The organism is Burkholderia sp. AU31652 (genome assembly GCF_002223155.1).
GTDB lineage: Bacteria > Pseudomonadota > Gammaproteobacteria > Burkholderiales > Burkholderiaceae > Burkholderia.
The window spans coordinates 1,818,695-2,049,380 of sequence record NZ_NKFG01000005.1; the positions used below are offsets into that span (position 1 = coordinate 1,818,695).

Here is a 230,686-nt window from a genome sequence, read left to right on the forward strand (position 1 = left end):
ATTGCCGCACGTGTGCACAGGAACACGCCGTTCACGTTCACGTCCTGCACGCGCTGCCATTGCGCGAGCGTGAGCTCGTGCGTCGGCACGTTGTGGCCTTCGATGCCCGCGTTGTTCACGAGCACGTCGAGGCGCCCGAAGCGCGCGACGATCTCGCCGAACACGCGCGCCACGTCGGCTTCGTGCGTGACGTCGAGCGACCAGAACGCGGCCTGGCCGCCCTGCGCTCGGATTTCCTCGACCAGCGCTTCCGCCGGTTGCGACAGCACGTCGAGAATCGCGACGCTCGCGCCGGCGGCCGCCAGCGTGCGCGCGGTCTCCGCGCCGATGCCGCGCGCACCGCCGGTGATCGCGGCCACCTTGCCGCGCAGGTCGAACAGGTCTTCGATGAGCTTCATGTCGTCTCCAGGTTCCAGGTATTTGTTCAGACAGGCAGGCCGCCCGCATCGAGGCCGGCCTTCAAGGGCATCCGGCGTTATCGCGTATTCCGCGTCGCAAGAAAATCGAGGCATTCCCGATTGAAATAGTCGGCGTGTTCCACCATCACCCAGTGGCCGCACCGGTTCATCAGCACGAAGCGCGCATCGCGGCAGCGTTCGAGGAACTTCAGCGCGCCGCCGACCGGATTGAAGCGATCGTCCGTGCCCCAGAACCCGAGCACCGGCGTACGCAGGTCGCCGAGCGCGTCGGTCAGGTTCGGCACGCTCATCGTCGACAGCACTTCGGTCGGCTGTTCGACGCACACCTTCATCCGCTCGGCGACGAGCGCGTCGGTGACGATCGCCGGGTCGTGCACGAGCAGCGTCAGCAGCTCGCGCATCGTGTCGTCATTCATCTGGCGGTTGGTGAACAGCTTCACCATCCGCTGGATGCCCTCCATCCGGAAATAGGTGTCGCGATCCTCGACGCCGCCCGGCGCCATCATGATCAGCCCGTCGACGTCGTCCGGGTAGTCGAGCGCGTACTTCAGCGCGATCGCGCCGCCGAGCGAGTTGCCGAGCAGCACGGCCGGCCCGATGCCGAGCGCGGTCAGCTGCGCATGCAGCGCGCCGACGAAGAATTCGAGCGTATAGGCGACGTCGGACGGCTTCGACGACTGCCCGTAGCCGGGCAGGTCGACGACGATCGCGCGATAGCCGGCCGCCGCGAACGCGGGCACGTTGTGCTTGAAGTTGCTGAAACCGCTGGCGCCCGGGCCGCTGCCGTGGATGAACACCACGGGCCGGCCTTCGCCCGCCTCGTAGTGGTGCAGGCGCAGGCCGCCCGGCACGTCGGTGAAGCTGCCGGCCGGCGGCGTCGTGAGGATCGTCATCGCGGGTTGTCTCCTTCGTCGTTCGATGGCTGTCTGCCACGATGATTGCGCCGCCGGCGCCGGCCGGCATCATCCTTTCAGACTACGAAGCCGCGCGCGCTTCTTCCTATCATCGGCCCACCGAAACGGAGGCAACGATGAACGGATTCGACTACAGCGGCAAGACGGTGCTCGTGACGGGCGGCACCAAGGGCATCGGGCGGCGCATCGCCGAATGGTTTCTCGCGGCAGGCGCGCGCGTGTTCGTCTGCGGACGCAGCGCGCCCGACACGCCGCCCGCGGACGGCAGCCGCACGGCGACGTTCGTCGCGGCCGACCTGCGCGACATCGAACAGGTCGACGCGATGCTCGCGACGATTCGCGCGGCGGCCGGCCGCCTCGACGTGCTCGTCAACAACGCAGGCGGCTCGCCGTTCGCGCTCGCGGCCGATGCATCACCGCGCTTCACCGAATCGATCGTGCGGCTGAACCTGATCGCGCCGCTGCAGCTCGCGCAGCGCGTGAACGCGATCATGCAGCCGCAGCCCGAAGGCGGCGTGATGCTGTTCATCGCGAGCGTCAGCGCGTCGCGTCCGTCGCCCGGCACGGCCGCATACGGCGCCGCGAAAGCCGGCCTCGTCAACGCGGTCACGTCGCTCGCGGTCGAGTGGGCGCCGCGCGTGCGCGTGTGCGCGATCAGCCCGAGCCTCGTGCAGACGGAATCGGCCACCGAAGGCCACTACGGCGACGACGATGCGCTCGACGCGATCCGCGCGACGATTCCCGCCGGCCGGCTCGCGACCCCCGACGACGTCGCCGCCGCGTGCCTGTTCCTCGCGTCGTCCGACGCGTCGTACACGTCGGGTGCAAACCTGCGGCTCGACGGCGGCGGCGAGCGGCCCGCGTTCCTGTCGGCCGCGCAGGTGGCCGCACGTTGATGCACGCACGGCAAATCGGTGCCGCACGAATCGTTGCCAGTCCTAGGGCCTGTTCACGCTAATAACGGGCTTGCGAACGTGCCTTTCCGCCCGCAGTGCAAGGAGAGAGGAGGCGCAATAGCCGTAGCTATTGCAACGACGAACGACGCCGCAATGCGGGCGGAAAGGCACGTTCCCCTGTTTGGAAAAATTCTCTCGTGGGGCTGGCCCCCAGAAGGGCCGATCGCCGCGTCATGCTCCTTGCGAATACGTTGAGTATTCGCTTCGTCGCATTCCTTGCGCTCGGCCCTTCTGGGGGCCAGCGCAAGCCCGTTATTAGCGTGAACAGGCCCTAGGGAAGTCATCTAGTTCATTTTGACGATTCCCTGCTACCGCGATCTCCCTACTCTGCCTCTCACGACAACACACACAGTCGACCGTCGTCGATACCCCAAGAGGAGACACCATGCATCAACGGATTTCGCGCCGTACCGACAAGCGGGCAACCGCCACGCTGTCGACGCTGGCCGCCGCGCTGCTCGCGTGTGCCGCTCCCGGCGCACATGCAGGCAGCACGATCGAGCTGGGCGCCGACACGACGCTGGACTACACGTTCACGCTCAGTTACGGCCTCGGCATGCGCACCCGCGCACCGAGCGGCAATCTCCTCACGCCGGCGAACATCAACGGCGACGACGGCGACCGCAACTTCGCGAAGAACAAGCTGATCGAGAACCAGGTCAGCCTGCTCGGCGAAGTGAACCTGAAGCACGACGACTGGGGCGTGTTCGTGCGCGCCGACACGTTCTACGACCAGGCGTATCGCCGCCCGAACTACAACGACGCGCCGGGCACCGTGAACCAGTCGGGCCAGTACAACAACTTCACGAGCGACGCGCGCTACTGGTCGGGCGGCCACACGACGCTGCTGGCCGCATACGCGTACAACACGTTCAAGATCGGCTCGACGAGCCTGAACGTGAAGGTCGGCGACCAGGTCGTCGCATGGGGCGAAAGCCTGTTCTTCCCGAACATCGCCGGCGCACAGGGGCCGTCCGACGCGACCAAGTCGTACATGGCCGGCGCCGAAGTGAAGGACATCCTGCTGCCGGTGCCGCAGATCTCGACGCAGTGGCAGATCACGCCGAACTTCAGCCTGCTCGGCTACTACCAGTTCTCGTATCAGCAGAACCGGCTGACCGCGCCCGGCACGTACTGGAGCTATTCGGACGTCACGGGCCCCGGCGCGCAGTTCATCATCGGCCCGGGCGGGATGATCATTCCGCGCGGCCCCGACGACAAGCCGAGCGCGCGCAACCAGTGGGGGATCGGCGCGCGCTTCCGCGTGCTCGGCGACACCGAGCTCGGCCTGTACCACCTGCACTACAACGACATGAACCCGAGCGTCGTCACGACCTACTTCCCGACGCTCCAGTACCAGCAGAAGTATTTCAGCAACATCAAGCTGACCGGCGCGAGCTTCTCGACGCAGGTCGGCCCGGTGAACGTCGCGGGCGAAGTGTCGTACCGCCAGGGCGCGGCCGTCCTCGTCAACACGCCGGCGGGCCCGCAGTCGACCCGCGCGAACGTGCTGCAGACGAACCTGTCCGGCATCTACTCGATCGGGCCGAGCTTCCTCGCGAATTCGCAGTCGCTGATCGGCGAACTCACGTACGTGCATGCCGGCAGCATCTCCGAGCTCGACGGCTCGACCACGCTCGCGAATTCGCGCAACGCGCTCGCGATGGAGATCGCGTGGACGCTCAGCTACAAGAACGTGTTCAACGGCTGGGATCTCGACGTGCCGCTGACCTACACGCACGACCTGACGGGCACGTCGCCGCTCGCCGGCGCGCTCGGCTCGCTGACCGGCCAGGGCGACCATCGCGTGACGGCCGGCGTGACCTTCACGCGCCTGAGCAACCTGCAGCTGTCGCTCGTCTACGCGAAGTTCCTCGGCTCGCCGAACCCGGTCACGCGCCCGCTCGCGGATCGCGACTACGTGCTGGCCACGGCGACCTACCACTTCTGAGCGGCCCGGCCGCTCGTCATTCAGCACTATGAGGATCGATATGAAACGCATTCATCTCCCCCTCCTGCGCGCGTCGGTGATGGCCACGTGCGCGGTCGTCGCGACGGCGTCGTACCCGAAGGTCACGCCGGACGACCTGAAGGCGCTCGACGGCCCGCTGACGCCGATGGGCGCGGTGCGCGCCGCGAGCAAGGACAGCGGCGTGCCCGAGTGGTCGGGCAAGTGGCTCGGCACGCCGCCGGACGTGCAGTACAAGCGCGGCAACCGCTACCCCGATCCGTTCGCGGGCGAGAAGCCGGTCGCGACGATCACCGCGGAGAACATGGCGCAGTACGCCGAGCACCTGACCGACGGCCAGAAGGCGATGTTCAAGCGCTACCCGGCCACGTTCAAGATCATCGTCTATCCGAGCCATCGCGACTTCCGCTACGCGGATGCCGTGTACAAGGACATCCGCACGTACGCGCCGGATTCGACGATGACATCCGACGCGAACGGCCTCACGAACGCGCCGCCGACGGTGCCCTACCCGATCCCGAAAACGGCCGCCGAGCTGCTGTGGAACCAGCGCTTCTCGTCGGCGATCGGCGCCGAGCAGGCGACCTACGACCAGGCGGTCGTGTACTCGGACGGCAACATCGCATGGGGCAAGGTGCGCTACGACATCTACTCGCCGCGCAACGCCGGCAAGTACGACGTGAAGAGCGACCTGAACAACCGCACGTACTACCGCAACGCGACGGAGCTGCCGCTGTCCGACCGCGGGTCGCTGATCGTCGGCTTCACGAACTGGGACAAGGCCGGCGCGGACAACTCGTCGCGCACCTGGATGTACAACCCCGGCACGCGGCGCGTGCGCCAGGCACCCGAGTACGGCTACGACCAGCCGCAGGGCCCGGGCGGCTTCCGCACCGTCGACGACGACCGCCTGTACAACGGCCCCGGCGACCGCTACGACTGGAAGATCGTCGGCAAGCGCGAGATCTACGTGCCGTACGACAACTACAAGGCGATGGACAGCTCGGTGAAGTACGCGGACCTGCTGACCAAGGGCCACGAGAACCCGTCGTATATTCGCTACGAGCTGCATCGCGTGTGGGTGCTGCAGGCGACGCTGAAGAGCAACTACCGCCACCAGTATGCGAAGCGCGTGCTGTACATCGACGAGGATTCGTGGATGACGCTGCTCGCTGACAACTACGACGCGCGCGGCCAGCTGTGGCGCACCAACGTCGCGACGACGCTGTACGCGTATGACGCGAAGGTGTTCTACCCGGGCGTCGTGTTCTTTCATGACCTGATCTCCGGCGCGTACATGGCCGACCGCCTGACGAACGAAGGCCCGATGCCGAAGCTCGACAACAGCCCGCAGTTCAACGAGGCGTACTTCTCGCCGGACGCGATCCGCAGTTCGGGTAACTAAGCAACCCGCCGACGCGGCACGCCCGCGCCCCACGCGCCGGAGCCTCACTCCGGCGCCCGGCGCCGCCCGCGACGGCGGCCTGTTCCATTCGATTCATTCGAGATTCGAGGGCCCTTTCATGTCTTCCCGCCTGCATACGACGCTCGGCGACGAGCTGTACGCCGCGTGGCACGCGCGTGCGCCGGTCGCGCCGCTGTCGAGCCGCCCGCGCCGCCTGTCGCTCGACGACGCGTACCGCATCCAGCAGCGCTTCATCGAATGCCGCATCGAACACGGCGAGGCCGTGGTCGGCAAGAAGATCGGCGTGACGAGCCAGGCCGTGCAGGACATGCTGAACGTGCGCCAGCCCGATTTCGGCATCCTGCTGTCGGGCATGCACTACGCGGCCGGCGAAGCGATCGCCGCCGATTCGCTGATCGCGCCGCGCGCCGAGGGCGAGATCGCGTTCATCCTCGCGCGCGACCTGCGCGGCCCCGGCATCGACCGCACCGACGTGATCGCCGCGACCGCCGCCGTCGCGCCCTGCTTCGAGATCGTCGATTCGCGCATCCGCGACTGGGCGATCCGCATCGAGGACACCGTCGCCGACAACGCGTCGTGCGGCGTGTACGTGCTCGGCGATGCACGCGTCGATCCGCGCACGCTCGATCTCGCCGCGTGCGAGATGACGATCGAGAAGAACGGCGAGCAAGTCGCGCAGGGCCGCGGCGACGCGGCGCTCGGCCACCCCGCCGACGCGGTCGCGTGGCTCGCGAACACGCTAGCCGCGTACGACGTGCCGCTGCTCGCCGGCGAGATCGTACTGTCGGGCTCGCTCGCGAAACTGATTCCGGTCACGGCCGGCGACGCGCTGTCGATGCACATCTCCGGCATCGGCAGCTGCGACGTCCGCTTTATCTAAAGGAAAAATCCTGATGAAGAAAATCAAATGCGCACTGATCGGGCCGGGCAACATCGGCACCGACCTGCTCTACAAGCTGCGCCGCTCGCCGGTGCTCGAACCCGTGTGGATGGTCGGCGTCGATCCGGCGTCCGACGGCCTCGCGCGGGCGCGCGAGTTCGGCCTGAAGACCACCGACAAGGGCGTCGACGGGCTGCTGCCGCACGTGGCAGCCGACGACATCCGCATCGCGTTCGACGCGACGTCGGCGTACGTGCACCGCGACAACTCCGACAAGCTCACCGCGCTCGGCGTGAAGATGATCGACCTGACGCCCGCCGCGATCGGGCCATATTGCGTGCCGCCGGTGAACCTCGACGCGCATCTCGACAGCGCGCAGGCGAACGTGAACATGGTCACGTGCGGCGGCCAGGCGACGATCCCGATGGTGTACGCGGTATCGCGCGTGCAACCGGTCGCGTACGGCGAGATCGTCGCGACCGTGTCGTCGCGCTCGGTCGGCCCCGGCACGCGCAAGAACATCGACGAATTCACGCGCACGACGTCCGGTGCGATCGAACAGGTCGGCGGCGCACGCAAGGGCAAGGCGATCATCGTGATCAACCCGGCCGAGCCGCCGCTGATCATGCGCGACACGATCCACTGCCTGACCGACGGCCCGCCCGACGTCGATGCGATCACCGCGTCCGTGCATGCGATGGTCAAGGAAGTGCAGCGCTACGTGCCCGGCTATACGCTGAAGAACGGCCCCGTGTTCGACGGCAATCGCGTGTCCGTCTTCATGGAAGTCGAAGGGCTCGGCGATTACCTGCCGAAATACGCGGGCAACCTCGACATCATGACCGCCGCCGCGGCCGCCACGGCCGAGCGTTTCGCCGAACAGATGCTGGCCGCGACGGCCGCCACCGCTTGAGTTGAGGAGCCACGCGATGTCACTTGCAGGCAAGAAGATCACCGTCCACGACATGTCGCTGCGCGACGGGATGCACCCGAAGCGCCACCAGATCACGCTCGACCAGATGCGCAACATCGCGCGCGGGCTCGACGCGGCCGGCGTGCCGCTGATCGAGGTCACGCACGGCGACGGGCTCGGCGGCGCGTCGGTCAACTACGGGTTCCCCGCGCACACCGACGAGGCATACCTCAGCGCCGTGATTCCGGAGCTGAAGCAGGCGAAGGTGTCGGCGCTGCTGCTGCCAGGTATCGGCACCGTCGAGCATCTGCGCATGGCGCACGCACTCGGCGTCGGCACGATCCGCGTCGCGACGCACTGCACCGAGGCGGACGTGTCGGAGCAGCACATCGGCCTCGCGCGCACGCTCGGGCTCGATACGGTCGGCTTTCTGATGATGGCGCACATGTCGTCGCCGGCGCAGCTCGTCGTGCAGGCGAAGCTGATGGAGTCGTATGGCGCGAACTGCATCTACATCACCGATTCGGCCGGCCACATGCTGCCGGATGACGTGACCGCGCGGATCAGCCAGGTGCGCGACGCGCTGAAGCCGGAGACGGAACTCGGCTTCCACGGCCACCACAACCTCGCGATGGGCGTCGCGAACTCGGTCGCGGCGGTTGCCGCCGGCGCGAACCGGATCGATGCGGCCGCGGCCGGCCTCGGCGCCGGTGCGGGCAACACGCCGATGGAAGTGTTCGTCGCGGTGTGCGACCGGATGGGGATCGAAACGGGTGTCGACGTGTTCGCAATCTCGGACGTCGCCGAGGATCTCGTCGTGCCGATCATGGACGCGCCGATCCGCCTCGACCGCGATGCGCTGACGCTCGGCTATGCGGGCGTCTACTCGTCGTTCCTGCTGTTCGCGAAGCGCGCGGAAGCGAAGTACGGGATTCCGGCGCGCGACATCCTCGTCGAGCTGGGGCGGCAGCGGCTCGTCGGCGGGCAGGAGGACATGATCGAGGATGCGGCGCTGACGATGGTGCGAGCACGGGCAGTGGCGGCCTGAACGAACGCGGCCGGCCATCGTCCGGAAGCGGCGGGAAACGGGGCGCAAGCCCCGTTTTCATTTCGGATGCGCGGATCGAGTCACCTCGATCATGCATCGCCCGCCGACTTCAGCGATGCTTCCCGCCGTGCCGCTTGCGCCGATGCGCTTCACGCGCCTGCAACAGCGACGGCATCAGTTCCTCGATGTATTGCCGCGCCTGCCCGCGCGTCACGATCTCGCTGAAGCGCTGATGGGCCTTGTCATGGCCGACCAGCGCCGCATGCGCTTTCTTCAGGATGTGCAGATAGGCGATCAGGCTCGTGCCGTCGCGCACGGGCAGCGCATCGCGCGGGTCGAAGGCCGGTGTCGTACTCATGATCCGATCCTTTGCGGGCAGTCGCTGCGGCACGTCGTGGAGACGAGCGCCAGCAGGTCGTTCGCGAGACGGTCGCGATCCGTCAGCGGCGCGAGGCCGAACAGCCGCTCGAGCGTTGCGGCAACCGATGCATGATCGTACGGCGTATGGTCGACCTGCCCGGCCGCGACCCACGGCGAAATCACGATCGCCGGCACCCGCACGCCATACACGTCGAATCCGAAGCCGCTCGCATTCAGCGTTGCCGCCGCGCCGTCGTTCGGCGGCGGCGCGGCGCCCGGCCTGACCGAATCGTAGAAGCCGCCGTGCTCGTCGTAACAGATCACGAGCAGGCTGCTGTTCCATACCGGCGATTGGCGGATCGCGTTGTACACGCGCGCGGCGAGCTGGTCGCCGCCGGCGAGGCCGTCCATCGGGTGTTGCGAGCTGCCGTTCTGGTAAGTGCCGTGCACGATGTCGCCGTAACCGGGCTCGATGAACGTGTAGCGCGCCGTATAGCCGGCCGCGAGATCGGCCTCGAAATGGGCGAGGTCGTCGATGTCGAAGAAGCTGATGCCCTTCAGCGACGCGACCTGCGGCACGTGGCCGAGCGGGTCGCCGGTCTGGTCCTGGTAGATGCGCCAGTTGTCGTCGCCGAGCGCGGCGAAGATCGACCCCTTCGGATACGGAAAGCCGTTGAACGCGTCCCATCCGGCCATTTCTTCCTTGGTCGGCGAATGGTCGAGCCCGGCCGACGACGCACCGTGCAGGAAAAAGCGGTTCGGCCAGGTCGGCCCCGGCATCGACGCATGCCACGCGTCGCACAGAACGAACGCGTTCGCGAGCGCGTGCAGCGACGGCGCCTGCGTCGCGATATCGACGCCCTGCATGATCTTGCCCGCGTCGGCCGGCTGCGGCGGTGTGCCTTCGGAACGCGAGGTCGCGTAATTCGACACGAACCCGGTGTTGACGACCGGCGGATACGGCTGCCCTTTCACGAACGGCACGCTCGCGCCGCACAGCTGCTCGAGCACGTCCGTGAATTCGTGGCACGGATCGGTCGGCATCCGGTCGGGCGCGCCGCCGCCGAACGGATAGACCGCATCGCCGTACGCATTGCTGTTACCCGGCGACGCGGCGACGATGTCGGGATAGCCCGACAGCGCGAACAGGTGATCGAAGGAACGGTTCTCGAGCATCAGCACGAACACGTGCTGGATGCGGTCCTGAACCGACGGGGATGCGGGGGCTGCGTCTGCACTCATGGCGCCTCCTGGCGTCGCGCGACGAAAGTCCGGCTGGCACGATCGTCGGCCCGCTGAAAGCTGCTGAAGGGATTGAAAGCTACGGCGCGGGCCGAGATTGCCGACGAGTGTACGACCGCGCCGGCCCGCGCGTAAAGCTGCATGCGAACCGTGTGGCGGTGTGCGCGTTCGACCGCTTGCCGGCCCGTTGCACGAGGCCCTCCCAGACTGGGGCGTCGACCGTTTCAACTTCATCGTCGACCGTGCAAGCAGGTCGCATCACGCGCCGATCGCCGAGACGACCGTCGATGACGATGCGTTTCGCCGGCTCGTGCGATTCGTGACGGGGGGACTGTCGGCTCGCTGGGCCGACGTGAAGCTGCCGCAGAACCGCGCGCGTGGCGCCGGCTTGCCGGCTCGCGTGTCTCGACATGCTGACCGGCACGGATTTCGTCGACGACATCCGCGGGCTCGACACGCGCTTCCCGGTGATCGTCGGCGACAAGGATCCGCGGGCTCGACGCCGCGGCGATGCAGGCGACCTTCCTCGCATGGCATCCGAACGCGCGGCTCGTGACGATACCGAATTGCGGACATCACCCGATGCAGGAAGGTCCGCCGTATGTCGCGATGATCGTCGAGGATTTCCTGCGGGACGCGGCCGCCTGAGCGTTGCGCACGCGCGGCGGCCGGTGAAGGCGGTATTGGCCGCCGCGGCATGACGATGCCGCCGGCGACCGGTGAACGGCACGCGATGTGTCGCCCACCCGGTTCGTCCGGCCTCGTCGGCCGGACGGGATTCGATTGGCGAGGCGGTGCTGCGTGCCCGCGCCGATCGTTACCGCTTAACGGCGCGGCTGGCCGGTTCGCGGCGGACGCGGCGAATTCGCGTCCTTGTGACGGAAGTTGATGCGCCCCTTGGTGAGGTCGTACATCGACAGTTCCAGGGTCACGCGGTCACCCGCGAGAATGCGGATGTGGTTCTTGCGCATGCGGCCCGACGCGTACGCGCCGACCACGACGCCGTTTTCCAGCGTGACACGGTATTTGCTGTCCGGCAGCACTTCGTCGACGATCCCGTCGAGTTCCAGCAGTTCTTCTTTTGCCAAACCAATTCCTCCAGACAAGGTGATTGACCGCGGCCGCGGCGATCTGCCCGGCGCCGTTTCCCGCAACGGGACGGCGACCGGCAGGCTGCCGGGTGTCGGTTCGTTCAGACGGACCCAGGGTCTGTCTTGTGATCGGAGCCCGGCGCGATGCGGCGTTCAGGCGGTCGGTGGCGGCGGCGCATGGAGCGCCGCGCAAGTCGGGACCGCGCCTGCTACGGCATGGCGGCGGTCTGCTCAGGTTGATGCGTTGAAGCGGTGATGCGCTCGCGAAGCGACAGGCGCTCCACGAAGGCGTTGCGTCGCACGCGGGTCACGCATGCGATGAGGGAAGCGTCACGACCGATGCATCGCGAATGTCGCGATGCATCGGTCGTGCGCATCGGAACGCGCCGGCTGCCGCCAAAGCGGCGCCCTGCGCGCCAATCCATCCGGCAGCGGCCACCGTGTGGCGGCCCGTTGCCGATGCGGCTTACTGCGGCGTGATGTTCGACGCTTGCAGACCCTTCGGGCCGCGCTTCACTTCGAAGCTGACCTTCTGGCCTTCGGCCAGGGTCTTGAAGCCCGTGCCGCGAATTTCCGAGAAATGGGCGAACAGATCGTCGCCGCCGTTGTCCGGGGAGATGAAACCAAAGCCCTTGGTTTCGTTGAACCACTTGACGGTACCGGTATCCACAAATACTTCCTTAATACAAATGACGAATAATTGAACATGCGCCCGCGACGGGCACATAAAGAATCAAAAGAGGGATAGACCAACGACTGCCGCACGGAGTGCGGCCAATGATGAGCAATCGAACTTCTTGAACACTTCGGCCATGGACACTACGCGATGGCAGTCGCTTCGTCAAGTCTTTTTGATGCGGCGCACAAGCCTGCCCGCCGCGTGCGCCTTGCGCAGCGGGTGTTGCCGGCCGACGGCACGTATTTCGATGCGCCCCCTTTTTCGGCCGGCCCGCCGGGTTTTTACTGCGGCTCGAACACGTGATGCAGCGCCGGCGGCGCGGCGCCTTCGCGAATCCGCATTTCGAATGCCTTGCGCGCGACGCTCGTCGGCCGCACGTCCGCCACGTCCAGATAGAACTGCGAATACCAGTCGCGCATCTGGTACAGCGGCCCGTCGCCTTCGCACAGCAGGGGGTTGTCGATCCGCGTCTTGCTGTGCCAGATGTCGACGTCCTCGTAGAACGCGCGCTGCGCCTCCTTCACGTACGCGTTCGCGATCTCCATGTTCTGCGCGTCGGTCAGCCCGGCCACCTTCTTCACGATCACGCCGTAACGCAGCTCGAAACTGTTCATGTCGATCGGCACGTGGCAGTTCAGCAGCACCGAGTGGATCGGCTGCCCGCCGCTCTGCCCCGTCATCTGCGTGATGTGCACGGCCGGCCCGAAATACGTCGACAGCGCGGTCAGCGCATCACCGCCGAGCTTCTCGCTGCGGCCGACCATCAGCTGCGTCGCCTTGTGATCCTCGAACAGGTTCGCGAAATAGTCGATCGGCGCGCGATGCACGGTCGCGAAGTGCGCGACGTCCGAGATGTTGTCGACCAGCTCGCGGCAGTTGGCCTGGATCACCATCTTGTCGACGACCCAGTCCGACCATTCGTCGGAGAAGCACACGTCGAGCCGCGGAATCGCGACTTCCGGCGGCGGCGCGTTGCCTTCCGGGTCGTTCCACACGAACAGCAGGTTGTTTTCCTCGCAGGTCGGCCAGGCGCCGATGCGCGCCTTCGGCGGGATCCGCTTGCAGTACGGGATCGATGCGCACTGCCCTTCGCCGCTCCACGCCCAGCCGTGGAACGGGCACACGAGGTGGTCGCCCTGCACCGTGCCGAGGCTCAGGTCGGCGCCCATGTGCGGGCAGTAGGCGTCGACGACGTTGACCTTGCCGGTCGAATCGGCGAACGCGGCGAGCTTGCGGCCGAACGCGTTCAGCGTGTGCGGCTTGCCGTCCTTGAAATCGCGGGCGAGCCCGAGGCAGTGCCAGCCGCGCGCATAGCGCTGTGCGAGCGGCTGGGCTTCGATCTTGTAGGGGCGTGCGGACATGTGGGTTGACTCCTCTTGTGGAGAGCGCGCGGCGGCCGGCCGCGCGCGGGGGAAATGAGGGCGCCGGTCAGCGCATCGGATTGCCGGATTCGAGCGCGGGCGACGGCTTCAGCGGCGCCGGGGCCGCCGGTGACGGCTGCTGCCGGTGCGCCACGCGGCGCTCGGCCCGCTCGACGCCGAGCCATGCGGCGAGCGCGGGCAGCAGGAACACAGCGCCGAACAGGTTCACGAGGAACATGAACGCGAGCAGCACGCCCATGTCGACCTGGAACTTCAGCGCGGAGAACGCCCACGTGCCGACGCCGATGAACATCGTGACGGCCGTGAACAGCGCCGCCGTGCCGCGCTGGCGCATCGCGTCGGCGAACGCGTCCGGCAGCGTCGCGCCGTGGCGGAGGTCGTGCTGCAGGCGCTCGTACAGGTAGATCCCGTAGTCGACCCCCACGCCCACGCCGAGCGTGATCACCGGCAGCGTCGCGACCTTCAGACCGATGCCGAGCCGCGCCATCACCGCATTGCACAGGATCGACACGAGCGTGAGCGGCACGATGATGCACAGCACCGCGCGCCACGAGCGGAACGTGACCGCGCAGAGCAGCGCGATCGCGCCGAAGATCGACAGCAGCATCGCGATCTCCGCGTCGCCGACGGCCTCGTTGGTCGCGGCCATCACGCCGACGTTGCCGCCCGCGAGCCGGAACGCGACGTTCGGCGTCGGGTTCTCGGCCGCGAAGCGCTTGATCTCGTCGACGATGTGCGCGATGGTCGTGCCTTCGTGGTTCTTCGTGTAGATCAGCACCTGGATCGCCTTGCAGTTCGCGGTGTTCATCCCGTTGTCGGGGTCGAACGCGTTGGAGCCCTGCGTGAGCCCGTCGCTGGAACGCGGCAGCGCGGCCCAGCGCGGGTTGCCCTCGTTGAACGCGGCGATGAACACCTTGCCCTGCGACGACACGCTCGTCACCGACTGCACGCCGGCCACGCCGCGCATGGTCATCTCGAACTTCTCGATCGCGCTCATCACCGGGTAATGCAGGCACGCGTCGTCGAAGCCGGTTGTCTCGACGATCACCGACAGCACGTCCACGCCGATGTTGTACTGGTGCGTGATCGCCGCGTTGTCGAGGTTGTAGCGCGAGTTCGCGCGCAGCTCCGGCGCGCCGGTGCCGATGTCGCCGATCTCCAGCTTGCGCGATTCGAGCGTGCCGTAGGCGAGCAGCGCGAGCGCCACCGCGAACACGCCGAGCGCCAGCACCGGCCGGGCGAACACCGCGAAGCGCGACCACATCCGGCTGCCGCCGGCCGCCGCCGTGCGCTGCGCACGCGCCAGCGTGCCGCGCTCGAGGCGCGTGTACGACAGCAGGATCGGCAGGAACACCTTGTTCGTCACGATCATCAGCAGCACGCCGAGGCACGCGGTGATGCCGAGCTCGCGCACGATGTCGATCCGGATCCGCATGATCACCATGAAGCCGAGCGCGTTGGTCAGCAGCGCGACGGTGCCCGGCACGAACAGCTTGCGGAACGCGTCGCGCGCGGCATCGACCGACGACGCGCCGCGCACCAGCGCCTGCTTCCACGCATTGGTCATCTGCACCGCGTGCGACACGCCGATCGAGAAGATCAGGAACGGCACGAGGATCGACATCGGATCGATGCCGAGGCCGAGCAGCGGCAACGCGCCGAGCAGCCATACGACCGGCAGCAGCGCGACGACGAGCGCCAGCACGGTGGTCTTCAATGAACGCGTATAGGCAAACAGCAGCGCGGCCGTCACGAGGAATGCGAGCGCGAAGAACGCCATCACGCCCGCGATGCCGCTCTCGACGTCGCCCACCAGCTTCGCGAAGCCGATGATGTTCACGTCGATCCCCTGCTTCGCGTACTTCGCGCGGATCTCCTCCAGTTGGCGCGCGACTGCGCTGTAGTCGAGCCGCTTGCCGGTGGCCGGATCGGTCTCGCGCAGCTCCGCGCGGATCAGCGCCGACTTCAGGTCGTTGCCGACGAGGCGGCCGATCTGCCCGGAACTGGCGACGTTGCGGCGCACCTTCGCGAGATCGTCCGGATTCGCGCTCGAGAACTGGCCCGGCACGACCACGTCGCCGCGAAAGCCAGCCTCGGTCACCTCGGTGTAGTGGACGTTCGGCGTGAACAGCGAGAACACGCGCGAGCGGTTCACGCCCGGGATGAAGAAGACATCGTCGGTCGCGTGGCGCAGCGCGTCCATGAACGACTGGTTGTAGATGTCGCCGTCGCCCTTCCAGCGCAGGCTCACGAGGATCGTGTTCGCGCCGGGGAACGCGCCCGCATAGCGCTCGAACACCTGCATGTACGGATGCTGCATCGGGATCATCTTGTTGAAGCCCGGATCGAGCTTCAGCCGCGTCGCGGACAGCCCGAGCGCGAGCGTCACCGCGACGCACAGCAGCATCAGCAGCTTGCGCCGGCGGATGATCGTGTCGGCGCAGCGCTCGACGAACGCGGCGAGGCGCGACGCGGGGACGGCTTCAGGGGGACGTGACAGGTCGTTCATGGAATTCTCTTGTCGATGCGAAACGAACGGGAGCAGGCAGCGGGACCGCCGCGCGTCAGGACGGCGTTGACGCAGCCGCGCCGGCGAGCGGCGCGACGCCGGCCTCGCCGCCGAGCAGCAGCGCGCCGTGGCCCATGTCGAGCACGGCCGCGAGGCTCTGCACGCCGCCGAGCTTGCGCACGTCGAAGGTCAGGCCGCCGTCGCGCGACGCGACGATCGCGCCGCCCTGGCCCACCAGCACCAGTTCGCCGTCGGCGAGCTGGGTCGCGCCGAAGTACGACACCGGCACGTGGCTGTCGACGTGCGTCCAGGTCGCGCCGCGATCGGTGCTGCGCACCACGTTGCCGCGCATCCCGTATGCGACCCAGTCGCCGTTCGCGAGCATCAGCGCGCCGAACAGCGAGCCGGCGTACGGCGACGGCAGCTTGTCCCACGTCGCGCCGTTGTCGGTCGAGCGCAGCAGCGTGCCGCTCTCGCCCGCGACCAGCAGGTTGCCGTGGCCGTCGCCGACGATCGCGTTCAGGTGACGGTCGCCGGCCGGGGTTTTCACGGTCTGCCAGGTGAGGCCCGCGTCGTCCGAGCGCAGCAGCTGGCCGAAGCTGCCGGCCGCGAACAGCGGGCCGCCGGCCGTGCCCCACACGGACAGCAGCGGATCGGCATGCGCGTGGTCCATGTGCACGTCGCGCCAGTGCAGGCCGGCGTCGTCGCTGCGCACGATCCGGCCGTCGTGGCCGACCGCGATGCCGAGCGTCGGCGTGATGAAGCGCACCTGCGTGAGCGTCGATGCGTGGTCGGGTGCGGTCGAGGCCGGCCGCCAGTGGGCGCCCGCGTCGTCGCTCAGCAGGATCACGCCGCGTTCGCCGACCGCGACGATGCGCGCGCCGGCCCGGGCGAGCCCGTTGATCTGCAGCCGGTCCGCGTGGATCGCGGTGACCGGGAACGCCGGCAGCGGGCGCGGCGAAAACGCGAACAGCGCGGCGCCGAGCACCAGCGCCGACATCGCGAGTCCGGGCAAAGTTCGTTTCATCGCTTGTCTCCTGTGTCTGCGTTCGACGACGGTTCGCGCCATCGCGCCCACCGCCGTCGCCTGCATGTCTCCGGGCCGTCGGTCGTTGCCGCGGCCTCGAATGGTCCTGAATGGAGAGCCGCCTGTGCAGCGCGGCTCGTCCGCGTACCGCTATGCGCCGACTTCGAACAGCGCGGCGGCGCCCATCCCGCCGCCGATGCACATCGTCACGACCGCGTGCCGCACGCCGCGCCGCGCGCCTTCGAGCAGCGCGTGCATCGTCATCCGCGTACCCGACATCCCGAACGGATGGCCGAGCGCGATCGCGCCGCCATCGACGTTCAGCCGGTCGTCGGGAATGCCGAGCGTGTCGCGGCAATACAGCGCCTGGCACGCGAATGCCTCGTTCAGCTCCCACAGCCCGATGTCGCCGACGGTCATCCCGAAGCGCGCCAGCAGCTTCGGAATCGCGAACACCGGGCCGATGCCCATCTCGTCGGGCTCGCAGCCGGCCACCGCGAGGCCGCGGAATGCGCCGAGCGGCGTCAACCCACGGCGCACCGCCTCACTGCGCGACATCACGACGACGGCCGCCGCGCCATCCGACAGTTGCGACGCATTGCCGGCCGTCACGAATTCGCCCTGCTCGACGACCTTGCCGCCGCTCCATGACGGCTTCAGCCCCGCGAGCCGCTCGGCCGTCGTGTCGGCACGCACGCCTTCGTCGCGCGCGGCGTTTACGTCCTCGAAGCCGGCCGGGTTGCCTTCCTTGTCGAACAGCGCGCGCCGCACGTCGAGCGGCGCGATTTCCGCGTCGAAGCGGCCGGCCGCCTGGGCGTCGGCCGTGCGCTGGTGACTCTGCAGCGCGAACTCATCCTGTGCGGCGCGCGAGATCCCGTAGCGGCGCGACACGATCTCGGCCGTTTCCATCATCGCCATGTAGGCCGCCGGCTGGTGGTCGAGCACGGCCTGCGAGCGCGCGCGATACGCGTTCTTGTGCTTGTTCTGCGTGAGCGAGATCGACTCGACGCCGCCTGCGACGACGATCCGTGCGTCGCCCGCGCCGATGCTGCGCGCGGCGCTCGCGATCGACATCAGGCCCGACGAGCACATCCGGTCGATCGCCATGCCGGGCACCGACGCCGGCAGCCCGGCCGCCGCGGCCGACAGGCGGCCGATGTTGTAGCCCTGCGTGCCCTGCTGCGCGGCGCAGCCGATCAGCACGTCGTCGACGTCGGCCGGCGCGACGCCCGCGCGTTCGAGCGCGGTGCGCACGACGTGGCCGCCCAGCGCGGGCGCCTCGGTGTCGTTGAACATGCCGCGAAACGCCTTGCCGATCGGCGTGCGTGCAACGGAAACGATGACTGCGTCTTCCATGTGTCTGCTCTCTGGAACTAGAAGTAGTAGCGGCTGATCGTGTCGGCCACGCAGCCGGGCTTCGCTTCGCCTTCGATCTCGACGGTCACGCGAATCCAGGCCTGCACGCCGCCTTCGAGCGGCTCGACGCGCAGCAGCTCGCCGACGCCGCGCACGCGCGCGCCGACCTTCACCGGTGCGGGGAAACGGATCCTGTCGCAGCCGTAGTTGACGCCGAGCCGCGCGCCGTCGATCCGCACGATCTGCGGCAGGAAGCAATTGACGAGCGACAACGTCAGGTACCCATGCGCGATGCATGCGCCGAACGGGCCGTCCTTCGCGCGCACCGGGTCGACGTGCACCCACTGGTGGTCGCCCGTCGCGTCGGCGAAACCGTCGATGCGGAGCTGGTCGATCGCGAGCCATGCGCTTGCGCCGAGCGTGTCGCCGACGGCCTCTGCCAGTTCGCCGGGATGCGCGAACACGCGGGGCGTCGCGCGCACGGGGTCGAGGGTCGTGCTCATCATGCGTGCTGGCTGCTGACCGACAGCACTTCACCGGTCATGTACGACGCGTAATCGCTTGCAAGGAACACCATCACGTTCGCGACCTCCCAGACTTCGGCGGCGCGCCCGAAGGCTTCGCGCGACGCCAGTTGATTCAGCAGGTCGGCCGGAGCCGACTTCTTCAGAAAATCGTGCATCGCGATGCTCGGCGCGACCGCGTTGATGCGCACGCCGTACGGCGACGCCTCGAGCGCCGCGCAGCGCGTGAGCGCCATCACGCCCGCCTTCGCCGCCGCGTAGTGCGCCTGTTCCGCCTGCGCGCGCCAGCCGAGCACCGATGCGTTGTTGACGATCGCGCCGCGGCCTCGGGCCTGCATGTGCGGCAACATCGCGCGCGTCATCCGGAACGTCCCGGTCAGGCTAATGTCGATCACGCGCGACCATTCGGCATCGTCCATATCGACGATGCGGGTCGAACCGCCGAGCCCGGCGTTGTTGATCAGCACGTCGACGCCGTCGAGCTTGTCCTGCGCTTGCGAGACCAGTGCCTGCACGTCGGCCTCCACCGAGACATTGCACAGGCGGCCGTAGACCTGTTGCAGCCCCGTTTCCGCGCGCAACGTCTCGACCGCCTGTTCGAGGCGCTTTTCGTGGATGTCGGAGATGAACAGCGCACGGCAGCCTTCTTCCGCACAGCGGCGTGCGGCCGCGAAGCCGATGCCGGCGCCGGCGGCCGCCGTGATCAGCACCGATTTTCCGGCGAGCAGCTGATGGCCCGGCACATAAGCCGGCGCTTTCTGGATCTGGGGTTCGGTCATGCTGTTCCTCTGGCTTCCCTGGGCATGCCGAGCCCGCGCTCGGCCATGATGTTGAGCTGGATTTCGTTGGTGCCCGCGTAGATCGTGTCCGCACGGGAGAACAGGAACACGCGCTGCAGATGGGTGAGTTTTTCGTCGGCCGGGTCGATCACGTTCGCGCGCGAGCCCAGTGCGTCCATCGCGAGCTGGCCGAGGTCGCGGTGCCAGTTCGACCAGAAATACTTGTAGATCAGCGCCTCGCGGCGCAGCGGCGTACCGGCGCCGGCATCGATGTCGTCCGCACCGGACAGCATCCGCAGCGCGTTGTAGCGCATCACGCGCAGCCCGGCCCACGCGCGACCGATCCGCTGGCGCAGCACCGGGTCGCGGTCCGCGCCCGATTCGCGCGCGGCGTCGATCACCCATTCGAGCTCGCGGACGAACTGCATCTGCTGGCCGAGCGTCGACATCCCGCGCTCGAATCCGAGCAGCGTCATCGCGATCCGCCAGCCGTCGCCGGGTGCGCCGACGAGGTCGCGGGCTTGAGCGCGCGCGCCGTCGAAGAACACTTCGTTGAATTCCGCGCCGCCGTTGAGCTGCTTGATCGGCCGGATCTCGATGCCCGGCTGGTCGAGCGGCATCAGCAGGAACGACAGCCCCTTGTTGCCCTTCGACGCGGGATCGGTGCGCGCGAGCACGAAGATCCAGTCGGAATCGTGCGCGAGCGACGTCCAGACCTTCTGTCCGTACACGCGCCACGTACCGTCCGCGTCCTGTTCGGCACGCGTGCGCACATTGGCGAGGTCGGAACCCGCGCCGGGCTCCGAATACCCTTGGCACCAGAACTGCGTGCCGGCCAGGATGCCGGGCAGGAAGCGCGCGCGCTGGTCGTCGGTGCCGCACGCGACGAGCGTCGGCCCAAGCAGCCCTTCGCCGATGTGCCCCATCCGCCCGGGGCCGCCCGCGCGTGCGTATTCCTCATGGAAAATCACCTGCTCGGCAACCGAGAAGCCGCGCCCGCCGGCGTCCGTCGGCCAGCCGAGGCCGGTCCAGCCGCCCTTCGCCAGTTCCTGTTCCCACGCCTTGCGCAGTTCGGGCCACGCTTCCTCGTCGCCGGGGCCGCCGCGGTATTTCAGGCATGCGAAGTCGCCGGTCAGGTGCGACTGCACCCAGTCGGCCACTTCGTGCCGCAATTGCTGTTCGCGCGTTTCGCTGTTCATTGCAGGGCTCCTGCGCGTGCGGCCGATGGGCGTGATGCCATCGCGGTGGCGGGGGCGAACGCTTGGTCGCGATGCGATGCGCCGCCGTCGATCGCATGGGTCGCGATCCATTCGAGCAGTTGCGGCGTGCTGCCGAACTGCGCACCCGATGCCTGTGCGCGCTTGAAATAGAGATGCGGGTCGTATTCCCACGTGAAGCCGACGCCGCCGTGCAGCTGAATCGCTTCCTGCGCGCAGAACGCATACGCGTCGTTCGCGGCGGATTTCGCGGCGGCGATATCGGCGCGCAATGCGTCGCTCGGCTGCGTGCGGCCGGTTTCGGCATCCCACGCGTGTGCAGCACCGAGCACGGCCGAGCGCGCCGATTCGATCAGCACCATCATCTGTGCGCAGCGGTGCTTGACGGCCTGGAACGATGCGATAGCACGGCCGAACTGCACGCGCTGGCTCGTGTAGTCGAGCGTCAGGTCGAGGCATTGCTGGGCACCGCCGAGCTGTTCGGCGGCGAGCGCGAGTGCCGCGAACCAGGTGGTGCGTTCCAGCACCTGCGCTGCCGCCGTGCCGCATGCGAGCAGCGCGTCGCGGCTCATGCGGGCTTCGTCGAATACCATGCGCGCGATCGGCCGTGTTGCGTCGAGCGTGTCGAGCGACGTGACTTTGAGCCCGGATGCCGCTGCGACGTCGATTGCGAACAGGCCGATCGATTGCCCTTCGTTCGCGATCCGCGCGGGCACCAGCAGCAGGTCGGCACGCGCGCCGTCGATCACCTGTTCGAGCGTGCCGGACAGCGCGTAGCCGCCCGCCGCTTCTTCCGCGACGACCGGCAACGACCGCAAAACGGCCGGGAGGTCGAACGGCAGCGCGAGCGTCGCGCTGCACGCGCCTTCTGCGATCCTGGCAAGCCAGTCGCTCGCCAGCGGCGTCTCGGCACAGCCCGCGAGCGCGGTCGCCGCGAGGCAAGCCGTCGAAAAATACGGCACGCACGCCACGCGCCGGCCGAGCTGTTCCATCAGTACGGTCTGTTCGACCGCACCAAGCCCCAGCCCGCCGGCCGCCTCGGGCAATGCGAGCGCATTCCAGCCGAGTTCGCCGGACAGCGCGGCCCACAACGCATCGTCGCGGCCGGCCGACTGCTCGAGCGCGCGGCGCACGTCGGCGGACGCGCTGCGTTCGGCGAGCACGTCGGCCGCCGCGTCGCGGATCATCGCCTGTTCGTCGGTGAGCGCCAGATCCATCGCTCAACTCCCGTACACGCGCTGCGCGGGACGCGCAGCGGCGAGCAGCTGTGCCACCGCCGGGCCGACCTCGGCCGCTTCCCAGCGCGCGCCGCGATCGACGCTCGGGCCGGTGCGCCAGCCTTCCGCGACCGCGATCATCCCGCCCGCGACCTCGAACACCTGGCCCGTCACGTCGGCCGACAGCGCGCTGCCGAGCCACACGACCAGCGGCGCGACGTTGGCCGGATCGAAATAGTCGAAGCCGCCGTCCTCGGGCTTCTTCATCATGTCGGCGAACACGCCTTCGGTCATCGACGTGCGCGCGGCCGGCGCCAGCGCGTTCACGCGCACGCCGTAGCGCTGCAGCTCGGCCGCCTGCATCAGCGTGAGCGCGGCGATCCCGGCCTTCGCCGCGCCGTAGTTCGACTGGCCGATCGAGCCTTGCAGCCCGGCGCCCGAACTCGTGTTGACGATCCGCGCGTCGACCGGATTGCCGGCCTTCGCCGCATCGCGCCACACACGCGCCAGCACGCTCGACAGGCAGAAGTGGCCGCGCAGGTGCACGCGCATCACGTCGTCCCAGTCGGTTTCGGTCATGCTCGTGAACATCTTGTCGCGGCAGATGCCCGCGTTGTTGACGAGCACGTGCACGTCGCCGAATGCTTCGCGCGCTGCATCGACGATCCGCTGAGCGGTGTCGACCTGCGTGATGTCGTCCGCATTCGCGAGCGCGCGGCCGCCGCCGGTTTTACCTCGACTGGCGATCTCGTCGACGACCGCTTGCGCGGCATCGTGCCGGATGTCGTTGACGACGACCGCCGCGCCTTCGGCCGCGAACGCCAGCGCGTATTCGCGCCCGAGCCCGCCGCCCGCGCCGGTGATGATGACGGTGCGTCCGTTACAGATTCCCATGCTTGTGCCTCGTGGATCGTGAAGGTGGCGCGCTCACAGGCGCTCGATGATCGTGACGTTCGCTAGGCCGCCGCCTTCACACATCGTCTGCAGCCCGTAGCGGCCGCCCGTGCGTTCCAGTTCGTGCAGCAGCGTCGTCATCAGCCGTGCGCCGGTCGCGCCGAGCGGATGGCCGAGCGCGATCCCGCCGCCGTTCGGGTTGGTCTTTTCGTGCGGGAAACGCGTATCGGCGAGCCAGGCCTGCGCGACCGACGCGAATGCCTCGTTCATCTCGACGACGTCGATCCGAGACCAGTCGAGGCCACTCTTCTTCAGCGCCGCCTTCGTCGCGGGAATCGGCGCGGTGAGCATCCACAGCGGATCGTCGCCAAGCACGCTCAGGTGATGGATGCGTGCACGCGGCGTGAGGCCGTAGCGCTTCAACGCCTCCTCCGACACGATCAGGAGCGCGGCGGCCGCGTCGCACGTCTGGCTCGCGACGGCCGCCGTCAGCGAACCGCCCGGCGTCAGCGGTTCGAGCGTCGCCATCTTTTCCAGCGACGTATCGGGGCGTGGCGTCTCGTCGTGCATCACGCCTTCGAGCGGCACGATTTCCCGCTTGAAATGCCCGGCCTCGATCGCCGCAACCGCACGGCGGTGGCTCTCCAGCGCATAGCGCTCCATCGCGTCGCGCGACAGGTTCCAGTGATCGGCGATCCGCTGCGCGGCGACGAACTGCGACACCGGCGCATCGCCGAAGCGCGCGCGCCAGCCGGTGCTGCCCGAGAACGGGTCGTTGAAGCCGAGCGGCGCGGCGCAGGTCATCGCGGACGAGATCGGGATCTGCGTCATCGTCTGCACGCCGCCGGCCGCCACCACATCCTGCACGCCGCTCATCACCGCCTGCGCGGCGAAGTGCACGGCCTGCTGCGACGAGCCGCACTGGCGATCGACCGTCACGCCCGGCACCTGCAGCGGCAGCCCGGCCGCGAGCCAGCAGGTGCGCGCGATGTTGCCCGCGAGCGGGCCGATCGTGTCGACGCAGCCGAACACCACGTCGTCGTATTCATCGGCGGGAATCGCGTTGCGCTCGACCAGCGTCTTCAGCACGAAGCCGCCGAGGTCCGCCGCGTGCACGTGCGCGAGCCCGCCCTTGCGGCGGCCGGTCGGCGTGCGCAGCGCGTCGACGATATAGGCTTGTCTCATCAGTTCAATTCCTCGAGGTCGAAGGTCTGCGCGGGGCCGATCGGCAACGCGTCGCCGAGGATCGCGTCGGCCACGCGGGCCTTGTGGAACGCGCTGTCGCCCCAGCTGCCGGACAGCGCCCAGATGCGTTTCATGAAGATCTGCAGGTCGAGCTCCCACGTGTAGCCGATCGCGCCGTGCACCTGCATCGAGTGGCGTGCGGCGAGCTGCGCGGCCGACGTCGCCGCGAGCTTCGCGTGCGACACGAATACCGCGCGCTGCGGGTGATCGTCGGCGATCGCCTGCGCGGCGCGTGCGACCACCGGCCGCGCGAACTCGTAGCGGATCGCGACATCGGCGAGCAGGTGCTTGAGCGCCTGGTACGAACCGATCGCCTTGCCGAACTGCTTGCGCTGCGCGCTGTAGTCGATCGCGACGTCGAGCACGCGCTGTGTGAGGCCGAGCAGCTGTGCGGCGACCGCAAACGCGCCGTGGTCGAGCGCACGATTCAGCAGCGGCGCGGCCGCGTCGGCGCTCGCGATGCGGGTGACCGCCGACGGTTCCCAGTCGAGCGTGAACAGCCGCCGCGACGGGTCGACGCTGTCAACCGCACGCCATGCGCATTGCGCCGGATCGACGCGGTGCAGCTCGCCGCGGTGCTCGCACAGCAGCGTCTGCGCGACATGCACGTCGGCCGCATACGGATTCACCGGATGCACGAGCGCGACGCGCGCGCGCCCTTCGGCGATGTCGCGCAGCAATGCGTCGCGCCAGTCGCTCGCCGGCAGCCGCGCGAGTACGCCGGCCGATACGAGCGCCGTATCGAGCAGCGGCTCGGGGCTGCCGAAATAGCCGTAGGCCTGCGCGAGCAGCGCCCATTCCGCTTCGGTCAGGCCGAGGCCGCCGTGCGCCTCGGGCACCGACACGGCGGTCAGGCCCTGCGACGCGAACAGCGCCCACAGGTCGTCCGAGCGCCCGGTCGGCGTGGCCCACAGCTCGCGGATCAGCTCGGGCGTCATCTCGGTCATCAGCAGGCGCTTCACGCTGTCCGCGAGCGCTTCCTGGTCTTCATCGAATACGAAATCCATACGATGTCCGTTCTGTAAGAGTGGCGCCGGCGCCGTTACGCACGCGGCATGCCGAGCATCCGTTCGGCGACGATGTTGCGCTGGATCTCGTTGGTGCCCGCGTAGATCGTGCCGGCCTGTGCGAACAGGAAGCCGTCGAGCCAGTGGCCGAGCGTCGCGTGCTGCGCGGCCGTCTGTGGGACGATCTCGCCGTGCGCGCCGAGGATGTCGAGCGCGGTCTGGTGCATGCGCAAATCGAGTTCCGACCAGAACACCTTGTTGGTGCTCGATTCCGCGCCGATATGGCCGCCCTTCAGCAGCCGGCTCGCGGTCGCGTAGGTCGACAGCGCATAGGCCTGCGCATCCATCCACGCCTGCACCACGCGCTCGCGCAGCGTCGGATCGCGGTCGGCGCTGTCGCGGTGCGCGAGATACAGGTCGCGCAGCGCCTGTGCAGTGCGCTGGAAGCGTGCCGGCGAACGCAGCATCAGCCCGCGCTCGAACCCGGCCGTCGCCATCGCGACCTGCCAGCCCGCGCCTTCCGCTGCCAGCCGGTTCTCTACCGGCACACGCACATCGTCGAAGAAGATTTCCGCGAAGCCGGTCTGCCCGTTCAGCTGGCGGATCGGCCGCACCGTGATGCCCGGCGCGGACAGCGGCACCATCAGGAACGTGAGCCCGTGGTGACGCGACGATTCGGGATCGCTGCGGAACAGGCCGAACAACCAGTCGGCCCACACCGCGCGCGTCGACCAGATCTTCTGGCCGTTCAGCACGTATTCGTCGCCGATGCGGGCGGCCGTCGTGCGGATCGCGGCCATGTCCGAGCCCGCGTTCGGCTCCGACCAGCCCTGCGCCCACACGTGCTCGCCGGCCGCCATTGCGGGCAGGAAGCGCGCCTTCTGCTCGGCCGTACCGAAATCCATCAGCGTCGGGCCGAGCAGGAAGATGCCGTTCTGGTTCACGCGCATCGGCGCGTCGGCACGCCAGTACTCTTCCTCGAAGATCAGCCACTCGATCAGGTCGCAGCCGCGGCCGCCGAGTTCGCGCGGCCACGTGACCATGCTCCAGCGGCCGGAGTGCAACGTGCGCTCCCATTCGCGGTGCGCGGCGAAGCCTTCCTCGGTGTCGAAGCTCGGCAAGCGCTCGCGCGGCACGTGCGCCGCGAGCCATGCGCGGATCTCCGCGCGGAACGCCTGTTGCTGCGGCGTATAGGTCAGGTTCATGCGCGTGCCTCCTCGGCGGTTGCCTGCGCATCGAAACGCGCATCGCGCTTCTCGACGAACGCGGCGCGCGCTTCCGTCGAGTCGTTGGTCATGTACGCCTGCAGCGTGAAGCCCTGCTCCCAGCGGTACTTGTCCTCGAGATCGCCGTCCTCGACGCCGTTCAGCGCCTCCTTCGCGAGCCGCACCATCGCCGGGCTCTTCGTCGCGATCTTGCGGGCGATCGCGAGCGCCGCGTCGCGCAGCGCGTCGCGCGTCACGACCTGCTCGACCGCGCCGAGCCGGTAAGCTTCCGCCGCGTCGATCATGTCGCCGGTGAAGTACATCGCGCGCACCTTCTGCACGCCGAACAGCCGCTGCAGGTGCGCGCCGCCGCCCATCGCGCCGCGGTCGATCTCGGGCACGCCGAAGCGCGCGCAGTCGGCCGCGACGACGATGTCCGCCGCCCCGCAGATGCCGATCCCGCCGCCGAGCACGAAGCCGTGCACGGCCGCGATCACCGGCTTCGGGTTGCGGTGCACCGCGCGGAACGTCTCGTAGTTGCCCGCGTTGACCGCCACGATCCGCTCCGGATGCGCGGCCAGTTCCTTGATGTCGACGCCCGCGCAGAAGCCGCGCCCTTCGCCGCGTACGATGATCACGCGCACGTCGTCGTCCTCGCCGAGCGCGTCGAGCGCGCGCGAGAGCGCAAGCCAGCCCTGTGCGTCGAGCGCGTTTACGGGCGGATGGGCGATCACCAGTTCGGCGATGCCATCGGCACGATCGATCCGGAACGGCGTCGCGCCGGCCGGTTGGTTGGATGCTGTCATCTCCAAAGCCTCCCTGTTATGTTTTCACGCAGCTTGTGCGGCCGGCGCGCCGCGCAGCGCGGCCAGTGCGTCGAGCCGCTCGCCGGCGTCCGCGACGATCCGTGCGATCAATGCGTCGCACGATTCGATCGCGCCGATCATCGCGGCCGCCTGGCCGCTCGGCAGCACGCCTTCATCCGGGCGGCCTTCGACGATCGCGCGCTGGATCAGGAACGGCGCGTTCGCGGCCATCAGCGTCTGGCTGGCGGTGTAGTCATGCGAGCGCAGCGCCTTGAGCGCGAGGCCGAGCATGTCGCCCGTGCTCAGCCCGTTCTGGCGCCGCCAGGCTTCCGCCGTCTTCAACGCGAACCACGTGCGGCGCAGCGGGCCGAAGCGTTCGAGCTTCATCAGGTACGGGTTGTCGATCATCCGTTGCGGCAGCCCGTCGAGCGCGTCCGACACGCGGATGCGTGCCGGGTCGCCGACCGCGACGTAGCGCTCGAGCGTCTCGCGCGGCACCGGCGATTCGGCGCTCATCAGGAAGCGCGTGCCCATCGCGATGCCGGCCGCGCCGTACGCGAGCGCGGCCGCCAGCCCGCGCCCGTCGAAGAACCCGCCGGCCGCGACCACCGGCACGCGCACCGCGTCGAGCACCTTCGGCAGCAGCAGCGTGGTCGGCACCGAGCCGGTGTGGCCGCCGCCTTCCGCGCCCTGCACCGTCACGATGTCCGCGCCGAGTTCAACCGCTTTCGCCGCATGCTTCGGTGCGCCGACGGTCGGCATGCAGACGATGCCGGCATCCTTGAAGCGGCGGATCGTCTTCGCATCGGGCCCGCGGCCGTAGCTCACCGCGCGCAGCCGGTGCTTGATCGCCAGTTCGACGACCTGCTGCGCGTTCTTCTGGAACATGTGGAAGTTGATGCCGAACGGCTGGTCCGTCAGCGACTTCACTTTCAGGATCTCGGCCTCGACCTGGTCGGGTTCGAGCGTCGCGCCGGCCAGGAAGCCGAAGCCGCCCGCGTTGCCGGTGGCCGCGACGAGCCGTGCATCGGCCACCCAGCCCATCGCGGTCTGCACGATCGGATAGCGGCAGCCGAGCAGGTCGCATAAAGGCGTATGCAGCGTCGTGCTCATGCGGCGGCTCCGTTGACGGCGACCGGTGCCTGCGCCTGCGTGTCGCCGCGATCCGCGCCGTTCGGCTGGCGCTGCGAGCTGGCCATGCTGCGCGCGTCGTAGCCGCCGAGGCGATCGCCGCTCACCAGCTCGTTGTGCGCATGCGCAAAGTGATGCCACGCGAACGCCGCGTCCATCGCCGCGCGCTTGCCCTGCAGTTCCTCGACGTGGTTCAGCGCCTGCTTGGTCAGCGTGAGCCCGAGGCGCGGCATCGTCGCGATCTTCGCGGCGATCGCATAGGTAGCATCGCGCAGCCGCTCGCGCGGCACCACGCGGTTGACCATCCCCATCTGGTACGCGCGTTCGGCCGGCATCCGCTCGCCGAGGAACAGGAACTCCTTCGCGATGCGCGGGTTCAGCTCGTACGCATGCGCGAAATACTCGACGCCCGGAATCCCCATCCGCACGACCGGATCGGCGAAGAACGCATCCTCGGACGCGACGATCAGGTCGCACACCCACGCGAGCATCAGGCCGCCGGCGATGCACGCGCCCTGCACCATCGCGATCGTCGGCTTCGGCAGGTCGCGCCAGCGTCGGCACATCCCGAGGTACACCTCCTGTTCGCGCGCATAGAGGAATTCGCCGCCCTCCTTGTCGACGTGGTCGTACCACAGCGACGCGCGGTCGAACGATTCGTGGATGTCGCGGCCCGGCGTGCCGATGTCGTGGCCCGCCGAGAAATGCTTACCGGCGCCCGCGAGCACGATCGCCTTCACCGCGTCGTCGTGCGCCGCGCGCCGGAACGCCGCGTCGAGCGCATACGTCATCTTCGAGTTCTGCGCGTTGTGATACTCGGGGCGGTTCATCGTGATCGTCGCGATGCCATCCTCGACCGCGTAGTCGACGACACCGTCGCCGAAGGTCACCTGGGTCGCTTCCATGTCGTGCCTCATCCCCGGCGCGGCGCCGGATTGTTGCGCACGATCGCCGCGCGCAGGTTGTGCGGATCGAGCGCACGCACGATGCGCAGGTCTTCCGCAGTCGGCGGGGCCGTCGTGCCGAGGTCGGGTGCGGTGATCAGCGGGAAGCCGGTCGCGTCCTGCACCTCGTCGAAGCTCACGCCCGGATGCAGCGAACGCACGCGGATCGCATGGTCCGGCCCGCCGAAATCCATCACGCACAGGTCGGTGACGATGCTGCGCAGGTCGACGAAGGTCTTCATCCCGGGCAGCCGGCGCGCCGGGTTGTAGCCGACCGTGCACACCATGTCGACTTCGCTCTCGACGAACGTGCGCTTGCCGTGGCCGCTGACGAAGAACGAATTCGCGTGGTTCGTCGTATTGCCGGGGAAGCCGCGTGCGCCGAGCAACTGGGTTTTCGGGCGCGCGTAGTCGTCGCCGAGCCACGAGATGTTGGCCTGGCCGAACCGGTCGATCTGCGTCGGCATCACGAGCGCATGGCGGCGGCCGTGCCACAGGCAGTCGAACACGCGCTCGTAGGTCATCCAGCCGCTCGCCTTCACCCGATAGCCGTCGGGGCGGGGCCCCAGCGGCACCGGCTCCTCGACGAGATACGCTTCGCCGTCGGTCAGCATCAGCCCGTTGTTGTACGCGAGCCGCGCGAGGCCGGCCGCGAGCCGCGGGCCCGTGCCGATGCCGGTCGCCAGCACTTCGCCGTCGTCGCGCCAGAGTCGCGCGGACGCGACGATCATCAGTTCCGCGAGGGAATGGTCGAGAGATTCGCTCACAGGCGCTCCTTTACAGAATCGGCAACGGCAGCGTCGTCACGTGCGACAGGCCGCCGACGCCTTCGAGGTACCGGCGTTCGTCCTGGCCGACCACGTCGCGCAGGTACGCCGTCGTTTTCGCGTCGTCTTCCGCGCTCGCGCAGTACGCGCGCAGGTGCGGCAGGTCCCAGCCGTAGGCCGGCCCGCACGACGTCGGGTGGGCGCCGCCCGGCGCATGCACGACGCCGGTGACGAGCGAGCGCTCGAACGGGTTGCGTCTGGCCGCGTCGAGGTCTTCGCTCGCGAGCGATGCGTCGAGCGTTTCCGCCGACACGTAGCAGCGCTGTGCGGCCCGCGCCATCCACGCATCGAAGAACGGATCCGGGCCGTCGATGCGCGTATTGCCCATCCGGTCGGCCGCGTTCACGTGCAGCAGCGCGACGTCGAGGTCGATCGCGGGCATCGCGAGCAGCGTCTCGCCGTCGTCGTACGGCGATTGCACGGTGCGCAGTTGCGGCGCGTGATCGAGCAGCGCGGTGCCGAGCCCGGCACGCGTCGGCAGGAACGGCAGGCGCGCGGCGGCCGCGCGCAGGCCGAGCTGCAGCATCCCTTCGTCGAGTTCGAGCACGTCGACGCGGCCCTGCTCGCGGGCCCGGCGGAAATGCGGTTCGAGCGGAATCACGTCGAGCGACACGAAGCCGAACACCACCTTGCGCACCTTGTCCGCCGCGCACAGCAGGCCGACATCGGCGCCGCCGTACGCGACGATCGTCAGGTCCTTCAGGTTCGAGCGCGCGATCTCGCGCACCAGCGCCATCGGCTTGCGCCGCGGCCCCCATCCGCCGATGCCGATCGTCATGCCGTCGGCGAGTTGCGCGACCACGTCGCGCGCGGACATCGTCTTGTCGAGAGGTTTCATCGTCATCGTGCTGGCTTACCGGTATCCGATGCTGAAATCGTGGCCCCACTGGCTCACCTTCGTGGCCTCGAACACCGCGTGCTTCGACCAGTCGACCGTGAGGCCGCCGAAGCCGTATTCGAGATCGAAGCCGCCGGGGGTCTTCATGTAGAAAGAGATCATCTGGTCGTTGCAGTGACGGCCGAGCGTCGCGGACAGCTTCACGTCGTGCGCGGCCACGCGGTCGAGCGCGCGGCCGACTTCGTCCATCGAGCCGACTTCCGCCATCACGTGCACGCAGCCCGACGGCACGGCCATCTCGAACAGCGCGAGGCTGTGATGGCGCGCGTTGCGGCAGTGCATGAAGTGGATGCGCTTCTCGGGTTCGGCCGGATCCGGGGTGAACTTCACGCGAAAGATGTCGGACAGCTCGAAGCCGAGCACGCCGCGCACGAACGCGTCGGTCGCGTCGAACTGCGGCGCGGGCAGCACCGCGTGGCCGAGCCCCATGTCGCCGGTGACGAAGTGCGAGACGCCCAGCGGCGACACGAAGCGGCGGAAGTCGCAGCGCGCGCCCCAGTACAGCTCGTGGCGGTTGCCGGACGGGTCGATGCACCACGCCATCGCCTGCACGCGGCGCAGCGCGGCTTCGTCGCGGGTCGCGCGCACCGGCTCGACGCCCGCCCGCTGCAGTGCCGCCAGCGCGGCGTCGAACGCGGCGCCGTCGGGCAGTTCCCAGCCCGACGCGAAATAGCGGTCGGTCGAGCCGGGAACGATCACGTAGCGGAAATCGCGCTCGTCCATCTTCAGGTACAGCGCGCCGTCGGGCGCGTCGAGCGCCTGCATGCCCAGCACGTCTTCCGCGTAGCGGCGCCACGCATCGACGCGCGTCGCCTCGACGACGACATAGCCAAGCGCACGGACATCGATCATGTCGGCCTCCTCCTGGTTCAGAATCCGTTGTTCGTGAAAGGATTCTGGCCGGTCGGGGGTGGTGTTACATCGTCTGTTGGGACGAGAGGCGGCGGGGAATCGGCGCGGCGCAGGTGCGCGCGGAAGCCCGGCGGGACGGGCTGTGCATGCGGGAGGAGACGGGGAGCGGGTGCGGATTGCCGCGGCGCGGCAACACGGGTCAGTCGAACGGGTTCAGCAGCCGGACGCCGGTGCGGGCGAAATCCGCGACGTTGCGCGTGACCACGGTGAGATCGTTGATCAGCGCGGTGGCCGCGATCAGCTTGTCGAGTTCTTGCGTCGGATCGGGCACGCGCAAATGCCCCCACATCTGGCTGATCTCGATGTCGACCGGCAGGATGTTCGGCGCATAGCCGGACAGGATGGTCGCCATCCAGGCCTCGAGCGCCGACGCCTGAGGATGATCGCCGCGATGACGGATCAGATCGACGCCGCGGCGAAGTTCAGCAACCGTCACGACGGACAGGTAAAGCGGGCTCGCGTCCGCCGCGGCCTGCGTGAAGAACGCCCGCACGCCACGGTTGGTTCGCTTGCCCTTCCTGATTTCGCTGATGATGTTCGTATCAATCAAATACACGCCTGGCCTCGCCGGAATCCTGAACACGTTGAAAATCCGCGTCGTCGCCAACATCGGGCATGCTCATCAGCACTTGCGCAAATGTCTTACGCTTCGGCCGGCCGAGCGCATCGGCCAGGATGGCCCGATGTTCGGCCTCGGCACTCCTGCCATTTGCCGCAGCCCGCTCGCGCAGGCTCTGAACGATACTGTCATCCACGTTACGCACCAGTAGATTTGCCATGAATTCCTCCATCCGGATTTGCTATCAATGATAGCGCCAACAGGATGAAGTGCAAGCATTGCTATCATCTTGATGACGGACGGACGACGATGTCGGCGCTGGCCCTCGGCTCCGGACGAAACGGATCCGCCCGCCGGCCGCCGCTGGCCCGACGCCTCGAACTGCTGTCGCCCAAGGTAAACCGGGACGGAGCGAGGTGAAAGACAGCCGAATGGGCAGTTTCCGACGCGCAGCCTGCCGCCACTCGCCGGCTCTGCGGCCATCGGCATCGTTTGATACCATCGAAACCATGAGACTGGCGATAGAACGCCGAGCAAAGCGCGCAGAAGACCTTGCATCGACGCGGATCATCCGTGCCTGAAATCCCGATCAAGACACGAGACGCCTTTCAGTGGACTTTGTTACGCCTTCTTTCGACACCCTCCTTTCCCCGACTCCCGACAAACTCTACTTCCCGGCCTGCCTTGCGGCCGTGGCGATCATCGCGTGGTTCGTCGCGCGACACACGCCGTTCTACCGGTTCGCCGTCGACCAGTCGCTGTCGATGCGCTATCGCAATCTGGACGGATTCCGCGGCATCCTCGCCACCTCCGTCGTCTTTCATCACTTCGCGTGCAACCAGGGCTTGCTCACGACCGGAAGCTGGGGCACGAGCCCCGGCTTCCTGCGCAATCTCGGGACGATTCCCGTCGCGATGTTCTTCATGGTCACCGGGTTCCTGTTCTGGGAACGCGCGTGCAAGGGCACGCTCGACGTGCGGACCTTCTTCGTCGGGCGCGTGCGGCGCGTCGCCCCGCTCTATCTCGCTTGCGCGATCGTCATCGTCGTCTGCACGCTGGTCTGGTTTCCTCGCAACGTCGTGGACGCGCCGACGCAGTTGCTGGCCGACGTGCTCAAGACCGTGTCGCTCGGCTGGTTCGGCGCGTTCCCGATCAACGGCGCCCGACACACCAGCTATCTGAGCGGCGTCTGGTGGACGCTCGGATATGAATGGCGGTTCTATGCCGTCGTTCCGTTTCTCGCGTGGTTCGTCGCGACGCATGCGTGGCGCAAGCTGTTCGCGCTCGCGATCGTCACGATCTGCGCGACGCTGTTCGGGCAGCCTGGCAGCCTGGCCCTGCTGTTTGCGCTCGGTGCCGTGGCATTCGAGATGTCGCGGCACCCCGCCATCCGCGCGCGGCTCGACACGAAATCGGCCGCCACCGTCGCGTTGCTGATCCTTGCCGTCGCCCCGAGCCCGGGTGAACGCTATTCGATCGAGGGCGTGTTGCCGCTGCTGCCCGTGTTCGTCTGCGTCGCGTGCGGGAACACGTTCTACGGCGTGCTCAAGACCCGGCCGCTCGCGTTGCTCGGCACGGTCAGCTTCAGCATCTACATGATCCACATGGTGATCGTGTACGTGCTGATCCACGCGATCAACCGGTTCGTTTTCCAGATCGGTTCCGCGGACGACCTGCAACGCTGGATGCTCTCGCTTGGATGCGCGCTGGTCGCAGTACTTTGTGCGTTGCTGACCTATCGCTACATCGAGCATCCATTCATCGCGAAACGCAGCAGCGCGCGTCCGGCACACCGACCGGTACCGCCCGAACGCGAGCGTCAAACGGCCACGCCGTGACCTGCCCACCGCTCAGAACCGATACGAAATCCCGATCTGCAACACCGGGTACCACCGATAGCGCGACATCACCTGCCGCAGCGAATCCAGCCCGCTCGCGGTCAGGATCTGGCTCTTCGCCGGCCCGGCCGCGGCCGCCAGTTCCGGCGACAGCGTGTACGAACATTTCGGTATCCCGTAGGCCACGCCAAGATCCGCGACGAAGCCCAGCCCCTTCGATGCCGGCCGGTGCCCGTAGCCGATCCCGAAGTACGGCATCACGGTCGGATAGCGCGCTTCCGCCACCGCGTTCATCCCCGGCATCGCCGGATAGCGCTTGCCGCCGAACACATAGGAGCCATTGGTCGGCACCGATACGCCACGGAGTTCGTCGTCGTTGAAGCGCAGGCCGAGCGTCGCCCGGAAGCCGCTGCCGCGCCATGGAAAGATGTCCGCGTACAGGCCGCCCTGGCGCAGCTTCAGGTCGTCCTGATAGCGATTGCCGGCTACCGTGAAGTCATGCGAAAGATCGATCGCATTGAAGTCCGCGTGCGCGCCCAGCATCGAATTGAAGCTCACGGCCGCGCCGATGCCGACGCCCTGCGTGCCGCCCTGCAGGTAGATCTCCTGCGCGAGTACATGCATGCTCGCGGCGCACGTCACCGCGACCGCTACCCATTGGTTCACCGTCGTTTTCACGGGCGCCTCCCCCGACATGTGCCGGGCGCGCCTCGCCAATGCATGCGACCTGCGCCGCCACGCGTGACGCGAACCCCGGCACGACACCTTGCAAGCACGCTTGCTGTTCGACGGATCGGGAGCGCGTTGCCCCTTGCGCATGGCCGATACGACATGCGCGGCATGTACGTCGCTCCAGGCGGCGCCCACGCCCCGATCCGATTCCCCGTTTGTTTCGATGTCGCTGCATGCCGCCGATGCGTTCATCGTGGGTTGCGTGTTTCGTTTGCACCGGCGGCACCGGGTCAATCGCAAAGCGCGTGCCATGCGGCGCAAATCGAAGCGGGACATGCGTCATCGCCGAACGCGGGCAGTCGCGCGGCGTGTAATCGGAGGAAATGTTTCAGGAACGCATCGTTATTCGGCAGACGAAGCCGGGACATGCGATCCGATGTGTCCGCATCGATGCCGCAATGCGTATTGAACGAGGCGGGACGGCCTTCAGCGCATGCGAGTCGTCGTTGCCGTCAAGCGCATGCGGCGCAATGCGTGGACGAAACGTTGCAAGGATGTGACCGCGCGCGGCTCGAGCGCGTGGCCGACGTGCGATCGCACGTGGCAATTCAGGGTGAATACGGGTGCCGGCGCGTGTTTTTCATTTGAATGCAGCCACGATGCTCCAATTTATTGACTTTCCAGATCACCAACCAAACGAAGCAGCTTGGTACAATCCATCGACCAAGACCAAGCCGATTTATAAATCAATCCGGCCACCGGAAAATTGCAGACGAGGCATTCCACGTCGAATATCCGCGGCAACCATCGGCGATTCATAAGACCAATCGATTAGCGGGGGAAATGTGAAACACATCGCAATTCTTTTGTTGGTAGCAGCCACTGTTGCTGGTTGCAATTCGAAACAATCCGACAACAGCACTCAGTCGTCAGCAACGAGCCCCAGCACATCAAGCGATACTTCCACGCCGCAGCAACCGCCTCCAGTGGTGGCCCCTGCGCCGCCTCCCCCTTCACACAACTACGCAATGAGCCAAGATGGCACGTATGGTTACGAGCCTGCGCTTAGTGAAGACGACGTGAGAGCAGGAAAAGCCACGAAGGCGCTTGTCATGATGCGCTACGTTGGACTTAGGGATGGCAACTATATTCTGCTCCTGGTCGATGAAGACAACCCGAACATTTCGAATCGCATTACCTGTTCGGCCCCGTGCAATTTCGCCAAGTCGCAAACCATGGCTGGTGATTCGATTCTTAAAACTGAAACAGTACGGGTTGTACCTAATTCACTGATCGGCGCGATGGTCGAAGACGCGATGTCGGGGCAACTGACACCTTATGGTCAACGCACGGCAACGTTGCCCCAACCTCAACAATCATCTACTACGGCAATCTCGACACAATCGAACTTGCCTGCTGCTCAGCCGGTGGCAAATCAACCAGCAAGCGATGCCGCAGCTTCACCGCTGCAACAAACAAGCTTCGACTGTGCCAAAGCCAAGTCCATTCCAGAATTTCTGATCTGTCACGATGCCGATCTTGCAGCTTCAGATCGGGATCTTGCCGCGACATATCAACAAGCGAAAGATGCCGTCATCGACAAGACCGCCTTTGTTGAGCGGACACGAAAGCAGTGGAATTTTCGCGAGAAGAATTGTCGAGACAAGGACTGTCTGACATCGTGGTACGCGTATCAGAAGCGCGTTCTGACGAAGATCGCCCAAACCGGCGATGTCAACGTTCAAGACAACTGACGCGACTCGGCGACGATGAAGCCTGCTCGTCCGAGCAGGCTTTTTGTACCCGTTACAACCCATACCCCCCAGACACATTCAACTGCTGCCCGGTGATGTAATTGGCCCGGTCCGACGCCAGGAACACCGCCGCCCGTCCGACATCGTGCGCCTTCCCCCAGCGCTTGAGCGCGAGCATCTTCTGCGTCTCGTCGATCCACGCCTGATCGAACTGCCCCTGTTCGAGCAGCACCGGAAACATCCCGGCCTCGATCACGCCGACCAGGATCGAATTCGCGCGAATGTCGTAACGCCCTTCCTCGCGCGCCAGCCCTTTCACCAGCGCCTCGTTCGCCGCCTTCGGCGCGACCGACAGCCCGTCGCGATCCGGCCAGCGCAGGTGCCCGGCCGAACCTAGCGTCACGAACGATCCGCCGCCCGACGCACGGAAGTGCGGCAACGCAGCCTTCGCCGCCACGAAGAAGCCGACCGTCTCGACGTCGATCGCGCGGCGCCAGTCGTCGTGCGTCATGTCGCCGATGTGACGCTGGTTCACGAACGGCCCGGCCGCCCAGACGACCGTGTGCACGCGGCCATGCGCGTCGATCGCGGCCGCGAGCGCCGCATCGACCTGGGCGGAATCGGTCACGTCCACGCAGTGCGTGGTGGCCGCGACGCCTTCGCCGCGAATCTCGTGCGCGACGCGCCCGGCCACGTCGGCCTTGCTCCGATAGCCCACCGCGACCGGCACGCCAGCACGCGCAAACTCGAGCGCGACACCCTGCCCGATCCCGCCGCTGCCGCCGAACACCAGCACCGCGCCCTGCGGAAACCCGTTGTCGTTCATGCGTTCATCCCGTTCGTGTGTCGCGGCGGCGCTCAGGCCGCCGCGTCGATCCCCGCCCGCAGGCGGTACTTCAGCACCTTGCCGGCCGCGCTCGTCGGCAGTTGCTCGACGAACGTGAAATGCCGCGGCACCTTGTAGTTCGCCATGTTGCGGCGTGCCCAGTCGTTCAGTTCGTCGGCGTCGGCATGCGCGCCCGGCCGCAGCACGACATACGCATGCCCGACTTCGCCGAGCCGCGTATCGGGCACGCCGACCAGCGCGACCTGCGCAATCGCCGGATGCGCGGCGAGCAGCCGCTCGATCTCGGCCGGATAGCAGTTGAAGCCACCGACGATGAACATGTCCTTGATGCGATCGGTGATCTTCAGGTTACCGTTCGCATCGACGCAGCCGAGATCGCCCGTATGCAGCCAGCCATCCGTATCGATCGTCTCGCGCGTCGCGTCCGGCTGGTTGAAGTAGCCGCGCATCACGTTGTAGCCGCGCACCCAGATCTCGCCGGTTTCGTCCGGCCCGAGCGGCTCACCGCCTTCGCCCGCGATACGCAATTCGACATCCGGCATCGGGCGCCCCGACGTATAGGCAACGGTTTGCGCATCGTCGCCCTGACGGCACAGCGTCGCGAAGCCGCACGATTCGGTCAGTCCGTAGCCGGTCAGCACCGTCTCGAAGCCGAGCTCCGCGCGCATCCGCTCGATCAGGCTCGGCGCGATCGCCGCCGCGCCCGTCACCGCGATCCGCAGCGACGACAGGTCGCGCGTCGCGCGATCGGGTGCGTCGAGCAGCGCGTAGTACAGCGTCGGCGGCCCGGGCAGCACCGACACGCGATCGTCGGCGACACGCCGCAGCACGTCGGCCGGCTGGAACACGAGATGCGGCAGCACGGTCGCGCCGCTCGACAGCGCGGCGAGCCAGCCGGCCTTGTAGCCGAACGTGTGGAAGAACGGATTGACGATCAGGTAGCGGTCGTCGGCGCGCACGCCGGCGATCGCCGCCCATGCCTGCGCGGCGCGCAGGTTCTGGCCGTGCGCGGTCATCACGCCCTTCGGGCGGCCCGTCGTGCCGGACGTGAACATCAGGTCCATCACGGTGTCGGGCGTGACCTGCGCCTCGCGTTCGCGCACCGCGGCCAGCGGCACCTCGGCGCCGCGTGCGAGGAACGCGTCCCAGGTCTCGTCGCGCGCGCCTGAAGGCGGCTCGCCGTCGAACACGACGACGCGCTCGAGCGTCGCGGGCCGGTGCGGCGCGAGCATCGCCGGATACGATTCGCCGAGGAAGGTGCCGCAGCAGAACAGCAGCCGTGCGCCGCCGTCGTGCAGGATGCCGCCCACCTCCATCCCCTTCATCCGCGTATTGACCGGCACGAGGATCGCGCCGACGGTGTGGATCGCCAGCGCCGCGACGATCCATTCCGGCAGGTTCGGCGCCCACACCGCGACGCGGTCGCCTGTCTCGATACCGCTCGCGAGCAGCGCGCGGGCCGCGGCGACGCGCGCAGCATCGAGTTCCGCGTAGGTCAGCCGGCCATGCTCCGACTCGATCGCCGGATGCGCGCCGTGGCGCGCGGCTGCCCGCGCGATCAGCGCGGGCGTGGTCAGGATTTCGTTGTCCATCGTCATAGATCAGGGTGGCCGCGCGCGCCGCCGGCGCGCGACGGCTCAGTCGGGAAACACCACGCGCAGCGCATCGCTCGCGGGCCGTGCGCAACAGGCGAGCGTCCAGCCGGCCGCGATCTCGTCGTCGTCGAGCACATGGTTGCTGTCGAGCGCGACTTCGCCGCGCTCGATCCGGCACATGCACGCGCCGCATTGCCCCATCCGGCAGGAATTCGGCGCCGGCACACCCGCGCGCAGCATCGCGTCGAGCAGCGTTTCGCCGGGGGCGCTGTCGAACGCGAATGCGTCGCCGTCGAGCACCGTCTCGATCGCCGCGCCGTCGCCGGATGCTGCGGCCGACGCCGCCGCTACGACGCTTGACGCCGTCGTATCGGCCGACGTCGACGCCTGCGCCGGTGCATCGGGCAGCGAGGCAAAACGCTCGACATGGACCCGCGAACGCGGCAACCCGAGGCCGAGCATCGCGGCCAGCGCGTTCTCCATGAACAGTGCGGGCCCGCAGATGAACGTCTCCTGCTGGCTGAACGGCCGCGCGAGTTCCTCGAGATGGCGTTGCTGCGGAATGCCCTGCACGCTGTCGAGCCAGTGGATCACGCGCAAGCGGCCCGGATGGCGCTGCGCGAGCTGCTGCAATTCGGCGCGGAAAATCACCGAGCGTTCGTCGCGGTTCGCGTAGATCAGCGTCAGCATCCCGCGTCCGTGCACGAGCGCCGATTTCAGGATCGACAGCACCGGCGTGATGCCGCTGCCGCCCGCGAACAGCAGCAGGTCGCCATCGAGCGCGCGCGGCGTGAACACGCCAGCCGGCGGCAGCACATCGAGCGTGTCGCCCGGCTTCACGCGGTCGCACAGCCAGTTCGACGCGCGGCCGTCGCGCACGCGCTTGACGGTGATCTTCGGCGCGGCGTCGATGCCGGGCGCGCTCGACAGCGAATAACAGCGCGCGACGGTCGCGTCCGCGCACGGCACGTTCAGCGTCAGGAACTGGCCGGGCCGGTACGCGAAGGCGTCGCGCAACGCGGCCGGCACGTCGAACACGAACGAGCACGCGTCGTCGCTTTCGGCAATCACGTCGGCCACGGTCAGCCGATGGAAGCGCGAATCGCTCATGGCCGGCTCCTCACGTCACGCGGCCGCACGGGCCACCGGCGCGCCGGGCGTCGTGTAGGCGCCGTCGAGATAGACGAGCGGATCGACGTCGCCGCTCATCAGCACCTCGCGGATACGCCCGATGAACACGGTGTGCGTGCCGTATTCGAAGCGGCCGTCCTGCTCGCACACGAGGCTCGCCTGCGCGTCGCGCAAATACGGCACGCCGAGCGCCGACGTGTGCCAGTCGCCGGTCGTGAAGCGCGCCTCGCCCTTCAGGCGGCCGCTGCAGTCGATCGCGATGCCTTCGTGCGCCGCCGACAACACGTTCACGCAGAACCCGGCGCCCGCGTCGAGCGGCGGATACAGCGACGCGCTGCGGTTGATGCAGATCAGCAGCGAAGGCGGATCGGTCGACAGCGAATCGACCGCCGTCGCGGACATCGAGTAGCGCCGGCCGTCGTGCGCGCTGCTGATGACCGTGACGGAGCGCGCGAGGCGGCGCATCGCGAGCAGCATGTCGGTGCGCAGCGGATGGGTGGTGAGATCGCTCATCATTGGACTCCGTCAAGTTCAGTCGTGGATGGCCGGGCGGGCTGCCCGCCGGCGTCGGCCGCGCGAGCAGCCAGGTGGTCGGCGGCGAGATACCCGAAGGTCATCGCCGGACCGAGCGTCGAGCCCGCGCCGGGGTAGCTCGCGCCCATCATCGAGGCGCTGGTGTTGCCGATCGCGTAGAGGCCGTCGATCGGCTCGCCGTCGGCGCGCAGCACGCGGGCGTGCACGTCGGTGACGAGCCCGCCCTTCGTGCCGATGTCGCCCGCGTCGATCCGCACCGCGTAGAACGGCGCCTGGTCGACCGGCCCGAGGCACGGGTTCGGCTTGTTCCGCGGATCGCCGTAGTACGTGTCGAACAGGTTGTCGCCCTTGCCGAACGCTTCGTCGATCCCGGTTGCCGCATAACGCGCCATGTCGCGCAGCGTGTCGTGCAGGCCAGCCGCGTCGACGCCGATGCACGCAGCGAGCGCGTCGATCGTGTCGGCCTTCACGATCACGTCGCGGAACGCGGCCGGAATCCGTGAATCGGGCATCATCGACGCCGGCATGATCGGACCGCACGGATACTTGCGGCGAAACCGCGCGTCGAACACCATCCAGGCCGGCACGTTCGCGCCGGTGCGCGCATGGTCGCGATACATCGCCGGCACGAATTCGGAATACGGCGCGGCTTCGTTGACGAAGCGCTTGCCGAGGCGGTTCACGATCACGCAGCCCGGCAGGTTGCGCTCGACGAACAGCGCGCGCTGCTTCTCCTCGCCCGCGACACCGACCGTCGGCGCGCCCCACACGTGCGCCATCAGCGCCAGCGCGCCCCCAAGCCGATGGCCTTCGGCGATCGCGTCGCCGGTGTTGGCCGGCGGCGTCGCGCTCCACTGCGCCTGCGTCGGCTGCGGCAGGTAGCGTTCACGCATCGGCTGGTTGCGCTCGAACCCGCCCGCGCCGAGGATCACGCCACGCCGCGCGACGATCGTCACCGGCTGCCCGAAGCGCTGCGCGCGCACGCCGGTCACGCGGCCGTCGACGTCGAGCAGGTCGCGCATCGGCGTATCGAGCCACACGGGTACGTTGCGATCGAGCAGCGCACGGCGCAGCCCGCCGATCAGCGCGTTGCCGAGCGTCAGGCGCCGGTCGCGCCGCGTGCGGCGACGCATCCCGATATCGAGCCAGTAACGGCCGAACTGCGCGATCGCGAGCTTCATGAAGCCGGGCCCGCGCGAGAACAGCGTGTGCGCCTCCTTCGACGTCACGGCGACGCGCCCGCCGATCAGCGTGCCGGGCGACGCCGGCCGCAGCCGGTCGAGTTCGTCGCCGAGCAGCCCGCCGTCGAACGGCATCGGATCGAGCGCGCGGTAGCCCGGCATCGCGCCCGGCACCTTCTGGAAATAGTCCGCGTATTTCGGCAGCGACTGGTAACGCACCGGCGTTTTCGTTTCCAGGTAGCGCAGCATCTCCGGCGCGCGGTCGAGATAGGTGTCGATCTTCTCGGGCGTCGATTCGCCGGCCACGCAGGCTTCGATATAGCCGCGCGCGGCCTCGCGCGAATCGGTCGCGCCCAGCTCGGCGATATGGTGGTTGCACGGCACCCAGATGCCGCCGCCCGACACGGCCGACGTGCCGCCGTACAGCGCCGTCTTCTCGATCACGACGACGGACAGGCCGCGGTCGGCCGCGCGGCACGCGGCGAGCAGCGCGCCCGCGCCCGAACCGACGACCACCACGTCGAACACGTATTGCGGTGCTTGCGGGTCGTTCATCGCGGCCTCGTCAGATGAAGAAGTCGGTGTTCTCGCGGCCGAGCATCACGGCGCCGAGGTTCTGGCCGAAACGGTCGACGTTGTTCGCGTAGTGCGCGCGGGCCGCATGCAGGTCGAGGAAGCGGCGCACCAGCGGATTGCGGTGATAGATGCCGTTGCCGCCCGCGTAGCGCAGCAGCGCGTTCGCCGCCTGCGCGCAACGCTCGGCGACCTGCGCGGACTGGTAGCGGAAATGCACGCGGCGCTCGATCGACACGGCCGGGCCGCCGGTGACCGACGCCATCAGTTCCGCGAAATTGCGCTTGAGCAGCACCTGCATCTCGTCGATCGCGACGGCCGCGTTCGCGCACGCGTTCTGCGCGCCCGGATCGTCGGTCGTCTTCGCGCCGCTGTTGGCCGACACGCGCGTGGCCGCATAGCCGGTGAAATCGTCGAGCGCACCCTGCAGCGCGCCGATGCACGACGTGCACACCGCTCGCACGAAGATCTGCGCGAACGGCAGCTTGAACAGCGGCGCGTCGTTGACGGCGAGGCCCGGGCTCGTGCCCATCATCCCGTCGATCGCCTTGTGCGTGCGGTACGCGGGCACGAACACGTCGTCGACGACGATGTCGTGGCTGCCCGTCGCGCGCAGGCCGAGCACGTCCCAGTCCTGCTGGATCCGGTAGTCGGCTTTCGGCAGCAGGAAGGTGCGGTATTCGGGCGGCTGGCCGGCAACGGCCGGCGGCACCAGCGCGCCGAGGAACACCCACTCGCACAGTTCGCTGCCGCTCGAGAACTTCCAGTGGCCCGACAGGCGGAAGCCGCCGTCGACCGGCGTCACGCGGCCCACCGGCATGTAGGTCGACGCGATCAGCGTCGTCGGGTCGTTGCCCCACACGTCCTGCTGCGCGCGTTCGTCGAACAGCGCGAGCTGCCAGTTGTGCACGCCGACGACGCCGTACACCCACGCGGTCGACATGCAGCCGCGCGCGAGCGCCATCTGGATGTCGAAGAACGCCTGCGGATCGAGCTCGTAGCCGCCGTAGCGCTTCGGCTGCAGCACCTTGAAGAAGCCGGCGGCCTGCATGTCGGCGATCGTCTCGGCCGGGATGCGGCCCTGCGCGTCCGCCTGCGCGGCGCGGCCGGCCAGCGTCGGCGCCAGTGCCTCGGCCCGGGCGATCAGCGTGGCGGCCAGTGCGTTCGAATCGTTGTCGCGATGCACGAATGTCTCCTGTGAAGCGGGTGATGCGCTGCGGCGCGGGCCCCGCTCTCGTTCAAAGTTGTCCGGCGCGGCATGGCCGCGGGCGATGCTCGCCACCACCGATGGTCGGCTTCGCGCGAGCGCGCCGCATCGTCCGACCGGACGACGGGCGCGGCCCGGTACATCACGCGCAGGCGCGCTCCTTCTCGCGGTTGAAGAACGGGATCACGTGCTCGCCGATGTTGCGGATCGTCTCCATCTGCGCGTCGTGCGGCACCGTGCCCATCTGGCACAGGAACAGCACTTCGTCGACGCCGGCTTCCTGCAGGCGGCCGACATAGCCGATGCAGTCGTCCACCGTGCCGTACGCGTGGTTCGGGTTCATCATCGCGAGCGCCGGGTCGGCGAAGTTCACGACGACTTCCTCCGACGCGAAGCGCGAGCGGATCACCATCTCGCCGGTATCGGCCTGCACGAGGTCGTCGCCCCACTTCGCCGGGTCCGGACGCTCGCCGCCCGTGTACCAGTACGCGAGCGATTCCATGAAGTAGCGCTGGCCGCGGATGCCGATCTTGCGGGCGGCCTGGCCGTCGGCCATCACGACCGTCGGGCACAGCGCCGCGAGGTGCTGGGTCGGGCGGAAGCCGACCTGGTCTTCCGGCTTGCGATTCGCCCACGCTTCGCGATACACGGCGTTCTTCTTCGCGACTTCGTCGGGGCCACCGAAGCCGAGCACCAGCGCGCCCATCCCGCGCTGCCCGGCGCGCAGCAGCGCGTCGGTGTTGGTACACGCGAGGTACATCGGCGGATGCGGATCCTGGAACGGCTTCGGGTGGATCGGACGCTTCGGAATCTTGATGTACTTGCCGTCGTGCTCGATCTCGTCCTGCACGAACATCTTCGGCACGAGGTACATCGATTCGTCGATCATCGGCTGCAGTTCGTTGAGGTCGTAGCCGAACGCGCCGGCTTCCTGCTGGCTGCCGCCCTTGCCGACGCCGAAATGCACGCGGCCGCCGGACAGGATGTCGAGCAGCGCGACGCGCTCCGCGACCTTGATCGGGTGGTTCATCGCCGGCGGCAGGCACACGACGCCGTGGCCGAGGCCGATGCGCGTCGTGCGGCCGGCCAGGTACGCAAGGAAGGTTTCCGGTGCGCTCATGTGCGCATAGTTGGTCAGCGACGTGTGCTCGACGCACCAGATCGTGTCGAAGCCGACCTGCTCGGCGAGCAGCGCCTGTTCGACCGTCTCCTTGAATACCCGGTGGTCGCCCTCGCGCGATGCGTCGGTGGTCTGGGCTTCGTAGATGAGGGAAAACTTCATTGCGTGCGTCTCCATGGTTGTTGGACGAGTCGGGTCGTGCAGCCCGCCCGCACGATACGGACGAAGCGCGACGGTCCACGAATGGGAGTGTCGGCGCACGCACGGGTGCGGGCATCGTCTGTTCGGAGTACCGGCGCGCCTGCGGGGACAGAGGGGTTTCACCGTCATCCGATCGGACTGCGTGAGCGCGCGACCGGCGCGCTAGCATCGAACGGCGGGCGCGTGGCGCGCGCCGACCAACGACAAGGGAGAGAGGGAATGAAGGTATCGATGCTGCTGTATCCGGTCGACGACATCGACACGGCGCTGCCGCTGTTCGTCGACGGACTGGGCCTGAACGTGAAGTTTCGCGACGGCGACCGTTATTGCGCGCTCGACGGCGGCCCGCTGACGATCGCGCTGGTCGCGGGCGACGAGCAGATCGTCGAGCGCGCGGCGCTCACGCTGCGCGTGGACGAGGACGACGACCTGTATGCGGCGATGGCGCGAGTGGTGAAGGCCGGCGCGTCGGTGCGCGTGCCCGTGCAGGCCGGGCCGCACGAATACCGCGCGGTGCTGGAGGACAAGAACGGTGCATTGCTCGTGATTTCGCAGAAACGGGCCGCATGACCGCACGCCGCGCGGGCGCCGGATACGGGCGCCTCGTGCGCGGCGCGCCCGCTAGGCGTGCGCGCCCGGCGTGCTCAGGTCGCTCGCTTCGAGCAATTCGAGCAGTGTGCGCGCCGGCTGGCTGAGCCGCTTCGCGGCCAGCGCGATGAATTCGATGTCGGGCAGCACGGGCAGCGCATCGCCGTTGACCAGCGGCGCGAGCCCGCGTGTCGACAGATAGTGCGACGTCGCGGTCAGGCCGAGCCCCGCGCGCGCGGCCGCGATGCAGCCCGGCTGGCTGCTGCTCGAACACACGACTTCCCAGCCGATCCCCTTCTCCGCGAGCGCGTTCAGGACGATCGCGCGCGTCACGCTCGGCTCGGCGACCAGCACGAGCGGCAGCGGCCGCTCCGGATCGACGACGGTGCCGGGCCGCGCGACCCATTCGAGCCGCGTGCGCAAGAGCGGCGTGCCGCGCCGCTCGCCGAGCCGCCGCTTGCCGATCATCAGGTCGAGCGCGCCCGCGTCCAGCCCTTCATACAGCCGACTCGTCATGCCGGTGGTGATTTCCAGCGCGACGTCCGGATGCGCGGCGCGAAACCCGGCGAGCACGTCCGGCAACGCGACGAGCGCGAGATCGTCCGGCGCGCCAAGGCGCACCCGCCCTTTGAGCCTCGGCTTGCGAAACTGCGATTCCGCGCGGTTCAGCGCCTGCAGGATCACGTTCGCATGCACGAGCAGCGCCTCGCCGTCGGCCGTCATCGCGATCGAATGGGTATCGCGCACGAACAGCCGCCGGCCGACGCTCTCCTCGAGACGACGGATGTGTTCGCTGACGCTCGACTGGTTGAGCCCGAGCTGCCGGCCCGCTTCGGTGAAGCTGCGGCAGTTCGTGACGGTCGCGAACGTGTTGAGCCAGACGGGATTGAGCATGGCGCATTGTCATCGGCATTGCCGATGACAGTCAACGTCTTCAGGCAGCTTCCCGATGACCATCGGAATCGGTACCATCGTGCGCTTGGAGACCTGCAGGCGCCGCGCAACCGCGTGAAGGCGCCCTCCGCGCCGGCCTTTGCACCACCGATTTCGCCATGTCCCGGGAACCCACACATTCCGCGCTGCTCTGGATCGTCGCCGCTGCATTCTTCATGCAGTCGCTCGACACGACGATCGTCAACACAGCCCTGCCTTCGATCGCGCAAAGCCTGCATGCGTCGCCGCTCGCGATGCAGCCGGTCGTGGTCGTCTATACGCTGACGATGGCGATGCTCACGCCGGCGTCCGGCTGGCTCGCCGACCGGTTCGGCACGCGCCGCGTGTTCTCGCTCGCGATTCTCGTGTTCGTGCTCGCCTCGATCGGCTGCGCGGCGTCGCATACGCTCGGCCAGCTCGTCGCCGCGCGCGCGCTGCAGGGCATCGGCGGCTCGATGCTGCTGCCGATCGGCCGGCTCGCCGTGCTGCGCCGCGTGCCGGGCGAACAGTACGTCGCGGCGATCGCGTTCGTGTCGATCGCCGGCCAGCTCGGCCCGATCGTCGGGCCGACGCTCGGCGGCTGGCTCACGCAGGCGATTTCCTGGCACTGGGTGTTCATCGTCAACGTGCCGGTCGGCGTGGTCGGCTTCGTCGCCGTGCAGCGCTACCTGCCGCACGACCAGGCGCACCAGCCGCCGCCGTTCGACTTCGTCGGCTGTGCGCTGCTGTCGGTCGCGATGATCGCGCTGTCGCTCGCGATCGACCCGCCGATGCCCGCGCATCGCGCCGCATGGGCGGCCGGGCTCGCCGTGGTCGGGCTGGCGAGCACGCTTGCGTACCTGCCGCACGCGCGGCGCCGCGCGCAGCCGCTGTTCCGGCTCGGGCTGTTTCGTGAGCCGAACTTCGGCTCGGGGCTGCTCGGCAACCTGCTGTGCCGGATCGGCACGAGCTCCGTGCCGTTCATGCTGCCGCTGCTGATGCAGGTGCAGCTCGGCTATACGCCGCTGCAGTCGGGGCTGATGATGCTGCCGGCCGCGATCGCCGGCGTCATTGCTAAACGCTGGATCGCGCCGCTCGTGAAGCGGTTCGGCTACGCGGCGTTTCTGGTCGTGAATACGGGGATCGTCGGGTGCGCGATCGCGGGGTTCGCGCTGGTGTCGATGCGGCCCGCGCCACTGCTGGAAGGCGCGCTGCTGATCGTGTTCGGCACGGCGAACTCGATGCAGTTCGCCGCGATGAACGGCGTGACGTTGAAGGGGCTGTCGCATGCCGACGCCGGCAGCGGCAACAGCCTGTTCACGATGATGCAGATGCTGGCGATGGGGCTCGGCGTGTCGATCGGCGGCGGCCTCGTCAACCTGTTTGCCGACTATTGGGGCTCGATGGCGCACGGGTTCATGCTGTCGTTCACGTGCATGGGCGTGGTGACGCTGCTGTCGTCCGTCGTGTTCCGGCGGATCGATACGGCCGCGCCGCCGGCCAGCGCGGCCGCACGCCCATCCGCGTGAGCGCGGCCGTCAGTTCACCTGGCGGCGCTCGACGACGCGCTTGAGCACCCAGCGGATCGACGAACCGTCGGCCGGCGGCTGCGCAACGTGGTACTCGTCGATTTCGAGCGTGTACAGGTAGCCGGGCTGGTACGCGAAGCCTTCGATACCGGCGTACCACAGGCTCCACGGTTCGTTCGGGCCGTTGCGCACCTGCAGGCATTCCATCGGCGCGACACCCGTGCAGCGCGCGGATTGCGGCGCGACGTACACGGTCTTGGTCACCGGCTTGCTGTCGGCCGGGCGCACCGCGTTCGGCTGCGTGGCGACCGCATCGGTCTGGCATCCGGCGAGGAGCGTGCTGCCGGCAATGACGGCCGCGCCGAGCAGCGTTCTGGATGGGCGAATCATCGGATGTTCCTCTGGAAGCGTTGGAGGGCCGATTAGAGGCCCCCACGGCAGGAAAGTTCACAAATACCTTACAGAATTCACGCCACCTCTTTCATGCCCGGCGGATCGCACGACATCGCGGTAGCGGAGACGTGACTATGCTCGCCCGCCGCGCGTTTCGTCACCGGTCAGGCGATCACCGCCGACGGCGAATTCACCGTGTGCTGATCGTGTACCATCGACGCTTCCCGATATGCCTGATCGCGCTGCATTCGTCCGCCTTTTCACATGCGTGCGATCCGCACACCGCACCCCGCCTCGCATGACCTCACCCGTTCCGTCCGACACCGCGCTGCGCCCGCTGCCGATCGATGCACTCACCGTGCCGGCCGCGCTCGACGGACGCACCGGCACCAACCGCTCGAGCAGCGCGCATCCGCAGATTGCCGCGACCAACGATCTGGATGCGGTGCGCGCGTGGCTCGCCCGCTTCGTCGATACACCGACCACGTTCCAGAACTACCGCAAGGAAGCCGAACGCCTGCTGCTGTGGGCCGTGATCGCGTGCGGCAAGCCGCTGTCGTCGCTCACGCACGAGGATCTGGTCGTCTACCGCCAGTTCCTGCTCGCACCCGCGCCGGCCGAGCTGTGGTGTGCGAACGGCGGGCGCAAGCATCCGCGCGACGATCCGCGCTGGCGGCCGTTCTACGGGCCGCTGTCGGCGGCCAGCCAGCGGCAGGCACTGGTGATCCTGAACGTGATGTTCTCGTGGCTCGTGCAGGCCGGCTATCTCGCCGGCAATCCGCTCGCGTTGTCGCGCCAGCGGCAGCGCCGGCCCGCGCCGCGCGTCACACGCCACCTCGGGCAGCCGCTGTGGCAGTCGGTCAAGGACACGATCGCCGCGATGCCGCGCGACGACGCGCGGGCGAGCTTCCATGCGGATCGGGCGCGCTGGCTGTTCACGCTGCTGTATCTCGGCGGGCTGCGCATCACCGAAGCGGCCGACACGACGATGGGCCAGTTCTTCTGCCGGCGCGATGCGGACGGGCGCGACCGCTGGTGGCTCGACGTGACGGGCAAAGGCGGCCGGCAGCGGCTCGTGCCGGCCACCGACGAGATGATGGCCGAGCTGTCGCGCTACCGGCGCGCGCACGGCCTGCCCGCGTTGCCGTCCGACGGCGAGGCCACGCCGCTCGTGCTGCCGGTCGGCCAAGCGCGCAAGCCGCTCACACGCGCGGCGCTGCACCGGATCGTGAAGCAGGTGTTCCGGCACGCGGCCGACCGGCTGCGTGCGAACGGCGAAGCCGGCGCGCAGCAGGCGCGCGTGCTCGAACAGGCGTCCGCGCACTGGCTGCGCCACAGCGCGGGTTCGCACATGGCCGACGGCCGCGTCGACCTGCGGCTCGTGCGCGACAACCTCGGCCACGTATCGCTGACGACCACGAGCCAGTACCTGCACGCGGACGACGACTGGCGGCATCGCGAGACGGAGGAGAAGCACCGGATCGGGTGGTAGGCGCGCATCGGCCGGCTCGGCGCGTCACACACGATCAGTACACGCCCACCCAGTGCCCGGGCACCCACGCCCAGTGATTGCCGGCCCACCGGTAATGCCCCTTCGCCCAGCGATAGCCCGGTGCAGGCATCGGAGGCGCCACCTCGACAACGGGCGCCGGTTGCGGCGGCCGCACGGGTTCGACCACGCACGCGGACATCAGCGCGGCACTGGCCGTCACCAGCACGGCGAGCGAAACGGATCGGATCTTGATCATCCTGGATTCTCCCTTTTGTGTAGTGAATGGATTCATCGCGGAAGCGGCAACGTCGCGCGTCACGCGGTTCCGCGAATCAGCCCGCTCATCGGCCGCGTCGCACCGCTTTCCGCGAACAGCGCGGACGCGGTACGGCGCGGATCGAGCCGCAGGCTGTCGGCGGCGGCGCCCGAGATCAGCGCGTCGAGCGACGCGGTCGGTTTCAGGTCGCGCCCTTCGTACAGGTCGCCCGGTCGCAACCCCGGCCAGTCGGCGATCACGCGGCCGCCCGCGACCGCGCCGCCCGCCAGCATCGCAACCGACGCCTGCCCGTGATCGGTGCCGCCCGTGCCGTTCGCGGCCGCCGTGCGGCCGAACTCGGTAGCGACCAGCACCGTGGTCTGCTGCCACGCGGGCCCGAGGCCGTCGCGCAACGCGGCGAGCATCGTGTCGAGCGCTTTCAGCTGATTCGCGAGCCGTGCGTTCTGCGCGCTGTGCGTGTCCCAGCCGCCCGTCTCGATCATCGCGATGCGCGGGCCGTCGTCGCGCGCGAGGAACGTCGCGGCGAGCTTGCCGACGCCCGCCGGATCCTGTCGCGCATGCGCATCGCCGGCGAGGCCGCGCGCGTCCATCGCCGACTGCCACAACGGGCCGAGCTGCGCATCGGCCTCGTAGAGCGCCGACACGCGCGCGAGCAGGTCGTCCGGCGCGGCCGGCAAACCGGACGGCGCGTACGACGCGGCCTGCACGGTGCCGCGCAACGCGAGCGGCACGGTCGGCGCGAACGCGATCGCACTTTCGCGCGTGGCCGGCAGCAGCGCGGCGAGCCGGTTCAGCCAGCCGTCCTTCACCTGGTACGGCGCGCGGCCGCCCGTCTCGAGCACGTTCTGCCCGTCGAAATGCGAGCGGTCGCGATACGGCGAGGCAATTGCATGGACGAACAGCGCCTGCCCGTCGCGGTACAACTGCGCGGTCTGCACGAGCGACGGATGCAGCGCGAACGTGCCGTCGAGCCGCGTCGCGGCCGACGTGTCGATCGCCAGCGGGCCGCGCAGCGACGCATACGCGGGCTCGGCATACGGAACGACGATGTTCAGGCCGTCGGCCGCGCCGCGCTGGATCACGAACACGAAGCGCCGATCGGTCTCGACGTTCGCGAACACGATCCGTGGCGCGACGAGGATCGCGCCTGCGCCGGCGGCGGCCACGCTCAGGAATTGTCGGCGGGACAGTGCCATGGTCATCTCCGTTGGAAATCGGGTGAGACGAGCAACAGCGCGAGCGACGTGGTCGCGCTTTCGGCGCGCGACAGCGCGGTCGCCGTCGGCGCGCTCAACGAACCGGCGAGCAGCGTGTTGCCGAGCGTGCGCGGGTCGAGCCGGTCGCCCGTGCGCGCGGCCAGCCGCTGCGCGAGCTCGACGCGGCGCACGAGTGCGTCGGGCGCGGCCCAGCTCGCGGCCACGTCGTCGTAACCGGCCGGCGAGCCGGGCCGCCACACCGGCTGGCCGAGCTGCGCGAGCAGCGGCGCGGCCTTCAGGTCGCCCGTTTCGCGCCAGCCGAGCCCGCGCAGCGCCGACACGGCCCACTCCCACGGCGTCTTGAACTTGCGGTTGACCGGCGACCATGCATCCGTCGAATCGACGAGCGCGCGATAGACGGTCGGCAAATCGCCGCCGCTCGCGTCGAACGCGCGGGCCAGCCGGTCGGTCAGCGCGGGCGGCGGATTGTCGGCGACGAAATGACGGGCCAGCTGGAACGCGATGTGCCGGCCGGTCGCCTCCGCATGCGCGAGGTCGTGCAGGATCGCGCGCGCCTGCGCTTCACCGGGCTGGTCGTAGCTGCGGCCCATCACGGTACGCACGCCGGGCTCGTGCAGTTTCGGGCGAAACACGAACGCGCCGGGCGCCGCATCGCCGGGCTGCGGGCCGCGTCCGCCGGCGATGCTCCAGCCGGTCAGCGCACGCGCGAATTCCGTCACGTCGGCCTGCGTGTATCCCGTGCGTACGCCGAGCGTGTGCAGTTCCATGATTTCGCGCGCGAGATTCTCGTTGAGCCCGCGCCTGGCCGACGGATTACGTGCTTCGGCACGCAGCGCGGCCGGGCTGTCGGGGCCGACCGAGCGCGCCTGATCGAGGAAAAGCTGCATCGCCGGATGCTGTTCGACGGCGACCAGCATGTCCTCGAAACGGCCGAGCACGTGCGGGCGGATCGCGTCGCGTTCGAACGCACCCGCGTAGGCCGCCACCGGTCCCTTGTCGACCGATACCGCGAAATGGTTCGCCCAGAAATGCACGAGACGCTCGACGAACGGTGCGGGCGTATTCAGCGCACTGTTCATCCGCGCGACGACCGCGCTGCGATACGTGTCGTTGCCGTCGCGCCGGATCGACTGCTCGGTCGCGCGCTTCGTCGCCGGATCGTTGGCCGTCATCGCATTGCGTGCGTTCGCGAAGCGTGTCGCGAGCGTGACCGCGTCGGGCTCGCCGGCCCATGCGGCCGGCCGCGCGTCGTAACAGTCGAACTGCGCGACGAGCGCTGCCTTCGGGTTCGCCGGCGGCGCTTCGTCGGCCCGCGCGCCGAGACCGAAACGGTTCAGCGCGATGGCGGCCGGTGTGATGTCGTTCGGGTGGTCCATGAATGGGTTCTCGCGATGCGTACCCGTGTTTAACGTTGGCCGGCGGGAAATCCGTCGCCGGGGAGACGAATATTTCCGGTGCGTCGCGCGGCCTTGGATGCGTGCGTGTTGCCGCTCGAATGCCGGTCGCGGATTCGGCTGATCAAAGTCGCGAATCGGTGGGTCGCTCAGCGGCCGTATCGGGGTCCCGCGTCCCTGCGAAGGACGGGCCTGTTTCGACATTCGGTTAGCCGGCTTTCACTTGCCTGACCGGCCTCGATCTCAGCGGAAGGCTCGCCGACCGCCCCACCCGGACGCTTGCCGTTCCCGGAAAGCCACCTAGACTCAATGAAAGGTATCGCCCCCCGCGTCACGGCGTTTTGCCGTCCCGACCCAGCGACCACTACGATGCCCACTCTTCCCGTCAGCTTGCGTGCGCGGTTTCGTTGCGTCGGTTCGATGCGTCCGCACTCGCACTGGATCCGTGCGTGGCTGCTTGCCATCGCGCTGACGCTGCCCGGCTATCCGGCCCATGCGCAGAATGCGCCCAAGGTCGTCGACATCCCGACGCGCCCCGGCGTGACTCAACGGATTCTCTTCATCGCACCCGACGCACCCAAGGCCGCGGCCATTCTCTATGCCGGCGGACATGGCGGGCTGCAACTGGAACCGTCCGGACAGTTCGGATGGGGCGCAGGCAACTTTCTCGTCCGCACCCGGCAGCTGTTCGTGAATGACGGCATCGCCGTCGCGGTCATCGATGCACCGAGCGACCGGCAATCCGCGCCCTACCTCAATGGCTTTCGACTGTCGAAGGAACACGCCGACGACGCACGCGCCGTGATTGCGTGGTTGAAGGAGCAACTCCATGTACCGGTCTGGCTGGTCGGGACGAGCCGCGGCACCCAGTCCGCCGCCGCCATTGCGGTTGCGCTGGCCGGCGGCGGCGGGCCCGACGGTCTCGTGCTGACGTCCACCATCCTCCGCGAAGAGCGAGGCGGGACCGCGGTTACGGACATGAACCTTGCCAGTCTCACGATTCCGGTGCTCATCGTTCATCACCAGAATGACGGCTGCAAACATTGTCCGGTGTCCGAAACGGATACGCTGCTGAAGAAGCTGGAGCAGTCTCCGAAAGCCGAACTGATGATCGTGTCGGGCGGCACGTCCCGGGGCGACCCGTGCGAAGCCTTTGCTTATCACGGCTTCAATGGCCTTGAGAGCGGTGTGGTCGACGCGATCTCCGCGTGGATGCTGGCGCGCTGAACGGGCGCGCCGCGTAGCGAAGTCGAAGCTGCTCCTTGCGATCCTTTGTCGAAGCTCAGCCTGCAAGCATTGCCGACCCACCTTCGGCGTACGCGTTGCGCATCACCGAAAAGGCACGCCGCCGCACGTTGCCCGTGCGGCGTTGGCTTACTTGCTCGCTGCGTCGTCCTGCTTCTTCTGCCACTTCGCCGGCAGCCGCCAGTTCCCGCTGCGCCGCAACCCGTTGACGAACTTCGCGCGCTCGTCCGGCGTCAGCGTCGCCGCGAAATCGACGACGCGGCGCTCGACCTGCGCACGCAGCGCCGTATCGGCCGCACGCGTGCGGTCGAGCGCCGCGTCGATCGCCGTGCGATCGAGTTGCGGCGCGGCGAGCAGGTCCAGTACGGTGATCCGGTCGTCGCGCCCTTCCCGCGCGAAATCGCGGCCGTCCTTGCGCGCCGCCTTCAGCGCCGCCACGAATTCCTGCTGGCGCGCGTCCGGCAATTCGTCCGCGGCGAAACGCAATGCGGTGTGCGACGCCGGTGCGCCCGCGGCCCGCAGGTCGCGATGCGTCGAAAACCACTGATACGCACCGCCGCCGATCGCGCCGAGCATGAATACGTTCAGCACGACCGACCCGACGAGGACGAATTTCCAGCCACGCTCACTCATTCATCACTCCAGTCCACGCTCGGCCCACCGAACGTCGTTGTCAGATAGCCCGGCTCATGCGCAGGCGGCACGCTGCCGAGCATCAGCATCGACACGGCCACCGCACCCGCGAGCGCACCGGCCAGGCCCACGCCCGCGAATGCCGCGCCCGACCACCACACGGCGCCCCGCCGCCGCCGCGCGCGCCGCGCCGCGGGTGCCGTCGCGACGATACGCTCGACGAGCGCCGGCGCGGGCGGTGCGACCGTATCGTTGGCGAGCCACGCATCGAGTTCGGCGGCATCGTCCAGCGCGGCCAATGCGTCGCCCGGATGCGCGCGCGCCCATGCCTCGGCGGCCGCGCGCTCGCCATCCGGCCAGCGCCGCGCGTCCGAGCCGTACGCAGCGACGATGGTACGAAATCGTTCGGGTGTCATCGGATGTCCTCGCTCGGTGAGTCGCCCGCCAGTTGCGCGCGCAAGTTTCGCCGCGCACGTGCAAGCAGGCTTTCCAGCGCGTCGACGGTAATGCCCATCAGGTTGGCCGCCTCCACGTTCGACATTTCCTGATAGTACTGGAGCACGAGCGCTTCGCGCTGCCGCGCCGGCAACGCCGCGAGCGCCTGCCGCACGCGTGCGTCGCGCGAGCGGGCCTCCGCGCGCGTGGCCGGCTCCGGTTGCGGATCGGGCACGTCGGGCAACACGTCGACCGGTTCCTCGCGGCGGCCGCGCAAGCGGTCGTAGCACAGATTCAGCACGACGCGATGCAGCCACGTGTCGAACCGTGCCTCGCCTTCGCGCCAGCCCGGCGCCTGTTTCCAGATCCGCAAGAACGTCTCCTGTGCGACGTCCTCGGCTTCCGTGCGGTCGCCGAGCATGCGCGTCGCGAGTGCGAGCAGCCGCGGCAGCTTGCGCGCGACGAGCATGCGCACGGCCGACGCGTCGCGCGCGCCGACCCGTGCGACCAGGGCCGCGTCCGGATCGCCGTCGCTCAACGCGGGGCGCTCCAGCGCATCGCGCGTCTGTGCCGCGGCGCGATCGTTGATGCGCCCGCCGGCAGACTCAAGCTCATCGTCGTGCTCTCCTTGCATGCGCCGCGCCATTACCCGGCCCCGCCCCAGTGGCGGCTCGGGATCGCCGCGCGCATCGCGCACGGCCTCGGCAAGGTCCGTTTCATCGGCATCCGTTTCAGGCTGCATGGCGATCGGGTCGATCGGGTGCCGGCCGCCCGTTTGCGCGAGCGGCGGCCGGCGTGCTCAATATACGACGACCGGCGCGGGCCGGTAATAGACCGGACGCGCCGGCACCACGACACAGCCGGCCAGCACGACAACTGCGGCCGCGAGTATCACCACGGTTCGAAAAGGCATGGCTGCGCCTCATGACGTTGCGGGAAAGCGCCGCCGCGCCGGCATCGCGTGCCGTGCGGCGGCATGCGCATCAGGCCCAGTGACCGGGCACCCAGCGCCAGGCCGGGCCGCGCGCGGCCCAGTGGCCCGGCACCCAGTGATAGCCGACGCGCACCACTTGCCAGTGGCCCGGAATCCACACGTAGCGGCCCTGCCGCCAGTGCCAGTGGCCCTGGTCCCACACGTAGCCCGCGCGCGGCGCCGGCATCACTTCGACGCGAGGCGCCGGCGGCGCGTAAGGCGCGACGATGACCGCCTGCGCGAAGGCGGCCGACGCCGCCAGCGCGGCCACGCATGCCGCTGCGAACCGCAATGGAATGGAAAGCTTCATGCAAGACTCCGAAGTAGCGGGTATCGACCGGAAGCGGCCGTTCATGCGTTAAACGGCGCGGGCGAACGGAATCCGTCGCGGAGTCTGCAAATAAATTTCGGTCGGACCGGATGCGCGCCGGCACGGGCCGGATGCCGTGATGTGCACACGCGGACAGGCGCCGACACGCGCGCGGGGTTGCCCTGCTGTCACAACCCGGCAAAACTGCCCTTCGACAATGTCTCGCACCGGGATCCCGCTCGTTTCCGGCTCACGCACTGGCCGCGCTCGCGCATGGCCAGGCGGTTCCACATCTCGCGTCTCCACCCACGAAAACACCGACCATGTCGAACCAGGACAACTCCCCGATCCAGCCGAACGAGCCGGCCGCGTCCGTGTCGCGTCGCGGCTTCCTGAAACTTGCCGGCGTATCCGGCCTCGCCACCGCCGCCGGTGGCCTCGCGGCAGCCCGGGCCGCCGCGTCGAACCCGGACGGCACGCCCGAACAGGTGCACCTGACGTGGGGCAACGACCCGACGTCGGAAGTCGTGATCTCGTGGGCCTCGCTCGCGTCGGCCGTCAATCCGCGCGCGCGCATCGTCGCCGACGGCGAGCCGGCGCGCACCGTGCACGGCGTCCAGCGCCTGTACACCGACGGCCTGAACGGCGAGACGGTATTCGCGTACCACGCGCGCGTGCACGGGCTGAAGCCGAATACGCGCTACCGCTACGAGATCACGGCCGACAACGACAGCAACGCCGCGCAGCCGTTCTCCGCGAATTTCTCGACCGCGCCGCGCGGCCGCGCGCCGTTCCGCTTCACGAGCTACGGCGATCTCGCGACGCCGAACGGCGCGTGGGTGCTGTCGTCGCCGCAGAGCCGCTTCGCGGTGCAGGCTGTCGAGCAATTCCAGCCGCTGTTCCACCTGCTGAACGGCGACCTCTGCTACGCGAACCTGAACCCCGCGCACCAGCCCGAGGTGTGGCGCGATTTCGGCAACAACAACCAGACGTCGGCCGCCAATCGTCCGTGGATGCCGTGCCCGGGCAATCACGAGATCGAGTTCAACAACGGCCCGCAGGGGCTCGACTCGTATCTCGCGCGCTATACGCTGCCGGAGAACGGCACGCGCTTCCAGGGCCGCTGGTACAGCTTCCGCGTGAGCTCGGTGCTGTTCGTCTCGCTCGACGCGGACGATGTCGTGTACCAGGACGCCGCCGCGTTCGTCGGCGGCCCCGCACCGCTCGTGCCGGCCGCGAGCACGGGCCGCCCGCCGATCGAGCCCGGCACGTCGTTCTACGTGCGCGGCTACAGCAACGGCGAGCAGACGCGCTGGCTCGAACACACGCTGCGCCATGCCGCGCATGACGACGACATCGACTGGATCGTCGTGCAGATGCACCAGGACGCGCTCAGTTCGTCGAAGACGGGCAATGGTTCCGACAAAGGCATTCGCGAAGCATGGCTGCCGCTGTTCGATCGCTACGGCGTCGACCTCGTGCTGTGCGGCCACGATCACGACTACGAGCGCAGCTACCCGGTGCGCGGCTGCAATCACCGCGCGGGTGTCGATGCGACGACCGGCGAAGTCGTCGAGACGCTGCAGCCGCGTCCGGTCGGCTCGAACGACCCGGACCGCACGACGTTCGACACGAGCCACGGCACGATCCACCTGATCCTCGGCGGCGGCGGCACCAGCGCGCCGCTCGACGTGTATGGCGAGAACCCGGCGACCGGCTTCGCGCGGGCGAAGGTGTTCACGAAGCCGAACCGACCGGTGCCGGGCACAGCGCCGAATACGTTCGTGCGCGCGCCGGCCGATGCGCTCGAGGATGCGATCTGGTCCGCGCGCCGCGATACGGGCACCGGCTACGGGATCGCGGTGTTCGACCACGACCCGGGCAAGCCGGGCGGGCACACGACGATCACGATGCGCTACTACCACGCGCCGGGCGCCGACCAGCACCCGACCGCCGACTACGAACTGTTCGAGACGATCGAACTGAGCAAGAAGCGGAACGAACGCTGATCGGGCGGGCGCCCGTTGCGACGGGCGCCCGATGGAGTGCCGTTGCGGGACGTCGCGCGATGCCACGCGTTAGACTGCCCGCCTCGCCCACCGGCCCATGCAGATGAGTTTCGAATACCGCATCCACACGATCCCGTCGGCCGACGCATTCGATGCCATCGCGAATGCGTTGCGGCAAGCGCATGACGACGTCGACATCGATCCCGACCGACGACAGCTCGAAGTCCGTGGCGACACTGGCGACTGGCCACTGATCGGCCTGTCGACCGACGAAGACGGCTTCTTCCTGGTCACGACGCTCGGGCCGACGCGCGACGCGATGCTCGACACGATCGGCCGCGCGTTGTCGGCAATCGGCGCAGCGTGGCACATCGACGACGCATGACCGTCGCCCCCCTTTCACCGGCTTGCCTGAATCGGCCCCGCACGCAGAGCCGGCACCGCATCAACGCCCGCCATTCGGCCCTCCCGGCTTCGTCCCTTTAAGCTACGCATGTCCGGGCGCGCCTCGCCGCGCCCGCACCGGCCTCGTCCGCCCGGCGAGGCAAGGTGTAAACCCTTATTTTTGCTTGGTCTATTCTCAACCTAAACTGTGTCTACAGTTTGTAGACAATAAAATCATGTCCAGACAGAAGCTTCAGACCGCCTCACCGGATGCCGAATCCGGCGGATCGGCGGATCGCAAGAACGTAATGGCGGAGACACTGCGGCGACGCATCGTGAGCATGGAGCTCGCGCCGGGCGCCGTCGTCGACGAGCTCGCGCTCAGCGAGGAATTCGGGCTCTCGCGCCCGCCGGTGCGCGAACTGATGCGCCAGATGGCGGCGGAAGGCTATCTCGAGCTCGAGCCGAACCGCCCGGCCCGCGTGTCGCCGATGGGTTATCAGTCGCTGCGCAGCTTTTTCCTGGCTGCGCCGCTGATCTACGTCGCGACGACCCAGCTGGCCGCAAGCCACGCGACGGCGGAAGAAGTGGAGCGGCTGAAGGCGATCCAGGCGCAGTTTCGCGCCGCGATCGAGGAGAACGACCTGCAGGCGCGCGTGCTGCAGAACGACGCGTTCCACTTCGAAATCGGCCGGATCGCGCGCAACGCCTACCTGATGCCGAGCCTGCGCCGCGTGCTGATCGATCACGCCCGCCTCGGCAAGATCTTCTATCGCTCGCCCGCGACGAGCGACATGCAGCAGGACCTGGAAACGGCAGTCAAGCAGCACGACGAGATCATCGAAGCAATTGCGCAGCGCGACGCGCAGCGCGCCGGCGAGCTGGTCCGCAGCCACATGGAGCTGTCGCGCCGCCGCATGGCCGAGTACGTGATCCCGGAGGGCCTCGACGTACCCATCCAGTTTTAACGGCCGCACCAGACGGCGCACGCTTTCACGTGCGCCGCCTCAACACGCCATCGATCAGGACTCTTTACCGATATTGGATTTAGGAATGCATAAGGTCACATCGCTTCCCGCCGACGACAAGATGTGCGGCTGGTACCACACCAGCCGGCAGCGGCAGCCCAGGCCGTCGCACCGCGGGGAATCCAGCGCGCGCTGGGCCGTCGTCGGTGCGGGTTTCACCGGCCTGGCCGCCGCGCGGCAGCTCGCGCTGAATTTTCCGGATGACGAGATCGTCCTGGTCGATGCACAGGAAGTCGGCTTCGGCACCTCGGGGCGCAACGCCGGTTTCGCGATCGACCTGCCGCACGATATCGGTGCCGACGACTACATCGGCGACATCCCCACCGCCCGGACGACGCTGAAGCTGAACGTGCTCGGCCAGACGATCCTGCGCCGGCTCGTCGCCGAGCACGGTATCGATTGCGCGATGAGCGCGTCCGGGAAATACCAGGCGGCCGTGGAAGCGCGCGGCATCGCCGTGCTCGACGCATACCGCCGAGGTCTCGACAAGCTCGGCCAGCCGTACGAGATGATCGAGGGCAAGGATCTGCCCGCGCATATCGGCACGTCGTTCTACCGGAAGGCGCTGTTCACGCCGGGCACCGTGCTGATCCAGCCGTCGGCGCTCGTGAAGGGGCTGGCCGACTGCCTGCCGCCGAACGTGACGCTGTACGAGCACACGCCGATCACCGACGTCGAGTACGGCGACAGGATCGTGCTCGCGCACCGCCACGGCCGGGTCACGGTCGACAAGCTGGTGCTCGCGAACAACGCGTTCGGCATGCGCTTCGGCTTCCTGCAGCACACGATGCTGCCGGTCTTCCTGTATGCGAGCCTGACGCGGCCGCTGACCGGCGCCGAACAGGCGCAACTGGGCGGCAAGCCGTTCTGGGGCGTGATTCCGGCCGACCCGTTCGGCAGCACGCTGCGCCGCACGCACGACAACCGCATCCTGGTGCGCAACAGCTTCAGCTTCAACCCCGACGGCCGCCCGCGCGAAAAGTACCTGCCGCGTTTCGCCGACCGGCACCGGCTGTCGTTCGAGCGACGCTTCCCGATGCTGCCGGACGTCGAGTTCGAGTACACGTGGAGCGGTTCGCTGGCGCTGTCGCAGAACCACAAGGGATTCTTCGGGCAGCTTGCGCCGAACGTCTACGGCGCGCTGTGCTGCAACGGCCTCGGCATCACGCGCGGCACCGTGACGGGCACGCTGCTCGCCGACTGGCTGGCCGGCAAGCGCAGCGACCTGGTCGACTTTCTGCTGGAAACATCGGGACCGAACCGCACCCCGCCGGAGCCGTTCCTGTCGATCGGCGTCAACTCGACGCTCTGGTGGGGACAACGCAAGGCGGGACTCGAAAGCTGACCGGGACGCGACGAGCGTAACCGCGCCAGGAAGCACCCTGACAACGACATCGATTCATGCATCACGCTTAGTAGACCATATCAATTGATCGCGCGACGGTGTTCCGTGCGCAATTTCATGGAAGGAGACAGGCAATGTCAACGCATCACGTTTCCATCGAGGATGTTCCGCTCAATGGATTTCACCAGTTGCTCACGGTCCGCTCGGGCGGCGGCTGGCTAATGGACGGCTACGTGCTGAGCATCATCGGCGTCGCGATGGTGCAGTTTTCCGACGCACTCGGCCTGACCGGCTTCTGGCAAGGCATGGTCGCCGCGTCCGCGCTGATCGGCATTTTCTTCGGCGGCTTCATCGGCGGCTGGCTGAGCGACCGTCTCGGGCGGCAGAAGCCCTACCTCTTCGGCCCGGTGATCTTCTTCGTCTGCTCGCTCGCGCAGCTATGGGTCCAGTCCGGCGAAGCGCTGTTCGTGCTGCGCTTCCTGATCGGCATCGGCGTGGGCATCGAATATCCCGTCGCCGGCTCGCTGCTCGTCGAGTTCATGCCGCGCAAGTATCGCGGACCGCGTCTCGCGATGCTGACCATCATCTGGTTCTTCGGTGCGGCGCTCGCGTACATCGTCGGCAACATCATCCTCGGCAGCGGCGGCCCCGATGCGTGGCGCTGGGTGCTGGCCAGCCCGGCCGTGATCGGTCTCGCGCTGTTCGTCGTGCGCATCGGCACGCCCGAATCGCCGCGCTGGCTGCTCAGCAAAGGCCGCGTTGCGGAAGCCGACGACGTGATCCGAAAAGTCTACGGCCCGTCGTTCTCCGTGAAGAACCTGCCGGAAGAACCAACCGAAAAGAAGATCTCGCTGTGGGCGCTGCTGCACTCGGGCTACGGCAAGCGGATGCTGTTCGTGTCGGTGTTCTGGAGCTGCTCGGTGATTCCGGTGTTCGCCGTCTACTCGTTCGCGCCGCGCGTGCTCGAAGCGCTGCACCTGACCGGCAAGTGGGAATCGCTCGGCTCCGTGGCCATCACGTTGCTGTTCGTGGTCGGCTGCATCATCGCGACGTGGATCATCAACGAACTCGGCCGCCGCGCGATGGTGATCCACAGCTTCCTCTGGTCGGGCCTCGCACTGCTGGCGCTCGGCGCCTGCTCCGGCGGCTCGGCGGTGCTGATCCTCGTGCTGTTCGGTGCGTATGCGGTGCTGATCGGCGGCGCGCAGGTGCTGCAGCTCGTGTACCCGAATGAAATCTTCCCGACCGACATCCGCGCATTCGCGGTCGGCATGGGCGCATCGCTGTCACGCATCGGCGCGGCGGTCGGCACCTGGCTCGTACCGATCGCGCTGCAGACCGTCGGCATCGGCAACACCATGTACGCAGCGGCCGCCGTCTCCTTCGTCGGGCTGATCGCATCGCTCGCGCTGGCGCCCGAAACGCGCTCGCTCAGCCTGCAAGAGGCCGCGTCGCTGAACCACTGATACCCGTCACCGGTGCGCCGCCCTCACGACGACGCACCTTTCCTCAACCTGCCCCAATCCCTTTCCGCGGAAGAACACCATGAATTTCGAAGGCATCTACACCCCGGCCATCACGCCCCTGAACGCCGCCGGCCAGATCGACAAGACCGCATTCGCCGACGTGATCGAATCGCTGATCGCGGCCGGCGTGCACGGCATCATCGTCGGCGGCTCGACTGGCGAATACTATGCGCACACCGCGCAGGAGCGCTTCGACCTCGGCGCCTGGGCGCGCGAAGTGATCGGCTCGCGCGTGCCGCTCGTGATCGGCACCGGCGCGGTACGCACCGAGGATTCCGTCGACTACGCGAAGGCGGCCAAGGCCGTGCGCGCCGACGCGATCCTGGTCGGCTCGCCGCCCTACGCGCTGCCCACGCAGCAGGAGAACGCGGCGCATGCGCTGGAGATCGATCGCGCGGCGGGCCTGCCGATCATGCTGTACAACTACCCGGGCCGGATGAGCGTGTCGATGGACCGCGAATTCTTCCGTACCGTCTGCGACGCGTCGAAGAACATCGTCGCGATCAAGGAAAGCTCGGGCCAGACGGGCCAGTTGCACATGCTGGTCCGCGAGTTCCCGAACATCAGCGTGTCGTGCGGCTGGGACGACCAGGCGCTCGAGTTCTTCGCATGGGGCGCGCGCAGCTGGGTGTGCGCGGGCTCGAACTTCCTGCCGGCCGAGCATATCGCGCTGTACCAGGCATGCGCGATCGAGAAGGACTTCGACAAGGGCCGCCGGATCATGTCCGCGATGATGCCGCTGATGGATTTCCTCGAAGGCGGCAAGTTCGTGCAGTCGATCAAGTACGGTTGCGAACTCGCGGGGCTGCGCGCGGGCGGCGTGCGCGCACCGCTGCGCGGGCTCGACGAACCGGAAAAGCAGGCGCTGGCCGCGATCGTGGCCGGCATCAAGCGCGAAGTCGCCGCCGTCACCGGAGGCCAAGCCTGATGACCGACCTGCTCAGCGCGTCCGAATACGCGGCGCTGGCCGCGGCGTTGCGCTTCCCGACCGGGCCGTTCATCGACGGCGCATTCCGCACGGCCAGTTCCGGCGACACGTTCGCGACCGTGAATCCGGCCACCGACGCCGTCCTCGCGCAGATCGGCGCATGCAATGCGGCCGACGTCGACCTCGCGGTCGCCCATGCGAGGCAGGCGTTCGAGGACGGCCGCTGGCGCAAGCTGGCGCCGTCGCATCGCAAGGCCGTCCTGCTGAAGTTTGCCGACCTGCTCGAACAGCACGCGCACGAACTCGCGACGATGGAAAGCCTCGACAGCGGCAAGCCGATCCGCGAATGCCAGACCATCGACGTGCCGGAGACGATTCATACGATCCGCTGGCACGCCGAGCTGATCGACAAGATCTACGACAACACGGCGCCCGTCGGCGGCAACGCGCTGGCACTGGTCGTGCGCGAGCCGATCGGCGTCGTCGGCCTCGTGCTGCCGTGGAATTTCCCGCTGCTGATGCTCGCGTGGAAGATTGGCCCGTCGCTCGCGGCCGGCTGCTCGATCGTCGTGAAGCCGGCGAAGGAAACCTCGCTCACGGCACTGCGCGTCGCGGAACTTGCTCATGAAGCCGGCGTGCCGGCCGGCGTCTTCAACGTGCTGCCCGGCGGCGGCCCGGAAGTCGGCGAGCCGCTGGGCCGTCACGCGGACGTCGACATGGTGAGCTTCACCGGGTCGACCGATACCGGGCGGAAGTTCCTCAAGTACGCGGCCGAATCCAACCTGAAGCGCATCGTGCTAGAGTGCGGCGGCAAGAATCCGGCGGTCGTGCTGCCCGACGCCCCCGATCTCGACGCGGTCGCGCAGCACATCGTCAACGGCGCGTTCTGGAACATGGGCGAGAACTGTTCGGCGTCGTCGCGACTGATCGTCCATGCCGACATCAAGGACGACCTGCTGCGGCGCATCGGCGCGCAGATGCGCGAATGGAAGATGGGCAACCCGCTCGATCCGGCACACCGGCTCGGCGCGATGGTCAGCAAGGCCCACTTCGAGAAAGTGCGTTCGTACCTCGAGCAGGTCGATGTGGAGCATTTGCGCATCGCGTTCGGCGGTCACACCGACGGCGGCATTTTCGTCGAGCCGACCGTAGTGGACGGCGTGAGCCCGCACAGCCGGCTGTTCCGCGAGGAGATCTTCGGCCCGGTCCTGTCGGTGACGACGTTCACCGATATCGGCGAAGCGATCGCGCTGGCCAACGACTCGGTGTACGGACTCGCCGCATCGGTCTATACCGGCAGCCTGAACCAGGCGATCCGGCTGTCGCGCGAGATCCGCGCGGGCGTCGTGACCGTCAACTGCTTCGGCGAAGGCGACGTGACGACACCGTTCGGCGGTTACAAGGCGTCCGGGTTCGGCGGCCGTGACAAGTCGGTCTGGGCGCACGACCAGTACACCGAGATCAAGACCATCTGGATCGACGTACCCGCGGATCTCGCGTAAGCGCGCCGCTTTGCATGGCCGGTTGCAGCCGCCGCCGCGTGTGGCGAGTGCAACCGGATTGTCCGTTTGCGGCGGCGGCACGCGCGGGCGGACCCGAATCATCTGAACTCGAATTTAAATGTTGAAACAGGCAGGAAGCATGAAGCGCAAGAACAAGGCCACGCTCGCCGGGCTCGGTGCGGTGTTGTTGTGGGCCTCCGTGGTCGCCCTCGTTCGCAGCGTGAGTGAAAGCCTCGGCGCGACCGGCGGCGCCGCGATGATCTATACGGTCGCATCCGCGCTTCTGCTGTTGACGATCGGCTTCCCCGATCTCAGCAAATTCCCGAAAAAATATCTGCTCTGGGGCGGGCTGCTGTTCGTCGCGTACGAGCTGTGCCTGTCGCTGTCGATCGGCTATGCCAGCAACGGCCAGCAGGCGATCGAAGTCGCGATGGTCAACTATCTGTGGCCGAGCTTCACGCTGGTCGCGGCGATCGTGTTCAACAAGCAGCGCGCCAACCTGCTGGTCGTGCCCGGCGTCCTGCTGTCGATGCTCGGGATCTGCCGGGTGCTCGGCGGCGACCGGGGGCTCGACCCGGCCGGCATGCTGCACAACGTCGCGGACAATCCGCTGAGCTACGGCCTCGCGTTCTTCGGCGCGCTGATCTGGGCCGGCTATTGCACGGTGACGGCACGCCTCGCCGACGGCAAGAACGGCGTCACGCCGTTCTTCATGCTGGTGGCGCTGGCGCTCTGGATCAAGTTCGCGATCGAAGGCGGCGGCGGCATGACGTTCAGCCTGCATGCGGTCATCTACATCGTGCTGGCAGCCTCCGCGCTGGGGTTCGGCTATGCGGCCTGGAACACCGGCATCATGTACGGCAACGTGACCGCCATCGTCGGCGCGTCGTACTTCACGCCGGTGCTCGCCGCGCTGCTCGCCGCGACGCTGCTGCATGCGCCGCTGTCGATCGAATTCTGGCAAGGTGCATTGATGGTGTGCGGCGGGTCGATCCTGTGCTGGCTCGCGACGCGCAGCCGGCGCCATGAAAAAGCCGCACCTGTCCCGGTCGGCAACGAAGCGCAGGGCAACTGCCAGGGCTGACGATGCCGGGCGCTTGCGTTGCGATGCCGCTTGAGAGCCCCCCGGCGATCCTGCATACCGCCAATCATTCGCGCTAGCGCGACTCCAGTGCGATACGCACGGCCAGCCCGGCCAGCACCGTACCCATCAACCAGCGCTGGGCCGACGCCCAGACCGGCCGCCCCGCCAGAAAGCCCGCGATGCCGCCTGCCATGCAGGCAATCAGCGCATTCACGCTGACGCTCACCGCGATCTGCACGCAGCCGAGCGCCAGCGATTGCACGAGCACGCTGCCGTGCCCCGGCGAAATGAACTGCGGCAGGAGCGACAGATACATCACCGCGATCTTCGGATTCGCGAGGTTCGTGACGAAGCCCATCGTGAACAGCCTGGCACGGCTGTCGTGCGGCAGTTGCCTGACCTGGAACGCCGAGCGACCGCCCGGCCTCAACGCCTGCCAGGCGAGGTACGCCAGATAAAGCGCACCGGCGAAACGCAGCGCGTCGTACGCATACGGCACGGCCATCACGAGCGCGGTGATGCCGAACGCCGCGCACACCATGTAGAACACGAACCCCAGCGCGACGCCGCCGAGCGACACCAGCCCGGCACGGCGCCCCTGGCAGATCGAACGCGACACCAGGTAGATCATGTTCGGCCCGGGTGTCAACACCATGCCGAGCGACACGAGTCCGAAAGCAAGCAAGGTGGGCAAGGCCGGCACGGCAATCTCCTTCGGGACGAAGCGGTCAGGGGCGAGTTCGAACAATGTATTGCATCTCGACTGCCCTCGGCTTGAATAAACTTCAAGTCGCCCATGAGCGCTGTTCATCGCTGAAGCCGCTCGTCACCGGGCCTTTCTCGCACGCGTGTTGACCGCCTTCGCCGCCTTCGCGCGTTGCGCGTCGACGAGCCGCACGAATTCCTCTGCGACCGCGTTGCCGGCCGTATTCCACGACAACCGCACCGAGCGATGCAGCCTGGGCGACAACTCCAGCACGCGGCCGCCGAATTGCGTGTACGTAAGCGTGATGCGCGGCACGATCGACACGCCCATGCCGGCCTCGGCCATCGACAGAATGGTCCGCATCTCGACCACGTTGAACGCGGCCCGCAGCGGCACCCCGCTGCGCGCGAAGTAATCCGCGATCACCGGCCCGCACCCTGCCTTCGAGAAGATGAACGGCGCCGCGGACAACTGCTTCGCCGACACGCTCTTGCGGCCGGCGAACATGCCGTCGGCCGCCACTGCGACAAAATCCTCGTCGAGCAGCGGCAGAGTGTGTGCGAACGTCTTCGTGCCGGCCACCACGCCGACATCGGCCGTACCGTCGTCGATCCACCCTTCCACTTCGCTGTCCGTGCCTTCGAGCAGCACCGCCGACACGCCCTGGTGCATTTCCTTCAACGCCTCGAGCGCAGGGACGACGAACGCCAGCGACACGCTCGGCAGCGACGCGACCACCAGCTTCCCTTCGAGCTTGCCGCGTGACAGGCTGAACTGCTGGCGCAACAGCTGCGCTTCCCGCACCACATTCTGCACGTACGGCCACAGGCGTTCGCCCGCCGCCGTCAGGACGACCGGCTGCCGGTCGCGCCACAGCAGCTTGACCTCCGTGAGGTCTTCCAGCTCGGTCAATGCATGACTGATCGCGGATTGACTGCGGCTCAACCGATCAGCCGCAGCCGTGAGCGAGCCGAGTTCGACCACGGCCGCCAGGGCTTGCAACTGGGCCAGCGTCATCGACGCCTCCTCGTTCAAAGATATGAATCGGGCACATGAAATTACCAACCATCATGAATTATATTGAACCGCGGAAATGATCACGTCGACGCGCCCCGTGACGCGCCACAGTCCGTGCCGAATGTCCTTCGCGACGCTCAGGTAAGATGCACCCTCGAACCGCCCATCGATTGCCCGCGGCCCCGGCCGCACAACGGCGCGACGCCACGCGATCGACTTCCGGTTCAAGCCAATCCAGAACACACGCGTGCCAGACACACGCGACCGCCACGTGCGCCATCGACAGCGCTCGCTGCCGGATATGCCGCGACATGCCATTCCATGATGCATTTCAATCTGACTGAAGGGGTGCTGGTCTCCAGCCTGCAGGGGCTCAGCGCGTTCGAGCTGGCCGGCATCGCCATTGCGCTGCTGCTGGGCGGCATGGCCAAGGGGATCACGGGGATCGGCGTGCCGCTGATCGCGATGCCGATACTCAGCCAGTTCCTGCCGATCCGGCATGCGGTGCTGCTGTTGTCGATGCCGATCATCCTCGGCAACATCCCGCAGGCGCTGGAAGGCGGCCATCTGCTGGCAACGGCACGCAAGATCGCCGCGCCGATCGCGGGCACCGTGATCGGCAATATCGTCGGCGTGGCGATTCTGCTGTCGCTCAATCCGGGGCATGCGCAAGCGGCGTCCGGCGCACTGCTGATCGTGGCCGCGGCGCTGATGCTCGCCGCGCCGAAACTCAACCTGCCGGAAGCATGGCAGAAGCCCGTCGGCTTCGCACTCGGCTTCGGTGCGGCGCTGATGGAAAGCATCGCGTCGGTTCCCGGCCCGCTGCTCGCCACCTACCTGATTTCGTCCGGTGCAACCGGACGCGTCTTCACGAAGCAGATCGCGATCATCCTCGTGGTGTCGATCGTCACGCTGATCACGACGTTCAGCGGCGCCGCGCACGCGAGCGGCGCCGACCTCGCGATCTCGGCCGCAGCCAGCCTGCCGGCGATTGCCGGCATGTGGCTCGTTCGCCCGCTGCGGGACAAGATGTCGCCGAAGATCTTCCGGATGGTCGTGCTGCTGTTCGTGCTCGTCGCGGCATCGCAGATGATCTGGAAATCGGGTGTATTCCGGCACGGTGGATCGCACGTTACCCAGATGAACCACGCGCGCACGGGCAAGAACCAGGAGATGGCGCAAAGCCATCGATCGCGCATGCGTTCTGAAAGCTGCGAAGCGTAGTATTCGCGGACCCGGCGTATCGCCCCGCCCGACGGGTCGAACGATACGTCACCGATGTTGCTGCTCGCTCACTGATGCCCGCATCGGCGCGGCCACGCTTTCAGAGGCATGACATGGAAACCTACGTATTGCTCGGCTGCGGACTCGGCCTTGGCCTGTTGATCGCCGTCTGGGGCATCTGGCAACTCAAGTAACGCGTGCCCGCCCCGTCCACGCGCAAGCTATCCGTATGGAGACGAACGGGAAACTGTAGTTTGCATCCGCATTCGTCACCCGACTACTTCGCACTCCGATTCAGCTATCCGACAGCGTCGGCTACCCGCGTTTGCTTCCGTTCGAAAGCAAACGTGAACGCGCGGCATCGAAGCGCGTGCACTCGGCCTTGAGCCAGTCCGAAAACGCCTCGGTACGCGGATCGTCGGGATGGCGTGACAACAGCATGTAGCGCGCCGGCGCACGCACGTGCCTGCCGAAGACATCCACGAGCCGCCCGCTCGCGATCTCGTCATGCACGAGCGCGGCGCGCCCCATCGCGACACCCTGATGGTTCAGCGCGGCCGTGATCGCCAGGCTGGAGAAGTTGAACTGCGGGCCGTCAAGATCGGCCGCCCACGCCGGACGGACTGCCTCCAGCCACGTGCGCCACTCCACGAACTCGGGCGCGCCGCCCCACGGCGCGGCGTCGTGCAGCAGGACGACGCCGTCCAGCGACTCTCCACGGGCAAAGGCCGGATGCTGCGCCAGATACGCCGGTGTGGCGACCGGAAACAGGATTTCGTCGAGGATGGCCTCGGCATGCAGCCGATCGTATTGCACCGGGTCATAGCGCACCGCCACATCGATGTCGTCGGTCTCCATGGCCTGGCGATCCAGCACCTGAAACTCGGCCTTCACGCGAACCGGCACGTTCGGCTGCTGCCGGTGAAATTCGGACAGGCGCGGCATCAGCCACTGCAGCGCAAGCGACGGCAGGCAGCTGACCTGCAGCGGGGCATCCGACGTGCCAAGCGCCTGAAGCGTGCGGTTGATGTCGACGAACGCGCTCGACATCGTCCCGAGCAGGATTGCGCCCTTCTCGGTCAGCTTCAGTCCGCGCGCCTGGCGCACGAACAGCGGATAGCCGAGCCGGTCCTCCAGGTTCCGGATCTGCTGGCTCACGGCGCTTTGCGTCAGGTTGAACGCCTGTGCCGTCTTCGTGAAGCTCAGCAACCGGCCGGCGGTTTCAAAGCAGAGCAACGCACCCAGGGTCGAACCGTCGAGTCGCATAGGTATCAGTCAGGCTAATGGATCCATTAGAAATCGGCGCTTTCGCGCAGGCGTCCCGGATCGTAGCATTCCGGCCATCCCTCACGTTTATCCAGCGCAAGACCGATCCATGACCCTCACGCTCCTGCCCGACGATCTATTAGCTCAACTGCAATCCCGCCATCCGCTACTGTGGCTGAATCCCCATGCCGGCAGTCCGTTGCCGCACGACGCGCCGGGGCTCGGCGCCATTGCAATGGCCGAAGCGCGGCTGGCGCGCTGCGAACCGCTGGTGGCCGAGCTGTTTCCCGAACTCGCGGCAAGCGCGGGAAAAATCGAATCGCCGCTGATGCCGGCAGACGACCTGCCGCGCAGGCTGTCGCTCCCGGCAGGCGCACACGGCGCCTGGTTCATCAAGCGCGACGACGCGTTGCCGATCGCCGGTTCGATCAAGGCGCGCGGCGGCTTTCATGAAGTGCTCGCGCTCGCGGAGTCGATCGCGATCGAACACGGGTTGCTCGACCCCGCGGGCGACCGGCGGATCCTCGCATCGGCCGCCGCACGCGAACGGTTCGCCGCGCACACCGTCATCGTCGGCAGCACCGGCAATCTCGGCCTGAGCATCGGCGTGATGGCCGCCGCGCTGGGGTTCGAATCGGTCGTGCACATGTCGACCGACGCGAAACCGTGGAAGAAGGCGCGCCTGAGAAAGCGCGGCGTTCGCGTGATCGAACATGACGGCGACTATGCGCAAGCCGTCGCGGCCGGACGCGCGCAGGCACACGATCAGCCACGCAGCCACTTCGTCGACGACGAAGGCTCGCTGATGCTGTTCCTCGGCTACGCGGCCAGTGCCCGGCATCTCGCCGCGCAGCTCGCCGACGCGGGCCGCCGCGTGGACGCGACGCATCCGCTCTTCGTTCATATCCCGTGCGGGGTCGGCGGCGCACCGGGCGGCATCGCGTATGGCCTCAAGGCGCTGTTCGGCGAGCACGTGCATTGCTTCTTTGCCGAACCCGTCGCGTCGCCATGCATGCTGGTCCAGCTGGCCGCCGGCCCCGGGAAGCCCGTGTCCGTCTACGACGTGGGGCTCGACAACCGAACCGAGGCCGACGGCCTGGCCGTCGCGCAGGCATCGCACCTCGTCAGCCCGCTGATGGCGTCGCTGCTGTCCGGCGTGTTCACCGTCAGCGACGCGCAGCTCTACGCGCAGTTGCTCGCGGTTCAGCGCGCGACGGGCGTGGAACTCGAACCGTCGGCCGCCGCGGCCGTCAGTGGCCCCGGCTGGCTGACGGCGTCCCCGGCCGGCCGCGACTACGTGCATCGCCGCGCGATCGACCTGCGCCGGTCGACGCACGTCATCTGGGCGACGGGCGGCTCGCTCGTGCCGCCGGAAGAGCACCGACGCTTCCAGTCGCATGCGAAAGCGCTCGCCGGTGTCGCAACCAACACGTGACGCTTCGGGGCAAGCGTTCAGCCCCGCTCCCGAAGACGCGTTAGACTGTCCCGATGGAACAATGCCGTTATTGCCAGAGAATCCGCGATGAATGGGATTGCCACGGTGACGAATGCCGCCGGGCAATCGCCAAGGCGCTGCGCCGGCAGCGCGCGGGCCTGCCCATGGTGCCCGATCGCATCCGCAACGAACTGCCGTCCGGCGCGCCGACCCAGCAGGTGATCGCCGTGCTGTCGCGCCAGCGCCTGCGCGCGCGCCGCGGCAACGAGGAACGCCGGGAGCGCAAGGAAATCGACGACGACGTCTGATCCGCCAGCGTCACAGTGCGTCCCCCTCTCCGCCCGCGCCTTCGCCGCCGCGCGCCCGTCCGTGCGTGCGCGCGCATCCGCCGCCCGTTCCCTTGCAAATTCGGCAACGTCGATTAGGGACGGAAGGCATTTATCTCGAAATTATTGCCCCGGCTGCAACGATCTTTCGCCGAAACTCACGTTTACCCTAGGTCGACCGACGCCTACGATGTAATCAACCGCTTACGACATGGTGTCGAACGCGGAAAGCCAAAAACATCGGAGGTCATCATGAAATCGCTCGTTTCCGCAGTCGTTGCCGCTGCCGCCCTGTCCGCCTCGTTCGGCGCCTTCGCCCAAAGCACCGTGACCCGCGCTCAAGTGCGCAATGAACTGGTCCAACTCGAAAGCGCCGGCTACAAGCCGAGCCAGTCGAGCCCGTACTACCCGGCCGACATCCAGGCCGCGCAAGCCCGCGTGCAAGGTGCCGACAACAGCGGCTACGGTGCGCAACCGGCCGCGACCGTCCAGGGTGGCGCACCGGCCGTCAAGGCGCAAAACCCGCGCGACTCGGTCTACTTCGGCCACTAAGCAAGCCTGCCGCCGCGCGCCTTCGCGCGCAGTCCGCAAACGCCACGAGCCCGTCTTGCGACGGGCTCGTGGCGTTTGCAACGCGTGGATCAGCGACCGGCCGCAACCGGTCACCGGCCGCCGCCCGACGCGACCCGGCCGGCCGCTTCGTCCGTCCCGCTGCCGGCGCCGCTCCCGTTGCCGACCAGTTCCTGATAGCGCACGAACGCGCGCTGCGCGGACGCCTTCGCCGCGTACATCGCCGCATCGGCCTTGACGAGCAGTTCCTCGGCCGACGCACCGTCGGCCGGAAACTCGCTGACGCCGATACTCGCGCCCACGGCCACCCGCCGGTCGCCGAACTCCAGTTCCTCGTCCATCACGCGCTGGATGCGCGACGCGACGTCGCCGATCACCGCCGGTGAGCGCACGTCCGTGATCAGCACGATGAATTCGTCGCCGCCGAGCCGCGCGACCATGTCGCCGCCACGCAGCACGAGGCTCAGCCGCTTGGCGACCGCGACGAGCGTGCGGTCGCCGGCCGAGTGGCCGTGCTGGTCGTTGATCTGCTTGAAGCGGTCGAGGTCGACGAACATCACGGCCAGCCCTTCGTGCAGCGCGGCCGCACGCCGGATCGCGGCATCGAGATGCTCCATGAACAGCAGGCGATTCGGCAGTTCGGTCAGCGCATCGTGTCCGGCGAGGTGCGTGAGCTCCAGCTGCTTCGCGCGCAACATCGCGACCTGCGTGCGGATCTCGACGCGCATGCTGTCGAAACAGCGCGCGAGCACGCCGATCTCGTCGGCACGCCCGACCGGCAACTGCTCGGTGGCCGGATCGTCGAACACGTGCGTCGCGGCGCGCGCGAGCGTCTGCAGCGGCCGCGTGATCGCACGTGCGAACAGGATCGCGAGGATCACCGCCATCAAGCTCGACACCAGCACCATCCGGACGATCCGCTCGCCAAGCATGCCCGCTGGCGACAACACATCCGCCAGCGGGCGCCCCATCCCGAGCACGACGAAGCGGTTGCCCTCGTCGTGCCCGAACGGCGTGCGCACGAACGCGAACATCTGGCCCGGCGCCGCGGCGGGGTCGGCCAGGCCATTGAGGGTAACGTTTGCGCGCGCACTGTCGAACAGCGCACGCGTGACGGCGAAGCGGTCCTGCATCAGCACGCGCCGGCCGCGATCGAAGCCGAACGTCTGCGTCGGATCGGGATGCACGAGGAAATCGCCCCACTCGTTCGCGAGGTACACCGTGTAGTCTTCCGGCAGATCGCGCTCGAGCCGGTCGAACACGCGCGACAGCTCGACGTCGACGACGAGCGCCCCCACCGTCTGGCCCGACGCGTCGACGACCGGCGTGCCCACGCGCAGGATCGGCAGCCCTTCGGCCGCGTGCGCCCCCGTCTCGTGGTTGATCACGATCGGCGACAGGTAGATATGACCGGGCGCCGTGGCCAGCGTATCGAATACGTAGGAAAACTGTCCTTTCTCCTGCAACGCACTGTCCGGCAGGACGACGATGCCATGCGCATCGCGATCGACACGGATGCGTTCGAGGCCGAAATCCCCGCGCGCGATCAGGCGGACCTGCAGGTACTCCGGGTGATTTCTCATGAAGCTGTAGAACACCTGCTCGAGCCGCGCGCGTGGCGCGCCATCCCGGTTGTCGCCGCTCGAGACCCGTGCACACGACGGCAACTGTGCGAGCACGAGCGCATCGTCCGAGACGTCGGACAGCGCCGTGGTGAAGCGCTGCCCGAGCAGTTGCGTCGACATCAGCAGGCTGTGCTGCGCTTCCTGCACGAGCATCGTGCGGTTCGCGCGATACGCGTAATAGCCGGTCGTGCCGGACGCGATCACGCCGATGCAGGCGAACAGCACCGACAGTTTCGACGTGAGCCCGAGCCGGATCATTTTCCGAAACGCTCCGGCCGGTCGCCCGACACGATGCGGCTCCACAGCGATTCGCGCCGCGCGATGTCCTCGACGGGCTGGAGCCAGACGAGATGCTGGTGCCCGGTGTCGAGTCCCGGCGGCGACGCGAGCGTGTTCGCGAGGCCCTGGCGTTCGGTCAGCAGCGCGCCGATCGCCGGTTCGAGCATGTAATTGATCCACGCGAACGCGAGCTCCGGATGTTGCGCGCCGCGCGTGACAGCCCAGCAGTCGAGCCACGCGAGCGCGCCTTCATCCGGGATCACGTAGCCGACGTCCGCGCCGGCCCGTCGCAGCAGTTCGACCTGTTGCGTGCCGTAGTTGCCGAACATCAGCGCCGCACGATGCTGGACGAACAACGCGGTCGCCTCTTCAGGAAGCGTGTAGTACGTCAGCAGGTTGCGGCGCAGGTCGATCAGCTTGTGCGCGACGGCGAGCGTCTGCGCGGGCGACAGGCGAAACGGATCGGGAAAGCCGAGTGCCAGCGCCGTGAACGAAAAATTGTGCTGCGCGCTGTTGAAGTCGAGCACCTTGCCGCGATAGCGCGGATTCCACATCTCCCGCATCGAGCGCGGCGCGGCCGGCACCTGCTTGCGGTCGTAGATCAGCCCCATCGACGAATACGTGAACGGAATCGCATACGGGGCGCCCGCTTCAACGAGCCCGTCGATCGCCGCGAGTTGCTGGAAGTTCGGCAACTGCCGCCGCCGGTTCGGGATGCGCGGCAGGTCGATCGGCGCGAGCAGGCGTTCGTGCGCATAGCGCTGGATCTCGGCCGTATTCGCGGCCAGCACGTCGTACGGCGGTGGCGCCGCGCTGTGCATGCGCGTCCACAGTGCTTCGTCGGAGTCGACGAACGTGACTTCGACGCGGACGTGAAATTGCGCCTCGAACGCACTGACGACATCGTCGTCCGCATAGCCGGGCCATGCGAGCACACGCAGCACGTTGTCGTTGACGGTTTCGGGAGAGGCGGCGAACGCGGGGGGAAGCACGGAGGCCAGTAAGCCCGCCGTCAAAATGACAAGCAGCCGGCGCACGGCGAACCGTACGCATGTACGTCCGCCGATTCCCCTGATCAATTGGACCCCGTGTGAATCGCCCGGCTGCATTCGACTGTCCTTTTTTGAGTCGATGCGATATCCCGCAACAAGACCATAAAACCTACGGTCATGCAATCGGAAGAAGCCGTACAACGGGGCCGCGCGCGCCAAGCCTCACCGCCGTATGACGGTAACGTTACGCCGGCCTGTTCCTCTGACGGAACGCGCGTCAGCGCCACGCCTGCGTGAATTCCGCGATCACGCGCGACAGGTGTGCACGCATCGCGTCGCGTGCCGCCGTTGCGTCGCGCGCCATGATCGCCGCGAAGATCCGCTGGTGATCTTCCTGCGACGCCTCGCGCAGCGCGGTCGAGTGAAAATGCTCCTCGATCTTGTCCCACAGCGGATCGCTGCGCGCGCAGTCCCACATCGCGGTGACCATGTGCAGCAGCACCGTGTTGCCGGTCGATTCCGCGATACGCAGGTGGAACTGGCGATCGGCCGCGTCGTACGCGACCTTGTCGTCCATCTGCTCGCGCATCGTCGTCAGCGAGAAGAACAGCCGGTCGAGATCCGCGTCCTTGCGTTCGGTCGCCGCGAGCGCCGCGACTTCCGCCTCGATCAGCCCGCGGGCGCGCAGCGTCTCGATCGGCCCCGGGCCGCGCGGCACCTCGAACGTCACCGGCCGCGCGGCGTCGGCCGCCGATACGTAGATGCCCGAACCGATCCGCACCTCGACGATCCCCTGCACCTCGAGCGCGATGATCGCCTCGCGCACCTGCGTGCGGCTCACGCCGAACTGGTCGGCCAGGCTGCGCTCGGACGGCAGCCGCGCGCCGGCCTCGAACGCACCGGCGGCCACCATCGCGTGAATCTGCCGCGCAAGGCCGATATAGGAGCGGTCCGCGGCATCGGTATCGCGGCTGGCGGGCAGGCTGGAAAGATCGGTCATCGAAAGGCTCGCAACAGGCTGGCCGGCGCCGTCGCGGCGCCGGATCGCCAAAATGGTACACCAATTTCGGGCCGCCTCCGATTCGGCGAGGTGGCCGGCGCGACGCATGCCTTTCCTGTGATGCGCTGACACCCGATTCCACCTCGACAACTGGTAAACCACTATCCCGCACAACTGGCATACCAATCATAATCCGCACACCGGAGACGGGGCCGGCACGCTGCCGCCCGTTCGTCCGATGCCACAACCGCCAGCCAGGAGCCGCGCCAGTGAAGATGTCTTTCCGTTGGTATGGCGAGTCCGATCCGGTCTCGCTGCAATACATCCGCCAGATCCCGGGCGTCACGCATATCGTGTCCGCGATCTACGACGAACCGGTGGGCGCAGTCTGGCCCGCGCACAAGATCGACGCGCTGAAGGCGACGATCGAGCGCGCCGGCCTGCAGTTCGAAGTCGTCGAGTCGGTGCCGGTTCATGAGGACGTCAAGCTCGGCAAGCCGGGCCGCGACCGCCTGATCGACCACTACCGTCAGACGATTCGCCATCTCGGCGCGGCCGGCGTGCGCGTGATCTGCTACAACTTCATGCCCGTGTTCGACTGGACGCGCACCGAGCTGTCGAAGACGCTCGACGACGGCTCGACCTGCCTCGCGTTCAGCACCGATGCGGTCGACCGGATCGATCCGGACGACGGCATCGCACTGCCGGGCTGGGATTCGAGCTACCGGCCCGAACAGTTGAAGGCGCTGCTCGCAGAGTATCGCGACGTCGACGAAGCCGCGCTGTGGGCGAACCTCGAATACTTCCTGAAGGCGATCATCCCCGTCGCCGAGGAAGCCGGCGTGAAGATGGCGATTCACCCCGACGATCCGCCGCGCCCGATCTTCGGGCTACCGCGCATCGTGAAGAACCGCGATGATCTCGCGCGGATCGTGCGCATCGTCGACACGCCCGCGAACGGGCTGACGCTGTGCTCGGGCTCGCTCGGTGCGGGCCCGCAGAACGATGTCGAGGCGCTCGTGCGCGAATTCGGCGCGATGGGCCGCATCCACTTCGCGCACATCCGCAACGTGAAGGTCGACGCGAACGGCGATTTCGAGGAAACCGCCCACCTGTCGAGCTGCGGCTCGCTCGACATCGCCGCGATCGTGAAGGCATACCACGACACCGGCTTCACCGGCTACGTGCGCCCCGATCACGGCCGCATGATCTGGGGCGAGACGGGCAAGCCCGGCTACGGCCTCTACGACCGCGCGCTCGGCGCGGTCTACCTGAACGGCCTGTGGGAAGCGCTCGCGAAGTTCGACCGCACGCCGTCGCACGCCACGCGATAACCCGCCCATCGAGGCCGCCGGCGCTGCGGATCGCCGGCGGCCCGTCACGACATTCCGCGCGGAGACACCGCATGCCACGCATCCGATGGGCCATGATCCTCATGTGCTTCCTCGCCAACGTCATCAACTTCATCGACCGCGCGAACCTCGCGATCGCGGCGCCCAGCATCCGCGCCGACCTCGGCCTCGACGCGGTCGGCATGGGGCTCGTGCTGAGCGCATTCTTCTGGACCTACGCGTTCCTGCAACTGCCGGCCGGCTGGTTCATCGACAAGGTCGGCGTGCGCGTGAGCCTCGCGCTCGCGGTCGGCTGGTGGTCGGTGTTCACCGTCGCGACGGGCGCCGCGCGCGGCCTCACGCAGCTCGTCGGCGTGCGGCTGATGCTCGGCGTCGGCGAAGCGGCCGCGATCCCGTCGTTCGCGAAGGTCGCGTTCAACTGGTTCCCGCGCAGCGAACGCGGGCTCGCGAGCAGCATCTTCGACAGCGGCTCGCGCGTCGGCTCCGCGCTGTCGCTGCCGCTCGTCGCGTGGCTGATCTCGATCGTCGGCTGGCGCGGGTCGTTCGTGATCACGGGCGGCATCGGCATCGTGTGGGCACTGGCGTGGTGGTTCGTCTATCGCGATCCGGAACGCTACCGTGCGATCGCGCCCGACGCCGTCGATGCGCTGCTCGCGCAGCGCGGCGCACCGACCGTTGCGGCCGCAACCGACGGCCCGAAGGTGTCGTGGCTCGACCTGTTCCGCTACCGCACCGTGTGGGGCATGATGATCGGGCTGTTCTGCCTGAACTTCGCGATCTACTTCTTCATCACGTGGTTCCCGAGCTACCTGCTGCAGTCGCGCGGCTTCTCGCTCGCGTCGCTCGGCACGTGGGGCATGCTGCCCGCGCTGCTCGCGATTCCCGGCGGCTGGCTCGGCGGCTATGTGTCGGACAGCCTGTTTCGCCGCGGCTGGAGCGCGACCGCCGCGCGCAAGACCTGCCTCGTGCTCGGCATGCTGCTGTCTTCGTCGATCGCGCTGTCGGCCTTCGTCGAGAACGTGTGGGCCTGCCTCGGGTTGTTCGCACTGGCGTATGCGAGCCTGTCGTTTGCAGGCGCCAACGTGTGGACGCTCGTCGGCGAAGTCGCGCCGACGCCCGCGCATGTCGCATCGCTCGGCGGCATCCAGAACTTCGCCGGCAATCTCGCGGGGATCTTCATCACGACGTTCACGGGCGTGATGCTGTCGATCACGAAGGGCTCGTTCGTCGTGCCGCTCGCGGTGGCCGGTGCGTTGTGCGTGGTCGGCGCGCTGTCGTACCTGTTCATCGTCGGCAAGGTCGAGCCGTTGCCGCCGTTGCGCGGCGCCCCGAACCGGCAGAACGTCGAGCCGAACGCGGCCTGACGCAGCCGGAAAGCGCGGCCGCCGCGCCTGCGCTTTCCTTTTCGGGCCGCGCATCGGACAATGAGCCGCGCCCGCCGGCGCGGCGCCACCCCGGCCCGCGCGTGGCGACGACGCGCGCCACCCTCGCCGATGAAACGCTACGAAACCCTCGCCCACACGATCGCCGACGACATCCGCACCGGCAACCTCGCCGTCGGCACGCGCCTGCCGTCGCTGCGGCAGATCATCGCGCAGCACGGCGTGAGCCAGTCGACGGTGTTTCGCGCGTACTACCTGCTCGAACAGTGGGGGCTGATCCGCGCGCGCGAACGCTCGGGCTACTACGTCGCGCCGGGCGCCACGCCGGCGGCAAACCCGGCCGCCAAACGCCAGGCAAGCCGCGCCGGCGTCACCCGCAAGGTCGACATCAGCAGCCTCGTGTTCTCCGTCCTCGACGCGGCGACGCAACCCGGCATCGTGCCGCTCGGCTCCGCGTTCCCGTCGCCGCAACTGTTTCCGCTGCCGCGTCTCGCGAAATCGCTCGCGCAGGCCACGCGGCTCGTCAGCCCGTGGAGCACGGTCGTCGACCTGCCGCCCGGCAACGAGGCGCTGCGCCAGCAGATCGCGCGGCGCTATCTCGCGACCGGCATCTCGCAGCCGATCGACGAGATCGTCGTCACGAACGGCGCGCTCGAAGCGCTGAACCTGTGCCTGATGGCCGTCACGCGGCCCGGCGACGTCGTGGCCGTCGAAGCGCCCGGTTTCTATGCGGCGCTGCAGGCGCTCGAGCGGCTCGACCTGCGTGCGGTCGAGATTCCCGTCGATCCGCGCATGGGCCTCGATCTCGACGCGCTCGCGAACGCGCTCGACCGGCACGACATCCGCGCGTGCTGGTTCATGACCAACTTCCAGAATCCGACCGGCGTCACGCTGTCCGCCGAGAAGAAGCGCGCGCTCGTCGCGTTGCTCGCCGCGCGCGACGTGCCGCTGATCGAGGACGACGTGTACGGCGAGCTGCACTTCGGCCCCGACTATCCGCTGCCCGCGCGCGCGTTCGACCGGCACGGCCTCGTGATGCATTGCAGTTCGTTCTCGAAGACGCTCGCGCCCGGCTACCGGATCGGCTGGGCCGCCGCCGGCCGGTTCGCGGAGAAGGTGCAGCGGCTCAAGCTGATGACGACGCTGTCGGCCAGCATCCCCGCGCAGGTCGGCATCGCGAACTATCTCGAGCACGGCGGCTACGACCGGCACCTGCGCAAGCTGCGCGGCGCGCTGCACACGCAGCTCGACCGGATGGACGACGCGCTGCGGCGCTGTCTGCCGGCCGGCGTCGAGTGGGTGCGGCCTGAAGGCGGCTATTTTCTGTGGCTCGCGTTTCCCGACGCGATCGACGCGATGGAGCTGCATCGCCAGGCCATCGCACGCGGAATCAGCTTCGCGCCGGGGCCGTTGTTTTCGGCCGCGCACGGCTTCGAGCGTTGCGTGCGCGTGAACTTCGGCCATCCGTGGAGCCGCGACATCGAGCGTGCGATCCGCGTACTCGGCGAGCTCGTCGCGCAGCCTTCCGTGCGCAAGGGCGGTTGAATCTCATCCCGTGCGCACCGCCTGCGTCACGGTGATGCGCGCAATCCGCACGCAGGTTACAGTGCTGATCCCGCCGCCCTTCATGATTGCCCATGAGTCAACTGCCCTACCTCGATCACGACGCGCTGTTGAAACTGACGGCTGAAGCCGCGCACGTCACGCAATCGTGCATCTGCACGAAAACGCCGCTTGCCGGCTGGACGACCCTGCCGCTGTCGCTGCAGGACGCGCAACTGACCGAAGTCGCCACGCTCGCGCCGCCCGGCGAGACGGAGCCGACCTACGCCGAATATCACCCGGGCGGCACGCACTACGCGTCGGACGACGCGCCGATCGCGCTGCGCCATTTCCCGTACAACCGCTGCACCGTCAACCGCTGCCGCTCGTGCGGCCGCCTGTTCCTGCGCTATCAGGAAGGCGGCGGCTACTTCATCGACCAGCGCATCCGCACGCTCGATCCGGCGCTCGTCGTCGACGCCGCCGTTTAAACGCCCGCCACGGGCATGCCCGCACGCATGCCCGGCCCGCGCCGGCGCCACGCCGGCCATCTGCTGCGCCCTTTTCGTCCCCATCTGCTGCTTGTCGCGCCGCACCGCGTTCCCTACGCTGTCTCCGGTTGCCTGACACCCGTCGCAACGTCTGTCCCGAGCCGCGCGCGCCGCGCCACGGCTCCTCTCGCGTATCACGTCATGTATCGATATACCGTTTTCGACCGGGCGCTCGTGCACAGCCGCGCCGCCCAGTTTCGCGACCAGCTCGAACGCTGGCAGCACGGCACGCTGAGCGAAGACGCATTCCGGCCGCTGCGCCTGCAGAACGGCTGGTACGTGCAGCGCCACGCACCGATGCTGCGCGTGGCCGTCCCGTACGGCGAACTGTCGAGCGCACAGCTGCGCGTGCTCGCGCGGATCGCGCGCGACTACGACGTGCCGGACGACGCCACCTACCGCGCCGCATCCGACGCGCAGGCCTTGCTCGGCACGCTGCGCCTGCCGACCCGCAGCGCGCACTTCACGACGCGCACCAACGTGCAGTTCAACTGGATTCCGCTCGACAAGGCCGCCGACGTGATGGACCTGCTCGCGACCGTCGACATGCACGGCATCCAGACGAGCGGCAACTGCATCCGCAATATCTCGTGCGACGAGCGCGCGGGTGTCGCGCCGGACGAGATCGCCGATCCGCGCCCGTTCGCCGAAGTGATGCGCCAGTGGACCACGCTGCACCCCGAATTCGCGTTCCTGCCGCGCAAGTTCAAGATCGCGATCACCGGCGCGACCGAAGACCGCGCCGCCACCGACTGGCACGACGTCGGGCTGAAGCTCGTGCGCAACGACGCGGGCGAACTCGGCTTTCGCGTGAGCGTCGGCGGCGGGATGGGCCGCACGCCGATGATCGCGACGCTGCTGCGCGCGTTCCTGCCATGGCAGCACGTGATGAACTACATCGAGGCGATCGTCCGCGTGTACAACCGCTACGGCCGGCGCGACAACAAGTACAAGGCGCGCATCAAGATCCTCGTGAAGACCGAGGGACAGCGCTACATCGACGACGTCGAGGAAGAGTTCCGCCAGATCGCCGATCACGACGGCGGGCTGCATACGATTCCACAGGTCGAGTTCGACCGCGTCGCCGCATCGTTCGTCCCGCCGCGGCTCAAGCCGCGCACGGTCAGCCTGCGCGACGCGAACCTGCGCCTGTCCGCCCAGGCGGCACGCCATCCGGCCTTCGCGCGCTGGCTAGCACGCAATGTGGCCGACCACCGCGATCCGGCGCTGCGCATCGTCACGCTGTCGTTCAAGCGCCGCCTGCAGGCACCGGGCGACGCGTCGCCGGACCAGCTCGACGCGCTCGCCGATCTCGCCGACCAGTTCTCGGCCGGCGAGGCGCGCGTCACGCACACGCAGAACGTCGTGCTGCCATGGGTGCATGTCGACGACCTGTTCCTGCTGTGGGAAAACGCGCGCGCGATCGGGCTCGCCAGCGCGAACGTCGGACTCCTGACGGACATGATCGCGTGCCCGGGCGGCGACTTCTGCGCGCTCGCGAATGCTCGCTCGATCCCGATCGCCGATGCGATCGCCGAACGCTTCCAGGATCTCGACATGCTGCACGACGTCGGCGACATCGACCTGCACATCAGCGGCTGCATCAACTCGTGCGGCCATCATCACAGCGGCCACCTCGGCATCCTCGGCGTCGACAAGGACGGCGCCGAGTGGTACCAGGTCACGCTCGGCGGCTCGGACGGCTCGGCCGCGAGTGGCCCCGCGCGGCCGGGCAAGGTGATCGGCCCGTCGTTTTCGGCGGACGAGATCGTCGATGTCGTCGATGCGATCGTCAACGCCTATCTCGACGCGCGCATCGACGACGACGGCCGCAGCGAGCGATTCATCGACACCGTCCGCCGCATCGGCACGGAACCCTTCAAGGCCGCCGCGAACGACGCGCGCCATCAGGTGGAGCAGGCATGACGCACGGAGAGAAGTCGACCACACGCATCCGGCTGCTGACACCGGCCGAACACGCCGGCGACACGCAGCAGCACGGCACGGCGACGCTGACGATCGGCAACGACGAGGAACTGCCGCCGCTCGCCGAACACATCGCGCGGGCCGCGCGCATCGACCTCGCGTTTCCGTCGTTCACCGATGGGCGTGCGTACAGCCAGGCGTACCTGCTGCGCAAGCGCTACGGCTTCACGGGCGATCTGCGCGCGACCGGCGAGGTGCTGGTCGACCAGTTGCTGTTGATGGAACGCACGGGGTTTTCGAGCGCGGTGCTCGGCGACGGCACGGACCTCGCGGCCGCGCGGCGTCAGCTCGACCGGTTCACCGGCTTCTATCAGCACGATGCGCGAACGGCAACGCCCGCCGCAAAATGAAACGGGCGGCCCGCAGGCCGCCCGTACGATGAACCGGAAGCTACCGGTCGGCGCCCGCCGCAAAGCGGGCGCCGGCGTTCAGCGTGCCGCGACCGGCTTGCCGAACGCGCCGAGGATCTTCTTCTCGAGCGCGATGTAGTCGCGGCCGAAGTGGTGATCGCCTTGCGTCTTGATCACGTCGGCGCCCGTGTTCGCGAGTGCCGGACACATCGTGTCCTTCTCTTCCGCGCCATAGAAGCACTGCACGAGCTGCGGCGGCACCTTCGCGATTTCCGGCGCAACCTTCAGCGCCTTGTCGCTTGCGGGCATGCCGAGCCAGCCCGTCACGCGGATCTGGAAATCGGCGGCCGGCGCGAAGCCGAGCAGCGACATCACGGCGACCTTGTCGCGCAGGTCGGCCGGCAGCCGGTTGTACGCGAACGGCATCACGTCGGCGCCGAACGAGTAGCCGACCAGCGCCACGCGGTTCGCATGCCAGCGCGCCATGTAGGTGCGCATCACGCGTGCGAGATCGCGGCTCACCTGTGCCGGCGGCTTCTCGCTCCAGAAATAGCGCAGGCTGTCGATGCCGACCACCGACACGCCGTCGCGCTGCAGCGCCTCGGCGATCGTCTTGTCGAGATCGCGCCAGCCGCCGTCACCCGAGATCACGATCGCGAGCTGGCCGTTGCCACCCTTGGCCGGCAGCTCGACGAGCGGCAGGTCCGACACGTCGAGTTCGTCGCCGCGGGTAGTGTCCAGCAGATGCGACGTGACGAGCGACACGAGCTTCGCGGAATCGCCCGTGGCCGCCGTGTCGACGAAGCCCGGCATCGCGCGGCGCACGATCGTCGGATCGGGCGGGCACGGCTTGAAGCGCGGATCGAGCTTGGCGGCCGGATCGACCGATACGACACCGGCGATCGTGTTCTCCGGCGCCATCGACAGGATCTGCTTCGCGATCGTGCCGCCCTGGCCGACGCCCGCGACGATCGGCGTGAAGTAGCGCGACGACTGTGCAAGGCGCTCGAGCTGGTGACTGACCGCTTCGGCGTCGCCGTCGAGGTGATGGCAGGTCTCCTGCTTCGCGGCGAGATTCATCGCATACCGCTCGGAATCGACGCCGACCGTCATCGCCCCGGCCTTCGCGAGCGCCTCGGCGGCCTGCTGGTCGGCCGCATTCCAGCCGGCCTCGCGCGAGAACAGCACGACGAAGCCGCGCAACGGCCCGCTGGGTTTGGTCACGGTCACGGGCCCGTAGCGGCCGCCCGATACGGTTTCGGCCTTCATTGCGGCTGGCTGGGTGGCGCACGCGGCGCCGGCCAGCATCATTCCCGCGCAGGCGGCTGCCGCCCGCGCGATTCCCTTCTTCAACATCATGAACGCCGACCTCCAGCCAGCAATGACAGATCCGCCAGCGTGACGAACACGCCGACCGTGCCCGAGGCCGCGAGGTAACGCGGCTCCCAGTGCGGTTCGAACTTGCTCTTGAATGCGCGCAAGCCGCGGAAGTTGTAGAAGCGGCCGCCGAAGCGCCAGACCATCAGGCCGATCCGGTGCAACGGCGACGGCATCTTCGCCGCCCCCATCCCCGAGAACGGCGCGATGCCCAGGCTCAGCTTGCGGAAACCCGCTTCCTTCAGATGCAGCGCGAGCTGCGTAAACAGGTACTCCATCGCGTACGGCGACGCGTCCGGCAGATGGCGCATCACGCCGACCGTCGCCTCGGTGTTGAGGTCGGTCGTCATGAACGTGACGAACGCGATCGGCTTGTCGGCCTGCCGCACGAGCATCACCGACTGCGTCGCCAGATAGCCGTCGTGGAACGCGGCGACCGAGAAGCTCTTCTCGCGCGCGTCGCGGCTGTCGAGCCAGCCGTCCGAGATGTCGCGCAGCGCCGGCAGCGCGGCCGGCACGTCGCTCGGCGCGATCACCTCGACCGTCAGCGCGTCCTTGTCGCCGCGGCGCAGCGCGTAGCGCAGGTGCGAGCGGTTCGAACCCTTCAGGTCGAACCGGTCGAGCGCGATATGCGCTTCCTCGCCGAGCTTCATCAGCGTGAGCCCCGCGTCGAGATACAGCGGCAGCGCGTTCGCGCGCACCTGGTAGAACGCCGCACGGCCGCTATGCGCGTGGGCGAGCGCGATGAACTTGCTGATCAGCGCCGGCCATTCCTCGCGCGGCCCGACCGGATCGTGCAGCGCGGCCCACGTGCGGCCGTTCTTCGCATACATCAGGAAAGCCCGGCGGGACTCCGAGAACAGGAACGACTTGTCGCCCATCAGCGCGAGGCCCGCATCGCTGCATTCCTGCGCGCGGATGATTCGTTCGGCATCCGACAGGTCCTGCTCCGCGGGCTTCACGAAACGGCCCGGCGCCGGGCGCAGCAGTTGCCACAGCGCGAACAGCGCGACGAACACGCCGGACGCAAGCGTCGCGCGCAGCGCCCGCGGCGCACGCGCGTCGAACGAGAAATGCGACCACAGCTCGCGCGTGTACGGCACGTCGCGGAACGCGAAGAACAGCACCCACACGGCCAGCATCAGCACCATTGCCACCGACACGAACCAGCTCACCGTGAAGCGCTCCGCCAGCAGCGACGAATGGCGGTTGAAGCGGCGACGGCTGACGAGCAGCAGCACCAGCAGCGTGCCGAGCACGCCGGCCTCGACGAACGCGAGGCCTTTCGCCAGCGACAGCGCGAGGCTGGCGAGCGTCAGCGCGAAGGTCATCCACCAGGCACCGTCGAGGCGGCGCAGCAGCCCGCGCGCGACGAACAGCAGCGCGACACCGAGCACGCTGCAGATCACCTGCGAGCCTTCGAGCACCCACAGCGGCACGAGGTGGCGCAGGATCGCGATCCGGTGCCAGAACGCGGGCGTCGCGCTCGAGATCACCAGCATCCCGCCGACCGCGAACGTCACGAGGCTCAGGAACACCGGTGCGAGCTGCGACACGCGCACGGCCTGCCGCGTCACGAGCCGGCGCCGCAGCGCGCGGCCCTCGAAACCGGCCAGCAGGCCGGCCGACAGCACGAGCGGCACGCCGAAATAGATCGCGCGATACGCGATCAGCGCGGCGACCATCGCGTGCGGCGGCACTTCGCGGCCCAGCGTGAAGACCATCGCGGCTTCGAACACGCCGATCCCGCCCGGCGTATGGCCGATCATCCCGAGCAACAACGCGGCGGCGTAAACGGTAATGAAGGTCGGGAAGCCGACCGGCGCGGCCGGCAGCAGCACCCACAGCGTCAGGCCCGCCGCGACGACGTCGAGTACCGCATAGACGACCTGCGCGACGAGATCGCGCCGTGCCGGCACGTCGAACGACAGCCACTTGAAGCGCGTGACGACCGGGCGCGCGGTGTGGCCGCACATCACGACCATCGCGGCCAGCACCACCAGCAGCGCCGCCCCGGTCCAGGTCAGCACGCCGGGCGCGACGTGCAGCATCGCGGCGAGCGCTTCCGGCATGCACACCATGCCGACTGCCGTCATCAACACCATCGCGAGCGCCAGCGTGCCGCTCGTGAACACCGTCATCCGGCCGATCTGCGCGGGCGTGACGCCCGACACGCCGTACACGCGTGCGCGCACCGCGCCGCCCGTCAGCGCGCCGAAGCCGGTCGCGTTACCGAGCGCGGACCCGGCGATCGCGCCGATCCACAGCGCGACGCGCGGCACCTTCGCGGCGACGTAGCGCAGGCCGACCGCGTCGCGGGCGACAAGCGCGAGATAGCTGAGGGCCGTCGCGGCCAGTGACGCGCCCCATTCGCCGACGGACATGTGACGCAGCTGGCGGATCACCGACCGGTAGTCGACGGATTCCGACAGGTGCTGGAAAACCACGATCAGCAGCAGGCCGATGCCGAGCGCGAGCAGCGGCGACAGCACGCGCTCGTTGCGGATCAGCGCCCGGGCACGGGCGATCACCGCCGCGGCACGACCAGGCGAACCAGAGTGGCGGGAAGACATAAGTTGTTCAGTGGTGGTGCATAGCGTGTCGCGGCGCGGGTTGGCCGGGCGGCGACGTATCTGTGGTTGTTCTGCGTGGGCGGCCGGCCGAAGACGGGCTCGGAGGCGCCTGGGTCAGAACTTACGAGTATACGGAATTTATATTACAGAATCTTTCACGTCGGCTTTGTGCGGATTTGTGGTAACTCGACCATCAAAAACGCATAAAGAAACAAGGCGTCCTGCGACGCAAGGTGCGCATCATACCGGGAACCGGGATGGTTTTTTCATCTGATGAATGACTTGTGATGCATTTGGGAAAAAATCGCCGGGAGTGCCCGCGCGGACAGGGACAAATACGCAACGCCGCGCGGCTTTCCGGGACGGGAGGCGCCGTCTCGGGCAAGCACCCGCTTGCCGTCACTTCGCCCGCTCATGCTCCCCCAACCCGATCGCCTTGTAGTCGTAAGTCGGATAGAACTCCGTCCGGTACGCGCCCCACGCCGTATCCTCGAGCACGCGATTGACCTCCCGCAGCCGCGACGCCGGCAACCGCAGCACGACGATCTGCCCGATCCCCATCGTCACGGTCCAGCTCACCACTTCGACACCCGGCGGCGGAAATGCCTTGTAAAACCCCTGCTTCGCGAGCTGCGCATTGAGTTCGGCAAGCGGGCGCGACTGGTCGTGTTTCAGGAATACCGTGAGCAGCACCGCGTTGTCGGGGGTCGCGGCGGCCGACCCGACGGGCGACGACGCGCCCTGCGCGGCGGCGGGCAGGTTCCCTGCCGCTGCCGCCATCAGGATGCCGATGGTCGCGGCCCGGGCCGCCGCGCTGACAAATCTCGTCTTCATGTTTGCTCCGGTCGATCGTGAAGGAAGGTGCGCGCCGGCCGCGAAACGAACCGGCCATTGCCGGCGCCGACGCCTGTGCTACGCTGCGACGATCGATTCCCGCCTGCGGCCGCGACGCCGCCAGCCGAGCGCAAGCGGCATGCCCGCCGCCGCGAAGGAACCCATCGGAATGAAAATGACTTCGCTGAAGAATATGCCGATTTTCGGCGGAGATACGCCGGAAACGGTCCGGGTGGCCGTCACGCTGCTGGCAGGCGCATGGTGCATCTTCGCGTACCGGATCGCCATTTTCGAGTCGGCCATCGTTCCGGCCCTGCTCGACCGCGTCTCGGGCGACGCGTTACGCGTCAGGATCGTCCAGATACTCGCGGCGGCCTTCATCGCGATCGCCCTCGCCCTCGCGCTGCTCGTCGTGCAGATCGCGCGCCGGAAGAACTGGGCGCGCATCACGATGATCGGGCTGGTCATCGCCACGCTCGCCTTGATGGCCTTTACGGTCGCCCATCGGCCGGTCGATTTCCTGAGCGCCGTCTACTGCCTGTTCACGCTGGCGACCTTGCTGTTGCTGTCGCGCTCGAGCCGGCAGTGGTTCAACCGGCCGCAACCGGACGATCAGGCGTAACCCGCCGGGCCCGCGTCGCCGGCGTTCAGTACACGTCCCGCATATAGCGCCGCGCCTTCGAGAGCCGCGCGACATAATCGTTCGCGGCTTCATCCGACATCCCGCCGTGCTCGGCGACCACCGCCTTCAGCGCCGTGTCGACATCCTTCGCCATCCGCGCGGCATCGCCGCACACGTAGAAGTGCGCGCCTTCCTCCAGCCACGCGAACAGCTCGGCACCCTGCTCGCGCATCCGGTCCTGCACGTAGATCTTGTCGGCCTGGTCGCGCGAGAACGCGAGGTCGAGCCGCGTCAGGAAGCCGCTGTCGTGCATCGCGCCCAGCTCGTCGCCGTAGTAGAAGTCGGTCTGCGCGTGCTGCTCGCCGAAGAACAGCCAGTTGCGCCCGCGCGCGCCGCGCGCCTGCCGCTCGTGCAGAAAGCCGCGGAACGGCGCGACGCCGGTGCCCGGGCCGACCATCACGATCGGCACGTCGCCGTTCACCGGCGGCCGGAAATGCGCGGACTTCTGCACGAACACCGGCACGCGGCCGTCGTCCGCGCGATCGGCGAGGAACGTCGACGCCACGCCTTTGCGCGCGCGCCGGCCGTTGTGATAGCGCACAGCCGATACGGTCAGGTGGATCTCGCCCTGGTGCGCGCTCGGGCTCGACGCGATCGAATAGAGGCGCGGCTGCATGCGCTTGAGCATCCCGACCAGCTCCGTGCCCGACAGCTCGACCGGAAACTCGTGCAGCACGTCCGCGAGTTGCTGCCCCCACAGCCATTGCTTCAGGTCGCCCTTGCGGTCGTCGCCGAGCAGCGACTTCAGCGCGCCGTTCGTGCTGCGCGACGCGATGAATGCAAGCGTGTCCGGATGCGGGCGCGTGATGTCGAAGTGACGCGCGAGTGCATCACCGAGGCGCACGTCGCCGACGCCCGCCACCGACACGGGCGCATCGGCCTTCAGCGCGGTGACCGACAGCAGCTCGTCGACCAGCTCCGGGCAGTTGGTCGGCCACACGCCGAGCGCGTCGCCGGTTTCGTATTCGAGGTTCGCGCCTTCGGTCGACAGCGACACGTAGCGCGTGTCCTTCGCCGCGCCCGGGCGGTTCAGCCGCAGGTTCGCGACGAGCTTCGACGGCGCCGGATGCGCCTTGGTCGGCAGCAGCCCCGACGGGCTCATCGCGCCGGTCGGCACCGCGTGCAGCGCGGCATCGGCCTCCTTGATCCGCGCGACGACGCGTTCGAGCCACTGGTCGGCGTCGCGCTGGAATTCGACGTCGCAATCGACGCGTGCACAGAGGCGCGCCGCGCCGAGTTCCGCGAGCCGCGCGTCGAGCCGGCGGCCGTGGCCGCAAAACTGGTCATAGTTGCGATCGCCGAACGCGAGCACCGCGAAGTGCACGCCATCGAGGCGCGCGGCGCTGCCGGCCCGCAGCGCGTCCCAGAATTCACTGCCGTTGTCGGGCGCATCGCCGTCGCCGAACGTGCTGGTCATCAGCAGCACGTATTGCGCGCCGGCGAGCGACGCCGCCGGATAGTCCGACATGCACGCGGTGCGGATCTCGAAGCCCGCGTTCATCAGTTGCGTCGCGTAATCCTCGGTCAACGATTCGATGTTGCCGGTCTGTGACGCCCACAGCAGCACGACCTTCGGCCGTGTACGCACGATCCGCACGCCGCCCGACGCAGTGGCATCGGCCGGCAACGCAGGCGCCGCGGCACCCGGCACGCTCGCCGGCAGCGTGCGGCTGAACAGCCCGGCCAGCATGCCGTCGAGCCAGAACCGCACCGGCGGCGTGAGCGGCGCGCCGGCCGGCAGCACGGGCACGCCGCCCTCGCGCCGGCCCGCGCTCGCCTTCAGCCCGCTGACGAGGCCGGCCACGTACAGCCGTTCGGTGTCCGTCAACGGCGGCGGCGCGAGGTCGGCCACGCCGAGCGCGGCCGCGAAAGTGTCGATGTCTGCCATGTCGGATTCCTGTGAAGCAAGCGCCAGCGCGGGCGCGGGCAGCGTGTCGTCGGCGCGGGCATCGGGTTGCACGGTCGCTTCATCGGCGGACGCGAACGCATCCGTCTCGACGCGCCGCAGCGCGACCGCGCAGTATTTCAGTTCGGGTTGCTGCGAGTCGGGATCGATCGCGTCGTTCGTCACCGCGTTGATGCACAGGTCGTCGCCGTACACGTCGTTCCAGTGCATCGGCGCGAAGCAGTTGCCGCGCCGCACGCGCTCGGTCACGACGGCCGGTAGCACCGCGCGGCCGCGCGCCGAACGGATCTCGACGCTGTCCTTCGCGGCAATGCCGAGCGCGCTCGCGTCGTCCGGATGCAGCTCGACGAACGGGCGCGGGTTGAGCTTGTTCAGCATCGCGACCTTGCCCGTCTTCGTCATCGTGTGCCACTGATGCTGCAGCCGCCCGGTGTTCAGCACGATCGGGAACGTGTCGTCCGGCAGCTCTGCCGGATCGACATGCGGCCGCGCGAAGAAGCGCGCCTTGCCCGACGGCGTCGGGAATGCGAGGCGCGGCGCGTCGGTCGCGTCACCGTTGCCCGCCGCGCGCAGCGTCTGGCTCACGCCGTCGTTCAGGTAGCGGATCGGGTGCCGCTCGCGCGCGGTGCCTGGCGCGACCGGCCACTGCACGGGCCCGTCGCGCAGCGCCGCATGGCTCGCGCCGCGCAGGTCGTAGCCCGTCGCCGGATTCGAGAAGCGCACGATCTCGTCGAACACGTCGGCCGCCGACGCATAGTCGAACGCATCGCCGAAGCCCATCGCACGAGCGACTTCCGCGACGATGCGCCAGTCGGGCAGCGCGTCACCGGGCGGCGCGACCGCCGCGCGCATCAGCGTCATGTTGCGCTCGGAGTTGACCATCACGCCGTCACCCTCGGCCCACAGCGCGCCGGGCAGCAGGATGTCCGCATAGCGGTTGGTCTCGGTGTCCAGGAATGCATCCTGCGCGATCACGAGCTCGGCGGCCTGCAACCCGGCGATCACGTTCTGCCGGTTCGGCACCGTCGCGACCGGGTTCGTGCAGATGATCCAGCATGCCTTGATGTCGCCGGCCGCCATCCGCGCGAACAGTTCGACCGTGCCTTGCCCCGCCTCCTTGCGCAGCGTGCCGGCCGGCACGCGCCACAGGTTCTCGACGAAACGGCGATCGTCGTCGGACGCCACCGAGCGCTGGCCCGGCAACCCCGGCCCCATGTAGCCCATCTCGCGCCCGCCCATCGCGTTCGGCTGGCCGGTCAGCGAGAACGGCCCGCTGCCGGGGCGGCAAATCTTGCCCGTCGCGAGATGCAGGTTGCAGATCGCGTTGGTGTTCCACACACCGTGCGTGCTCTGGTTGAGCCCCATCGTCCAGCAGCTCATCCATTCCTGCGCGTCGCCGATCCATTGCGCGGCGGTGCGCAGGTCGGCTTCCGCGAGCCCCGTGATCGCCGCGACGCGCTCGGGCGTGTAGTCGGCGAGGAATGCAGGCATCGCGTCCCAGCCTTCGGTGTACGCGTCGATGAACGCGGCATCGGTGCGGCCGTTCGCGTGCAGCAGGTGCAGCAGCCCGTTGGTCAGCGCGAGATCGGTGCCCGGCCGGATCTGCAGGAACAGGTCGGCCTTGTCGGCCGTGCCGGTGCGGCGCGGATCGACGACGATCAGCTTCGCGCCGGCCTTCACGCGATCCATCATCCGCAGGAACAGGATCGGATGACAGTCGGCCATGTTCGCGCCGATCACGAAGAACAGGTTCGCGCGATCGAAGTCCTGGTACGACCCGGGCGGGCCGTCCGCGCCGAGCGACTGCTTGTAGCCGGTGCCCGCGCTCGCCATGCAGAGGCGCGAGTTCGACTCGATGTTGTGGGTACCGACGAAGCCCTTCGCGAGCTTGTTGACGAGGTATTGCGCCTCGATCGACATCTGCCCCGATACGTAGAACGACAGCGCGTCGGGCCCGTGCGTATCGAGCACCGCGCGCAGGCGGCGCGCGGTGTCGGCGATCGCGTCGCGGGCCGGCAGCGGCACCAGGTCGTCCTCGCGCGCGCGGCGCACGAACGCGCGGTCGAGCCGCCCCGAGCGGCGCAGCGCGACGTGCGCCGACGAGCCCTTCGTGCACAGCCGCCCGAAGTTGGTCGGATGGTCGGCGTCGCCGGACACCTTGACGACTTCGCCTTCCTCGACGTGCAGCACCATCCCGCAACCGACGCCGCAGTACGGGCACACGCTCTTGACGGGGGTGGCGGTCATGCGCGCTCCGGGGCGGTCAGGCTGCGATCCACACGAAACCGTCCTCGACCCGCGACGGATACGCGCTCACCGACTGCTCGGGCGCCTCGAGACATTCGCCGGTGCGCAGGTCGAAATGCTGCTTGTACAGCGGCGACGCGACGACGACGCGCTCGCCGAGGCTGCCGATCAGCCCGCGCGACATCACGGCCGCCTGCGATACGGGATCGACGTTGTCGATCGCGAACACGCCGCCTGCTTCGGCATGCGCGACGTGAAAAACCGCGACCTGCTCGCCGTTGACGAGCGCACATACGCCGGTGTTGGGCACGATGTCGTCGAGCGCGCACACGCGGGTCCAGGACAGCGGAAGACGATCGTTCATGATGGGCTCCTTGGAAAAGACGCGGGTGTCGGTCAGGGTCAAACGGTGGCGGGTTCGGTGGCGGCTTGCGTCACGCCTTCGGCCACGACGGGAATCGACACGCGCTTGCCGCCCGCGCGTTCGCCGGGCGTCGCGGGCCGGATCTGGCCGCGCGTCTCGACGAACTCGATGGTCGTGTCCGGCGCGTCGCTGTTCACGAAGTGGCGGAAGCGCTTGCGCGTTTCCGGATCGGTCACGGCCTTCTTCCATTCGCACTCGTAGGTGTCCACCACATGCTGCATGTCGGCTTCGAGTTCGGCGCCGAGCCCGAGCCGGTCGTGCACGACGACGTCGATCAGGTAGTCGAGGCCGCCTTCGAGGTTGTCGCGCCACACGCTCGTGCGTTGCAGCCGGTCAGCGGTGCGCACGTAGAACATCAGGAGACGGTCGATGTAGCGGATCAGCGTGGTGCGGTCGAGATCGGACGCGAGCAGTTCCGCGTGGCGCGGCTTCATCCCGCCGTTGCCGCACACGTACAGGTTCCAGCCATTCTCGGTCGCGATGATGCCGACGTCCTTGCCCTGTGCTTCCGCGCACTCGCGCGTGCAGCCGGACACGCCGAACTTGATCTTGTGCGGTGCGCGCAACCCCTTGTAGCGGTTCTCCAGGTCGATCGCGAGGCCGACCGAATCGTCGACGCCGTAGCGGCACCACGTCGAGCCGACGCACGATTTCACGGTGCGCAGCGCCTTGCCGTACGCGTGGCCCGATTCGAAGCCGGCGGCGATCAGTTCTTCCCAGATCGAAGGCAGCTGCTCGACGCGCGCGCCGAACAGGTCGACGCGCTGGCCGCCGGTGATCTTCGTGTACAGGCCATACTTTTTCGCGACCTGGCCCACCGCGATCAGCCCTTCCGGCGTGACTTCGCCGCCCGGCATGCGCGGCACGACCGAGTATGTGCCGTCGCGCTGGATGTTCGCGAGGTAGTAGTCGTTCGAATCCTGCAGCCCCGCGTGCTCCTTCTTCAGCACGAATTCGTTGAAGCACGACGCGAGGATGCCCGCCACCGCCGGCTTGCACACGTCGCAGCCGAGGCCGTGGCCGTGCTTCGCGAGCAGTTCGTCGAAGGTCGTGATGCGCTCGACGCGGATCAGATGAAACAGCTCCTGGCGCGAATGCGGGAAGTGCTCGCACAAATGGTTGTTGACCGCGAGGCCCTGCTTCTTCATCTCGGCCTTCATGATCTGCGTGACGAGCGGCACGCAGCCGCCGCACGACGTGCCGGCGCCGGTGCACGTCTTCAGCGCGCCGAGGCTCGTCGCGCCGTCGGCGACCGCCGTGCAGATCTGCGACTTCGACACGTTGTTGCACGAGCAGATCTGCGCGGCCGCGGGCAGCGCCTCGACGCCGATCGCCGGCTTCGCGACGCCGTCCGACGACGGCAGGATCAGGAATTCCGGCGATTCCGGCAGCTCGATGCGGTTCAGCATCATCTGCAGCAGCGTGCCGTACTCGGCTGCATCGCCGACCATCACCGCGCCGTGCAGGAACTTGCCGCAGTCGGACACCACGAGCTTCTTGTAGACCTGGCGGCGCTCGTCCGCGTACTGGTAGGTGCGGCTGCCGGCCGTCGTGCCGTGCGCGTCGCCGATGCTCGCGACGTCCACGCCCATCAGCTTCAGCTTCGTGCTCATGTCGGCGCCGGCGAAGGCGGCCCCGGCCGCACTGTTCGCATCGCCGCAAAGCTGCTTCGCGACCACGCGCGCCATGTCGTAGCCGGGGGCGACGAGGCCGTACACCATCCCGTTCCAGGCCGCGCATTCGCCGATCGCGTAGATGTCGGCATCGCTCGTGCGGCATGCGTCGTCGATCGCGACGCCGCCGCGCGGGCCGATGTCCAGACCGCATGCGCGGGCCAGTTCGTCGCGTGCGCGGATGCCGGCCGAGAACACGATCATGTCGGCGTCGAGGTGCGAGCCGTCGGCGAACGCCATCCGGTGCGTGCCTGCCTCGCCATCGACGATTTCCAGCGTGTTCTTGCCCGTATGCACGGTCACGCCGAGCGCCTCGATCTTCGCGCGCAGCATCCGGCCGCCACCGTCGTCGACCTGCACGGCCATCAGCCGCGGCGCGAATTCGACGACGTGCGTGTCGAGCCCCATGTCGCGCAGCGCCTTCGCGCATTCGAGGCCGAGCAGGCCGCCGCCGACCACGACGCCCCTTTTCGCATGCGTGCCGCACGCCTGCATCGCTTCGAGATCCTCGATCGTCCGGTACACGAAGCAGCCGTCACGATCGCGCCCCGGCATCGGCGGCACGAACGGGCGCGAACCCGTCGCGAGCACCAGCTTGTCGTACGCGAGCGTTTCGCCGGATGCGAGCGTGACCGTATGCGCGGCGCGGTCGATCGACGCGACTTGCGCATTCAGGCGCAGGTCGAATTGCGGATGACGTTCGAAGAAGCCGGGTTCGACGAGCGACAGGTCGTCCGCCGACTTGCCCGCGAAGAATTCCGACAGGTGCACGCGGTCGTACGCCGGACGCGGTTCCTCGCCGAGCACCGTGACCTGCAGCGCGCCCGCGGCGCCCGCTTCCGCCGCGACGCATTCGAGGAGCTTGTGGCCGACCATGCCGTGGCCGATGACGATGAGTTTCATGGTGACGTTTCCTTCGGTCGATCAGTTCGCGACGCCGCTGGCAGCCAGCGCGCGGTCGCGCAGCTCGGCTTCGCGCGCCTTGTGCTCTTCACTGAAGCGCACGGCCATCGCGCACAGCGCGGTCGCGGTGACGGCCAGGCCGAGCAGGCTCAGCGTGTGCTGCACGTCGCCGACACCCTTCAGCAGGAAGCTGGCGGCCACCGCGCCGACGTTGCCGCCCGCGCCGACGATCCCCGCCACGCCGCCAAGTGCCTTGCGGTCGATGAACGGCACCAGCGCGTAGGTCGCGCCGCAGGCCATGTGCGTGAAGAGGCCGAACGCGAGCATCGCGACGAGCGCGATGCCGACGCTTTGCGCATGCGAGAACCAGATCAACCCGAGCCCTTCGCCGACGATCAGCGCGCACAGCAGCGTCGCGCGCACGTCGAGGCTGCGGCGCGCGGCGATCCTGTCGGACAGCCAGCCGCCGAGCGCACGCGCGAACAGCGCGAGCAGCCCGAACAGGCCGACCGCGAACCCGGCGTCCTTCAGCGACAGGCTGAAGTGATCGACGTAGTACAGCGCGGCGATGTTGTGGATGAACACCTCGACGCCGAAGCACGCGCCGTACGTGACGAACAGCATCCACACGCGATAGTTGCCGCAGGCCGCGAAGAAGCTCGCCCAGCCACCCTTCTTGCCGCTGTCGACCGTCACGCCCGCCTTGCGCAGCGCGATGATGTCGCCTTGCGGGCAATCCTGCGTGAAGCGCCAGTACGCCCAGGCCATCACGAGCATCGCGACGCCCGGTACGACCAGCGCGATGCGCCACGACGAATCCTCGCCGAAGCCGAGCATCAGGCCGGCGGCGACGAGCAGCGGCATCAGCGCCTGCGTCGCGCCTGCGCCGGCGTTACCCCAGCCGGCCGTCGTCGCGTTCGCGGTGCCGACCACGTTCGGCGCGAACATCACCGACGTGTGGTACTGCGTGATCACGAAGCCCGCGCCGATCGCGCCGATGCCGAGCCGGCAGATCAGGAACGACAGGTAATCGTGCGTGAACGACACCGCGAACACGGGGATCGCGCCGAGCAGCAGCAGGCCCACGTACACGCGGCGCGGGCCGAAGCGGTCGCACAGCGGGCCGACCAGCAGCCGTACGGCGATCGTCGCGGCCACCGCCGCGATGTTGATGTTGGCGACCTGTGCGGCCGTCAGGTGAAATTCGCGTGCGATCAGCGGCATCAGCGGCGCGCACGCGAACCACGCGAAGAAACACACGAAGAACGCCATCCACGTCAGGTGGAACGCGCGCATCGGCGCGGTACGGAAGCTGAAGAGATTGATACGGGTAGCTTTGTCGGTCATGTCATCCGCCAAACGAAAAACGGCGTCCTGCGCACCCGGTCTCGTCGAGACCCGATGCGTAGGACGCCGTTGCCCATGAGGCCCGTTGCCGGGCGCGTCGGTAATCGGTACTGCCGGACGAATCGCCATTGATCCGCCCGAACCTCCCAACGCAAACGCCGTGCCATGTCGTCGCGAATCGGGCCCACATCCCCGCCACGCAAGGCGCGTCGGGCGTCATGCGACGCGCGGCGCCACGTCACCCACGATGCGTCGTGAGGCAGCGAGGCACAGATGTGGTGCGATGCAGCACTGTCGTCGTGCGACATCGCGGTGCCTGCTGACGGGGCACGATGCACGTCGATGCGGCATTGCGGCTGCCCGCGCGCGGCGGCTGCCTTCACGCTCGGGGCCATCGCGCGGCGCAATGCGCACCGTTACCGCCGCCCCCCGCGCGACGCGTCATGCCGGTTGGCCCGGATATTGCTGAATCCGCCGCATGACACCGGCAACGGCGCCGGTGGGCAGTCCCCACAACCCATGCCCGTCATTCAGGCGGGCCGATCAGGACAACGGCGTCCTTCCGTGCGCGGCACGGCCGGATGCCGGTGCGTTTCGACCGCCCGTCGCCGCCGCGCAAGACAATGCGCTATCGACCGCCCCATGCAGGCGGCACTGGAACACGACATGACGACAGGCAAAGTCACGCTGCTGGGCGCCGGCCCCGGCGATCCCGATCTCCTCACGCTGAAGGCCGTGAAGGCGCTGGCCGCCGCCGACGTGCTGCTGCTCGACGATCTCGTCGCGCCCGGCATCGTCGAACTCGCGCCGCAGGCACGCGTGATCCGCGTCGGCAAGCGCGGCGGCTGCCGCTCCACGCCGCAGGCATTCATCGAGAAGCTGATGCGCCGCTACGCGCTGCGCGGCGCCCACGTGGTGCGCGTGAAAGGCGGCGATGCGCTGCTGTTCGGGCGCGCCGGCGAAGAACTCGCGACGCTGCGCGCCGCCGCGATTCCGGTCGAGATCGTCAACGGCATCTCGTCGGGCTTCGCGGCCGCCGCGAGCCTCGGCATCTCGCTCACGCACCGCGCGCATTGCCACGGCGTCACGTTCGTCACCGCGCACCGTCAGGACCACGGCGAACCCGACTGGGCGCGTCTCGCGGCGACCGGCACCACGCTCGCGATCTACATGGGCATGAGTCGCGTCGACGGCATTGCCGCCGGCCTGCTCGCCGTGCTGCCGCCCTCGACGCCGGCCGCGGCCGTGCAATGGGCCGGCACGCCCGACGAACGCCGCTGGACCGGCACGCTCGGCGGTCTCGCGCGCGGCATCGACGCAGCGCGGCTCGGCAGCCCGGCCGTGATCCTCGTCGGCGGCGCGATCGGCGAAGCAGCCGTGCAGCACGTGCCGGACGCGGGCGCCGCGATCGAGACGGCCTTGTCCCGGGCCGCGTAGCATGCGCGACGCCACGCGGCACCGGCCGCCCCCCTATCATGAAGACGGCGGCACCGGCCGCCGGGCCGCCGTGCGCGGCACCGACACGATGTCCGCACGGGGCCGCCGCCCCCGATCCGCCCCTCGCGCCACGCTTTCGCCGCCGCCGTTCACGTCATGAGTACGTCTGCTTCTTCCCCCCGCCTGCGCGTGCTGCTCGTCACCGACACCGACAAGCCGATCGGCGAGCTCGGCGACGCGCTCGCGCACCTCGGCTACGAGATGCTGAACGACGTCGCGACGCCCGCGCGCCTGCCGGCCGCCGTCGAGGAGCAACATCCCGACGTCGTGATCATCGATACCGATTCGCCGTCGCGCGACACGCTCGAGCAGCTTGCCGTGATGCACGCCACCGCGCCGCGCCCCGTGCTGATGTTCAGCCATGACGCCAACCAGTCGCTGATCCGCGCGGCGGTCGGCGCGGGCGTCAGCGCGTATCTCGTCGAAGGGCTGTCGGCCGAGCGCCTCGCGCCGATTCTCGAAGTCGCGCTTGCCCGCTTCTCGCACGACGACGCGCTGCGCCGCCGGCTGGCCGACGTCGAGCGCGAGCTCGCGGAGCGCAAGCTGATCGACCGCGCGAAGCGCCTGCTGATGGATGAGCGCAAGCTGTCCGAACACGACGCCTACGCGGCGCTGCGCAAGCGCGCGATGGACCAGGGCCTGCGCATCGTCGACGTCGCGCGGCAACTGCTCGACGCGTCACCCCAGTCATGAATGCCATGGATACCTCCTCTCCCGCCGCGCCGGAACGCGCACATCTTCGCCTCGGGTTCGTCGCGCTCAGCGACGCGGCCCCGCTGATCGTCGCGCAGCGCCTGAACCTCGGCGAACGGCACGGCCTCACGCTCGAGCTCAGCCGCCAGCCGTCGTGGGCCACCGTGCGCGACAAGCTGCTGAGCGGCGAGCTCGACGCCGCGCATGCGCTGTACGGGCTCGTCTGCGGATTGCAGCTCGGGATCGGCGGCCCGCAGGCCGACATGGCCGCGCTGATGGTGCTGAACCGCAACGGCCAGGCGATCTCGTTGTCGCGCGGCCTCGCCGACGCGTATCGCGCCAGCGGCAGCGTGCGCGACGCGTTCGCGACGCTCGGCCGCAAGCCGCTCCTTGCCCAGACGTTCCCGACCGGCACGCACGCGATGTGGCTGAACCACTGGCTCGCGTCGCACGACGTCGATCCGCTGCACGACGTGCGCAGCGTCGTGATCCCGCCGCCGGAGATGGTGGCCGCGCTCGCCGGCGGCGAGCTCGACGGTTTCTGCGCCGGCGAGCCGTGGCATGCGGTGGCCGAGGCCTGCGGCGCGGGGCGGACCGTTGCCGTCACGAGCGAGATCTGGCCCGATCATCCGGAGAAGGTGCTCGCGGCCCGGCGCGATTTCGTCGCGCTGTATCCGGCCACGGCCCGCGCGCTGATCCGCACGCTCGTCGATGCCTGCGCCTGGCTCGACAGTGCCGCGCACCGTCGCGAGGCGGCCGACTGGCTCGCGTCGCCCGATGCGCTCGGCGTGCCGGCCCGGCTGATCGCGCCGCGCCTGCTCGGCGACTACGGCTCAGGCCCGTTCGCCGTGCCGCCGCTGCCGATCCGCTTCCACGACGGCGGCGCCGTGAACCGCCCCGATCCGCGCGAAGGCGAGTGGTTCCTGTCCCAATACCGGCGCTGGGGCATGCTCGACGGCGCGCACGACGACGCGGGGATCGCCCGGGCGATCGCGCAAACCGCGTTGTATGATGCTGCCGTCGCCGAAAGCGGCGCACCGGGCCTGTCGCAGGCGTGATGCGCGCCGCATGATGCAGGCGGCGCGCGCTCCCGCGCCACGCCTGTCCGGGCCGCCTGCCGGCGCCCGGCACGCGGCCCCGGGTGACGCCGCATGACCACTCCGTCCCCCGATCCGATTCGATGCCAAAACCCACGCGCGCGCCGCTCGACGTGCTGCTCACCGAAATCCGCGCGTGCCGTGCCTGCGAAGCCGACCTGCCGCTCGGCCCGCGCCCCGTCGTGCGCGCCCATCGCGACGCGCGCATCCTGATCGTCGGGCAGGCGCCGGGGGCACGCGTCCATGCAAGCGGCATCCCGTGGGACGACGCGAGCGGCCAGCGGCTGCGCGGCTGGCTCGACGTCGATGCCGACACGTTCTACGACGAGACGCGCTTCGCGATCGTGCCGATGGGCTTCTGCTACCCGGGCCGCGGCACAAGCGGCGACAACCCGCCGCGCCCCGAATGCGCGCCGCTGTGGATCGACCGATTGCTCGCCGAGTTGCCGTCGATCCGGCTCACGCTGCTGATCGGCCAGTACGCGCAGCGCCATTTCCTGCGCGAGTCGCGCAAGGCCACGCTGACCGACACCGTGCACGCGTGGCGCGACTATGGCCCCGACGTGTTGCCGCTGCCGCATCCGTCGCCGCGCAACCAGGCGTGGTTCAAGCACCACCCGTGGTTCGACTCCGAGGTCGTGCCCGAACTGCGGCGCCGAATCGCGCCGCTGGTCGCCCGATAAACGCACACCGCTGCCATGTCGCGACGCGTCGCGACATCCCCGTTATCCGTATCGAATCAAGCATGAACGACACCCCCACCGACCTCGACTTTGCCTGCAACGGCTGCGGCGGGTGCTGCCGCGACCTGCGCATTCCGCTGACGATCGACGAGGCCACCGATTGGCTGCAGCGCGGCGGCCACGTGGAGTTGCTGTGCGACGCGATGCCGTGGCTCGTCGAGCCCGAGCCCGACAACGCGTTCGCCGCGTACAAGCGCGTGCGCTCGAGCGCCGCGCTCAGCGGCTCGCTGCCCGTCCGCATCACGGTCATGCTCACCGCGACCCATGCCGGGCCATGCCCGAACCTCGGCGATGACATGCGCTGCGCGATCTACGACGCGCGGCCGCTCGTGTGCCGGATCTATCCGGCCGAAGTGAATCCGTTCGTGCCGCTGGTGCCGGACGGCAAGCAATGCACGCCCGACGCGTGGCAGCAGGCGCCGTTCGTCCGCGGCGGCACGATCGTCGACGCGGCCACCCGCGAGAACATCGCGCGCTCGCGTGCGGCGAGCGAAGCCGAGACGCCGCTGCGGGCGCGGTTGTGCGCGATGCTGGGGATCGATACGGCGGCGGTGGCCAACGAAGGGTTCGCGGTCCATGCGCCGCCGGCTGCCGCGCTGCTCGCCGCGCTGACGGCTTTGACGGCGCAGCGCGCAGCGGAGTCGGCCCCGGCCAGCGCCGACGCCGCCATCGCCTGGACGCTGGTGTCGAACCGTACGTCGACGCTGGATGCGCTCGTGTCGGTCGGCGCGGCAGCTCAGCGTGCCGGTAGCGCCAACCCGCATGCCAGTTATCTCGGCTTCCATCCGGACGAGTGATCGCCGCGCGGCACGCCGCGAGCGACACCGGGCGAAGCCGTGCGGCCGCACGGATCGCCGCCGCGCCCGGTTCGCTGTACCATCGCGGCTCAACCGCGTCACGAACAGCAGAATCCTTCATGCCCTCCACCGCCCCGCCGCGCCTGTACGGGATGCCCGAACGCAGCGACCGGCTCGACTTCTACATCCGCGACCAGGCGTCGCGCCAGGCGATCACCGAGCCGCACCGGCACGCGTATTTCCAGATCCAGTTCAATCTCGGCGGCGACACCGAGCAGCGAATCGGCGGCGTCACGCGGCCGTTTCCGCGCGGCGCGCTCGCGTTCGTGCTGCCGCACCGCGAGCACCTGATCCCGCATCCGGAAGGCGCGCACTTCATCGTGATCAACTTCAGCCAGGCGTTCCTGCGCGCCGATCTCGACGTCGACCCGCTCGATCTCGAGGACGTGCCCGCGCACCGCTTTCCCGAGCTGACGCCGTTCCGCTTCCAGGAACACCTCGACTTCATCCTGACCGGCGACACCTACGACGAAGCGCGCCGCCTCGCGCTGTGCATGCTCGACACCGATCGCGTGCGCACGTTCGGCTCGACCACGCTGCTGCGCGGCTACCTGCTGCAGCTGATCGGGCTCGTCTGCACGCAGTACGCGGGTGCGCTCGACAAGCTCGCGCAGCGCGGCGCCCAGCGCGCGGGCCGGCGCGACGCGCTCGCGCGCGTGCTGCGCCACGTGCGCGCCAACCTGACCCGCGAGGACCTGACGCTCGCCGCGACCGCCGAGGCCGCGTTCCTGTCGCCCAACTACCTCGCGCACCTGGTCCGCAAGGAAACCGGCAGCACCTTCACCGATCTCGTGACCGAGCGCCGGATCGCGCTCGCGCAGTCGCTGCTGGCCCATACCAGCCGGCGCATCGCCGATATCGCACGCTCGGTCGGCTTCCGCGACGAAGGGTATTTCGCGCGGCGCTTCCGTGCGCGGGTCGGCGTGTCGCCGAAGGCGTACCGCGACGCGAACGCCGCGCCGCCGGACGGCGACGACGCACCGGCGGCGGCCGACGCGTAGTTTTGTCCCGGTAAAACGCAGTTGCGTCGCATCCGGCCGCACGGGCGTCGGGTATCGTTTCACGCATGCCGGCCCGTGCGCCGCACGGGCACCGCATCCGTCTTCCCACTGAACGAGGCCATCCGATGTCCGCTTATGTCATCGACGCTGCCGAGCGTCCTTCCGTCGAAGTCGACCAGTCGTCCGCGCGCTTTCCGGTGCGCCGCGTGTTCTGCGTCGGCCGCAACTACGCCGACCACGCGCGCGAAATGGGTGCCGATCCCGACCGCGAACCGCCGTTCTTCTTCACGAAGCCGGCCGACGCGATCGTCCCGGCCAGCGGCACCGTCGCCTATCCGCCGCTGACGAACGACCTTCATCACGAAATCGAGCTGGTCGTCGCGATCGGCAAGGACGGCCGGTCGATCGACCCGGCCGACGCACTGTCGCACGTGTGGGGCTATGGTGTCGGCGTCGACCTCACGCGCCGCGACCTGCAGGCCGAAGCGAAGAAGCTGAGCCGTCCGTGGGACTGGGCGAAGGGCTTCGACGCATCGGGCCCCGTGACTCCGCTGCGCGCAGCAGCCGCCACCGGCCACCCGGCGACGGGCCGCATCTGGCTCGCGGTCAACGGCGACACGCGCCAGCAAGGCGATCTGGCCGACATGATCTGGGCCGTGCCCGACGTCATCGCGTATGTGTCGCGCTCGGTCGAGCTGAAGGCCGGCGACCTGATCTTCACCGGCACGCCGGCGGGTGTCGGCGCGCTGCAGCCGGGCGATCGCGTCACGGGCGGCGTCGACGGCGTCGCGACGTTCGAATTCGTCGTGGGCGCGAAGCCGTAAACCATAAGCCGACACGCAGCACGCACGGCGGCCGTCTGCGCGGGGCCGCCGTGCGCTATCCCGCTTTCGGTCGGTCGTAGCGGCGCAGGAATGCGTCGGCGACGGCCGGCGGATTCAGCGCCTTCGCCGATTCGTTTTCCAGCGCCTCGGCCGCGTCGTCGTCGCTGATCGACACGAACAGCGTGATCGCCGCCCGGTCGTTGCCCGTGCCGAACAGGCCTTCTCGGTCGAGCAGCCGCAACGCCGCGATCATGTCGGCGTGCAGTTGCCGCGAAAATTCCGGGAATCTCGAGCGGATGAACTGCGGGCTCAGCACGTCATCGGCGAGCTTGCCGCAGATCGCATTGAACGGCGACGCTTCCGCCGCCGCGTACGCCCATTCGGAGAAACCCCACGCATACCACGGGTCGTCGTCCGGGACGGCCTGCTGCTCGCGGATCCGGCGCAGCCCCTCGACCGAATTGGCCGCCGGCACCACCGTCATCGCGCCGCTGTCGGTATACAGCGCGAATGCGTAGAAATGCTCGTCCGGGTGCAGCGCCCGCAGCGCCCTGAATGTCGCTCTCGCGGCGTCGGCAATGTCTCGCTGGAAATCAGAAAAGTCGCTCATCGCATCCTCGTCCAGTCGCCCTTCCCGCGTCGGAGCATGCTCGGCGCGCGGCGGGTTCGTCGTCTCCCGATAATCGATCGATTGTCCGCCAATCGTTCACGGCACGGTAGCGGTGCCAGCCCCCATGTCCGATGCCGCGTGTCTTCGTTCACCGCCCCGCGTCGCGCGCATCGAACACCCGCACGCAGACGGCCGCCGCCAGGGCGATCGCGGCCGACAGCAGCATCATCGCGAGCGGCGCATAGCCCGCGTTGCCGGCTGTCAGCACCGCCCCCGTCAGCGACGAAAGCGCGGCCCCGCCAGCGATCGTCATCGCGCCGGCCAGCCCCGACGCACTCCCCGCCAGTTCCGGGCGCACCGACACTGCGCCTGCATGCGCGCCGGGATTCGTCAGCCCGTTGCCGATGCCGACCAGCACGCACGGCCCGAACCACGCGATCGCCTGCGTCGCGCCACCGAACCTTAGCGCGAGCCCGATCAACGGCCCCGCGCACGCGACCACCCGCCCGCACAGGATCGTCGTGGCCAGCGCGTAGCGGCGCGCGTAACGCGCGGCCAGGAAGCTGCCGCACACGAAGCCGGCCGTGATGGTCCCCATGTAGAAGCCGATCTCCGCCGGCGCGATGCCGAACACCGTTTGCGCGGCGAGCGGCGCACCGGCCAGGAACGCGTAGAACGCGCCGGTCGAAAACGCCATGCAAAGCCCGTAGGCCCAGAAACGGCGCGCGCGGAGCAGCGCCGGATACGCACGAAGCTGCTGCCCGAGGCTCGACGACCGGTTCGCATGGGTTTCGACGAGGTCGAACGCACACCAGACGGACAGCACGATGCCCACCGCGCCGAGCAGCCAGAAGCTCGCGCGCCAGCCCAACGCCTGGTCGAGCGCGCCGCCGAGCGTGGGGCCGAGCATCGGCGCGAACGCGGCCGCCATCGCCGCATAGCCGATCCGGCTCGCGGCGCGCGCACCGCCGCCGGTGTCCCGGATCGTCGCCATCGACACCGGATAGACCGACGTGATCGCCGCCTGCATCAGCCTGCATGCCAGAAACGCCCGAATATCGGTCGCCATCGCGCAGCCGAGCGAGCCGAGCGCGAACACGCCGACGCTCGCCAGTACGACCGGCCGCCGCCCGAACCGGTCCGACAGCGGCCCCATCACGAATTCGAGCAACGCGGCCACCGCCGCGTAACCGCCGAGCGACAGCGCGACGAGCGCATAGTCGGCGCGCAGGTCGCGTGCGATGGCCGGCAGCGACGGCAGGAACAGGCTCAGCGGCAGCACCGAGCACGCACACAGCAGGATCAGCGTCGCGAGTCTCGGCGACGCCCGTTCGGAAGCGATCGGCAGGTTCGATTGCAAGCGGATGCCCTCCGCGCACGTGCCGCACGGCCGTGCGCAATGCAAAAAAAAGCCCCCGAACGAGTCGGGGGCGCATGGGTGCCGGCGCGGTGCCGCTACCGGACCCTGCGCCTGGGTACTACTACGATGATGAATGCTGCGTTCATGCCGGATGGCTCCTGAATGCGTCGCTGACTGCGTGCGAGATGGGACGATGGTAGGCGGACGATGCCGAGCGCGTCAACGCCCTAACGCGCACGCACCGACACGAATTTCCGGGCGTTGTTGCGCTGGATCAGCACCGCGATCACGCTGCCGTTCGCTTCGAGCGTCGGTATGTCATCGGGCGTCTCGAGCAGCGTGTCGTTGAGCTCCAGCACGACATCGCCCGGTTGAATACCGGCCTTGGCTGCCGGGCCGTGCACCGCGTCCACCATCATCCCGACGGCGAGCCCCGTCGAGCGGCGCTCGTTGTCGCTGAGCGCATGCATCGTCAGCCCGAGGCGGTCGCCGCCGTCGGCAGCCGCTGCTCCCGCCGCCGGTCGTGCAGCCGCCTTCGGCGCGGCCATGGCGACAGCAGGGCCGGCGGTGCCGGCGGCCTCGTCGGCGCCCGTGATCGTCAGCATCACCGGCGCGCGGTTGCGGATCAGCCGCAGCGGCGCCTTCTGGCCCGGCGGCAGCGCGGCGGCCAGGTCGTTCAGCTCGGCCGAACGGCCGATCGTCTTGTCGCCCAGCTTCACGATCACGTCGCCGGGCTTCACGCCGGCCGCGGCGGCCGGCGAGCCGGGCGCGACGCCGTTGACGAGCGCGCCCGCCGGCCGCGGCAGCCCGAACGCCGCGGCCAGCCCGATGCCGACATCCTGCACGTCGACGCCGATCGCATTGCCGGACGACGACTCGCCCGGCGCCTGGACCTGCTGCGCTTGCGCCTGCATCTGCTTCTGCAGTTGCGCACGCACCTTTGCGGCAAACGCGATCGGGATCGCGAACGTCGTGCTCGCGTAGCGGTCGGTGCCCGTGTAGACCTGCACTGCGATGCCGATCACGTCGCCGGCCCGATTGAAGACGGGGCCACCGGAGTTGTCGGGGTTCGGCGCGATGTCGGTTTCGAAGAACGGAAACGCGCTGCCGTCCGGCAGCCGGTGCGACGTCGCGCTGACGATGCCGGCCGTAACCGTGTTGCCCGATCCGTCCGGCGCGCCGATCGTCATCACCGGCTCGCCCGCGCGGACCTTCGACGAATCGCCGACGCGCACGAACGGCAGCTTCGTTGCGTTGACACGCAGCACGGCGACATCGCTTTGCGGATCGACGGCCAGCACGGTCGCCTTGAATTCGCGGCGGTCGGTGAGCCGCACCGTCACGTCGGTCGCATCGTCGACCACGTGGGCGGACGTGAGGATCACGCCGTCGGCGCTGACGATGAAACCCGAGCCGCTGCCCGATACCGCGCGCGGCGCGGTGTCGGGTGCCGGCGCCTGCTGGCCTGGCGCCTGCGGGCCCTGCGCGGGCGGCGGTGCGTCACGCCGGAAGAACGCCGCGAGCGGATCGTCGGGATCGAGGGTCGTGAACGACGGGCCGCTCGCCTGCTGGTCGGGTGCGGCGGTCATGACGGTCACGACGGCCGGGCCGTAGCGGTCGACGATCGCCGGAAAATCGACCGGCATCGCGTAAGGCGCGACAGCCGGCCGTTGCTTCATCGGATGCGGCGTGACGGGCGGCGAGAGGGTTCCGGCAAGGACGGCCGGCGGGGCCGGCAAACAGCCGGCAAACACGCCCCCGATCAACGCGGTGCGAAGCACGGCGCGAGCAAGCGTCTGGCGAACCACGGTGCACCTCCCCCGGGAGTCACGGCGCCGACATGCGCGAGACGCGCAGGCGCTCGACAAGGCCCGGTACACCCATCCATTTATAGTCCACGCGGCCTGTTCGACCATACGAATCGAAACCCGAATGCCGGGCGGCGCGGCAAGCGCGGAGCCGCGACGGTGGCCGTTTCGAACAAAGTGTGCGGTTCGTCAATCCGCACAAGTCCGATTGTCATCCGTCGCACCAGCGCACGCGGCTTCCGTAGCGAAGGCAGCCAGACGAACGACGGTCATCACCGATCCAGTTCGTCCATTCATGACTCGATTCTCCCGTCGGGATCCCAAAGCGAAATCGAAATCGATACAGACGCGGAAATCACCGGCGACGGGTGCCGTATCCCGCGCGCCCGGCCGCCCCCACATCACTCCCCACCCACCCGCTCCGCGATCGCCGACAACATCCGCAACATCGGCTCGAACGCGTCGGCCGACGTATTGCCGAAACCGAGCACGAGCCCGTTACCCGCCGATCCCGCATCGATCGAAAAACCCGACAGCGGAAACGGCCCGATGCCGTGCGCACGCGCCGCGTCGACGATCGCGCGATCGCGGTAGCGCGCCGGCAGCCGCAGCGCGAGATGCAGCCCGCACGGGCCGCCCTCGATCTGATGCGGCACGCTCAGGTTGCCGTCGAGCGCGGCGAGCAGCAACCGCCGCCGGTCGCGGTACAGCCGGCGCATGCGGCCGAGATGGCGGCCGTACTCGCCCGTCTCGATGAAATCGGCCAGCGCGAGCTGCACGTGGCGCGTCCCGCCGCGCAGCATCTCCGGCAGGACCGGCCGCACCGCCGCCAGCAGCGCGTCGGGCAGCACGAGAAAACCGATCCGCAGCGCCGGAAACATCGTCTTGCTGAACGAGCCGAGATAGACGACGGGCGAATCGGGCGCGAGCCCGTGCATCGCGCCGATCGGCTCACCGGTGTGACGGAATTCGCTGTCGTAGTCGTCCTCGATGATCCACGCGCGATGCCGGCGCGCTGCATCGATCAGCGCGAGCCGGCGCGAGATCGACAGCACGGCGCCGGTCGGGAACTGGTTCGACGGCGTCGTGTAGACGAGGCGCGGCGTCCGCTCGCGCCAGTCGTCCTCGTCGGTGCGCAGCCCTTCCGCGTCGACCGGCATCGGCACGACGTCGAGGTCGGCCGCCTGCATCGCGGTGCGCGCGCCGCGATAGCCGGGCTCCTCGACCCACACCGTATCGCCCGGGTTCGTCAGCAACTGCGCGCACAGCGCGATCGCGCCCTGTGCGCCTTCCGTGATCACGATCTGCTCGGGATCGCAGCGCACGCCGCGCGTCACGGCCAGGTGGCGCGCGATCGATTCGCGCAGCGCGGGCTCGCCGAGCGGGTCGCCATAGCCGAGCAGGTCGCGGCCGGCGCGGCGCAGCGCGCGGTCGATCGCGTGGCGCCATGCGTCCGCCGGGAAATGCGTCAGCGCGGGCACGCCCGGCCGGAAGCCCTCCGATTCGCCGGCGCCGATGCGGCTCGGGCGAATCCGGCCGAGCCGCTGCGCGACGGCCGGCGGCGCGGCACGCCGGCGCGGCGGCGCCGGCCGTGACAACCCGACCACGCGCGTACCGCGGCGGTCCGACTGCAGGAAGCCTTCGGCGACGAGCTGCTCGTAGACGGCCGCCGTGGTGTTGCGCGACACGCCGAGCGTCTCGGCCAGCGCGCGCGTGCCGGGCAGCCGCGTGCCGGCCGGCATCGCACCGCCGAGAATCGCGTCGCGCACGCGGCGCAGCAACTGGCGCTGCAGCGAAGGCGCGCCCGGCGTGCGCGCCAGCGGCGCGTCGAGCGGCAGCAACGGCGCGTCGCCGGAAGGAAGGACAGTCGTCATCGGAACATCGCAGCGTGAAAATGTCGGAACGTGGCGCACGGCTAGTGGCGCACGGCTGGTGAAGGACGGCTCGCGATTCGCGCCCCATCAATCGTGGCACCATAAATTTGCCGATCTCTGGCGCTTCTCATGGTACCTCGCCGCGACTACGATCGTCTGCATGCCGGCATGTCGCCGGCCGCCAACCGAAGCGAGATCGACCTTGTCCACGCTCACCAACGCTTTCCAGCAACCCATCGGCCACCCCGTTCCCGACTGGTCCGCGCGCCCGCGCCCGGAGCGCATCGTGCTCGAAGGCCGCTACTGCCGGCTCGAACCGCTCGACGCCGAGCGCCACGCGGCCGACCTGCACGCCGCCTACTCGCAGGCGCCGGACGGCAGCGACTGGACCTATCTCGCACACGGCCCGTACGCCGACGAAGCGAGCTACCGCGAGTACGCGCGTACCGCGCAGGCGAGCCCGGATCCGCTGCACTACACGGTGATCGACCGCGCCACCGGCCGCGCGGTCGGCACGCTCGCGCTGATGCGCATCGATCCGGCCAACGGCGTGATCGAGGTCGGCTCCGTCACGTTCTCGCCGCTGCTCAAGCGCACGCCCGTTTCGACCGAAGCGCAGTTCCTGCTGATGAAGTACGCGTTCGACACGCTCGGCTACCGGCGTTACGAATGGAAGTGCGACGACCTGAACCTCCCGTCGCGCAAGGCCGCCGCCCGGCTCGGCTTCCGCTACGAAGGCACGTTCCGGCAGGCGATCATCTACCGCGGCCGCAATCGCGACACCGCGTGGTTCTCGATCATCGACGGCGAATGGCCGGATGTGCGCGCCGCATTCGACGCGTGGCTCGCCCCGGAAAACTTCGACGCGCAGGGCGAGCAGCGCCGGTCGCTCACCGCGATCCGCCACGCGCAGGCAAGCGCGCGCGACGCGGCCAGCCGCGCGAACGACGCAACGCGCGTCACGGTGCGCCCGCTCGTCGCCGCCGACGAAGCCGCGTGGCGCCCGCTGTGGCAGGGTTATCAGAAGTTCTACGACACCGCGCTGAGCGACGCGGTGTTCGCAACGACGTGGGCCCGCCTGATGGATCCGGCCGAGCCGATGTTCGTGCTCGGCGCATTCGACGCCTCGGGGGCGCTGGTCGGGATCGTGCATGCGATCTACCACCGCTCGTGCTGGACCGAAGGGCCGTACTGCTACCTGCAGGACCTGTACACCGCACCCGACGCACGCGGGCAAGGCGCAGGCGGCGCGCTGATCGAGGCCGTGTACGAACATGCCCGCGAAGCCGGCGCGAGCCGTGTGTACTGGCTCACCCACGAAACCAACACGACGGCACGCGCGCTGTACGACAAGCTCGCGAACAACGCCGGCTTCATCCAGTACCGGCACGAAGTGAAGAAGTAACGCGGCGTCGCAGCCGGCCGGCGTTCAACGGGAAACGTCGGCCGGCTCGCGCGCGTCGTCGCCCTCCGGGGCGGCGTCACCTGCCAGGCCGGCCGCACCCGGCACCGCCGCCGGGCAGATCATCTCGTCGCCGTTGGCCGGCACGGGCCGCCGCACCGGCCGGAACACCGGCTCGCCCGGCTCGATCGGTTGCCCCGAGATCGCGCAGCGGCCCGGCTGCAACGCGACGCGCAAGCGCCAGCGCTGCTCGCCGTAATGGCACCGGCCGCTCTCGACCCAGCGGATCAGCAACGCGTGGTCGTCGGCCTCCAGCACCGTGACGAACAGTTGCGGGCGCAACGGCGAGACGGCCGCCGCGGCGTGGTCGGGACCCGGCGCCCGGCCGATCGTCCCGAGCGGATGCGCGACGCCGCCACGTGGCGGCATCGCATCGTCTTCGACCCATGCCGGCGCATCGCACGGCGGGTCTGCTTCGCAAATCAGGCTTTCCATGGTGTTGAGCATGCTTGACGGATTTCCGTGCAGGTTGAACGGCGCCGCGCTCAGCGCCGGCCCGTTGGTTCGCGCAGCAGCGACAGGCCGATCGCCGCGCCGGTGACCGCGGCCGCGAGCATCAGCCCGATGCCGCCCGACCAGCCGAATGCGCCGACGATCGAGCCGATCGCGAGCGGCCCGATCACCTGCCCGAGATAGTTGCCCTGCACGACCCAGCCGATGCTGAGCGGCGCCAGCGACGGCGTCGGCGCGGAGCCCGGCGCACACGCGAGGATCGTCGCGGGCAGCATCCCCGCGATCGCCGAAAACGCAAAACCCAGCGCCACCGCGAGCGGCGCCGGCGTGGCCGCGCTGAAGAGCCCCGCGCCGGCCGCGCCGATCGCGACCGACGTCGCGGCCATCACGATCCCGGGCCGTGCGCCGCGCGACAACAGCCAGCCGGCCGTCAGGTTGCCGATCACGCACGCGACGACGATCGCCGCGCTGATCAACCCCGCGGCGCCGACCGCGACGCCGAGGCGCTGCATCAGGAACACCGGCAGGAACGTCATCGCCGCGAAGAACTGCACGTTGTAGGTGGCGAACCCCAGCGCCAGCAGCGTGGTCGAGCGCGACGCGAGTACGTCGCGCAGCGCGGGCCCGACGCGCGGGGCGCCGGCCTGCCGCGACGGCGCATCCGCCGACGTCGTGACGGGCACCGCAGCCGCCGCGACGAGCGTCAGCGCCGCGGCCGCGAGCCAGCCGTTGCGCCAGCCGCCGAGCAGCGGCCCGACCAGCATCGACAGCGCCATGCCGACCGGCATGAACGTGCTCCACAGGCCAAATACGAGATTGCGCCGCTCGGGCGGCGTCACGCGATTCAGCACGGCCGGCGCGGCAACCACCACGATCACGAAACCGAGCCCTTCGACGAAACGCGTGGCCAGCAACAGCGTGAAGCTGCCGGCCCATGCGCCGGCGACACTCGACAGGCCGAGGATCACGAGGCCCGCGATCAGCAGCAGCCGGTCGCCCCGGCGTCGCACCAGCAGGCCGGCTGCCATGCCGCCGAACACGCCGACGAACGGAAACACCGACATGATCCCGCTCAGCGACGCGAGCGAGCCGCCGAATTCGTGCTGGAGCGACGGCAACGCGATCGTCGCCTTGCCGACGTGCAGCGCCGACACGATGCTCGCCAGCACGACGTTCGCGACGGCGGCCCGGTAGCTGCGCGACGGCAGCGTGGCGGCATCGGCCGCGACAGGCGATTCGGTCATCTCCCCCTCCGTTGAAACGGCTGCGTGCAACGGGATGCGTCACGCGTCCGCGATCGGGCTGGCGCACATGATACAAATTGAAGTTAACTTCAAGTAAAGGGGTAATGTGCGCAACGATCCGTTCCGCCGATCGCGGCAATGGATCGGCGTGGCAACGTGCGTCTCGCGATTCGTCTCATTGCGCTGAGACGAACGTCCCAGCGTCTCACCCGGCCGGAGTTTTTGCTTCCGCAGCAAATTTCACCCCTGCTTCCGTCAAATCATTCCCTGTCAACGAGCCGGTAAATGGTGCATCGCATCGTTCCCATCCCGTCCGGCGCCCCCACTCGAGCTGGCCCCGTTCCTGCATACCGGTCGTTCGCGCACTCGCGCGACGGGCGCACCGGCAGCCACGCCTCGCGCCCGACGACAACCTGATGGAGACAGCAACGTGAGTACACCGGCAACGACCACCGCCCCGAGCATGAAAGCCGCCGTCTGGCACGGCCGACACGACATCCGCGTCGAACAGGTTCCCGTTCCCGAGCGCCCGCCGGCAGGCTGGGTGACGATTCGCGTGCATTGGTGCGGGATCTGCGGCTCCGACCTGCACGAATACGTCGCGGGCCCGGTCTTCATCCCGGTCGACGCGCCGCATCCGCTGACGGGCCTGAAGGGCCAGTGCATCCTCGGCCACGAGTTCAGCGGCGAGATCGCCGAACTCGGTGCGGGCGTGACGGGCTACGCGGTCGGCGACCGCGTGACGGCCGACGCCTGCCAGCATTGCGGCACCTGCTGGTATTGCAAGCATGGGCTGTACAACATCTGCGAGAACCTCGCGTTCACCGGGCTGATGAACAACGGCGCATTCGCCGAATACGTGAACGTGCCGGCCGAGTTGCTGTACAAGCTGCCCGACGACTTCCCGACCGAGGCCGGCGCGCTGATCGAACCGCTCGCGGTCGGGCTGCATGCGGTGAAGAAGGCCGGCAACATCGTCGGGCAGACCGTCGTCGTGGTCGGCGCGGGCACGATCGGCCTGTGCACGATCATGTGCGCGAAGGCCGCGGGCGCCGGGCGCGTGATCGCGCTGGAAATGTCGGCCGCGCGCAAGCAGAAGGCGCTGGAGGTCGGCGCGAGCGTGGTCATCGATCCGAAGACGTCCGACGCGATCACGGAAGTCAAGGCGCTGACCGGCGGCTACGGCGCCGACGTGTCGTTCGAGTGCATCGGCCACACCACCACCGCGAAGCTCGCGATCGACGTGATCCGCAAGGCCGGCAAGTCGGTGATGGTCGGCATCTTCGAGGAGCCGGCGCCGTTCAACTTCTTCGACATCGTGTCGACCGAGAAGGAAGTGATCGGCTCGCTCGCGTACAACGGCGAATTCGCGGACGTGATCCGCTTCATCGCGGACGGCCGCATCGACGTGCAGCCGCTCATCACCGGGCGCATCGCGCTCGGCGACATCGTCTCGCATGGCTTCGAGGAACTGGTCAACCACAAGGACCGGAACGTGAAGATCATCGTCCAGCCCGCCCTCACCTGACCGCACGCGGGCCGCGGCAGCGATTCGCGCCGCGGCACGCGGGCTGCAAGCGTCACCCTGGAGCGTCGCCCGTGCGCAGGCGGCGCGCCTGCCAGCCATTCCCTTCCAGCGCCCCCTCCTTGCCGCCTTCGTCCGTCGCGAACTTCGTGCCGCGCTTCGTTCGAACATGACGACCAGAAACATTCGCAATCCAAACCATCCGTCGTAATGCGCCGCTGGTTCGATGCGCGCTCAGGGTTTCTCCGGATCAAGCGCGATTCGTCCGATGTCGACAGGACACTGACGCAAGGTGATCCTGTGCAAGGCACGATCCGGCCTCCCTGCCGGGATCGTTGCCGCCCCCTTGAAGGCGGCCCCCGCCCCCCACAAAACCTTACGGTGTCACGGCGCCGACAGGCCGAGAATACGGGCCCACCCGGGATAGCTTGCAAACATGGTGTGTCATGAATCGTTCATTCTCGTTTAGCCGGGAACGCGCATATAACATTCGATCGCTGACGATCCAGCAGAAGACCCATATCGGCTTCGCACTCGTCACCACGCTGCTGGCCTTGCTGTGCGGCACGATCATCTGGGGGAGTGTCCGGCAATACCGGCAGGAGAATGCCGACCTGCAGAGCTTCGAATTCGTCCGCGGCGCGATGAGCGCCGCCAATGTGATCTCGGCCGAACGCGGCCCGACGAACGACCTGCTGGTGCGCCCGCAGGACGACGGCGCGATCGAGATCCGCCACCTGTTCGCCGCGCGCGTGCGTTCCGACCAGGCGCTCGACCATTTTCGCGGCGGCATCGCGCAAGCGACCGTGCTCGACGATCGCGAACGCAGCAACCTGCTGCATGCACTCGACTCGGTCCGGATCACGCTCGCCGATGCGCGTATGGAAGTCGATGCACTCGGCATGCGGCCGCGCGCGACACGCGGCGTTCACGATATCCAGCACGCGCAGGCGCGCCTGTTCCGGATCGTCGACACGCTGTCGCTGCTGATCGACGGCGCCATGACCGACACCGCGATGGGCGACCCGCGCACCTCGGGTGCGATCCTGCTCGCGCGGCTCCTCGGCGATCTTCGCGAATACGCGGGCCGCACGGGCTCGCTGCTCATTGCGCCGATGTTCGCGCGGCAGGCGCTCGAGCGCACGCAGTTCGCGGACATCATGCGGATGCGCGGCCGCATCGAGCAATTGCGCGCGCTGATCGACGGCTCGATCGGCGCTCAGCTCGACGACCCTGACGTGGCGCGCGAATACGCGCAGCTCAACGGGGCCTTCGACGCGCACATCCTGCCGCTCGTCGACGCGGCCGTCGCCGGCGGCAAGAACGGCGTCTATGCGATGAGTGCGGCCGACTTTTCCCGCGCGATCGTGCCGCATTTCCGGCCGAGCGAGCGGCTGCGCGACCACGTGATCGACCTGGCCCGGCGTCGCGCGATCGGCGGCCGGAACACCGCCCGGATCAAGGTCGCGTTGTCGGCGTTCGCCACGACACTGTGCGTCGCGATCCTGGCCTCGCTCGCGCGCGGCGTGCAGCGACTGCTGTCGAAGCCGCTCGATGCGCTCGGCCGCCGGATCGTCGCGCTCAGCGATGGCGATACGTCGCACGTCGCGATGCCGCGCGGCATCGGGCCCGAGATCACGCAGATCCACGACGCGCTGGAAACCTTGCGCCACGCGACCGTCCGCCGCGACATGCTCGAGCGCCAGCGCAACGACATGCTGACGCTGTTCTCGCACGACATGCGCGCCCCGCTGACCTCGCTGATCATCCTGATCGACACGCAGGCGCGACGATCGGGCGACGTGCAGATGAAGCAGCAGTTCGCGAGAATCGGCAAGCTGGCGCGGCACACGCTGGCGCTGGCCGACGGCTTCGCGCAGCTCTCGCGTGCGGAGGCCAGCGACTACGAGCGCGTGCCGGTCAACCTCGCCGACCTGATGAACGAGGCACGCGACGCGGTGTGGCCGCTCGCGCACCGGAAATCCATGTCGATCGAGGACGTGCCGCGGCGCGACGACACGATCGTGCTGGGCGACCCGGCACTGCTGTCGCGCGCGCTGATCAACCTGCTGGACAACGCCATCAAGTACAGCGCGTCGCTGACGAGCGTCGAATGCAGGGTCGAGCCGGGCGCCGACGGCAGGACCGTGCGCTGCACGATCCGCGACAGCGGGTGCGGGATCAGCAGCGCGGACCAGACGCGGCTGTTCGAGCGTTACCGGCGCTTCCGCACCGCCGGCCAGCCGGAAACCAGCGGCGTCGGGCTCGGCATGGCGTTCGTCAAGACCGTCGTCGAGCGGCACGAAGGCACGATCCACGTGCACAGCGTCATGCTGCAGGGCACCACGGTCACGATCACGCTGCCGGCCGCGGGGCTTCCATGACGATGGCATCGGCACCGGCGCCGGCGGCACGCGGCCGACACGGCACCGCAGCCCGGCCCGATTCTTCGATATACTCAATCGAACCCTTTTCGGGGCAACCGCGGGCCACCACGCCCTTTGCAGGTTCGCCCCAACCTGCGTGGAATTGCTCACCGTGAAACCGCGAGCCGGACTGATCCTCGAACTCTTCGTCAACCTGGTGCTGCCCTGGATTGCCTACCGGGCCGCGCAGCCGTCTTTCGGCGAAACCGGCGCACTGTACGCGTCGGCGGTCCCGCCGATCGTCTGGTCGATCGTCGAATTCATCCGCTCGCGCCGCGTCGATGCGGTGGCGGCCATCGTGCTGCTGGGCATCGCGCTGTCGATCCTCGGGATGGCGCTCGGCGGCAGCGCGCGCACGCTGCTGATGCGCGAATCGCTCGCGTCGGGCACGATCGGCGTCGTGTTCCTGCTGTCGCTGTTCCGCGAACGCCCGCTGATCTTCTACCTGGCCCGCGCCACGGTGGCCCGCGAGATGGATGGCGGCGCCGCGCATTTCGAAGCCGTCTGGGAAGCGCAGCCGGGGCTGCGGCAGATGCTCCGGCGGATGACCTTCGTGTGGGGCGCGTTCATGACGCTGGAAATGCTGCTGCGCCTCTGGATGGTCGTGACCTGGCCGGTCGAACGCGTGCTGGTCGTGTCGCCGATCATGGGCTACACCGTGTTCGGCTGTCTGCTGCTGTGGACGTTCTGGTACCGGCGGCGGATGCGCGAGCGCAACAGCGTCCACGTCCCGGGCCGCGACAGCGTCACCGAAACCGCCGGCCGCTGACCGCTCTCCACCGGCATCGCAAGCCGGCTGCTGTATGATGCGCGGCGTCTCGTCCGACGAATGCCGCTCCTGTCATGTCCCTTTCGCTCCTTCCGTCCGCCACGATCTGGCTCGCGCTGTTCGCGGCCGCCGCGTTCGCGTGGCATCGCCCGCAGCACGGCCTGAGCGTCGGCCTCGCCGCGCTCGGCTATGCGTGCGCGCTGGCGTTCGGCAAGCTCGGGCCGCTCGCGCTGGCCCCGCTCGCGTTGCTGGGCGCGGCAGCCTGGGGCGTGATGCCCGAGCGCCCACGCGCGGTGCGCATCGCCGCGCACGTCGTCTTTGCCGCCGTCGCGATCGCGCTCAGCCTGCACCTGATTCCCGGCTTCCACAATCCGCGCGTGATCGGCCCGACGCGCTTCACGCCGGATGCCGTGCCGTTCACGATGTACCTGAATCTCGACAAGCCGCTCGTCGGCTTGTGGCTGGTATGGGTGCTGCCGTGGGTCGCCCCCGACGTCCCGCTGTCGCGCGCGCTGCGCACCGGCGCGGTGGCGGCCGTCGCAACGGCGGCCGCGTGCCTGGCCGGCGCGCTCGCGATCGGGATGGTCGGCTGGGCGCCCAAGTGGCCGCCGTCGGGCTGGCTGTGGCTCGTGAACAACCTGCTGATCGTGACGCTCACCGAGGAAGCGCTGTTCCGCGGCTACGTGCAGGGCGGACTGACGCGCGCGCTACGCGCGTTCGCATGGGGGCCGTGGGCCGCGCTCGCGATCGGCGCGGTGCTGTTCGGCGCCGCGCATGCGGCCGGCGGCTGGCAATGGATCGTGCTCGGCACGGTGGCCGGCGTCGGCTACGGCCTCGCCTGGCGGCGCGGCGGGCTGCTCGCGTCCGCGCTCGCGCATGCGGGGCTGAACGTCGTCCACTTCGGCCTGTTCACCTACCCGATGCTCGACGCCGCGCGCTGACGGGCGCGCGGCGCCGCCGCTCAGCTGATCCCGGCGACCGCGTGCGGCACGTACGGGCGTTCGAGCGTCGCGATCTCGTCGTCGGTCAGTTTCAGTTCGAGCGCGGCCAGTGCGTCGTCCAGCTGTTGCGGCTTCGAAATGCCGACGATCGGCGCGGTGACCCCGCGCTTCTGCGCGACCCAAGCGAGTGCGACCTGCGCACGCGGCACGTTGCGTGCGGCCGCGATCGTCGCCACGGCATCGACGACCGCCTTGTCCGACTCCGCCGTCGCATCGTAAAGCCGCTGGCCGACCGCGTCGCTCTGCTGCCGCTCGGTCGACTCGTCCCAGTTGCGCGTCAGGCGGCCGCGCGCGAGCGGGCTCCACGGAATCACCGCGATCCCTTCGTCTTCGCACAGCGGCAGCATTTCCCGCTCCTCTTCCCGATACAGCAGGTTCAGGTGGTTCTGCATGCTGACGAAGCGGGTCCAGCCGTGCTGCTTCGACGTGTGCAGCGCCTTCGCGAACTGCCACGCGAACATCGACGACGCGCCGATATAGCGCGCCTTGCCGGCCCTCACGACGTCGTGCAGCGCCTCGAGCGTCTCCTCGAGCGGCGTGCCGTCGTCCCAGCGGTGAATCTGGTAGAGATCGACATAGTCGGTGCCGAGCCGCTTCAGGCTCTGGTCGATGTCGGTCATGATCGCCTTGCGCGACAGCCCCGCGCCGTTCGGCCCGGGCCGCATCCGGTAGAACACCTTGGTCGCGATCACGATATCGTCGCGTTTCGCGAAATCGCGCAGCGCGCGGCCGACGATCTCCTCCGACGTGCCGTCGGAATACATGTTCGCGGTATCGAAGAAGTTGATGCCGGCTTCGACCGCCCGCTGGATGATCGGACGGCTCTGCGCTTCCGGCAGCGTCCACGGATGCGTGCCGCGTAACGGTTCGCCGAACGTCATGCAACCCAGCACCAGCTTCGACACGTCCAGCCCTGTCGATCCGAATTTCACGTATTCCATTGCACGCCTCGCCATTGAAGTTGAGCTGACGGCCGGATGCGCGCCACGCATCCGCCGGACCGTCGCATGGTATCCCGGGCGGCAAAAATGCGTGCGGTGTCGCCGCAAGGTGCGAAGGAAGTGCTCGCGAGCGCGAGGGCGCGCGCCGCAGCACGTGCGCAGCGGCGCGGGGCGCTTGCTTACTTGGCCTGGTCGGCGATCGGCTGCAGGAACGCGGAAAAACCGGTCAGCATGATCTGCACGCCGATGCACAGCAGCAGGAACGCCGACACGCGCTTCGCGACCTTGGTGCCTTCGCTGCCGAGGTAGCGCGACAGCAGCGCGGAGCGGCTGTAGACCTGCCAGATCACGATCGCCACCAGCACCGAGACGGCGATCGACACGATGCTCGACAGCGCGAACTCCGACAGCTTGTGCGTGCGGTTCGCGTTCAGCGCGATCGCGGTCGCGATCGAGCCGGGGCCGACCGTCAACGGCATGGTCAGCGGGAAGAATGCGCGCGTCATGATCGCGTTCGCGTCGATCGGCTTGACCGGCGTGTCGCCGCCGCCCGGCCCGTCGGGCTCGTTCAGCATCTGCCAGCCGGCCACCGCAACCGCGAAGCCGCCGCCGATCCGCAGCGCTTCCATCGAGATCCCGAAGAAATGCAGCACCGGCGTGCCGGCGAAGAACGCGACCATCAGCACGACGAACGCGTTGAACGCGACCTTCCTCGCGAGCAGATCGCGTTCTTGCTCGGTGAGCGCCTCGGTCCGTTCGAGAAACAGGAACGCGATGCCGATCGGGTTGATGATGCCGATCAGGCCGGTGAAGCCGAACAGGATCTCGGAGATAAGGCGGTTGACGATCATCGGATGAAGAATCGGTCGGGGCTGGGCCGGCAGCGCGCCGGAGGTCACGCATTGTAGAGCAAGCGCCCGCGCCCGAGCCGCAAAATTCGGCCGGGCCCGCTGCACCGCCGAGCGCCGCCGTTTCGCCCTGGTTTCCCCTCGGTTTCCCGTTACTCGGCGCCCGCCTCCCAGGCTGGCGGCCGCTTCGCGAAGAACGCGGCGAAGCCTTCCTTCGCTTCCGGCGTCGCCCGCACGCGGGAGATCGTCTGCGCGGTGAACGCCGCGCGCTCGTCCGACGGCGGATACTCGCCGATTGCGTCGAAGAAGCGCTTGATCTCCATCAGCGCGTTCGGGCCGTTGCGGCCGAGTTCGGCGAGCGTCCGGTCGAGTGCTTCGTCGAGCGCATCGAGCGGCACGGCCTGGTGGATCAGGCCGATCGCGACCGCTTCGCCCGCGGCGAGCTGGGTCGCCGTCAGCGCGAGGCGGCGCGCCTGGCGCTGGCCGACCGCCTCGACCAGATACGGGCCGATCACGGCCGGCAGGATCCCGAAGCGGGCCTCGCTGACCGAGAAGCGCGCGTGATCGCTCGCGATCACGATGTCGCACGCCGCGCACAGGCCGACGCCGCCACCGAACGCATGGCCCTGCACGCGCGCCACCGTCGGTTTCGGGCATTGCCGGATCGCGCGCATCATCGCGGCGAACCGCTCCGCATCGCGCAGGTTCGCGGCCGCATCGTTCGCGCTCGCGCGCTGCATCCACTGCAGGTCGGCGCCCGCGCAGAACGCGCGGCCCTCCGAGCGCAGCACGATCGCGCGCACGTCGTCACGCCGGCCGAGCGTGGCGAACGCGTCGGTCAGTTCGGCGATCACCGTCTCGTCGAATGCGTTGAGCACGTCGCCGCGCTGCAGCGCGACGGTTGCGATGCCGCGCGCATCGACCGTGACGGCCAGGGTCTTCAATCCATCCATCGAACAGGTTTCCTCGGGTTGAACGGCAAACAGGGGAATCAGGCGGCCTGGCGGCGATCGATCACGCGCCGGGCCTTGCCGGTCGCGGTCGCGGGAATGCCGCCCGCGGCCAGCACCGTCACGCCGGACGACACGCCGACCATCGTCTTGATCCGGTGCTGCAACTCGCGCGCGAGCGCCGTGCGATCGCTTTCGCTGACGGACGCGGCCGCTTCGGAGCGCAGTTCGACCGCGAGGTCGAGCCGGTCCATGTGCCCGTCGCGCGACAGCGTGATCTGGAACTGGCCCGACAGCTGCGGCAGCGCGACGACGATCTCCTCGATCTGGCTCGGGAACACGTTCACGCCGCGCACGATCAGCATGTCGTCGGAGCGGCCCGTGATCTTCGCGAGCCGGCGCATCGCGCGCGCGGTCGGCGGCAGCAGCGCGGTGAGGTCGCGCGTGCGGTAGCGGATCACCGGCATCGCCTCCTTCGTCAGCGACGTGAACACCAGCTCGCCCTGGCTGCCGTCGGGCAGCACTTCGCCCGTGACCGGGTCGATGATCTCCGGATAGAAATGGTCTTCCCAGATCACCGGGCCGTCCTTCGTCTCGACGCATTCGCACGCGACGCCCGGGCCCATCACCTCCGACAGCCCGTAGATGTCGAGCGCGTCGATGCCCACGCGCGTCTCGACTTCCTCGCGCAACGCCTGCGTCCACGGCTCGGCGCCGAAGATGCCGATCTTCAGCGACGATTCGGCCGGGTCCATCCCCTGCCGCACCATCTCGTCGATCAGGTTCAGCATGTATGACGGCGTGACGAGGATGATCTTCGGCTCGAAATCGCGGATCAGCTGCACCTGCTTCTCGGTCTGCCCGCCCGACATCGGCACGACCATGCAGCCGAGCCGTTCCGCACCGTAGTGAATCCCGAGGCCGCCGGTGAAGAGCCCGTAGCCGAACGCGTTGTGCAGCGTGTCGCCCGGGCGGCCGCCGGCCGCGCGGATCGAGCGCGCGGTCACGTTCGCCCACGTGTCGATGTCACGCGCGGTGTAGCCGACCACCGTCGGCTTGCCGGTCGTGCCGCTCGACGCGTGCACGCGCACGACCTGCTCGCGCGGCACCGCGAACAGCCCGAACGGATAGTTGTCGCGCAGATCGTGCTTGGTCGAGAACGGGAATTTCGCGAGATCGGCGAGCGACTTCAGGTCGTCCGGATGCACGCCCGCTGCCTCGAACGTGCGGCGATAGTGCGGGACGTTGTCGTACGCGTGGCGCAGCGACCACTTGAGGCGCTCGAGCTGCAGCGCCTGCAGTTCGTCGCGGCTGGCGGTCTCGATCGGCTCGAGGGCGGCGGCGGGATGCGTCGGGTGAGTCATCGGGGTGCTCCTCCAATGGAGTGATGTCGTTATCGTGTTCGAAGTGACGGGGGCGACGGCTACGACCGGAACGTGCGGCCGGCCGCATGCAGCGCGGCGATGCGCGGCGACACGCGATAGCGATCCTCGCCGTAGCTCGCCGCCAGGTTCGACAGCACGCGATGCACGCGGCCGATGCCGATCGCATCGGCCCACGCGAGCGGGCCGCACGGGTAGTTCACGCCCTTCTCCATCGCGAGATCGAGATCGGCGGGCGAGCACACGCCCTGGTTCACCGTATCGGCCGCCTCGTTCGCGAGCATCGCGACGGTGCGCATCGCGACCATGCCCGGCACGTCCGCGACGCCGACGACGCGAAAACCCGCCTGCTGGAACAGGCCGACCGCATCCGCATAGGCCGCGTCGCTGCACTGGAGCGCGCGCGTCAGCGCAACGAGCCCGGCCTGCGCGTAATCGCGCGCCAGGTCGACCAGCACGAGATCGGCCGCGCCCGTCTGCGCGGCGCGCTCGGTCGCGGTACGGCCGTCGGTCAGCGCGATCGATGCGCGGCCGGCCGTCGCGAGCAGGTCGTCGGCATGCGCGCCGGCCTGCCGGGCGCTCGGAATGCGTTCGGCGAAGCGCGCCTGCAGCGCGGCGGCCGGGCCGTCCTGTGCAAACAATGCAACGTCGGCCGGCGCGTCGCGCGGGGCTTCGAGATCGGGGGCAGGCGGCGTCGCGCCGTCCGCATACGAATAGAAGCCGCGGCCCGACTTGCGCCCGAGGAAGCCCGCGTTCACGAGTTCCTGCTGGATCAGCGACGGCGTGTAGCGCGGATCGTTGAAATACGCGCGGAACACCGATTCGGTCACCGCGAAGTTCACGTCGTGGCCGATCAGGTCCATCAGCTCGAACGGCCCCATCCGGAAGCCGCCGGCCTCGCGCATCACCGCGTCGATCGATGCCGGCGCGCCGCCCTGCTCGTTCAGCACGCGCAGCGCCTCTGCGTAATACGGCCGCGCGACGCGATTCACGATGAAGCCCGGCGTCGATTTCGCCATCACGGGCTGCTTGCCCCACGCGGCGGCGGTCGCAACCAGCACCTGCGCGACTTCCGGCGCGGTCGCGAGCCCGCTGACCACCTCGACGAGCGCCATCAGCGGCGCCGGGTTGAAGAAATGCAGGCCGGCGACGCGCTGCGGCACACGCAGCCCGGCCGCGATCGACGTGATCGAGATCGATGACGTATTGGTGGCCAGCAGGCACGCGTCGTCGACATGGCGCTCGAGCGTCGCGAAGATCTCGCGCTTCACGTCGAGCCGCTCGGCCGCCGCCTCGACGATCAGCGCGGCGCCCGCGAAATCGGCCAGTTCACGCACCGCGCGAATCCGGGCGCCGGCCGCGTCGGCCTGCGCCGGTTCGAGCCGGCCCTTCTCCGCGAGGCGCGCGAACTGCGCGCGGATGCCGGCCAGCGCCTTGTCGCAAGCGGCTTCGTTCAGGTCGTACAGCAGCACCGCATGGCCGGCCGCCGCCGCGACCTGCGCGATGCCCGCGCCCATCGCGCCGGCGCCGATCACGCCGACGACGGCCGACGGCGCCAGCGCGCCCGAGTTCACCGAATGTGCAGAAGAAACAGCCATCGCTTGCGATCCGTCATGAAGTGGAGGTGCGAGCGATTATAAACCGACCGGTCGGTAGATTTATGTCAGGGCGAGCCCGAATTTGTCGTGCAAGAGACCGTTACGAAACCTGCAAAGACAAAAAAATCGAAAGGCCGGGGCACTTTTTGTAAACCGAAAGGTCTATGAAAGCATTCGAATATGAGATAGTGACCCCCAAACGCCGGATAAAATTCGACAAACTGCCGGATTTCAGGGGGAAACCGCGTGTCACGTCGCCACCGCCGTCCATTGCCGGCCGCCCTTCCAGGGTCGGAACCGAGCCTCCGGCCCGTGCGTCGTCACACGTGCTCGCCTCGTCGTTCGCGGCCGGCCGCATCGAATCGTTTCATCCCGCGACGGGCTCCGGCCCGCCCGCGCCCCTCGCCGCCTCATGGCGGCGAACCCCGGGCAGCACCGTTGCGTGCCGCCCTCCTTCGGTTTCATCATCCTCGTTCGGCGGATAGTACGGCCGGGCTTCGTCAACCCGTGACGGCGCGTCGCGCGCCGCCACTCGCATAAGGAAACCCTCCATGCCGCTCTCGTCCAACCAGCTCCCGCGCTGGACCCTCGTGGCCCCGCTTGCCGCCTGGCTGGTCCTCGCGCTGTCGCGCGTCGTACCGGCCGAAGGCCTCGTCATCGCGGTGTTCGCCGCCGCTCTCGCCGGCGCCGTGTTCGCCGCCGTCCACCATGCCGAAGTCGTCGCGCACCGCGTCGGCGAACCGTTCGGCACGCTCGTGCTCGCGATCGCCGTGACCGTCATCGAAGTCGCGCTGATCGTATCGGTGATGCTCGGCGCGGGCCCGGAGAAATCGGGCCTCGCCCGCGATACCGTGTACGCCGCCGTGATGATCATCTGCAACGGCATCGTCGGCATCTGCCTGCTGGTCGGCGCGTGGAAGCACGGCGAGCAGGACTTCCAGGGGCGCGGCGCCAGCAAGGCGCTCGCGGTGCTGGCTTCCCTGTCGGTACTGTCGCTCGTGATGCCGAACTACCTGAGCGCCGCGCCGGGCCCGTTCTTCTCGAAATCGCAGCTCGCATTCGCCGGCGTGGCGTCGCTCGTGCTGTACGGCGCGTTCGTGTTCGTGCAGACCGTGCGCCACCGCGACTACTTCCTCACCGGGCACGACAGCGCGAACGAATCGGTGCATGCGGCGCCGCCGAGCGGCCGCACTGCGCTGATCAGCCTGGTGCTGCTGTTCGTGAGTCTCGTCGCGGTCGTGCTGCTCGCGAAGCTGCTGTCGCCGGCCGTCGAGCATGCGGTGATGAAGCTCGGCGCGCCCGAGGCCGCGGTCGGTATCGTGATCGCCGCGCTCGTGCTGCTGCCGGAAGCGCTCGCGGCCGTCACCGCCGCGCGTGCGAACCGCCTGCAGACCAGCATGAACCTCGCACTCGGTTCGGCGCTCGCGAGTATCGGGCTGACGATCCCGACCGTCGCGGCCGTGTTCATCTGGGTCGGCCAGCCGCTCACGCTCGGCATCGGCCCGATGGAAACCGTGCTGCTGGCGCTCACCCTGCTGGTCAGCACGCTGACGCTCAGCCAGGGGCGCACGACGGTGCTGCACGGCGTCGTGCACCTGTCGCTGTTCGCTGCCTACCTGTTCCTGTCGATCACGCATTGACGCAGAAAAGCACGCGGCCCGGCGGATCCTCTCCGCCGGGCCACGCGCCGTCCTTCACGTCCCTTCCGCTTCCTTCGTTCACGTCACGCCGCCGTTACCGCACCGGAATCACCAGATGCTGGCCCGCCAGGATCAGGTTCGGGTTGGCGAGGTTGTTGCGGCGTTGAATCTCGCGATAGCGCTGGCCGCTGCCGAGCTTGCTCGCGGCGATCAGGTTCAGCGTGTCGCCCGCCTTCACCACGTACGTATGCTCGCCCGACGCGGCCGCGGTCGTCACCGCCTGGTCGCTGACGAAGTACTTGCGCAGCAGGTCGAGATACTGCGGCGACTGCTTGAGCTTCGCGATCGCGGCGTTCAGGTAGATCAGCAGATCCTGGTCGTCGGCGCGCACGCCGATCTTGTACGCGATGTTCGAGCCGTCGAGCTTGGTCACCGCGAACTTCAGGTCGGTGTCCTTGATCGAGCTGACCGCGAACGGATAGTCGTAGATGAACGCGTCGACCGCATGGCCGTCGATGCTCTTCGCGATGAAGGCCGGATCGGAATCGTCGACCTCGACGAACTTCACGTTCGGATACTGGCGCGTGACGAACGCACGCACGTCCGGGTCGCCCTTCAGGATGCCGACCGTCTTGCCCGCGAGATCGTCGGTCGAGCGGATCGCGGAGCCTCGCCGCACGATCAGCGAATAGCCGAAATCGTCGACGTACGGCACCGAATAGACGATGCCCGACGGCGTGTTGTCCGGGAACGTCAGCCCGTCCATCGCCACGTCGACCACGTGGTTCCCCTTCGCATCCGTATCGAGCAGCTGCTTCGGCACACCCGGATACGTGTCGACCTCGTGACGCGTATCGACGACGACCGGCTTGCCGCCGTGCGAGAACGACGGATCCGCGAACAGCAGCCGCGCGAATTCGACGTTGAAGCCGTGCGGCGTGCCCTTGTCCTCGCCGAAGAACGGTTCGCTCGGGTTCTGCACGGAGATCCGCACGATACCGTTTTCTGCAATCGATTTCAGCGCGCTGGCCTGCGGCGTGAAGCCGGCCGGCAGCACGTTGGACGACGGCGACGTCTGCGTGGACGGGCCGCTGTCGCCACTTTGCGCGGACGTCGAGGCCGGGGCCGCGTCATGCGCGGGAATCAGCGTCGACAGGCCGCCCTGATGCACGATCCATACGCCGACGAGCACGACCAGAAATGCGATGGCGCCAAGAAGTTTTTTCATGGTTGCGAGCCTGCAGGAAGTTATTGTTGTTTCGACGGCAGTTGCGCGCGGGTCGTCGCGTCGAGCCCGGGCGCATGCGGCGCGTTCATCACCGCCTGCTGCTGTGCCTGCTTGACCTCGGGGTTATCCATCAGCGACGTCTCCATTTCGGAAAACGCCTTGTTGACCGAGCGCATCACCGAATCGACGGCCACGTCGGTCTTGATCTGCTCGAACGTGTCGGACGCCTGCCGGCCCGCGAGCTTGTTCATCTGCTGCGCGGCCTGCGACATGTCCCACATCGCCTTCGCGCGGTCGATCGCCGATGCGAAGTTCTTCAGTTCGGCCTGCACCTGCTTGTAACGCCCCTCGCGAAACGAGAGCAGCTGCTTCATCGTGTCGAGCTGCTGCCGGAAGCGCGGCGCGTCGTCCGGGTACTGCTTCTCGAACAGCTCCGTCTTGCTCTCGAAGTTCTTCACCTCGGTGCGGAACGCGGTGATGCTGTCCGCGAACTTCTGGGCCGCCTGGCGCTTCTCCGCGAGCTGGTTGATCAGCGTCTCGATCGGATTCGCCTGCGCCTCCTGGACGATCATCTTCACCTTCTGGTTCGCGAACTTCATCGCGACGACCGGCGCGAAATAGATCGCGCCGAGGCCGATCACGGCCGCCGTGACCAGTGCGATCACCCCCTTCAGGATGAACAACGCCGCCGGTGCCGCGATCGCGACGCCGGCGATGATGATCGCCCACTTGATCAGCTTGACCTTGCCATTCCCCGAACTGCCGTTTGCTTCTTCATTCGAAAGCTGCGACATGAGTTTTTCTCCTTGAACCTCGAACCGAACTGCTTGCGTTTGCCTCTTCAAGCTCAATCGAAATGCTTCGGACTCCGGTGCCGCCGGGCAGTCAGGCAGGCCGGCGGCGCAATACAAGGATGGGCGCGACGGACGTCACGAGACGCCGGTGTAGGCGCCGTTCAGGATGCGTTGGTGAGGAGCGGCAGACGACGCTGCGATGCGGCGCGCCGGACGGGCGCCGCTCATCGTCGCGGCTCGCGCGCGGACGGGAAAGTGTACCGATGCACGGTACGAAACGGGATGACGGATACGTGACGCGACGGGCGTCGGGTGAAGCGTGGTTCCGGCGGGCCGAGAAACGCGGGGCCGGTGTTCCGGTACGAGTGCGTAAAGGCTCATCGTTGTTTTTCTGCGTATCGCGGGTGCAGGAACCGCGCGGCCGGCGCGTCCCGCTCCACATGCACGGACGTATCCTGCGCCGACCGGCATGCAGCGTCAAGCAGTTGTCGCAGTGCAGCGAAGCGCGGCGTTCCTCCGTTGGAACACCGGCAGCGAACCCGCTTTCAGCACGGTAAGGATTCGCAGGACTGCGACCTGTCGTGCTCGGTCAGGATTGCTTGGCATCGCTTGTGCAAGCTTCCGGATTGAAAGCTTGTGACGCTCGGTTTCGTCCTGGCAGCCGACTCAGAATCCGTAAAGTACGGTCGGGTTGTCGACCAGAATCGCGCGGCTGACCGCGTCGTCCGCCGTGCAGTCGTCCAGCCAGCCGAGCAGGCGCAGGTCGTCGGGGACCGGCGACGCGTTCGGGTGCGGCCAGTTGCTGCCCCATACGCAACGCGCCGAGTGGTCGCGCGCCAGCACGGCGGCGAGACGCGCGACATCGTCGTAACCGGGCGCGCCCGAGCGCGACGTCTCGTACGGCGCGGACAGCTTCACCCAGGCGTGGCCGCGGTCGAGCAGACGCCGCAGCGCGAGAAACGCAGGCGCGTCCGGCGCGACCGGTGTCAGGAACTTGCCCGTGTGATCGATCACGACACGCGCCGGTAGCGAGGACAGCAACGGCAGGACCTCGGGCAGCGTCCGGCCGTCGAGCTGCACGTCGACGTGCCAGCCAAGCGGCGCGATCCGCGCGGCCACCCGCTCCAGTTCGTCCCACCGCGCCAGGCCGCCCGCCAACGTCATGAACCGGACGCCGCGCACGCCCGCCGCGTGCAACCGCGCCAGCTCGGCATCCGGCACGTCGACCGGCAACGTCGCGACGCCGCGCGCCTGCGGGCCGAATGCAGCCAGCGCTTCGAGCAGGCAACGGTTGTCGACACCATAGCCGGTCGGCTGCACGATGACGACGCGGGTAAGACCGAGCGTCTGCTGCACCCGGCGATACGCGCCCACCGGCGCGTGCGGCGGACGGAACGTCGCCGTCGGCGCGAGCGGATACGCGTCGTCATAGATGTGGATGTGGCAATCGCACGCGTCGGCCGTCCGCCCGGTGGGTGTGTCGGGTCTCATCGCGCGCCCGCCCCGGTATCGGCCCCTGCCGTGCGCCAGCGCGCCAGCCGCGAGGCGTGCGCCGCGTTGACCGCACCGCGCGGCACGCTTCCGGCGAGCAGCGCGGCGAGCTGATCGACCGTCTCGAGCGCCTGGTGCTCGACTGCGGGCAGCGTCAGGCCGCCGACGTGCGGCGTCGCGATCACGCGTGGATGGGCCGCGAGCGCGGGCGTCGGCATCTGGTCTGGCGCGCGCCCGACGTCGAGTGCGCAGCCCGCGAGCCGGCCGGTGTCGAGCGCCTCGTACAGCGCCTGCTCGTCGACCAGTTCGCCGCGCGACGCATTGATGAAATACGCGCCCGGCTTCATGGCCGCGAACGCGCCCGCATCGATCAGGTTCGCGGTGGCCGGCGTCGCCGGCGCGAGGCACACGACGAAATCGGCCGCCTGCAACAGCGCCGCGAATTCGACCTGTTCGAGCCTCGGCGCATCGACGCGCACGTACGGATCACTGACGAGCACGCGCATCCCGAGCGCCGTCGCGATCGGCGCGAGATGGCGCGCGATCTGCCCGTAACCGATCAGGCCGAGCGTGCTGCCGCGCAATTCGCGCCCCATCTGCGGCACGGGCGGCATCCCTTGGTGGTAGGCCGACGCATAACGGCCGATACCGCGCGTGAGATCGATCATCGCGCCGATCACCCACTCGGCGACCGCCGGCGCGAAGCCGGGGCTCGCCTGCGTGACCAGCACGCCGAACGCGCTCGCCGCGTCGACATCGACGGTGCGGATATCGACCGCGCAACGCAGGAACGCCGCCAGTGCGGGCAACCCGGCGAACAGCGCACGCGGCGCGGGCGTCTGCCGGTACGCGATCATCGCCTCGCAACCCTGCGCGGCCGCGATCAGTTCGTCCGTGCCCAGCTCGCGATCGAGCGGATTGCACGTGACGTCCGCGATCGCCTGCAGCGCGCGCATGGCCTTCGCGCCGAAATAACGGTCGAGCATCCCCGACGGATGCGTGACGAAGACGCGCGTCATGCGGCCCCTCCATGCGAATCGCCCGCTTGCGGCGGCGATGCAACCGAGGCGCGCTCGACGAGCGTCACGCCGGAGAATACGTGCGGCTCGGGCGCCAGCGGCTTGTCGCCGTCCGGCCGCATCACACGCCGCACCATGTCCTCGGCCATCTCGGTGACCGGCAGTTGCACCGTGGTCAGCGCCGGATTGGAAATCGCCGACAGGAAATGACCGTCCATCCCGACGACCGACACGTCGTCCGGCACGCGCAGGCCGCCATCGCGCAACCCGGCCATCAGGCCGAGCGCGAACAGGTCGTTGACCGCGACGATGCCGGTCGGCCGCGCCGGATCGGCCGCAAGCGCGACGCCCAGCGCGCGCCCCACGTCGACGATCACGGCGTCGCCGTACTCGTTCGCAGGACCACCGTCGAGCACCCGCGCGTGTGCGTCGACGCCCGCCTCGCGCGCCGTCTCGAGAAAGCCCCGGATCTTGTCGCTGCGGCTCACCGTCATGCCGGCAACCGTCGCGAACGCGAGCCGCCGGTGTCCCGCATCGACCAGGCAACGCGTCGCGAGCCGCGCGGCGGCCTCGTTGTCGGCCGTGACGTGTTCGACCTTCGACCGTTCGCCGGGCGTCGCGCGTCGGTCATAGCTCACCACCGTCATCCCGCGCTCGGCCGCGCGCTCGAGGTGGCTTTCGTCGGCCAGCGACGAGATCACGATCACGCGCCGCACGCCATGCGCGAACAGGTCGTCGAAGAACGACGCCTCCTTCTTCGCATCGCGATACGTATTGCCGATCAGCACGCGATGGCCGTACCGTTCCTGCGCGCAGGTCTCGACCTCGCGCGCGATGTAGCCGTACATCGGGTTCGCCATCGACGGCACCAGCAGCCCGACGAGCGGCGTCTGCCCGGTCTTGAGCTGCCGCGCGAGCGTGCTGGGCCGGTACTGCAACACTTCCATCGCGGCCTTCACGCGTTCGAGCGTTTCCTGCTTCATCTGGTCGGTGCGGCCGTTGAGCACGTTCGAAACCGTGCTGACCGAAACGGCCGCATGACGGGCCACGTCCTGAATCGTACTCATGTCGTCTTGCTGTAAAAAGCGGCTACAGGCCGAAATGGGCCGGCAGCCACAACGAAAACGCCGGCACGAGAATCAGCGCCACGAGGGCGGCGACCAGCACCAGCAGATATTTCACCATCGGCCGCGCAACGTGCCGGACTTCGGTGCCCGTGATCGCGCAGGTCGTGAACAGACCGAGTCCGACCGGCGGCGCGAACAGGCCGAGCCCCATCGCCACCACCACGACCGTGCCGAAATGCAGCGGGTTGATGCCCAGCTGCAGCGCGATCGGCGCAAGCAGCGGCCCGAAGATGATCAGCGCCGGCGCCCCCTCGAGCACCGCGCCGAACACGATCATGACCAGCGCCGCGAGCAGCAGGAACATCGTCGCGCCGTACTGGTGGGCGAACGCGGTCATTGTGCCCGAGACCAGCGCCGGAATTTGCTCGATCGACAGCGCGAACGACACGCTCGACGCCGCGGCGACGATGAACAGGATGCCGCCGGCCATCGACGCGGCACGCACGAACACGCGCCCGACCGACCGCCAGGTCAGCTCGCGAAACGCGAGCCAGCCCGCCACGAGCGCATAGACCACCGCGAACGCGGACACCTCGGTCGACGTCGCGATCCCCGACGTCACGCCCTTGCCGATCATCGCGACCATCACCAGCGCAACCAGCGCGCCGCCCGCGAGCGGCAGCCACGCGCGGCGTTCCGTGAACACCGCCGAGACGTCGATCCGGCGTCCGGTGATCACCGTGACCACCGCGAGCGACGCGGCCAGCACCGCGGCCGGCACGATGCCCGCGACGAACAGCCCGGCAATCGAGATGTTCGCGACGAAGCCCATGATGATCATGTTCACGCAGGGCGGGATGGTCTCCGCCATCACCGCGCTGCACGCGAGCAGCGCGGCCGTTTCGTCGGGATCCTGGCGCGCACGGCGCACCGCCGGCATCACGACGCCGCCGACTGCCGCGATGTCGGCGAGCTTGGAGCCCGACACGCCGGAAAAGCAGGCCGTCGCGAGAATCACGATCAGACCGAGCCCGCCGCGTACGCGCCCGAAGATCCGCAGCAGCAGCTCGACGAGCCGCGCGGACATGCCGTTCGATTCCATCAGCAGCCCGGCCAGCACGAAGAACGGCACGGCGAGCAGCACGAAGTGATCGGCGCCGGCCATGACCTGCTGCGAATAGACGAGCAGCGGCAGCGTCGGGTCGGCGAGGAAATACAGCAGCGCCGAGAACGCGAGTACGAAGCCGATCGGCACGCCCAGTACGAGCCCGCCGACGAAACCGGCCGCCAGCAGCAGGCCCGGCGCGATCGCATGCGCCGGCGCCAGCGCATTCCATCCGCACAGCGCGGCCGCGAACCCCACGCAGCACGCGAGCGTGCCGATTACCCGGCGGCGCGGCGCGTCGAGCGCGTTCGCCAGCGCGAACACGGTCATGAACAGCGCGCCGAACATCATCGGGTACACGTTGATCCAGCCCGGCAAGCCGCCCGGCGTCAACTGGTCGTACGAATCCGCCAGCAACTGGCACGACGACACCAGCAGGTTCAGCGAGACGGCCGCGACGATCCAGTGGCCGATCTGCACGAGCGCGCCCTGCCAGCGCACGGGGAACGCGCCGCGAAACAGGTCGATGCCGACGTGCTGGCTGCGCCCGAGCACCGTCGCCGCGCCGAAAAACACCAGCACGATCATCAGCGCACTCGCGACTTCTTCGGTCCAGTCGAGCGGGTCGTGCAGGAAATAACGGCACACGACCGACACGAACACGACGAGCACATCGACGGCCAGCACCGCCGCGGACACGTATTCGATCGCGCGCAGCATCGCGTCCAGCACGCGCGCGACGCGGCGTGCCGGGCGGCCGGCGCCAGGCGCCGCCGCGGCGCCCGAAACGGAACAGGTCTCCATCGTTCAGCCCCGCCCGGCGGCGATCGCCGGAAACAGCGGCGCGGTCGCCGGATACTGCGTGGCGAATGCCGTATAGAGCCGGTCGTGCATCGTCTGCCGCAACGCCGCGCGTTCGGCCGGCGCCATCGGATGGAAGCGCATGCCGTGCTGCTTCAGCGCCTGCTCGGCCTGGTCGGCCTTCTGCGCGGCAATCGCGCGCTGCTGCGCGGTGGCGTCGGCCACCGCGCGATCGAACGCGGGACGCAGGTTCGCCGGAATCCGGTCGAGCGCACGCCGCCCCAACACGACGGTCATCGCGGCAAACACGTGCTGCGATTGCCAGCACGACTTCACCACTTCGTCGAACTTGCTCGCGAGCACCGTGGCCGGATCGTGCTCGAGCCCGTCGACGACGCCCGTCTGCACGGCCATGTACAGCTCGCCGAACGGAATCGGTGTCGGCACCGCGCCCATCGCCTTGAAGGTGTCCATGAACGCCGGCGTCGGCAGCACGCGCAGCTTCGTGCCCTTCAGCCCCTGCAGCGCCAGCACGGGCTGCTTCGTGAACACGCAGCGCCCGCCGAAATGCGAGCCCCAGGTCAGCACCGAGCAGCCGGCGCGCTTCTGCAGCAGCGCGTTCAGGCTGGCACCGACCGGGCCGTCGAGCACTTTCGCGACGTGCGCATAGCTGTCGAACAGATAGCCGAGATCGAGCATGCCGAGCTCCGGCGCCACCGTCGCCCAGATCGACGAACCCGCGATCATCATGTCGATCGCGCCGATCTTGACCTGCTGCGCGACATCGCTTTCCTTGCCGAGCTGGCTGTTCGGAAAGTAGTCGACCCGGATCGCGTCGCCGACACTCGCCTTCAGGTTCGCGGCAAGACGCTCGTACCACACGTAGTGCGCGGCGTTCTGGTCGGCCGGCATCGACGACGAGCAACGCAGCGTCACGACCGGCTGCGCACGCACGGCGTCCGGCAAGCCGCCTGCGGCCGCGAGCGTCGCGGCGGACACCGTCTGCAGAAAGCGCCGCCGGGTGTAGGTATTCATGGGCCGTCTCCTTTGCGATGGCGTCTCACGACGCACTGTATCGATTTAGTGTATCGATACAGTAATACGACGACCGATGAGATAAAAATGGGGGTTTTCCCGTGACAAAGGTGAAAATGGAGGATCTGCGGCGTTGATTTCCGGCCGATTCCTTTGCAAAGAAACGGAATTCCCGCTGATTCCGGACGACCCGGAAATGATTCGAGCGGGTATCTCGAATCATCAGACGACAGACTTTTAATCCGGCATGTGGGCAGGACGCTCGCGCGAGTCGCGCCGCTCCTCTATGCGCCCGCTTCGTCGGCGCTCTCGGTCAGGAACCGCTCGACCATCGCGTTGAACACCGGCAGCGCCGGGTTGTCGTTGTCCGCGCGCCATGCGAGATACAGCTCGGCCGCCACGTCGGCGCCCGCCAGCGGCCGGAACACCACGCCATCCACATGCAGTTCGCGCGCCGACGCCGGCACGAGTGCGGCGCCGAGCCCCGCGCGCACGAGGCCGAGGATCGTATGCGTCTGCCCGACATAATGCAGGTAGTTCGGCAGCCGCCCCGCGTTCGCGAACAGGCCCGAGATCAGGTCGTGGAAGTATTTCCCCTCGTTCGGCGAATACGCGATGAACGGCTGCCGGTCGAGCTCGTCGGGGCCGATGCGCTCGCACGCGGCGAGCGGCGCGCCCTCCGCGACCGCAACCAGCATCGGCTCGCGCTGCACGAGCCGGTATTCGAGCGGCTGGCGCGCGGCGCGCTGGCGGACGAAGCCCGCGTCGAGCATCCGCGACGCCAGCGCATCGATCTGCACGGTTGACACCATCTCGCGCAATTCGATGTCGACGTCCGGCAGCGCGTGCGCGGCATGCGCCAGCAGCATCGGGATCATCCGGTATGCGCTGACCGCCGTGAAGCCGAGCGTGATGCGGCCGGCGCCGCCATGTGCGACGCGCTGCGCGGCCTGCTCGGCCCGCGCGGAGAATTCGAGGATGTGCCGCGCGTCGCGTAGAAACCGCTCGCCGGCCGCGGTCAGGCTGACCTGCCGGCTGCTGCGTTCGAGCAGCGCGATGCCGAGCGCATGCTCGAGCAACTGGATCTGCCGGCTGAGCGGCGGCTGGGTCATGAAGAGCCGCCGCGCCGCGCGACCGAAATGCAGTTCCTCGGCGACCGCGACGAAACAGCGAAGCTGGTGCAGTTCAATCATCCAATTCTTGAATCAATCAATAGTCTTTTGATGTTAGACGCATATCGATGCGATTTCTATACTCGGTTGCACCTGATGCGCGGCACGGCCCGCGCCGCGCATACCGACCGAGACCTTCATGACCATCGACATCCTCCTCATCCAGCCGCTCCCCGACACCATCGACGCCGAACTGTCCACCCGTTACGCCGTGCACCGGCTGTATGCGGCCGAGCAGCCGGACGCACTGCTCGATCGCGTGGCCGCACGCATTCGCGGTGTCGTGACCGGCGGCGCGAACGGCCTCGCCGCCGCGCTGATGGACCGGCTGCCCGCGCTCGAGATCGTCGCGATCAGCGGCATCGGCACCGACGCCGTCGATCTCGAGCGGGCGCGGGCACGCGGCATCCACGTGACGACGACGCCCGACGTGCTGACCGACGACGTCGCCGACATGGCGATGGGGCTGATCCTGATGACGCTGCGCGACCTCGGCGCCGGCGAGCGCATCGTGCGCGCCGGCCGCTGGGGCAAGACGGCCCAGGCGCTCGCGACGCAGGTGAGCGGCAAGCGGCTCGGCATCGTCGGGCTCGGCCGCGTCGGACGCGCGATCGCGCAGCGCGCGCAGGCGTTCCGGATGCCTGTGAGCTACTTCGGCCCGCGCGAGCATCGCGACAGCGGCTATCGCTTCGTGCCCGACCTCGCCGCGCTCGCGCGCGACAGCGACGTGCTCGTGATCGCGGCATCGGCCGATCACGGCAACGTGCTCGTGACCGCCGACGTGCTCGCCGCGCTCGGCCCCCAAGGATTCCTGATCAATGTCGCACGCGGCAAGCTGGTCGACGAAGCCGCGCTGATTCGCGCACTCGCCGACGGCACGATCGCCGGCGCCGGCCTCGACGTGTTCGCGAACGAACCGCACGTGCCGGCCGAGTTGCTCGAACTCGACCGTGTCGTCGTGCAACCGCACCGGGCGAGCGCGACCCGCGAAACGCGCGAAGAGATGGGCCGGATCGTGCTGGCCAACCTCGCCGCGTGCTTCGCGGGCCAGCGCCCGCCGACCAGCGTCACACGCTGATCACGGCACACCGCACGGCCGCCCCTCGTTACAACACCGGATGCCTCCGCATGACGGAGGCCAGGAGACACGCATGCCCAATCGAACCAGCGGCGCCGCCCTCGCCGCGTCACCCGCCGCCTCGCGCACGATCGGCCGCGTCCGTTATGCGGTCCTCGCGCTGATTTTCGCGGTCACCGTCATCAACTATGCGGACCGCGCGACGATGTCGATCGCCGGCACCGGCGTCGCGCACGACCTCGGGCTGACGCCCGTGCAGCTCGGCATCGTCTTTTCCGCGTTCGCGTGGGCCTATGCGATCGGGCAGATCCCGGGCGGCTGGCTGCTCGACCGCTTCGGCGCACGGCGCGTGTACGGCCTGAGCCTGCTGCTGTGGTCGGTCTTCACGATGCTGCAAGGCACGGTCGGCTGGCTCGCCGTGCAAGGCGCATCCGCCACGCTCGCGCTGTTCGTCATGCGCTTCATGCTCGGCCTCGTCGAATCGCCGGCGTTCCCGGCCAATTCGAGAATCGTCGCATGCTGGTTCCCGACCGCCGAACGCGGCACCGCGTCGGCCCTGTTCAATTCCGCGCAGTACATGGCCGTCGTGCTGTTCACGCCCGCGATGGCGTGGCTCACGCATGCGCTCGGCTGGGAGCACGTGTTCCTGTGGATGGGGCTGCTCGGCATCGCGCTCGCCGCGCTGTGGTTCGCGTGGTATCGCGAGCCGCACGGCCACCCGCGCGTGAGCGACGCGGAACGCGACTACCTGCGTGCGCACGGCGCGCTCGTCGATCTCGAAGCGAACCGCGTGCGCCAACAGCCACGCGTGTCGTGGCACGACGTGTCGCAACTGTTCCGCCACCGGAACCTGTGGGCGATCTACGTCGGCCAGTACTGCATCACGGCGCTCACCTACTTCTTCATCACGTGGTTCCCGATCTACCTGATCAAGGGGCGCGGGATGACGATCATGGAGGCCGGCTGGGTCGCCGCGCTGCCGGCGATCTGCGGCTTCACGGGCGGCGTGCTCGGCGGCGTGCTGTCGGACTGGCTGATCCGGCGCGGCATGCATCCGTCGAAGGCGCGCAAGACGCCGTTCGTCGTGGGGATGGCGATGGCGACGCTGCTCGTGCTGGCGAACGGCGCATCGTCGAATGCAGTCGTGATCGCGCTGATGACGATCGCGTTCTTCGGCAAGGGGCTCGCGGCAGTCGGCTGGGCCGTGCTCGCCGACACCGCGCCGGAAGGCATGGTCGGCCTGAGCGGCGGCGTGTTCAATGGCCTCGGCAACATCGCCGGGATCGTCACACCGCTCGTGATCGGCTATTTCGTCGCCAGCACCGGCTCGTTCGCCGGCGCATTGTGGTTCGTCGCCGCGCACGGGCTGCTCGGCATCGCCGCCTACGCGTGGCTCGCGGGACGCTTCGAGCGGATTCGCATCACGCCGCGCGCATGAACCGCGCCGCGGCCCGTGCGGTTCGCGCGGCGCACGCCCGCGCGGATCGTCACGCGCGCTTGCGGCCGCCCGGCGTCAGTTCGGTCGTCAGCCGGTCGAGTTCGCGCAGGTCGTTCTCCAGCGCGGGCGTGAGCGTCGTGCGCAGGTGGTCGAGGAACGTGCGGATCTTCGCGTCGAGATAGCGGCGCGTCGCGTAGACGGCATACACGCTCACCGTCTGCAGCCGGTACTCGGGCAGCACGCGGATCAGCCGCCCTTCGCGGATGTCGTCGAGCACCGTATACAGCGCGACGCACGCGATCCCGCGCCCGGCGCGCACCGCGACGCACAGCGCGTCCGGCACGTTGACCTGGAACGGCGCGGGCTGCAGTTCGTAGACCGCCTCCTCGCCATCGCTGCGCTCGAGCCGCCATTCGCCGGCCGGCGACGCAGGCGTATCGAGGCGCAGGCACACGTGGTTCGGCAATTCGTCGGGCGACTGCGGCGTGCCGTGGCGCGCCAGATATTCGCGCGACGCGACGAGCACGCTGCAGCTCGTGCCGCAGGTTTGCGCGACATAGCCCGAATCGGGCAGTTGCGACGCCGTCACGATCGATACGTCATAGCCCTCCTCGACGAGATTCGGCATCCGCTGCGCGAGCGTCAGTTCGACCGACACGTCGGGGTTGTCCTCCTGGTAGCGCACGATCGACGACACGACATGACTCTGCCCGAGCCCTGTCATCGCATGGATGCGCATCTTGCCGCTCGGCCGCAGCAACGCATTGCGCGCCTCCGCGTTCGCGTAGTCGATTTCCGCGAGGATCGATTTCGCGCGCTCGAAATAGCGTTCGCCGCTTTCGGTGAGGCCGAGGTGGCGCGTCGTGCGATGCAGCAGCCGCGTCTGTACGTGCGCTTCGAGGTTCGATACCGCGCGCGACACCTGCGCGGTGGTCGCGTCGATTTCCTTCGCGACCGCAGTAAAACTGCCGGATTCGACAACGCGCACGAACAGGCGCATGTTTTCGAGCATGTCCATTGAATTGGCTTGGGGGAGTCAGTGGGGAGGCGTCGGCGGCGCTCGCGTCAGGTGGGGAACGGAACGCAGCCGCGAACCACGTCGAATCGATCACCGTGCCGGGAGAAAGGCGGGAGAGCGGGCATCGCGGACGGGGTTCTGGCATGACGGGGGATTCAGTGGCCCGAATTGTACGCCGCTGCAGACAAATTTGCGCGCTTGCCCCGCGCCCAAGCTCTCATCAGATGAAAGGTTTTTGCAAGCAAGGCGCGCCGCGCACGTGCAACGGCTTGATGCATCGCGACAATTTGTATCACAACGCGATATAATTCGCAGCTCGTCGCTGCGCGCATCCGCACCGTCTCTTTTACCGCTTACCGTCCATGTCGTCAGGCTCCCCTTCGTCGCGCCGCACGTTGCGGCAATGGCTGCACAGCTTCATTCCCCATCCGATGTCGCTGGGCTGGCGCGAGCGCTTGCGCTCGTGCATGGGCGCGCTCGTCGGCATCGCGACGGTCGGCGCGACGATGCGGCTGCTGCCCGGCGTGCCGGGCCTCGTGCCATTGCTCGTCGCGCCGATGGGCGCGTCGGCCGTGCTGCTGTTCGCGGTGCCGGCGAGCCCGCTCGCGCAACCGTGGTCGATCATCGGCGGCAATCTCGTCGCGGCGACGGTCGGTGTCGCGTGCGCCCAATGGATCGCCGATCCGATCACGGCCGCCGCGGTCGCGATCGCGTGCGCGATCGGCGGCATGTTCGTGCTGCGCTGCGTGCACCCGCCGTCGGGCGCCGTCGCGCTCACGGCCGTGGTCGGCGGCCCCGCGATTCATTCGCTCGGGTTCAGCTTCGTGCTGGAGCCGATCGCGCTGCAATCGGCCGTCCTGCTGTCGGCCGCGCTCGCCTATCACGCGCTGACCGGGCACCGCTACCCGCACGGCGGCGTGCGCCCCGAAGCGAAACCGCAGGCAGGCGGCGCCGCACCGGCGCGCGGCGGCTTCACGCGCGGCGACCTCGATGCGGTGCTGAAGCGTCGCGGCGAATGGCTCGACGTCGATCCGGACGATCTCGAAGCGCTGCTGCGCGAAACCGAAATGCAGGCCTATACACGCACGTTCGGCCAGCTGTCGTGCGCCGACCTGATGACGAAGAACGCGATCGAAGTCGCGCCGTCGACGTCGGTGACGGCCGCGCTCACGCTGCTCGACCGCCACCGTGTGAAGGCGCTGCCGGTCGTCGACGGCGAAGGCCGCCTGACCGGCATCGTCACGCGCGCGGACCTCACGCGCCAACTGCGCCGTCCGACCCCGCTGTGGCAACGCCTGTCGGCGCGGCTGCCGCAATCGTTCGGCGGCCAGCCGGCGAGCGTCGCCACCGTGATGACGCACGACGTCGCGTGCGTGCCGGAGACGATGCCGATCACCGCGCTCGTGCCGCTGTTTACGCATTCGGGCCACCACCACATTCCGGTCGTCGATGCATCGCGCCGGCTCGTCGGGATCATTACCCAGACGGATCTCGTCACGGGCCTTTATCGGCAGACGCAAATGCGCGAGGCCGCGTAGCGCATGCAGCGCACGTAACGCCATCTAACGGCCGGCGCAACGCGGAATGCCTTCCATCCGCCCCGATCCGGCCACTTACATCATGTTGTGATATATTAATCGCTACCGAAACTGACTGTCCGACCGCCCCGATGAACGATACCCGACGCGCGCTGGCGAAAAGCGATTTCCAGCAACTGTCCGAGTTCCGCTACCAGATGCGCCGCTTCGAGCGCTTCTCCGAACGCGCCGCGCAAAGCGAAGGCGTGACGCCGCTGCAATACCTGCTGCTGCTGCACATCAAGGGCTATCCGCATCGCGAATGGGCGACCATCGGCGAACTCGCGGAACGCCTGCAGGCGCAGCATCACGGCGTCGTCGCGCTGGTCACGCGCTGCGAAGCGCTCGGCCTCGTGAAGCGCAAGACGAGCGAAGCGGATCGCCGCCAGGTCGAGGTCCACCTCGAGCCAGCCGGCGAGACGCTGCTCGCGCGTCTCGCGGCCATGCACCGCGCCGAGCTGAGATCGCTCAAGGACGCGTTCCAGGTTCCCCAGATCGATTACTGACCCCTGCTCTGTCCACTCCGATGAACGCACCACACAAACGCGATTTCGCGACCAACGACCGCCTGCCCAGGATCGCGTTGCTCGCCGCCGGGATCGGCGTGCTCAGCACGCTGGCCGCATTCGTGCTGTTGAGCCTGATCCACCTGTTCACGAACCTGTTCTTCTACCAGCAGGTCTCGTTCGCCGACCGATCGCCGGCGAACAGCACGCTGGGCGCATGGGTGATCATCGTGCCGGTGATCGGCGGGTTGATCGTGGGGTTGATGGCGCGCTTCGGTTCGGAAAAGATCCGCGGCCACGGCATTCCCGAAGCGATCGAGGCGATCCTGTTCGGCAAGAGCCGCATGTCGCCGAAGGTCGCGATCCTCAAGCCGCTGTCGTCCGGCGTCGTGATCGGCAGCGGCGGCCCGTTCGGCGCAGAAGGCCCGATCATCATGACGGGCGGCGCACTCGGCTCGCTGATCGCGCAGTGCGTGCACGTCACCGCCGCCGAGCGCAAGACGCTGCTCGTCGCCGGTGCGGCCGCCGGCATGACGGCCGTGTTCGGCACGCCGGTCGCCGCCGTGCTGCTCGCGGTCGAACTGCTGCTGTTCGAATGGCGCCCGCGCAGTTTCCTGCCGGTCGCGCTCGCCTGCGCGGTGGCCGGTTTTGCCCGCGCCGTGTTCTTCGGCGTCGATCCGCTGTTTCCGCTGACCACCGCCGCACCGACGCCCGTCGCGCTGCTGTCGTGCATCGTCGCGGGCCTGCTGTCGGGCATGCTCGCGTGCGGCCTGTCGGCGGCGCTGTATCGTGTGGAGGACACCTTCGCGAAGCTGCCGGTGCACTGGATGTGGTGGCCCGCGCTCGGCGCGGTCGTGATCGGCATCGGCGGCTGGCTCGAACCGCGCGCGCTCGGTGTCGGCTATGACGTGATCGGCGATCTACTGCATCAGCACATCGCATTGAAGATCGCGCTCGCGCTGCTGATCGTGAAGGCCGTGATGTGGGTGATCGCGCTCGGCTCGGGCACGTCGGGCGGCGTGCTTGCCCCGCTGCTGATGCTCGGCGCCGGCCTCGGCACCGTGCTGTCGCCGGTGCTGCCGGGGGGCGACCCGGCGCTGTGGCCGCTGGTCTGCATGGCCGCGACGCTCGGCGCGACGCTTGGCGCCCCGCTGACCGCGATCGTGTTCGCGTTCGGCCTCACTCACGACGCGAACGCACTGCTGCCGCTGCTCGCGGCGACGCTCGTCGCGCACGGCTTCGCGACCATCGTGATGAAGCGCTCGATCATGACGGAAAAGATCGCACGTCGCGGCTATCACATCTATCGCGAATACGGCGTCGATCCGCTCGAGCGGCACGACATCGGCGAAGTGATGACGTCGGCCGACCGGCTCGTCGCGATCGACGGCGCAGCGACGCTCGATGCCGTCGAGTCGCAGTACTTCGGCGCGAAGCAGACGCACCGCGCGTACCCGGTCGTGCAGAACGGCCGCCTGCTCGGTCTCGTCGATCGCGCGACGCTCGACGCGCAGCGCGCACGGGCCGCGGCCGACACGCCGATCGCGGGCGCATTCGCCGACCGCGCGCCTACGGTCGCGCAGGCGCACGAAACGTGCCGCGTCGTCGCGTCGCGACTCGCGATGCTCGGCCTCGAACGTCTGCCGGTTGTCGACGACGAGCAATCGATGCGCATCACGGGCATCGTGTCGCGCAGCGACCTGATCAAACCCGCACTCCAGCACTTCGACGACGAACAGAAGCGCGAACGCTTCCGCCCGATCGTCCCGGCCAACCTGCGCGACATCGGCACGCGCAAGGCCGGCTGACCCACTGCACTGCGCGGCCCCCTCGCCGCGCACGCTCCGCTCGCATCACCGCTTGCGCTCGCGATGCGGCACGCGTCTCGCATCGCATTCCACCGCTTCCCGTGTTTAAAGTTGGTTAACAATTCGACGGGCGAAAGTTTGTCATCATGGTGCTCATGCGACGGGGCCATCCATCCAGCCATTCCACTTCGCGATCCAATAAAGAGTCACGGCACGGCATGAAGACACATGCCGTTCGCCGCGACCGTCACGTCACCATACGACCGGGCAGCGCGCCGACCACGCCGCGCATGACGTCGTGCCGCACGCAATGCATGCTGTGCCGCAGCAAAGTGCAGAGCATCGGAGCCGCCATTTGGCAAGCGCGTTAACATCTTGTTTCGGAATAGCCGGAACCGTGCTCGCCCGATGCGATCTCACTGTTACGCAGTCCTGCTGCGCATCCCACTCAATCAATCACGACTCGAGGGAGATAACGTGAACGCGAAATACTTACCGCTCATCGCATTGACCGTGGCATTTTCTGCTCATGCAGCCGATTCTGCCCTGCAAAACGTGGGACAAAGCCAGAAACCCGCCGACCAGGTCGCGCAGTGCATCGCCAAGACCTGGGCCGACAAGTCACAGCAACAAGTGACGTCGCAGTATGAACTCGCGAACGGCCTCGCCATGGCCGTGTATGCGCCGGGCCAGCAGCCGCCGAATGGCGCCGCGGCCGTCGTGCGCCCGGCCAACGCCGCCAATGCGAAGACCTGGGTAGGTTTCCGCGGTGGCGATGCATCGTCGGCCGGCGACATCAACGCCTGCCTGTAACGAGAACAGGCGCTTCGGATGGCCCTGGCGCCATCCGCTTGCGACAAGCCCCGCTTCGGCGGGGCTTTTCTTTTGCAGCGCGGCGGCGTGTTACAGGTAGCTGCAGACGTAATCGAGCGTCTCGAGCACTTCGATGTCGAAGCGGCTCTTGCCCGGCACCGAGAACGATTCGCCCGCGCCGTAGGTCTGCCATTCGCTGCTGCCGTCGAGCTTCACGCGGCACTTGCCGGCCTGCACTTCCATCAATTCGGGGGCGTCCGTGCCGAAGTTGAGCGCGCACGGCAGGATCACGCCGAGCGTCTTGCGCGTGCCGTCCGGGAAGAGCACGGTATGCGACACGCACTTGCCGTCGAAATAGACGTTCGCGCGCTTGACGATCGATACGTTGTCGAATTGGGTTGCACTGGTCATGAAATGCCTCTGATTGCTGGATGCCGGATGGCGATGTTGTTGGAGGCCGGCCGGAGCGGCGGGCCGGCCGCTATGATACCGGCTCGCGCGGCATGCGCAGGAACGGCGTGCCTGCTGCGCAAGCCGCGTGCCCATCAAACGACGGCAACGCCGCACGAATAATCATCAGGATGACGATGCATTGAAGATCGCCGACCGCGGGCACCGGTTCACCGCAGCCCCTTGCGCCGCGCGGAATCACGCAGGCAGTCGAGCAGCATCGCCGCTGCCGGTGTCAGCGGGCTGTCGCGACGCGTGATGACCTGCACCGAGACGCCCGGCAGGCGCTCGCGGATCGGCAGCACCGCGAGCTGGTCGCGCGCCCATTCGGCCTGCAGCAATTGCTCGGGCATCGACGCGATCAGGTCGCATTCCATCATCAGACTGCGCGCGAGCCCGAAGCTCGGGCACTCGACGACACGCGCCGGCACCGGCAGCCCGTAGGCGACGAACGAATTGAACAGCACCTGCGTCGAGCTTTCCGGCGACGGGTTCATCAGCCAGTCGGCTTCGACGAGCTCGGCGAGCGACGTGGCCGACGCGAGCGGATGCCCCTTGCGGGCGACGATCAGCGACCGGCTCGCATACAGCTCCGCGTGATCGAATTCGGCCGCCAGCAGTTCGGGCACGACGACGGCCACCGCGAAATCGAGCGAACCGTCGTGCAGGCGCGGCAGCGCGACGCCCGGAAAACCCTCCATCAGGTTGACGCGCGCCACCGGGAAGCGGCGCCGGAATGCGCGAAACGCGTCGGGCAGGATCGTCACCGCGGCGGCCGGCGTGATCGCCGCCGCGACGGAGCCCGTCATCGCGCCCTGCGCCTGCTCGATGTCGTCGCGGGCGCGCTGCATTTCGGCGACGATCAGCCGCGCGCGCACCTGCAACTGCTGGCCGAACGCGGTGAGCTGCACGCCGCGCGCGGTGCGCACGACGAGCGATACGCCGAGCGCGATCTCCAGTTCCTTGACCGCCTTCGTCAGCGCCGCCGGCGACACGTTCAGGCGCCGCGCGGCCGCGCGAATGCTCCCCTCTTCCGCGACGGTGACGAACGCTTTCAGCTGATGGTATTTCATGGCGGCGACGCGTGATCCGTGGAAACCCCGTGCTGCGCGGCACACGCCGGCTCAGGGTATTCCCGAGCGGCAACCGGTGGTGAGCACCAAAGCAATTTATCAGCTTCTGGTACACAAAAGAAATTTATATGCTTGCTCGTCATATGTGCGTCAAACGCCCACCTGCCCCACAGGAGATACCATGCTGCAAGCCGTGAACCCCGTCATCCCCGGTATCGCCGCGATCGCACCCGAGCTGGTCGAAGTGCGCCGCCGCATCCACGCTCATCCCGAGCTCGCGTTCGAGGAAACGCTCACGAGCGATCTCGTCGCCGAGCTGCTCGCCGGCTGGGGTTATGAAGTGCATCGCGGCATCGGCAAGACGGGTGTGGTCGGCGTGCTGCGCGAAGGGCAAGGCACGCGCACGGTCGGGCTGCGCGCCGACATGGACGCGCTGCCGCTCGCGGAAACCACGGGCCTGCCGTACGCGAGCCGCCACGCGAACAAGATGCATGCGTGCGGCCATGACGGCCACACCGCGATGCTGCTGTGCGCGGCGCGCCACCTCGCAGCCACGCGCCAGTTCTCCGGCACGCTGAACCTGATCTTCCAGCCGGCCGAGGAAAACTTCGGCGGCGCGAAGGCGATGATGGACGACGGCCTGTTCGACCGCTTCCCGTGCGATGCGATCTTCGCAATCCACAACATGCCGGGCCGCGCGGCCGGCGACATGGCCTTCCGCACCGGCGCCGCGATGGCGTCGGCCGACCGCGTGACGATCACGCTGCGCGGGGTCGGCGGCCACGGCGCGATGCCGCATTTCGCGCGCGATCCGATGTCGGCCGCGGGCAGCATCATGGTCGCGCTGCAGACGATCGTCGCACGCGAGGTCGACGCGCAGCATGCGGCCGTGATCACGGTCGGCAGCGTGCAGGCCGGCGAGACGTTCAACATCATTCCCGAAACCGTCACGATGAAACTGTCGGTGCGCGCGCTGAACGCCGACGTGCGCGCGCTGCTCGCGCGCCGCATCGAAGCGCTCGCGAAAGGCCAGGCGGAAAGCTTCGGCGTCACGGCGGAAGTCGACTACGACTACGGCTACCCGGTGCTCGTCAATCACGCGGAGCCGACCGCGTTCGCGGCCGACATCGCGCGCCAGATGCTCGGCGCCGAACGCGTCGAAACCGACGCCGCGCCGTTGATGGGCAGCGAGGATTTCGCGTTCATGCTCGAAGCGCGCCCCGGCTGCTACGCGTTAATCGGCAACGGGATCGGCAGCAAGGGCGGCTGCATGGTGCACAACCCCGGCTACGACTTCAACGACGACATCCTCGCGATCGGCGCGAGCTACTGGGTTCGCATCGCCGAAGCCTGGCTCGCCGCCTGACGGCCCTTTACCCCATCGTTTCGCGCCCAACCGGGGAGCCCCACATGGAAACGTCCGCTCTTTCGTTCGCCGGCACGCCGGTCGATGCACGCGCCGCCGCGAAGAAACGCCGGCTGATCGCGGCCGCCGCCGTCGGCAACGCGCTCGAGTTCTACGACTTCACGGTCTACAGCTTCTTCGCCATCCTGATCGGCAAGCTGTTCTTTCCCGTGCATTCGCCGTTCGGGCAACTGATGCTCGCGGTGGCGAGCTTCGGCGTCGGCTTCGTCACGCGCCCGCTCGGCGGGCTCGTGATCGGCATGTATGCCGACCGCGCCGGCCGCAAGAAGGCGATGATCCTCACGCTGCTGCTGATGGCGCTCGGCACCGCGACGATCGCGGTCGCGCCGACCTTCGCGCAGATCGGGCTCGCCGCACCGCTGCTGCTCGTGCTCGCGCGCCTGCTGCAGGGGTTCGCGTCGGGCGGCGAAGTCGGCGCGTCGACGACGCTGCTGCTCGAACAGGCGCCGCAGCATCGTCGCGGCTTCTACGCGTCGTTCCAGTTCTCGAGCCAGGGGCTCGCCGCGCTCGCCGGCGCGCTGACCGGCGTCGCGCTGACGTCGACGCTGAATGCCGCGCAGCTCGAAAGCTGGGGCTGGCGCGTGCCGTTCATCATCGGCACGCTGTTCGTGCCGCTCGGCTACTGGCTGCGCCGCACCGTCGAGGAAGTGCCGGCCGCCGCGCCTGCCGCCGCACACGACGAGCCGGTTGCATCGCTGCCGCTCGCCGACGTGCTGCGCCATCACGGCAAGGCCGTGTTCGCAGGCCTCGGCGTGACGATCGGCGGCACGTCGATCCACTACATCATCGTGTTCTACATGGCGATCTACGGCGTGCAGGTGCTGCACCTGCCGACGTGGCTGTCGATGACGGCCGGCTGTGTGGCGGGCGCGATCCTGATGCTCGTGACGCCGATCGGCGGCCACCTGTCCGACGTCTACGGGCGCAACCGGATCGTCTGGTGGACGCGCATTGTGCTGATGGCCGCGATCTACCCGGCGTTCATCGCGCTGAACCGCTGGCCGGGCGCCGCATCGCTGCTGTCGATCATCGCCGCGCTGTCGATCGTGCATGCGATCAACATCGGCGCGACGGGCGCGATGCTTGGCGAGCTGTTCCCGCGTGCGGTGCGCGCCACCGGCGGTGCGCTCGTGTACAGCGTCGGCGTCGCGATCTTCGGCGGCTTCGCGCAATTCTTCGTCACGTGGCTGATCGCGGCGACCGGGAATCCGAACGCGCCTGCGTGGTATGCGATCGGGTGTGGCGCGATGACGCTGCTTGCTGTCCGCTGCATGGATGAAAAGGCCGGGAAGGCACTCGACTGACTGGTGGCCGATGCGCGATGCAGGATTGACGTGGCGCGCGTGCATCGTGCATGATCGCTCCATGCGCCACATCACGACCACCCCCTCGACCACGACGCGCACGACCGCCTTCGGCGGGCTCGTGCGGCGAGTGCGCGCAAGGTCGTAGCGCGATCCCTCACAGGCCCCGCCGGTTCCGGACGGGGTCTTGTCGTTTCTCCGTCCGTATCGGTCACTCAGGAGAAACGCAATGTCCGAAGTTACTTCCCCGAAACGTGCACTGCTCGTCGTCGACATGCAGGTCGGCCTGTTTCATGGCCCCGAGCGGCCATACGACGGCGAGCGCGTGCTCGCGAACATCAACCGGTTGATCGGTCGTGCGCATGAAGCCGGTGCGCCGGTGTTCGCCGTGCGTCACACCGGGCCCGCCGGTTCGCCGATCGCGCCCGGTTCCCCGCTGACCGCGCTGGTGCCGGAACTCGCGATCGATATGAAGCGTGACATCGTGTTCGACAAGGCGCAGTCGAGCAGCTTCGCAGGTACGCGACTCGCCGAATGGCTGCGCGAAGCCGGCATCGGCGAGATCGTCATCGCGGGAATGAAGACCCAGTACTGCGTCGATACGGCCTGCCGTGCGGCCGCCGATCACGGCTTTCGTGCGGTGCTCGTGACCGATGCGCACACCTGCATGGACACGCCGGAGCTGCCGGCCGAGCGGATCGTCGCGCATCACAACACGACGCTTGGTGGGCCGTTCGCGACGCTCACCACGACCGACGCGTGCGCGTTCTGATCGACACCGTTCACACACTCTAAACACAACAACGCACGGGCAGCTACCGCCCGTGCATTGCGTACCGGTCGCGTAACCGCCTGCTCAGAACGTATGCATCATCCCCACATACGCGCCCGTCTGCGACTCACCCGTCATCGGACTCGTCCCAGACGTCGCATCACGCGGCGTCGCGAGCAGCGAGAAATTCGAATTCCCGCCATTCCGAACATACGCAACCGTCCCATACAGGAACGTGCGCTTCGACAGGTTGTACGTGGTCCCTAACACGTACATCATCGCGTGCCCCGACGGATCGTGTGACGCATCGCCGCCGCCGTCGCCCACCTTCACGTAGTACCCGCCACCCGTCACCGCCCACTGCGGCGTCGCGGTGTAAGTCGCACCGAGCCAGTAGTGATCGGCCCGATCGGCGACACCGGCCGGGCTGTCCGGCGCCTGGTAATGCGTATACGCGCCCTGGATCTTGAACTTCGACACCTTCACGTTCGCACCGACGAAATACTCGCGCGACGCGGTGAAGATGTTGCTGAACTTGCCGTTGTTGTCGCGCAGTTCGTCGTAGATGCCGCGCACGTCGAGCAACGGCGAGTGGTACGAGATCATGATCCCGTCCGAGCGGCCGAAATCGTCGGCCGCACCGTAGTTGAAGCCGCGCGACTGGTTGCCGAACGCGTATTGCGCCTGCACGTCGAAGCCGCCGATCACCGGGCTGTGATATTCGATGTTGTTGCTGGTCTGCTGCCAGTTGCGGCCGCGCACGAGCGAGGCCGACGAAAACGCCTGCTGCACGAACGGGTCGAATTCCCACACGCCGTCGCTGTCGATGAACAGGTTGCGGCCGGCCTGCAGCTGGCCCCACGTGTTGCTCTTCAGCCCGACGTACGCGCGCCGCGACCACATGCGGCCGCCGCCGGTCTGGCCGTTCATCACCTGGAACGCGGTTTCGAGGTTGAAGACCGTCGACAGCCCGCCGCCGAGATCCTCGATGCCCTTCAGCCCGAACATGCTGGTGCCCCAGTCGCCGCTTTCCGCGCTCCAGCGGGTCCCGCTGCCGCCATTCGGCTTCGCGATGTGGTTCAGGTATTCGATGCCGCCGTCGACGCGGCCGTACAGCGTCACGCTCGTCTGTGCGAAAGCGGCCGCCGGTGTGGCAGCCGCGATCAGCCATGCGAAATGTTTGAGTCGCAAAATGATGCCCCCTCGGAGTCTCGACCTTCCAGCGCGCGCCCCATGCGCGCGCCCCGGGTCCGTTTATCCGCGATCGATCGAAAAACGACCGGGGCCCGCCGCGCAAAGCGCGAGCAGGCCGCCGGCGATCGCGATGTTCTTGTAGAAATGAATCATGTTGTTGATCTGCTCGCCGCCCGTCATCGTCCAGTAGTGGTGACCGATGATGCCGGTGCCGATCGTATAGAGCGCCAGCAGCAGCGCGAGCGCCCGCGTCTGGAAACCGACCAGGATCGCGATCCCGACGAACAGCTCCATCACGACGGAAATCGCGGCGGAGATGATCGGCGCGGGCGCGCCTTCGGAACCCATGAACGCGATGGTCCCGGGGAAGTCGACGATCTTCTTCCAGCCGAACATGACGAACAGGATCACGAGCAGGATCCGGGCAAGCAGCAGCAGCACATCGCGCTGGGACGCGAGAAACGGTTGATTCGGTGTCATGGTGTCGATCAACGAAAGCGATGCGCACGGCGAAAACACGCCCGGCGCACCGGATTGCGAATGAACCAGGACGGGCGGCCGCCTGCGCCGCCCGCCCCGCTCTGCAACAACCGGCATCGGGCAACGACCCGATCTGCTGTGCTCCTCCTCTTGTCAGTTATCGCCCTGCTTCGTCGCGCGCCGCATCAACGCAGCTTCGCGACGTCCTGCTCGGTCACCTTCGCGGCCGGATTGCCGAATTGCCCGGTCAGGTAGTTGGTCAGCGCGGCGATCTGCGCATCCGACAGCTCGTGGCGGAACGCCGGCATCCCGACGTCCTCGCTGCCGGCCTTGCGCTGCACGCCGTTCAGGATCACCTGCACGAGGTTGGTCGGATTCGATGCGCCGACCGTCGAGTTGTGGAACAGCGGCGGGTAATAGCCGTCCGGCGTGCCCTTGCCCTGCATCTGGTGACAGGTCGCGCAGTTGCCGAGATAGAGCCGGGCCGGATCGATGCCCGACGACGCGAGCGCGACGCCGCGCAGCGTCAGGCCGTCCTCGGCCGGCTTGCCCCACGACGCGCGCGACTGCTTCGCATCGCCGCTGGCGACGGCCGGCACCGTGCGAATGTACGTCGAGATCGCGCCGATGTCGGCTTCCGTCATCTTCGAGAAGCTGTGCTCGATCGCCTCGGCCATCGGGCCGGCCGCCTGCGCGAGGCCCGGCACGCTACCGGTGCGCAGGTACTGGACGAGCTGCTGCTGCGTCCACCCGCCGATCCCCGCATTGGCGTCGGACGTGATGTTGTAGCCGTCCCAGCCCGCGAGCACCGAGCCCGACAGGAAGCTGCCGCCCGTTTCGTCGAGCGACTTCTCCTGCATCGCGATGCCGCGCGGCGTGTGGCACGTGCTGCAGTGCGCAAGGCCCTGCACGAGATACGCGCCGCGGTTCCACTCGGCGCTCTGCGCCGGCTTCGGCTGGTAGACCCCGTCCTTCAGGAACAGCCAGTTCCAGATCTTCAGCGGCCAGCGCATGCTCAGCAGCGCGGGGATCTCGTTCTTCGGCGGCGCCTGCTTGACCGGCTCGACGCCGTGCATGAAGTACGCGTACAGCGCCTGCACGTCGTCGTCGTTGATCTTCGCGTACGACACATACGGCATCGCCGGATACAGGTTGTCGCCGTTCTTCGACACCCCGTGGCGCACCGCGCGCTCGAAGTCCTCGGCCGACCAGTTGCCGATGCCCGTCTCGGGATCGGGCGTGATGTTGCTCGTGTAGATCTTGCCGAGCATCGGGACCGGCATGCCGAGACCGCCCGCGAACGGCTTGCCGCCCTTCGCGGTGTGGCACGCCATGCAGTCGCCCGCGACCGCGAGATATTCGCCGCGCTTGACCAGCGCCGGATCGGCCGCATCGGCCGCGCGTACGAGACCCGGCAGCGCGAGGCAGCCGGCGAGGAGGAAGGTGAGAGTAGATTTCCGCACGGTCAGACTTCCTTCTTCAGCGTGTCCGACATCCGCAGCGCAAGCGCGGCGATCGTCAGCGTCACGTTCACCGTACCGACGGTCGGCATCGTCGAGCTGCTCGAGATGAACAGGTTCGGATGGTCGAACGTGCGGCAGTCCTTGTCGACGACCGAGTCGCGTGCATCCGCGCCCATGATCGTCGCGCCCGTGATGTGGTTGTTCGGCGCGAACTCGTCATTGAAGACGACTTCGGTGCCGCCCAGCACCTTCGCGGCCGTCGCGTAGACCTCGCGCGTGTGCACGGCGCCGCGCTTCACGTAGTCGTCGATCGCATACGTGATCTCGGGGCGCGGGATGCCGACGGCGTCGGTGGCCGTCTTGCTCGGCACGATGCGGTTCTCGGGTTGCGGCAGGATTTCGTGGAAGCAGTCGAACTGCACGTAGCGCGCGGAACGGTCGCGGATCTGCGCGTCGAGCTCCTCGGGCTTCATCAGCTTGCCGGCCTTGAAGATCTTCTGCGTTTCCTGGTTGATGCGCGACATGTTCGACAGGTGGATCTTCTTCGCGGCTTCGGTCGCGCGGAACGGGCCGTCGCGGAAACCGATCAGCGACGTCATCTCCTGCGGGCCGCGGCCCGGCCACAGCTTCTCGTTCGCGTAGAACGACACGCCGGTGCCCGGGTGGTCCATCAGGTTGCGGCCGACCATGTCCGAGCTGTTCGCGACACCGTTCGGGAAATCGCGGTTCGCGGACATCAGCAGGATCTTCGGCGTCTCGATGCCGTTCGCGGCGATCACGAAGTACTTGCCTTCGACGCGATGGTCGGCGCCCGTCTTGTCCTTGTAGACCGCGGCGGTGATGCGCTTGTCCGGCCCGGTCTCGAGCTTGTAGACGACCGCGCTGTCGATCAGCTTCGCGCCAGCCTGCTCGGCCTTCTCGACGTGCACGATGCCGTTGTACATCGCGCCGATCGGGCAGATCGGCATGCAGTTGTTGTTCCCGCAACACGTCGGCCGGCCGTCGTACGGGCGGCTGTTGCGCGCGACCGGCTCGGTCACCACGTGGAACTTCGGGTCATAGCCGTTGAGCGCGCTCTTGATCGTGTGCTCGTTGAACGACAACGGCAGCGGCGGCATCGGGTACGGCTGCTTGCGCGGCGAGTACAGGTCTTCCTCGGGGCCCGGGCCCCACACGCCGAGTTCCTCTTCGGCGCGCTGGTAGTAATGCTCGATGTCGTCGTACTGGATCGGCCAGTCGCGGCCGACGCCGTACACGGTCTTCATCTTGAAGTCGTTCGGGATGAAGCGCCACGCCGACGCGGCCCAGTGCCACGTCGTGCCGCCTACCGCGCGGATGTACTGCGAGTTGAACTTGTGCTCGCCCTTCAGGATCAGGTAGTCGTTCGGCGGGCCGTATTCCGGATGCGGCGCCCACGCGCTCGACGGGTACGGCGCCATGAAATCGGTCTTGTCGACCTGGTTGCGGAAGCGCTCGACGATTTCCCAGCGCGGCATGCGCGGGCCGGCTTCCAGCAGGATCACGGACTTGCCCGCCATCGCGAGCTGGTGCGCGACGATCGCGCCTGCGACACCCGACCCGACGACGACGACGTCGGCCTTTTGCGTATCGGTATCGGCCATCAGGCTTGCCTCTCGATCGGTTTTTCGGCCCAGAAGCCGGGTTTGTTGGGGCAATACGACGGGATCACGAGCGTATCGGATACGACGCTGAACATTAATGCTTCTTCGTAGGTAATCACGACGTTATCGACGATGCCGAGATACCACGCTTCAAGAATCTTCAGCGCGAGTGCTTCCTGGTCGGGATTCAGCGAACCGGACGCGAGTGCGCCGGCGAGTTGCGGCAGGCTGTCGGCCGTCTTGAACGAACCCTTCTGCAACGCCTGCAGGAAGCGCTGGCCGAGCACGCGGCTCAACCCCTTCTTGCCTGTCACTGCTTCGGAGAGCGTCATGAACGTATCGAGCGGCGCGGTGCCGGGATCGTCGGCCAGGGCCCGCAACGCCAGCGAGCCCGTGAGGCCCGCCGCCGTCAGCGCCAGTGCGCCCTGCAGCCATTGACGCCGTGTGATGCCTGTTACGGCTGCGTCGCCCGAGCGACGCGAGTGGGGAGTGTTGTCGTTGTGCATGTTTCCTTCTCTCGAACACCGGATTCGGGAAAACCACGCTTGATATTTCTCAAACATTGGCGCGGACCTGAAATGTACGCGCACAAATCGGATCGAACAATCTTTTTATAGTCCATTAAATGTTCCGCAATCCGAGACAATCGACATTTCGCTGCATTTTTGTGTCGTTGACGCGACAAATCTGCGGCACGCACCTCAGTGTCGCACGCCGACGACACACTGTGCAGTGCGATGCGTGCGCAGGTCGGTCGGTTAGAATCCCGTGCAATCAAACAGAAAGCTTCCCTCCAAGGGCAACGAGCGATGAAGCAGCACGACAAACAGAACAAAGCAAAACGAACCAACCACACCACCCGGCTGCTCTGGCGCATCGGCGCCGTCGCGGCGCTCGGCGGCGCCACGGCGCTGTCGCTGCATGCGGGCGCGGCGCGCACGGTGAGCGTGTCGCCGCAAGGCACCGTCACCGAGGTCCGGCAAACCGTCGTCAAGTTCGACGAACCGATGGTCGCGTTCGGCTCGGCCTCCGCGCCGAATCCGGCACGCGTGACCTGCAACGACTCCACGGCCGCGCGCGGCCAGGGCCACTGGCTCGACGACAAGACCTGGGTTTACGATTTCGAAAACGACCTGCCGCCCGGCGTGCGCTGCTCGGTCGCGCTCAACGACACGTTGCGCTCGGTCGCCGGCAACGCGGCCAGCGGCCCGCGCCGCTTCACGTTCCAGACGGGCGGCCCGTTCCCGGTGAACGTCCGCCCCGGCTCGCGCGAGATCGAGGAGCGGCAGATGTTCGTGCTGAAGCTGAACGGCCCGGCCGAACCGCGCTCGGCGCTCGCGAACATCTGGTGCGAAGCGGCCGGCATCGGCAACCGCATTCCCGTCACGGCCGCCGACGACGATGCGCGCAACGCGCTGCTCGATCACTTCGGCCTGAAGAAGGATGCCGCGCGCGTGCTGACGCTGTCGTGCGCCCAGGCGCTGCCGGCGAGCGCGAAGATGCAGCTCGTGTACGGCAAGGGCGTCACGGGCCCGAGCGGGATCCCGAACGAAACGGAGCGCCGCTTCGATTTCACCGTGCGGGCCCCGTTCGCCGCGAGCTTCTCGTGCGAACGCGAGAACGCGAAGGCGCCCTGCACGCCGCTGCGCCCGCTCACGCTGTCGTTCAACGCGCCGATCTCGCGCAAGCACGCCGAGGCGATCAAGCTGCGCGGCCCTGACGGAACGCTCGCGCCGACCTTCGCGGCCGACGACAAGAGCGAGGAAGTCACCACCGTCACGTTCAACCCGCCGCTGCCCGAACAGGCCGGCCTGACGATCGAACTGCCGTCGGGCCTGCACGACGTGACCGACCGCTCGCTGTCGAACGCCGACCTGTTCCCGCTCGCGACGCGCACCGCGCCGATGCCGCCGCTCGCGAAATTCTCGTCGGGCACCTTCGGGATCGTCGAGCGCTTCGCCGAACCCGATTCGCCCGCGCTCGTGCCCGTCACGCTGCGCAACGTCGAGGCCGACCTGCATATCGACGGCCTCAACACCCAGGGCGCGCAGTTCTCGAACCTGAAGGTCGACGACGACACCGCGATCCGCCAGTGGATGCGCACGGTCGACCGCTTCGACAACTGGTCGATGACGGCCGGCTCGATCGACCGCCAGATTCCCGGCCTGCTCGAACGCAAGGGCCAGCATCCCGTGTACGTGCCGCGCGAAGCCGGCGAAAAGGCGCCCGCGCCGAAGGATCGCCGCATCGACGTGCGTTCGCTGACACTGCTCAAGGGCCAGCCCGGCGTGCAGGCGCTGACGCTGCCGAAGGCGGACCCGAAGGCGCTGCGCCCGTTCGAGGTCGTCGGCGTGCCGATCGACAAGCCCGGCTTCTACGTGCTCGAACTCGCGTCGCCCGCGCTCGGCCGCTCGCTGCTCGCGAAGCCGTCGAGCATGTACGTGCGCACCACGGTGCTCGTCACCAACCTCGGCGTGCACCTGAAACAGGGCCGCGAAAACAACCTCGTGTGGGTCACGACGCTCGACAAGGGCAAGCCGGTGCCGAACGCGCAGATCCGCGTGTCGGACTGCAACGGCGACGAGATCGCGTCCGGCAAGACCGATGCGCAGGGCCTGCTGAAGATCGACGGCGCGTTCGAGTCGAAGCGCGCCTGCAGCTCGTCCGACTCGGAGCAACGCTTCGACGACTACTTCGTGTCGGCCCGCGTGAACGATCCGAAGACGGGCCCCGACATGGCGTTCGTCAGCTCCGGCTGGAACCGCGGAATCGAATCGTGGCGCTTCAACGTGCCGACCGACACGGACAGCGCACGCACCGTGCGCGCGCATACGGTCTTCGACCGCACGCTGCTGCGCGCCGGCGAAACCGTGTCGATGAAGCATTTCATCCGCGCCGAGACGCTGCAGAGCCTCGCGTTCCCGTCGCAATACCCGACGCGCGTGACGATCCGCCATCTCGGCACGGGCCAGACCTACAAGCTGCCGCTCACGTGGGCCGCCGATCACAGCGCGGACACGCAGTTCACGCTGCCGGCCGCCGCGAAGCTCGGCGAATACAGCGTCGAACTCGAAGGCGGCCCGGAAGACGCGCCGACCGCCACCTATTACAGCGGCAGCTTCCGCGTCGAGGCGTTCCGCCTGCCGGTGCTGAAGGGGTCGATCGGCGCGCGCGACGCGCAGAAGAGCCCGCTCGTCGCCGTGAAGGAAGCGCCGCTCGCGGTGCAGATCGACTACGTGTCGGGCGGCGGCGCATCGAACCTGCCGGTGCAGGTATCGGCGCTGATGAAGTGGGCGTCGCCGCCGTTCGCCGATCGCTTCGAGGATTTCAGCTTCACGCCGTATCGCCCCGAAGCGGGCGACGGCAATGCCGACGACGATTCGCAGGACGGCGACAACGCATCGACGTCGAACAACGATCCCGACGCGACGAAGCTGATCGCCGACAAGCTGCCGCTGACGCTCGACCGCAACGGCGCGGGCTCGGTCACGCTCAAGGGCCTGCCCGACGTCGACGCACCGAAGCGCATCGCGCTCGAAGCGACGTTCGCCGACCCGAACGGCGAAGTGCAGACGATTCGCGGCGACACGATCCTGTGGCCGGCCGCGGTGGTGGCCGGCATCAAGGCAGGCCGCTGGGTATCGGTCGGCCAGCGCGTGCCCGTGCAGGCACTGGCGGTCGACCTGCAAGGCAAGCCGCGCGCGTCGGTGCCGATCGAGATCAAGGGCATCGCGCGCATCACGACGTCGTCGCGCAAGCGGATGGTCGGCGGCTTCTATGCGTACGACAACAAGAGCGACACGCGCGACCTCGGCGTGCTGTGCTCGGGCAAGACCGACGACAAGGGCCGCATGGCTTGCGACGCGACGCTCGAACAGGCCGGCAACGTGCAGCTGATCGCGGTCGCCAAGGACGGCGACGGCCGCACGTCGAACGCATCGACGTCGGTGTGGGTCACGCGCGAGGACGAGCTCTGGTTCGGCGGCGACAACACCGACCGGATCGACGTGATCCCCGAGAAAACCGCGTACGAACCAGGCGAAACCGCCCGCTTCCAGGTACGCATGCCGTTCCGCTACGCCACCGCGCTGGTCGCGGTCGAACGCGGCGGCGTGATGGAAACGCACATCGTCGAGCTGAACGGCAAGAACCCGACGGTCGACCTGAAGGTCGGCGAATCGTGGGGGCCGAACGTCTACGTGTCGGTGCTCGCGCTGCGCGGCCGGATTCGCGAAGTGCCGTGGTACTCGTTCTTCACGTGGGGCTGGAAGGCGCCGGTCGAATGGGCGCGCGCGTTCTGGCGCGAAGGCCGTCACTATGAAGCGCCGACCGCGTTCGTCGACCTGTCGAAGCCCGCGTTCCGCTATGGTCTCGGCGAAATCAAGGTCGGCACGGGCGTGCACCGTCTCGGCGTGACCGTGACGACCGACGCGACCCGCTACACGGTGCGCAGCAAGGCGCAGGCGCACGTGAAGGTCACGCTGCCAAACGGCCAACCGGCGCCGGCCGGCACGCAGATCGCGGTCGCGGCCGTCGATGAAGCCCTGCTCGAACTGATGCCGAACAACAGCTGGGACCTGCTCGACGCGATGCTGCGGCGACGCGCGTACGGCGTCGAGACATCCACGGCGCAGATGGAAATCGTCGGCCGCCGCCACTTCGGCCGCAAGGCCGTGCCCGCGGGCGGCGGCGGCGGCAGCGCGCCGACGCGCGAACTGTTCGACACGCTGCTGCTGTGGAATCCGCGCGTGACGCTGGATGCCAATGGCAGCGCGACCGTCGAGGTGCCGCTGAACGACGCGCTCACGCGCTTCCGGATCGTCGCGATCGCGGCGGTCGGCCCCGACCGCTTCGGCACCGGCAGCACGTCGATCCGCAGCACGCAGGATCTGCAGCTGATCTCCGGCCTGCCGCCGCTCGTGCGCGAAGGCGACGCGTTCCGCGCGCAGGTCACGCTGCGCAACACGACCGACCGCGCGATGCAGGTTGTCGTGACGCCGCGCGTGACGGGCCTCGAGGTCGCGCCGCAAACCGTCTCGCTCGCGGCCAACACGGCCACCGAGGTCGCGTGGACGATCACCGTGCCCGAGCAGGCGCTCGACGCGGCCGGTGCGCTGAACTGGCGCATCGAAGCGGCCGAGCAAGGCGGCAAGCGCGCGTCCGACGCGCTGGCGGTCGCGCAGAAGGTCGTGCCCGCGCTGCCGGTCACGGTCCAGCAGGCGACCCTCGCGCAAGTCGACGGCACGCTGACGGTGCCGATCGCCTCCCCGGCCGGCGCCGCGAACAACGCGCAAGGCCTGCCGCGCGGCGGCATCGCCGTGTCGCTGCAGTCGAAGCTCGCCGACGGGCTGCCCGGCGTGAAGCGCTGGTTCGAGCGCTATCCGTACCGCTGCCTCGAACAGCAGACCTCGCGCGCGATCGGCCTGCGCGACCCCGCGCAATGGCAGGCGCTGATCGCCCGCATGCCCGTGTATCTCGACAGCGACGGGCTCGCGAGCTACTTCCCGCCGTCGTCCGACGATTCGCATGCCGGCAGCGCGACGCTGTCGTCGTACCTGCTCGTGGTGTCCGACGAGGCGAGCCGTCTCGACCCGCGCTTCGCGCTGCCGGAAGACCTGCGCACGCAGCTCGAGGCCGGGCTCGCGCGTTTCGTCGACGGCCGCCTCGAACGCAACCCGTGGGCGCCGCGCCAGGATCGCGACCTGCGCAAGCTCGCCGCGATCGAGGCGCTGTCGCGCTACGGCGCCGCGCAGGGCCGCATGCTCGGCTCGATCGAGATCGCGCCGAACCAGTGGCCGACTTCCGCGGTGATCGACTATCACGCGATCCTGACGCGCGTGAAGGACATCCCGCAACGCGACGAGAAACGCGCGCAGGTCGAACAGATCCTGCGGGCACGCCTGACGTACCAGGGCACGCAGCTCGTGTTCTCGACCGCACGCGACGACGACCTGTGGTGGCTGATGACCAGCAACGAGACCAACGCGGCACGGCTCGCGCTGGAATTCGCGGGCGACCCGGCGTGGAAGGACGAGATGCCGCGCGTGACGGCCGGCCTGCTCGCGCTGCAGCGCCAGGGTGCATGGCAGACCACGACGTCGAATGCGCTCGGCCTGCTCGCGGTCGAACGTTTCTCGCGCACCTACGAGAGCACGCCGGTGGCCGGCGCGACGAAGGTCGCGCTCGGCGGCGACGCGCGCACGATCTCGTGGTCGCAGGCATCGGCCCCCGCGTCCTCTCCCGCCGACACGCCGGCGTCGGCCACCCCGGCCACCCGCGCCGCCGCGGCCCGCAGCGTAATGCTGCCGCGGCCGCGCGCGTCGCAGGCGCCGGCCACGCTGTCCGTCACGCAGGACGGCACGGGCCGCCCGTGGGCCACGATCGAAAGCCTCGCGGCGGTGCCGCTGCGTTCGCCGTTCGCGGCCGGCTACCGGATCACGAAGACCGTCACGCCCGTGTCGCCCGCCGTCAAGGGCGTGCTGACGCGCGGCGACGTCGTGCGCATGCATCTCGACATCGATGCGCAGAGCGACATGACCTGGGTCGTCGTCAACGATCCGGTTCCGGCCGGTTCGACGATCCTCGGTTCGGGCCTCGGCCGCGACTCCGAAGCCGCGACCCAGGGCGAGAAGACGCCGGACGGCGCGTGGCCGGCGTTCATCGAGCGCGACTTCGACGGCTACCGCGCGTACTACGACTATCTGCCGAAGGGCAAATTCTCGGTCGAGTACACGGTGCGGCTGAACAACGTCGGCACGTTCGGGTTGCCGCCGACGCGTGTCGAGGCGCTGTACGCGCCGTCCGTGTACGGCCTGTGGCCGAACCCGCCGATGACCGTGAAAGCGGCCGAAGCGGGCAAGTAACGAGCAAGCGATGATCGATCAGGGTTTGCCGCGGCCGGCGCGTTTCGCCGGCCGCGTATTCGTCGCCATCGTGCTGGCCGCACCGCTCGTCGCGCATGCGCTGCCGAGCTACGACGACGTGCGCCGCAACTGGCGCAGCTCCGACTGGGTGCTGCTCGCGCGCGACGGCACGCCGCTGCAGCGCACGCGCGTCGACCTCACCGAGCGGCGCGGCGACTGGGTGTCGCTCGCCGACGTGTCACCCGCGTTTCGCGAGGCGATCGTCGTGTCCGAAGACAAGCGCTTTTATGAGCACAGCGGCGTCGACTGGCGCGGCATCGCCGGCGCCGCGTGGGGCAACCTGTGGAACGAGCGCACGCGCGGCGCGTCGACCGTCACGATGCAGCTCGCCGGGCTGCTCAGCGATTCGCCGCGCCGCTCGGGCCAGCGCTCGCTGCCGCAGAAGGCGTCGCAGGCGGTCAACGCGCTGCTGCTCGAACGCGGCTGGCGCAAGGACCAGGTGCTCGAGGCATACCTGAACCTCGTGCCGTTCCGCGGCGAGACGATCGGCCTTGCCGCGCTGTCGCAGGTGCTGTTCGGCAAGGCGCCGTCGGGCCTCGACGCCCGCGAAGCCGCGATCGCGGCCGCGCTCGTGCGCGCGCCCAACGCAACCTCCGCGAAAGTCGCCGAGCGTGCATGCCGGATCCTGCGCGACATGCATGCCGAGCAGGCCTGCGCGTCGCTCGACGGCTACGTGCAGCTCGTCACCGCGCGCCCGGCCGGCGCCGCGCGCGACGACGGCGCCGCCCTCGCCCCGCACTTCGCGCGACGCATCGCGGCCGAGGTCCGGCCAACGGCCGGCGCGCAGATACGCACGACCCTCGATGCGCCGCTGCAGCGCTTCGCGCGCGACACGCTGGTGCGCGCGCTGACCGAACTCAACGCACCCGCGCACCGGCGCAACGTGCAGGACGGCGCAGTCGTCGTGATCGACAACGCGACCGGCGAGATTCGCGCGTGGGTCGGCTCGTCCGGCGCGCTGTCGGGCGCGCGCGACGTCGATGCCGTGCTCGCGCCGCGCCAGGCCGGCTCGACGCTCAAGCCGTTCCTGTATGCGCAGGCGATCGACGAGAAACGGCTGACGGCCGCGTCGCTGCTCGACGATGCGCCGATCAACCTCGCCGCCGGCGGCGGCCTGTACATTCCGCAGAACTACGACAAGGATTTCAAGGGCTGGGTAAGCGTGCGCAGCGCGCTCGGCGGCTCGCTGAACGTGCCGGCCGTGCGCACGCTCGTGCTCGTCACGCCGCACCGCTTCGCGCGCACGCTGACCGCGCTCGGCCTGCCGCTCGCGCAGGAAGGCGACTACTACGGCTTCAGCCTCGCGCTCGGCAGTGCGGACGTCACGCTGCTGTCGCTGACCAACGCGTACCGCGCGCTTGCGAACGGCGGCGTCGCGCGCAAGGTCATCGACGTGCCGGCGCCGGCGTCCGGTGCAGCCGGCGCATCGGCCGCGTCACCCGCCCGCGCAGCCGACGGCACGCGCGTGTTCAGCGACGCGGCCAGCTTCGTCGTGACCGACATCCTCTCCGACAACAACGCGCGCGTGCGCACGTTCGGCTTCGACAATCCGCTCGCGACGCGCTTCTTCTCGGCGGTCAAGACCGGCACCAGCAAGGACATGCGTGACAACTGGACCGTCGGCTTCACGTCGCGCTATACGGTCGGCGTGTGGGTCGGCAATGCGGACGGCTCGCCGATGTGGGACGTGTCGGGCGTCACGGGCGCGTCGCCGGTGTGGTCGGCCGTCGTCGGCTACCTGCACCGCGACCAGCCGAGCCGTGCGCCGCGCGCGCCGGCCGGCGTCGAGACGCGCCGCATCACGTTCGAACGCGATATCGAACCGTCGCGCAACGAGTGGTTCATCGCGGGAACGGCGGTCGACACGATCCGGCTCGCCGCCCCCGTCACGCCGGGCAAGGACGGCGCGCGCGCGCCGCTGACGATCGGCACGCCGACCGACGGCACGATCTTCGCGATCGATCCGGACATTCCGCCGAAGAACCAGCGGATCTGGTTCGAGCGCTCGGCCGGACGCGCGACGAAGTTCGCGTGGCGGCTCGACGACAAGGTGATCGGGCATGCCGATCGCATCGCGTGGATGCCGTGGCCGGGCCGGCACCGCCTCGAACTCGTCGATGCGCACGGCAAGGTGGCCGATACGATCCGCTTCGAGGTGCGCGGCGCGTTCGCGAAGGCGGCCGCGCGCGGGCCGAACTGACCCAACGGCCAAGCAGCGCCCCGATTCGGGACCTAGAATAGGAACGGCGCCGCATTTTCGGCGCCGACCGGTTGCCCCACTCTCGTCAAGGCCCGCGACCATGAACATTCACCCCAGGCGCTTCATCCGCCCCGCGCTGAGCACCCTCTGCCTCGCCACCCTCGCGACGCTCCAGGCATGCAACGGCGATGCCTGCTTCGGCGTCGATGCCTGCTTCAACAACAACACGCAGACGGTCGCGCTGTCCGGCACGGCCGCGACGGGCGGCGCGCTCGCCAGCGCGCAGGTAACAGTCAGTTGCGCGGCAGGGTCGGCGACGACGCTGACGGATGGCGGCGGCAACTACCGCGTGACGGTCAATGCGGCGCTGCCGTGCGTGATCACCGTGACGTCCGGCGGCACGAGCCTGCATTCGCTCGCGTATGCGGGCGGCACGTTCAATACGACGCCCGAGACCGAGCTGATGCTGGTCTATCTCGCCGCCCAGCTCGGTACGAACACGGCCACCTTGATCGGCAATTTCCAGGGGAATTCGCGCTATCAGCAGGCGATGAACAGCGCGAACACCGTACAGGCCGCGCAATCGGCCGTGGTGACGAACCTGCAGCAGCGCTATTCGGTGGCGCTCACCACGCCGGCGTTCCTGACCACATCGTTCACGGTGGGGCAACCGGGTGTCGACAGCGATCTCGTCGCCCTCGCGAAAGCCGGTGCAATCGACTCGAACGGGATGCCGGATCCGGCGGCCGTATCGCTGCTGACGCAGGCCGGCGCGGCGCATCCGCTGTAGGCGGCCGGCGGCGGGAAGAAGATCGCCCGGTATCGGGCGTCAGGGGCGCGCTTGGGGCTTGCCGTCGGCCAGCAGCGCCCACCGTTCGTGGTCGCGCCATTCGCCGCCGATGCGCAGATAGCGCGGCGAAAAACCCTCTTTCGTGAAACCGAGCCGCCGAACCAGCGCAATCGACGCGTGGTTGCCGGGCTGGATGTTCGCTTCGAGCCGATGCAGCCCGAGTTCGCCGAACGCGACGCCGATCGCCGCGCGCAGGGCTTCGGTCATCAGCCCTGTACGGCTGAATTCCACCATCCCGTAGTACCCGAGATACGCGCTCTGGAACACGCCGCCGACGATCTCGTTGAGGTTCACCACGCCGACCACCGCCCCGGACGTGCGTTCGCGTGCGACGAGGCCGACGTTCGGCCCCGTGAGGCAGCGGCCGAACCACTGGTCGAATCCCGCCTGGTCGGTGAACGAATCGACCCACGGGAGATGGTGGCTCCGGCTCGCGCGGTTGGCGGCGAGCAGGTCAGCGGCGTCGGTACGGGCGACGCGGTTCAGCAGGATCGGGCTCACGGCCCGGTCGACAGGCGGCACTTACGCGGCCTCTTCGCGGCCGCACGCGACGGGCGCGGCCTGCGCCTGCTGCTGCGACAGGTATCGCAACAGCTTGGTGACCATCCACACGACGATGCACGACAGCACGACGAAGAACACCGCGAGCGGCGTCATCACGTGAATCGACACGAAGCCGGCCAGCCCCATCATCGCGGACGACACCAGCAGCAGCGCGCATCCGAGGATCGCGCTCGTCAGGCCGGCGATATGCGGAAACAGCGAATTGCCCTTGGCCATCAGCGTCGGATACATCGCGCCCGCGCAGAAACCCATCACGAGCACCGGCGTCGCGAGCGTCCAGACGCGCAACCCGACGGTCAGCGCCAGCACCAGCATCGCGACCGACGCGCCGGCCATCACGCGCGCGCCGATGCGCAGCCGTTGCTCGGCGCTCGGCAGCCCGGGCCGGTGAATCCGGTTCGACAGGCCGCCGAGGAAATACATCAACCCGATCCCGAGCGCGAGATAGCCGAAGAAAGTCGGCGGCTTGTGCAGCGTGGTCTGCACCATGAACGGCCCGACGATGTTGAACACGAGCAGGATGCTGTAGCACAGCCCCTGTGCGAGGAAGCAGCTCTGGAACACCGGGCTCGCCAGCACCTTGCCCGCATTCGTCATCAGCGTGCGCGGCTCGAGATGCACGGGTTTCGGCAAGGTTTCGCGGTAACGCCACAGCAGCGCCCACATCACCAGCGAGTACACGAGCAGGAACACGAGGCATGCGCGCCAGCCGAACCATTCCTGCAGGTGCGCGCCGATCACCGGTGCGACGATCGGTGCCAGCCCCCACGCGATCGACATGTACGTAAACGCGTGCATCAGCGCCTGGCCGGCGAACGAATCGGTGATGATCGCCTTCGCGAGCAGGTTGGTGGTCGCGATCCCGAAGCCCTGCAGGCAGCGCGCGAGCACGAACGTCTCCAGGTTCTGCGCGCCGAGCGACAGCAGGCAGCCGATCGTGTAGATCACGAGCCCGAACGCGAGCACACGCTTGCGCCCGTAGGCATCCGCGACCGGCCCGAAAATCAGCTGGCCGAGCGCGTAGGCCGCCATGTAGCCGGACACGCTCGACTGGATCGCCTGCGGCGTGGTGGCGAACGAACGTGCCATGTCGGGCAGCGCGGGCACGTAGATGTCGATCGCGAGCTGGCCGGCGGACGCGAACAGGCAGATCAGGAACAGCAGGAAACGCGGCGAATTCGACTCGCGCGCGGGGGTGAGCGTGGCGTTCATGACGACGGGGAAGGAGGTCGGACAGCAGCGGCGCAGCCGTGCGATGTTCGAATGGCGAACACGCGTGCGTGTCGCGGCGAATTCCGTATTGTGCCTGTTGTTGCATCGGGCGACAGGATTCCCCTGGCACGGGCGAGGTTGAATGCCGATTGCGGAGCGTCCTGACCTGCGCTGACCGGGCCGGCCGGCGGCGGTTTTAATGTTGATTTAAGCCGACGGCTGCATTGTCCCGAATGGCTCACTCCGTGAGCCGCACGTCATTGTTGATTCGATCAGTCTCGTTTGATGGAGATACGAAGATGCGATTCCGTTCGTATATGGCGGCGGGCGCGCTGGCGCTGGTGCCCGTGTTCGCCCTGGCCGGGCAGGCCGGCGCGGCGGCCGCCCAACCGATGTTCGTCAACGTCGACGGGCAGGCCGTGCCCGTGAAAGCCGAAACGCGCGTCGTCCAGACGGCCGTCGGCCCGATGAAGGTCAGCACGTGGAGCTGGCACAGCCCGCAAGGCGGCGCGAGCTTCGAGATGCAGACGTCGTCGTCGGGCGGCCTGCCGCCCGCGGCAGCGTTGCGGCAAATGCAGGCCGCGCAGTACCGGATGCAGGCGGCTCAGGCGCAGATGGTCGCGATGCAGCAGCAGATGATGGCGCTCCAGCACATCGCGCTCGCCAATGCGTTCGCGATGCCGGTGCCGCAGCCCGTCGGCTTCGCGATGGCGCCGTGGGCCATGCCCGAGCCGGTGCTCGTCATCGTGCCGGCGCAGCCGTCGGTGCGTTCGACGGCCCCGGCAACGCCGGCCGCCCCTGCCGCCCCCGCCGCGCGCGGCGCGGAAATCAAGGCCTGACACGCTTCGCCGCGCTCGGCGCGGCGCGCTCGAACCGCCAGCATACGCCGGCGGTTTTTCATTGCGACGGCCGAATCAATACTGCGCCTGATCCGTTGGATTCCTGAACAGCTGCTTCATCTCCGCCGACAGCGGATAGTTCAGGCTCACGCCCTTGGGCGGAATCGGCTGCGTGAACCACTGGTTGTAGAGCTTCTCGGCCGCGCCCGACGTCTGCATCTTCGCGATCACGCCGTCGACCACGTGCTTGAACGCCGGATCGTCCCTGCGCATCATGCACGCGTAGTTCTCGTGGACGAGCGGCGTGCCCGTCACCGTGTACGCGCCCGGGTTGCGGTCCTTCGCGATCTCGCCGTACAGCAGCGGCTCGTCCATCACGAACGCCACCGCGCGCCCGGTCGTGACGTTCATGAACGCTTCGGCATGATCCTTCGCGCTGATGATCGTCATGTTCATCGCCTTCTCTTCGTTGAGCTTGCGCAGCAGGCGCTCGTCCGACGTGCCGGCCGTCGTCGCGACCGTCTTGCCGGCCAGGTCCGCGAAGTCCTTCACGCCGGAATCCTTGCGCGTGCTGAAGCGGATGCCATACAGAAAGATGCTGTTCGAGAACGCAGCCTGCTTCTGCCGTTCGAGCGTGTTGGTCGTCGATCCGCATTCGAAATCGATCGTCCCGTTCTGCAACAGCGGAATCCGGTTCTGCGACGTGATCGGGATTTCCTTCACGGCGAGGTTCGGCGCGTTCAGTTCCGTCTTCAACTGATCGATGATGCGCGACGCGATGTCCCGCGAATAGCCGATGTTCTTCTGCTGGTTGTCCGAATACGAGAACGGCACCGACGATTCGCGAATGCCCAGCGACACGACACCCGTGTCCTTGATCTTCTTCAGCGTGCCGGTGAGGGCCTGCGCGTGCGCGGTGCCCGCCAGCGCACAGGACAGCGCGACGGCCAGCCAGCGTAAGCGGCGATCCATGCTTTTCTCCTGACGAAACGTTGGTCGAATCGCGATCGTACGCCCGACAAAATTCGCGTCGCATCAGGGAAAGCGTCATCAACCTTCCGCCGCGGCCGGGCCATGAAAGATGTTTTCCGTACCGCGCAAACGCGCCCGCGCCGCCCGTGTCGCCCGACCGGCCGCACACGGACTCGCCCCACCTTTTGTGCCACGCGTTCCAAACACGCGTTCATGCTGCAACGCAGCAACGTAATCGTTTGCGCCCACCCCGGTTTTTCTCGTGAAACGCACTCAAGAAGCCGCCGCGTCGGCCGTTACCCAGTGCATGGCGCGTCGCAGCAACCTGGCTGCAACCGTCAGACAAAAAAGACAAGGTCCGGGTCAGCCGGACCAGCGCCACCGCCGGCACGACGGTCATCTACGAGGATCGAGTTTCAACATGAGAACCACGCGTTTCAATTTTGCGCTGGCGCGCTCCGCACATGCGCGCATGCTCGCCGGCATGCTGTCCGCCGCCGCCCTCCTGCCCCTCGCCGGTTGCGGCGGCGGAGGCGGCGGCGACGGCAGCAACCCGTCTTCTTCCAACGCAGCGCCTGCCCCTGCCCCTGCCCCTGCCCCCACGCCGTCTCCCGCGCCGTCCAATCCCACGAACCCGCCCACGTCGTCCGGCAGCAATGCGTGCACGACGCAGCAGGCCGCCGTGCAGATGGCCGCACAGACCGCGCCGACCGAACCGCCGATCGATCACCTGATCGTCAAGCTGAAGACGCTGACGGCCACGCGTGCGATGGCCGCCATCGACAACGGGACGCGGCTCGACGCAGTGATCCAGCGCTCGCTGACGCGCTGGACGGCGCCGATCGCCGGCAGCGCACGTGCGTATGCAAGCACGGTCGGGCAAACGCCGGTGAACGTGCAGGTCGAGCGGACGATCTCGAACGGCGCGACCGTGCTGTCGCTCGGCCAGCGCATGGCCGCCACCGACGCAGCCGCGCTCGCGCAGGCATTCGCAGCCGATTCCGACGTCGACTACGCGGAACCGGATCATCCGATGCAGATCCGCGACACGCCGAGCGACCCGCTCTACAGCCAGCAGTGGTACCTGTCCGACCCGACCGCAGGGATCAACCTGCCGCCCGCGTGGAACGCGACCAAGGGTTCGCCGACCGTCGTCACGGCCGTACTCGACACGGGCTACCGGCCGCACGCCGACCTCGTCGGCAACATCCTGTCCGGCTACAGCTTCATCAGCAACGTCAACACCAGCAACAACGGCCTGACCCGCAGCCCTGACGCGACCGACCCGGGCGACTGGGTCACGCAGCAGGAACTCGACAACGCAAACGGTCCGTACTATCACTGCGCGAGCCAGCCGAGCGACAGCAGCTGGCACGGCACGCGCGTGATGGGCGTGATCGGCGCGACCGCCAACAACGGCACCGGCATCGCCGGCGTGTCGTGGCTCGGCCAGATCCTGCCGGTGCGCGTGCTCGGCAAGTGCGGCGGCACGACGAGCGACATCGCCGACGGGATGCGCTGGGCCGCCGGCATCGCGGTGAACGGCGTGCCGAACAACCCGCGCCCCGCAAAGGTCATCAACCTGAGCCTCGGTGGGGTCGGCGCGTGCAGCTCGACGTTCCAGCAGGCCATCGACGACGTGACCGCGAAGGGCGTGACCGTCATCGTCGCCGCGGGCAACGACGGCCTGTCGACCGGGCTCGACCAGCCCGCGAACTGCCGCGGCGTGATCAGCGTCGGCGCCACCGACGCGACCGGCCGCCGCGCGTCGTTCAGCAACTTCGGCCCCGATGTCTCGCTGAGCGCGCCGGGCGTCAACATCCTGTCGACGTCGAATACCGGCACGACGACCCCGGGCTCGGACACCTACGGCCTCGCGAACGGCACCAGCCTCGCCACGCCGCAAGTGACGGGGGTTGCCGCGCTGATGTTGTCGGTGAACGGCAACCTCACGCCCGCGCAGATCCAGCAGAAGCTGCAGGGCGGCACGCGCACGGCCAAGCTCGCGGCCGGCACGTCGTGCACCGCGATGCCGGCGGGCTCGGGCATCCTCGATGCAGGGGCCGCCGTCGCATCGGCCCACTAATACGCCACCTGCTTCGACACGGCCGCGCGCATGCCGATATCGCATGCGCGCGGCCGTTTCATTGGCGTCGATCCGACGGCGCGCCGCGCACCCCTCATCCCGATTACGTTTCTCGAAATAACGACTGACAAAAGGGTTGACGCTTCGCACAGCGACCCATTACCATCGCTCCCGTCTAATTACATGGAGTGTTCTGTGAACACCGATGCGAGTTGTAGTTGGTGCTTGACCAACTCGACTGCTGCCTGAGGAAAACGCGCAGAGCCTCGTCTTCTGCCGCATCCCGGGAAGCAGGATGCGGCGTCCTTCCGGCCTGACTTGACTGGCCAGATCTCCCGCCGAATTTTCATTATTGTCGAATGCACGCGATGCGCCGTCGCGCGCGTGCGTTCGTGTTGCGCGCAGCGTCAGCTGCGTGCGTTTTCCGTTCGCGTGCCGTCCGGCCGCGCGCCTTCGTGCGTGCGTCGCTGTCGATCGCCCGTGCCGATTATCCACAACCGACAGGAGTGCAGATGAACTCAGACGACAGTAGTCGATTACCGCTCGCCGGTGCGACGCCGCGCATCGCCCCTCCGGCCGCACCGCACGCGCCGGCGAGCGTTCCCGCCTTCCCCGATCCACAGCCGATCGCGCCTGACGCGACGCGGCGGGGAGCGCTCGTGCGTCGATAACGTCACGGTCGCTCCCCGCCCGCCGCCTCGTGCGCTAGGAGCGACTCATGACAACACGACACAACACATCGCAAAAGAAACAGCGCGGCTTCATCAAGGCCGGCGGCGCCCAGCAGAACGACCCGCGCATCATGCGCGCCGCGCAGGAAGCGGCCCGTCCGCTCGAAGAGACGCTGAAGTCGCTGAACACCAGTACGCGCGGCCTCACCTACGACCAGGCCGCCGACCGCCTGCAGCACTACGGCCCGAACGAAATCGCGCACGACAAGCCGCCGCACTGGACCCGCCAGCTGCTGCTCTCGTTCCACAACCCGTTCGTCTACGTGCTGCTGGTACTCGCCGCCATCAGCTTCTTCACCGACGTCTACTTCGCGGCGCCCGACGATCGCGACTACGTGGGCATGACGATCCTGCTGACGATGGTCACGATCAGCGCGCTGCTGCGCTTCGTGCAGGAATTCCGTTCGCTGCGCGCGGCCGAGAAGCTGAAGGCGATGGTCCGCACGACGGCCACCGTGCAGCGTGCCATAACCGACACGTCCGAGCCGACACGCCGCGAGGTGCCGATGCGCGAAGTCGTGGCCGGCGACATCGTGCACCTGTCGGCCGGCGACATGATCCCGGCGGACGTGCGCCTGCTCGCGTCGCGCGACCTGTTCATCAGCCAGGCCGTGCTGACCGGCGAGGCGCTGCCCGTCGAGAAGTACGACACGCTCGGCGCGGTCGCCGGCAAATCCGCCGGCACGCGCGCGGCCGACTCCGCGACCGATACGTCGGCATCGCTGCTCGATCTCGAGAACGTCTGCTTCATGGGCACCAACGTCGTCAGCGGCACGGCGACGGCCGTCGTCGTCGCGACCGGCGAGGACACCTATTTCGGCTCGCTCGCGCGCAACGTCGTGAGCCACAAGCGCATCGAGACGAGCTTCGACCGCGGCGTCGCGAGCGTGAGCTGGCTGCTGATCAAGTTCATGTTCGTGATGGTGCCGATCGTGTTCATGATCAACGGGTTGACCAAGGGCGACTGGCTGAGCGCGCTCACGTTCGCCCTCGCGGTGGCCGTGGGCCTCACGCCCGAAATGCTGCCGATGATCGTCAGCGCGAACCTCGCGCGCGGCGCGGTGGCGATGGCGCGCCGCAAGGTCGTCGTCAAGCGGCTGAACTCGGTGCAGAACTTCGGCGCGATGGACGTGCTGTGCACCGACAAGACCGGCACACTCACGCAGGACAAGATCATCCTCGAACATCACCTCGACCTGTCGGGCTACAAGGACGAGGAGATCCTGCGGCTCGGCTGGCTGAACAGCTTCCACCAGAGCGGCCAGAAGAACCTGATCGACATCGCGGTCGTCGCGCGTGCCGACGAGATCGGCGAGCGCGTGAAGCCGCAGGGCTACAAGAAGATCGACGAACTGCCGTTCGACTTCGTGCGGCGCCGCCTGTCGGTCGTCGTCGAGGACAGGCACGGCACGCACCTGCTGATCTGCAAGGGTGCGGTCGAGGAAATGCTGGCCGTCTCCACGCACGTGCAGGACGAGGACGGCGTGCGCCCGCTCGACTTCGTCGCGCGCAAGCGGCTGCTCGAACAGGCGAGCGCGTACAACGAGGACGGCTTCCGCGTGCTCGTGCTCGCCACGCGCACGATCCCGCGCGGCGACGAGCGCCAGCAGTACCGCACCGCCGACGAACACGACCTCGTCGTGCGCGGCTTCCTGACCTTCCTCGATCCGCCGAAGGAATCGGCCGCGCCGGCGCTCGCCGCGCTGCGCGAAAACGGCGTCGCGGTGAAGGTGCTGACGGGCGACAACCCGGTCGTCACGATGAAGGTGTGCCGCCAGGTCGGCCTCGAGCCCGGCAAGCCGATCCTCGGCACGGAAATCGAAGCGCTCGACGACGCGACGCTCGCGGAAGTCGTCGAACGCACGACCGTGTTCGCGAAGCTCACGCCGCTGCAGAAGGCGCGCATCGTCAAGGCGCTGCAGGCGAACGGCCACACGGTCGGCTTCCTCGGCGACGGCATCAACGATGCGCCCGCGCTGCGCGACGCCGACGTCGGCATCTCGGTCGACAGCGGCGCCGACATCGCGAAGGAAACCGCGGACATCATCCTGCTCGAAAAGAGCCTGATGGTGCTCGAGGAAGGCGTGATCAAGGGCCGCGAGACGTTCGGCAACATCCTGAAGTACCTGAACATGACCGCCAGCTCGAACTTCGGCAACGTGTTCTCGGTGCTCGTCGCCAGCGCGTTCCTGCCGTGGGAGCCGATGCTCGCGACGCAGCTGCTCGTGCTGAACCTGATCTACGACACGTCGCAGATGCTGCTGCCGTGGGACAAGATGGATCCCGAGTTCCTGAAGAAGCCGCGCAAGTGGGAAGCCGGCAACATCAGCCGCTTCATGCTGTGGGTCGGGCCGACGTCGTCGGTGTTCGACATCACGACGTACATCCTGATGTGGACGGTGTTCGGCGCGGGTGCGATGTATCACCTGAACGGCGGCACCGGCGGCCAGATCGTGATGAACTCGGGCTGGTTCATCGAGAGCCTGGTCTCGCAGACGCTCGTCGTGCACCTGCTGCGCACGCAGAAGATCCCGTTCCTGCAGAGCACGGCCGCGCTGCCGGTGCTGCTGTCGACGTTCACCGCGATCGCGATCGGCTGCTGGCTGCCGTTCTCGCCGTTCGCCGAATCCCTCGGCTTCATGCACCTGCCGGGCACCTTCTGGCTGTGGCTCGCCGCGACGATGGTCGGCTACATCCTGCTCGCGCAGATCGTCAAGACGATCTACGTGCGCCGCTACAAGCAGTGGTTCTGAACGTCTTCGCTTGACGACCTGCCGGCCTGCGCCTCCCTGGGCGCAAGCCGGCAGGCACGCCACGCATCTCGGGTGACACGATGAAAAGAATGCTTCCGCTCGCAGCCGCGAGCGCCTTCCTCGCGCCGTTCGATGCGCTCGCCACCCATCCGCTCGTCAGCGACGACACGGGCACGCAGGGCAACGCGAACTGGCAGTTCGAATTCAACGCCGAGGAAACCTCGAAACAGGAAGAAAACGGCCGCCACCAGCTGTGGAACGCGACGCTCACGCGCGGGTTCGGCGAACACGTCGATCTCTACGTGAACGCGCCGTACACGCATCTGCAAACACGCACCGATGAAAACGGCGCCGGAATCGGCGATGTCGAGATCGGCATGAAATGGCGGTTCGTCGAGCGCGGCCCGCTGTCGATCGCGCTGAAGCCGAAACTGACCGCGCCGACCGGCAACGACCGGCGCGGCCTCGGCACCGGCCGCGTGGGCGCCGGCGCAACGCTGCTCGCGCAGCTCGACGTCGCGCGGTTTTCGTTCCTCGCGAATGCGGGCATGACGTACCAGCCGAATCGCCAGGGCGACCTGACGTCGATCTGGGCCGTGTCCGGCGCGGCGATCTACAAGGCGACCGACACGTTGCAGATCGTGGCCGACATCGGCACGTCGCGCCACACGGAAAGCGGTGCCGGCGCGAATCCCGCTTTCGTGATCGCGGGCGCGATCTATTCGCCGAAGCCGTGGCTCGATCTCGACCTCGGCTACCGGCGCGGGCTGAACGACCAGACCTACGATCATTCAGTGATGGGCGGCGTGACGGTGCGGTGGTAACGCATCGACGCCGCGCGTCGAACCGCAAGACGACGGGCCGCTTCCAGCGGCCCGTTTTTCATTGCGCGTCGTTCGCGCCGAACAGTTGCGCGCACACCGCGCGCCCTTCGTCGGTCAGCGCGGCGCTGCCGGTACCGTCCTCGTTCAGCGTCGTCGCGCTCAGGCCTACGGCGTCGAGCTGCGTGAGCACGCGGCGCAGCGTGCTCATCGGCAGTTGCGTGCGTTTCGCGATCTTCGGCAGCGACCAGGCCTTGCCGGCCGGATCGCCCGCGGCGTCGTTCAGTGTCGCGAGCGTCGCGACGAGTGCGGGATCGAGCGGGGCGTCGTCGGATTCTGAAGTCATGGGTGGTGGTTGGTGAGCGAGACTGGGGCTGGCGATCGGGCGACCGCTGCCGGCTGAGGACACTATACCGCTTCGTCCGTCATGCATTCTTGATCGCGGCACGCATGAACGACACGAAGCGTGTGGTGACGGGATCGTCACGATCCGACAGCCATGCGAGCCCGACGCGCCACTTCGCATCCTTGCCGTCGAGCGGCAATACCGTCGCGTCGCGCAGCAGATATTGCGCACGCGACGGAATGAACGCGACGCCCGCGCCGGCCGCGACCGACGCGAGCACCGACTGCACGTCTTCGGCCTGCTGCGTCACGTGCGGCACGAAGCGGCGCTCGACGCACCACCGGTCGACCTGCGCGGCCAACCCTTGGCCGCGTGCGCGCTGCAATGCGATGAAGCCGATCTCGTTGAGCGTGCCGAGATCGGCCGGCACGCGCTTCAGGCCGAGATGCGGCGGCACCGCCAGCGCCAGCGCCTCGTCGATCACCTTGAACGACGACAAACCTTCGTCCGACGGCAGGCGCAGGAATCCCGCATCGAGCTTGCCCGCGCGCAACCGGCGCGTCTGCTCCGCGGACGACAGGTCGCTCAACGTCACGGCAATGCCGGGATTCCGGCTGCGAAATTCCGCGACGAGCTTCGGGACGAGCGTCAGCACCGACAGGCAGATGCCCAGCCGCAAATGACCGCGCTGCCCGCTCGACAGCTCACGCGCGCGCACGAGAATCTCGTCCGCATCGCGCACCAGCGCCTGCGCATCCGGCAGGAAACGCTCGCCGAACGCAGTGAGCTCAGCGCCGTGCCGGCCGCGCTCGAACAGCTTGCCGCCGAGGCTCGCCTCGAGCGCGCCGATCTGCTTGCTCAGTGCCGGCTGGCTCATGTGCAGCGCATCGGCCGCGCGGCTGAAATGGCACAGCTCAGTGACCGTCAGGAAGGTTCGCAGCAGTTTCAATTCCATTCTTAAAAGGAATCGTAACGATCGAAACATTCATTTTACCGATCGAATGCGATGGCGTTCAATACGGACATGCCCTTTCAGGAATCGACCGTCATGTCTGTAGATCTCATCTGTGAATGTCCGCCCGACGACACGTCGTGCGCACCGGCCGCCCTCGATGAGCGCGCCGCAACGGCTGATCCGCGCGCTCCGAAGCGTCGTGCCGAACGCGCCGACGGCCGCGGCCGCCGCTTTCGTTTCGGCGATGCGGTGGACGCGATGAGCGCGATGAACGACGCACCGCCGCGCCCCGTGACGGGTTCGATCGCGATCAGCTTCGCGGTGGTGTCGCGGCGCAACTGGCCGCGTTGAGCATCGGCGCTATCGATCCACGATCGCGCCGCGTATCGCGTCATATATCGCGCGACCGCAAGCGCGCAGGCCGCTGCGCCCTCCTCGAATCACCGATCAGCGTCGCCCAATTTCACCGAATCGCGCATCTTTTCCCGCCTTCAATCGTCATCGCTCCGCGATCGACCGTATAATTTTCCGCATCCCGCTGACCGCCCACGCATTTCACGCCGCCTCGCCACGCGTGACAAGGAGACTTTCGCTTGACCGGCCTCATCGCGCGCCTGCCTCTCGCCCGGACCACCCTGCTCGTCGCCCTGTCGATGCTGATGTTCGCCTTCTCGACGAACGCGTCGTCCGCACAACGTCACACGCCGCAGCGCGTCGCGCATGTGCAGCCGCATGCGAAAAAGGTCGTCAAGAAAGCCGTCAGGAAAAAGCCCGCGCAGCGTAAGCAGAAGGCCGTCAAGCACCGCCGCCCGCGCGTGAAGCACCAGGCAGTCAAGCGCCAGGCGGCACCGGCCCCGCAGCAGCGCCGCGCGAAACGTTCGAATGCGGTGCGCCCACGCCCGGCCGCCAAGCCGCGCCTGATGGCGAGCTGCGGCTATACCCCACGCGCAGTCAACTCGCTCCATTCACGCGCCGCCTACGTGCTAGACGTCGACTCCGGCACGCCGCTGCTGGCCCGCAACGCACGCACCGTGCGGCCGATCGCGTCGATCTCGAAGCTGATGACGGCCGTCGTCGCGCGCGACGCCGACCGGCCGCTGAACGGCGTGCTGCGCGTCACCGCGCACGACCGCGACACGATCAAGTTCACCGGATCGCGCCTGCAGGTCGGCTCGGAACTGTCGCGCCGCGAGATGTTCCATATCGCGCTGATGTCGTCGGAAAACCGCGCGGCCGCCGCGCTGAGCCGCGACTATCCGGGCGGACGCGCCGCGTTCGTCAAGGCAATGAACCGCGAAGCGCGTCGGCTCGGCATGCGCCATACGCACTTCCGCGAGCCCACCGGCCTGTCGCCGCACAACGTGTCGACGGCGGAGGATCTCGCGAAGCTCGTCGGCGCGGCCGCGCAGGATCCGCTGATCCGCTATTTCTCGACGGATACGTCGACCACCGTGCGCCCGGGCGACGGCGAGCTGCTGTATGTGAATTCCGACCCGCTCGTCCGCTACCGCCGCCTGCCGATCCGGCTGCAGAAGACCGGCTTCATCAACGAGTCGGGCCACGGCGTCGTGATGCGCATGCGGGTGAAGGGCCGCCGCGAAACGGTCGTGCTGCTCGGTGCGCCAACGCGCGCGGGCGTCTCGAGCGATGCCATCAAGATCCACCGCTGGCTGTCCTGCTCGATCCAGTAAGCGCGCACGGGCGGCCGGCGCGTTCACCGTCACGGAGCGACGCCATGCAGGACGAATACCGCTTCAACGCATTTGGCCGGCTACTCGCCGTCGTCCGCAAGAACGACCGCTGGATCGTGTTCGCTCTCGGCGCCGAGGGCAAGCGGCGCCCGGCAAACCTGCACATTCCGTCCGAGCTTGCCGCCGACGAACTGGCGCAATACCTCGGCGACCTGCTGCACGAAAGCGCGACCCCGCGATACAGCGAAGTCGTACCGGTCCCACTCCCCGGCGCGTAACCACCCGCCCGGCTGCACCGCGATCCGGCGATCAATTCGACAGTTAAACTTGCAAGTTTAACTGTCGTGTCCTATGATCCGCCGCATGAACCCGCCACGCAAATCCGGCGTTTCCGCCGATATCGTCGCCGCCGATCTGACCCTCGCGGTCGGCCAGTTGATCCGCCGGCTCCGCTCCGAGATCGAATCCGGCGGGCTCGGCATGTCCCAGACGAGCGCGCTCGCGCGACTCGAACGGCACGGGCCGATGACGACCGCCGACCTCGCGCGCGCCGAAGCGATGAAGCCGCAGTCGATGAAGGCGACGCTTGCCAGCCTCGAGGAAGATGGCCTCGTCGAACGCGAACCGCATCCGACCGACGGCCGCCAGATCCTGTTCCGGCTGACCGCGGCCGGCCTCGACGCGCGGCTCAAGCGCAACGCCGCGAAGCACAAGTGGCTCGGCGCCGCGATCGCGCAACTCGATCCCGAAGACATCGCCACGCTCGCCGCCGCGATCCCGCTGATCCGCCGCATCGGCGAGCAATGAATCCGGCCGGCGCGCCCCACGGCATTCGCGCGCACGGCTTCCTTCGCCCCTTTCACGGAGTCCCATCATGAGCGCAACCCGTCTCGACACGAACACGGCCCTCGTCGTCATCGACCTGCAGAAAGGCATCGTCGCCCTCCCCACCGCGCACCCGGTCGAACCGGTGATCGCGCACGCCCGTGAACTACTCGACGCATTCCGCAGCCGCGGCCTGCCGGTCGTGCTCGTCAACGTCGCGGGCGGCGCACCGGGTCGCACCGAGCAACCGCCGCGCACGGCACAGCTCCCGGCTGACTGGGCCGAACTCGTGCCCGAACTGAACCGGCAACCGGGCGACCACCTCGTGACGAAAAAGACCTGGGGCGCCTTCACCGACACCGATCTCGACGCGCACCTGAAAGCGGCCGGCGTCACGCAGATCGTGCTGACCGGCGTCGCGACGAGCATCGGCGTCGAGTCGACCGCACGGCAGGCGCATGAACTCGGCTACAACGTCACGCTCGCCGTCGATGCGATGACCGACCTCAATGCGGATGCGCATGTGAACAGCATCGAGCGCCTGTTCCCGCGCCTCGGCGAGACGGGCACGACGCAGGACATCGTCGCGCTGCTCGACCGGCGCGGCGCGTGAGCGATCCACGCACTCGGCCGGCGCGGGACCACGCGGCCGGCCGGCTCGATCCGTCGATCTGGAAGGTCAGCGCGGTCGCGGTGCTGGGCTCGTTGCTGTCGCAACTCGACGCGACGATCGTCAACGTGTCGCTGTCGAGTCTCGCGACCGACCTGCACGCGAACCTTTCGACGATCCAGTGGGTGACGAGCGGCTACCTGCTCGCGCTCACGCTGGTGCTGCCGCTGAACGGCTGGCTCGTCGACCGGATTGGCGCGAAGGCGCTGTATTTGTGGTGCTTCTCGGCGTTCACGCTCACGTCGGCGCTGTGCGGGCTCGCGTGGTCCGCGCCGTCGCTGATCGCCTTCCGCGTGCTGCAAGGCGTGAGCGGCGGGCTGCTCGCGCCGATGGCGCAGATGATGATCGCGCGCGTCGCCGGCCAGCAGATGGCGCGCGTGATCGGCTACGCGGCCGTGCCGGTGCTGCTCGCGCCGATCCTCGGCCCGGTCGTCGCCGGCGCGATCCTGCAGCACACGTCGTGGCGCTGGCTGTTTCTCGTGAACCTGCCCGTCGGCGTGCTGGCGCTCGCGCTGGCCGTGCGGTTCCTGCCCGGCGACCGCGACGACACGCAGCCGCGTGAACTCGACTGGGTTGGCCTCGCGCTGCTGTCGCCGGCGCTCGTGCTGTTCCTGTACGGGATCGAGCGAATCAACGAAGCGCTCGGCATCGCGGCGATCGTCGCGGCCGCGCTGTTGCTCGCGGCGTTCCTGCGGGTCGAAACGCGCAAGGGCGACCACGCGCTGATCGACCTGGCGCTGTTTCGCCGGAAGGTGTTCGGCGCGGCCGCGTCGACGCAGTTCCTGTCGAACGGCGCGCTGTTCGCGGGCCAGATGCTGATTCCGGTGTTCCTGATCCAGGCCTGCGGCCGCACGCCCGGCGAAATGGGCTGGCTGCTCGCGCCGATGGGGCTCGGCATGCTGGTCACCTACCCGTCGATGGGCGCGCTCACGAGCCGGTTCGGCGTGCGCCGGCTGGCCGCCGCAGGCGCCCTGCTCGCGCTGTTCGCGACGCTGCCGTTGGTGTTTCTCGCGCTGAGCGGCTACGATCCGGTCCTGCTCGTGCCCGCGCTGTTCCTGCGCGGCATGGGCCAGAGCGCGATCGGCGCGCCGTCGATTTCCGCCGCGTATGCGTCGGTCGAGCGCCGCAACCTGCCGATGGCGACGACCTCGCTCAATATCGTGCAGCGTCTCGGTGGCCCGACGTTCACGACGATCTGCTCGCTGTTCCTCGCGTGGCGGCTGCAGGCCGAATCGGTGGCGAGCGGCGGCACGCAGGCGAACGCGTATGCGTGGGCGTTCGGCCTGCTTTGCATGCTGCACGCGGCGAGCTTCGTCACGACGCTGCGACTGCCGTTGTGGTCGGCCGGTGCGGGCGGGAAACCTGCCGGCGCCGCGCGCGCCGGTTCGCGCTGACTGCGGGCGCTCCATCACGCTGCGCTGTGCCCCGCGCGCGGCGTCGCCATGGCAGCCACATCGGCACGATCGACGCCACCTGCGCAACGGCTTCGCGCGCTTGCGGGCGGCGGCCTAGCGCCCGCTCCCGCTACACGATGCCCGGTTCCTGCCGCGCCGGCGTCGTGCCGGCGGCCTCCAGTGCCTGGTGCAGTGTCGGGAAGATGCACGACGCGCCGACGATCTCCGTGATCCGGTGACGATCCATGTCCGCGCGCAGGTAGCGATTGACACGCCCGAACAGCACACCGATCCCGCGTGTCTGCAGCATCCTGACGAGGTCGGTCAGCGTCCGCGCGGCCGAGTAGTCGATATCGGTGATCGCGCCCGCATCGACGACGAACCAGCGCGTCGGCACCGGCGCCGCCTCGACGAGCTCGGTCACTTCGGCGGTGAACAGATGATCGTTCGCGAAGAACAGGTCGGAGCCGAACCGGTAGACGATCAGCCCCGGCGCCGTCATCGCGCCGCGCCGCGTGGGCACCGGCTGCCACCGCCCGTTGCCGTCGACCGGTTCGAGCACCATCGTGTGCGGCTGGTAGCTGTGGCGCACGTGCCGCATCAGCGACAGCGCGACGGCCAGCAGGATGCCGTGCTCGACGCCGACCGTCACGACGGCCAGTGCCGTCACCAGCGCGAGCGTGAACTCGCCGGGGCTTTCCTTGCGGATCGCGGCGAGACTGCGCACGTTGATCAGCCCGAGCGCGATCGTGAACACGATGCCGGCCAGCACCGCATGCGGCAGGTACTGCAGATAGGTGCTGAAGAACAGCAGGACCACCGCCACCACGGCCGCGAATGCGAGGTGCCCGATCTGGCTGCGCACGCCCGCGCCGTCGGCCATCGCCGTCTGCGTCGGGCTGCCGTTGACGACGAACGCGCCGCCCACCGCCGCCGCCGCATTCGCGGCCGCGAGGCCGAGGATGTCGGCGTTGGTGTCGACCTCCTCGTCATACTGCTGCGCGAACACGCGTGCGGCGGCCGCACTCTGCGCGATGATCATCACGAAGCACGAAGCCGCGACCGGCACGAGATCGAGGCACTGCTGCCACGTGACGGACGGCCAGCGCAACGGCGGCAGCCCGCCGGCGACCGGCCCGAGCACCGCGATGCCGTGCGCGGCGAACCCGAACGCGTAGCTTGCGGCGATGCTGCCCACGACCACGATCATCGGCATCGGCACGCGCGGCAGGAACCGCTTGCACGCGAGAATCGCGACGACGACGAGCGCCGCGAGCGCGAACGTCGGCCGGTTCGTGTGGACGAGATGCGTGACGACGTAGTCGAGCTGCGCCAGGCTGCGCGACGCCGGGTACGGCACGGCCAGCCCGAGCATGTCGCCGAGCATCGCGATCGACACCTGCACGCCGACGCCGGCGAGAAAGCCGACCAGCACCGTGCGCGACAGGAAATCGGCGAGAAAGCCGAGTTTGAAGAGGCGTGCAAGCAGCAGCATCGCGGCGGTCAGCAGCGCGACCATGCCGGCCAGCGCCACGTACTCGGCGCTGCCGGCCGGCGCCATCGACGACAGCCGGCTCGCGAAGATCGTCGCGGTCGCGGAATCGGCGGCCACCACCAGATGCCGCGACGCACCGAAGCACGCGAACGCGACGAGCGGCAGGAACACCGTGTAGAGGCCCGTGACGGCCGGCATGCCGGCGATGCGCGCATAGCCGAGCACCTGCGGGATGTCCATCGACGCGAGCGAAATACCCGCGAACACGTCGCGGATCGCCCCGCCACGGCGGATCGGGAGGATGCCTTTCAGCAGCCGCACGCCCGACGGGCGGCTTTCGTTGGAATTTTGCATGCGTGGAATGCGTGAATACGGGGTGGCGTGGTTCGCGAAGTCGTTCGTGCATCGTGCCCCGGGCAGGCGTCCCATGGCAAGTGCGCGAAGGTGGCACGTGTCGCTCACCGTCGGCGATGAGCCGCACGCGAAAGCGAGCGTCACACGCGCCGGCACGGGCGACGCCCGCATGATTGCATGGATCGCCCTTCACGCGCATCGACGCGCGAAGGCCCGCTGGAGCGGGCTGCAGCCGATCCCCGGCCCGGTGCGCAACGCATCCGGCGACATGCGCGCGCGGCGGCTCGCGGTGATGCGCTTTCACCACCCGCCCTCACCCGATTACAGAGGAAACCTACGCAATGGTGAGGAGATTCGGGAGCCACGCACCATGCACTCGCAGTAACGCGCCCGGAACCCGATGGCACAATCACGGTCCCTTTCATGTGCCCTTCACCGGGCGCGCGCCGCGCCGCGGCGCCGATTCAACGCACGAGAAGGCCCCTGTTTGCCCCTATGACCCTGAACGAATCCTGGTTTGCGCCGCTCGTCGGCACCCTCATCCTGCTCGCCGCCGCCGGTGCGATCACCGCCGTCGTCCATTTCCTGCTGTTCCGCGTGGTCGCGCGGCTCGCCCGGCTGTCCGCCACGCGCGTCGACGACGCGCTGTTCGAGTTCGGCGCATTCAAGTGGCTGAACCGCATCGTCCCGTTCGTCGTGATCAAGTTCGGGCTCGGCGCGGTGCCCGGCATCCCCGAGACGGCCGCGGAGGTCGCCGACAAGGTGCTGTTCGCGCTGATCGTGTTCCTCGTGACGATGACCGTCAGCGCGACGCTGTCGGCGCTCGAACACACGCATCGCACGTACCAGCGCGATCAGCGCGGCCAGCCGCACCTGTCGCTGAAAGGCGCGATGCAGCTCGTCAAGCTCGTGATGTTCATCACGGCCGCGCTGGTCGTGATCGGCGACGCGACCGGCAAGCAGATCGGCCTGCTGCTGTCGGGCATCGGTGCGATGTCCGCGGTGCTGATGCTGATCTTCAAGGACACGCTGCTCGGCCTGGTCGCGGGCGTGCAGCTGTCGTCGAACGACATGCTGCGGATCGGCGACTGGATCACGATGCCGTCGGCCGGCGCGGACGGCACCGTGATCGACATCACGCTGAACACCGTCAAGGTCGCGAACTTCGATCACACGATCATCACCGTGCCGACGTGGAAGCTGATCACCGAGAGCTACCAGAACTGGCGCGGAATGACCGAAGCGGGCGGGCGCCGTATCAAGCGCGCGCTGTTCGTCGACGCGACGAGCGTGCGTTTTCTCTCCCACGACGAGATCGAACGGCTCGAACGCCTGACGCTGCTGAAGGACTATCTCGAGGACAAGGTCGACGCGATCGAGCAATGGAACGGCACGCTCGGCGCGGCCGGCGACTGCCCGGCGAACCGCCGCCAGCTGACGAACCTCGGCACGTTCCGCGCGTATGTCGCGAACTACCTGAAGGGCCATCCGCGCATCCGCCGCGACATGACCTGCATGGCGCGGCAACTGCCGCTCACGGCCGAAGGCATTCCGCTCGAACTGTACTGCTTCACCGACACGACGACGTGGGTCGACTACGAGGCCATCCAGTCCGACCTGTTCGATCACCTGATCGCGGTGCTGCCGGAGTTCGGGCTGCGCGTGTACCAGCACCCGTCGGGCTTCGACATGCGGCAGATGGTCGGCGCCGCGCAAGCCGGGCTGCAGGCGCCGCACGCGGGGTGATGCACGCGGTGGCGGCCGAGCGTCGGCCGCCGCTTGCCGCGCGGCCCCCGCACTCAGCGCGCCACGCACTCCGACGCGAGCCGCCCGAGTACCTTCAACGCATCCTCGATCTGTCGCGACCACGGATAGCTGTAGTTGAGCCGGATGAAATGCCGGTAATCGGTGCTCGCCGAGAACATGTGTCCGGGGCCGACCGTGATTCCTTGAGCGAGCGCGGCCGCATACAGCTTCATCGCATCGACCTGCCGCGGCAGCTCGACCCACAGCACGTACCCGCCCTGCGGCTGCGACAGCCGCGTGCCTTCCGGAAAGAAACGCCGCACCATCGCGCTCATCAGGCTCGCCTGCTGCGCGTACTGCTTGCGCATGCGCCGCAGGTGGAAATCGTAGCCGTCGTATTTCAGGTACTCGGCAATCGCGAGCTGCTCGATCGCGGGCGTGGCCAGCGTGTTCAGGAATTTCAGCTTCTCGACCTGATCGCGGTAGCGGCCCGGCATCGCCCAGCCGATCCGGTAGCGCGGCGACAGGCTCTTCGTGAACGACGCGCAATGCAGCACGAGCCCGTCGCGGTCGAACGACTTCAGCGCGCTCGGCGTCGTGTCGCCGAAGTGCAGCTCGTGATAGACGTCGCTCTCGATCGCCGGCACGCCGTGCTTCGCCAGCAGTTCGACGAGCGCGCGCTTGCGCGAGTCGGGCATCTGGAAACCGAGCGGATTCTGGAAGTTCGGCATCACCATGCACGCGGCGATGCGCTCGCGTTCGAGGACCCGTTCGAGCGCGTCGAGATCGATGCCGTCGACCGGGTGCGTCGCGACTTCCAGTGCGCGCATGCCCATCCGCTCGATCGCGTGCAGCATCGCGTAGAAGGTCGGCGACTCGACGGCGATCGTGTCGCCCGGCTTCGCGACGGCCTGCAGGCACAGGTTGATCGCCTCGGTCGCACCGATCGTCACCACGATCTCGCCGGGTTCGACCACGATCCCGCGCTCCGCGTAGCGCCGCACGATCTGGCGGATCAGCTCCTGGTTGCCGGGCGGCAGATCGTCGATCACGCCCCAGCGCGTGCGGCGGCGGCCGATCGTCTGCGCATAGCGCGCAAGACGCTGCACCGGAAACTGCGATGCATCGGGATACGGCGAACCGAGCGGCACCGCGTCGTCGCGCGAGATCGAGCGCAGCGTCGACAGCACGAGCCGGCTCACGTCCACGGCCGACGGCTCGGCGGCCGGCGCCGACATGTGCAGCTCGGCCTCGGCCGGCGCCGACGCGCGCGCACGGACGAAGTAGCCCGATTGCGGCCGGCTCTCGATCAGGCCGCGGCTTTCCAGCACGAGGTACGCGCGCAGCACGGTCGTGACGCTGAGCTGCTGCTGCCGGCTCGCCTGCCGCACCGACGGAATCCGCTCGCCGGGCCGGTACACGCCGCGCTCGATCTGCGCCTGGAGATCGTCGGCCAGTTGTTCGTAACGCTTCACGCGCCTCCCTTTCAACTTCCCTTCAACAATACAGTTGCGATCCGCACTGCCTGAATGGCCGCAACTGTACTCTTTTTTGGAATGAACAGGTGTACACACAGCCGGACGGGGGCCGCGCGTACTCTGCATCCATCGACCCCGACACCCGCTGCATCATGAAAAAGAAATCCGCCACCGCGCGCATCGAACCGTACACCCACCCGGCCGCCGGCTGGGGCGCGCTGAAAGCCGTCACGATCAACCTGATCAAGGAAAAGGTCGCGGGCGGCAACTACCGTACGCTGCTGCGCCAGAACCAGCCGGACGGCTTCGACTGCCCGGGCTGCGCGTGGCCCGATCGCCAGCACGCGTCGACGTTCGAATTCTGCGAAAACGGCGTGAAGGCCGTGGCCGCGGAAGCGACGAGCAAGCGCGTGACGCCCGAATTCTTCGCCGCGCACACGGTCACCGAGCTGCTCGAACAGTCGGATTTCGAACTCGAGCAGCACGGCCGGCTCACCGACCCGATGGTGTACGACGCGCAGACCGACCGCTACGTGCCGATCGCATGGGACGACGCGTTCGCGCTGATCGCGCGCCACCTGCGGGCGCTGCCCGACCCGAACCAGGCCGCGTTCTACACGTCCGGCCGCGCGAGCAACGAAGCGGCGTTCCTGTACCAGCTGCTCGTGCGCCTGTACGGCACGAACAACTTCCCCGACTGCTCGAACATGTGCCACGAGGCGACGAGCCGCGGGCTGCCGGCATCGGTCGGCGTCGGCAAGGGCACCGTCACGCTCGACGATTTCGAACATGCGGACACGCTGCTGATCTTCGGCCAGAACCCGGCCACCAACCACCCGCGGATGATGGGCGAGCTGCGCGAGTGCGCGAAGCGCGGCGCGACGATCGTGTCGATCAACCCGCTGAAGGAGCGCGGCCTCGAACGCTTCGCCGATCCGCAAAGCCCGATCGAGATGCTGACGATGTCGGGCACGAAGATCGCATCGACGTTCATCCAGCCGACGATCGGCGGCGATTTCGCGCTGATCAAGGGGATGGCGAAGCGCGTGCTCGAACTCGACGACGCCGCGCGCGCCGCCGGTGCGCCGCGCGTGCTCGACACCGCGTTCATCGGCGAGCACACGGCCGGCTTCGACGCATTCGCCGACGACCTGCGCAACGAAAGCTGGTCGGCGCTGACGGCCGAAAGCGGCGTGCCGTACGAGCAGATCGACAGCCTCGCGCAGCTCTATGCACGCAGCGAGCGCGTGATCGCGACGTGGGGCATGGGCATCACGCAGCACAAGCATTCGGTCGCGACCGTACAGATGCTGACGAACCTGATGCTGATGCGCGGCAACATCGGCCGCCCCGGCGCGGGCCTGTGCCCGGTGCGCGGCCACTCGAACGTGCAGGGCAACCGCACGGTCGGCATCGAGGAAAAGCCGTCGCAGGCATTCCTCGACCGGCTCGGCCACGTGTTCGACTTCGAACCGCCGCGCCACCACGGCTACGACGTCGTCGAGACGATCGAAGGGATGCTCGAGGGCCACGTGAAGGTGCTGATCGGCCTCGGCGGCAACTTCGCGATGGCGACGCCCGACACGCCGCGCACGTGGGAAGGCATGCGCCGCTGCGACCTCTCCGTGCACATCACGACGAAGCTGAACCGCAGCCACCTGATCCACGGCCGCGACGCGCTGATCCTGCCGACGCTCGGCCGCACCGAAATCGACCTGCAGGACAACGTCGCGCAAGGCGTGACGGTCGAGGATTCGATGAGCATGGTCCACGTGTCGTACGGGATGAACAAGCCGGCGTCGCCGAACCTGATGTCGGAGCCCGCGATCGTCGCGCACATGGGTCATGCGCTGTTCGGCAGCGGCAAGATCGACTGGCTTGCCTACAAGGACGACTACGCGAAGATCCGCGACGCGATCGAGGCGACGCTCGACGGCTTCTACGACTACAACACGCGCATCGCGCGACCGGGCGGCTTCCACCTGCGCGTCGCGTCGCGCGACCGTGAATGGCTCACGCCGACGGGCAAGGCGAACTTCATCGCGCATGCGCTGCCGGCCGACACGCCGATCCAGCGTGCCCGCGCGCTGCACGGCGAGCGCCTGATGACGCTGATGACGACGCGCTCGCACGACCAGTACAACACGACCGTCTACGGGCTCGACGACCGCTATCGCGGCGTGTTCGGCCAGCGCCGCGTGGTGTTCGCCAACCGTGACGACCTCGCGATGCTCGGGCTGAAGGCCGGCGACTGGGTCGACATGGAAACCGTGTGGCACGACGGCATCGAGCGGCGCGCGGACGGCTTCCTGCTCGTCGAGTACGACATCCCGCGCGGCTGCATCGGCGCGTACTACCCGGAAACGAACCCGCTCGTGCCGCTCGACAGCGTCGGCGACGTGTGCAACACACCGACGTCGAAGTCGATTCCCGTGCTGCTGCATCGCGCGGCCGCGCCGGCCTCGATTGCCGCCTGACGGAGCGCCGCGATGATCGTTCGTCCGCGCGAGCACTGGCTGCGGATGCTGCTCGTCTGGAACGGCTCGGTGCTGCCGACCATCCTGCCGCAGCTCGTGCTGACGCTCGCGATCAGCCTCGTCGCGGTCTGGGGCGGCGGCCGCGTGCTCGGCGAGAAGGTGCCGCTGAACCCGACGCCGTTCACGCTGATCGGCCTGACGCTCGCGATTTTCGCGGGGTTCCGCAACAACGCGAGCTACGAACGCTACCGCGAGGGCCGGCAACTGTGGGGCGGCGTGCTGACCGCCACGCGCACGCTGGTGTCGCAGGCGCTCTGCTATGGCGCGATCGACCGTGACGACGCATCGCGGCGCGCGTTCGTGCGGACGGTCGTCGCGTTCGTCTATGCGCTCAAGCATCAACTGCGCGGCACCGATCCGGCCGCGGACCTGCGCGGGCTGCTCGACGGCGCCGCTTACGCGCGCGTTGCCGCTGCGCGGTTCCGCCCGGTCGTCATCGTGCACGCACTGCGCGAAGCGTTCGCCGCACGCGCCGATGCGGGCCATCTCTCCGACACGCGACTGTGGATGCTCGACGCGCGCCTCGACGATCTCGTCGCGATGGTGAGCGGCTGCGAACGGATTGCGTCGACGCCGATCCCGTTTTCATACGACGTGCTGCTGCACCGGACCATCTATGCGTACTGCGTGCTGCTGCCGTTCGGTCTCGTCGATTCGATCGGCGCGGCGACGCCGTTCGTCAGCGTGTTCGTCGCCTATACGCTGATCGCCCTCGACGCGATCGCACATGCGATCGCCGAGCCGTTCGGCGACGGGCCGAACCATCTCGCACTCGATGCAATGACGCGGCAGATCGAGCGCACGCTGCTCGAGCTGAACCGCGAGCCGCTGCCGGCGGAAGTGAGGCCGGGCAAGGCCTGGCGGCTCAGTTGATCCGGCCGACTCGGCCCGGTAGCGACGCGCCGCCCGGCGTTGACGTCCCCTGCATTCTCGGTACGAGTCCTGCCGTGGATTGGGCCGCACCGTCGACGACCGCGCCATTGCGTCGCGCCCCTTACCCTCCGAGGAATTGCGCTGCACTTACCACGGACGCGGCGAGGACGATTGGCGCATTCCGATCGCTGGCGATTTGCACCGTCATCTGGTTCTCGCTGTTGAAGTGAATATGGGTGGAAATCCCGGAGCCGCTCAAGTAGAACGGCCACATACCCTTCGCCTGACTGGCTTGGATCGATTGCTGGTCGGCTTTGCTAAACGACGCACTCGATGTGTACTCGGCATTCAGACCCGATACGACAAGCAAGCTTGCAACAAAGCGCTGCATGTTGCCTTGCGGGCCAAACGTCGATTGCCAATTGATCGCCGATCCCGGATTCCACGGGTCGCCGCTCATCGTCGCGTGCGCAAGTGACAGCGCTGAAGAAACGTACCAGTTGGACGGCGTTGCCGACAACGGAAGCACGTGCTTGAATTCGAACTGACCGGACACGTCGCCGGCGGCGAATTGCGCACTCGGTCCCGAGATGGAATCGCTGCCGCCCCACAGGCCCCAGAATCCTGTATTCGGCTCGGCGTTGCTGCCGAACGGAAACGTGACGCTAGGGGCTACCGCAAGCTGCTTCACCAGGCCGGCATAGTCGACATTCCAGGCGGGGGGCTGCCGCCCCCACACATCGAGGCGATGCTTTGCTGCCGCGATCGGATCGAGCAGAGCGGATCCAGGTATCAATGAGTCGATCAACGCGGAATATGCCGCAAAAAACGTGTCGCCACCGCTTGGCGCAAAGACCGGCAAGTCGGCCGGAATGGTGTTGAAGCAGGACCACAGTGACTCGTTATCCCCGGAGCGGAGCAATGCGGCCGGCTGTAGCACTTGCCCGCCCGACCGAGAAAACCCGAGCGCCGCAAACTCCGCGGTGATAAAGCGGTCTTGCAGTTCGACGAATGAAGCCATGGGATTGACCTTTCTTCGGTTGTGCAAGTCGGCGGGATCCAGGGGATCCCGCCCGAAATGAGCACGGCGCAGCGACCTCCTGCTGCAAATGGCCGGAATGCCGGCTCAGGTATCACTGCCCGACGTCAGCTGTAGAACTTCTCGGTAAGGATCTTCGACGCCAGCGACTCATGGCCGAGATAGTGGCTTGCGGAAAGAACGATGCAGCCGATGACAACGGGTACGTTCTTCTGAGAGGTGATCGTGACGGTCATGTTTCCCGCGGCATTGAACGCCGTCGACGTGTTGGAACCGCCCGAGCTACTGGAGCAATAGAATGGCCACAAACCGGCGGACGAGTTATTTCTGATCTGCTCCTGCTCGCTCTCGCTATAGGACGCGTTAGACGTAACCTTGATGTTCATCTCGTTGACAATCACGAGAGTCGATGCGAACCGTTGCATGTTGCCCGACGCGCCGAATGTCGTTTCCCAATTGGGCTTGACACCGGGCTTCCACGGCGCACTGCCCGGGTTGTTGAATGCGAGGCCGAACGCGCCCGAGCTGTACCACGTGCCCGGGGTCACGTTGAACGGCAGCACGTTGCGGAAGCTCGCGTCCACCGATACACCGCCGGAGGCGAACTTCTGGCTCAACGTGGACGTATAGCTGCTGCCGCCCCATAGCCCGAAGAAACCGCTGTTCGAACCTTGGGTCCACGTGCTGGACACATCGGTTTGCCAGCTGTTGGTACCGACATTGAAGGAGCGATACGGCGCCTTCTTGAGCAAGGCAAGCATCTTCGAGTAGCCGGGCACGAAGTCAACCGACTCGTCACCGGCCGGGAGGTAGGGTTCGACGTTCAACTGCGCAGCGAAGATCGGATCAAGCTCCGCAGCCGCCAAGGCAGACGCGCCCGACACTGCAACGGCAGAACACGCTCCGTTGTATAGCGCCCAATTGCGAAACTTCTTGGGATTCGTCAGGCTCTTGTCCTGCTTCAGCGCAGCCTGATAGCTATCCCAACATGCCGGGCCGAGCGTCGATTGGAAGTTGTTCGGTGCTGACTGCAATGCAGACATCACTGCCTGGTAATTGGCAAGAAACTGATTGCCGCCCGAAATCTGCGTGTTCCCCGTCAGAGACGCGACGGGAAGATTGTTGAAATAGGCCCAGAGCAAGTCATCCGCGCCCTCTCCATCCAGAAGCGGAGGCGACGGTTGAATCACCTGAAACGGGTCCTGGTTGGAGTACCCCAGACCCTGGGCGAGTGCGTTGTAGAAGCCAGCTTGAAGATCAACGAAGTTTTTCGGATCCGCCATGACATTCACCTTTGTGTTATTTTAATGCACGATTTAAATGCCCCGATTATTTTGCAAGCAAACCTATCAATCCACTGCACCTTCCCGCATTACTGCGGCCACCACATTGCCACGCCATAGTCGCGCGCCTCGTTTTTCGCGTTGACCCGGCGTTTTTCACGACTTCGCCTCGCTTTTCCCGGAATCTCCTATGCACACACTTAACAATCAAACCAGCCGCATGAATAAAACATAGATAAAAAACATAGACTTTAAAGCTGTCATTTATATCAGCTCGATTCGATTCACCAATCGTCAATATTATTCAATAATCCAAGAATCAATATAAATAGGTTCGAATTAAATTAAAAATATCCCCTTGCCGCTCCATTACGACAACAGAGTTGAGTGCTTGTCGCTTGGACAGCACGGGGTCGTTGCCTGCATTGCGCCGGCCCCTCGATCACTCTCATTAAACAGCCGCAATTGCCCCCCCAAAAACGCAGCCCAACAGAAAAAGTTGGATTTAGCCATGAATGCCATTCCGAAAATTAAATTGCGCACGGGAGTGAGCGGACTCCTCGCCAAATATGTGAACGCACTGCAAGAGTGCTCAAATTTTTCGAATACCGGTGGGAAGTAACCATTGGAACAGACGCTGATAAATTCAAGCGCTCAGGTCTGGATTCCGTCAGTCGCCCCGGGGAAAAAGATGAGCAACGACACCACGGAACTGGATACCGCTGACGAATGATTCCCCGGCGAGGCAAAGCGGAAAACTGAAGCCTCAGGGTGCGCCTGCCTCATTCAACGTCGATGGACAGGTGTTTTTCGAAGGAGAGACTGCACCACTCCTTCCGATTTCAGACGAACGCTACCGCGCGCAGGAAGCCATCGTGCGCGGCCGCCGTCTCCGCGATCGTTCTCAGCAGCACCGCACCGCGCAGCAGTGCGCGGCCGTCGTCGCTGTCGACTTCGGTCACGCGCCGCAGCAGCACGCGGGCAGCCGCGTTGCTGGTCCGCGCCAGCCGCGCGAAATCCGCGCGCCCGACCCGCCCCCGCACGACCGCGACCGCCCGGCGCGCCGCCGGCTCGCGCGCGGCCAGTTCGGCGAGCGACAACAGGCTGTCGCCGATCGTCCAGGCCGCGAGCAGATCGCGCAGGTCGCGCTCGATGAGCGTGGGTGACAGACGGCCCGCGAAACCGAGTTCGCGCCCGAGACGGTCGGCCGTGCGGCTCAGCCACGCACTCGCCCGCCATGCCCGTGGATTGCGTGCGATGCGAACCAGATCGTCGCGCACCGCGCGATGCAGGCGCCGCCGGCTCGTGCCGGGATCGCCGGGAAACACGAGCGCGAACACCAGCGCCCCGAACGCGATGCCGAGCAGCGTGGCGAGCGCCGAATTGAGAAACGCGGCATCGCCGATGCGCGCCGTATTGTCCGGCGACGTGAAATTCCAGAAGAAAATCGAGAAGCCGCTGCCGATGCCGGCCGTGCGCGGATTGCGCATCGCGATGCCCGTGCCGATCATGAACACGCCGAGGATGTACGCGAGCATCTCGAAGCCCGACACCGCCGGCAGCAGCACGAAATTGCAGAGCGCGCCCGCGACCGCCGCGCAGGCCGCCCCTTTCAGGAAGCCGACGGTGGCGCCGACCGAGTTCGGGCGCGTCGAGAACAGCGCGCAGACCACGCCCGTGATCGCGACGAACCCGGCGCCCGACGGCCACGCGGTGACGATCCAGAGCGCCGATGCGACCAGCACGGCGACGAACGCGCGAATGCCGTTGTGCCACGCGAGCACCGGATCGTGGTGGAACGCATAGCGCACGCGCGACGCCGGCGGATTCGGCCGGTCCAGCTGCGCCTTGCCCGCAAAGGCGGCGTCGAACCCGGCAAGCAGCGCCGCCAGCCGGTCGAGCGTGAGCAGGCGCGACGGATCGGAGCCGGCCGGCTCCGCGGCCTCGGCGCGCACCGCGTCGTCCACGCGCGCACGCAATGCGGTCAGCGCAGGCCCCGCTTCGCCCGACGCCGCCACGCCATCGAGCACCTGCGCGGCATCGACGACCAGCGGCTCCGGCGTGCCGTCGCTGTGCGCCGCGTGCTCGTGCAGCGCCTGCCCCGCGGCCTGCGCGGACAGCACACCCAGCACCGCCGCGCGCAGATGGCCGATCGCGTTGCGCACCGGCGGATCGCCGGCGGCCGCATATTCGGCCGCCGTGTCGAGTTCGAGCGCGTCCGCGAACAGCCGGTGCACGGCGGCGCCGTTCGGCTCGCAGCGCAGCGCGCCCGCACCGACGGCCACCGCGCGGTCGAGATAGCGCGCGAGCCGCGTGCGGACGTCGGCCAGCGGCGAACCGGGTGCGAACACCGTCTCGAACGCCGCGCCGCACAGGATGCCGACCACCACGTACAGGAAGCGCGCGGTCGCGATGTCGAATGCGTGCAGCGGCGCGGAGACGGCGTCCATCGCGATGATCGCCGCCGTATAGCCGGCGAGCACCGCCGCATACGCGCGGAAATTGCGCAGAAAGGTCGCGACGCCCGCGCACAGGCCGATCCACGCGGCGAGCGCCGGCAGGAACAGCTCGGGCGTCTGCGCGAAGGCGCCGGTCAGCACCAGTGCGACGGCCGCGCCGATCGCCGTGCCGAGAATCCGGTACTGGCTCTTCGACAAACCCATCCCGCGGCTGCCCTGCGCGACGATCCACACCGTCGACGCGGCCCATTTCGGGTCGTCGAGATTCATCCGGAACGCGATGTAGAGCGCGAGGAGCGACGCGGCCGTGTTGCGCAACGCGAAGCCGAGGGCGCCGGGCGGCAGCGTGGGCCGGGCGTCGCGCAGCGCGGTGCGCACGGCCGCGAGCGGCGGTAGAGAGGGCAAGGCGAATTTCATGCGGCGAGCATACGGGGGCGCGCCGCCGCCACTAAGAGGCGCGGACAGGATGCGTTATTGCACCGGGCAGGATAATCGCCGCCGCACGAAGCAATTCGGCCGGCACAGGTAAGATGCGCGCAGGTCGAACACTGAAGCACCTCGTATGGACTTCGAAAGCATCCGGATATTCCTGCGCGTGGTCGAGCGCGGCAACTTCACCGCCGCCGCCACGCACCTCGACATGCCGCTCAGCCGCGTAAGCCGCAAGGTCAAGCAGCTCGAGGACGATCTCGGCGTCCAGCTGCTGTACCGCACCACGCGCCGTGTGTCCGTCACCGAAGCCGGACGCGACTACTACGAGCGCTGCCTGCGTGCCGAGGACATCCTGCTCGACGCCGACCGCCAGGCCCGTGCGCTGCGCACGGCGCCGGAGGGCATGCTGCGCGTGCTGGTGCCCTATTCGATCGGCCTGTTCGAGCTGGAGCCGGCGCTCGCCGAGTTTCGGCGGCGCTACCCGCTGGTCCAGCTCGTGCTGATCTACGACAACAACCCGCTCGATCTGGTCGAGCATGGCTTCGACGTCGCGCTGCGGGCGGGCGTGCTGACGGACTCCAGCTACATCGCGCGCTCGCTCGGCTGGTCGCAGGCGAAGCTCGCCGCGAGCCCCGCGTATCTGGACCGCGTCGGCCGGCCCGCCACGCCGCAGGATCTCGCGCAGCACGACCTGCTGCTCGTCGGCCGCGACGCGCCCGGCCTGACGCTGCGGCTCACCAATGCGGCCGGCGAAGTGGCCGACGTGCCGGTGCGGCCGGTGCTGATCACCAACGAATCGGTGACGGTGCTGCGCCAGGCCGCAAGCGGCGGCGGCATCGCGCTGGTCTCGACGCACTACACGGCCCGCCGGCTCGAGCGGAACGAGCTCGAAATCGTGCTGCCCGACTGGCACCGGACCGACGACGTCGAGCTGCACGTGCTGTATCCGCGGCGCGCGACGCTCGACAGCAAGGTGCGCGCGTTCGTCGAATTCCTCGCGGAAGTGTTCGACGATTGGCGCACCGCCCCGTAACCGGCACGGTTCGCCCAGCGATTATTGCAGCAAGCGAAATCGATTAATGAGCCGGCACGTGTTGATGGCGGCTCGCCACATCGTTAGCCTGTCGCGATGCAAAACCATTCCACACGCGATGGCAGCCGCCTGACCGCTGCCCGCAGGCGCGTCACGCGCGCCCCGCCTTCCTGACCGGCAGCATTCCGCATTCCGCCTCCCGAAGCCCGCCACGGCTTCGTGCATCCGATCGAGCAGCACGTCGCACGCGTCGGCCCCTCTACCGGGCCGCGTCGCGCGCGCCGTGCTTCCTTCCGTTCAGCAGCCGCGCCGTCCGTGCGTCGCATTCGCGCGCGCGTGCGTGGCCGCGTGCGGCCGCGCGTGCCCGCCGCAACGGGTCGCATCCGTTCCGCCCCTTACGTCCCTTACGCAGGAAACCCATGTCCTCTCCGTCCACTACAGCCCCGCTATCGGGCGGCCGCCTCGCGATCGGCACGATCGCGGTATCGCTCGCGATGTTCATGAACGTGCTCGACTCGTCGATCGCGAACGTCGCCATTCCGACGATCTCGGGCGACCTCGGCGTGTCGGTCGACGAAGGCACGTGGGTGATCACGATCTTCGCGGCCGCGAACGCGGTGTCGATTCCGTTGACCGGCTGGCTCACGCAGCGCTTCGGCCAGGTGCGCCTGTTCGTCACGTCGATCCTGCTGTTCGTGTTCGCGTCGTGGCTGTGCGGGATCGCGCCCAACCTGCCGACACTGCTCGCCGCACGGATCCTGCAGGGCGCGGTCGCCGGGCCGCTCGCGCCGCTGTCGCAGGCGCTGCTGCTCGGCGCGTGGCCGCGGCAGAAATCGTCGAGCGCACTGGCGCTGTGGTCGATGACGGCGCTCGTCGGCCCGATCGCGGGGCCGTCGCTCGGCGGCTGGATCACGTACGACTACAACTGGTCGTGGATCTTCTACATCAACATCCCGGTCGGCTTCTTCGCGGCCGCCGTCACGTGGATCGTGTTCCGCGACCGCGAATCGGCCACGAAACGCATGCCGATCGATACGATCGGCCTGTTGCTGCTCGTGCTGTGGGTCGCGTCGCTGCAGATCATGCTCGACAAGGGCAAGGATCTCGACTGGTTCAACTCGCCGGTCGTGGTCGCGCTCGGCATCGTCGCGCTGATCGGCTTCGCGTTCTTCCTCGTGTGGGAGCTTCACGAGGCGAACCCGATCGTCGACCTGCGGCTGTTCACGCAACGCAATTTCGCGGGCGGCACGATCGCGATCTCGGTCGCGTACGGGATGTTCTTCGGCACGCTGGTCTTGCTGCCGCAGTGGATGCAGGGCTATCTCGGCTACCGCGCGGTCGATTCCGGGCTCGCCACCGCGCCGCTCGGCGTGTTCGCGATCCTGCTCACGCCGGTCATGGGGCGCCTGCTGCCGCGCACCGATCCGCGCTACATCGCGACACTCGCGTTCGTCGGCTTCGCGGTCGTGTTCATGATGCGCACGACCTTCTACACCGACGTGTCGCGCTGGGATCTCGTGCTGCCGACGCTGCTGCAGGGCATCCCGATGGCGATGTTCTTCGTGCCGCTGACGTCGATCATCCTGTCCGGGCTGCCGCCGGAGAAGATCCCGGCCGCCGCCGGCCTGTCGAATTTCGGCCGCACGTTTTGCGGCGCGGTGGGCACGTCGCTGATCAGCAACGCATGGAACGACCGCACGATCCTGCATCACGTGCGGCTCACCGAACAGGCGAGCGTCACCAATCCGGTCTTCACGCAGCAGGTCGACACGACGCGCTCGCTGCTGCACCTCGGCCCCGATTCGGCACTCGCGTTCTTCAACGCGTCGGTCGATTCGCAGGCGGCCGTGATGGGACTGAACGACATCTTCTATGTGTCAGCGATCATCTTCATCGCGATCATTCCGCTCATCTGGATCACGAAGCCGAAGCGCTCCGGCGGCGGCGATGCCGATGCGGCGGCGGCCGGCGCGCATTGACCCGAGTGCGCGACGGTCGGGCCCCGTCCTGCACGCGCCGGGGCTCGCGCCGTCACACGCCGACGTAATAAAGACTTGCAATCGATACACGAGGAAACGTCAACAGCCGGTGCCCGCTCCGCGTTTTTTGGACAAGCGCCCACGATCCGGAGCGCAACGACAGGAGAACACACCATGCGAGCCCTGACCCGCCATCTCGCGATTGCCGCCACCCTGATGTCGGTGCTGACCGGTACCGCGTTCGCCGATACGCCGTGGCAACAGGCGCATCCGCGCCGCGAAGCGGTCAACCAGCGCCTCGCCAACCAGAATCGCCGGATCCATCACGAAGTGAAGGAAGGCGAGATGTCGCACGCCGAGGCTGCGCGCCTGCACCGTGACGACCGCAAGATCCGCCGGGAAGAGCGGGACATGGCTGCGCAGGATCACAGCCACATCACGAAGAGCGAAAAGCACGTGCTGAACCAGCAGGAAAATGCGGTCAGCCACCAGATCGGCCAATAAGATCGACAACACCGGCAAGTGCCCATTCGCCGTCACCTGAAACGCCCGCTGCCGCGATGCGGTAGCGGGTGCTTGTTGTGTATCGAATCGTTTCAACCCGCCAACGGCTTCAAACGCTGCGGGTATACTCCGTCGTCAGCCGCCTGTCGCATCGTCATCCGTCAAAAACGGCCCGATTCCGGGCGGTTTCGTCGCGAAGCTTCGCGTTTCGCCTCCCCCGCGCCCCAGCCTCGATACGAGACCCACGACGACCCATCATGAAACGATTCCTGCTGCTCCTTCCCGCCGCCCTGCTCGCCGCCTGCGGTTCCGCGCCCTCGTCCGACTCGGGCTCCGCCTCCGGTGCAGCGCCGATGATCTACGTGTCGTCGCAACGTCCGGCCTACGCGGTCGCCAACTGCCTCGACAGCCGCCTGTCGGGCACCGAGCAATCGCAGCACAACGGCGTGACCGACATCGCGGTCGGCTCGAACTCGTACTTCGTCACGTTGACGCCGTCGGGCAACGGTTCGGTCATCAAGGTCGTGCGCGGCTCGGGCAACGAGCCGGCCGAGGAAGCGATGCGCTTCGCGATCGCGCGCTGCGCGATCTGATTCGAACCCGCCGACGCCGGGCGCCCGCCCGGCTCGCGGCTACGCGCCACCCCACCGGCGCGCACGCCGAATATTTTCATCCGGGCGGCCGTCGATGAGAGAATCGCACCCACGATTCCCTTTCAACGGAGCCCGCATGAAGCACCTGCTGTCCCGCCTGTTCGTCAGCGCCGCGCTCGTCGCGCTTGTTCCGGCACTGCCGGCGCAGGCGGCCACGCCGCCCGGCATCTTCGTCGTCGCGACGCAGCTCGGCGAATTCACGACCCTCGACCCGAGCGGGATCTACGAGCTGGTGCCGTCCGAATACGTCGCGAACACCTACGAACGCCTGGTGCGCGTCGACCTGAAGGACCCGACACGCTTCGACGGGCAGATCGCGCAATCGTGGACGGTCGGCGCCGACGGCGTGACCTACACGTTCAAGCTGCGCCCCGGCCTCACGTTCCACTCCGGCAACCCGGTGACCGCCGACGACGTCGCGTGGTCGCTGCAGCGCACCATCCTGCTCGACAAGGGGCCGGCCGGCGTGCTCGCCGATCTCGGCCTCACGAAGGCGAACGTGATGCAGAAGGTGCGCGTGGTCGATCCGCAGACCGTCGTGCTCGAAACCGACCGCAAGTACGCGCCGAGCTTCGTGCTCAACGTGCTGAGCGCGTGCCCGGCATCGGTCTTCGACAAGAAGCTGCTGCTGTCGCATCAGCAAGGCAACGATTTCGGCAGCGCCTGGCTGCGGACCAACGACGCGGGTTCGGGCCCGTACCAGCTCGTCAAGTGGACGCCCAACGAGACCATCGTGCTGCAGCGCTTCGAGAAATACCGCACGCCGTACCCGATGAAGCGCGTCGTGCTGCGCCACGTGCCCGAAGCATCCGCGCAACGCCTGCTGCTGGAGAACGGCGACGCCGACGCCGCGCGCAACCTGAGCCCCGACAGCCTCGCCGCGCTGACGAAGGCCGGCAAGATCAAGGTCACGTCGTGGCCGGTGTCCGCGCTGCTGTACCTGAGCCTGAACACGAAGAACCCGAACCTCGCGAAACCCGAGGTGCAGCAGGCGATGAAATGGCTCGTCGACTACGACGGCATCCAGCGCAACATCGTCAGCACGACCTACAAGGTGCATGAAACCTTCCTGCCCGAAGGCTTCCTCGGTGCGTCGAACGCGCGGCCGTACAAGCAGGACGTCGCGAAGGCGAAGGCGCTACTGGCCAAGGCCGGCTTGCCGAACGGCTTCGACGTGACGATGGACATGCCGAACGACTATCCGTACCTCGAGATCGCGCAGGCGCTGCAGGCGAACTTCGCGCAAGGCGGCATCCGCGTGAAGCTGATTCCGGGCGATGCGAAGCAGGCGATCGGCAAGTATCGCGCGCGCCAGCACGACATCTTCATCGGTGAATGGTCGCCCGACTACATGGACCCGAACAGCAATGCGCGCGGCTTCGCGTGGAATCCGGACAACTCCGACCAGTCGCCGACCAAGATGCTCGCGTGGCGCAACAGCTGGGACATTCCGCAACTGACGAAGGACACCGAGGCCGCGCTCGTCGAGCCGTCGCCCGCGAAGCGCGCGCAGCGTTACGAAGCGCTGCAGAAGGCCGTGCTCGCGAACTCGCCGTTCATCATCATGTTCGAGAAGGTCGTGCAGGTCGCGACGCGCCCCGGCGCGACCGGGCCGGAAATCGGGCCGATCAACGACCTCGTGTCATACCGCACGCTCGCGAAGTAATCGGGGCTGCCCGCGCGGCCGGCCCTGCCGGCGCGCGGGTAATCGCCGCCACCGCCGCGCCCGCGCTAGGGCGAGGGGCGGCCGGCGATCTACAATGGCCGGCACCGCGGGGGCCGGCGGGTCCCGGCGCTGGCAACCACCACCGAATCCGGTTCGCGAAGGAAAACAGGATGCGCACGCTACAACAACTGAGAATGGCGTTTCTGCAGTACCAGATCGAACCGATCGGCTGGCTCGGCGACAGCCCTTCCCGCTTCGACTTCTATACGGAAACGGCGACCGGGTGCGACACCATCCTCGAGCTCGGCGTGTTCACCGGGCTGACCACGACGGCCTTCATGCTCGCGCAACCCAAGCGCCTCGTGTCGGTCGACATCTCCGACGAGCACTTCCGCATCCGGCACGAACTGGAGCAGGCCGCGCAAGACCTGTCGGTCGACTTCGAATTCAGGATCGCCGACGATCTGGCGATGGAGCCGCTGGCATCCGACCTGCTGTTCATCGACACCACGCACACGTACGAGCAGACGCTCGCCGAACTCAATCGCTTCGGCCCGCTGGCGCGCAAGAAGATCGTGCTGCACGACATGACCACGGCAGGCGTATATCAAGCCGTGTTCCAGTGGCTGTGGGACAACAAGCAGTTTCATATTACGTATCACGACAGCCGCGGCTGCGGCGCGGTCGTCTGCGAGCGCCACGTCGGCTACTGAGCCGGGCACGCACACCGGGGAAAGAACATGCATTCGAGCGAGCACGCGGTCTGCGTGGCGATCAACGACAACAACCGCGCGTGGTACGAAATGCTCGTGCCGTTCCTGCTGTCGCTGCGGCACACCGGCTACGACGGCCGGATCGCGGTGATCGGCTACGGCCTCTCCGAACGCAAGCGGCAGATCCTGGCGAGCCAGGCGGTCGACGTGATCGAGGCATCGGGCGCGTATGCGCTGCCGGTCGGCCGCTTCATCGAGGCCGCCGAGTATTGCGCTCGCCACCCGCAGATCCGCAAGCTCGCGCTGTACGACGCCGACATCTGGTTCTGCGCACCGGGGTTCGACCTGTTCTCGCAGATCGGCGACGACCGGATCCACGCGTGCCCCGACCCGCTGTTCTGCACGTTCGTCGTCACGCCGCTGATCGGCGAGCGGCGCGACCATCACTGGCGTCTCGTCGTCGACGAAGTCTCCGCGCGCCACGGCGGCGCCTTGCAGGCCGGGCTCGTAGCCGGGACCGCCGATGCCTGGACACGCTACGCCCACCACCTGCGCGACTGCATCGCCCGCATCGGTACCGATTTCCAGGAATGCTTCGGAATCGATACGACCTTCCTGCACCTGTGGGGCGCACAGGGTGAAACGGCGCTGCTCGACCCTGTCCAGAACTTCGTCAGCAAGTACGGCATTCACGAAGCGTTCGATGCCAGCACCGGCACGACGACGCTCCGGTATCACGGCGAGCCGATCCGCGCGCTGCACATGACCGGCGATATCCGCTTCCTCGACCGGTGGCGCTACTACCCGAACCACACCGACGCCGCGCTGCGCGACGGCATGCCGTTCGCGCTGTCGGACGGCACGCCGGCGCAATCCGACACGGTTGCCGCGCGCATCGCGGCGACCGGCTACGTCCGCTCGGCCGGGCTGACCGTCGCGGCCGCGGCGATCGAGGAAAGCACCGGCGCCTACCTGCAGGCGATCGACGAACCCGGCGGCACGATGCTGATCGGCAGCGGAAACCACGAAATCGTGCTCACCGCGACCCGCGACATCGCGCGGCTGAACGTCTACGTCACGCATCCGTCCGGCTCGCCGTCGCCGCTGCTGTGCGAGGTGCTGGTCGACGGGCAGGCGCAACGCAAAGGCACCGAGCTGATGGCGCATTTCTGGTATCAGGTCGCGGCCGGCACCGTCATCACGCTGCGCTCGACGAGCCTCGGCGGCCAGCAATGCAACGTGATCTGGCGGCTTCGCGAGGCGCCGGACATGCAGCAGTAGGCTGCCGGCCCGCGGCCGTTCAATTGAAGGCCGCCCACACCAGGTACGCATTCAACCCGACGATCACGACCGTCGCCGCGCCGGCGACGATCCGCAGCGGCGGCCGCATCGCGTAGGCGCCCATCACGTCCGTGCGCGCCGACAGCAACAGCAGCGCGATCATCGGCAGCGGCAGCACGAAACTCAGCACGACCTGGCTCGCGACCATCGCGCGCGTGACGTCGCAGCCGAGCGCGACCACCGCGAACGCGGGCACGACCGTCACCGCGCGCCGCACCCAGACCGGCATGCGGCGGTGGATGAAGCCCTGCATCACGACCTGCCCGGCCATCGTGCCGACCACCGAACTCGACACGCCCGACGTCAGCAGCGCGACGAGAAACAGCGCGCCGGCCGCCGGCCCGAGCACCGGGATCAGCGTGTGATACGCGTCGCCGATGTCGGTCATGCCCGGCGCGCTCGCGTGAAACGCCGACGACGCCATCATCACCATCGCGAGATTCACGAACCCGGCCAGCCCGAGCGCGACGACGACCTCGCGATTCGAGAAGCGCACGAGCCGCCGCCGCTCCGCGTCGTCGCGCGGCGCGGTGCGATCCTGCGTGAGACCCGAATGCAGATACAGCGTGTGCGGCATGATCGTCGCGCCGATGATCCCCACCGCGATCGTCAGCGCCGCGTGATCCGGAATCTGCGGGACGACCAGGTGGAACGCGGCCGCATGCCAGTCCTGCGGCGCGATCAGCAGCTCGCCGAGATAGCACGCGCCGATCACGCCGACCAGCGCCGCGATCGCGGCTTCCAGCGGCCGGAAGCCGCGCTTTTCGAGCGCGAGGATCGCGCCGGTCGCGAGCGCCGTCGCGATCATCCCCGCGAACAGCGGCAGGTGGCACAACAGCCCGAATGCGAGCGCGCCGCCGAGGAATTCGGCGAGGTCGGTCGCCATCGCGGCGATCTCGGACGCGACCCACATGCCCCACACGACCGGCGCGGGAAAGCGGTCGCGGCACAGCTCCGCGAGATTGCGGCCGGTCACGATGCCGAGCTTCGCGGACATCGCCTGGAACAGCATCGCGATCGCGTTCGCGGCCAGCACGACCCACAGCAGCCGGTAGCCGTACGCGGCGCCGGCCTGGATGTTGGTCGCGAAGTTGCCGGGATCCATGTAGCCGATCGACGCGATCACGGCCGGGCCGATGAACGGCAGCAGCGCGGAGACGCCGGTGCGGCGCCCTTCCAGCGCGGCGCGCGCCGCGCCGTCGGGGTGCGCGGTGGACAGGTCGGGCAGCGCGAAGCCGCCGGCACGTTTGCTCGTGACGGGAATCATGGTGAGGTTCCGTTCGAATTAGGAAGGATTCCTGAAGTTCGGGCGCCGTGGCCGGCATGCCGCCTGCCGGCCGAGGCGGCGGCGTTACAGCGGCACGACGTCGGGACGGTTGCGCGGAAACTGCGCGATCACGTCCGGTGCGACGTTCAGGTGCGCTTCGACGAGCTGCGGCGGCGTATGCGCGAGCCAGTCGGACAGCGACACTTCCGCATAACGGTCGGTCTTGAAGATCTCGAGAAACACCAGGTCGGTGCTGCCGGTGTTCTGCACGTAGTGTCCGAGGCTTTTCTTCACGTAGCCGACGTCGCCCGCGCGGAAGTCGGCCGTCTGCGCCTTCGGCCCCGTGTCGAACACGGTCATCCGCGCGTCGCCCTGCAGGTAGTACTGCCATTCGTCCGCGTTGGGGTGCCAGTGCAGCTCGCGCATGCCGCCCGGATGCACGGTGACGAGCGCCGCCGCGACCGTGGTCGACACGTTGAAGTTCGTGCTGTCCGCGATCCGCACTTCGCCGCCGCGGGTCTTCCTGACCGGCTTCATGTCGCCGAGCGAGAAGATGAACGGATGCGGCGGCGCCCCGGCCGACGACGCCGACGCGCGCTGCGCTTCCGCGAGCGGGCCCGGTTCGTCGCCCTGGAAGATCCACAGGTTGTCGAGCGGAATGTTCCTGAACGCGTCGGCCGGCACGCCGAAGTTGAGCGCAAGCACGTCGGGCGGCGTGTGCGCGATCCAGTCGGTCAGCAGCAGCGTGTTGAATTCGGACGCGCGGCCGTTATCGAACGCGAGCAGGAATTCGGCGCCGTCGGTGCCGAGGCCCTGCAGCGAATGCGGCAGACCGGGCGGGAAATACCAGAGATCGCCGGTTTTCACGTCCTGCACCGATGGCCTGCCGAGTTCGTCGAGTACCGTGATCCGGCAGCGGCCGTCGAGCATGATGGCCCACTCGGCCTGCTGGTGCCAGTGCATCTCGCGAATGCCGCCACGCGTGAGGCGCATGTTGACGCCGGAAATGGTTTCGGAAATCGCAAAATCGTCCTGCGTGACTTCACGTGCCCATCCGCCATTTTGAATGCGTTTATGGGCGTTATTGAATGACGCCCAGAATAATGGCATCCCATTGATATCGGTAGCCGGCGGATCCTGAAAGGACGGGAATTGATTGGCGATTGCCGGGTTTTGGGGCCCCGGGTCGGTCAGGCTCTGGCGGTTGCGCGCATTCACCGCGCCTTCCGGCGGGCGGTCCGGATTACCGAACGAAGCAGCCTTGGCCGATACGGCGATACCCGCCGCGGCAATGGCGCCGGCCGTTCCAGCCAGCATCTTGCGTCGAGAAAGATTCGTCATGATTTCCTCTTCATGCCTGCGATTGTGCGAATTTCCATTTACGGAACACATGCCGTTTTTCGGATTATCGAAAATCGAACATCCCGTGACGCAAGTTAAATCCATATTCACCTAAAAATTAAATGAATTATTAGCCTGAATTAATGAGTTAAACTGATTCTCTTTAATTTTGTAATTATTGAGGCGCTGTTGGGTGTGAGCGACCGATGCTGTTAATCGGTCGAGTCTGGTGAATGAGGAAACGCGATCAGTTGCAGCGGTGATGCCTGAAATGGCGGCAAGAGGAGTCGATGCCGAGTCCACGTAGCGCGAAATGCTCGATGCCAGGGCGCGGTTACCCCGGGGCATCGTCACCACACGCCACGCGTTTTTTGTCTCTTCAGGACCGCTTTTAACCGGTTGAGCCGCGGCAAAGGCAATGTCGGGCAGGCGGGCGACGTCGACAAGACGACCGCCCTTGTATTTTCGGGGTATTTCGGGGTACTCTCGGGGTAATTCAACCAGAAACGGAGCTTTCATGCCCCCGATTCAGTATGTCAATGCCAGCGATGGCACCCCTACCCATGTCATCATTCCCGTCGACGAATTCGAGCGCGATTACGTGCGCATCGACACGACTCATGCGGCACCCGAGTCCGAACCCGCGCGCGAGTCGCTGTTGAGCGCCGACAAGCTGTTCATCAAGCTGCCGCACGGCGGCCCGGACGCGAAGATCGACGTTCACGCGTTCGCTCACGCGTTCTGCCGCCGCGGCACGACCGATACGGTGCTCCCGGTTGTGCCGATCGCCAAAAAAACGCAGAAGCTGGCCGACTTCGAGGCCAAACGCGACGGCAACAACAACATGGTCGGCCCCATCAACGGCCTTGACGCGATGCTGCGGCGTTGCTGCCTGCCGGAGGGTTCGCCCTATCGTGACACGATGCAGGCGACTACGGCTGTGGTCGACGCACTCGTCGAAACCGGCCTGTTCAAGCGCACGACTCAATCCATGCCCGGCTTCTATCGGGCCGTGCAATGCCTTTCCGTGGTGGTGGAGAAAATCGTCGCCTTCGTTGATGACCACGGCGAACCGGACAACCCGATCGACCCGAACCTCTTGATCATCCCGTGATGCCGAAGCAGCATCGCATTCCTCAACATGCAAAGGCGAAGCCCGGGGACGGCCTTCGCTTTTTTCTTTTTGCGGCCAACCGGGCAAGCGCTGTCACTGCACCGATCGCGACTCCCATTTCACGGCTTCGAGACACAAGACCTAGCGCAGGCTTCGCCAGCCCGACAATTATTCCTGTCAGGCATATTTTGCGTTTATGCCTGACAGGAATAATTGACCCGCCTGCGCACACCTCTCCCTCCGCCGACCATGCTTTCGCCCCTATCACCTATCCTCACACCATAGTTTTTATCCGCTGGCGCGGATGATTTTGGCTTTGTTAGATGGATGACATTCGATCACCTGACGACAACGATCTAACAGCCGATGACCTGCGCGTTTGCCCGTACCGTCGAATCCCGCTATGCCGAGCTGACGCCGACCGCCAAGCGCATCGCGAGCTACATGCTCGCGAACCTCGACCGGCTCGGGCTCGAGACGGCCGACCAGATCGCGCAGCAGGCCGGCACCAGCGGCATCTCGGTCGGGCGGTTCCTGCGCAGCGTCGGCTACCGCAACCTCGACGACCTGAAGCGCGAACTGCGCGGCGGCGGCGACCGCCCGTGGATGATCACCGACCGGCTCGACGAATACCGCCGCGTCGCCGGCACGCATCCGGCCGAACCCGACGGCAACGGCCGCGAGGGGCCGCTCGCGTCGTCGCTCGAGCGCGAGCTCGATGCGATCCGCCACGTGTACCGGCTCGCCGAAGGCCCGGTGTTCGCGCAGGTGGCCGACCGGATCGCGCAGGCGGACGCCGTGTTCATCCTCGGCATCCAGTCGACGCGCGGGATCAGCAACGCATTCAGCAGCTACCTCGAATACCTGCGCCCGCGCGTGTTCTATTCGGACGGCCAGTCGGGCTCGTACGTCGATTCGCTGAACTCCGAATTCGAGCGGCCGTACTGCATCGTCACCGATACACGCGCGTATTCGCGCAGCGCGCGCCGCTATTGCCAGGCGGCCGCCGAGCGCGGGCAGCCGTTCGCGCTGGTCACCGATCTCTCGTGCCCGTGGGCGCGCGACTGGCCGGCCGACCTGCTGCAGGTGAAGACCGACGTCGGCCAGTTCTGGGATTCGCTCGCGCCGCTCACCTGCCTGTTCAACCTGCTGATCACGGCCGTGGTCGACCGCCTCGGCCCCGCGATCGACCGGCGCGTCGCGCGCAACCGCGAACTGCAGCGCACGTTCGATCAATTCGAATCCTGAATGCGAGTGCCTTCCGAACCGCCGATGAACGCTCACCGCCTCGTTGAAATCACGTCCGCCACGCATCGCGTCGACATCGATCTCGTCTACGCGACCGACCGCAACCTGACCGGCAAGCCGATCTACCGCCGCGCGCATTGCCTGCTGCTGGCGCCGGCCGAAGCCGCGCTGCGCCGCGCGGTGACCATCGCGGCGCAAGCCGGCTTCACGCTGCGCATCTACGACGCGTACCGGCCGCCGCAAGCGCAGCAGGTGCTGTGGGATTTCCTGCCCGATCCGAACTTCATCGCCGATCTCGGCCGCGGCTCGAATCACAGCCGCGGCACCGCGCTCGACCTGACGCTCGTCGGCGCGGACGGCGAGCCGCTCGACATGGGCACCGGCTTCGACGAGATGGTCGCCGCCTCCGGTCACTTCCACGCGGGGCTGCCCGAAGCCGTTCAGCGCAACCGCCTGCTGCTGCTCGGCGTGATGCACGCGGCCGGCTTCGCGCACATCGACAGCGAGTGGTGGCACTACGAATTGCCGGGCTCGCGCGCGCTGCCGCAGATCGACAATGCCGACAGCGGCCCGTGGCACCTGATGTGATGGCCCGACGTATTTCCCTCACCGTTCACGTTCGACGACTTCAACGATCTCAACGACAGATGGAGCGCATATGAAATTGCTGACATCCCGGCTCGTCGCGGCGCTGGCCGCCGCGTCCGTTCTCGCCGCCGTTCCGCTTTCCGCCGCGCGCGCGGAAACGCCGAAGGACATGTTCGTGATGGCCACGCTGCTCGACGAATTCACGACGCTGGACCCGGGCGAGATCTACGAGCTGGTGCCCGAGGAATACGTCGCGAACACGTACGACCGGCTCGTGCGCGTCGATCTGCGCGATCCGTCGAAATTCAACGGCGACGTCGCGCAGTCGTGGACGGTGAGCACCGCCGGGCTGACCTACACGTTCAAGCTGCGCCCCGGCCTCAAGTTCCACTCGGGCAACCCGCTGACGGCCGACGACGTCGCCTGGTCGATCCAGCGCGCGGTGCTGCTCGACAAGGGGCCGGCCGCCGTGCTGACCGGCATCGGGCTCACGAAGGCGAACGTCGTCGCCAACGTGAAGAAGCTCGACGACCTGACGGTATCGGTCACGACCGACCAGAAGTACGCACCGACCTTCGTGCTGAACGTGCTCGGCTCGTGGCCTGCATCGGTGGTCGACAAGAAGCTGCTGCTGTCGCACCAGCAGGGCAACGATTTCGGCAACGCCTGGCTGAAGACCAACGAAGCCGGCTCCGGCGGCTACAAGCTCGTGAAATGGACGGCCGGCGACAGCGTCGTGCTGCAACGCTTCGATGGCTACCGTCTGCCGCTCGCGATGAAGCGCATCGTGCTGCGCCATGTGCCCGAAGCGGCAAGCCAGCGCCTGCTGTTGGAAAACGGCGACGTCGACGCGGCGCGCGACCTGAGCCCCGACGATCTGGCGTCAGTCGTGAAATCCGGCAAGGCGAAGGTGTCGGCCTCGCCGCAGGCGACGCTGCTGTATCTCGGCCTGAACACGAAGAACCCGACGCTCGCGAAACCGGAGGTACAGGAAGCGCTGAAATGGCTGGTCGACTATGCGGGCATCCAGGGCAACGTGGTGAAGACGACCTACAAGGTGCACCAGACCTTCTTGCCCGAAGGCTTCCTCGGCACGCTGAACGCGAACCCGTACAAGCTCGACGTCGTGAAGGCGAAGGCGCTGCTCGCGAAGGCCGGCGTGCCGAACGGCTTTTCGGTGACGATGGACGTGCGCAACGACTATCCGTACACCGAAATCGCGCAGGCCGTGCAGGCGAACTTCGCGCACGCCGGCATCAAGGTGCAGCTGATCCCCGGCGACAACAAGCAGACGCTCGCGAAATACCGTGCGCGCCAGCACGACATCTACATCGGCGAATGGTCGGCCGACTACATCGACCCGCACAGCAACGCGCAGGGTTTTGCATGGAACCCGGACAATTCCGACAAGTCGAGCTATAAAATGCTGGCCTGGCGCAACAGCTGGGACATTCCGCAACTGACGAAGGAGACCGACACCGCGCTCGCCGAACCGACCGCCGCGAAACGCGCGCAACGGTATCAGGCGATGCAGAAGGAGATGCTCGCGCGCTCGCCGTTCGTGATCATGTTCGAGAAAGTCGCGCAGGTCGCGACGCGGCCCGGCGTGAGCGGGCTCGACGTCGGGCCGATCAACGATCTCGTGTCGTACCGCAACCTGAAGAAGCAATAAGATTCGCCGCATGTCGACACCCGCCTCCTCCCTCGAAGCACTGCGCACGCTGCCCGCGCGGCGCCCGGCCGTGCGCTGGGCCCTGCGCGTGCTGCGCTGGGCGCTCACGCTCGCCGTCACGTTCGCGGGGCTGCTCGCGCTGACGTTCGTGATCGGCCGCAAGGTGCCGATCGACCCCGTGCTCGCGATCCTCGGCGATCGCGCGTCGGCCGACGCGTATGCGGCCGAGCGCATCGCGCTCGGCCTCGACAAGCCGCTCGCCACGCAATTCCTGATCTATGCGCGCGACGTGCTGCACGGCAATCTCGGCATGTCGCTGCTGACCGCGAACCCCGTGCTCGACGACATCAGGCGCGTGTTCCCGGCCACGCTCGAACTGGCGACGATCGCGACGCTGATCGGCATCGCGATCGGCGTGCCGCTCGGCGTCGCGGCCGCCGTGAAGCACAACCGGCCGATCGACCACGTCGCGCGCTTCGTCGGGCTGATCGGCAATTCGGTGCCGGTGTTCTGGCTCGGGCTGATGGGGCTGCTGCTGTTCTACGCGCGGCTGCACTGGGTCGGCGGGCCCGGCCGGCTCGATCCCGTGTACGACGGGATGGTCGACACGCGCACCGGCAGCCTGCTGATCGACGCGGCGCTCGCGGGCGAGTGGGACGTGTTCCGCAACGCTGTGTCGCACATCGCGCTGCCGGCCGCGATCCTCGGCTACTACTCGGTCGCGTACCTGAGCCGGATGACGCGCTCGTTCATGCTCGACCAGTTGAGCCAGGAATACATCGTCACCGCGCGCGCGAAGGGCTTGTCGGAGCGGCGCGTGATCTGGCGGCATGCGTTCGGCAACATCATGGTGCCGCTGCTCACCGTGATCGCGCTCACGTACAGCAACCTGCTCGAAGGCTCGGTGCTGACCGAGATCGTGTTCGCGTGGCCCGGGCTCGGCTCGTACCTGACCGGCGCGCTGCTGAACGCCGACATGAACGCGGTGCTCGGCGCGACGCTCGTGATCGGCGCGATGTTCATCACCGTCAACCTGCTGACCGACGCGCTGTACCGCGTGTTCGATCCGCGTGCGCGCTGAGGGCCGACCCGACATGACCGCTTCCCCCCTGCTTCTTTCATCGCCCATGCCGAAGGTCGTCCAGTCATGAATGCCGAGCGTCTCACCCTGCGTGCGTGGCTGCTCTCCGACGCGCCCGCATCGCGCTCGCAGGCCGCACTCGGCCTCGCGTACCGGCGCTGGCGTCGTTTCGCCGCGAATCCGCTCAACCTGTTCGGGCTCGCGATTCTCGTCGCGCTGATCGTCGTCGCGATCGTCGGCCCGCTGATCATGCCGCACGATCCGCTGCGCCAGGTGCTGTCCGACCGGCTGCTGCCGCCCGGCTCGCCGTCGCACTGGCTCGGCACCGACCAGCTCGGCCGCGACATCCTTTCGCGGCTGATCGCCGGTTCACGCCTCACGCTCGGCATCGCCATCCTCGTCGTCGTGATCGTCGTGCCGATCGGCCTCCTGATCGGCACGACGGCCGGCTATTGCGGCGGCTTCGTCGACAGCGTGCTGATGCGCATCACCGACATCGCGCTCGCGTTCCCGAAGATCGTGCTCGCGCTCGCGTTCGCCGCCGCGCTCGGGCCGGGCGTGATCAACGCGGTCGTCGCAATCTCGATCACCGCGTGGCCCGCGTATGCGCGGCTCGCGCGGGCGGAGACGATCCGCATCGCGCAGGCCGACTTCATCCACGCCGCGCGCCTGCAGGGCGCGTCGGGCCCGCGCATCCTGCTGCGCTACATCATGCCGCTGTGCATGTCGTCGGTGATCGTGCGCGCGACGCTCGACATGGCCGGCATCATCCTGACCGTCGCGGGCCTCGGCTTCCTCGGCCTCGGCGCGCAGCCGCCGAGCCCCGAGTGGGGCTTCATGGTCGCGTCGGGCCGCAACGTGCTGCTCGACGCGTGGTGGGTCGCGACGCTGCCCGGCTGCGCGATCCTGCTCGTGAGCCTCGCGTTCAACCTGCTCGGCGACGGGCTGCGCGACGTCTTCGATCCCCGCCATGGAGCGTGACATGCCGATGAATCCCGCCCCCTCGCCCGCGCCGCTCTGCGAGATCGACGGCCTGAAGATCGGCTTTCGCGGCCACGACGGCACCGTCACCGACGCCGTGCGCGACCTGTCGCTGACGCTCGCGCCCGGCGAACGGCTCGGCATCGTCGGCGAATCGGGCTCCGGCAAGTCGCTGACGGGCCGCGCGCTGCTCGGCCTGCTGCCCGATGCCGCGCGCTGGTCGGCCCGCACGATGCGCTTCGCGGGCCACGACCTGCTCGCGATGCCGCCGGGCGAACGCCGGCGGCTGTGCGGCAGCCAGATGGGCATGATCCTGCAGGACCCGAAATATTCGCTGAACCCGGTGATGACGGTCGCGAAGCAGATGGGCGAGGCGTTCCGGCTGCACGAGCCGGGCCTGCGCGGTCGCGCGCTGCGCGAACGGATCGTCGACGCGCTCGCGGCCGTGCAGATCCGCGACCCCGCACGCGTCGTCGATGCGTATCCGCACGAGTTGTCGGGCGGCATGGGCCAACGCGTGATGATCGCGATGATGGTGTCGACCGGCCCGCGCCTGCTGATCGCCGACGAGCCGACGTCCGCGCTCGACGTCGCCGTGTCGATGCAGGTGCTCGCCGTGCTCGACGCGATGATCGCGCGACACGACACGGGCCTGATGTTCATCAGCCACGACCTGCCGCTCGTGATGTCGTTCTGCGATCGCGTCGCGGTGATGTACGCGGGCCGCGTGGTCGAAACCTGCGCCGCGCGCGACCTGCGCGACGCATCCCATCCCTATACGCGCGGGCTGCTCGCGGCGAACCCGCCGCTCGCGAACCCGCCGGACGAACTGCCCGTGCTGCGGCGCGATCCGGCGTGGCTCGAGCCCGCGTCGCCTGCCGGCACGCCCGCCGATCGACAGGAGGCCGCACGATGATCGACGTCGATCACGCATCGATCCGTTTCCCGACCCGCACGGGTCACGTCGACGCCGTGCGCAACGCGAGCTTCGCGGTGCGCGACGGCGAGGTGTTCGGGCTCGTCGGCGAATCGGGTTCCGGCAAGTCGACGCTGCTGCGCGCGCTGACGGGCCTCGTGCCCCTCGCGTCCGGCAGCCTGTCGATCGACGGCCGGCCGGTGGGCGGCACGCCCGATCGCGCCTTTCGCCGTCACGTGCAGATGGTGTTTCAGGATCCGTATGCGTCGCTGCATCCGCGCTTCACGGTCGACCAGACGCTGCGCGAGCCGCTGTCGATCCATGGCATCGGCGACGCCGATGCACGCATCGCCCGCGCGCTGTCCGAGGTCGGCCTCGGCCCCGCGTTCCGGTTCCGCTATCCGCACCAGCTGTCGGGCGGCCAGCGGCAGCGCGTCGCAATCGCGCGCGCGCTGATCGTCGAGCCGCGCGTGCTGCTGCTCGACGAGCCGACGTCCGCGCTCGACGTATCGGTGCAGGCGGAGATCCTGAACCTGTTGCGCCGCCTGCATCTCGAACGCAACCTGACGATGATCCTCGTCAGCCACAACCTCGCGGTGGTCGGCTTCCTGTGCCAGCGCGTCGCGGTGATGCAGCATGGCCAGATCGTCGAGCAACTCCGGATCGAGGACGTGCGCGCCGGGCAGGTGGCGCGCGACTACACGCGCACGCTGCTGAACGCGACCGAAGGCTACCGCCGTCTCGACCCGGTGGCGGGCGCGCCGGCGGCCTGACATCTGCGCGCCGTGCCGGCATGCGATACTCGGCACGCCACGCGGCGGCCTGCCGCGCATGGAACCCTTGTGCGCTGCACGGGTCAACTTTCTTTCGTCAACAGCTCATCCGCAATAGGGAGGCGTTCATGCTGCAATTCATCGAAACCCTGGTCGTCGGGCTCATCGTCGGCCTCCTCGCCCGCGCGCTCAAGCCCGGCGACGACAAGATGGGCATCCTGATGACCATCGTGCTCGGCGTTGTCGGCTCGCTGGTCGCCGGCTACGTCGGCCGCGCCGCCGGCTGGTACGCACCGGGCCAGGGCGCGGGCTGGATCGCGTCGATCATCGGCGCGATCGTGCTGCTCGTGGTCGTCGGCGCGGTACGCAAGCGCACGGCCTGAACGACGCACGTTCCGCTTCAACGCAAAACGGCCGCTCGGAAACGAGCGGCCGTTTTCTTTTGGATCGCCGATATTCACCTGTGCACCGCTTCCACGATCCGCAAACTCGTTGACTTCGCAACGACCCGTCGTGACGACCGGCATCGGACTTCCGCGTTCCGGTCGAGCCTACACCACCGGCATTACCCTGATTTGATATCTCGCAAATCAGGCATAGATTGAATTCAGCAATACGAAATCGTTTGCTCCTATCCCAAATTGGTAATTTTCCACTCAAGAGTTTCGATGGTTTTGCCGTTTACGCATACAGCATCGCAGCGTTAGACGGACTGCCACCCGAGCGGCCCCGCTGCGACGCGCTTCCTCTCTGGAGCCTGTCATGAAGCACCGCCCTATCGCCGCCTCGTTCGTCCTGGCTGCTGCGCTTCTGGCCACTTCCTCGTCCTTCGCCGCCGGCGCGTCCGGCGTCATCACCTTCTCCGGCATGATCGTCGAGCCGCCCTGCTCGTTCGCGGTCGATACGGCCGATGTCGCCCGTGGGCACGTGCGCCCCGATTGTCCGCGCCCGGCCTACGGCCAGATCGCGTTCGTCGACGCGGCGAGCCAGCAGGCCATCAAGACCACGACCTTTACTCAGGCCTCGCGCGCAATCGTTTTACCGAACCGTCCGGGCCACAACCAGGCGCCGATGATCGCCGTCGTGACGTACCAGTAAAGCCGTCCGCCGGCGCGCGAGATCCAACGGATTCCGCGCGCCGTTCGGCGTACCTGCGTGATCGCCGGTCAATCGCGATGGCGCGCGATCCAGTCGCTGAACGCGCGGATCTTCTGCTGGTTGCCGATGTTCTCGGGATAGACGAAGAAATAGCGCGCGCCCGTCTCGAGCACGATGTCGAACGGACGCTCCAGCCGGCGCGCGCTGACGTCGTCGTCGACGAGCGTCACGTCGCCGATCGCGACGCCGAAGCCCTGCATCGCCGCGTTCGTCGCGAGATCGAGCGTGTCGAACGTCGGCCCGCGCGCGGGATCGACGCTGCGCTCGCCGGCGTGATCGAGCCACGCGCGCCAGTCGCGGTGGTCACGCGTCGGATGCAGCAACGTATGGCGCACGAGATCGCCGACCGCGTCGAGCGGCGACGTCTGCCGCAATTCGGGCGCGCAGACGGGCGTCAGCCGCTCGTCGAACAGCGGCAGCGCGAACACGCCGGCGCCCGGCGACGTGCCGTAGACGACCGCCGCATCGAACGGCTCGGTCGAGAAATCGACGACGTGCTGCCACGCGGTGGTGATCTGCACATGGAGATCGGGATGCTCGCCCTGGAAGCGCATGATGCGCGGCAACATCCAGCGCATCACGCAGGTCGGCACCTTCAGCGCGAGATCCGTGCGCTGCCGCGTGAGCCGCATCGAAATGTCCTCGATCCGCGCGAAGCTCTCGTTGACCACCGGCAGCAACTGCTCGCCCTCCGCCGTCAGCGTGAGGCCCTTCGCATGCCGCTTGAACAACGGGAAACCGTAATGCGCCTCGAGCGTCTGGATCTGCCGGCTTACCGCGCCCTGCGTGATGCACAGCTGCTCGGCCGCGCGCGTGAAGCTGCGGTGGCGGGCCACCGTCGAGAAGATCTGCAGCGCATGCAGGGGCGGAAGTCGGCGCATGAAGAAGGCAAACGGAAAAACGGCGCGGAAGGACCGCGCGCCGACCCCGGCGCGCACTGTCCGACACGATAAGCCAAACGCCGGCTTTGCGCGAGGCGCGGGACGCTCAGGCCGTCGCGGTGAGCGCGCCCGCCACGATGCGCGCCGCCGACGCGACGACGTCCGCGCGAGCCGCCGCGGCGGCCTGCGGCTGCGTGAACGACACGGCCATCACGATCGGCGCACGCGACGGCGGCCACAGCACGGCGACGTCGGTCGTCGTGCCGTAACCGCCCGTGCCGGCCTTGTCGGCGATGCGCCAGCCGGGCGGCACGCCTGCCGCGATGCCGGTCGGCGCCGCGCGCGCCGCCGACCATCCATTCCGTCAGTCGCGCGCGCTGCGGCTCCTGCAGCGTGTCGCCGAGCAGCAGCCGCTGCAGCGTGTCGACCATCTCGACCGGCGTCGACGTGTCGCGTTCGTCGCCGGGCGCGGCGTTGTTCAGTTCGGGTTCCCAGTGATCGAGGCGGAACGACGTGTCGCCGCTCGCGCGCACGAACGCCGTGACGGCCTGCGGGCCGCCGAGCACGCCCATCAGCAGGTTGCCGGCACCCTTGTCGCCGGACTGCAGCATCGCCGCGCACAGCTGCTCGATCGTCATGCCCGTGTCGACGTGGCTTTCCGTGATCGGCGAGCCCGCAACGATTTCATAGCGACGGTACAGGATGCGGCGCGGCAGCAGCGACGCGTCGAGCGAGCCGCGCGCGAGTATCGCGGCCGCCGCGGCGACCGCGTACGTGCCGCAAAGCGGGAAGCGCTCGCGCGCATGGTGCGCGATGCGCACGCCGTTCGACGTATCGAGCGCGGCGACGCCGAGCCGGCCATTCGAGGCCTTCTCGAGCGCGGTCAACTCAGCCTGGGCGGTGTGGGCGCGCCCCTGGTCGGCGACCGGCGCGGACGTGCACGCGGCGACGAACGGCGCGGCAACGGCGGCAAGCAACAGCGAGCGGCGTGTCGGAGAGTGTTCCATGAATGTCGTGGGTTCTGTCGGAATCGGTGGCACGAAGCAGCTCGGGCACGCAGTGAAGCAGCGCACCCGATCACGCCGACGGCCGGCCCGCGACGGCATTCGCCGCGCTTCCCCGAAAGACGACCGTCGGCCCCGCGAAGCGCGGGACTCGCATGAACAGACCCTAGCGTAGCAGCGACCGCCGCGACGTTCCAGCGAAACGGCCCGGCTTCACCCTTGCGACGAAGGCAGGTACGGCATCGGATTGACCGGCTTGCCGTCGCGTCGCACTTCGAACAGCAGCGCGACACGCGAGTTGTCGAGGTCGCCCATCTCGGCGATCTCGTCGCCCTGGCGCACGATGTCGCCCGTCTTCACGAGCAGCTTGCGGTTGTGCGCATAGGCGGTCAGGAAATCCGCGTTGTGCTGGACGATGATCAGGCTGCCGTAGTCGTTCAGGCCGGTGCCCGCGTACATCACGCGGCCGTCGGCCGCGGCGCGGACCGGGTCGCCCGGCCGGCCGGCGATCTGGATGCCGCGGTTCTGCCCCGGCCGGAAGCCGTCGACGATCTTGCCGCTCGCGGGCCACTTGAGCGCGACGCCGCCCGCATGCCGCTTCGTTTCCTTGACGACCTGACGGTCGCTCGCGCTCGACGCGATGGTCTGCGTAGCTGCCGGGTTGCTCGCCGCGCCATTGCCCGACGCCGACGAGGCGGCCACCTGCGTGCCGGGTGCACCCGGCGCCGGCAACGGCTGCTGCTTGACGATGCGCAGCGCCTGCCCCATGCGCAGCCTGCCGTTCGCGCCCAGCTTGTTCCAGGTGCGCAGGTCGGCAACGCTGCAGCCGTTCGCGGACGCAATGCCCGTCAGCGTGTCGCCGCGCTTCACGACGTACTTCTGCGCGACGAGAATCGGCGCCGGCGGCGGTGCGCTAGCCGACGGCGCAGCGGCAGGCTGGCTCGACGGCGAAGGCTGTCCCGCCAGCGTGTCGCTCGGCGGAACGGACTGCGTGCTTGCACAACCGGCCATGACGAGCACGGCTGCCAGGCCTGGCAGCCACGCCGCGTTGCGGTGAATCTCGCGCGTTTTCATGGACGATCCGACTCCGGTTTGACAATCTTTCAAGCATCTCAAAAACGGAACGGCCGACGTGTAACCGGATGCAAACAATGATGACAAACGATCACGAACCGGATGCCGGCCGGCATTCGCTACCGGTAATACGGTCCGATTCAGGAAAACTTGATGGTCTTTTTGCAGGAAAGCGGAAGAATTTTCGTCTCTGAAAACTATGACGGATTGGTTTCAATAGGCACGAGGCGGCGATCGCCGCGACGTTCAACGCAACCACGCGGCGAGTTCGGAACAGGCCCACGCGATGCCGATGCACAGGAACAGCATGTGCAACGCGATCTTGAACGACACGCCCCACGACGGATCGATCTGCATGACAGGCTCCTCGGTTGATGTGCGGCCATGATCCGCCATCGATCGCGCCCCGAAAATGCGGAACCGGCGAATCGGGCCTCAAGCTGCGCCTGAGACCCGGGCCGCGGTTCCCTGCTAACTTATCGGCCATTCCAATACGATCGCCCCACCCATCATGCGCTTCGACCTGACCGACCTGCGGCTCTTCCTGAACATCTGCGAGGCCGGCACGATCACGAGCGGCGCCGAGCGGACCCACATCACGCTGCAGGCCGCGAGCGAGCGCATCCGCGGCATGGAGGACGAGCTCGGCGTGCCGCTGCTGCACCGGACCAAGTCGGGTGCGCAGGCCACCGATGCCGGCCGCGCGCTCGAACACCACGCGCGCACCGTGCTGCAGCAGATCGACCACATGCGCGGCGAGCTGCAGCAATACGGCCAGGGGCTGCGCGGGCATATCCGGTTGCTATGCAACACGGCGTCGCTGAGCGAATACCTGCCCGATGCGCTGGCCGACTACCTGCCGCATCATCCGAAGCTGTCGATCAGCGTCGAGGAGCGCTCGAGCCAGGAGATCGTGCATGCGATCCGCAACAAGACGGCCGAGGTCGGTATCGTCGCCGATTCGGTCGGGCTCGGCGGGCTCGAACAGAAGCCGTTCCGCGAGGACTGGCTTATCGTCGTCGTCCCGGCCGCGCATCCGCTCGCGTCGCAGGACAAGGTCGCGTTCGACTCGATCGCCGATGCCGACTTCATCGGCCTCACCGACGGCAGCGCGCTGCAGGTGCATCTCGCCGACCAGGCGCGCGCGCTCGGCAAGCGGATCCGCTATCGCGTGCAGCTGAAGAGCTTCGATGCGATCTGCCGCGTGATCGCGAGCGGCGTGGGCATCGGCATCGTGTCGCGCCATGCGGCCAAGCGCGCGATGCAGACGATGGACGTGCGGCTCGTCGAGCTGTCCGATGCGTGGAGCCATCGTCGGCTGAAGCTGTGCGCACGGTCGTTCGATGCGCTGCCGAAGTACACGCGGGAGTTCGTCGCGTTCCTGTCCGGCGAAACCACGCCGCAGTGACGCGCGCCGCATCCGACTCATCCCGTCGATACAAGGAGGCACGGCCATGACCGACACCGATCTTGCAACCCGCTACCGCGCGTACATCGACTGCCTGAACCGGCAGGACTGGCCGGCGCTCGGCGAATACGTCTCCGATAACGTGATTCACAACGACCGGCCGCTCGGCCTCGCCGGTTACCGCGCGATGCTGGAACAGGACTTCCGCGACATTCCCAATCTCCGTTTCGACATCCGGCTGCTCGTGTGCGAGCCGCCGCGCATCGCCTGCCGGCTGCGCTTCGCCTGTTCGCCGAGCGGGACGTTCATGGGGCTCGCCGTCGACGGCCGGAAGGTCACGTTCTGCGAGAACGTGTTCTACGAGTTTCATGACGGCAAGATCCGTCAGGTCTGGTCGGTGATCGACAAGGCCGCGATCGAGGCACAGCTTTAGGCTCGACGGAACGGCGTGGCTGCCTGTCGCCATCGCGCCCCGATGTCCGTCGAATTCATTTCGATCCGTGTGGATAACGTTTTCCCTCACTCCCCCGCGAGCACGCATCACCGGATAGTCATTCTGCTCGTCGTGTCCACATCGGTATCCCGCGCTTCACTTCATCCCATCGCGAAGAAATCCCGGTAAATTCTTCACTATTTCGCTCCAACCCTTCACGCCCCCTTCCCACCATCCGGGTTTTTCCCGCCCCGCCAGACGTGAAAGTTCATTGACATCACGCCGATGGCTGCCTAAATTTGGAAAACGTTTTCCAATATCTTCGCACGACGCCCGTCACGGCCCGTGCAGGGAGAACGCTTGCCCGCTCGACAAGTGATTCAGGCCGTCCGTCTTCAGGGATCAGGGTTGCAAGACGGCGGCCGGGTACGGGCATCGAGCGCGGCAACGGCCACACCCGCCCGTGCTTCATCACTATTCAAAACTGGAGACACAATGCATCCGCGCAGCAGATTCGCGCTCGGCGCCGCGCTCAGCGCCCTTTCCGTCCTGTTCGTCAGCGCCTGCGGCGGCAACGACGTGACCGACACGCCGCCACCGTCGTCATCTTCGCCGCCCCCGTCCACGACACCGACGCTCGCGTCGAACTCGCTGCAGGCGCTCGTCTACGGCGCGCCCGACACCAGCGTGCCGGCCGGCGCGAACATTCCGGTCACGATGATGGGCCAGATGCGCGCACTGTTCGACCTGATCCGGAAATCGCCCGACTTCACGCAGGTCGTGATGGATCTCGGCGACGGCACGCCGGTCCACGTGCTCGACACGAACACCGGCGACAAATTCCTGCCGGGCAAGCTCGCGCTCGGCCTGTCGTACATCCTGATCGACATGAAGTCGAAGAACGATCCGCAGTACGCCAGCTACCTCGCGACGTACCAGACGATCACGACCGCGATGATGGCGCAGTCGGGCAGCAACTACACGTATGCGAATACGTCCTGGGGCGAGTACTACTACCTCGTCGCGCTGAACAACCTGAAGGCGCACGGGATGCTCAACGAAGTCTTCAGCGACGCGATGCTCGCGACCCTGCAGCGGCGGCTTACCTTCTGCGACATGTTCGGCCCCGATGCGAGCGGCAAGACCGATACGTGCCCCGCGGCCGGCGCGCCGATCGACATCGCCTCGCTCAACACCGCGCAGAACTACTATGCGGTGTCCTACGGCATTGCCGGGCTGCGCCAGAAGCTCGGCTGGAGCAGCCCGTCGTTTGCATCGAAGACCGATCCGTCGGTCGCGACGATGGGCGCGCGCGACGCGCTGCTGTACACGCTCACGAACCATATCCGCAACGACTCGTCGGGCGGGTTCTCGGACGAAGCGTCGAACACGCACACGACCTACTACGACCAGGCGCGCTTCGACCGCTACAGCACGCTGCTGATCGGCGAAGTGACCGAGCGCACGTTCGAGATGGGCAACGAGGCGAACCTCACGCCCGAGTTGAAGGGCTATCTGCGCAAGTCGGTCGACCTGATCCTGCCGCAGCTGAATGCGAACGGCCAGGGCTTCAACTACGGCCGCTCGATCGGCCCGTACGGCGATTCGGCGTTCATGGAGGTGTTGACGGCCGCGGCCAACGCCGGCGTGCTGACCGACCAGGAGAAGCAGGTTGCATACAAGTTCATCTATCAGGCCGCGCAGCGTTTCGACACATACTGGTACGACCCGTCGCTGCCCACACCTTCGGTGAACATGTGGGTCAAGGGCCGCGGCACGGACGCGTATCGCGGCAAGCCGCGCGTGATGGGTGAGAACTTCAGCCTGCTGCACCAGTACCTGTACGTGAACGCGTGGTGGAACAAGCTCGGCTTCGGCGGCAAGGCGCCGATGGCCGACACGGACTACAACGCGTGGCTCGATGCGCTGCCGCACTACACGCTCACCTGGTACAACCAGCCGGGTGACGCCGCGCATCCGTACAGTGCGGCGCTCGTCACCGTGCGCGACGGCCGGCGCGTGATCAACCTGAACCTCAGCCAGGCGCCCGACTACAACTCCTACACGCCGTACTACCCGGTACCGTTCTCGGACAAGCTGATCTACGGCACGACCGATCTCGGCTACGCGCTGCTGGTGCCGCAGGTGTCGTACAACGGGAAGACCTACATTCCCGTCACGTACTACAAGAACCTGAACGTTCAGCAAGGCAACGGCCAGGTGATCGTGTCGTTCGATACCGCGAAGTTCCGGCTCGCGTCGAAGAATGCGGCGTACACGACGGATCTCGACCTGCAGGTGCATACGGTGCTGACGTTCGCGCATGGGTCGGTCGCCCGCAGCGACACGCTGAGCACGGGCTCGCTCACCGGCAACCTGTCGGTCGAGACGGACTTCACGTCGTTCGCGGATTTCGCGTCGACGCAGGCGAACGGCGACGGCGTGTCGGTGACCTACGCGAACAGCGCCGCGACCGGCTATGCGGCGTCCGGGTTCGACACCTGCGCGCTGTCGGCCTTCGACACGGCGAACGGCACGACGAATCCGCTGTCGACGACGCCGGTCGGCCAGCTGCATTCGAACTTCGCCTGCACGACGAAGCCGTTTGCCCTCGGCGCGGGCGCGACCCGCACGTTCGGTTGGACGCTGAAGTACGCCGACCCGGCCTGAGCGAGGTGACCCACGTCCGGTGAACGCGCCTGAAGCCCGCTGTTGTCGAAACCGGCTTCGGGCGCGTCACGGACATTGGACAGCGGGCATCGCGCTCGTCAGCGATGCCCGCTTACAGCCACCCCGAAGCCGCCATATAGGCGCCGAGCGCGATCAGCCCGACGAAGAAGCAGCGCTTGAACGCCTTCTCGCTCATCACACGCCGAGCATATTGCCCGCCGGCCATGCCCGCCAGCGCCGGCACGAGCGCGAGCGCCGACACGCCGAGATCGACCGTCTCCAGCGCGCCCGTCACGCGCAACTGCAGGCCGAGCACGATCGTCGATGCGGTGAACGACAGCCCGAGCGCCTGGATCAGGTCGTCTTTCGACAGCCGCAGCGCCTGCAGGTACGGCACGGCCGGCACGACGAACACGCCGGTCGCGGCCGTCACGACACCCGTGAGGTAGCCGACCCCGGCCGACAGCCATTTTTCATGGCGGCCCGGCGCGGGCAACCGCGCGGCGGCCAGCCCCCACAGCCCGTAGAGGATCAGCACCACGCCGAGCGCCGCATGCGTCCAGGTGCTGCCGGCCGCGAGCGCGGGCAGCCCGCCCGTCAGCGTGCCGATCGTCAGGCCGGCGAGCAGCGGCCAAAGCCGGCACAGCAGCGGCCCGAACGACGGGCCGAGCCACAGCTGCCACACGTTGGTGACGAACGACGGCACGAGCAGCAGGCTCGCGGCGGCCGACGGCGGCATCGCGAGCGTCAGCAGCCCCATCGCGATCGTCGGCAGCCCAAGCCCGATCATCCCTTTGACCGCGCCGGCCAGCAGGAAAACCACCGCGATGATCGTTAGCGTATGAACTTGCATGAAAGGCATTCCGTCCGGTTGAGTACGGCGCCGATGGTGAACCCCGATCGCGCCGCTCGCCATCTGGTTTTGCCTGAGGCTGGCTAGGGCTTGCCGGATGGGGCGGCGGCGCGATTGTGCCGATGGGCCGGCGCGCCGCAGCGTCGGCGAAACATGCGCCGCCGGCATCAAGTCAGGCCAGGCCAAGCCAGCCATGCACTGCGATCGGGGTTGCCGGCCCGGCCTCAGCCTCAGCCTCAGCCTCAGCCTCAGCCCCAGCCCCAGCCCTAGCCCCAGCCCCAGCCCCAGCCCTCAGATTCGAGCCGAATACGGAGCCTGTACCGAAACCAATGCCGATCCAGCCAGATCACTCCCCGCGAGATGCCCCCCGCCCCTGCTCGCTGTCGAGGTGCGCCATCTGTGCGGCCGGATAACGCTCACCGGCAGCCGCCCCGGCGGGAACCGCCGCTTCGATGCGTGCGATGTCATTGACCGTTAGTTGCATATCAACCGCCTGCAACGCATCTTGAAGTTGTGTGCGCTTGCGCGCGCCGATCAGCGGCACGATATCGTCGCCGCGCGACAGCGCCCACGCGATCGCGACCTGCGCCGGATTGCTGCCCTTCTCGTCGGCGATGGCGCGCAGCGCATCGACGAGCGCGAGGTTGTGCGCGAGGTTCTCGCCCTGGAAGCGCGGGCTCGCCGCGCGGAAATCGCGCTCGCCTTCCCGCGCCGTGCTCCAGCGCCCGCCCAGCAGCCCGCGCGACAGCACGCCGTAGGCCGTGACACCGATCCCGAGTTCTCGGCACGCGGGCAGGATCCCGGCCTCGATGCCACGCGACAGCAGCGAATACTCGATCTGCAGGTCGGAGATCGGCGCGACGGCCGCCGCGCGGCGGATCGTGTCGACGCCGGCTTCCGACAGGCCGATATGGCGCACGTACCCGGCCTTCACGAGATCGGCGATCGCACCGATCGTCTCCTCGATCGGCACGGCCGGATCGACCCGCGCCGGCCGATAGATGTCGATGTAGTCGGTGCCGAGCCGTTTCAGCGAGTACGCGACGAAGTTGCGGATCGCCACCGGCCGCGCGTCGTAGCCGGCAAACCCGCCGGCCGGATCGCGCAGCGCACCGAATTTCACGCTGATCAGCACCTGGTCGCGGGCCCGGCCGCGCAGCGCGTCGCGGATCAGCATCTCGTTGTCGCCCATCCCGTAGAAATCGCCGGTGTCGAGCATCGTGATGCCGTGGTCGAGCGCCGCGTGCAGCGTCGCGATGCTTTCGTCGCGGTCGGCGGGCCCGTAGAAGTCCGACATCCCCATGCAGCCGAGCGCAATTGCCGACACCCGCGGGCCGGTACGGCCCAGTTCACGCGTTTCCATATCCGTTTCCTCGAGTGATGAATGAACAGGCCGGATTCTGGGCGCATCGCGGCGCGCGATAAACGCGAAACACTCAACCAAACCATTCGACGCTGATTAACAATGGAGCCTGCTCCCCCTCCACCCACGCACCCGCCCCGCATGGATCATCTGCAAGCAATGCGCATCTTCGCGCGCGTCGCCCATCTCGGCAGCTTCACGAAAGCGGCCGAGCAGTTGCAACTGCCGCGCCCGACGGTCAGCAACGCCGTCCAGTATCTGGAAAAGCACCTGAAGGTCCGCCTGCTGCAGCGCACGACGCGGCGCGTCGCGCTGACGGCCGAAGGCGCGACCTATTACGAGCGCTGCATGCGGCTGCTGGCCGATCTGGACGATGCGGAGACGCTGTTCGAGGACGCCGGCACGACGCCGCGCGGCGCGATCCGCGTCGACCTGCCCGAACGCTTCGCGCTGAACCAGGTGATTCCGGCGCTGCCGGGTTTCCACGCGCGCTACCCCGACCTGCGCGTCGTGATCGGCACGACCGACCGCTTCGTCGACCTCGTCGCCGACGGCATCGACTGCGCGGTGCGGGTCGGCGCGATGTCCGATACGTCGCTCGTCGCACGGCGCATCGGCGAACTGGCGCAGATCAATTGCGCGGCGCCCGCGTATCTCGAGCGGCACGGCACGCCGCGCTCGCCGGACGAGCTGCCGGACCACGTCGCGGTCGGCTATTTCTCGAGCCGCACGGGCCGCGAGCTGGACTGGGAATATGCGGATATGGATTCGGGCCGGCTGCACGCGGTCAAGATGCGCAGCGTCGTGTCGGTCAACAGCTCGCAGGCGTATCTCGCGTGCTGTCTGGCGGGCCTCGGGCTGATCCAGGCGCCGCGCGAAGGGCTCGGGCCGCTGCTCGCCGACGGCTCGCTGGTCGAGGTGCTGCCGGAATGGAATGCCGAGCCGCTGCCCGTGTCGGTGGTGTTTCCGACCGGCCGGCATCTCGCGCCGCGCGTGCGGATCTTCGTCGACTGGCTCGCGGAAACGCTCGGCGCCACGCCCCGGGCGGATTGACGGCAGGCGCCGGCGCACGCGCCCCGGCGCCGCCCGGTCAGAACTTTAGAACTTGTGGCGGATCGCCGCGCGCACCGCGAACTGGTTCGACGACGCCGACGGGCCGTCCGTCCCGACCACGTAGCCGCCGTCGGCCGCCGTGCCGGTCTTGTCGCCGCCCACCTTCTGCCACGCGCCCTGCAGGTACACGTCGGTGCGCTTCGACAGGCTGTAGTCGGCCATCAGGCCGACCGTGTGGTATTTCGGCTTGAACGTCCCGGCCGCGGCATCGTACTTGCCGTCCGTGTACACGTACTGCGCGCCGAGATAGAAATCGGGCGTGAGCTGGTACTTGCCGTTGATCTCGAAGTTCTGGAACTTCGTCGCGGTCAGCCCGAGGCCGGCGAACGTCGACGCCGGCAGGTAGACGGTCGACACCGGATTCTTCACGTCCGTCTTCGTGTAGACGAAGCCGACCGTGGCCGGGCCGAACGTGTAATTGACGCCGCCGCCGAAGATCCGCAGGCGGTCGGCAACGAAGTTCGCATCGTCGGCCGAGATCGCGCCCGCGCTGCCGATGCCCGGGTTGTTCGCCTGCAGGTACGCAGCCGCGACCTGCAGCCCGGCCAGCGAATACTGCGCGCCGAGGCTGTACTGACGGTTGTTCGAGAAGCCGGTGCTGTTGCTGAAGCTGTACGTGCCGCCGAACGTCAGGCCGTTCCAGTCGGCGCTCGCATACTTGACCGTGTTGTTGACGCGGAACGAGTTGTCCGTGTTGTCGTTGTCGAACGGGTGCGAGAACAGCGTGCCGCCCCAGTTGCCGTTGGCGGTGAGCGGCGCGAGATAGTCGACGACGGAATCGTACTGACGGCCGAGGGTCAGCGTGCCGAAGCGCGGCGCGCTCAGCCCGACGAACGCCTGGCGGCCGAACATGCGGCCGCCCTGGCCGAGCCGGCCGTTGTTCACGTCAAAACCGTTTTCCAGCGTGAAGATCGCCTTCAGCCCGCCGCCGAGATCCTCGCTGCCCTTCAGGCCCCAGCGGCTGCCCTGCGCATAGCCGCTCGCCAGCTGGTAATTCGTTTTTCCGACCCCATTGACGTTCACGTTGTTCGTGTAATTGAAGCCTTCGTCGATCACACCGTACAGCGTCACGCTGTTCTGGGCGAAGACCGGCGCGGCGAAAGCGGCTAGCGCGGCGGCAAAAATGACGTGCTTCTTCATGACGGATCTCCGGAGCCGGGGGCCGGGCAGGGTCGAGCGCCCGGCGAATGTTTGGTCTGTTTTAGGTGTGGCCCGCAGGGCGGACGACGCGGTGTGCGGCCGCGTGAGGTCAAAATGGTGTCACGTCGCAAACCGTCCGTCCATCGGGGTAGCTGAACCCTGCGCAAACCGTTGCGCTCGTCCAACTGCCCCGTTGCGCAGACTGCCTGACCCGGCTTATCGGCAGCGGCACGACGGCCGACCATCCGCGTAAACCCGATGTGCGCCGCATCGGTGGCACAATGCGCATCCGTTCGTCATTTCTTCACGAAGTCATGCTTCCCCCCGATTCATGCGCGGCGCGTGCCGGCCGCGCCCGCAGCCCGCGCCGGGAGGCGGTCCGATGACCGCACCGGCCCGGGCCGGCCGCTACGCCGAGCTCGATTTCTTCCGCGGCCTCGTGCTGCTCGTCATCGTCGTCGACCATATCGGCGGCAGCATCCTGTCGCGCGTGACGCTGCACGCCTACGCGCTGTGCGACGCGGCCGAGGTCTTCGTGTTCCTCGGCGGCTTCGCCACCGCGATCGCGTACAACTCGCTCGCCGAACGGCACGACGAGGCCGCCGCGCGCCAGCGCTTCATCCGGCGCGCGTTCGAGATCTACCGTGCGTTCCTCGTAACAGCCGGCCTGATGCTGCTGATCACGGCCGCGCTGAACGCGTTCGCGATCGACGGCCCGAACATGCCGACCAACGATCTCGACGGCCTGCTCCACAAGCCGCTCGCCGCGCTGCGCGACATCCTGCTGTTCCGCCGCCAGCCGTACCTCGCGTCGGTGCTGCCGATGTATGCGTTCTTCGCGCTGCTCGTCCCGCTCACGCTGCCGCTCGCGCGCACGCAGCCGTGGCTGCTGCTCGCGTTCAGCGGGTCGCTGTGGTACGCCGCGCCGCACGCCGCGCGCTTTTTGCCGACTGTCGAAGGCGCGCCGTGGGACTTCAATCCGTTCGCATGGCAGTTCCTGTTCGTGCTCGGCGTGATCGCGCGCTGCCAGCCCGTCTACCAGACGCTCGCGCCGAAGCCGCAGGGCTGGCTGCTGACGGCCGCGGCGCTCGCGATCGTCGCGGCCGGCGCGTACTACCGGCTGCGCATCGAGCCGTTCCCGACCGATCCGTCGATCAAGCAGAACCTCGGCGCGCTGCGGCTCGCGAACTTCCTCGCGATCGCATGGCTCGCGGCCAAGCTGGTCCACCTCGGCTGGATGAAGAAGGTTGCGCACGCGATGCCGTGGATCGGCACGATCGGCCGGCAGGGGCTGCTGTGCTTCGTCGCGGGCACCGCCATCTCGCTCGCGGTCGATTCGGTGCTCTACCAGGCGACCGAAGGCTATCTCGACGTGAAGCTCGGCCTGATTGCCGACGTCGTCGCAATGGGCCTGCTGTATCTCGTCGCCAAACTCTACGGGCCGCTCGTCGCGCGGCTGCCGTTCCGTTCGCGGCGATGACGCGCCGCGCCGTCATGCGCCGCTGCTACGATAGCCGGCGCCTCTCCTGAAACGATTCGACATGCGCCGACTCGCCCTTGCGTTCGCCCCCGCCCTGATCGCCGGCTCCATCGCCACCGCCCGCGCCACGCCGCCCGCGCCGGCGGCAGCGCCCGCGCCGCCGCCGGCCGTCCAGACCGCGACGACCCCGTCGGCCACCCAGGAGCCCGCGCTCAATCCGGGCAGCAGCGTCGTGCTGCGCACGTTCCGGTCGGCGTCGCTGAAGCGCGACTGGTCGTACACGGTCTACCTGCCGCCCGGCTACAACCCGGAAGGCGCGCGCTACCCGGTGATGTACCTGCTGCACGGCAACGCCGGCAACGCGAACGACTGGGTCACGCAGGGCCGGCTGCAGGCCACCGCCGACACGCTGATCGAGCGCCGCGAGATCCCGCCGGTCGTGATCGTGATGCCGCAGGGCGGCACCGACTGGTACGTCGACCGCAAGGAGAAGATGCAGAGCGCGTTCCTCAACGACCTGCTGCCCGAGGTCGAAGCGCACTTCGCGGTGTCGAACCAGCGCGCGGGCCGCGCGATCGGCGGCGTGTCGATGGGCGGCTTCGGCGCGCTGCGCTTCTCGCTGCTCGAACCCGGGCTGTTCTGCGGTGCAATGCTGCTGAGCCCCGCGATCTATGCGAACGAGCCGCCGCTCAATTCCGCCGCGCGCTACGTCGGCGTGTTCGGCGACCGGCAGTTCGACCCGCGCGTGTGGCACGAGCTCAACTACCCGGCGCTGATGCGCGGCTATTTCGCGCGCAGCTGGCGAATCCCGATGTTCATCGCGGTCGGCGACGACGACCTGACCATCCAGGCCGAATCGAGCGTGCTGTACACGCAGCTGCGCCGCGCGCAGAACCCGGCCGAGCTGCGCATCGTCGACGGCGGGCACACGTGGGATGTATGGCGCGGGCTGCTCGGGCAGGGGTTGAAGTACGCGCTCGAATGCGTGAAGTGACGGCGGGCGGGCGCTGCCCCGCCCGTTTTCGTCAGGCCGGCGGGTGACCGGCGCGCCTTGGTCTCTCGACCAGTCTCATAGCCCGCGCCCGCCATCCCGGCGCGCCGGTCGCGCCTGATGGCCGGCTCAGGATGGCAGACTCAAAGCCAAGTGCCGCCCTGCCGCTCGCTCGGCTCCCTCGCCAGCGCATCGAAATCGTGAATCCAGTCCAGGTGATGCAGCACGCGGTCGCGCTCGGCCAGACGCGCATTGCGCGCCTGCGCGGCCGGCCCGTCGGGCAGGTGCAACACATCGGCCACAGAGATCGACGCGTACTGCACCTTGCGCGTGCGACCGCGACGCAGCCGCTCATACGCTTCCTGTGCTTCGCGCCAGTTGCCTGGCCCGGCCTTGGCCAGTTGCTTGGCCAGCACCACCGCATCCTCGATCGACTGGTTCGCGCCCTGCCCGTGATGCGGCACCAGCGCATGCGCGGCGTCGCCGATCAGCGTCACGCGCCCGCGGCTCCAGCGGCCGAGCGGCGGCCGGTGGAACAACCCCCAGCGCTGGCTGATCGGCACGGCGGTGATCATCTGCACCACCGCCGGATGCCAGTCCCTGAACACACGCAGTTGCTCGCCCTCTTCCGACGGCATCACCCAGTCGCGCGACGGCCACGGTGACGGATGGCGCTCGACCAGCAGGAAATTCTGGTCGCCGTCGTCGCCGATCGGATAGTGCAGCAGGTGCCCGTGCGGCCCGATCCAGTACTGCAGCGTCTCGGGATCGGGCAACAGGCTCAGCCGCGCGGCCGGCACCACGCCGCGAAACCCCGAACACCCCGAATACAGCGCATCGTCGTAGCCGAGCATCCAGCGCCGCGTGATCGAGCGCGCGCCATCCGCACCGATCACGAGATCGGCGTCGACGCGCACACCGTTGTCGAACGACAGCGTGACGCGATCGGGATGCTGCGCGAGATCGGTCAGCCGATGGCCGAGATGGATGGCGTCGAGGCCGACCGCCTTCGACAGCAGCGCCTGAAGATCCGCACGATGCACGCCCCAGTACGCGCCGCCGAACTGCCGGCGATAGTCGGGGTCGCCGCGATGATGGCCGATCACCGCGCCGCTGCGGCCGTCGCGATAGACGAGCCCCGGGATGTCTGCGCACACCGCATCGAAGGCCGCCCGCAATCCCATCCGTTCGTAGAAGCGCGTCGCATTGGCCGACAGCGCGACGGCCGCGCCGACTTCGCGCAACACCTCCGTCTGTTCGTAGAGCTGCGCGTCGATGCCGTGCTCGCGCAGCGCAAGTGCGAGCGTCAGGCCGCCGATCCCGGCGCCGACGATCGCAATCTTCAGGTTCGTCTGCATGATGAAGGTGTCTCCGATGTTCCGATGGGGGGTCTGCGGCGTGCGCAGCGGTCATGTCGATTGCATGGGCCGTATCGGTATTCTCGGGAGCAGACTTTCATTCCGCAATAAAATGACCGGAATCTGCTTCATCACTGAATGCAATGATTCCGGCGAGGCCCAACCCATGGAACTGAGCGATATCGACCTCAACCTGCTGCTGCTTTTCCAGCGGCTGATGCAGGAACGGCGCGTGTCGAGCGTCGCCGAGCAGATGAACATGAGCCAGCCGGGCGTGAGCAACGCACTCGCGAAGCTGCGCCGCCGGCTCGGCGATCCGCTGTTCGTGCGCGGGCCCGGCGGCGTGGTGCCGACGCCGTTCGCGCTACGCCTCGCGGAACCCGTATCGCACGCGCTCGCGACGCTGCACGCCGCGCTCAACCCCGAGACCGGTTTCGATCCGCAGCGCGCCACGCGCACGCTGACGATCGGCATGACCGACATCGGCGAAGTCGTGTTCCTGCCCGCGCTGCTCGAACACCTGTCGCAAGCGGCGCCGGGCATCGCGCTCAATACCGTGCGCGACACGAGCGTCAACCTCGGCGACGAAATGGCCGACGGCCGCGTCGATCTCGCGATCGGCCTGCTGCCGCAGCTCAAGGGCGGCTTCTATCAGCGCCGGCTGTTCGATCAGCGTTATGTGTGCCTCTTTCGGCGCGGCCATCCGCTCGAGGATGCGCCGCTGACGATCGACGCATGGCGCAATGCCGAGCACCTGGTCGTGGTGTCGGCCGGCACCGGTCACGGGCAGGTGGACGAATGGCTGAAGCGCCGCCGCGTGGCGCGCCAGGTGCGGCTCACGGTGCCGCACTTCATGAGCGTCGGCTACATCCTGCAGCGCACCGACCTGATCGCGACGGTGCCCGAACATCTCGCGCAGCAGCTTGCCGCACCGTTCTCGCTCGGCTGGCGCGCGTTGCCCGTCACGGTGCCGGGCGCGCCGATTCACATGCTCTGGCATACGCGGGTCAATCAGGACGAAGGGAACAAGTGGCTGCGCGACGTGGTCGTCGATCTGTTCGCGGAGTCAGGCACGCGGGCGCGGAAGGCCACTCCTGGCCGGAAGAAGTAGCCGAGGTCATCACGCCATCGCGCGTGCCTGACGATGTCGCTCGAACATGTGCGCCGCACATTTCGACTACATTGCCGAAGTGGCGACGATTCCGGTCGTCGGCCACCTCGCCCCTCTTTCAACCTGCAGGAAATCAAGCCATGTCTGTTTCG

Annotated in this window: 199 protein-coding genes (2 of these 199 cut by a window edge); 96 read left to right on the forward strand and 103 right to left on the reverse strand. The window is 68.0% G+C overall.

Annotated elements, in window-relative coordinates:
• Together CFB40_RS25695 and CFB40_RS25700 are read right to left on the reverse strand one after the other, a co-directional pair.
• Nucleotides 1–398, reverse strand: partial view of an SDR family NAD(P)-dependent oxidoreductase gene (locus CFB40_RS25695; RefSeq protein ID WP_089427384.1) — the 5' portion only. The gene continues 391 nt to the left of window position 1, outside the view; 398 of the gene's 789 nt are visible here — the first part of the coding sequence; the start codon lies at nt 396–398; its stop codon lies beyond the left edge, outside the window.
• 77 nt (nt 399–475) lie between these two features.
• On the reverse strand, nt 476–1,312 hold the full coding sequence (locus CFB40_RS25700) for an alpha/beta fold hydrolase (protein ID WP_089432760.1): 837 nt from the start codon (nt 1,310–1,312) through the stop codon (nt 476–478).
• Nucleotides 1,313–1,449: 137 nt separating this feature from the next.
• On the opposite strand from CFB40_RS25700, the gene CFB40_RS25705 reads away from it, so the two are divergent.
• The 6 genes from CFB40_RS25705 (at nt 1,450) to dmpG (ending at nt 8,525) form a co-directional block, all read left to right on the forward strand.
• Entirely contained in the window at nt 1,450–2,229 is a 780-nt protein-coding gene (locus CFB40_RS25705; protein ID WP_089433313.1) for an SDR family oxidoreductase, read from the forward strand.
• A 445-nt stretch (nt 2,230–2,674) separates the two neighbouring features.
• Nucleotides 2,675–4,240, forward strand: coding sequence for a DUF1302 domain-containing protein (locus CFB40_RS25710; RefSeq protein WP_089432761.1), 1,566 nt, complete (start codon nt 2,675–2,677; stop codon nt 4,238–4,240).
• Between the two features lie 40 nt (nt 4,241–4,280).
• Entirely contained in the window at nt 4,281–5,663 is a 1,383-nt protein-coding gene (locus CFB40_RS25715; RefSeq protein ID WP_089432762.1) for a DUF1329 domain-containing protein, read from the forward strand.
• Between the two features lie 118 nt (nt 5,664–5,781).
• Entirely contained in the window at nt 5,782–6,564 is a 783-nt protein-coding gene (gene dmpE, locus CFB40_RS25720; RefSeq protein ID WP_089432763.1) for a 2-oxopent-4-enoate hydratase, read from the forward strand.
• 13 nt (nt 6,565–6,577) lie between these two features.
• Nucleotides 6,578–7,477 (forward strand): acetaldehyde dehydrogenase (acetylating), encoded by a 900-nt coding sequence (locus tag CFB40_RS25725; protein ID WP_046547936.1) that lies wholly within the window; start codon nt 6,578–6,580, stop codon nt 7,475–7,477.
• A 16-nt stretch (nt 7,478–7,493) separates the two neighbouring features.
• Complete coding sequence (gene dmpG, locus CFB40_RS25730) at nt 7,494–8,525, forward strand: 4-hydroxy-2-oxovalerate aldolase (RefSeq protein ID WP_089432764.1); 1,032 nt, start codon at nt 7,494–7,496, stop codon at nt 8,523–8,525.
• A 109-nt stretch (nt 8,526–8,634) separates the two neighbouring features.
• Here the strand turns inward: dmpG and CFB40_RS25735 are convergent, their stop codons facing one another.
• Together CFB40_RS25735 and CFB40_RS25740 are read right to left on the reverse strand one after the other, a co-directional pair.
• Nucleotides 8,635–8,883, reverse strand: a complete 249-nt coding sequence (locus tag CFB40_RS25735) for a hypothetical protein (protein WP_089427378.1) — start codon at nt 8,881–8,883, stop codon at nt 8,635–8,637.
• A complete protein-coding gene (locus CFB40_RS25740; RefSeq protein WP_089432765.1) occupies nt 8,880–10,127 on the reverse strand; it encodes an alkaline phosphatase family protein in 1,248 nt (415 codons plus the stop codon). The genes CFB40_RS25735 and CFB40_RS25740 overlap by 4 nt, the downstream gene beginning before the upstream one ends.
• A 410-nt stretch (nt 10,128–10,537) precedes the next feature.
• On the opposite strand from CFB40_RS25740, the gene CFB40_RS38800 reads away from it, so the two are divergent.
• Nucleotides 10,538–10,828: a hypothetical protein gene (locus CFB40_RS38800; RefSeq protein ID WP_179255306.1), complete on the forward strand. Its 291-nt coding sequence runs from the start codon at nt 10,538–10,540 to the stop codon at nt 10,826–10,828.
• A 123-nt stretch (nt 10,829–10,951) separates the two neighbouring features.
• Here CFB40_RS38800 and infA read toward each other — a convergent pair whose 3' ends face one another.
• The 22 genes from infA to CFB40_RS25860 all read right to left on the reverse strand — a co-directional run bounded on the left by infA (nt 10,952) and on the right by CFB40_RS25860 (nt 32,556).
• A complete protein-coding gene (gene infA, locus CFB40_RS25750; RefSeq protein WP_048251091.1) occupies nt 10,952–11,215 on the reverse strand; it encodes a translation initiation factor IF-1 in 264 nt (87 codons plus the stop codon).
• A 469-nt stretch (nt 11,216–11,684) separates the two neighbouring features.
• On the reverse strand, nt 11,685–11,888 hold the full coding sequence (locus tag CFB40_RS25760) for a cold-shock protein (RefSeq protein WP_006483056.1): 204 nt from the start codon (nt 11,886–11,888) through the stop codon (nt 11,685–11,687).
• Between the two features lie 290 nt (nt 11,889–12,178).
• Nucleotides 12,179–13,258, reverse strand: a complete 1,080-nt coding sequence (locus CFB40_RS25765) for a Rieske 2Fe-2S domain-containing protein (RefSeq protein WP_089427373.1) — start codon at nt 13,256–13,258, stop codon at nt 12,179–12,181.
• 67 nt (nt 13,259–13,325) lie between these two features.
• Nucleotides 13,326–15,788, reverse strand: a complete 2,463-nt coding sequence (locus CFB40_RS25770; RefSeq protein ID WP_089432767.1) for an efflux RND transporter permease subunit — start codon at nt 15,786–15,788, stop codon at nt 13,326–13,328.
• A 55-nt stretch (nt 15,789–15,843) separates the two neighbouring features.
• Nucleotides 15,844–16,815: a WD40/YVTN/BNR-like repeat-containing protein gene (locus CFB40_RS25775; RefSeq protein WP_089429088.1), complete on the reverse strand. Its 972-nt coding sequence runs from the start codon at nt 16,813–16,815 to the stop codon at nt 15,844–15,846.
• Between the two features lie 150 nt (nt 16,816–16,965).
• On the reverse strand, nt 16,966–18,171 hold the full coding sequence (locus CFB40_RS25780; RefSeq protein WP_089427371.1) for an acetyl-CoA C-acyltransferase: 1,206 nt from the start codon (nt 18,169–18,171) through the stop codon (nt 16,966–16,968).
• 17 nt (nt 18,172–18,188) lie between these two features.
• Complete coding sequence (locus CFB40_RS25785) at nt 18,189–18,674, reverse strand: MaoC family dehydratase (RefSeq protein ID WP_089433314.1); 486 nt, start codon at nt 18,672–18,674, stop codon at nt 18,189–18,191.
• Nucleotides 18,674–19,474: an SDR family oxidoreductase gene (locus CFB40_RS25790; RefSeq protein ID WP_089432768.1), complete on the reverse strand. Its 801-nt coding sequence runs from the start codon at nt 19,472–19,474 to the stop codon at nt 18,674–18,676. The genes CFB40_RS25785 and CFB40_RS25790 overlap by 1 nt, the downstream gene beginning before the upstream one ends.
• Nucleotides 19,471–20,673 (reverse strand): acyl-CoA dehydrogenase family protein, encoded by a 1,203-nt coding sequence (locus tag CFB40_RS25795; protein WP_089432769.1) that lies wholly within the window; start codon nt 20,671–20,673, stop codon nt 19,471–19,473. Before CFB40_RS25795 ends, CFB40_RS25790 begins: the two co-directional genes overlap by 4 nt.
• A complete protein-coding gene (locus tag CFB40_RS25800; protein ID WP_089432770.1) occupies nt 20,670–21,908 on the reverse strand; it encodes an acyl-CoA dehydrogenase family protein in 1,239 nt (412 codons plus the stop codon). Before CFB40_RS25800 ends, CFB40_RS25795 begins: the two co-directional genes overlap by 4 nt.
• Nucleotides 21,909–21,911: 3 nt before the next feature.
• Complete coding sequence (locus CFB40_RS25805; RefSeq protein WP_089427367.1) at nt 21,912–22,802, reverse strand: SDR family oxidoreductase; 891 nt, start codon at nt 22,800–22,802, stop codon at nt 21,912–21,914.
• A 33-nt stretch (nt 22,803–22,835) separates the two neighbouring features.
• Complete coding sequence (locus CFB40_RS25810) at nt 22,836–23,987, reverse strand: acetyl-CoA C-acetyltransferase (protein WP_089432771.1); 1,152 nt, start codon at nt 23,985–23,987, stop codon at nt 22,836–22,838.
• The gene (locus tag CFB40_RS25815) at nt 23,987–25,054 is read right to left on the reverse strand and encodes an acyl-CoA dehydrogenase family protein (protein WP_089432772.1); all 1,068 of its coding nucleotides are present in this window, start codon (nt 25,052–25,054) and stop codon (nt 23,987–23,989) included. The genes CFB40_RS25810 and CFB40_RS25815 overlap by 1 nt, the downstream gene beginning before the upstream one ends.
• Before the next feature lie 35 nt (nt 25,055–25,089).
• The gene (locus CFB40_RS25820; RefSeq protein WP_089427364.1) at nt 25,090–26,259 is read right to left on the reverse strand and encodes an acyl-CoA dehydrogenase family protein; all 1,170 of its coding nucleotides are present in this window, start codon (nt 26,257–26,259) and stop codon (nt 25,090–25,092) included.
• Nucleotides 26,256–27,065 (reverse strand): enoyl-CoA hydratase family protein, encoded by an 810-nt coding sequence (locus tag CFB40_RS25825; protein WP_089432773.1) that lies wholly within the window; start codon nt 27,063–27,065, stop codon nt 26,256–26,258. The genes CFB40_RS25820 and CFB40_RS25825 overlap by 4 nt, the downstream gene beginning before the upstream one ends.
• Before the next feature lie 24 nt (nt 27,066–27,089).
• On the reverse strand, nt 27,090–28,178 hold the full coding sequence (locus CFB40_RS25830) for an NAD(P)H-dependent flavin oxidoreductase (protein ID WP_089432774.1): 1,089 nt from the start codon (nt 28,176–28,178) through the stop codon (nt 27,090–27,092).
• Nucleotides 28,175–29,101 carry an enoyl-CoA hydratase gene (locus CFB40_RS25835; protein ID WP_089432775.1) on the reverse strand — a complete coding sequence of 309 codons (927 nt, stop codon included), beginning with the start codon at nt 29,099–29,101 and terminating at the stop codon, nt 28,175–28,177. Before CFB40_RS25835 ends, CFB40_RS25830 begins: the two co-directional genes overlap by 4 nt.
• A gap of 8 nt (nt 29,102–29,109) precedes the next feature.
• A complete protein-coding gene (locus CFB40_RS25840; protein WP_089432776.1) occupies nt 29,110–29,907 on the reverse strand; it encodes a CoA-transferase subunit beta in 798 nt (265 codons plus the stop codon).
• 10 nt (nt 29,908–29,917) lie between these two features.
• On the reverse strand, nt 29,918–30,811 hold the full coding sequence (locus CFB40_RS25845; protein ID WP_089432777.1) for a CoA transferase subunit A: 894 nt from the start codon (nt 30,809–30,811) through the stop codon (nt 29,918–29,920).
• A 9-nt stretch (nt 30,812–30,820) separates the two neighbouring features.
• Complete coding sequence (locus tag CFB40_RS25850) at nt 30,821–31,717, reverse strand: VOC family protein (RefSeq protein ID WP_089432778.1); 897 nt, start codon at nt 31,715–31,717, stop codon at nt 30,821–30,823.
• Between the two features lie 199 nt (nt 31,718–31,916).
• Nucleotides 31,917–32,333: a type II toxin-antitoxin system VapC family toxin gene (locus CFB40_RS25855; RefSeq protein ID WP_256976900.1), complete on the reverse strand. Its 417-nt coding sequence runs from the start codon at nt 32,331–32,333 to the stop codon at nt 31,917–31,919.
• Nucleotides 32,320–32,556, reverse strand: a complete 237-nt coding sequence (locus CFB40_RS25860) for a FitA-like ribbon-helix-helix domain-containing protein (protein WP_089433315.1) — start codon at nt 32,554–32,556, stop codon at nt 32,320–32,322. The genes CFB40_RS25855 and CFB40_RS25860 overlap by 14 nt, the downstream gene beginning before the upstream one ends.
• Before the next feature lie 391 nt (nt 32,557–32,947).
• Between CFB40_RS25860 and CFB40_RS25865 the strand changes: the two genes are divergently transcribed.
• The gene (locus CFB40_RS25865) at nt 32,948–34,174 is read left to right on the forward strand and encodes an acyltransferase family protein (protein ID WP_089432779.1); all 1,227 of its coding nucleotides are present in this window, start codon (nt 32,948–32,950) and stop codon (nt 34,172–34,174) included.
• Between the two features lie 12 nt (nt 34,175–34,186).
• Here CFB40_RS25865 and CFB40_RS25870 read toward each other — a convergent pair whose 3' ends face one another.
• The gene (locus CFB40_RS25870) at nt 34,187–34,870 is read right to left on the reverse strand and encodes a hypothetical protein (protein WP_089429086.1); all 684 of its coding nucleotides are present in this window, start codon (nt 34,868–34,870) and stop codon (nt 34,187–34,189) included.
• Nucleotides 34,871–35,874: 1,004 nt separating this feature from the next.
• Between CFB40_RS25870 and CFB40_RS25875 the strand changes: the two genes are divergently transcribed.
• Complete coding sequence (locus CFB40_RS25875; RefSeq protein ID WP_179255308.1) at nt 35,875–36,600, forward strand: lysozyme inhibitor LprI family protein; 726 nt, start codon at nt 35,875–35,877, stop codon at nt 36,598–36,600.
• Between the two features lie 52 nt (nt 36,601–36,652).
• On the opposite strand, the gene CFB40_RS25880 is transcribed toward CFB40_RS25875, so the two are convergent.
• The 7 genes from CFB40_RS25880 to CFB40_RS25915 all read right to left on the reverse strand — a co-directional run bounded on the left by CFB40_RS25880 (nt 36,653) and on the right by CFB40_RS25915 (nt 44,950).
• Nucleotides 36,653–37,426 (reverse strand): SDR family NAD(P)-dependent oxidoreductase, encoded by a 774-nt coding sequence (locus CFB40_RS25880; protein WP_089432781.1) that lies wholly within the window; start codon nt 37,424–37,426, stop codon nt 36,653–36,655.
• A gap of 32 nt (nt 37,427–37,458) precedes the next feature.
• Nucleotides 37,459–39,045 (reverse strand): FadD3 family acyl-CoA ligase, encoded by a 1,587-nt coding sequence (locus CFB40_RS25885; RefSeq protein WP_089432782.1) that lies wholly within the window; start codon nt 39,043–39,045, stop codon nt 37,459–37,461.
• A gap of 39 nt (nt 39,046–39,084) precedes the next feature.
• Nucleotides 39,085–40,152, reverse strand: a complete 1,068-nt coding sequence (locus tag CFB40_RS25890; RefSeq protein ID WP_089432783.1) for a ferredoxin--NADP reductase — start codon at nt 40,150–40,152, stop codon at nt 39,085–39,087.
• A 15-nt stretch (nt 40,153–40,167) separates the two neighbouring features.
• Nucleotides 40,168–40,686, reverse strand: a complete 519-nt coding sequence (locus CFB40_RS25895; protein WP_089429085.1) for a flavin reductase family protein — start codon at nt 40,684–40,686, stop codon at nt 40,168–40,170.
• Nucleotides 40,686–42,443 carry an FAD-dependent oxidoreductase gene (locus CFB40_RS25900; protein WP_089432784.1) on the reverse strand — a complete coding sequence of 586 codons (1,758 nt, stop codon included), beginning with the start codon at nt 42,441–42,443 and terminating at the stop codon, nt 40,686–40,688. Before CFB40_RS25900 ends, CFB40_RS25895 begins: the two co-directional genes overlap by 1 nt.
• 10 nt (nt 42,444–42,453) lie before the next feature.
• Nucleotides 42,454–43,647, reverse strand: coding sequence for an acyl-CoA dehydrogenase family protein (locus CFB40_RS25905; protein ID WP_089432785.1), 1,194 nt, complete (start codon nt 43,645–43,647; stop codon nt 42,454–42,456).
• Nucleotides 43,648–43,810: 163 nt separating this feature from the next.
• Nucleotides 43,811–44,950, reverse strand: a complete 1,140-nt coding sequence (locus CFB40_RS25915; protein ID WP_069252948.1) for an LLM class flavin-dependent oxidoreductase — start codon at nt 44,948–44,950, stop codon at nt 43,811–43,813.
• Nucleotides 44,951–45,208: 258 nt separating this feature from the next.
• Between CFB40_RS25915 and CFB40_RS25920 the strand changes: the two genes are divergently transcribed.
• Nucleotides 45,209–45,559 (forward strand): VOC family protein, encoded by a 351-nt coding sequence (locus CFB40_RS25920; protein WP_011355015.1) that lies wholly within the window; start codon nt 45,209–45,211, stop codon nt 45,557–45,559.
• A 51-nt stretch (nt 45,560–45,610) separates the two neighbouring features.
• On the opposite strand, the gene CFB40_RS25925 is transcribed toward CFB40_RS25920, so the two are convergent.
• Nucleotides 45,611–46,471: a LysR family transcriptional regulator gene (locus CFB40_RS25925; protein ID WP_089427348.1), complete on the reverse strand. Its 861-nt coding sequence runs from the start codon at nt 46,469–46,471 to the stop codon at nt 45,611–45,613.
• Nucleotides 46,472–46,629: 158 nt separating this feature from the next.
• On the opposite strand from CFB40_RS25925, the gene CFB40_RS25930 reads away from it, so the two are divergent.
• Entirely contained in the window at nt 46,630–48,018 is a 1,389-nt protein-coding gene (locus tag CFB40_RS25930; protein WP_089432786.1) for a DHA2 family efflux MFS transporter permease subunit, read from the forward strand.
• Nucleotides 48,019–48,027: 9 nt separating this feature from the next.
• Here CFB40_RS25930 and CFB40_RS25935 read toward each other — a convergent pair whose 3' ends face one another.
• A complete protein-coding gene (locus CFB40_RS25935) occupies nt 48,028–48,408 on the reverse strand; it encodes a DUF4377 domain-containing protein (RefSeq protein ID WP_089432787.1) in 381 nt (126 codons plus the stop codon).
• Between the two features lie 301 nt (nt 48,409–48,709).
• Here CFB40_RS25935 and CFB40_RS25940 point away from each other — a divergent pair, with 301 nt between their 5' ends.
• Complete coding sequence (locus CFB40_RS25940; protein ID WP_089432788.1) at nt 48,710–49,903, forward strand: tyrosine-type recombinase/integrase; 1,194 nt, start codon at nt 48,710–48,712, stop codon at nt 49,901–49,903.
• A 34-nt stretch (nt 49,904–49,937) separates the two neighbouring features.
• Here the strand turns inward: CFB40_RS25940 and CFB40_RS25945 are convergent, their stop codons facing one another.
• The 3 genes from CFB40_RS25945 to CFB40_RS25955 form a co-directional block, all read right to left on the reverse strand.
• On the reverse strand, nt 49,938–50,156 hold the full coding sequence (locus tag CFB40_RS25945; protein WP_089433316.1) for a YXWGXW repeat-containing protein: 219 nt from the start codon (nt 50,154–50,156) through the stop codon (nt 49,938–49,940).
• A gap of 62 nt (nt 50,157–50,218) precedes the next feature.
• A complete protein-coding gene (locus CFB40_RS25950) occupies nt 50,219–51,376 on the reverse strand; it encodes a DUF1501 domain-containing protein (protein ID WP_089432789.1) in 1,158 nt (385 codons plus the stop codon).
• A gap of 2 nt (nt 51,377–51,378) precedes the next feature.
• Nucleotides 51,379–52,773, reverse strand: a complete 1,395-nt coding sequence (locus CFB40_RS25955; protein ID WP_089432790.1) for a DUF1800 domain-containing protein — start codon at nt 52,771–52,773, stop codon at nt 51,379–51,381.
• A gap of 387 nt (nt 52,774–53,160) precedes the next feature.
• On the opposite strand from CFB40_RS25955, the gene CFB40_RS25960 reads away from it, so the two are divergent.
• The gene (locus CFB40_RS25960) at nt 53,161–54,018 is read left to right on the forward strand and encodes an alpha/beta hydrolase (RefSeq protein WP_254600172.1); all 858 of its coding nucleotides are present in this window, start codon (nt 53,161–53,163) and stop codon (nt 54,016–54,018) included.
• Between the two features lie 147 nt (nt 54,019–54,165).
• Here CFB40_RS25960 and CFB40_RS25965 read toward each other — a convergent pair whose 3' ends face one another.
• The 4 genes from CFB40_RS25965 to CFB40_RS25980 all read right to left on the reverse strand — a co-directional run bounded on the left by CFB40_RS25965 (nt 54,166) and on the right by CFB40_RS25980 (nt 56,387).
• Complete coding sequence (locus tag CFB40_RS25965) at nt 54,166–54,669, reverse strand: periplasmic heavy metal sensor (protein WP_089432791.1); 504 nt, start codon at nt 54,667–54,669, stop codon at nt 54,166–54,168.
• A complete protein-coding gene (locus CFB40_RS25970; protein ID WP_089432792.1) occupies nt 54,666–55,085 on the reverse strand; it encodes a hypothetical protein in 420 nt (139 codons plus the stop codon). The genes CFB40_RS25965 and CFB40_RS25970 overlap by 4 nt, the downstream gene beginning before the upstream one ends.
• Nucleotides 55,082–55,846, reverse strand: a complete 765-nt coding sequence (locus CFB40_RS25975) for an RNA polymerase sigma factor (protein WP_089432793.1) — start codon at nt 55,844–55,846, stop codon at nt 55,082–55,084. Before CFB40_RS25975 ends, CFB40_RS25970 begins: the two co-directional genes overlap by 4 nt.
• 241 nt (nt 55,847–56,087) lie before the next feature.
• Nucleotides 56,088–56,387 (reverse strand): YXWGXW repeat-containing protein, encoded by a 300-nt coding sequence (locus CFB40_RS25980; RefSeq protein WP_089427339.1) that lies wholly within the window; start codon nt 56,385–56,387, stop codon nt 56,088–56,090.
• Nucleotides 56,388–56,710: 323 nt separating this feature from the next.
• Here CFB40_RS25980 and CFB40_RS25985 point away from each other — a divergent pair, with 323 nt between their 5' ends.
• The 8 genes from CFB40_RS25985 (at nt 56,711) to yddG (ending at nt 66,193) form a co-directional block, all read left to right on the forward strand.
• On the forward strand, nt 56,711–58,396 hold the full coding sequence (locus CFB40_RS25985; protein ID WP_089432794.1) for a purple acid phosphatase family protein: 1,686 nt from the start codon (nt 56,711–56,713) through the stop codon (nt 58,394–58,396).
• A 103-nt stretch (nt 58,397–58,499) separates the two neighbouring features.
• Entirely contained in the window at nt 58,500–58,781 is a 282-nt protein-coding gene (locus tag CFB40_RS25990) for a hypothetical protein (protein WP_256976901.1), read from the forward strand.
• A gap of 235 nt (nt 58,782–59,016) precedes the next feature.
• Nucleotides 59,017–59,748, forward strand: coding sequence for a GntR family transcriptional regulator (locus tag CFB40_RS25995; RefSeq protein WP_089432796.1), 732 nt, complete (start codon nt 59,017–59,019; stop codon nt 59,746–59,748).
• Between the two features lie 85 nt (nt 59,749–59,833).
• Entirely contained in the window at nt 59,834–61,153 is a 1,320-nt protein-coding gene (locus CFB40_RS26000; RefSeq protein WP_089432797.1) for an NAD(P)/FAD-dependent oxidoreductase, read from the forward strand.
• Between the two features lie 134 nt (nt 61,154–61,287).
• Nucleotides 61,288–62,619, forward strand: a complete 1,332-nt coding sequence (locus CFB40_RS26005) for an MFS transporter (protein WP_089432798.1) — start codon at nt 61,288–61,290, stop codon at nt 62,617–62,619.
• A 79-nt stretch (nt 62,620–62,698) separates the two neighbouring features.
• Nucleotides 62,699–63,607, forward strand: coding sequence for a dihydrodipicolinate synthase family protein (locus tag CFB40_RS26010; RefSeq protein ID WP_089432799.1), 909 nt, complete (start codon nt 62,699–62,701; stop codon nt 63,605–63,607).
• Nucleotides 63,607–65,109 (forward strand): aldehyde dehydrogenase, encoded by a 1,503-nt coding sequence (locus CFB40_RS26015; RefSeq protein WP_089432800.1) that lies wholly within the window; start codon nt 63,607–63,609, stop codon nt 65,107–65,109. The genes CFB40_RS26010 and CFB40_RS26015 overlap by 1 nt, the downstream gene beginning before the upstream one ends.
• Before the next feature lie 139 nt (nt 65,110–65,248).
• The gene (gene yddG / locus CFB40_RS26020; protein WP_143329884.1) at nt 65,249–66,193 is read left to right on the forward strand and encodes an aromatic amino acid DMT transporter YddG; all 945 of its coding nucleotides are present in this window, start codon (nt 65,249–65,251) and stop codon (nt 66,191–66,193) included.
• Between the two features lie 73 nt (nt 66,194–66,266).
• On the opposite strand, the gene CFB40_RS26025 is transcribed toward yddG, so the two are convergent.
• Complete coding sequence (locus tag CFB40_RS26025) at nt 66,267–66,896, reverse strand: LysE family translocator (protein ID WP_089433317.1); 630 nt, start codon at nt 66,894–66,896, stop codon at nt 66,267–66,269.
• 123 nt (nt 66,897–67,019) lie between these two features.
• Nucleotides 67,020–67,916, reverse strand: coding sequence for a LysR family transcriptional regulator (locus tag CFB40_RS26030; RefSeq protein WP_089433318.1), 897 nt, complete (start codon nt 67,914–67,916; stop codon nt 67,020–67,022).
• A gap of 321 nt (nt 67,917–68,237) precedes the next feature.
• Here CFB40_RS26030 and CFB40_RS26035 point away from each other — a divergent pair, with 321 nt between their 5' ends.
• Nucleotides 68,238–69,140 carry a sulfite exporter TauE/SafE family protein gene (locus tag CFB40_RS26035; protein WP_089432802.1) on the forward strand — a complete coding sequence of 301 codons (903 nt, stop codon included), beginning with the start codon at nt 68,238–68,240 and terminating at the stop codon, nt 69,138–69,140.
• 315 nt (nt 69,141–69,455) lie between these two features.
• Here the strand turns inward: CFB40_RS26035 and CFB40_RS26040 are convergent, their stop codons facing one another.
• Nucleotides 69,456–70,406, reverse strand: a complete 951-nt coding sequence (locus CFB40_RS26040; protein WP_089432803.1) for a LysR substrate-binding domain-containing protein — start codon at nt 70,404–70,406, stop codon at nt 69,456–69,458.
• A gap of 76 nt (nt 70,407–70,482) precedes the next feature.
• Here CFB40_RS26040 and CFB40_RS26045 point away from each other — a divergent pair, with 76 nt between their 5' ends.
• The 3 genes from CFB40_RS26045 (at nt 70,483) to CFB40_RS26055 (ending at nt 72,719) form a co-directional block, all read left to right on the forward strand.
• A complete protein-coding gene (locus CFB40_RS26045; protein ID WP_373452697.1) occupies nt 70,483–71,841 on the forward strand; it encodes a D-serine ammonia-lyase in 1,359 nt (452 codons plus the stop codon).
• Nucleotides 71,842–71,894: 53 nt separating this feature from the next.
• A complete protein-coding gene (locus CFB40_RS26050; protein WP_027791787.1) occupies nt 71,895–72,149 on the forward strand; it encodes a hypothetical protein in 255 nt (84 codons plus the stop codon).
• 270 nt (nt 72,150–72,419) lie between these two features.
• Nucleotides 72,420–72,719 carry a DUF4148 domain-containing protein gene (locus tag CFB40_RS26055; protein ID WP_089432805.1) on the forward strand — a complete coding sequence of 100 codons (300 nt, stop codon included), beginning with the start codon at nt 72,420–72,422 and terminating at the stop codon, nt 72,717–72,719.
• 110 nt (nt 72,720–72,829) lie between these two features.
• Here CFB40_RS26055 and CFB40_RS26060 read toward each other — a convergent pair whose 3' ends face one another.
• The 3 genes from CFB40_RS26060 to CFB40_RS26070 form a co-directional block, all read right to left on the reverse strand.
• Nucleotides 72,830–74,620 carry a bifunctional diguanylate cyclase/phosphodiesterase gene (locus tag CFB40_RS26060; RefSeq protein ID WP_089432806.1) on the reverse strand — a complete coding sequence of 597 codons (1,791 nt, stop codon included), beginning with the start codon at nt 74,618–74,620 and terminating at the stop codon, nt 72,830–72,832.
• On the reverse strand, nt 74,617–75,750 hold the full coding sequence (locus CFB40_RS26065; protein ID WP_089427330.1) for an ABC transporter substrate-binding protein: 1,134 nt from the start codon (nt 75,748–75,750) through the stop codon (nt 74,617–74,619). The genes CFB40_RS26060 and CFB40_RS26065 overlap by 4 nt, the downstream gene beginning before the upstream one ends.
• Before the next feature lie 160 nt (nt 75,751–75,910).
• Entirely contained in the window at nt 75,911–76,633 is a 723-nt protein-coding gene (locus CFB40_RS26070) for a FadR/GntR family transcriptional regulator (protein WP_089429080.1), read from the reverse strand.
• 269 nt (nt 76,634–76,902) lie between these two features.
• Here CFB40_RS26070 and uxuA point away from each other — a divergent pair, with 269 nt between their 5' ends.
• From uxuA to CFB40_RS26100, 6 genes are all read left to right on the forward strand, one after another.
• Complete coding sequence (gene uxuA / locus CFB40_RS26075; protein ID WP_179255087.1) at nt 76,903–77,967, forward strand: mannonate dehydratase; 1,065 nt, start codon at nt 76,903–76,905, stop codon at nt 77,965–77,967.
• A gap of 71 nt (nt 77,968–78,038) precedes the next feature.
• Entirely contained in the window at nt 78,039–79,349 is a 1,311-nt protein-coding gene (locus CFB40_RS26080) for an MFS transporter (RefSeq protein ID WP_089427329.1), read from the forward strand.
• Nucleotides 79,350–79,478: 129 nt separating this feature from the next.
• A complete protein-coding gene (locus CFB40_RS26085; RefSeq protein WP_089432807.1) occupies nt 79,479–80,912 on the forward strand; it encodes an aminotransferase-like domain-containing protein in 1,434 nt (477 codons plus the stop codon).
• Nucleotides 80,913–81,004: 92 nt separating this feature from the next.
• Entirely contained in the window at nt 81,005–81,400 is a 396-nt protein-coding gene (locus tag CFB40_RS26090; protein ID WP_089432808.1) for a hypothetical protein, read from the forward strand.
• Nucleotides 81,401–81,601: 201 nt separating this feature from the next.
• A complete protein-coding gene (locus CFB40_RS26095; RefSeq protein ID WP_089432809.1) occupies nt 81,602–83,386 on the forward strand; it encodes a nitrite/sulfite reductase in 1,785 nt (594 codons plus the stop codon).
• Nucleotides 83,383–83,796 carry a DUF934 domain-containing protein gene (locus CFB40_RS26100; protein WP_089432810.1) on the forward strand — a complete coding sequence of 138 codons (414 nt, stop codon included), beginning with the start codon at nt 83,383–83,385 and terminating at the stop codon, nt 83,794–83,796. Before CFB40_RS26095 ends, CFB40_RS26100 begins: the two co-directional genes overlap by 4 nt.
• Nucleotides 83,797–83,874: 78 nt before the next feature.
• Here CFB40_RS26100 and CFB40_RS26105 read toward each other — a convergent pair whose 3' ends face one another.
• The 3 genes from CFB40_RS26105 to CFB40_RS26115 all read right to left on the reverse strand — a co-directional run bounded on the left by CFB40_RS26105 (nt 83,875) and on the right by CFB40_RS26115 (nt 88,580).
• On the reverse strand, nt 83,875–85,155 hold the full coding sequence (locus CFB40_RS26105) for a virulence factor family protein (protein WP_089432811.1): 1,281 nt from the start codon (nt 85,153–85,155) through the stop codon (nt 83,875–83,877).
• Nucleotides 85,152–87,746 (reverse strand): bifunctional lysylphosphatidylglycerol flippase/synthetase MprF, encoded by a 2,595-nt coding sequence (gene mprF, locus CFB40_RS26110; protein ID WP_089427323.1) that lies wholly within the window; start codon nt 87,744–87,746, stop codon nt 85,152–85,154. Before mprF ends, CFB40_RS26105 begins: the two co-directional genes overlap by 4 nt.
• Before the next feature lie 399 nt (nt 87,747–88,145).
• A complete protein-coding gene (locus CFB40_RS26115) occupies nt 88,146–88,580 on the reverse strand; it encodes a hypothetical protein (RefSeq protein ID WP_089427322.1) in 435 nt (144 codons plus the stop codon).
• Between CFB40_RS26115 and CFB40_RS26120 the strand changes: the two genes are divergently transcribed.
• Nucleotides 88,579–89,202: a hypothetical protein gene (locus CFB40_RS26120; protein ID WP_143329885.1), complete on the forward strand. Its 624-nt coding sequence runs from the start codon at nt 88,579–88,581 to the stop codon at nt 89,200–89,202. The two genes, CFB40_RS26115 and CFB40_RS26120, sit on opposite strands and share 2 nt — an antisense overlap.
• Before the next feature lie 25 nt (nt 89,203–89,227).
• Here CFB40_RS26120 and CFB40_RS26125 read toward each other — a convergent pair whose 3' ends face one another.
• The 4 genes from CFB40_RS26125 to CFB40_RS26140 are packed head-to-tail and all read right to left on the reverse strand — an operon-like array spanning nt 89,228 to nt 97,762.
• Nucleotides 89,228–93,415, reverse strand: coding sequence for a bifunctional nitrate reductase/sulfite reductase flavoprotein subunit alpha (locus tag CFB40_RS26125; RefSeq protein ID WP_089432813.1), 4,188 nt, complete (start codon nt 93,413–93,415; stop codon nt 89,228–89,230).
• 16 nt (nt 93,416–93,431) lie between these two features.
• The gene (gene nirD / locus CFB40_RS26130) at nt 93,432–93,779 is read right to left on the reverse strand and encodes a nitrite reductase small subunit NirD (RefSeq protein WP_089432814.1); all 348 of its coding nucleotides are present in this window, start codon (nt 93,777–93,779) and stop codon (nt 93,432–93,434) included.
• A 38-nt stretch (nt 93,780–93,817) separates the two neighbouring features.
• Complete coding sequence (gene nirB / locus CFB40_RS26135) at nt 93,818–96,415, reverse strand: nitrite reductase large subunit NirB (RefSeq protein ID WP_089432815.1); 2,598 nt, start codon at nt 96,413–96,415, stop codon at nt 93,818–93,820.
• A gap of 21 nt (nt 96,416–96,436) precedes the next feature.
• A complete protein-coding gene (locus CFB40_RS26140; protein WP_089432816.1) occupies nt 96,437–97,762 on the reverse strand; it encodes an MFS transporter in 1,326 nt (441 codons plus the stop codon).
• A 666-nt stretch (nt 97,763–98,428) separates the two neighbouring features.
• Here CFB40_RS26140 and cobA point away from each other — a divergent pair.
• The 7 genes from cobA to CFB40_RS26180 all read left to right on the forward strand — a co-directional run bounded on the left by cobA (nt 98,429) and on the right by CFB40_RS26180 (nt 104,474).
• Entirely contained in the window at nt 98,429–99,199 is a 771-nt protein-coding gene (gene cobA / locus CFB40_RS26150; protein ID WP_089433319.1) for a uroporphyrinogen-III C-methyltransferase, read from the forward strand.
• Nucleotides 99,200–99,355: 156 nt separating this feature from the next.
• Nucleotides 99,356–99,952 carry an ANTAR domain-containing response regulator gene (locus CFB40_RS26155; RefSeq protein ID WP_089432817.1) on the forward strand — a complete coding sequence of 199 codons (597 nt, stop codon included), beginning with the start codon at nt 99,356–99,358 and terminating at the stop codon, nt 99,950–99,952.
• Nucleotides 99,953–99,957: 5 nt separating this feature from the next.
• Entirely contained in the window at nt 99,958–101,010 is a 1,053-nt protein-coding gene (locus tag CFB40_RS26160) for a CmpA/NrtA family ABC transporter substrate-binding protein (RefSeq protein ID WP_089427316.1), read from the forward strand.
• A 122-nt stretch (nt 101,011–101,132) separates the two neighbouring features.
• Nucleotides 101,133–101,732: a uracil-DNA glycosylase family protein gene (locus tag CFB40_RS26165; RefSeq protein ID WP_089427315.1), complete on the forward strand. Its 600-nt coding sequence runs from the start codon at nt 101,133–101,135 to the stop codon at nt 101,730–101,732.
• Nucleotides 101,733–101,794: 62 nt separating this feature from the next.
• A complete protein-coding gene (locus CFB40_RS26170; RefSeq protein WP_089432818.1) occupies nt 101,795–102,589 on the forward strand; it encodes a YkgJ family cysteine cluster protein in 795 nt (264 codons plus the stop codon).
• A 119-nt stretch (nt 102,590–102,708) separates the two neighbouring features.
• The gene (locus tag CFB40_RS26175) at nt 102,709–103,650 is read left to right on the forward strand and encodes a helix-turn-helix transcriptional regulator (RefSeq protein ID WP_089433320.1); all 942 of its coding nucleotides are present in this window, start codon (nt 102,709–102,711) and stop codon (nt 103,648–103,650) included.
• 125 nt (nt 103,651–103,775) lie between these two features.
• Nucleotides 103,776–104,474, forward strand: a complete 699-nt coding sequence (locus CFB40_RS26180; protein ID WP_089427313.1) for a fumarylacetoacetate hydrolase family protein — start codon at nt 103,776–103,778, stop codon at nt 104,472–104,474.
• Between the two features lie 55 nt (nt 104,475–104,529).
• Here CFB40_RS26180 and CFB40_RS26185 read toward each other — a convergent pair whose 3' ends face one another.
• From CFB40_RS26185 to pdxR, 4 genes are all read right to left on the reverse strand, one after another.
• On the reverse strand, nt 104,530–105,084 hold the full coding sequence (locus CFB40_RS26185) for a DUF4303 domain-containing protein (protein ID WP_089432819.1): 555 nt from the start codon (nt 105,082–105,084) through the stop codon (nt 104,530–104,532).
• A gap of 148 nt (nt 105,085–105,232) precedes the next feature.
• On the reverse strand, nt 105,233–106,444 hold the full coding sequence (locus CFB40_RS26190) for an MFS transporter (RefSeq protein ID WP_089433321.1): 1,212 nt from the start codon (nt 106,442–106,444) through the stop codon (nt 105,233–105,235).
• Between the two features lie 227 nt (nt 106,445–106,671).
• The gene (locus tag CFB40_RS26195) at nt 106,672–108,252 is read right to left on the reverse strand and encodes a trypsin-like peptidase domain-containing protein (protein ID WP_089432820.1); all 1,581 of its coding nucleotides are present in this window, start codon (nt 108,250–108,252) and stop codon (nt 106,672–106,674) included.
• 401 nt (nt 108,253–108,653) lie between these two features.
• Nucleotides 108,654–110,126: a MocR-like pyridoxine biosynthesis transcription factor PdxR gene (gene pdxR, locus CFB40_RS26200; protein ID WP_089427309.1), complete on the reverse strand. Its 1,473-nt coding sequence runs from the start codon at nt 110,124–110,126 to the stop codon at nt 108,654–108,656.
• Nucleotides 110,127–110,328: 202 nt separating this feature from the next.
• Here pdxR and CFB40_RS26205 point away from each other — a divergent pair, with 202 nt between their 5' ends.
• On the forward strand, nt 110,329–111,531 hold the full coding sequence (locus CFB40_RS26205) for a GNAT family N-acetyltransferase (protein WP_089432821.1): 1,203 nt from the start codon (nt 110,329–110,331) through the stop codon (nt 111,529–111,531).
• A 24-nt stretch (nt 111,532–111,555) separates the two neighbouring features.
• Here CFB40_RS26205 and CFB40_RS26210 read toward each other — a convergent pair whose 3' ends face one another.
• Entirely contained in the window at nt 111,556–112,035 is a 480-nt protein-coding gene (locus CFB40_RS26210) for a DUF3331 domain-containing protein (RefSeq protein WP_089427307.1), read from the reverse strand.
• A gap of 38 nt (nt 112,036–112,073) precedes the next feature.
• Nucleotides 112,074–113,285 (reverse strand): MFS transporter, encoded by a 1,212-nt coding sequence (locus tag CFB40_RS26215; RefSeq protein ID WP_089432822.1) that lies wholly within the window; start codon nt 113,283–113,285, stop codon nt 112,074–112,076.
• Nucleotides 113,286–113,748: 463 nt separating this feature from the next.
• Here CFB40_RS26215 and CFB40_RS26225 point away from each other — a divergent pair, with 463 nt between their 5' ends.
• The 4 genes from CFB40_RS26225 to CFB40_RS26240 all read left to right on the forward strand — a co-directional run bounded on the left by CFB40_RS26225 (nt 113,749) and on the right by CFB40_RS26240 (nt 118,946).
• Nucleotides 113,749–114,813: a 2,3-butanediol dehydrogenase gene (locus CFB40_RS26225; RefSeq protein WP_089432824.1), complete on the forward strand. Its 1,065-nt coding sequence runs from the start codon at nt 113,749–113,751 to the stop codon at nt 114,811–114,813.
• 443 nt (nt 114,814–115,256) lie between these two features.
• Nucleotides 115,257–117,194, forward strand: coding sequence for a sensor histidine kinase (locus CFB40_RS26230; RefSeq protein ID WP_089432825.1), 1,938 nt, complete (start codon nt 115,257–115,259; stop codon nt 117,192–117,194).
• Between the two features lie 154 nt (nt 117,195–117,348).
• Complete coding sequence (locus tag CFB40_RS26235) at nt 117,349–118,005, forward strand: VC0807 family protein (RefSeq protein WP_089433322.1); 657 nt, start codon at nt 117,349–117,351, stop codon at nt 118,003–118,005.
• Nucleotides 118,006–118,079: 74 nt separating this feature from the next.
• Nucleotides 118,080–118,946 (forward strand): CPBP family intramembrane glutamic endopeptidase, encoded by an 867-nt coding sequence (locus CFB40_RS26240; protein ID WP_089432826.1) that lies wholly within the window; start codon nt 118,080–118,082, stop codon nt 118,944–118,946.
• Nucleotides 118,947–118,966: 20 nt separating this feature from the next.
• On the opposite strand, the gene CFB40_RS26245 is transcribed toward CFB40_RS26240, so the two are convergent.
• The 5 genes from CFB40_RS26245 to CFB40_RS26265 all read right to left on the reverse strand — a co-directional run bounded on the left by CFB40_RS26245 (nt 118,967) and on the right by CFB40_RS26265 (nt 124,725).
• Nucleotides 118,967–119,947, reverse strand: coding sequence for an aldo/keto reductase (locus tag CFB40_RS26245; protein WP_089432827.1), 981 nt, complete (start codon nt 119,945–119,947; stop codon nt 118,967–118,969).
• 179 nt (nt 119,948–120,126) lie between these two features.
• The gene (locus CFB40_RS26250; protein WP_046548012.1) at nt 120,127–120,798 is read right to left on the reverse strand and encodes a MarC family protein; all 672 of its coding nucleotides are present in this window, start codon (nt 120,796–120,798) and stop codon (nt 120,127–120,129) included.
• Between the two features lie 149 nt (nt 120,799–120,947).
• The gene (locus CFB40_RS26255; RefSeq protein WP_089432828.1) at nt 120,948–121,748 is read right to left on the reverse strand and encodes an enoyl-CoA hydratase-related protein; all 801 of its coding nucleotides are present in this window, start codon (nt 121,746–121,748) and stop codon (nt 120,948–120,950) included.
• 38 nt (nt 121,749–121,786) lie between these two features.
• Nucleotides 121,787–123,109, reverse strand: a complete 1,323-nt coding sequence (paaK, locus tag CFB40_RS26260) for a phenylacetate--CoA ligase PaaK (RefSeq protein ID WP_089432829.1) — start codon at nt 123,107–123,109, stop codon at nt 121,787–121,789.
• Nucleotides 123,110–123,168: 59 nt separating this feature from the next.
• Nucleotides 123,169–124,725, reverse strand: coding sequence for a 3-hydroxyacyl-CoA dehydrogenase (locus CFB40_RS26265; RefSeq protein ID WP_089432830.1), 1,557 nt, complete (start codon nt 124,723–124,725; stop codon nt 123,169–123,171).
• A gap of 551 nt (nt 124,726–125,276) precedes the next feature.
• Between CFB40_RS26265 and CFB40_RS26275 the strand changes: the two genes are divergently transcribed.
• The gene (locus CFB40_RS26275; RefSeq protein ID WP_089427295.1) at nt 125,277–126,365 is read left to right on the forward strand and encodes a calcium:proton antiporter; all 1,089 of its coding nucleotides are present in this window, start codon (nt 125,277–125,279) and stop codon (nt 126,363–126,365) included.
• Between the two features lie 94 nt (nt 126,366–126,459).
• Here the strand turns inward: CFB40_RS26275 and CFB40_RS26280 are convergent, their stop codons facing one another.
• The 8 genes from CFB40_RS26280 to CFB40_RS26315 form a co-directional block, all read right to left on the reverse strand.
• The gene (locus tag CFB40_RS26280; protein ID WP_089427294.1) at nt 126,460–127,593 is read right to left on the reverse strand and encodes a transporter substrate-binding and LysM peptidoglycan-binding domain-containing protein; all 1,134 of its coding nucleotides are present in this window, start codon (nt 127,591–127,593) and stop codon (nt 126,460–126,462) included.
• Between the two features lie 20 nt (nt 127,594–127,613).
• Nucleotides 127,614–128,387 (reverse strand): hypothetical protein, encoded by a 774-nt coding sequence (locus CFB40_RS26285; protein ID WP_089427293.1) that lies wholly within the window; start codon nt 128,385–128,387, stop codon nt 127,614–127,616.
• A gap of 666 nt (nt 128,388–129,053) precedes the next feature.
• Nucleotides 129,054–129,878: an amidohydrolase family protein gene (locus CFB40_RS26290; RefSeq protein ID WP_089432831.1), complete on the reverse strand. Its 825-nt coding sequence runs from the start codon at nt 129,876–129,878 to the stop codon at nt 129,054–129,056.
• Complete coding sequence (locus CFB40_RS26295; RefSeq protein WP_089432832.1) at nt 129,875–130,897, reverse strand: hydroxyacid dehydrogenase; 1,023 nt, start codon at nt 130,895–130,897, stop codon at nt 129,875–129,877. Before CFB40_RS26295 ends, CFB40_RS26290 begins: the two co-directional genes overlap by 4 nt.
• Nucleotides 130,894–131,964 carry a LacI family DNA-binding transcriptional regulator gene (locus CFB40_RS26300; RefSeq protein WP_089432833.1) on the reverse strand — a complete coding sequence of 357 codons (1,071 nt, stop codon included), beginning with the start codon at nt 131,962–131,964 and terminating at the stop codon, nt 130,894–130,896. Before CFB40_RS26300 ends, CFB40_RS26295 begins: the two co-directional genes overlap by 4 nt.
• A gap of 22 nt (nt 131,965–131,986) precedes the next feature.
• Nucleotides 131,987–133,873, reverse strand: coding sequence for a TRAP transporter large permease (locus CFB40_RS26305; protein WP_089432834.1), 1,887 nt, complete (start codon nt 133,871–133,873; stop codon nt 131,987–131,989).
• 3 nt (nt 133,874–133,876) lie between these two features.
• Nucleotides 133,877–134,905: a TRAP transporter substrate-binding protein gene (locus CFB40_RS26310; protein WP_089432835.1), complete on the reverse strand. Its 1,029-nt coding sequence runs from the start codon at nt 134,903–134,905 to the stop codon at nt 133,877–133,879.
• Between the two features lie 284 nt (nt 134,906–135,189).
• Nucleotides 135,190–136,098, reverse strand: a complete 909-nt coding sequence (locus tag CFB40_RS26315; protein ID WP_089427287.1) for a LysR substrate-binding domain-containing protein — start codon at nt 136,096–136,098, stop codon at nt 135,190–135,192.
• 118 nt (nt 136,099–136,216) lie between these two features.
• Between CFB40_RS26315 and CFB40_RS26320 the strand changes: the two genes are divergently transcribed.
• Both CFB40_RS26320 and CFB40_RS26325 read left to right on the forward strand, forming a co-directional pair.
• Entirely contained in the window at nt 136,217–137,155 is a 939-nt protein-coding gene (locus tag CFB40_RS26320) for a 2-hydroxyacid dehydrogenase (protein ID WP_089432836.1), read from the forward strand.
• 73 nt (nt 137,156–137,228) lie between these two features.
• Entirely contained in the window at nt 137,229–138,593 is a 1,365-nt protein-coding gene (locus CFB40_RS26325) for an MFS transporter (protein ID WP_089432837.1), read from the forward strand.
• 49 nt (nt 138,594–138,642) lie between these two features.
• Here CFB40_RS26325 and CFB40_RS26330 read toward each other — a convergent pair whose 3' ends face one another.
• Nucleotides 138,643–139,611 (reverse strand): LysR family transcriptional regulator, encoded by a 969-nt coding sequence (locus CFB40_RS26330; RefSeq protein WP_089427284.1) that lies wholly within the window; start codon nt 139,609–139,611, stop codon nt 138,643–138,645.
• 362 nt (nt 139,612–139,973) lie between these two features.
• On the opposite strand from CFB40_RS26330, the gene CFB40_RS26335 reads away from it, so the two are divergent.
• From CFB40_RS26335 to CFB40_RS26350, 4 genes are all read left to right on the forward strand, one after another.
• Nucleotides 139,974–141,149, forward strand: a complete 1,176-nt coding sequence (locus CFB40_RS26335; RefSeq protein ID WP_089432838.1) for an HPP family protein — start codon at nt 139,974–139,976, stop codon at nt 141,147–141,149.
• Nucleotides 141,150–141,280: 131 nt separating this feature from the next.
• Nucleotides 141,281–141,694: a MarR family winged helix-turn-helix transcriptional regulator gene (locus CFB40_RS26340; protein ID WP_089427282.1), complete on the forward strand. Its 414-nt coding sequence runs from the start codon at nt 141,281–141,283 to the stop codon at nt 141,692–141,694.
• A gap of 20 nt (nt 141,695–141,714) precedes the next feature.
• Nucleotides 141,715–143,502, forward strand: coding sequence for a chloride channel protein (locus tag CFB40_RS26345; protein WP_089432839.1), 1,788 nt, complete (start codon nt 141,715–141,717; stop codon nt 143,500–143,502).
• 477 nt (nt 143,503–143,979) lie between these two features.
• Nucleotides 143,980–144,315, forward strand: a complete 336-nt coding sequence (locus tag CFB40_RS26350; protein ID WP_021162025.1) for a hypothetical protein — start codon at nt 143,980–143,982, stop codon at nt 144,313–144,315.
• Between the two features lie 90 nt (nt 144,316–144,405).
• Here CFB40_RS26350 and ppnP read toward each other — a convergent pair whose 3' ends face one another.
• Both ppnP and CFB40_RS26360 read right to left on the reverse strand, forming a co-directional pair.
• Nucleotides 144,406–144,726 (reverse strand): pyrimidine/purine nucleoside phosphorylase, encoded by a 321-nt coding sequence (gene ppnP, locus CFB40_RS26355; protein WP_021162026.1) that lies wholly within the window; start codon nt 144,724–144,726, stop codon nt 144,406–144,408.
• Between the two features lie 209 nt (nt 144,727–144,935).
• On the reverse strand, nt 144,936–145,838 hold the full coding sequence (locus CFB40_RS26360) for a LysR substrate-binding domain-containing protein (protein ID WP_089427280.1): 903 nt from the start codon (nt 145,836–145,838) through the stop codon (nt 144,936–144,938).
• A 181-nt stretch (nt 145,839–146,019) separates the two neighbouring features.
• Here CFB40_RS26360 and CFB40_RS26365 point away from each other — a divergent pair, with 181 nt between their 5' ends.
• The 3 genes from CFB40_RS26365 to CFB40_RS26375 all read left to right on the forward strand — a co-directional run bounded on the left by CFB40_RS26365 (nt 146,020) and on the right by CFB40_RS26375 (nt 149,340).
• On the forward strand, nt 146,020–147,204 hold the full coding sequence (locus CFB40_RS26365; protein WP_089432840.1) for a M20 aminoacylase family protein: 1,185 nt from the start codon (nt 146,020–146,022) through the stop codon (nt 147,202–147,204).
• A 44-nt stretch (nt 147,205–147,248) separates the two neighbouring features.
• The gene (locus CFB40_RS26370; RefSeq protein WP_089432841.1) at nt 147,249–148,568 is read left to right on the forward strand and encodes an MFS transporter; all 1,320 of its coding nucleotides are present in this window, start codon (nt 147,249–147,251) and stop codon (nt 148,566–148,568) included.
• 229 nt (nt 148,569–148,797) lie between these two features.
• On the forward strand, nt 148,798–149,340 hold the full coding sequence (locus CFB40_RS26375; RefSeq protein ID WP_089432842.1) for a cysteine hydrolase family protein: 543 nt from the start codon (nt 148,798–148,800) through the stop codon (nt 149,338–149,340).
• An 84-nt stretch (nt 149,341–149,424) separates the two neighbouring features.
• Here the strand turns inward: CFB40_RS26375 and CFB40_RS26380 are convergent, their stop codons facing one another.
• The 5 genes from CFB40_RS26380 to CFB40_RS26400 form a co-directional block, all read right to left on the reverse strand.
• Nucleotides 149,425–150,531 carry a porin gene (locus CFB40_RS26380; RefSeq protein WP_046548031.1) on the reverse strand — a complete coding sequence of 369 codons (1,107 nt, stop codon included), beginning with the start codon at nt 150,529–150,531 and terminating at the stop codon, nt 149,425–149,427.
• 63 nt (nt 150,532–150,594) lie between these two features.
• Nucleotides 150,595–151,014, reverse strand: coding sequence for a DoxX family protein (locus CFB40_RS26385; RefSeq protein WP_089429075.1), 420 nt, complete (start codon nt 151,012–151,014; stop codon nt 150,595–150,597).
• 185 nt (nt 151,015–151,199) lie between these two features.
• Nucleotides 151,200–152,477, reverse strand: coding sequence for a cytochrome c (locus tag CFB40_RS26390; RefSeq protein ID WP_089427276.1), 1,278 nt, complete (start codon nt 152,475–152,477; stop codon nt 151,200–151,202).
• Between the two features lie 2 nt (nt 152,478–152,479).
• Nucleotides 152,480–154,099, reverse strand: a complete 1,620-nt coding sequence (locus CFB40_RS26395) for a GMC family oxidoreductase (RefSeq protein WP_089427275.1) — start codon at nt 154,097–154,099, stop codon at nt 152,480–152,482.
• Complete coding sequence (locus tag CFB40_RS26400; RefSeq protein WP_089427274.1) at nt 154,099–154,605, reverse strand: sugar dehydrogenase complex small subunit; 507 nt, start codon at nt 154,603–154,605, stop codon at nt 154,099–154,101. Before CFB40_RS26400 ends, CFB40_RS26395 begins: the two co-directional genes overlap by 1 nt.
• A gap of 303 nt (nt 154,606–154,908) precedes the next feature.
• On the opposite strand from CFB40_RS26400, the gene CFB40_RS26405 reads away from it, so the two are divergent.
• The 3 genes from CFB40_RS26405 (at nt 154,909) to CFB40_RS26415 (ending at nt 164,012) form a co-directional block, all read left to right on the forward strand.
• Complete coding sequence (locus CFB40_RS26405; protein WP_089432843.1) at nt 154,909–160,962, forward strand: alpha-2-macroglobulin family protein; 6,054 nt, start codon at nt 154,909–154,911, stop codon at nt 160,960–160,962.
• Between the two features lie 10 nt (nt 160,963–160,972).
• A complete protein-coding gene (gene pbpC, locus CFB40_RS26410) occupies nt 160,973–163,222 on the forward strand; it encodes a penicillin-binding protein 1C (protein ID WP_089432844.1) in 2,250 nt (749 codons plus the stop codon).
• A gap of 100 nt (nt 163,223–163,322) precedes the next feature.
• Nucleotides 163,323–164,012 carry a hypothetical protein gene (locus tag CFB40_RS26415; RefSeq protein ID WP_089432845.1) on the forward strand — a complete coding sequence of 230 codons (690 nt, stop codon included), beginning with the start codon at nt 163,323–163,325 and terminating at the stop codon, nt 164,010–164,012.
• Between the two features lie 39 nt (nt 164,013–164,051).
• Here CFB40_RS26415 and CFB40_RS26420 read toward each other — a convergent pair whose 3' ends face one another.
• The gene (locus CFB40_RS26420; RefSeq protein WP_089433324.1) at nt 164,052–164,573 is read right to left on the reverse strand and encodes a GNAT family N-acetyltransferase; all 522 of its coding nucleotides are present in this window, start codon (nt 164,571–164,573) and stop codon (nt 164,052–164,054) included.
• A 21-nt stretch (nt 164,574–164,594) separates the two neighbouring features.
• Nucleotides 164,595–165,848, reverse strand: a complete 1,254-nt coding sequence (locus CFB40_RS26425; RefSeq protein WP_089432846.1) for a multidrug effflux MFS transporter — start codon at nt 165,846–165,848, stop codon at nt 164,595–164,597.
• Nucleotides 165,849–166,147: 299 nt separating this feature from the next.
• On the opposite strand from CFB40_RS26425, the gene CFB40_RS26430 reads away from it, so the two are divergent.
• Nucleotides 166,148–166,687 (forward strand): hypothetical protein, encoded by a 540-nt coding sequence (locus CFB40_RS26430; protein ID WP_089427268.1) that lies wholly within the window; start codon nt 166,148–166,150, stop codon nt 166,685–166,687.
• 75 nt (nt 166,688–166,762) lie between these two features.
• Here CFB40_RS26430 and CFB40_RS26435 read toward each other — a convergent pair whose 3' ends face one another.
• The gene (locus CFB40_RS26435; protein ID WP_089427267.1) at nt 166,763–167,659 is read right to left on the reverse strand and encodes a glutamate/aspartate ABC transporter substrate-binding protein; all 897 of its coding nucleotides are present in this window, start codon (nt 167,657–167,659) and stop codon (nt 166,763–166,765) included.
• A 421-nt stretch (nt 167,660–168,080) separates the two neighbouring features.
• On the opposite strand from CFB40_RS26435, the gene CFB40_RS26440 reads away from it, so the two are divergent.
• From CFB40_RS26440 to CFB40_RS26460, 3 genes are all read left to right on the forward strand, one after another.
• Nucleotides 168,081–169,745 (forward strand): S8 family peptidase, encoded by a 1,665-nt coding sequence (locus CFB40_RS26440; RefSeq protein ID WP_089432847.1) that lies wholly within the window; start codon nt 168,081–168,083, stop codon nt 169,743–169,745.
• Nucleotides 169,746–170,463: 718 nt separating this feature from the next.
• Nucleotides 170,464–173,229 (forward strand): magnesium-translocating P-type ATPase, encoded by a 2,766-nt coding sequence (gene mgtA / locus CFB40_RS26455; RefSeq protein ID WP_089432848.1) that lies wholly within the window; start codon nt 170,464–170,466, stop codon nt 173,227–173,229.
• 80 nt (nt 173,230–173,309) lie between these two features.
• Entirely contained in the window at nt 173,310–174,053 is a 744-nt protein-coding gene (locus CFB40_RS26460) for a transporter (RefSeq protein WP_089427262.1), read from the forward strand.
• A gap of 58 nt (nt 174,054–174,111) precedes the next feature.
• Here CFB40_RS26460 and CFB40_RS26465 read toward each other — a convergent pair whose 3' ends face one another.
• Entirely contained in the window at nt 174,112–174,396 is a 285-nt protein-coding gene (locus CFB40_RS26465) for a transcriptional regulator (protein ID WP_089432849.1), read from the reverse strand.
• A gap of 79 nt (nt 174,397–174,475) precedes the next feature.
• Nucleotides 174,476–175,351 carry a LysR family transcriptional regulator gene (locus tag CFB40_RS26470; RefSeq protein ID WP_089432850.1) on the reverse strand — a complete coding sequence of 292 codons (876 nt, stop codon included), beginning with the start codon at nt 175,349–175,351 and terminating at the stop codon, nt 174,476–174,478.
• 51 nt (nt 175,352–175,402) lie between these two features.
• On the opposite strand from CFB40_RS26470, the gene CFB40_RS26475 reads away from it, so the two are divergent.
• The 6 genes from CFB40_RS26475 (at nt 175,403) to CFB40_RS26500 (ending at nt 179,931) form a co-directional block, all read left to right on the forward strand.
• On the forward strand, nt 175,403–175,702 hold the full coding sequence (locus tag CFB40_RS26475; protein ID WP_089432851.1) for a hypothetical protein: 300 nt from the start codon (nt 175,403–175,405) through the stop codon (nt 175,700–175,702).
• A 242-nt stretch (nt 175,703–175,944) separates the two neighbouring features.
• Nucleotides 175,945–177,042, forward strand: coding sequence for a serine hydrolase (locus CFB40_RS26480; RefSeq protein ID WP_089432852.1), 1,098 nt, complete (start codon nt 175,945–175,947; stop codon nt 177,040–177,042).
• Nucleotides 177,043–177,086: 44 nt separating this feature from the next.
• On the forward strand, nt 177,087–177,320 hold the full coding sequence (locus CFB40_RS26485) for a DUF7661 family protein (RefSeq protein WP_089427257.1): 234 nt from the start codon (nt 177,087–177,089) through the stop codon (nt 177,318–177,320).
• A 73-nt stretch (nt 177,321–177,393) separates the two neighbouring features.
• The gene (locus tag CFB40_RS26490; RefSeq protein WP_089427256.1) at nt 177,394–177,849 is read left to right on the forward strand and encodes a MarR family winged helix-turn-helix transcriptional regulator; all 456 of its coding nucleotides are present in this window, start codon (nt 177,394–177,396) and stop codon (nt 177,847–177,849) included.
• A gap of 67 nt (nt 177,850–177,916) precedes the next feature.
• The gene (locus tag CFB40_RS26495; RefSeq protein ID WP_089432853.1) at nt 177,917–178,480 is read left to right on the forward strand and encodes an isochorismatase family protein; all 564 of its coding nucleotides are present in this window, start codon (nt 177,917–177,919) and stop codon (nt 178,478–178,480) included.
• Complete coding sequence (locus tag CFB40_RS26500) at nt 178,477–179,931, forward strand: DHA2 family efflux MFS transporter permease subunit (RefSeq protein ID WP_089432854.1); 1,455 nt, start codon at nt 178,477–178,479, stop codon at nt 179,929–179,931. Before CFB40_RS26495 ends, CFB40_RS26500 begins: the two co-directional genes overlap by 4 nt.
• A gap of 130 nt (nt 179,932–180,061) precedes the next feature.
• On the opposite strand, the gene CFB40_RS26505 is transcribed toward CFB40_RS26500, so the two are convergent.
• Nucleotides 180,062–181,780, reverse strand: coding sequence for a SulP family inorganic anion transporter (locus CFB40_RS26505; protein WP_089432855.1), 1,719 nt, complete (start codon nt 181,778–181,780; stop codon nt 180,062–180,064).
• Between the two features lie 97 nt (nt 181,781–181,877).
• Between CFB40_RS26505 and CFB40_RS26510 the strand changes: the two genes are divergently transcribed.
• Complete coding sequence (locus tag CFB40_RS26510) at nt 181,878–182,165, forward strand: hypothetical protein (RefSeq protein WP_143329886.1); 288 nt, start codon at nt 181,878–181,880, stop codon at nt 182,163–182,165.
• A 110-nt stretch (nt 182,166–182,275) separates the two neighbouring features.
• The gene (locus tag CFB40_RS26515; protein ID WP_089427251.1) at nt 182,276–183,526 is read left to right on the forward strand and encodes a mechanosensitive ion channel family protein; all 1,251 of its coding nucleotides are present in this window, start codon (nt 182,276–182,278) and stop codon (nt 183,524–183,526) included.
• A 53-nt stretch (nt 183,527–183,579) separates the two neighbouring features.
• Here CFB40_RS26515 and CFB40_RS26520 read toward each other — a convergent pair whose 3' ends face one another.
• The gene (locus tag CFB40_RS26520) at nt 183,580–185,001 is read right to left on the reverse strand and encodes an aminotransferase-like domain-containing protein (protein ID WP_089432857.1); all 1,422 of its coding nucleotides are present in this window, start codon (nt 184,999–185,001) and stop codon (nt 183,580–183,582) included.
• Between the two features lie 155 nt (nt 185,002–185,156).
• Between CFB40_RS26520 and CFB40_RS26530 the strand changes: the two genes are divergently transcribed.
• Together CFB40_RS26530 and CFB40_RS26535 are read left to right on the forward strand one after the other, a co-directional pair.
• Entirely contained in the window at nt 185,157–187,481 is a 2,325-nt protein-coding gene (locus tag CFB40_RS26530; protein ID WP_089427248.1) for an FdhF/YdeP family oxidoreductase, read from the forward strand.
• 12 nt (nt 187,482–187,493) lie between these two features.
• Complete coding sequence (locus tag CFB40_RS26535; protein ID WP_089432858.1) at nt 187,494–188,414, forward strand: bestrophin family protein; 921 nt, start codon at nt 187,494–187,496, stop codon at nt 188,412–188,414.
• Between the two features lie 121 nt (nt 188,415–188,535).
• On the opposite strand, the gene CFB40_RS26540 is transcribed toward CFB40_RS26535, so the two are convergent.
• The 3 genes from CFB40_RS26540 to CFB40_RS26550 all read right to left on the reverse strand — a co-directional run bounded on the left by CFB40_RS26540 (nt 188,536) and on the right by CFB40_RS26550 (nt 193,612).
• Nucleotides 188,536–189,435 carry a hypothetical protein gene (locus CFB40_RS26540; RefSeq protein WP_089432859.1) on the reverse strand — a complete coding sequence of 300 codons (900 nt, stop codon included), beginning with the start codon at nt 189,433–189,435 and terminating at the stop codon, nt 188,536–188,538.
• A gap of 125 nt (nt 189,436–189,560) precedes the next feature.
• Nucleotides 189,561–190,736, reverse strand: coding sequence for a hypothetical protein (locus CFB40_RS26545; protein ID WP_089427245.1), 1,176 nt, complete (start codon nt 190,734–190,736; stop codon nt 189,561–189,563).
• A gap of 842 nt (nt 190,737–191,578) precedes the next feature.
• The gene (locus CFB40_RS26550; protein WP_089432860.1) at nt 191,579–193,612 is read right to left on the reverse strand and encodes an FUSC family protein; all 2,034 of its coding nucleotides are present in this window, start codon (nt 193,610–193,612) and stop codon (nt 191,579–191,581) included.
• Between the two features lie 145 nt (nt 193,613–193,757).
• Between CFB40_RS26550 and CFB40_RS26555 the strand changes: the two genes are divergently transcribed.
• The 7 genes from CFB40_RS26555 to CFB40_RS26585 all read left to right on the forward strand — a co-directional run bounded on the left by CFB40_RS26555 (nt 193,758) and on the right by CFB40_RS26585 (nt 201,456).
• Nucleotides 193,758–194,660 (forward strand): LysR family transcriptional regulator, encoded by a 903-nt coding sequence (locus CFB40_RS26555; protein ID WP_089427243.1) that lies wholly within the window; start codon nt 193,758–193,760, stop codon nt 194,658–194,660.
• Nucleotides 194,661–195,079: 419 nt separating this feature from the next.
• Complete coding sequence (locus CFB40_RS26560; protein WP_089432861.1) at nt 195,080–196,639, forward strand: DHA2 family efflux MFS transporter permease subunit; 1,560 nt, start codon at nt 195,080–195,082, stop codon at nt 196,637–196,639.
• 174 nt (nt 196,640–196,813) lie between these two features.
• Nucleotides 196,814–197,143 (forward strand): hypothetical protein, encoded by a 330-nt coding sequence (locus CFB40_RS26565; RefSeq protein ID WP_089427241.1) that lies wholly within the window; start codon nt 196,814–196,816, stop codon nt 197,141–197,143.
• 257 nt (nt 197,144–197,400) lie between these two features.
• Nucleotides 197,401–197,736, forward strand: coding sequence for a sugar ABC transporter ATPase (locus CFB40_RS26570; protein WP_089432862.1), 336 nt, complete (start codon nt 197,401–197,403; stop codon nt 197,734–197,736).
• 136 nt (nt 197,737–197,872) lie between these two features.
• Nucleotides 197,873–199,462, forward strand: a complete 1,590-nt coding sequence (locus CFB40_RS26575) for an ABC transporter substrate-binding protein (RefSeq protein ID WP_089427239.1) — start codon at nt 197,873–197,875, stop codon at nt 199,460–199,462.
• Between the two features lie 170 nt (nt 199,463–199,632).
• The gene (locus CFB40_RS26580) at nt 199,633–200,175 is read left to right on the forward strand and encodes a class I SAM-dependent methyltransferase (RefSeq protein ID WP_143329887.1); all 543 of its coding nucleotides are present in this window, start codon (nt 199,633–199,635) and stop codon (nt 200,173–200,175) included.
• 27 nt (nt 200,176–200,202) lie between these two features.
• Entirely contained in the window at nt 200,203–201,456 is a 1,254-nt protein-coding gene (locus CFB40_RS26585) for a hypothetical protein (RefSeq protein ID WP_089432864.1), read from the forward strand.
• A gap of 19 nt (nt 201,457–201,475) precedes the next feature.
• Here the strand turns inward: CFB40_RS26585 and CFB40_RS26590 are convergent, their stop codons facing one another.
• From CFB40_RS26590 to CFB40_RS38195, 3 genes are all read right to left on the reverse strand, one after another.
• Entirely contained in the window at nt 201,476–202,783 is a 1,308-nt protein-coding gene (locus tag CFB40_RS26590; RefSeq protein ID WP_089432865.1) for an Nramp family divalent metal transporter, read from the reverse strand.
• Nucleotides 202,784–202,867: 84 nt separating this feature from the next.
• The gene (locus CFB40_RS26595; protein ID WP_089427236.1) at nt 202,868–204,124 is read right to left on the reverse strand and encodes an oxalate decarboxylase family bicupin; all 1,257 of its coding nucleotides are present in this window, start codon (nt 204,122–204,124) and stop codon (nt 202,868–202,870) included.
• Between the two features lie 111 nt (nt 204,125–204,235).
• On the reverse strand, nt 204,236–204,643 hold the full coding sequence (locus CFB40_RS38195; RefSeq protein ID WP_143329888.1) for a hypothetical protein: 408 nt from the start codon (nt 204,641–204,643) through the stop codon (nt 204,236–204,238).
• On the opposite strand from CFB40_RS38195, the gene CFB40_RS26600 reads away from it, so the two are divergent.
• The 10 genes from CFB40_RS26600 (at nt 204,642) to CFB40_RS26645 (ending at nt 213,595) form a co-directional block, all read left to right on the forward strand.
• A complete protein-coding gene (locus tag CFB40_RS26600; protein ID WP_089432866.1) occupies nt 204,642–205,238 on the forward strand; it encodes a hypothetical protein in 597 nt (198 codons plus the stop codon). The genes CFB40_RS38195 and CFB40_RS26600 overlap by 2 nt on opposite strands.
• 366 nt (nt 205,239–205,604) lie before the next feature.
• Nucleotides 205,605–206,486, forward strand: a complete 882-nt coding sequence (sapR, locus tag CFB40_RS26605; protein ID WP_089432867.1) for a sap1 transcriptional regulator SapR — start codon at nt 205,605–205,607, stop codon at nt 206,484–206,486.
• A gap of 24 nt (nt 206,487–206,510) precedes the next feature.
• Nucleotides 206,511–207,074: a D-alanyl-D-alanine dipeptidase gene (gene ddpX, locus CFB40_RS26610; RefSeq protein ID WP_089432868.1), complete on the forward strand. Its 564-nt coding sequence runs from the start codon at nt 206,511–206,513 to the stop codon at nt 207,072–207,074.
• 70 nt (nt 207,075–207,144) lie between these two features.
• On the forward strand, nt 207,145–208,746 hold the full coding sequence (locus CFB40_RS26615) for an ABC transporter substrate-binding protein (protein WP_089432869.1): 1,602 nt from the start codon (nt 207,145–207,147) through the stop codon (nt 208,744–208,746).
• A gap of 10 nt (nt 208,747–208,756) precedes the next feature.
• Nucleotides 208,757–209,827 carry an ABC transporter permease gene (locus CFB40_RS26620; protein ID WP_089432870.1) on the forward strand — a complete coding sequence of 357 codons (1,071 nt, stop codon included), beginning with the start codon at nt 208,757–208,759 and terminating at the stop codon, nt 209,825–209,827.
• A gap of 66 nt (nt 209,828–209,893) precedes the next feature.
• The gene (gene nikC, locus CFB40_RS26625) at nt 209,894–210,808 is read left to right on the forward strand and encodes a nickel transporter permease (RefSeq protein WP_069251831.1); all 915 of its coding nucleotides are present in this window, start codon (nt 209,894–209,896) and stop codon (nt 210,806–210,808) included.
• Nucleotide 210,809: 1 nt separating this feature from the next.
• Nucleotides 210,810–211,724, forward strand: a complete 915-nt coding sequence (locus tag CFB40_RS26630) for an ABC transporter ATP-binding protein (RefSeq protein WP_089432871.1) — start codon at nt 210,810–210,812, stop codon at nt 211,722–211,724.
• The gene (locus CFB40_RS26635; protein WP_089427229.1) at nt 211,721–212,497 is read left to right on the forward strand and encodes an ABC transporter ATP-binding protein; all 777 of its coding nucleotides are present in this window, start codon (nt 211,721–211,723) and stop codon (nt 212,495–212,497) included. Before CFB40_RS26630 ends, CFB40_RS26635 begins: the two co-directional genes overlap by 4 nt.
• Nucleotides 212,498–212,625: 128 nt before the next feature.
• A complete protein-coding gene (locus CFB40_RS26640; protein WP_089427228.1) occupies nt 212,626–212,880 on the forward strand; it encodes a GlsB/YeaQ/YmgE family stress response membrane protein in 255 nt (84 codons plus the stop codon).
• Nucleotides 212,881–213,259: 379 nt separating this feature from the next.
• Entirely contained in the window at nt 213,260–213,595 is a 336-nt protein-coding gene (locus CFB40_RS26645) for a type 1 fimbrial protein (RefSeq protein WP_089427227.1), read from the forward strand.
• A gap of 68 nt (nt 213,596–213,663) precedes the next feature.
• Here CFB40_RS26645 and CFB40_RS26650 read toward each other — a convergent pair whose 3' ends face one another.
• The 3 genes from CFB40_RS26650 to CFB40_RS26660 all read right to left on the reverse strand — a co-directional run bounded on the left by CFB40_RS26650 (nt 213,664) and on the right by CFB40_RS26660 (nt 216,614).
• Nucleotides 213,664–214,536, reverse strand: coding sequence for a LysR substrate-binding domain-containing protein (locus CFB40_RS26650; RefSeq protein WP_089433325.1), 873 nt, complete (start codon nt 214,534–214,536; stop codon nt 213,664–213,666).
• A complete protein-coding gene (gene bla / locus CFB40_RS39540; RefSeq protein WP_441299789.1) occupies nt 214,428–215,543 on the reverse strand; it encodes a class A beta-lactamase in 1,116 nt (371 codons plus the stop codon). The genes CFB40_RS26650 and bla overlap by 109 nt, the downstream gene beginning before the upstream one ends.
• Before the next feature lie 210 nt (nt 215,544–215,753).
• Nucleotides 215,754–216,614: a peptidoglycan DD-metalloendopeptidase family protein gene (locus tag CFB40_RS26660; RefSeq protein ID WP_089427224.1), complete on the reverse strand. Its 861-nt coding sequence runs from the start codon at nt 216,612–216,614 to the stop codon at nt 215,754–215,756.
• 511 nt (nt 216,615–217,125) lie between these two features.
• On the opposite strand from CFB40_RS26660, the gene CFB40_RS26665 reads away from it, so the two are divergent.
• The 3 genes from CFB40_RS26665 (at nt 217,126) to CFB40_RS26675 (ending at nt 221,125) form a co-directional block, all read left to right on the forward strand.
• Nucleotides 217,126–218,022, forward strand: a complete 897-nt coding sequence (locus tag CFB40_RS26665; protein ID WP_089432872.1) for a LysR family transcriptional regulator — start codon at nt 217,126–217,128, stop codon at nt 218,020–218,022.
• A 46-nt stretch (nt 218,023–218,068) separates the two neighbouring features.
• Entirely contained in the window at nt 218,069–218,455 is a 387-nt protein-coding gene (locus CFB40_RS26670; protein ID WP_089432873.1) for an ester cyclase, read from the forward strand.
• A gap of 495 nt (nt 218,456–218,950) precedes the next feature.
• On the forward strand, nt 218,951–221,125 hold the full coding sequence (locus tag CFB40_RS26675) for a hypothetical protein (RefSeq protein ID WP_089432874.1): 2,175 nt from the start codon (nt 218,951–218,953) through the stop codon (nt 221,123–221,125).
• Between the two features lie 112 nt (nt 221,126–221,237).
• Here the strand turns inward: CFB40_RS26675 and CFB40_RS26680 are convergent, their stop codons facing one another.
• A complete protein-coding gene (locus CFB40_RS26680; RefSeq protein ID WP_174972364.1) occupies nt 221,238–221,978 on the reverse strand; it encodes a sulfite exporter TauE/SafE family protein in 741 nt (246 codons plus the stop codon).
• Between the two features lie 346 nt (nt 221,979–222,324).
• Nucleotides 222,325–223,341 (reverse strand): aldo/keto reductase, encoded by a 1,017-nt coding sequence (locus CFB40_RS26685; protein WP_089432875.1) that lies wholly within the window; start codon nt 223,339–223,341, stop codon nt 222,325–222,327.
• A gap of 141 nt (nt 223,342–223,482) precedes the next feature.
• Here CFB40_RS26685 and CFB40_RS26690 point away from each other — a divergent pair, with 141 nt between their 5' ends.
• Complete coding sequence (locus tag CFB40_RS26690; RefSeq protein ID WP_089427218.1) at nt 223,483–224,394, forward strand: LysR family transcriptional regulator; 912 nt, start codon at nt 223,483–223,485, stop codon at nt 224,392–224,394.
• A 45-nt stretch (nt 224,395–224,439) separates the two neighbouring features.
• Here the strand turns inward: CFB40_RS26690 and CFB40_RS26695 are convergent, their stop codons facing one another.
• Nucleotides 224,440–225,594 (reverse strand): porin, encoded by a 1,155-nt coding sequence (locus CFB40_RS26695; protein WP_089427217.1) that lies wholly within the window; start codon nt 225,592–225,594, stop codon nt 224,440–224,442.
• A gap of 382 nt (nt 225,595–225,976) precedes the next feature.
• Between CFB40_RS26695 and CFB40_RS26700 the strand changes: the two genes are divergently transcribed.
• Complete coding sequence (locus tag CFB40_RS26700) at nt 225,977–227,074, forward strand: OpgC domain-containing protein (protein ID WP_089429073.1); 1,098 nt, start codon at nt 225,977–225,979, stop codon at nt 227,072–227,074.
• A gap of 61 nt (nt 227,075–227,135) precedes the next feature.
• A complete protein-coding gene (locus tag CFB40_RS26705) occupies nt 227,136–228,068 on the forward strand; it encodes an alpha/beta hydrolase (RefSeq protein ID WP_089432876.1) in 933 nt (310 codons plus the stop codon).
• Between the two features lie 140 nt (nt 228,069–228,208).
• Here the strand turns inward: CFB40_RS26705 and CFB40_RS26710 are convergent, their stop codons facing one another.
• Nucleotides 228,209–229,423, reverse strand: coding sequence for an FAD-dependent monooxygenase (locus CFB40_RS26710; RefSeq protein WP_089432877.1), 1,215 nt, complete (start codon nt 229,421–229,423; stop codon nt 228,209–228,211).
• A gap of 166 nt (nt 229,424–229,589) precedes the next feature.
• Between CFB40_RS26710 and CFB40_RS26715 the strand changes: the two genes are divergently transcribed.
• Together CFB40_RS26715 and CFB40_RS26720 are read left to right on the forward strand one after the other, a co-directional pair.
• The gene (locus CFB40_RS26715; protein WP_089427214.1) at nt 229,590–230,534 is read left to right on the forward strand and encodes a LysR family transcriptional regulator; all 945 of its coding nucleotides are present in this window, start codon (nt 229,590–229,592) and stop codon (nt 230,532–230,534) included.
• A gap of 140 nt (nt 230,535–230,674) precedes the next feature.
• Nucleotides 230,675–230,686 carry the start of an SDR family oxidoreductase gene (locus CFB40_RS26720; RefSeq protein WP_089432878.1) on the forward strand. 747 nt of this gene lie beyond the right edge of the window, so only the first 12 of its 759 coding nucleotides appear in the window; its start codon is at nt 230,675–230,677; the stop codon falls past the right edge of the window.

Coding starts and splice junctions, on each gene's coding strand:
- CFB40_RS26070 (WP_089429080.1), bottom strand. CDS start 76,633: ATGACCGATCTTTCCAGCCTGCCCGCCAGCCGCGATACCGATGCCGCG.
- CFB40_RS26575 (WP_089427239.1), top strand. CDS start 197,873: ATGAAGCACCTGCTGTCCCGCCTGTTCGTCAGCGCCGCGCTCGTCGCG.
- CFB40_RS26245 (WP_089432827.1), bottom strand. CDS start 119,947: ATGGAATACGTGAAATTCGGATCGACAGGGCTGGACGTGTCGAAGCTG.
- CFB40_RS26375 (WP_089432842.1), top strand. CDS start 148,798: ATGTCCGAAGTTACTTCCCCGAAACGTGCACTGCTCGTCGTCGACATG.
- nikC (WP_069251831.1), top strand. CDS start 209,894: ATGAATGCCGAGCGTCTCACCCTGCGTGCGTGGCTGCTCTCCGACGCG.
- CFB40_RS26530 (WP_089427248.1), top strand. CDS start 185,157: ATGAAAAAGAAATCCGCCACCGCGCGCATCGAACCGTACACCCACCCG.
- CFB40_RS26495 (WP_089432853.1), top strand. CDS start 177,917: ATGAGCGCAACCCGTCTCGACACGAACACGGCCCTCGTCGTCATCGAC.
- CFB40_RS25805 (WP_089427367.1), bottom strand. CDS start 22,802: ATGGGAATCTGTAACGGACGCACCGTCATCATCACCGGCGCGGGCGGC.
- CFB40_RS25780 (WP_089427371.1), bottom strand. CDS start 18,171: ATGGAAGACGCAGTCATCGTTTCCGTTGCACGCACGCCGATCGGCAAG.
- CFB40_RS26050 (WP_027791787.1), top strand. CDS start 71,895: ATGGAACAATGCCGTTATTGCCAGAGAATCCGCGATGAATGGGATTGC.
- CFB40_RS25740 (WP_089432765.1), bottom strand. CDS start 10,127: ATGAGTGCAGACGCAGCCCCCGCATCCCCGTCGGTTCAGGACCGCATC.
- CFB40_RS26630 (WP_089432871.1), top strand. CDS start 210,810: ATGCCGATGAATCCCGCCCCCTCGCCCGCGCCGCTCTGCGAGATCGAC.
- CFB40_RS25825 (WP_089432773.1), bottom strand. CDS start 27,065: ATGACAGCATCCAACCAACCGGCCGGCGCGACGCCGTTCCGGATCGAT.
- CFB40_RS25880 (WP_089432781.1), bottom strand. CDS start 37,426: ATGAACGACAACGGGTTTCCGCAGGGCGCGGTGCTGGTGTTCGGCGGC.
- CFB40_RS26400 (WP_089427274.1), bottom strand. CDS start 154,605: ATGCACAACGACAACACTCCCCACTCGCGTCGCTCGGGCGACGCAGCC.
- CFB40_RS26715 (WP_089427214.1), top strand. CDS start 229,590: ATGGAACTGAGCGATATCGACCTCAACCTGCTGCTGCTTTTCCAGCGG.
- CFB40_RS26175 (WP_089433320.1), top strand. CDS start 102,709: ATGCCCTCCACCGCCCCGCCGCGCCTGTACGGGATGCCCGAACGCAGC.
- CFB40_RS25960 (WP_254600172.1), top strand. CDS start 53,161: ATGCCCACTCTTCCCGTCAGCTTGCGTGCGCGGTTTCGTTGCGTCGGT.
- CFB40_RS26060 (WP_089432806.1), bottom strand. CDS start 74,620: ATGATCCGGCTCGGGCTCACGTCGAAACTGTCGGTGCTGTTCGCCTGC.
- CFB40_RS25860 (WP_089433315.1), bottom strand. CDS start 32,556: ATGGCAAATCTACTGGTGCGTAACGTGGATGACAGTATCGTTCAGAGC.
- CFB40_RS26635 (WP_089427229.1), top strand. CDS start 211,721: ATGATCGACGTCGATCACGCATCGATCCGTTTCCCGACCCGCACGGGT.
- CFB40_RS25820 (WP_089427364.1), bottom strand. CDS start 26,259: ATGAACCTGACCTATACGCCGCAGCAACAGGCGTTCCGCGCGGAGATC.
- CFB40_RS26215 (WP_089432822.1), bottom strand. CDS start 113,285: ATGACCGAATCGCCTGTCGCGGCCGATGCCGCCACGCTGCCGTCGCGC.
- CFB40_RS25770 (WP_089432767.1), bottom strand. CDS start 15,788: ATGAACGACCTGTCACGTCCCCCTGAAGCCGTCCCCGCGTCGCGCCTC.
- CFB40_RS26460 (WP_089427262.1), top strand. CDS start 173,310: ATGAAAAGAATGCTTCCGCTCGCAGCCGCGAGCGCCTTCCTCGCGCCG.
- CFB40_RS26250 (WP_046548012.1), bottom strand. CDS start 120,798: ATGATCGTCAACCGCCTTATCTCCGAGATCCTGTTCGGCTTCACCGGC.
- CFB40_RS26600 (WP_089432866.1), top strand. CDS start 204,642: ATGCCCCCGATTCAGTATGTCAATGCCAGCGATGGCACCCCTACCCAT.
- CFB40_RS25870 (WP_089429086.1), bottom strand. CDS start 34,870: ATGTCGGGGGAGGCGCCCGTGAAAACGACGGTGAACCAATGGGTAGCG.
- CFB40_RS26360 (WP_089427280.1), bottom strand. CDS start 145,838: ATGAAATACCATCAGCTGAAAGCGTTCGTCACCGTCGCGGAAGAGGGG.
- nirD (WP_089432814.1), bottom strand. CDS start 93,779: ATGAACGATCGTCTTCCGCTGTCCTGGACCCGCGTGTGCGCGCTCGAC.
- CFB40_RS25725 (WP_046547936.1), top strand. CDS start 6,578: ATGAAGAAAATCAAATGCGCACTGATCGGGCCGGGCAACATCGGCACC.
- CFB40_RS25970 (WP_089432792.1), bottom strand. CDS start 55,085: ATGACACCCGAACGATTTCGTACCATCGTCGCTGCGTACGGCTCGGAC.
- CFB40_RS26385 (WP_089429075.1), bottom strand. CDS start 151,014: ATGACACCGAATCAACCGTTTCTCGCGTCCCAGCGCGATGTGCTGCTG.
- CFB40_RS38195 (WP_143329888.1), bottom strand. CDS start 204,643: ATGAAAGCTCCGTTTCTGGTTGAATTACCCCGAGAGTACCCCGAAATA.
- CFB40_RS26465 (WP_089432849.1), bottom strand. CDS start 174,396: ATGACTTCAGAATCCGACGACGCCCCGCTCGATCCCGCACTCGTCGCG.
- CFB40_RS26595 (WP_089427236.1), bottom strand. CDS start 204,124: ATGACGAATCTTTCTCGACGCAAGATGCTGGCTGGAACGGCCGGCGCC.
- CFB40_RS26685 (WP_089432875.1), bottom strand. CDS start 223,341: ATGGAAACGCGTGAACTGGGCCGTACCGGCCCGCGGGTGTCGGCAATT.
- CFB40_RS25890 (WP_089432783.1), bottom strand. CDS start 40,152: ATGAGCGATTCGCGCTTCCATCGGCTGACCGTGGCCGACGTGATTGCC.
- CFB40_RS26620 (WP_089432870.1), top strand. CDS start 208,757: ATGTCGACACCCGCCTCCTCCCTCGAAGCACTGCGCACGCTGCCCGCG.
- CFB40_RS25845 (WP_089432777.1), bottom strand. CDS start 30,811: ATGACGATGAAACCTCTCGACAAGACGATGTCCGCGCGCGACGTGGTC.
- CFB40_RS26615 (WP_089432869.1), top strand. CDS start 207,145: ATGAAATTGCTGACATCCCGGCTCGTCGCGGCGCTGGCCGCCGCGTCC.
- CFB40_RS26485 (WP_089427257.1), top strand. CDS start 177,087: ATGCAGGACGAATACCGCTTCAACGCATTTGGCCGGCTACTCGCCGTC.
- CFB40_RS26430 (WP_089427268.1), top strand. CDS start 166,148: ATGCGATTCCGTTCGTATATGGCGGCGGGCGCGCTGGCGCTGGTGCCC.
- dmpG (WP_089432764.1), top strand. CDS start 7,494: ATGTCACTTGCAGGCAAGAAGATCACCGTCCACGACATGTCGCTGCGC.
- CFB40_RS26345 (WP_089432839.1), top strand. CDS start 141,715: ATGAACGCACCACACAAACGCGATTTCGCGACCAACGACCGCCTGCCC.
- CFB40_RS26265 (WP_089432830.1), bottom strand. CDS start 124,725: ATGGCTGTTTCTTCTGCACATTCGGTGAACTCGGGCGCGCTGGCGCCG.
- CFB40_RS26180 (WP_089427313.1), top strand. CDS start 103,776: ATGTCCGCTTATGTCATCGACGCTGCCGAGCGTCCTTCCGTCGAAGTC.
- CFB40_RS26580 (WP_143329887.1), top strand. CDS start 199,633: ATGCGCACGCTACAACAACTGAGAATGGCGTTTCTGCAGTACCAGATC.
- CFB40_RS25765 (WP_089427373.1), bottom strand. CDS start 13,258: ATGTCCGCACGCCCCTACAAGATCGAAGCCCAGCCGCTCGCACAGCGC.
- CFB40_RS26310 (WP_089432835.1), bottom strand. CDS start 134,905: ATGAATACCTACACCCGGCGGCGCTTTCTGCAGACGGTGTCCGCCGCG.
- CFB40_RS25735 (WP_089427378.1), bottom strand. CDS start 8,883: ATGAGTACGACACCGGCCTTCGACCCGCGCGATGCGCTGCCCGTGCGC.
- CFB40_RS25785 (WP_089433314.1), bottom strand. CDS start 18,674: ATGAGCACGACCCTCGACCCCGTGCGCGCGACGCCCCGCGTGTTCGCG.
- CFB40_RS25775 (WP_089429088.1), bottom strand. CDS start 16,815: ATGAAACGAACTTTGCCCGGACTCGCGATGTCGGCGCTGGTGCTCGGC.
- CFB40_RS26570 (WP_089432862.1), top strand. CDS start 197,401: ATGAAACGATTCCTGCTGCTCCTTCCCGCCGCCCTGCTCGCCGCCTGC.
- CFB40_RS26475 (WP_089432851.1), top strand. CDS start 175,403: ATGGCGTTCAATACGGACATGCCCTTTCAGGAATCGACCGTCATGTCT.
- CFB40_RS26565 (WP_089427241.1), top strand. CDS start 196,814: ATGCGAGCCCTGACCCGCCATCTCGCGATTGCCGCCACCCTGATGTCG.
- ddpX (WP_089432868.1), top strand. CDS start 206,511: ATGAACGCTCACCGCCTCGTTGAAATCACGTCCGCCACGCATCGCGTC.
- CFB40_RS25885 (WP_089432782.1), bottom strand. CDS start 39,045: ATGACGATGGACAACGAAATCCTGACCACGCCCGCGCTGATCGCGCGG.
- paaK (WP_089432829.1), bottom strand. CDS start 123,109: ATGACTCACCCGACGCATCCCGCCGCCGCCCTCGAGCCGATCGAGACC.
- CFB40_RS26650 (WP_089433325.1), bottom strand. CDS start 214,536: ATGCGCCGACTTCCGCCCCTGCATGCGCTGCAGATCTTCTCGACGGTG.
- CFB40_RS25915 (WP_069252948.1), bottom strand. CDS start 44,950: ATGAAGTTTTCCCTCATCTACGAAGCCCAGACCACCGACGCATCGCGC.
- CFB40_RS26425 (WP_089432846.1), bottom strand. CDS start 165,848: ATGAACGCCACGCTCACCCCCGCGCGCGAGTCGAATTCGCCGCGTTTC.
- bla (WP_441299789.1), bottom strand. CDS start 215,543: ATGGAACACTCTCCGACACGCCGCTCGCTGTTGCTTGCCGCCGTTGCC.
- CFB40_RS26320 (WP_089432836.1), top strand. CDS start 136,217: ATGACCATCGACATCCTCCTCATCCAGCCGCTCCCCGACACCATCGAC.
- CFB40_RS25985 (WP_089432794.1), top strand. CDS start 56,711: ATGTCGAACCAGGACAACTCCCCGATCCAGCCGAACGAGCCGGCCGCG.
- CFB40_RS26705 (WP_089432876.1), top strand. CDS start 227,136: ATGCGCCGACTCGCCCTTGCGTTCGCCCCCGCCCTGATCGCCGGCTCC.
- CFB40_RS26545 (WP_089427245.1), bottom strand. CDS start 190,736: ATGGCGGATCCGAAAAACTTCGTTGATCTTCAAGCTGGCTTCTACAAC.
- CFB40_RS26125 (WP_089432813.1), bottom strand. CDS start 93,415: ATGACCGCCACCCCCGTCAAGAGCGTGTGCCCGTACTGCGGCGTCGGT.
- CFB40_RS26340 (WP_089427282.1), top strand. CDS start 141,281: ATGAACGATACCCGACGCGCGCTGGCGAAAAGCGATTTCCAGCAACTG.
- CFB40_RS26710 (WP_089432877.1), bottom strand. CDS start 229,423: ATGCAGACGAACCTGAAGATTGCGATCGTCGGCGCCGGGATCGGCGGC.
- CFB40_RS25955 (WP_089432790.1), bottom strand. CDS start 52,773: ATGGACCACCCGAACGACATCACACCGGCCGCCATCGCGCTGAACCGT.
- CFB40_RS25875 (WP_179255308.1), top strand. CDS start 35,875: ATGAGCCAAGATGGCACGTATGGTTACGAGCCTGCGCTTAGTGAAGAC.
- CFB40_RS26240 (WP_089432826.1), top strand. CDS start 118,080: ATGTCCCTTTCGCTCCTTCCGTCCGCCACGATCTGGCTCGCGCTGTTC.
- CFB40_RS26555 (WP_089427243.1), top strand. CDS start 193,758: ATGGACTTCGAAAGCATCCGGATATTCCTGCGCGTGGTCGAGCGCGGC.
- CFB40_RS25800 (WP_089432770.1), bottom strand. CDS start 21,908: ATGGATCTGGCGCTCACCGACGAACAGGCGATGATCCGCGACGCGGCG.
- CFB40_RS26315 (WP_089427287.1), bottom strand. CDS start 136,098: ATGATTGAACTGCACCAGCTTCGCTGTTTCGTCGCGGTCGCCGAGGAA.
- CFB40_RS26690 (WP_089427218.1), top strand. CDS start 223,483: ATGGATCATCTGCAAGCAATGCGCATCTTCGCGCGCGTCGCCCATCTC.
- CFB40_RS26160 (WP_089427316.1), top strand. CDS start 99,958: ATGGATACCTCCTCTCCCGCCGCGCCGGAACGCGCACATCTTCGCCTC.
- CFB40_RS25700 (WP_089432760.1), bottom strand. CDS start 1,312: ATGACGATCCTCACGACGCCGCCGGCCGGCAGCTTCACCGACGTGCCG.
- CFB40_RS26085 (WP_089432807.1), top strand. CDS start 79,479: ATGAAACGCTACGAAACCCTCGCCCACACGATCGCCGACGACATCCGC.
- CFB40_RS26005 (WP_089432798.1), top strand. CDS start 61,288: ATGTCAACGCATCACGTTTCCATCGAGGATGTTCCGCTCAATGGATTT.
- CFB40_RS26560 (WP_089432861.1), top strand. CDS start 195,080: ATGTCCTCTCCGTCCACTACAGCCCCGCTATCGGGCGGCCGCCTCGCG.
- CFB40_RS26055 (WP_089432805.1), top strand. CDS start 72,420: ATGAAATCGCTCGTTTCCGCAGTCGTTGCCGCTGCCGCCCTGTCCGCC.
- CFB40_RS26065 (WP_089427330.1), bottom strand. CDS start 75,750: ATGCAGCCGGGCGATTCACACGGGGTCCAATTGATCAGGGGAATCGGC.
- CFB40_RS26080 (WP_089427329.1), top strand. CDS start 78,039: ATGCCACGCATCCGATGGGCCATGATCCTCATGTGCTTCCTCGCCAAC.
- CFB40_RS26120 (WP_143329885.1), top strand. CDS start 88,579: ATGTTTGCTCCGGTCGATCGTGAAGGAAGGTGCGCGCCGGCCGCGAAA.
- CFB40_RS26290 (WP_089432831.1), bottom strand. CDS start 129,878: ATGAGACCCGACACACCCACCGGGCGGACGGCCGACGCGTGCGATTGC.
- CFB40_RS25835 (WP_089432775.1), bottom strand. CDS start 29,101: ATGGAAGCGACCCAGGTGACCTTCGGCGACGGTGTCGTCGACTACGCG.
- CFB40_RS26680 (WP_174972364.1), bottom strand. CDS start 221,978: ATGCAAGTTCATACGCTAACGATCATCGCGGTGGTTTTCCTGCTGGCC.
- CFB40_RS25715 (WP_089432762.1), top strand. CDS start 4,281: ATGAAACGCATTCATCTCCCCCTCCTGCGCGCGTCGGTGATGGCCACG.
- CFB40_RS25935 (WP_089432787.1), bottom strand. CDS start 48,408: ATGATTCGCCCATCCAGAACGCTGCTCGGCGCGGCCGTCATTGCCGGC.
- CFB40_RS26275 (WP_089427295.1), top strand. CDS start 125,277: ATGCCGCTCTCGTCCAACCAGCTCCCGCGCTGGACCCTCGTGGCCCCG.
- ppnP (WP_021162026.1), bottom strand. CDS start 144,726: ATGACCAGTGCAACCCAATTCGACAACGTATCGATCGTCAAGCGCGCG.
- CFB40_RS25940 (WP_089432788.1), top strand. CDS start 48,710: ATGACCTCACCCGTTCCGTCCGACACCGCGCTGCGCCCGCTGCCGATC.
- CFB40_RS26365 (WP_089432840.1), top strand. CDS start 146,020: ATGCTGCAAGCCGTGAACCCCGTCATCCCCGGTATCGCCGCGATCGCA.
- CFB40_RS26000 (WP_089432797.1), top strand. CDS start 59,834: ATGCATAAGGTCACATCGCTTCCCGCCGACGACAAGATGTGCGGCTGG.
- CFB40_RS26665 (WP_089432872.1), top strand. CDS start 217,126: ATGCGCTTCGACCTGACCGACCTGCGGCTCTTCCTGAACATCTGCGAG.
- nirB (WP_089432815.1), bottom strand. CDS start 96,415: ATGAAACTCATCGTCATCGGCCACGGCATGGTCGGCCACAAGCTCCTC.
- sapR (WP_089432867.1), top strand. CDS start 205,605: ATGACCTGCGCGTTTGCCCGTACCGTCGAATCCCGCTATGCCGAGCTG.
- CFB40_RS26640 (WP_089427228.1), top strand. CDS start 212,626: ATGCTGCAATTCATCGAAACCCTGGTCGTCGGGCTCATCGTCGGCCTC.
- CFB40_RS26100 (WP_089432810.1), top strand. CDS start 83,383: ATGACGCACGGAGAGAAGTCGACCACACGCATCCGGCTGCTGACACCG.
- CFB40_RS26090 (WP_089432808.1), top strand. CDS start 81,005: ATGAGTCAACTGCCCTACCTCGATCACGACGCGCTGTTGAAACTGACG.
- CFB40_RS26550 (WP_089432860.1), bottom strand. CDS start 193,612: ATGAAATTCGCCTTGCCCTCTCTACCGCCGCTCGCGGCCGTGCGCACC.
- CFB40_RS26470 (WP_089432850.1), bottom strand. CDS start 175,351: ATGGAATTGAAACTGCTGCGAACCTTCCTGACGGTCACTGAGCTGTGC.
- CFB40_RS25895 (WP_089429085.1), bottom strand. CDS start 40,686: ATGAGCGATCTCACCACCCATCCGCTGCGCACCGACATGCTGCTCGCG.
- CFB40_RS26395 (WP_089427275.1), bottom strand. CDS start 154,099: ATGGCCGATACCGATACGCAAAAGGCCGACGTCGTCGTCGTCGGGTCG.
- CFB40_RS25965 (WP_089432791.1), bottom strand. CDS start 54,669: ATGAGTGAGCGTGGCTGGAAATTCGTCCTCGTCGGGTCGGTCGTGCTG.
- CFB40_RS26415 (WP_089432845.1), top strand. CDS start 163,323: ATGAACATTCACCCCAGGCGCTTCATCCGCCCCGCGCTGAGCACCCTC.
- mprF (WP_089427323.1), bottom strand. CDS start 87,746: ATGTCTTCCCGCCACTCTGGTTCGCCTGGTCGTGCCGCGGCGGTGATC.
- CFB40_RS26015 (WP_089432800.1), top strand. CDS start 63,607: ATGACCGACCTGCTCAGCGCGTCCGAATACGCGGCGCTGGCCGCGGCG.
- CFB40_RS26035 (WP_089432802.1), top strand. CDS start 68,238: ATGATGCATTTCAATCTGACTGAAGGGGTGCTGGTCTCCAGCCTGCAG.
- CFB40_RS25850 (WP_089432778.1), bottom strand. CDS start 31,717: ATGATCGATGTCCGTGCGCTTGGCTATGTCGTCGTCGAGGCGACGCGC.
- CFB40_RS26280 (WP_089427294.1), bottom strand. CDS start 127,593: ATGAAAAAACTTCTTGGCGCCATCGCATTTCTGGTCGTGCTCGTCGGC.
- CFB40_RS26040 (WP_089432803.1), bottom strand. CDS start 70,406: ATGCGACTCGACGGTTCGACCCTGGGTGCGTTGCTCTGCTTTGAAACC.
- CFB40_RS26645 (WP_089427227.1), top strand. CDS start 213,260: ATGAAGCACCGCCCTATCGCCGCCTCGTTCGTCCTGGCTGCTGCGCTT.
- CFB40_RS26335 (WP_089432838.1), top strand. CDS start 139,974: ATGTCGTCAGGCTCCCCTTCGTCGCGCCGCACGTTGCGGCAATGGCTG.
- pbpC (WP_089432844.1), top strand. CDS start 160,973: ATGATCGATCAGGGTTTGCCGCGGCCGGCGCGTTTCGCCGGCCGCGTA.
- CFB40_RS26370 (WP_089432841.1), top strand. CDS start 147,249: ATGGAAACGTCCGCTCTTTCGTTCGCCGGCACGCCGGTCGATGCACGC.
- CFB40_RS26435 (WP_089427267.1), bottom strand. CDS start 167,659: ATGGATCGCCGCTTACGCTGGCTGGCCGTCGCGCTGTCCTGTGCGCTG.
- CFB40_RS26295 (WP_089432832.1), bottom strand. CDS start 130,897: ATGACGCGCGTCTTCGTCACGCATCCGTCGGGGATGCTCGACCGTTAT.
- mgtA (WP_089432848.1), top strand. CDS start 170,464: ATGACAACACGACACAACACATCGCAAAAGAAACAGCGCGGCTTCATC.
- CFB40_RS26585 (WP_089432864.1), top strand. CDS start 200,203: ATGCATTCGAGCGAGCACGCGGTCTGCGTGGCGATCAACGACAACAAC.
- CFB40_RS25920 (WP_011355015.1), top strand. CDS start 45,209: ATGAAGGTATCGATGCTGCTGTATCCGGTCGACGACATCGACACGGCG.
- cobA (WP_089433319.1), top strand. CDS start 98,429: ATGACGACAGGCAAAGTCACGCTGCTGGGCGCCGGCCCCGGCGATCCC.
- CFB40_RS26330 (WP_089427284.1), bottom strand. CDS start 139,611: ATGGACATGCTCGAAAACATGCGCCTGTTCGTGCGCGTTGTCGAATCC.
- CFB40_RS25705 (WP_089433313.1), top strand. CDS start 1,450: ATGAACGGATTCGACTACAGCGGCAAGACGGTGCTCGTGACGGGCGGC.
- CFB40_RS38800 (WP_179255306.1), top strand. CDS start 10,538: ATGCTGACCGGCACGGATTTCGTCGACGACATCCGCGGGCTCGACACG.
- CFB40_RS25995 (WP_089432796.1), top strand. CDS start 59,017: ATGTCCAGACAGAAGCTTCAGACCGCCTCACCGGATGCCGAATCCGGC.
- CFB40_RS26515 (WP_089427251.1), top strand. CDS start 182,276: ATGACCCTGAACGAATCCTGGTTTGCGCCGCTCGTCGGCACCCTCATC.
- CFB40_RS26010 (WP_089432799.1), top strand. CDS start 62,699: ATGAATTTCGAAGGCATCTACACCCCGGCCATCACGCCCCTGAACGCC.
- CFB40_RS25925 (WP_089427348.1), bottom strand. CDS start 46,471: ATGCTCAATCCCGTCTGGCTCAACACGTTCGCGACCGTCACGAACTGC.
- CFB40_RS25990 (WP_256976901.1), top strand. CDS start 58,500: ATGAGTTTCGAATACCGCATCCACACGATCCCGTCGGCCGACGCATTC.
- CFB40_RS25900 (WP_089432784.1), bottom strand. CDS start 42,443: ATGAACGACCCGCAAGCACCGCAATACGTGTTCGACGTGGTGGTCGTC.
- CFB40_RS25980 (WP_089427339.1), bottom strand. CDS start 56,387: ATGAAGCTTTCCATTCCATTGCGGTTCGCAGCGGCATGCGTGGCCGCG.
- CFB40_RS26115 (WP_089427322.1), bottom strand. CDS start 88,580: ATGAAGACGAGATTTGTCAGCGCGGCGGCCCGGGCCGCGACCATCGGC.
- CFB40_RS25975 (WP_089432793.1), bottom strand. CDS start 55,846: ATGCAGCCTGAAACGGATGCCGATGAAACGGACCTTGCCGAGGCCGTG.
- CFB40_RS26675 (WP_089432874.1), top strand. CDS start 218,951: ATGCATCCGCGCAGCAGATTCGCGCTCGGCGCCGCGCTCAGCGCCCTT.
- CFB40_RS25710 (WP_089432761.1), top strand. CDS start 2,675: ATGCATCAACGGATTTCGCGCCGTACCGACAAGCGGGCAACCGCCACG.
- CFB40_RS26105 (WP_089432811.1), bottom strand. CDS start 85,155: ATGATGTTGAAGAAGGGAATCGCGCGGGCGGCAGCCGCCTGCGCGGGA.
- CFB40_RS26590 (WP_089432865.1), bottom strand. CDS start 202,783: ATGATTCCCGTCACGAGCAAACGTGCCGGCGGCTTCGCGCTGCCCGAC.
- CFB40_RS26700 (WP_089429073.1), top strand. CDS start 225,977: ATGACCGCACCGGCCCGGGCCGGCCGCTACGCCGAGCTCGATTTCTTC.
- CFB40_RS26255 (WP_089432828.1), bottom strand. CDS start 121,748: ATGGATGGATTGAAGACCCTGGCCGTCACGGTCGATGCGCGCGGCATC.
- CFB40_RS26440 (WP_089432847.1), top strand. CDS start 168,081: ATGAGAACCACGCGTTTCAATTTTGCGCTGGCGCGCTCCGCACATGCG.
- dmpE (WP_089432763.1), top strand. CDS start 5,782: ATGTCTTCCCGCCTGCATACGACGCTCGGCGACGAGCTGTACGCCGCG.
- CFB40_RS26095 (WP_089432809.1), top strand. CDS start 81,602: ATGTATCGATATACCGTTTTCGACCGGGCGCTCGTGCACAGCCGCGCC.
- CFB40_RS26305 (WP_089432834.1), bottom strand. CDS start 133,873: ATGGAGACCTGTTCCGTTTCGGGCGCCGCGGCGGCGCCTGGCGCCGGC.
- CFB40_RS25795 (WP_089432769.1), bottom strand. CDS start 20,673: ATGAACAGCGAAACGCGCGAACAGCAATTGCGGCACGAAGTGGCCGAC.
- CFB40_RS26540 (WP_089432859.1), bottom strand. CDS start 189,435: ATGGCTTCATTCGTCGAACTGCAAGACCGCTTTATCACCGCGGAGTTT.
- CFB40_RS26535 (WP_089432858.1), top strand. CDS start 187,494: ATGATCGTTCGTCCGCGCGAGCACTGGCTGCGGATGCTGCTCGTCTGG.
- CFB40_RS25930 (WP_089432786.1), top strand. CDS start 46,630: ATGTCCCGGGAACCCACACATTCCGCGCTGCTCTGGATCGTCGCCGCT.
- CFB40_RS25830 (WP_089432774.1), bottom strand. CDS start 28,178: ATGAGCACGACGCTGCATACGCCTTTATGCGACCTGCTCGGCTGCCGC.
- pdxR (WP_089427309.1), bottom strand. CDS start 110,126: ATGACGACTGTCCTTCCTTCCGGCGACGCGCCGTTGCTGCCGCTCGAC.
- CFB40_RS25950 (WP_089432789.1), bottom strand. CDS start 51,376: ATGGCACTGTCCCGCCGACAATTCCTGAGCGTGGCCGCCGCCGGCGCA.
- CFB40_RS26165 (WP_089427315.1), top strand. CDS start 101,133: ATGCCAAAACCCACGCGCGCGCCGCTCGACGTGCTGCTCACCGAAATC.
- CFB40_RS26695 (WP_089427217.1), bottom strand. CDS start 225,594: ATGAAGAAGCACGTCATTTTTGCCGCCGCGCTAGCCGCTTTCGCCGCG.
- CFB40_RS25790 (WP_089432768.1), bottom strand. CDS start 19,474: ATGACCGAACCCCAGATCCAGAAAGCGCCGGCTTATGTGCCGGGCCAT.
- CFB40_RS26185 (WP_089432819.1), bottom strand. CDS start 105,084: ATGAGCGACTTTTCTGATTTCCAGCGAGACATTGCCGACGCCGCGAGA.
- CFB40_RS26210 (WP_089427307.1), bottom strand. CDS start 112,035: ATGCTCAACACCATGGAAAGCCTGATTTGCGAAGCAGACCCGCCGTGC.
- CFB40_RS26155 (WP_089432817.1), top strand. CDS start 99,356: ATGAGTACGTCTGCTTCTTCCCCCCGCCTGCGCGTGCTGCTCGTCACC.
- CFB40_RS26490 (WP_089427256.1), top strand. CDS start 177,394: ATGATCCGCCGCATGAACCCGCCACGCAAATCCGGCGTTTCCGCCGAT.
- CFB40_RS26285 (WP_089427293.1), bottom strand. CDS start 128,387: ATGTCGCAGCTTTCGAATGAAGAAGCAAACGGCAGTTCGGGGAATGGC.
- CFB40_RS26505 (WP_089432855.1), bottom strand. CDS start 181,780: ATGCAAAATTCCAACGAAAGCCGCCCGTCGGGCGTGCGGCTGCTGAAA.
- CFB40_RS26670 (WP_089432873.1), top strand. CDS start 218,069: ATGACCGACACCGATCTTGCAACCCGCTACCGCGCGTACATCGACTGC.
- CFB40_RS26300 (WP_089432833.1), bottom strand. CDS start 131,964: ATGAGTACGATTCAGGACGTGGCCCGTCATGCGGCCGTTTCGGTCAGC.
- CFB40_RS26030 (WP_089433318.1), bottom strand. CDS start 67,916: ATGACGCTGGCCCAGTTGCAAGCCCTGGCGGCCGTGGTCGAACTCGGC.
- CFB40_RS25815 (WP_089432772.1), bottom strand. CDS start 25,054: ATGGATTTCGTATTCGATGAAGACCAGGAAGCGCTCGCGGACAGCGTG.
- CFB40_RS26405 (WP_089432843.1), top strand. CDS start 154,909: ATGAAGCAGCACGACAAACAGAACAAAGCAAAACGAACCAACCACACC.
- CFB40_RS26660 (WP_089427224.1), bottom strand. CDS start 216,614: ATGAAAACGCGCGAGATTCACCGCAACGCGGCGTGGCTGCCAGGCCTG.
- CFB40_RS26230 (WP_089432825.1), top strand. CDS start 115,257: ATGAATCGTTCATTCTCGTTTAGCCGGGAACGCGCATATAACATTCGA.
- CFB40_RS26325 (WP_089432837.1), top strand. CDS start 137,229: ATGCCCAATCGAACCAGCGGCGCCGCCCTCGCCGCGTCACCCGCCGCC.
- CFB40_RS25810 (WP_089432771.1), bottom strand. CDS start 23,987: ATGAGACAAGCCTATATCGTCGACGCGCTGCGCACGCCGACCGGCCGC.
- yddG (WP_143329884.1), top strand. CDS start 65,249: ATGAAGCGCAAGAACAAGGCCACGCTCGCCGGGCTCGGTGCGGTGTTG.
- CFB40_RS26140 (WP_089432816.1), bottom strand. CDS start 97,762: ATGACCGACAAAGCTACCCGTATCAATCTCTTCAGCTTCCGTACCGCG.
- CFB40_RS26225 (WP_089432824.1), top strand. CDS start 113,749: ATGAAAGCCGCCGTCTGGCACGGCCGACACGACATCCGCGTCGAACAG.
- CFB40_RS26170 (WP_089432818.1), top strand. CDS start 101,795: ATGAACGACACCCCCACCGACCTCGACTTTGCCTGCAACGGCTGCGGC.